General features: G+C 46.0%; 204 protein-coding genes, 6 pseudogenes and 2 riboswitches (1 of these 212 only partly in view). Of the genes and pseudogenes, 67 read left to right on the top strand and 143 right to left on the bottom strand.

Annotated elements, in window-relative coordinates:
- Window positions 1–151: 151 nt before the first annotated feature.
- Together murF and H7F27_RS18395 are read right to left on the bottom strand one after the other, a co-directional pair.
- A complete protein-coding gene (gene murF / locus H7F27_RS18390) occupies window positions 152–1525 on the bottom strand; it encodes a UDP-N-acetylmuramoyl-tripeptide--D-alanyl-D-alanine ligase (RefSeq protein ID WP_185848261.1) in 1374 nt (457 codons plus the stop codon).
- 74 nt (window positions 1526–1599) lie between these two features.
- Window positions 1600–2685, bottom strand: coding sequence for a D-alanine--D-alanine ligase (locus tag H7F27_RS18395; protein ID WP_024120289.1), 1086 nt, complete (start codon window positions 2683–2685; stop codon window positions 1600–1602).
- Between the two features lie 153 nt (window positions 2686–2838).
- On the opposite strand from H7F27_RS18395, the gene H7F27_RS18400 reads away from it, so the two are divergent.
- Window positions 2839–3159, top strand: coding sequence for a thioredoxin family protein (locus H7F27_RS18400; RefSeq protein ID WP_010333104.1), 321 nt, complete (start codon window positions 2839–2841; stop codon window positions 3157–3159).
- Between the two features lie 14 nt (window positions 3160–3173).
- Here H7F27_RS18400 and H7F27_RS18405 read toward each other — a convergent pair whose 3' ends face one another.
- On the bottom strand, window positions 3174–4046 hold the full coding sequence (locus tag H7F27_RS18405) for a cation diffusion facilitator family transporter (protein WP_024120288.1): 873 nt from the start codon (window positions 4044–4046) through the stop codon (window positions 3174–3176).
- Window positions 4047–4295: 249 nt separating this feature from the next.
- On the opposite strand from H7F27_RS18405, the pseudogene H7F27_RS18410 reads away from it, so the two are divergent.
- Window positions 4296–4461, top strand: a pseudogene (locus H7F27_RS18410) (Fur-regulated basic protein FbpA).
- Entirely contained in the window at window positions 4448–4594 is a 147-nt protein-coding gene (gene fbpB / locus H7F27_RS18415; RefSeq protein WP_010333101.1) for a Fur-regulated basic protein FbpB, read from the top strand. Before H7F27_RS18410 ends, fbpB begins: the two are co-directional and overlap by 14 nt.
- Before the next feature lie 24 nt (window positions 4595–4618).
- Here the strand turns inward: fbpB and H7F27_RS18420 are convergent, their stop codons facing one another.
- The 9 genes from H7F27_RS18420 to dctS form a co-directional block, all read right to left on the bottom strand.
- On the bottom strand, window positions 4619–5764 hold the full coding sequence (locus H7F27_RS18420; protein WP_185848262.1) for an acyl-CoA dehydrogenase family protein: 1146 nt from the start codon (window positions 5762–5764) through the stop codon (window positions 4619–4621).
- A gap of 128 nt (window positions 5765–5892) precedes the next feature.
- The gene (locus tag H7F27_RS18425) at window positions 5893–6228 is read right to left on the bottom strand and encodes a hypothetical protein (protein WP_003225151.1); all 336 of its coding nucleotides are present in this window, start codon (window positions 6226–6228) and stop codon (window positions 5893–5895) included.
- Window positions 6229–6323: 95 nt separating this feature from the next.
- The gene (locus H7F27_RS18430; RefSeq protein ID WP_024120284.1) at window positions 6324–7091 is read right to left on the bottom strand and encodes an ABC transporter permease; all 768 of its coding nucleotides are present in this window, start codon (window positions 7089–7091) and stop codon (window positions 6324–6326) included.
- Window positions 7084–8010, bottom strand: a complete 927-nt coding sequence (locus tag H7F27_RS18435) for an ABC transporter ATP-binding protein (RefSeq protein ID WP_095714118.1) — start codon at window positions 8008–8010, stop codon at window positions 7084–7086. Before H7F27_RS18435 ends, H7F27_RS18430 begins: the two co-directional genes overlap by 8 nt.
- A 90-nt stretch (window positions 8011–8100) precedes the next feature.
- Window positions 8101–9339 (bottom strand): dicarboxylate/amino acid:cation symporter, encoded by a 1239-nt coding sequence (locus H7F27_RS18440; RefSeq protein ID WP_024120282.1) that lies wholly within the window; start codon window positions 9337–9339, stop codon window positions 8101–8103.
- Between the two features lie 72 nt (window positions 9340–9411).
- Window positions 9412–9543: riboswitch (cyclic di-AMP (ydaO/yuaA leader) on the bottom strand.
- Window positions 9544–9592: 49 nt separating this feature from the next.
- The gene (locus H7F27_RS18445) at window positions 9593–10645 is read right to left on the bottom strand and encodes an AI-2E family transporter (protein WP_024120281.1); all 1053 of its coding nucleotides are present in this window, start codon (window positions 10643–10645) and stop codon (window positions 9593–9595) included.
- Between the two features lie 147 nt (window positions 10646–10792).
- Window positions 10793–12058, bottom strand: coding sequence for a C4-dicarboxylate transporter DctP (gene dctP, locus H7F27_RS18450; protein ID WP_059353128.1), 1266 nt, complete (start codon window positions 12056–12058; stop codon window positions 10793–10795).
- 118 nt (window positions 12059–12176) lie between these two features.
- Window positions 12177–12857 (bottom strand): two-component system response regulator DctR, encoded by a 681-nt coding sequence (locus H7F27_RS18455; RefSeq protein WP_101860311.1) that lies wholly within the window; start codon window positions 12855–12857, stop codon window positions 12177–12179.
- Window positions 12847–14454, bottom strand: coding sequence for a two-component system sensor histidine kinase DctS (gene dctS, locus H7F27_RS18460; protein ID WP_044161761.1), 1608 nt, complete (start codon window positions 14452–14454; stop codon window positions 12847–12849). The genes H7F27_RS18455 and dctS overlap by 11 nt, the downstream gene beginning before the upstream one ends.
- A 71-nt stretch (window positions 14455–14525) precedes the next feature.
- On the opposite strand from dctS, the gene H7F27_RS18465 reads away from it, so the two are divergent.
- Together H7F27_RS18465 and H7F27_RS18470 are read left to right on the top strand one after the other, a co-directional pair.
- Window positions 14526–15578, top strand: coding sequence for a TRAP transporter substrate-binding protein (locus H7F27_RS18465; protein ID WP_185848263.1), 1053 nt, complete (start codon window positions 14526–14528; stop codon window positions 15576–15578).
- Window positions 15579–15662: 84 nt separating this feature from the next.
- Window positions 15663–16484 (top strand): manganese catalase, encoded by an 822-nt coding sequence (locus H7F27_RS18470; RefSeq protein WP_024120276.1) that lies wholly within the window; start codon window positions 15663–15665, stop codon window positions 16482–16484.
- A 39-nt stretch (window positions 16485–16523) separates the two neighbouring features.
- On the opposite strand, the gene H7F27_RS18475 is transcribed toward H7F27_RS18470, so the two are convergent.
- The 5 genes from H7F27_RS18475 to H7F27_RS18495 form a co-directional block, all read right to left on the bottom strand.
- Complete coding sequence (locus H7F27_RS18475; RefSeq protein ID WP_185848264.1) at window positions 16524–16910, bottom strand: VOC family protein; 387 nt, start codon at window positions 16908–16910, stop codon at window positions 16524–16526.
- Window positions 16911–17048: 138 nt separating this feature from the next.
- Window positions 17049–17408 carry a YdbC family protein gene (locus tag H7F27_RS18480; protein WP_185848265.1) on the bottom strand — a complete coding sequence of 120 codons (360 nt, stop codon included), beginning with the start codon at window positions 17406–17408 and terminating at the stop codon, window positions 17049–17051.
- The gene (locus H7F27_RS18485; protein ID WP_103671951.1) at window positions 17402–17743 is read right to left on the bottom strand and encodes a cupin domain-containing protein; all 342 of its coding nucleotides are present in this window, start codon (window positions 17741–17743) and stop codon (window positions 17402–17404) included. The genes H7F27_RS18480 and H7F27_RS18485 overlap by 7 nt, the downstream gene beginning before the upstream one ends.
- 145 nt (window positions 17744–17888) lie before the next feature.
- Window positions 17889–18260, bottom strand: a complete 372-nt coding sequence (gene gsiB, locus H7F27_RS18490; RefSeq protein ID WP_010333086.1) for a glucose starvation-inducible protein GsiB — start codon at window positions 18258–18260, stop codon at window positions 17889–17891.
- A 128-nt stretch (window positions 18261–18388) separates the two neighbouring features.
- Window positions 18389–19207: an EcsC family protein gene (locus H7F27_RS18495; RefSeq protein WP_185848266.1), complete on the bottom strand. Its 819-nt coding sequence runs from the start codon at window positions 19205–19207 to the stop codon at window positions 18389–18391.
- 119 nt (window positions 19208–19326) lie between these two features.
- Between H7F27_RS18495 and H7F27_RS18500 the strand changes: the two genes are divergently transcribed.
- The 4 genes from H7F27_RS18500 (at window position 19327) to H7F27_RS18515 (ending at window position 22000) form a co-directional block, all read left to right on the top strand.
- Window positions 19327–19779, top strand: coding sequence for a DUF2188 domain-containing protein (locus H7F27_RS18500; RefSeq protein ID WP_024120271.1), 453 nt, complete (start codon window positions 19327–19329; stop codon window positions 19777–19779).
- Window positions 19780–19856: 77 nt separating this feature from the next.
- On the top strand, window positions 19857–20114 hold the full coding sequence (locus H7F27_RS18505) for a GlsB/YeaQ/YmgE family stress response membrane protein (RefSeq protein ID WP_010333083.1): 258 nt from the start codon (window positions 19857–19859) through the stop codon (window positions 20112–20114).
- A 231-nt stretch (window positions 20115–20345) separates the two neighbouring features.
- The gene (locus H7F27_RS18510; protein ID WP_049809886.1) at window positions 20346–21623 is read left to right on the top strand and encodes an Nramp family divalent metal transporter; all 1278 of its coding nucleotides are present in this window, start codon (window positions 20346–20348) and stop codon (window positions 21621–21623) included.
- A 107-nt stretch (window positions 21624–21730) separates the two neighbouring features.
- Window positions 21731–22000 (top strand): hypothetical protein, encoded by a 270-nt coding sequence (locus tag H7F27_RS18515; protein WP_010333081.1) that lies wholly within the window; start codon window positions 21731–21733, stop codon window positions 21998–22000.
- A 258-nt stretch (window positions 22001–22258) separates the two neighbouring features.
- On the opposite strand, the gene H7F27_RS18520 is transcribed toward H7F27_RS18515, so the two are convergent.
- From H7F27_RS18520 to lrpC, 10 genes are all read right to left on the bottom strand, one after another.
- Window positions 22259–23983 (bottom strand): pyruvate oxidase, encoded by a 1725-nt coding sequence (locus H7F27_RS18520; RefSeq protein ID WP_095714111.1) that lies wholly within the window; start codon window positions 23981–23983, stop codon window positions 22259–22261.
- 62 nt (window positions 23984–24045) lie between these two features.
- On the bottom strand, window positions 24046–24498 hold the full coding sequence (locus H7F27_RS18525; RefSeq protein ID WP_101860304.1) for an NUDIX hydrolase: 453 nt from the start codon (window positions 24496–24498) through the stop codon (window positions 24046–24048).
- A 56-nt stretch (window positions 24499–24554) separates the two neighbouring features.
- Window positions 24555–26378, bottom strand: coding sequence for a potassium transporter KimA (kimA, locus tag H7F27_RS18530; protein ID WP_024120267.1), 1824 nt, complete (start codon window positions 26376–26378; stop codon window positions 24555–24557).
- Window positions 26379–26567: 189 nt separating this feature from the next.
- A riboswitch (cyclic di-AMP (ydaO/yuaA leader) is annotated at window positions 26568–26712 on the bottom strand.
- Window positions 26713–26848: 136 nt separating this feature from the next.
- Complete coding sequence (locus H7F27_RS18535; RefSeq protein ID WP_185848267.1) at window positions 26849–28960, bottom strand: cellulose biosynthesis cyclic di-GMP-binding regulatory protein BcsB; 2112 nt, start codon at window positions 28958–28960, stop codon at window positions 26849–26851.
- A 5-nt stretch (window positions 28961–28965) separates the two neighbouring features.
- Window positions 28966–30228 (bottom strand): glycosyltransferase family 2 protein, encoded by a 1263-nt coding sequence (locus tag H7F27_RS18540; RefSeq protein ID WP_003240289.1) that lies wholly within the window; start codon window positions 30226–30228, stop codon window positions 28966–28968.
- On the bottom strand, window positions 30221–31951 hold the full coding sequence (locus H7F27_RS18545; protein WP_185848268.1) for a DUF2334 domain-containing protein: 1731 nt from the start codon (window positions 31949–31951) through the stop codon (window positions 30221–30223). The genes H7F27_RS18540 and H7F27_RS18545 overlap by 8 nt, the downstream gene beginning before the upstream one ends.
- Complete coding sequence (locus tag H7F27_RS18550) at window positions 31941–32792, bottom strand: diguanylate cyclase domain-containing protein (protein WP_185848269.1); 852 nt, start codon at window positions 32790–32792, stop codon at window positions 31941–31943. Before H7F27_RS18550 ends, H7F27_RS18545 begins: the two co-directional genes overlap by 11 nt.
- Window positions 32773–33867 carry a glycosyl hydrolase family 8 gene (locus H7F27_RS18555; protein ID WP_185848270.1) on the bottom strand — a complete coding sequence of 365 codons (1095 nt, stop codon included), beginning with the start codon at window positions 33865–33867 and terminating at the stop codon, window positions 32773–32775. Before H7F27_RS18555 ends, H7F27_RS18550 begins: the two co-directional genes overlap by 20 nt.
- 195 nt (window positions 33868–34062) lie before the next feature.
- The gene (locus tag H7F27_RS18560; protein WP_101860300.1) at window positions 34063–36246 is read right to left on the bottom strand and encodes a DNA topoisomerase III; all 2184 of its coding nucleotides are present in this window, start codon (window positions 36244–36246) and stop codon (window positions 34063–34065) included.
- Window positions 36247–36310: 64 nt separating this feature from the next.
- A complete protein-coding gene (gene lrpC, locus H7F27_RS18565) occupies window positions 36311–36745 on the bottom strand; it encodes a transcriptional regulator LrpC (protein WP_010333071.1) in 435 nt (144 codons plus the stop codon).
- 182 nt (window positions 36746–36927) lie between these two features.
- Here lrpC and H7F27_RS18570 point away from each other — a divergent pair, with 182 nt between their 5' ends.
- Both H7F27_RS18570 and H7F27_RS18575 read left to right on the top strand, forming a co-directional pair.
- Window positions 36928–37218, top strand: a complete 291-nt coding sequence (locus H7F27_RS18570) for a DUF3817 domain-containing protein (RefSeq protein WP_010333070.1) — start codon at window positions 36928–36930, stop codon at window positions 37216–37218.
- Between the two features lie 123 nt (window positions 37219–37341).
- Complete coding sequence (locus H7F27_RS18575; RefSeq protein ID WP_024120261.1) at window positions 37342–37779, top strand: carboxymuconolactone decarboxylase family protein; 438 nt, start codon at window positions 37342–37344, stop codon at window positions 37777–37779.
- 38 nt (window positions 37780–37817) lie between these two features.
- On the opposite strand, the gene amj is transcribed toward H7F27_RS18575, so the two are convergent.
- The 5 genes from amj to H7F27_RS18600 form a co-directional block, all read right to left on the bottom strand.
- Window positions 37818–38627, bottom strand: coding sequence for a lipid II flippase Amj (amj, locus tag H7F27_RS18580; protein ID WP_044161803.1), 810 nt, complete (start codon window positions 38625–38627; stop codon window positions 37818–37820).
- 511 nt (window positions 38628–39138) lie between these two features.
- The gene (locus H7F27_RS18585; RefSeq protein WP_024120258.1) at window positions 39139–39561 is read right to left on the bottom strand and encodes a pyridoxamine 5'-phosphate oxidase family protein; all 423 of its coding nucleotides are present in this window, start codon (window positions 39559–39561) and stop codon (window positions 39139–39141) included.
- Window positions 39562–39638: 77 nt separating this feature from the next.
- On the bottom strand, window positions 39639–40190 hold the full coding sequence (locus H7F27_RS18590) for a GNAT family N-acetyltransferase (RefSeq protein WP_185848271.1): 552 nt from the start codon (window positions 40188–40190) through the stop codon (window positions 39639–39641).
- A gap of 89 nt (window positions 40191–40279) precedes the next feature.
- Complete coding sequence (lyxE, locus tag H7F27_RS18595; RefSeq protein ID WP_024120256.1) at window positions 40280–40783, bottom strand: D-lyxose ketol-isomerase; 504 nt, start codon at window positions 40781–40783, stop codon at window positions 40280–40282.
- A gap of 14 nt (window positions 40784–40797) precedes the next feature.
- On the bottom strand, window positions 40798–41658 hold the full coding sequence (locus H7F27_RS18600; RefSeq protein ID WP_106022297.1) for an SDR family oxidoreductase: 861 nt from the start codon (window positions 41656–41658) through the stop codon (window positions 40798–40800).
- 152 nt (window positions 41659–41810) lie between these two features.
- On the opposite strand from H7F27_RS18600, the gene H7F27_RS18605 reads away from it, so the two are divergent.
- Entirely contained in the window at window positions 41811–42407 is a 597-nt protein-coding gene (locus tag H7F27_RS18605; protein ID WP_024120254.1) for a class I SAM-dependent methyltransferase, read from the top strand.
- Between the two features lie 17 nt (window positions 42408–42424).
- Here H7F27_RS18605 and H7F27_RS18610 read toward each other — a convergent pair whose 3' ends face one another.
- From H7F27_RS18610 to H7F27_RS18625, 4 genes are all read right to left on the bottom strand, one after another.
- Window positions 42425–43936, bottom strand: a complete 1512-nt coding sequence (locus H7F27_RS18610; protein WP_185848272.1) for a class I adenylate-forming enzyme family protein — start codon at window positions 43934–43936, stop codon at window positions 42425–42427.
- Window positions 43937–44146: 210 nt separating this feature from the next.
- The gene (locus H7F27_RS18615) at window positions 44147–46231 is read right to left on the bottom strand and encodes a BglG family transcription antiterminator (RefSeq protein ID WP_185848273.1); all 2085 of its coding nucleotides are present in this window, start codon (window positions 46229–46231) and stop codon (window positions 44147–44149) included.
- 190 nt (window positions 46232–46421) lie between these two features.
- Window positions 46422–47324 (bottom strand): aldo/keto reductase, encoded by a 903-nt coding sequence (locus H7F27_RS18620; protein WP_095714100.1) that lies wholly within the window; start codon window positions 47322–47324, stop codon window positions 46422–46424.
- Window positions 47325–47421: 97 nt separating this feature from the next.
- Window positions 47422–49428, bottom strand: a complete 2007-nt coding sequence (locus tag H7F27_RS18625) for a penicillin-binding transpeptidase domain-containing protein (protein WP_024120250.1) — start codon at window positions 49426–49428, stop codon at window positions 47422–47424.
- Between the two features lie 150 nt (window positions 49429–49578).
- On the opposite strand from H7F27_RS18625, the gene H7F27_RS18630 reads away from it, so the two are divergent.
- Window positions 49579–49869, top strand: coding sequence for an antibiotic biosynthesis monooxygenase family protein (locus H7F27_RS18630; RefSeq protein ID WP_024120249.1), 291 nt, complete (start codon window positions 49579–49581; stop codon window positions 49867–49869).
- 2 nt (window positions 49870–49871) lie between these two features.
- Here H7F27_RS18630 and H7F27_RS18635 read toward each other — a convergent pair whose 3' ends face one another.
- The 9 genes from H7F27_RS18635 to H7F27_RS18675 form a co-directional block, all read right to left on the bottom strand.
- Window positions 49872–50117: a YczI family protein gene (locus H7F27_RS18635; protein WP_010333057.1), complete on the bottom strand. Its 246-nt coding sequence runs from the start codon at window positions 50115–50117 to the stop codon at window positions 49872–49874.
- Between the two features lie 172 nt (window positions 50118–50289).
- Window positions 50290–50931, bottom strand: a complete 642-nt coding sequence (locus H7F27_RS18640) for a spore germination lipase LipC (protein ID WP_185848274.1) — start codon at window positions 50929–50931, stop codon at window positions 50290–50292.
- A 63-nt stretch (window positions 50932–50994) separates the two neighbouring features.
- Entirely contained in the window at window positions 50995–51747 is a 753-nt protein-coding gene (locus H7F27_RS18645; RefSeq protein ID WP_185848275.1) for an IclR family transcriptional regulator, read from the bottom strand.
- Between the two features lie 16 nt (window positions 51748–51763).
- Window positions 51764–52771 carry a 5-oxoprolinase subunit C family protein gene (locus tag H7F27_RS18650; RefSeq protein WP_185848954.1) on the bottom strand — a complete coding sequence of 336 codons (1008 nt, stop codon included), beginning with the start codon at window positions 52769–52771 and terminating at the stop codon, window positions 51764–51766.
- A gap of 2 nt (window positions 52772–52773) precedes the next feature.
- Complete coding sequence (gene pxpB / locus H7F27_RS18655) at window positions 52774–53496, bottom strand: 5-oxoprolinase subunit PxpB (RefSeq protein ID WP_101860993.1); 723 nt, start codon at window positions 53494–53496, stop codon at window positions 52774–52776.
- A gap of 44 nt (window positions 53497–53540) precedes the next feature.
- Window positions 53541–54332, bottom strand: a complete 792-nt coding sequence (locus tag H7F27_RS18660; RefSeq protein WP_260627289.1) for a putative hydro-lyase — start codon at window positions 54330–54332, stop codon at window positions 53541–53543.
- A gap of 5 nt (window positions 54333–54337) precedes the next feature.
- Complete coding sequence (locus H7F27_RS18665) at window positions 54338–55552, bottom strand: NRAMP family divalent metal transporter (RefSeq protein ID WP_103671939.1); 1215 nt, start codon at window positions 55550–55552, stop codon at window positions 54338–54340.
- Between the two features lie 18 nt (window positions 55553–55570).
- Window positions 55571–56338: a 5-oxoprolinase subunit PpxA gene (pxpA, locus tag H7F27_RS18670; protein WP_185848276.1), complete on the bottom strand. Its 768-nt coding sequence runs from the start codon at window positions 56336–56338 to the stop codon at window positions 55571–55573.
- A gap of 206 nt (window positions 56339–56544) precedes the next feature.
- Complete coding sequence (locus tag H7F27_RS18675; RefSeq protein WP_185848277.1) at window positions 56545–57294, bottom strand: Cof-type HAD-IIB family hydrolase; 750 nt, start codon at window positions 57292–57294, stop codon at window positions 56545–56547.
- Window positions 57295–57425: 131 nt separating this feature from the next.
- Here H7F27_RS18675 and H7F27_RS18680 point away from each other — a divergent pair, with 131 nt between their 5' ends.
- Complete coding sequence (locus H7F27_RS18680; protein WP_024120240.1) at window positions 57426–57590, top strand: hypothetical protein; 165 nt, start codon at window positions 57426–57428, stop codon at window positions 57588–57590.
- Between the two features lie 35 nt (window positions 57591–57625).
- Here the strand turns inward: H7F27_RS18680 and H7F27_RS18685 are convergent, their stop codons facing one another.
- The 7 genes and pseudogenes from H7F27_RS18685 to H7F27_RS18710 all read right to left on the bottom strand — a co-directional run bounded on the left by H7F27_RS18685 (window position 57626) and on the right by H7F27_RS18710 (window position 63445).
- Window positions 57626–58018, bottom strand: coding sequence for a 3-hydroxyacyl-ACP dehydratase FabZ family protein (locus H7F27_RS18685; RefSeq protein WP_024120239.1), 393 nt, complete (start codon window positions 58016–58018; stop codon window positions 57626–57628).
- 56 nt (window positions 58019–58074) lie between these two features.
- Window positions 58075–58634 (bottom strand): annotated as a pseudogene (sipU, locus tag H7F27_RS18690) (signal peptidase I sipU).
- A gap of 124 nt (window positions 58635–58758) precedes the next feature.
- Window positions 58759–59823 carry a tartrate dehydrogenase gene (locus H7F27_RS18695; RefSeq protein WP_185848278.1) on the bottom strand — a complete coding sequence of 355 codons (1065 nt, stop codon included), beginning with the start codon at window positions 59821–59823 and terminating at the stop codon, window positions 58759–58761.
- 88 nt (window positions 59824–59911) lie between these two features.
- On the bottom strand, window positions 59912–61033 hold the full coding sequence (locus tag H7F27_RS18700; RefSeq protein ID WP_101863995.1) for a mannitol-1-phosphate 5-dehydrogenase: 1122 nt from the start codon (window positions 61031–61033) through the stop codon (window positions 59912–59914).
- A 1-nt stretch (window position 61034) separates the two neighbouring features.
- The gene (locus tag H7F27_RS21000; RefSeq protein ID WP_059291950.1) at window positions 61035–61466 is read right to left on the bottom strand and encodes a PTS mannitol transporter subunit IIA; all 432 of its coding nucleotides are present in this window, start codon (window positions 61464–61466) and stop codon (window positions 61035–61037) included.
- Between the two features lie 24 nt (window positions 61467–61490).
- Window positions 61491–62924 carry a PTS mannitol transporter subunit IIBC gene (locus H7F27_RS18705; RefSeq protein WP_024120234.1) on the bottom strand — a complete coding sequence of 478 codons (1434 nt, stop codon included), beginning with the start codon at window positions 62922–62924 and terminating at the stop codon, window positions 61491–61493.
- 167 nt (window positions 62925–63091) lie between these two features.
- The gene (locus H7F27_RS18710) at window positions 63092–63445 is read right to left on the bottom strand and encodes a hypothetical protein (protein ID WP_024120233.1); all 354 of its coding nucleotides are present in this window, start codon (window positions 63443–63445) and stop codon (window positions 63092–63094) included.
- 162 nt (window positions 63446–63607) lie between these two features.
- On the opposite strand from H7F27_RS18710, the gene H7F27_RS18715 reads away from it, so the two are divergent.
- Genes H7F27_RS18715 through H7F27_RS18725 form a run of 3 tightly spaced genes read left to right on the top strand, consistent with a single transcriptional unit; the run spans window position 63608 to window position 66474 of the window.
- The gene (locus H7F27_RS18715; protein ID WP_024120232.1) at window positions 63608–64180 is read left to right on the top strand and encodes a copper uptake transcriptional regulator CutR; all 573 of its coding nucleotides are present in this window, start codon (window positions 63608–63610) and stop codon (window positions 64178–64180) included.
- Window positions 64181–64214: 34 nt separating this feature from the next.
- Window positions 64215–65840 (top strand): copper resistance CopC/CopD family protein, encoded by a 1626-nt coding sequence (locus H7F27_RS18720; RefSeq protein ID WP_185848279.1) that lies wholly within the window; start codon window positions 64215–64217, stop codon window positions 65838–65840.
- Between the two features lie 13 nt (window positions 65841–65853).
- Window positions 65854–66474 carry a YcnI family copper-binding membrane protein gene (locus H7F27_RS18725; RefSeq protein WP_103671934.1) on the top strand — a complete coding sequence of 207 codons (621 nt, stop codon included), beginning with the start codon at window positions 65854–65856 and terminating at the stop codon, window positions 66472–66474.
- 43 nt (window positions 66475–66517) lie between these two features.
- Here H7F27_RS18725 and gdh read toward each other — a convergent pair whose 3' ends face one another.
- From gdh to gabT, 4 genes are all read right to left on the bottom strand, one after another.
- Window positions 66518–67303, bottom strand: a complete 786-nt coding sequence (gene gdh, locus H7F27_RS18730; RefSeq protein ID WP_024120229.1) for a glucose 1-dehydrogenase — start codon at window positions 67301–67303, stop codon at window positions 66518–66520.
- Between the two features lie 18 nt (window positions 67304–67321).
- Window positions 67322–68185, bottom strand: a complete 864-nt coding sequence (locus tag H7F27_RS18735; RefSeq protein ID WP_103671933.1) for a RhaT/GlcU family sugar-proton symporter — start codon at window positions 68183–68185, stop codon at window positions 67322–67324.
- Between the two features lie 125 nt (window positions 68186–68310).
- Window positions 68311–69699: a succinate-semialdehyde dehydrogenase gene (gene gabD, locus H7F27_RS18740; protein WP_101860987.1), complete on the bottom strand. Its 1389-nt coding sequence runs from the start codon at window positions 69697–69699 to the stop codon at window positions 68311–68313.
- Between the two features lie 70 nt (window positions 69700–69769).
- Window positions 69770–71083: a 4-aminobutyrate--2-oxoglutarate transaminase gene (gene gabT, locus H7F27_RS18745; protein WP_185848280.1), complete on the bottom strand. Its 1314-nt coding sequence runs from the start codon at window positions 71081–71083 to the stop codon at window positions 69770–69772.
- A gap of 105 nt (window positions 71084–71188) precedes the next feature.
- On the opposite strand from gabT, the gene H7F27_RS18750 reads away from it, so the two are divergent.
- Window positions 71189–72628 (top strand): MocR-like transcriptional regulator GabR, encoded by a 1440-nt coding sequence (locus tag H7F27_RS18750; RefSeq protein ID WP_185848281.1) that lies wholly within the window; start codon window positions 71189–71191, stop codon window positions 72626–72628.
- A gap of 1 nt (window position 72629) precedes the next feature.
- On the opposite strand, the gene H7F27_RS18755 is transcribed toward H7F27_RS18750, so the two are convergent.
- Window positions 72630–72944: an ArsR/SmtB family transcription factor gene (locus tag H7F27_RS18755; protein WP_103671931.1), complete on the bottom strand. Its 315-nt coding sequence runs from the start codon at window positions 72942–72944 to the stop codon at window positions 72630–72632.
- A gap of 140 nt (window positions 72945–73084) precedes the next feature.
- Here H7F27_RS18755 and H7F27_RS18760 point away from each other — a divergent pair, with 140 nt between their 5' ends.
- From H7F27_RS18760 to H7F27_RS18775, 4 genes are all read left to right on the top strand, one after another.
- Window positions 73085–73372, top strand: a complete 288-nt coding sequence (locus H7F27_RS18760) for a putative quinol monooxygenase (RefSeq protein ID WP_003225015.1) — start codon at window positions 73085–73087, stop codon at window positions 73370–73372.
- Window positions 73373–73388: 16 nt separating this feature from the next.
- Window positions 73389–74138, top strand: a complete 750-nt coding sequence (locus tag H7F27_RS18765; protein ID WP_024120222.1) for an NADPH-dependent oxidoreductase — start codon at window positions 73389–73391, stop codon at window positions 74136–74138.
- Between the two features lie 162 nt (window positions 74139–74300).
- Entirely contained in the window at window positions 74301–75179 is an 879-nt protein-coding gene (locus tag H7F27_RS18770) for a TetR/AcrR family transcriptional regulator (RefSeq protein WP_103671929.1), read from the top strand.
- 18 nt (window positions 75180–75197) lie between these two features.
- Window positions 75198–76616 carry an MDR family MFS transporter gene (locus H7F27_RS18775; protein WP_185848282.1) on the top strand — a complete coding sequence of 473 codons (1419 nt, stop codon included), beginning with the start codon at window positions 75198–75200 and terminating at the stop codon, window positions 76614–76616.
- A gap of 47 nt (window positions 76617–76663) precedes the next feature.
- Here the strand turns inward: H7F27_RS18775 and H7F27_RS18780 are convergent, their stop codons facing one another.
- Genes H7F27_RS18780 through yclN form a run of 4 tightly spaced genes read right to left on the bottom strand, consistent with a single transcriptional unit; the run spans window position 76664 to window position 80281 of the window.
- Window positions 76664–77617: a siderophore ABC transporter substrate-binding protein gene (locus tag H7F27_RS18780; protein ID WP_024120219.1), complete on the bottom strand. Its 954-nt coding sequence runs from the start codon at window positions 77615–77617 to the stop codon at window positions 76664–76666.
- Between the two features lie 21 nt (window positions 77618–77638).
- A complete protein-coding gene (gene yclP / locus H7F27_RS18785) occupies window positions 77639–78397 on the bottom strand; it encodes a petrobactin ABC transporter ATP-binding protein YclP (protein ID WP_095714087.1) in 759 nt (252 codons plus the stop codon).
- Window positions 78391–79338 carry a petrobactin ABC transporter permease YclO gene (gene yclO / locus H7F27_RS18790; RefSeq protein ID WP_024120217.1) on the bottom strand — a complete coding sequence of 316 codons (948 nt, stop codon included), beginning with the start codon at window positions 79336–79338 and terminating at the stop codon, window positions 78391–78393. Before yclO ends, yclP begins: the two co-directional genes overlap by 7 nt.
- A complete protein-coding gene (yclN, locus tag H7F27_RS18795) occupies window positions 79331–80281 on the bottom strand; it encodes a petrobactin ABC transporter permease YclN (RefSeq protein WP_010333025.1) in 951 nt (316 codons plus the stop codon). Before yclN ends, yclO begins: the two co-directional genes overlap by 8 nt.
- Window positions 80282–80666: 385 nt before the next feature.
- On the opposite strand from yclN, the gene H7F27_RS18800 reads away from it, so the two are divergent.
- The 3 genes from H7F27_RS18800 (at window position 80667) to H7F27_RS18810 (ending at window position 82531) form a co-directional block, all read left to right on the top strand.
- Window positions 80667–82031, top strand: a complete 1365-nt coding sequence (locus H7F27_RS18800) for an aspartate kinase (protein WP_185848283.1) — start codon at window positions 80667–80669, stop codon at window positions 82029–82031.
- Between the two features lie 150 nt (window positions 82032–82181).
- Window positions 82182–82292, top strand: a complete 111-nt coding sequence (locus H7F27_RS18805; protein ID WP_024120215.1) for a YjcZ family sporulation protein — start codon at window positions 82182–82184, stop codon at window positions 82290–82292.
- A gap of 146 nt (window positions 82293–82438) precedes the next feature.
- Window positions 82439–82531 (top strand): YjcZ family sporulation protein, encoded by a 93-nt coding sequence (locus tag H7F27_RS18810; RefSeq protein ID WP_024120214.1) that lies wholly within the window; start codon window positions 82439–82441, stop codon window positions 82529–82531.
- 104 nt (window positions 82532–82635) lie between these two features.
- On the opposite strand, the gene H7F27_RS18815 is transcribed toward H7F27_RS18810, so the two are convergent.
- The 4 genes from H7F27_RS18815 to yclJ all read right to left on the bottom strand — a co-directional run bounded on the left by H7F27_RS18815 (window position 82636) and on the right by yclJ (window position 86156).
- Window positions 82636–82758: a phosphatase RapC inhibitor PhrC gene (locus H7F27_RS18815; RefSeq protein ID WP_024120213.1), complete on the bottom strand. Its 123-nt coding sequence runs from the start codon at window positions 82756–82758 to the stop codon at window positions 82636–82638.
- Window positions 82742–83890 (bottom strand): response regulator aspartate phosphatase RapC, encoded by a 1149-nt coding sequence (rapC, locus tag H7F27_RS18820; RefSeq protein WP_024120212.1) that lies wholly within the window; start codon window positions 83888–83890, stop codon window positions 82742–82744. Before rapC ends, H7F27_RS18815 begins: the two co-directional genes overlap by 17 nt.
- 171 nt (window positions 83891–84061) lie before the next feature.
- Window positions 84062–85486, bottom strand: coding sequence for a two-component system sensor histidine kinase YclK (locus tag H7F27_RS18825; RefSeq protein ID WP_185848284.1), 1425 nt, complete (start codon window positions 85484–85486; stop codon window positions 84062–84064).
- A complete protein-coding gene (gene yclJ, locus H7F27_RS18830) occupies window positions 85473–86156 on the bottom strand; it encodes a two-component system response regulator YclJ (protein ID WP_185848285.1) in 684 nt (227 codons plus the stop codon). The genes H7F27_RS18825 and yclJ overlap by 14 nt, the downstream gene beginning before the upstream one ends.
- 212 nt (window positions 86157–86368) lie before the next feature.
- Between yclJ and H7F27_RS18835 the strand changes: the two genes are divergently transcribed.
- Both H7F27_RS18835 and H7F27_RS18840 read left to right on the top strand, forming a co-directional pair.
- A complete protein-coding gene (locus H7F27_RS18835; protein ID WP_101860979.1) occupies window positions 86369–87823 on the top strand; it encodes an ABC transporter permease in 1455 nt (484 codons plus the stop codon).
- 15 nt (window positions 87824–87838) lie between these two features.
- Window positions 87839–88519: an ABC transporter ATP-binding protein gene (locus H7F27_RS18840; protein ID WP_185848286.1), complete on the top strand. Its 681-nt coding sequence runs from the start codon at window positions 87839–87841 to the stop codon at window positions 88517–88519.
- 102 nt (window positions 88520–88621) lie between these two features.
- Here the strand turns inward: H7F27_RS18840 and H7F27_RS18845 are convergent, their stop codons facing one another.
- From H7F27_RS18845 to gerKA, 3 genes are read right to left on the bottom strand one after another with little or no spacing between them, the layout of a single operon-like run.
- The gene (locus tag H7F27_RS18845) at window positions 88622–89746 is read right to left on the bottom strand and encodes an endospore germination permease GerKB (protein WP_101863982.1); all 1125 of its coding nucleotides are present in this window, start codon (window positions 89744–89746) and stop codon (window positions 88622–88624) included.
- 22 nt (window positions 89747–89768) lie between these two features.
- Window positions 89769–90992, bottom strand: coding sequence for a Ger(x)C family spore germination protein (locus H7F27_RS18850; protein WP_024120206.1), 1224 nt, complete (start codon window positions 90990–90992; stop codon window positions 89769–89771).
- The gene (gene gerKA / locus H7F27_RS18855; protein WP_024120205.1) at window positions 90982–92610 is read right to left on the bottom strand and encodes a spore germination protein GerKA; all 1629 of its coding nucleotides are present in this window, start codon (window positions 92608–92610) and stop codon (window positions 90982–90984) included. The genes H7F27_RS18850 and gerKA overlap by 11 nt, the downstream gene beginning before the upstream one ends.
- 126 nt (window positions 92611–92736) lie before the next feature.
- Here gerKA and H7F27_RS18860 point away from each other — a divergent pair, with 126 nt between their 5' ends.
- Window positions 92737–92958 (top strand): YczF family membrane protein, encoded by a 222-nt coding sequence (locus tag H7F27_RS18860; RefSeq protein ID WP_024120204.1) that lies wholly within the window; start codon window positions 92737–92739, stop codon window positions 92956–92958.
- A gap of 16 nt (window positions 92959–92974) precedes the next feature.
- Here H7F27_RS18860 and H7F27_RS18865 read toward each other — a convergent pair whose 3' ends face one another.
- Window positions 92975–94729 carry a right-handed parallel beta-helix repeat-containing protein gene (locus H7F27_RS18865; protein ID WP_024120203.1) on the bottom strand — a complete coding sequence of 585 codons (1755 nt, stop codon included), beginning with the start codon at window positions 94727–94729 and terminating at the stop codon, window positions 92975–92977.
- A 279-nt stretch (window positions 94730–95008) separates the two neighbouring features.
- Here H7F27_RS18865 and H7F27_RS18870 point away from each other — a divergent pair, with 279 nt between their 5' ends.
- Entirely contained in the window at window positions 95009–96487 is a 1479-nt protein-coding gene (locus H7F27_RS18870) for a peptide MFS transporter (RefSeq protein WP_044161897.1), read from the top strand.
- A gap of 35 nt (window positions 96488–96522) precedes the next feature.
- Here the strand turns inward: H7F27_RS18870 and H7F27_RS18875 are convergent, their stop codons facing one another.
- The 5 genes and pseudogenes from H7F27_RS18875 to H7F27_RS18895 all read right to left on the bottom strand — a co-directional run bounded on the left by H7F27_RS18875 (window position 96523) and on the right by H7F27_RS18895 (window position 100188).
- A complete protein-coding gene (locus H7F27_RS18875) occupies window positions 96523–97368 on the bottom strand; it encodes an alpha/beta fold hydrolase (RefSeq protein WP_185848287.1) in 846 nt (281 codons plus the stop codon).
- Between the two features lie 74 nt (window positions 97369–97442).
- A complete protein-coding gene (locus tag H7F27_RS18880) occupies window positions 97443–97907 on the bottom strand; it encodes a pyridoxamine 5'-phosphate oxidase family protein (protein ID WP_024120200.1) in 465 nt (154 codons plus the stop codon).
- A complete protein-coding gene (gene bsdD / locus H7F27_RS18885) occupies window positions 97904–98131 on the bottom strand; it encodes a phenolic acid decarboxylase subunit BsdD (RefSeq protein WP_185848288.1) in 228 nt (75 codons plus the stop codon). Before bsdD ends, H7F27_RS18880 begins: the two co-directional genes overlap by 4 nt.
- Before the next feature lie 17 nt (window positions 98132–98148).
- Window positions 98149–99570: a phenolic acid decarboxylase BsdC gene (gene bsdC / locus H7F27_RS18890; protein WP_024120198.1), complete on the bottom strand. Its 1422-nt coding sequence runs from the start codon at window positions 99568–99570 to the stop codon at window positions 98149–98151.
- 2 nt (window positions 99571–99572) lie between these two features.
- Window positions 99573–100188 (bottom strand): annotated as a pseudogene (locus H7F27_RS18895) (non-oxidative hydroxyarylic acid decarboxylases subunit B).
- 88 nt (window positions 100189–100276) lie between these two features.
- Between H7F27_RS18895 and bsdA the strand changes: the two are divergent.
- The 6 genes from bsdA (at window position 100277) to H7F27_RS18925 (ending at window position 105070) form a co-directional block, all read left to right on the top strand.
- Window positions 100277–101149: a transcriptional regulator BsdA gene (gene bsdA / locus H7F27_RS18900; protein WP_185848289.1), complete on the top strand. Its 873-nt coding sequence runs from the start codon at window positions 100277–100279 to the stop codon at window positions 101147–101149.
- 115 nt (window positions 101150–101264) lie between these two features.
- Complete coding sequence (gene tcyA, locus H7F27_RS18905) at window positions 101265–102071, top strand: cystine ABC transporter substrate-binding lipoprotein TcyA (RefSeq protein WP_095714076.1); 807 nt, start codon at window positions 101265–101267, stop codon at window positions 102069–102071.
- Window positions 102058–102762: a cystine ABC transporter permease TcyB gene (gene tcyB / locus H7F27_RS18910; RefSeq protein WP_024120194.1), complete on the top strand. Its 705-nt coding sequence runs from the start codon at window positions 102058–102060 to the stop codon at window positions 102760–102762. Before tcyA ends, tcyB begins: the two co-directional genes overlap by 14 nt.
- 13 nt (window positions 102763–102775) lie before the next feature.
- Window positions 102776–103519, top strand: a complete 744-nt coding sequence (gene tcyC / locus H7F27_RS18915; RefSeq protein ID WP_024120193.1) for a cystine ABC transporter ATP-binding protein TcyC — start codon at window positions 102776–102778, stop codon at window positions 103517–103519.
- A 124-nt stretch (window positions 103520–103643) separates the two neighbouring features.
- Complete coding sequence (locus tag H7F27_RS18920; protein WP_024120192.1) at window positions 103644–104291, top strand: YczE/YyaS/YitT family protein; 648 nt, start codon at window positions 103644–103646, stop codon at window positions 104289–104291.
- Window positions 104292–104395: 104 nt separating this feature from the next.
- A complete protein-coding gene (locus H7F27_RS18925) occupies window positions 104396–105070 on the top strand; it encodes a 4'-phosphopantetheinyl transferase family protein (RefSeq protein WP_095714074.1) in 675 nt (224 codons plus the stop codon).
- Here the strand turns inward: H7F27_RS18925 and H7F27_RS18930 are convergent.
- On the bottom strand, window positions 105065–106399 hold the full coding sequence (locus tag H7F27_RS18930) for an aminotransferase-like domain-containing protein (protein WP_185848290.1): 1335 nt from the start codon (window positions 106397–106399) through the stop codon (window positions 105065–105067). The two genes, H7F27_RS18925 and H7F27_RS18930, sit on opposite strands and share 6 nt — an antisense overlap.
- A gap of 123 nt (window positions 106400–106522) precedes the next feature.
- On the opposite strand from H7F27_RS18930, the gene H7F27_RS18935 reads away from it, so the two are divergent.
- Both H7F27_RS18935 and H7F27_RS18940 read left to right on the top strand, forming a co-directional pair.
- Window positions 106523–107464 carry a DMT family transporter gene (locus H7F27_RS18935; RefSeq protein WP_185848291.1) on the top strand — a complete coding sequence of 314 codons (942 nt, stop codon included), beginning with the start codon at window positions 106523–106525 and terminating at the stop codon, window positions 107462–107464.
- A 49-nt stretch (window positions 107465–107513) separates the two neighbouring features.
- Entirely contained in the window at window positions 107514–108044 is a 531-nt protein-coding gene (locus H7F27_RS18940; protein WP_106021043.1) for a YcxB family protein, read from the top strand.
- Window positions 108045–108132: 88 nt separating this feature from the next.
- Here the strand turns inward: H7F27_RS18940 and H7F27_RS18945 are convergent, their stop codons facing one another.
- From H7F27_RS18945 to hxlR, 9 genes and pseudogenes are all read right to left on the bottom strand, one after another.
- On the bottom strand, window positions 108133–109377 hold the full coding sequence (locus tag H7F27_RS18945; protein ID WP_095714069.1) for an MFS transporter: 1245 nt from the start codon (window positions 109375–109377) through the stop codon (window positions 108133–108135).
- A 104-nt stretch (window positions 109378–109481) separates the two neighbouring features.
- Complete coding sequence (gene srfAD, locus H7F27_RS18950) at window positions 109482–110210, bottom strand: surfactin biosynthesis thioesterase SrfAD (protein ID WP_095714068.1); 729 nt, start codon at window positions 110208–110210, stop codon at window positions 109482–109484.
- 27 nt (window positions 110211–110237) lie between these two features.
- Window positions 110238–114065 (bottom strand): surfactin non-ribosomal peptide synthetase SrfAC, encoded by a 3828-nt coding sequence (gene srfAC, locus H7F27_RS18955; protein ID WP_185848292.1) that lies wholly within the window; start codon window positions 114063–114065, stop codon window positions 110238–110240.
- 37 nt (window positions 114066–114102) lie between these two features.
- Window positions 114103–118959: a non-ribosomal peptide synthetase gene (locus H7F27_RS21005; protein WP_260627368.1), complete on the bottom strand. Its 4857-nt coding sequence runs from the start codon at window positions 118957–118959 to the stop codon at window positions 114103–114105.
- A pseudogene (gene srfAB / locus H7F27_RS21010) lies at window positions 118945–121635 on the bottom strand (surfactin non-ribosomal peptide synthetase SrfAB); the annotation flags it as partial. The pseudogene srfAB (H7F27_RS21010) and the gene H7F27_RS21005, both read right to left, overlap by 15 nt.
- Entirely contained in the window at window positions 121581–121721 is a 141-nt protein-coding gene (gene comS / locus H7F27_RS21015) for a competence protein ComS (protein ID WP_223203921.1), read from the bottom strand. The gene comS and the pseudogene srfAB (H7F27_RS21010), both read right to left, overlap by 55 nt.
- Window positions 121722–121812: 91 nt before the next feature.
- Window positions 121813–124857 (bottom strand): annotated as a pseudogene (gene srfAB, locus H7F27_RS21020) (surfactin non-ribosomal peptide synthetase SrfAB); the annotation flags it as partial.
- Between the two features lie 12 nt (window positions 124858–124869).
- The gene (srfAA, locus tag H7F27_RS18965) at window positions 124870–135627 is read right to left on the bottom strand and encodes a surfactin non-ribosomal peptide synthetase SrfAA (RefSeq protein ID WP_185848294.1); all 10758 of its coding nucleotides are present in this window, start codon (window positions 135625–135627) and stop codon (window positions 124870–124872) included.
- Between the two features lie 576 nt (window positions 135628–136203).
- A complete protein-coding gene (gene hxlR, locus H7F27_RS18970) occupies window positions 136204–136566 on the bottom strand; it encodes a transcriptional activator HxlR (RefSeq protein WP_003241118.1) in 363 nt (120 codons plus the stop codon).
- A 231-nt stretch (window positions 136567–136797) separates the two neighbouring features.
- Here hxlR and hxlA point away from each other — a divergent pair, with 231 nt between their 5' ends.
- The 5 genes from hxlA to H7F27_RS18995 all read left to right on the top strand — a co-directional run bounded on the left by hxlA (window position 136798) and on the right by H7F27_RS18995 (window position 140877).
- The gene (gene hxlA, locus H7F27_RS18975) at window positions 136798–137430 is read left to right on the top strand and encodes a 3-hexulose-6-phosphate synthase (protein WP_003224929.1); all 633 of its coding nucleotides are present in this window, start codon (window positions 136798–136800) and stop codon (window positions 137428–137430) included.
- A 5-nt stretch (window positions 137431–137435) separates the two neighbouring features.
- The gene (gene hxlB, locus H7F27_RS18980; RefSeq protein ID WP_185848295.1) at window positions 137436–137993 is read left to right on the top strand and encodes a 6-phospho-3-hexuloisomerase; all 558 of its coding nucleotides are present in this window, start codon (window positions 137436–137438) and stop codon (window positions 137991–137993) included.
- Window positions 137994–138105: 112 nt separating this feature from the next.
- A complete protein-coding gene (gene tlpC / locus H7F27_RS18985) occupies window positions 138106–139830 on the top strand; it encodes a methyl-accepting chemotaxis protein TlpC (protein ID WP_185848296.1) in 1725 nt (574 codons plus the stop codon).
- A gap of 184 nt (window positions 139831–140014) precedes the next feature.
- Window positions 140015–140452, top strand: coding sequence for a DNA-entry nuclease (gene nucA, locus H7F27_RS18990; protein WP_024120178.1), 438 nt, complete (start codon window positions 140015–140017; stop codon window positions 140450–140452).
- Between the two features lie 26 nt (window positions 140453–140478).
- Window positions 140479–140877: a competence protein ComJ gene (locus H7F27_RS18995; protein ID WP_024120177.1), complete on the top strand. Its 399-nt coding sequence runs from the start codon at window positions 140479–140481 to the stop codon at window positions 140875–140877.
- Between the two features lie 35 nt (window positions 140878–140912).
- Here the strand turns inward: H7F27_RS18995 and H7F27_RS19000 are convergent, their stop codons facing one another.
- The 5 genes from H7F27_RS19000 to H7F27_RS19020 all read right to left on the bottom strand — a co-directional run bounded on the left by H7F27_RS19000 (window position 140913) and on the right by H7F27_RS19020 (window position 145320).
- Complete coding sequence (locus H7F27_RS19000; protein ID WP_095714429.1) at window positions 140913–142346, bottom strand: glycoside hydrolase family 1 protein; 1434 nt, start codon at window positions 142344–142346, stop codon at window positions 140913–140915.
- 72 nt (window positions 142347–142418) lie between these two features.
- A complete protein-coding gene (locus tag H7F27_RS19005; RefSeq protein WP_024120175.1) occupies window positions 142419–143147 on the bottom strand; it encodes an AAA family ATPase in 729 nt (242 codons plus the stop codon).
- Between the two features lie 151 nt (window positions 143148–143298).
- Window positions 143299–143634 (bottom strand): YckD family protein, encoded by a 336-nt coding sequence (locus H7F27_RS19010; protein WP_185848297.1) that lies wholly within the window; start codon window positions 143632–143634, stop codon window positions 143299–143301.
- An 81-nt stretch (window positions 143635–143715) separates the two neighbouring features.
- Window positions 143716–144171: an RDD family protein gene (locus H7F27_RS19015; RefSeq protein ID WP_185848298.1), complete on the bottom strand. Its 456-nt coding sequence runs from the start codon at window positions 144169–144171 to the stop codon at window positions 143716–143718.
- Window positions 144172–144183: 12 nt separating this feature from the next.
- The gene (locus H7F27_RS19020; RefSeq protein ID WP_185848299.1) at window positions 144184–145320 is read right to left on the bottom strand and encodes a zinc-dependent alcohol dehydrogenase; all 1137 of its coding nucleotides are present in this window, start codon (window positions 145318–145320) and stop codon (window positions 144184–144186) included.
- Between the two features lie 167 nt (window positions 145321–145487).
- Here H7F27_RS19020 and H7F27_RS19025 point away from each other — a divergent pair, with 167 nt between their 5' ends.
- Window positions 145488–146351, top strand: coding sequence for a transporter substrate-binding domain-containing protein (locus H7F27_RS19025; RefSeq protein ID WP_185848300.1), 864 nt, complete (start codon window positions 145488–145490; stop codon window positions 146349–146351).
- Between the two features lie 9 nt (window positions 146352–146360).
- The gene (locus tag H7F27_RS19030; protein WP_026014657.1) at window positions 146361–147041 is read left to right on the top strand and encodes an amino acid ABC transporter permease; all 681 of its coding nucleotides are present in this window, start codon (window positions 146361–146363) and stop codon (window positions 147039–147041) included.
- A 47-nt stretch (window positions 147042–147088) separates the two neighbouring features.
- Here the strand turns inward: H7F27_RS19030 and zinU are convergent, their stop codons facing one another.
- The 6 genes from zinU to H7F27_RS19055 form a co-directional block, all read right to left on the bottom strand.
- Window positions 147089–148282 carry a zinc metallochaperone ZinU gene (gene zinU, locus H7F27_RS19035; RefSeq protein ID WP_024120169.1) on the bottom strand — a complete coding sequence of 398 codons (1194 nt, stop codon included), beginning with the start codon at window positions 148280–148282 and terminating at the stop codon, window positions 147089–147091.
- Between the two features lie 29 nt (window positions 148283–148311).
- The gene (locus H7F27_RS21025) at window positions 148312–148434 is read right to left on the bottom strand and encodes a hypothetical protein (RefSeq protein ID WP_260627291.1); all 123 of its coding nucleotides are present in this window, start codon (window positions 148432–148434) and stop codon (window positions 148312–148314) included.
- Window positions 148413–149480, bottom strand: a complete 1068-nt coding sequence (locus H7F27_RS19040) for a lysine N(6)-hydroxylase/L-ornithine N(5)-oxygenase family protein (protein ID WP_260627292.1) — start codon at window positions 149478–149480, stop codon at window positions 148413–148415. Before H7F27_RS19040 ends, H7F27_RS21025 begins: the two co-directional genes overlap by 22 nt.
- Before the next feature lie 84 nt (window positions 149481–149564).
- The gene (locus H7F27_RS19045; protein ID WP_024120168.1) at window positions 149565–150140 is read right to left on the bottom strand and encodes a L,D-transpeptidase; all 576 of its coding nucleotides are present in this window, start codon (window positions 150138–150140) and stop codon (window positions 149565–149567) included.
- A 2-nt stretch (window positions 150141–150142) separates the two neighbouring features.
- Window positions 150143–151051: a GTP cyclohydrolase FolE2 gene (gene folE2, locus H7F27_RS19050; protein WP_185848301.1), complete on the bottom strand. Its 909-nt coding sequence runs from the start codon at window positions 151049–151051 to the stop codon at window positions 150143–150145.
- A gap of 128 nt (window positions 151052–151179) precedes the next feature.
- Window positions 151180–152385: an MFS transporter gene (locus H7F27_RS19055; protein WP_185848302.1), complete on the bottom strand. Its 1206-nt coding sequence runs from the start codon at window positions 152383–152385 to the stop codon at window positions 151180–151182.
- Window positions 152386–152566: 181 nt separating this feature from the next.
- On the opposite strand from H7F27_RS19055, the gene nirB reads away from it, so the two are divergent.
- From nirB to cobA, 5 genes are all read left to right on the top strand, one after another.
- Window positions 152567–154885: a nitrite reductase large subunit NirB gene (gene nirB / locus H7F27_RS19060; protein ID WP_185848303.1), complete on the top strand. Its 2319-nt coding sequence runs from the start codon at window positions 152567–152569 to the stop codon at window positions 154883–154885.
- Window positions 154886–154891: 6 nt separating this feature from the next.
- Entirely contained in the window at window positions 154892–157024 is a 2133-nt protein-coding gene (locus H7F27_RS19065; protein WP_185848304.1) for an assimilatory nitrate reductase catalytic subunit NasC, read from the top strand.
- Window positions 157025–157144: 120 nt separating this feature from the next.
- Window positions 157145–159562, top strand: a complete 2418-nt coding sequence (nasD, locus tag H7F27_RS19070) for an NADPH-nitrite reductase (RefSeq protein WP_185848305.1) — start codon at window positions 157145–157147, stop codon at window positions 159560–159562.
- A gap of 31 nt (window positions 159563–159593) precedes the next feature.
- Window positions 159594–159914 carry a nitrite reductase small subunit NirD gene (gene nirD, locus H7F27_RS19075; RefSeq protein WP_185848306.1) on the top strand — a complete coding sequence of 107 codons (321 nt, stop codon included), beginning with the start codon at window positions 159594–159596 and terminating at the stop codon, window positions 159912–159914.
- 59 nt (window positions 159915–159973) lie between these two features.
- Complete coding sequence (gene cobA / locus H7F27_RS19080) at window positions 159974–161425, top strand: uroporphyrinogen-III C-methyltransferase (RefSeq protein ID WP_185848307.1); 1452 nt, start codon at window positions 159974–159976, stop codon at window positions 161423–161425.
- 29 nt (window positions 161426–161454) lie between these two features.
- Here cobA and H7F27_RS19085 read toward each other — a convergent pair whose 3' ends face one another.
- A complete protein-coding gene (locus H7F27_RS19085) occupies window positions 161455–162465 on the bottom strand; it encodes an NAD(P)/FAD-dependent oxidoreductase (RefSeq protein ID WP_185848308.1) in 1011 nt (336 codons plus the stop codon).
- A gap of 286 nt (window positions 162466–162751) precedes the next feature.
- On the opposite strand from H7F27_RS19085, the gene H7F27_RS19090 reads away from it, so the two are divergent.
- On the top strand, window positions 162752–163636 hold the full coding sequence (locus H7F27_RS19090; RefSeq protein ID WP_082687818.1) for a permease: 885 nt from the start codon (window positions 162752–162754) through the stop codon (window positions 163634–163636).
- 4 nt (window positions 163637–163640) lie between these two features.
- A complete protein-coding gene (locus tag H7F27_RS19095) occupies window positions 163641–164492 on the top strand; it encodes a TIGR03943 family putative permease subunit (protein WP_185848309.1) in 852 nt (283 codons plus the stop codon).
- 36 nt (window positions 164493–164528) lie between these two features.
- Here the strand turns inward: H7F27_RS19095 and putR are convergent, their stop codons facing one another.
- The 7 genes from putR to H7F27_RS19130 all read right to left on the bottom strand — a co-directional run bounded on the left by putR (window position 164529) and on the right by H7F27_RS19130 (window position 173055).
- The gene (putR, locus tag H7F27_RS19100; RefSeq protein WP_010332961.1) at window positions 164529–165764 is read right to left on the bottom strand and encodes a proline utilization transcriptional regulator PutR; all 1236 of its coding nucleotides are present in this window, start codon (window positions 165762–165764) and stop codon (window positions 164529–164531) included.
- Between the two features lie 153 nt (window positions 165765–165917).
- Window positions 165918–167339 carry a sodium/proline symporter PutP gene (gene putP, locus H7F27_RS19105; RefSeq protein WP_240312838.1) on the bottom strand — a complete coding sequence of 474 codons (1422 nt, stop codon included), beginning with the start codon at window positions 167337–167339 and terminating at the stop codon, window positions 165918–165920.
- Window positions 167340–167463: 124 nt separating this feature from the next.
- Window positions 167464–169011, bottom strand: a complete 1548-nt coding sequence (gene pruA, locus H7F27_RS19110; RefSeq protein ID WP_044161972.1) for an L-glutamate gamma-semialdehyde dehydrogenase — start codon at window positions 169009–169011, stop codon at window positions 167464–167466.
- Window positions 169012–169027: 16 nt separating this feature from the next.
- Window positions 169028–169939, bottom strand: a complete 912-nt coding sequence (gene putB, locus H7F27_RS19115; protein ID WP_081638229.1) for a proline dehydrogenase PutB — start codon at window positions 169937–169939, stop codon at window positions 169028–169030.
- Window positions 169940–170127: 188 nt separating this feature from the next.
- On the bottom strand, window positions 170128–170910 hold the full coding sequence (locus H7F27_RS19120) for a nucleotidyltransferase domain-containing protein (RefSeq protein ID WP_185848310.1): 783 nt from the start codon (window positions 170908–170910) through the stop codon (window positions 170128–170130).
- 81 nt (window positions 170911–170991) lie between these two features.
- Window positions 170992–171948, bottom strand: a complete 957-nt coding sequence (gene cah / locus H7F27_RS19125; protein WP_024120155.1) for a cephalosporin C deacetylase — start codon at window positions 171946–171948, stop codon at window positions 170992–170994.
- A 156-nt stretch (window positions 171949–172104) separates the two neighbouring features.
- Window positions 172105–173055 (bottom strand): LysR family transcriptional regulator, encoded by a 951-nt coding sequence (locus H7F27_RS19130; protein ID WP_185848311.1) that lies wholly within the window; start codon window positions 173053–173055, stop codon window positions 172105–172107.
- Between the two features lie 115 nt (window positions 173056–173170).
- Here H7F27_RS19130 and H7F27_RS19135 point away from each other — a divergent pair, with 115 nt between their 5' ends.
- Window positions 173171–173932 carry a class I SAM-dependent methyltransferase gene (locus tag H7F27_RS19135; RefSeq protein ID WP_185848312.1) on the top strand — a complete coding sequence of 254 codons (762 nt, stop codon included), beginning with the start codon at window positions 173171–173173 and terminating at the stop codon, window positions 173930–173932.
- 57 nt (window positions 173933–173989) lie between these two features.
- Here the strand turns inward: H7F27_RS19135 and H7F27_RS19140 are convergent.
- Both H7F27_RS19140 and H7F27_RS19145 read right to left on the bottom strand, forming a co-directional pair.
- A protein-coding gene (locus H7F27_RS19140) for an IS3 family transposase (RefSeq protein WP_127695692.1) occupies window positions 173990–175140 on the bottom strand; the annotation gives its coding sequence in 2 pieces (ribosomal slippage) (window positions 173990–174867 and window positions 174867–175140; 1152 coding nt in all).
- Between the two features lie 108 nt (window positions 175141–175248).
- Window positions 175249–175809 (bottom strand): shikimate kinase, encoded by a 561-nt coding sequence (locus H7F27_RS19145; protein ID WP_024120152.1) that lies wholly within the window; start codon window positions 175807–175809, stop codon window positions 175249–175251.
- A gap of 370 nt (window positions 175810–176179) precedes the next feature.
- On the opposite strand from H7F27_RS19145, the gene H7F27_RS19150 reads away from it, so the two are divergent.
- Both H7F27_RS19150 and tmrB read left to right on the top strand, forming a co-directional pair.
- Window positions 176180–176968, top strand: a complete 789-nt coding sequence (locus H7F27_RS19150; protein WP_185848313.1) for a sugar phosphate isomerase/epimerase family protein — start codon at window positions 176180–176182, stop codon at window positions 176966–176968.
- Between the two features lie 54 nt (window positions 176969–177022).
- Window positions 177023–177616, top strand: a complete 594-nt coding sequence (gene tmrB / locus H7F27_RS19155; protein ID WP_185848956.1) for a tunicamycin resistance ATP-binding TmrB — start codon at window positions 177023–177025, stop codon at window positions 177614–177616.
- A gap of 83 nt (window positions 177617–177699) precedes the next feature.
- On the opposite strand, the gene nadE is transcribed toward tmrB, so the two are convergent.
- Both nadE and H7F27_RS19165 read right to left on the bottom strand, forming a co-directional pair.
- Window positions 177700–178518 (bottom strand): ammonia-dependent NAD(+) synthetase, encoded by an 819-nt coding sequence (gene nadE / locus H7F27_RS19160; RefSeq protein WP_101860186.1) that lies wholly within the window; start codon window positions 178516–178518, stop codon window positions 177700–177702.
- Between the two features lie 133 nt (window positions 178519–178651).
- Complete coding sequence (locus H7F27_RS19165; RefSeq protein ID WP_044161986.1) at window positions 178652–179248, bottom strand: DUF1989 domain-containing protein; 597 nt, start codon at window positions 179246–179248, stop codon at window positions 178652–178654.
- Window positions 179249–179377: 129 nt separating this feature from the next.
- On the opposite strand from H7F27_RS19165, the gene H7F27_RS19170 reads away from it, so the two are divergent.
- On the top strand, window positions 179378–180718 hold the full coding sequence (locus H7F27_RS19170; protein ID WP_103672186.1) for an amino acid permease: 1341 nt from the start codon (window positions 179378–179380) through the stop codon (window positions 180716–180718).
- A gap of 1 nt (window position 180719) precedes the next feature.
- On the opposite strand, the gene H7F27_RS19175 is transcribed toward H7F27_RS19170, so the two are convergent.
- The 3 genes from H7F27_RS19175 to H7F27_RS19185 all read right to left on the bottom strand — a co-directional run bounded on the left by H7F27_RS19175 (window position 180720) and on the right by H7F27_RS19185 (window position 182719).
- Window positions 180720–181481, bottom strand: coding sequence for a YqcI/YcgG family protein (locus H7F27_RS19175; RefSeq protein WP_185848314.1), 762 nt, complete (start codon window positions 181479–181481; stop codon window positions 180720–180722).
- A 69-nt stretch (window positions 181482–181550) separates the two neighbouring features.
- Window positions 181551–182180 carry a LysE family translocator gene (locus tag H7F27_RS19180; protein WP_024120145.1) on the bottom strand — a complete coding sequence of 210 codons (630 nt, stop codon included), beginning with the start codon at window positions 182178–182180 and terminating at the stop codon, window positions 181551–181553.
- Between the two features lie 74 nt (window positions 182181–182254).
- A complete protein-coding gene (locus tag H7F27_RS19185) occupies window positions 182255–182719 on the bottom strand; it encodes a MarR family transcriptional regulator (protein WP_024120144.1) in 465 nt (154 codons plus the stop codon).
- 112 nt (window positions 182720–182831) lie between these two features.
- Between H7F27_RS19185 and bmr3 the strand changes: the two genes are divergently transcribed.
- Window positions 182832–184370, top strand: a complete 1539-nt coding sequence (gene bmr3, locus H7F27_RS19190; protein ID WP_185848315.1) for a multidrug efflux MFS transporter Bmr3 — start codon at window positions 182832–182834, stop codon at window positions 184368–184370.
- Window positions 184371–184410: 40 nt separating this feature from the next.
- Here the strand turns inward: bmr3 and H7F27_RS19195 are convergent, their stop codons facing one another.
- The 5 genes from H7F27_RS19195 to H7F27_RS19215 form a co-directional block, all read right to left on the bottom strand.
- Window positions 184411–186036: an L-lactate permease gene (locus H7F27_RS19195; protein WP_185848316.1), complete on the bottom strand. Its 1626-nt coding sequence runs from the start codon at window positions 186034–186036 to the stop codon at window positions 184411–184413.
- A gap of 32 nt (window positions 186037–186068) precedes the next feature.
- Window positions 186069–187034 carry an L-lactate dehydrogenase gene (locus H7F27_RS19200; protein WP_103672191.1) on the bottom strand — a complete coding sequence of 322 codons (966 nt, stop codon included), beginning with the start codon at window positions 187032–187034 and terminating at the stop codon, window positions 186069–186071.
- Window positions 187035–187401: 367 nt separating this feature from the next.
- Complete coding sequence (locus H7F27_RS19205; protein ID WP_185848317.1) at window positions 187402–189402, bottom strand: alpha-amylase; 2001 nt, start codon at window positions 189400–189402, stop codon at window positions 187402–187404.
- Window positions 189403–189642: 240 nt separating this feature from the next.
- Window positions 189643–190134, bottom strand: coding sequence for a DUF6773 family protein (locus H7F27_RS19210; RefSeq protein WP_024120139.1), 492 nt, complete (start codon window positions 190132–190134; stop codon window positions 189643–189645).
- Window positions 190135–190249: 115 nt separating this feature from the next.
- Window positions 190250–191683 carry a YfcC family protein gene (locus H7F27_RS19215; protein WP_024120138.1) on the bottom strand — a complete coding sequence of 478 codons (1434 nt, stop codon included), beginning with the start codon at window positions 191681–191683 and terminating at the stop codon, window positions 190250–190252.
- A 128-nt stretch (window positions 191684–191811) separates the two neighbouring features.
- Here H7F27_RS19215 and H7F27_RS19220 point away from each other — a divergent pair, with 128 nt between their 5' ends.
- Window positions 191812–192963, top strand: coding sequence for a M20 peptidase aminoacylase family protein (locus H7F27_RS19220; protein WP_024120137.1), 1152 nt, complete (start codon window positions 191812–191814; stop codon window positions 192961–192963).
- Between the two features lie 37 nt (window positions 192964–193000).
- Here the strand turns inward: H7F27_RS19220 and H7F27_RS19225 are convergent, their stop codons facing one another.
- From H7F27_RS19225 to opuAA, 3 genes are read right to left on the bottom strand one after another with little or no spacing between them, the layout of a single operon-like run.
- Window positions 193001–193882, bottom strand: a complete 882-nt coding sequence (locus tag H7F27_RS19225) for a glycine betaine ABC transporter substrate-binding protein (RefSeq protein ID WP_024120136.1) — start codon at window positions 193880–193882, stop codon at window positions 193001–193003.
- Window positions 193882–194730, bottom strand: coding sequence for a glycine/proline betaine ABC transporter permease subunit OpuAB (opuAB, locus tag H7F27_RS19230; RefSeq protein WP_095714454.1), 849 nt, complete (start codon window positions 194728–194730; stop codon window positions 193882–193884). Before opuAB ends, H7F27_RS19225 begins: the two co-directional genes overlap by 1 nt.
- A gap of 1 nt (window position 194731) precedes the next feature.
- Window positions 194732–195988 carry a glycine/proline betaine ABC transporter ATP-binding protein OpuAA gene (opuAA, locus tag H7F27_RS19235; RefSeq protein WP_024120134.1) on the bottom strand — a complete coding sequence of 419 codons (1257 nt, stop codon included), beginning with the start codon at window positions 195986–195988 and terminating at the stop codon, window positions 194732–194734.
- A gap of 290 nt (window positions 195989–196278) precedes the next feature.
- On the opposite strand from opuAA, the gene H7F27_RS19240 reads away from it, so the two are divergent.
- Together H7F27_RS19240 and H7F27_RS19245 are read left to right on the top strand one after the other, a co-directional pair.
- Complete coding sequence (locus tag H7F27_RS19240) at window positions 196279–196581, top strand: ArsR/SmtB family transcription factor (protein ID WP_081638228.1); 303 nt, start codon at window positions 196279–196281, stop codon at window positions 196579–196581.
- A 66-nt stretch (window positions 196582–196647) separates the two neighbouring features.
- Complete coding sequence (locus H7F27_RS19245; RefSeq protein WP_024120132.1) at window positions 196648–197829, top strand: MFS transporter; 1182 nt, start codon at window positions 196648–196650, stop codon at window positions 197827–197829.
- Window positions 197830–197842: 13 nt separating this feature from the next.
- Here H7F27_RS19245 and niaP read toward each other — a convergent pair whose 3' ends face one another.
- The 11 genes from niaP to H7F27_RS19300 all read right to left on the bottom strand — a co-directional run bounded on the left by niaP (window position 197843) and on the right by H7F27_RS19300 (window position 208997).
- Window positions 197843–199045: a niacin permease NiaP gene (gene niaP, locus H7F27_RS19250; protein ID WP_185848318.1), complete on the bottom strand. Its 1203-nt coding sequence runs from the start codon at window positions 199043–199045 to the stop codon at window positions 197843–197845.
- Window positions 199046–199166: 121 nt separating this feature from the next.
- Entirely contained in the window at window positions 199167–200258 is a 1092-nt protein-coding gene (locus H7F27_RS19255; RefSeq protein WP_010332934.1) for a toxic anion resistance protein, read from the bottom strand.
- A gap of 15 nt (window positions 200259–200273) precedes the next feature.
- Window positions 200274–201887 carry a YceG family protein gene (locus tag H7F27_RS19260; RefSeq protein ID WP_185848319.1) on the bottom strand — a complete coding sequence of 538 codons (1614 nt, stop codon included), beginning with the start codon at window positions 201885–201887 and terminating at the stop codon, window positions 200274–200276.
- Between the two features lie 31 nt (window positions 201888–201918).
- Entirely contained in the window at window positions 201919–202719 is an 801-nt protein-coding gene (locus H7F27_RS19265; protein WP_185848320.1) for an HAD family hydrolase, read from the bottom strand.
- Window positions 202716–203825, bottom strand: a complete 1110-nt coding sequence (locus H7F27_RS19270; RefSeq protein WP_185848321.1) for a cysteine protease StiP family protein — start codon at window positions 203823–203825, stop codon at window positions 202716–202718. The genes H7F27_RS19265 and H7F27_RS19270 overlap by 4 nt, the downstream gene beginning before the upstream one ends.
- 6 nt (window positions 203826–203831) lie before the next feature.
- Entirely contained in the window at window positions 203832–205142 is a 1311-nt protein-coding gene (locus H7F27_RS19275) for a phosphoribosyltransferase family protein (RefSeq protein ID WP_185848957.1), read from the bottom strand.
- Window positions 205132–206292, bottom strand: a complete 1161-nt coding sequence (locus H7F27_RS19280; protein WP_185848322.1) for an HpcH/HpaI aldolase/citrate lyase family protein — start codon at window positions 206290–206292, stop codon at window positions 205132–205134. The genes H7F27_RS19275 and H7F27_RS19280 overlap by 11 nt, the downstream gene beginning before the upstream one ends.
- Window positions 206293–206354: 62 nt before the next feature.
- Window positions 206355–207128 (bottom strand): TerC family protein, encoded by a 774-nt coding sequence (locus H7F27_RS19285; protein WP_024120125.1) that lies wholly within the window; start codon window positions 207126–207128, stop codon window positions 206355–206357.
- A 51-nt stretch (window positions 207129–207179) separates the two neighbouring features.
- The gene (locus H7F27_RS19290; RefSeq protein WP_010332927.1) at window positions 207180–207758 is read right to left on the bottom strand and encodes a TerD family protein; all 579 of its coding nucleotides are present in this window, start codon (window positions 207756–207758) and stop codon (window positions 207180–207182) included.
- A gap of 35 nt (window positions 207759–207793) precedes the next feature.
- On the bottom strand, window positions 207794–208375 hold the full coding sequence (locus H7F27_RS19295; protein ID WP_010332926.1) for a TerD family protein: 582 nt from the start codon (window positions 208373–208375) through the stop codon (window positions 207794–207796).
- 22 nt (window positions 208376–208397) lie between these two features.
- Window positions 208398–208997 carry a TerD family protein gene (locus H7F27_RS19300; RefSeq protein ID WP_010332925.1) on the bottom strand — a complete coding sequence of 200 codons (600 nt, stop codon included), beginning with the start codon at window positions 208995–208997 and terminating at the stop codon, window positions 208398–208400.
- A gap of 287 nt (window positions 208998–209284) precedes the next feature.
- Between H7F27_RS19300 and H7F27_RS19305 the strand changes: the two genes are divergently transcribed.
- Window positions 209285–210280 carry an LLM class flavin-dependent oxidoreductase gene (locus tag H7F27_RS19305; protein ID WP_101860199.1) on the top strand — a complete coding sequence of 332 codons (996 nt, stop codon included), beginning with the start codon at window positions 209285–209287 and terminating at the stop codon, window positions 210278–210280.
- Between the two features lie 40 nt (window positions 210281–210320).
- Here H7F27_RS19305 and znuB read toward each other — a convergent pair whose 3' ends face one another.
- From znuB to H7F27_RS19335, 6 genes are all read right to left on the bottom strand, one after another.
- Window positions 210321–211163: a zinc ABC transporter permease ZnuB gene (znuB, locus tag H7F27_RS19310; RefSeq protein WP_024120123.1), complete on the bottom strand. Its 843-nt coding sequence runs from the start codon at window positions 211161–211163 to the stop codon at window positions 210321–210323.
- Window positions 211121–211816, bottom strand: a complete 696-nt coding sequence (znuC, locus tag H7F27_RS19315) for a zinc ABC transporter ATP-binding protein ZnuC (protein ID WP_024120122.1) — start codon at window positions 211814–211816, stop codon at window positions 211121–211123. The genes znuB and znuC overlap by 43 nt, the downstream gene beginning before the upstream one ends.
- A 57-nt stretch (window positions 211817–211873) precedes the next feature.
- Entirely contained in the window at window positions 211874–212848 is a 975-nt protein-coding gene (locus H7F27_RS19320; protein WP_185848323.1) for a metal ABC transporter substrate-binding protein, read from the bottom strand.
- A 191-nt stretch (window positions 212849–213039) separates the two neighbouring features.
- Window positions 213040–214728: a glycoside hydrolase family 13 protein gene (locus H7F27_RS19325; protein WP_185848324.1), complete on the bottom strand. Its 1689-nt coding sequence runs from the start codon at window positions 214726–214728 to the stop codon at window positions 213040–213042.
- A 27-nt stretch (window positions 214729–214755) separates the two neighbouring features.
- On the bottom strand, window positions 214756–215532 hold the full coding sequence (locus H7F27_RS19330; RefSeq protein ID WP_024120119.1) for an SDR family oxidoreductase: 777 nt from the start codon (window positions 215530–215532) through the stop codon (window positions 214756–214758).
- A 110-nt stretch (window positions 215533–215642) separates the two neighbouring features.
- The gene (locus H7F27_RS19335) at window positions 215643–216764 is read right to left on the bottom strand and encodes a response regulator aspartate phosphatase (RefSeq protein ID WP_185848325.1); all 1122 of its coding nucleotides are present in this window, start codon (window positions 216762–216764) and stop codon (window positions 215643–215645) included.
- A gap of 120 nt (window positions 216765–216884) precedes the next feature.
- Between H7F27_RS19335 and H7F27_RS19340 the strand changes: the two genes are divergently transcribed.
- The gene (locus H7F27_RS19340; RefSeq protein WP_185848326.1) at window positions 216885–217388 is read left to right on the top strand and encodes a peptidoglycan L-alanyl-D-glutamate endopeptidase CwlK; all 504 of its coding nucleotides are present in this window, start codon (window positions 216885–216887) and stop codon (window positions 217386–217388) included.
- 5 nt (window positions 217389–217393) lie between these two features.
- On the opposite strand, the gene H7F27_RS19345 is transcribed toward H7F27_RS19340, so the two are convergent.
- Window positions 217394–218755 (bottom strand): YcdB/YcdC domain-containing protein, encoded by a 1362-nt coding sequence (locus H7F27_RS19345; protein WP_185848327.1) that lies wholly within the window; start codon window positions 218753–218755, stop codon window positions 217394–217396.
- 185 nt (window positions 218756–218940) lie between these two features.
- Window positions 218941–220362: a YcdB/YcdC domain-containing protein gene (locus H7F27_RS19350; RefSeq protein WP_185848958.1), complete on the bottom strand. Its 1422-nt coding sequence runs from the start codon at window positions 220360–220362 to the stop codon at window positions 218941–218943.
- A 160-nt stretch (window positions 220363–220522) separates the two neighbouring features.
- Here H7F27_RS19350 and H7F27_RS21030 point away from each other — a divergent pair.
- Together H7F27_RS21030 and H7F27_RS19355 are read left to right on the top strand one after the other, a co-directional pair.
- Window positions 220523–220657, top strand: a pseudogene (locus H7F27_RS21030) (hypothetical protein).
- Window positions 220658–220680: 23 nt separating this feature from the next.
- Window positions 220681–221745, top strand: coding sequence for a DUF4352 domain-containing protein (locus H7F27_RS19355; RefSeq protein WP_105955398.1), 1065 nt, complete (start codon window positions 220681–220683; stop codon window positions 221743–221745).
- A 37-nt stretch (window positions 221746–221782) separates the two neighbouring features.
- Here the strand turns inward: H7F27_RS19355 and H7F27_RS19360 are convergent, their stop codons facing one another.
- The 3 genes from H7F27_RS19360 to natA all read right to left on the bottom strand — a co-directional run bounded on the left by H7F27_RS19360 (window position 221783) and on the right by natA (window position 224752).
- Window positions 221783–222715, bottom strand: a complete 933-nt coding sequence (locus H7F27_RS19360; protein ID WP_105991792.1) for an aldo/keto reductase — start codon at window positions 222713–222715, stop codon at window positions 221783–221785.
- A gap of 135 nt (window positions 222716–222850) precedes the next feature.
- Complete coding sequence (locus H7F27_RS19365; RefSeq protein WP_059292021.1) at window positions 222851–224011, bottom strand: ABC transporter permease; 1161 nt, start codon at window positions 224009–224011, stop codon at window positions 222851–222853.
- Window positions 224012–224752, bottom strand: a complete 741-nt coding sequence (natA, locus tag H7F27_RS19370) for a sodium ABC transporter ATP-binding protein NatA (RefSeq protein WP_059292022.1) — start codon at window positions 224750–224752, stop codon at window positions 224012–224014. It abuts the gene before it with no gap.
- Between the two features lie 143 nt (window positions 224753–224895).
- On the opposite strand from natA, the gene natR reads away from it, so the two are divergent.
- Together natR and H7F27_RS19380 are read left to right on the top strand one after the other, a co-directional pair.
- Window positions 224896–225597 carry a two-component system response regulator NatR gene (gene natR / locus H7F27_RS19375; protein ID WP_059292023.1) on the top strand — a complete coding sequence of 234 codons (702 nt, stop codon included), beginning with the start codon at window positions 224896–224898 and terminating at the stop codon, window positions 225595–225597.
- 12 nt (window positions 225598–225609) lie between these two features.
- Window positions 225610–226566, top strand: coding sequence for a two-component system sensor histidine kinase NatK (locus H7F27_RS19380; protein ID WP_105991794.1), 957 nt, complete (start codon window positions 225610–225612; stop codon window positions 226564–226566).
- A 43-nt stretch (window positions 226567–226609) separates the two neighbouring features.
- On the opposite strand, the gene H7F27_RS19385 is transcribed toward H7F27_RS19380, so the two are convergent.
- Window positions 226610–227689, bottom strand: a complete 1080-nt coding sequence (locus H7F27_RS19385) for a helix-turn-helix domain-containing protein (RefSeq protein WP_185848328.1) — start codon at window positions 227687–227689, stop codon at window positions 226610–226612.
- Between the two features lie 236 nt (window positions 227690–227925).
- Here H7F27_RS19385 and H7F27_RS19390 point away from each other — a divergent pair, with 236 nt between their 5' ends.
- On the top strand, window positions 227926–228309 hold the full coding sequence (locus H7F27_RS19390) for an RDD family protein (RefSeq protein ID WP_185848959.1): 384 nt from the start codon (window positions 227926–227928) through the stop codon (window positions 228307–228309).
- Window positions 228310–228346: 37 nt separating this feature from the next.
- Here H7F27_RS19390 and H7F27_RS19395 read toward each other — a convergent pair whose 3' ends face one another.
- Together H7F27_RS19395 and H7F27_RS19400 are read right to left on the bottom strand one after the other, a co-directional pair.
- Entirely contained in the window at window positions 228347–228985 is a 639-nt protein-coding gene (locus H7F27_RS19395) for a lipase EstA (RefSeq protein WP_185848329.1), read from the bottom strand.
- A gap of 170 nt (window positions 228986–229155) precedes the next feature.
- Window positions 229156–230289 (bottom strand): type II asparaginase, encoded by a 1134-nt coding sequence (locus tag H7F27_RS19400; RefSeq protein ID WP_185848330.1) that lies wholly within the window; start codon window positions 230287–230289, stop codon window positions 229156–229158.
- A gap of 216 nt (window positions 230290–230505) precedes the next feature.
- Here H7F27_RS19400 and H7F27_RS19405 point away from each other — a divergent pair, with 216 nt between their 5' ends.
- Window positions 230506–230686, top strand: the 5' portion of a protein-coding gene (locus tag H7F27_RS19405; RefSeq protein WP_024120104.1) for a transcriptional regulator LmrA. It continues 386 nt past the right edge of the window; the window shows 181 of its 567 coding nt (coding positions 1–181); its start codon is at window positions 230506–230508; the stop codon falls past the right edge of the window.

Below are 230686 nucleotides of genomic sequence, written 5' to 3' on the forward strand. Positions count from 1 at the left end.
GTATACATATTTTCGTATCGCGAAATAAACCTGTCATTATTGTACCATAGCCTCAGCCGGTCATACATAAATTATTTGGGGCCGGCATACATTAGTGTCTGCACATCATTTTTATTTTATGATTGCAATCTGCTTTTTTCCGCAGGATTTTTTAAGAAAACGGGCTCTCCATTAAATCTTTAACGATTTCTTCAAGCTTCATACCTCTTGACGCCTTGAATAAAATCAAATCTCCCTTTGCCGCTTTATTCTTCAGGGCCTGAGTGAGATCTTTTTTGTCGCTGAAGTGGCTGATGCGTTCTTCGCTAAAATGTTCCATCGCACCTTCCGCGATAAATGCCCCCAGTTTTCCATACGTAAAGACGTGGTCAATTTTGTCCGGGCTGATCACAGCGCCGCATTCCTTATGGAACGTTTCTTCAAGATCGCCGAGTTCAAGCATGTCTCCGAGCACGACCATTTTCTTCCCGTATCCTTCAAGGCTTTCTGTCAGTTGGATTGCAGCCTTCATCGACGTCGGGCTCGCGTTATAAGCGTCATTAATAATAGAAATGCCGCTGTCTGTTTTCATCAATTCAAGTCTCATGCCGGTGACCTTCAGGCCGCTTAATCCTTTTGCTGCATCCTCAGGCGTGATGCCGAAATAAGCCGCTGCGGCGATTGCCGCCATGGCGTTCATCACATTATGTTTGCCCAGTATAGGGATAAAAAACGTTTTTTCTATGCCTTTGATCGTAAAATGGGTTCCCGCTTCACTCTGGCTGACATCCTGCAGCTGATAATCGTTTTGCGCTCCAGTACCATACGTTTTTGTTTGGCAGCTGTAGTCTTTTTGCAAGAGCGGTTCGTCTCCGATATAAATCAGCACACCGTCTTCTTTCAGGCCGTTGATAATTTCCAGTTTCGCTTCCGCAATGCCTTCTCTTGAACCAAGATCCTGCATGTGGGATTCGCCGATATTCGTTATCACTGCCGCATCCGGATTTGCCAGGCGGCTCAGGAGGTCAATTTCTCCTTTTGCGCTCATTCCCATTTCCAGTACAGCAATTTCTGTATCTTCTGGCATCGCTAACACTGTAAGCGGCAGCCCGATATGGTTGTTGAAGTTTCCTCCTGTTTTATGGACGCGGTACCGCGTTTGCAGGACAGTGTGAATCATGTCTTTGGTCGTCGTTTTGCCGTTGCTTCCTGTTACCCCGATGACACGTGTGCCCTGCTCCTGTAAATAAGCTTTTGCAAGCTGCTGGAGCGCAGACAATGTATCTTCCACCAGAATCACAGCTTGATTCTCGGGCGGATTTGGTTCCGAGCGGTTCCACAGAACGGCAGACACACCAGCTTCAAAAGCCTGCGGCACAAAAGTGTGGCCGTTAAAATGTTCCCCTTTCAGCGGGATGAAAAGCTGATTGCTTTCCAGCTTTCTTGTATCTGTAGCAACTCCATGAATGACTGTATTTTCATATTGCGGGTTTGTCAGTGTGCCTTTGACCATTTCGGCAATTTTTTTTACGGTTCGCTTAATCAAGTAAGGTCCCTCTCTTTCTTTTGGTGATATACGGGAAAAGACACTGCCCTTTTACCGGCAGTGTCCGTCTTCATTTAGAATGTATGTTTAATCAATTGCTTTTCAGCGTGGCGTTCTTTAGCCAGCTCTACAAGCTGTTCAATGAGGTCAGCGTATTCAACTCCGGCTTCTTTCCAGAGAAGCGGGAACATGCTGAACGGTGTAAAACCAGGCATCGTGTTTACTTCATTGATCAGCACTTCGCCGTCAGCTGTCAGGAAAAAGTCCGCTCTGACAAGTCCTGAACCGTCAATTGATTTAAACGCTCTGATCGCCATGTCACTGATTTTCGCGTATTCCTCATCTGTTACAGTCGCAGGAATAATCAGGTCAGTGTCTCCATCCTCGTATTTCGCTTTGTAATCGTAGAAATCTGTCTTAGGTGCGATTTCTCCAACTGCAGAGCATTTAGGATCATCATTTCCGAGAACGCCGATTTCAATTTCGCGGCCGTTGATGCCTTCTTCGACTACGACTTTCCGGTCATATTGGAACGCCAGCTCAAACGCTTTTTGCAGTTCTTCACGGTTTCGGCATTTGCTGATTCCGACGCTTGAGCCAAGGTTGGCCGGCTTCACGAAGCAAGGGTAGCCCAATTCTTGTTCTACTTGCTCGCAGCTTTCTTCTGGAGAACGAGTCCAGTCTTTTTTAAGGAAGGCTGTGTATTTCGCCTGTGCAAGGCCGGCTTGCGCAAACAAATGCTTCATGACAACTTTATCCATACCAGCTGAGGAAGCGAGCACACCGTTGCCGACATAAGGAATATTTAAAAGTTCAAGCATTCCCTGAATCGTTCCATCCTCTCCGTTCGGGCCGTGCAGGAGCGGGAAGACGACATCAATTGCTTCATTTTGTTGTGACACTTCCTGCGGAAACATCTCCTGGTTGAGAGCAGATGGAGAAAAAGCAGTTCCGCCCTGCTCAAGCTGAAGCATTTTTACGTTGGAAACAGGCTCTGTTAAACGTGCGCCTCTTATCCATTCGCCTTTTTCAGTTATATAAATTGGATGTATATCAAACTTCTCAGTATTTAGCGCTTTTGTTACAGCCAGAGCTGTCTGAAGCGAAACATTATGTTCGGCTGACTTACCGCCGTACACTAATCCTAGACTTGTTTTCAATGGATACTCCCCCCACTACAATTCATCTTTACTATCTTATCACTTTCACAAGAAAATGATCTAATTATTTTTGGGCATGCTGAAGCTGAATGCATTTGTATGTAATTCCTTTTTATTTTATATTAAAATGGCATTGAAAAGGAGATGTGACATATGAAAAAAATCACAACAAAAGAACAATTTAATGAATTGATTCAATCTGATAAAGAAATCATTGTAAAGTTTTATGCTGATTGGTGCCCTGACTGCACACGCATGAATATGTTCATCGGCGATATTTTGGAAACGTACAATCAAAACGATTGGTACGAGCTGAATAAGGACGAGCTTCCTGAACTGGCTGAAACATATCAGGTAATGGGTATTCCAAGCCTGCTCATTTTCAAAAATGGAGAAAAAACAGGCCATCTTCACAGCGCCAATGCCAAAACGCCTGAAGAAGTGACTGAATTCTTATCAGAACATATAAGCTAATTCGATAAGCAGCCCTATTTTATGTCGTCGGGCTCTACGTGAACATGAACATGAGTGACATCGTGTTCATGTTTTATTTTGTTTTCTACCTCATCTGCGACCCCATGGCCTTCCTCTACTGTCAGCTTCGGATCCACTGTAATGACCATCTCTATATGTACTGTGCTGCCCAAGTATCGCGCTTTCACGTCCTTAAGACGATGCACATTTTCTATCCGGCCGACAGTCTGTTTATAAGGTTCAAGATCTTTCAAATGGAACCCGTCCGTTAATGAATGCGAAGCGTCTTTGAAGATATCCCAGGCTGTCTTGCAAATGATGATTCCAATAATAAAAGCCGTAACCGGATCTATCCAGGCCAGCTGCAGCTGGGAAGAAAAAACACCGATAAACGCTCCGGCACTGACAAATGCGTCTGACCTGCTGTCCTTCGCCGCCGCCATAAGTGCAGAGCTTTTAATGGATGCTGCGAGTCTTTTGTTATATAAATAGATGCCGTACATAAACACTGCACTGCCTAAAGCCGTCCACGCCGCGATAAGGCTTGGCGTTTCTGATGTGCCGCCCGCAATCGCTTTTCCTCCGCCGATTAACACTTCAATTCCAACAGCCATCATAATAAAAGACGCAATAAGGGACGAAATTGTTTCAGCCCGATAATGGCCATATGGATGGTCACTGTCAGCCGGCCTTTGGGAAATACGCAGTCCGATCAGCACCGCTATTGACGCTACAATATCTGTCCCATTGTTTAACCCGTCTGCTCTCAGCGCTTCAGAATGATACAGTATTCCGATTGTCAGCTTTACTGCAGCAAGAATGATATATGCCAAAATATTGAGGAGTGCTCCTTTTTCTCCCTTTTTAAGATTATCTGTCCTCCCCATTGAATACCAGCCTCCATTCTATTACATAGTATGGTTAAAAACATGAAAAATAGCAGCAGCGATTCTCAACGGGGAGGGAAATTTCGACAGCAAATTATTGCCCGGGAAACTTTTTGTCGATATGTTGAAGGTTTGCTTACTTACGAAAGAATAGGACTGTTTTCACCTTTACAGGCTGTGGCGGACATTGTATACTGAGGTTAATTGATAATGATTATCAATATCGTTTGATTGGAGGTTGGTGACACAATGACACCTCAGTCTGCAGAAATCAGAAAAAAGCATCTCATTCATCTGTTAATACAGAATGGTATATACAAAAAGTCAAAGCGTCATTTGTATGAATTGTCGCTGATGGAGCTGGAAAGTGAATACAAAACATTGTCAGGAGGCGCCAGGGCATGCCAAAGCGTAAAATAAAAACCTACCAACAGCTGATCCAGGAAAACAAAGAGGCGATCATGGGCAATCCAAAGCTGATGAACGTCATTTACGACAGAATTGACCGCAAGCATCAGAAGAATCTCCAGGAACAAAACAATACATAAAAAAGAGCCGGCAAAGGCTCTTTTTTATGTATTGAAAGCTTCTGCGGCCAGCTTTTGAATGACCGCGTCGTCCATCGGCGGGTTATGGAGACCGGCGCGCACATCCCGGTAATAGCGCTGAAGCGGATTGGTGCGTTCGAGGCTTTTGGCCCCTGCAATTCTCATCGCTTTGTCTACAACAGAAAGCGCGGCGTTTGTGACGATATGTTTTGCCGCACCGAGCTCACTCTTCAAGTAAGGGCGGCGCTCCGGATCGTCATACAATTCAGCCGCATGAAAAAGAAAGTGTCTGGCATTCAGCAATTCAAGCTCCATTTCGCCTGTTCTTTGCTGAACGGCCGGAACATCCTTGATCGGTCCCTTCAAACTATTTGGAGAATACTCGGAGGCAAAGCGCACCGCATAGTCTCTAGCAGCTTGAGCCACGCCAAGATAAACCGCCGGAATATGGAGCAGCCAGCCATTTGGCTTTGCTCCCCGCGGCCCTTGAAGCAGCTCCACCAGTTTATCGTCCTCCAGCGTTACCTCGTTTAATACAAGATCATGGCTGCCGGTAGCCCGCATCGCCATCATATCCCATGTTTCTTCAATTGATACACCAGGATCATTTTTATGAACCAACACGACACCTGTTGTTTGTTTTTCTTCAATCCATGCCGTCACTAAAAAATAATCAAGCGCTTGCGACATTGTCGTAAACGTTTTTCTTCCATTCACCACCCATTTGCCGTCCTTTTTGACGGCGGCAGTCCCGGGGCGTCCTCCCCTGGTCGGGCTCCCGGTTTTCGCTTCTGTCGCTGCTCTATTGATCACGGCGCCGTTTTGGACTTCCTTTGCGATAAACGCAAACACATCTTCATCCCAGCTGTTTCCTTCTCCGAGCTCTCCCATCACGCTTAAATGCCAGCCGATGCTCAGAGCTGCAGGAGCATCTCCCCGTGCAAGCCGCTCTTGAAAAAGCAGCATGTCGTAAACAGACATTCCTGCTCCTCCATGGGATTTTGGCACGGTTATCGCCGTATATCCCGAATCAAGCAGTTTTTGTATTTTTTCGGCAGGAAATCGTCCCTGTTCATCATCCTTAGCGGCTGTTTGCTGAAATTCATCCGCTAGCTGTCCTATTTTCTCTATCCATTGCCGCTGTTTTTCGTTCCGTACAAATAATGACATCCGGCAGCCCCCCATTTTTTCAATTCCGATAAATTTAATATGTATTATAGATTTCCAGCCATGATTCCGCAACTGTTAACAATTTGTCCACGATAGAAAAACACGCCGTTCCCGAGGGAACAGCGTGTTTAAACCGGATTTGCATCCCGGTCTTGTTTCATACCGAGATAAATGAGCATATAAGTCAGGTAACCCATTGTCATGACCAATCCGCCGAAGAAAAAGCTTGAGAAAATCGGCTCTTCAAAGGCAGTAACTGCCGCAAGCACAATCCAGCTTGCATACAGATATATGATAAAATAACGGATACCCGTCTTCATTTTATATATCATGTACAGCCCCACGAGAGAAAACAACCCCAGCGCGAGCCTGAAATATACAAGATGTTCAAACTGAAACATGAATGACACAAATGAGAATCCAAGCAGCAATACAATCGGTAAAGCGGTAATAAAGTTCCTCAATTCGAGACACCTCCGTCAGTACCTTTATTATAAACCAAAACATCGAATGATATTGATTTACGTGAGCTTTTTCACAAAAATGTCATTCCTTGCCTTTAGATTCGAACATCCCGTTTGCAGAAACTCCACCAGGCAACGGCAATGAAGAAAACAGCATGAATCACAATAATCCCTACAGAGAACAATGGCGTCATGCCTGAAAACAGAGCCGTTTGTCCGCTTTTGTATTGAGTGAAGTCCGTGTTTGCAAAAAGCAAAAAGCTTCCCCATTTGTTTTCAAACAGCTTCATGATTTGCACAAGTGAACTTGCTCCATATAAAACAACAAAAGAAACAACAACTGAAATGGCACTGTTGCGGAACAGTGATGAACAAAGCAAACCGAATAATCCCATCAGCACCGCTTCAAGCCAGTTTGTGCCGATTAGCTCCAATGTGTTGATGAACAATGTTTTTGATTCAGATGTCACGGACGTGCCAAAAAAGACAAGACCGAATAATAAAGCCAGAATGTAGTATGCCAGATAAAGATAGAAGCTGACCATTACAACTGTCATTAGTTTCGACCAAAAGACCTTTTGCCGCTTGACCGGGCGAATAAGCAGAAATTTGATTGTCTTTTTATCAAATTCATTAGAAATAATCGTCGCTGCAATGACAATGGTTAACGCCTGCAGCAAGATATTCAGGCTCGGTGTATAGGAAAAGTAGCCGATGAAGTTTTCGTCAGTTCCGGCACTGATAACGATCCGTTTAATGATCAGCGCCATGAAAAATTGAAATACGGCCATCAATATAAGCGAAACAAATGTGACTTTCCGATTAAAGAGTTTCATATGTTCATTCCATATTAATTTAGACAAGCTCTTCTCCCTCCTCTTGATGAGCGGTTGTCGCTTTTATAAATTCGTCTTCCAGTGACTGCGTATAAGGCATAATTGAAAATACGTTCAGTCCTTGTCCGACTAGTGAGCGGTTCAGCTCTGGTATATTTTCTTTCGCTATATCCACCACGATGGAGCCGTCTTTACGTTCAGCTGTGTATCCATTGCCCGTCAGCCAATCGAGCGCTTTTTGCGCCGGCTGCACTTCAATAACGGCTTTTTCCGTTTTCTGACCGGCTCCATTCAGGCTCACTTCTGCTTTGATCTCGCCTTTTTGTATGATGATCACACGGTCACACAGGTCTTCAACTTCACGCAATAAATGAGTGGCGAATAAAACCGCTGTTCCTTCCTCTTCGGCGAGCTCCTTAATATGGTCGCGAAAATCCTTCATACCGGCAGGATCAAGACCGTTTGTCGGCTCATCTAAAATGAGAAGCTTCGGCCGGTGAAGAATTGCCTGAGCAATGCCGAGACGCTGGCGCATGCCGAGGGAGTAGGTTTTCACCTTATCATCAATTGCTGACGTCAGCCCGACTCGTTCCACCACTTCGTCCAGTCTTTCATCAGTTATCTTTTTGTGCATATTTGCAAAGTGTTTAAGGTTTTCCCAGCCTGACAGGTACGGGTAAAACTCAGGGTTTTCCACAATCGCGCCGACAGCTTCCATCGCTTGTTCGAACTCAGTATCATGCTTGAATCCGTTGATGGCCACACTTCCGCTGTTTTGTTTTAACAGCCCGACGATGATGCGGATGAGTGTCGTTTTTCCGGAACCGTTCGGACCGAGAAGACCGATAATCTCTCCCTGCCTGACGTCCATGCTGATCTGTTTTAAAATCTGTTTAGACCCTATTTTTTTATCAAGGCCTTCAATATGTAAAATCGGCTCAGCCATAAAGCCTTCCTCCTTTTTTCGACAAAAATAAACAGTGCCTAAAAATAGGCACTGTTTGTATTATAGCATTTGTTGCTTCCAAATGTTTGGTTAAACCGATAGAGTCGGTGCTTGCTCCGGCTGTTTGTTCTTTTCTGTTTCTGTAATGATGACGGCACAGGCCGCGTCTCCTGTTGTGTTGACCACTGTGCGAAGCATATCGAGCAAGCGGTCTATTCCGAGGATCAATCCGATACCCTCAACAGGCAAGCCGACTGATTGAAGCACCATAGCGAGCATAATCAAACCCACTCCCGGAACACCCGCAGTTCCCACACTTGCTAATACAGCCGTCAATATCACCATCAGCAATTGCGTAAATGTAAGATCATGTCCGAATACCTGTGCAATGAAGATGGTGGCCACCCCTTGCATAATGGCTGTCCCGTCCATGTTAATCGTCGCCCCGAGCGGCTGAACGAAGCTGCTGATCGGCTCAGGCACTTTTAGTTTTTTCTGGGCTACATCCATTGATACCGGAAGTGTTGCATTGCTGCTTGAGGTACTGAACGCAACGACCATAACTTCTGAGAAATCTTTAAAGAATGTAATCGGATTTCTTTTTGCTAAAAGAGCCACTGTTGAACCGTATGTGACGATTGCATGTATGACAAGAGACAGTGTAACAACAATCATGTACAGCCCCATCGCTTTTATTGCACTGAATCCCTGGCTGCCGATAGCTGTCGCAATGAGACCAAACGTGCCGTATGGCGCAAACTTCATGACCAGGTTGACCAGATACATCATCAGTTCATTGCCCTGCTCCACGACTTTCAAAAGCATATCCGCTTTTTTGCCTAGCATCGTAATCCCGAGTCCGACAAAAATGGAAAACACGATAATCTGGAGCATATTCCCTTCGGTCATCGCTTGAACGGGATTGGCCGGAATCATGTTCAGAAGTGTGTCAGCAACACTCGGCGCTTCTTCTGCCTCGAATTTAGCGGATGAGACATCATAAGTGCCGAACTCACCCGGCTTAATGACAAGCGCCAGTATAAGCCCGATCGTAATCGCCACCGCTGTCGTGATGAGAAAATAAGAAATGGCCTTCACACCGATTCTGCCAAGCTTTTTAGGATCGCCAAGCCCGGCAACTCCTAATGTAAGAGAGAAAAAAACAATCGGTACGACAAGCATTTTAATGAGATTTAAAAAGATGGTGCCAAGAGGACCGAATACAAACTTATTCAAATTTTCAAATAATTCAGGTGATGTTACATTAAGAATAATCCCCGTGACGGCACCCAGAACCAATGCAATGATGATCTTTCTTGCCAGTTTCATCCGCATTCCTCCTTTTTTGAAAAAAAGCCCGCGAGAGACTCCCGCGGGCTTTGGCTGTATCATAAAACCACAGGATTCTCTCTTCACGCTGATGAGGTTAGCTGCCGGGTTCGGACGAAGAGATGTCCGTTTTTCAGATGAAAAATGAACCCCAAACGATTGGGTCCCCCACTCCTTTTAAAAAGGATTAAGCGTGTGGCTTACTTTTGTATGATGTAGTTTTATTTATACAGAAAATATCCAATTTTGTAAACTATTTTTTGTTACTTTTCTCTCGAGGTCTTTTAGGCCTATTTTCCTTGTTGGTTACATCAAGAATATCCAGGAGAAATACAAAGATCGGAATCCCGATAATTAAGCCCCAAATGCCGAGAAAGTGTTCAGAAAAAATCAGGACTGTAAATGTGAAAAAGATCGGCAGCTCTGTTTTCGCTGACATCAGCTTCGGATTGAGGAAATATGTCTCAATCGCATGAATGGCGAAAATGACAAGCACAATGTAAAGCACATACATTCCGCCGCCTGTGCTGTATGCAATAATGCTAAGCGGGATCAGGGAGATGACAACGCCTGCTACTGGGATCAATCCGAGAAAGAAAACCATGATGGACAGCCCCAACAGCTGAGGGAAGTGCATAATCCAGAGCGCAATAAAAGTCAGTATGCAGTTCACGAGCGCAATGATAAATTGTGCCTCAAGCACCTTGCCGAACGTTCTCGCGAATTTACCTCCGAAAAAAGCAATCTCATTATAAAAAACAGCAAGCTTGCTCGTTTTAAACTGCTCCATAAATTCAGACAGCCGTTTTTTCTCAAATAAGAAGAACATGCTGAGAATGAGCGCCATCACGATCTGCAAGCCGAATGTGCTGATATCGGCCAGATACGTATAAAGTACATTGAAACCCTCTTTGACATACGAACTGATATTAATATCTCCGAAAACACTTGTGATCTCATCAAAGAAAGGAATGCTGCTTGGATGATACGCAATATGTTTAATCTGCTTGATCAGCTGCTGAATCTGTGCGGCAACGACCGGATAAAACACAAACCCTCCGACTGTAAGCAGCACGGCCAGCAAAATGTAGAGAAACGTAATGACAACCCGCTGGCTCACGCGGAAGAACCGGCTTAAAAACTGCCGGACGACAAGCTCCAAACGATCCATAAGAAATGTGAAAATGAAGGTCAGCAATATTAAGTTGATCATGCTCTTAAATAGATATAACACACCAGTTAACACGACAAAGATGGAAAAACGCCTTACTCCCGGGTGCTGAAAAAATTTTACTAAAGCGGCCATTTATACACTCCTGTTAGGACAAACGTCCTTCATTCAATATAGTATCCATTTGTAAATTATATAACAAAAAAATGCTGAGGTCTCTGTCCTCACCTTAATTATTCTTAAACAATTAAAAAAACGGCCCCATAATGGGCCGTTTTTTTTTCAGACTGCTGTTTTCATTTTTTTCATGCCTTCCACAGCCTCCACGCTTTTTGCTTCATCGAATTCTTTTTCGCTTTTTGCAACGATGATTGTGGCGATTCCGTTTCCGATCAGGTTCACAATCGCTCTTCCTTCACTCATGAAACGGTCGACACCAAGCAGAAGCGCAAGACCCTCAAGCGGAATGACCTGAAGTGCTGACAGCGTTGACGCAAGAACGATAAATCCGCTTCCTGTCACACCGGCTGCCCCCTTCGAAGTCAGCATCAGAACGAGGATAATCGTAATTTGCTGGCCGATGCTGAGATCCACTCCAAACACTTGAGCCAGAAAGACAGTCGCCATTGATAAATAAATGGATGTTCCGTCAAGGTTAAACGAATACCCGGTCGGAATAACGAGCCCGACGACTGATTTTGAACAGCCGTAGCGTTCCATTTTATCCATCATTCTCGGAAGAACCGATTCTGAAGAGCTTGTGCCGAGCACGATGAGAAGCTCATCTTTGATGAAGCGCAGGTAATTCCACAGGCTGAATCCGTATAGCTTGCAGATGATATTTAAAACAACAAACACGAACAGGAACATTGTGATATACACGGACAGCATTAAGCTGGCAAGCGGCTTGATGGAATCGAGTCCGAAGTGCCCGATCGTATACGCCATCGCTCCGAATGCACCGATTGGAGCGGCACGCATAACATAGCCGATAATTTTGAAAAAGACATGTGAAACTTTATCAAAGAAATCAATGACGCTTTTCCCTTTTTCACCTAATGCCGCTAGACCGACTCCGAAAAGAATGGAAAAGAATAAGACCTGCAAAATATCCCCTTTTGCGAAGGCATCAACCATGTTGGACGGTACGATGTGTGTGACAAATTCAACCCAGTCGATCCCCTGACCGCCATTTTGGGTGTATTGTGAGACATCTCCCTTTTCAAGCTTGCTGTAATCGAGGCCCGCACCCGGCTTCATAATATTGACGACAAATAAACCGATAATGAGTGCAAGGGTCGTAACAACCTCGAAATAGATAAATGCTTTTCCCCCTACTTTTCCAACCTTCTTCATATCGCCCATTTTTGCAATCCCGAGAACGATTGTGAAGAAAATGATTGGAGCGATCACCATTTTCACAGCGTTGATAAAGGTATCGCCAAGCGGTTTCATTTCTTTCCCGACATCCGGCCAAACCAATCCGACAATGACCCCGATGATGACCGCGGTTATGACTTGAACTGTTAAATTTTTAAACAGTTTCATATTCTCCCTCCCCTGTCCTAGTCGCCTTTGTGTCTTTCTTACTAGAATGATAGCGTTTTCATTAGAGACGGGGAAGTTTATGTTCATAACGGACATTTTGGTCTTTTTGGTCTCGGGTTTACACTTTAAATATGTAGCGGTTGACGGGGCGTCCGACTCCTCCGTACTGAACATCAAGCTGAATCGTTCCGTTCTTTTCGAGATAATCAAGATAGCGTCTCGCTGTCACTCTGGCGATGCCGAGAGCCTTGGCAACCTCTTCAGCAGAAAGAGGCGACGTTTGCTGCTTCAAAAAAGCAATGAGCTCATTCATCGTAAAATGATTCAACCCCTTCGGCAGATCCTGTACGGCCTGCTGCGGGATATTGAGGATGGCATCAAGCTGATCCTGGGACAGCGTGTCGTTTTCCTCTATTTTTTGTTTATACCGCTTATATTTTTCAAGCGCCTGTCTCATCCGTTCGAGCTTAAACGGTTTTAAGATATAGTCAACTGCTCCATTTTGCAGCATAAGAGCAATTGTTTCCTTGTCTTTTGCAGCGGATACGACGATGACATCTACCTCAAGCTTTTGCTTTCTGATCTCCTGCAAGGTTTTGATCCCGTCTTTTTTTGGCATGTATACATCCAGAACCACGAGTTCGGGCTGCTGTTCTTTGATCAGCTTGATGCCTTCGTCCCCGTTTCCCGCTTGCGCACAGACGGTAAAGCCTTTAACGGTTGTTATGAAATCCTTATTGACTTCCTGAACCATCGGATCGTCTTCAATGAGCAGAACCTTGATTTCCTTACGAGCCATGCTGCGCTTCCTCCCCCTTCATCGGAAAAACGATTGAAAAAGACGTTCCCTGTCCCGGGTGTGAATCGACCTCTATCGCACCCGATCCTTTGTCTGTTATTTGCTTGACTAAATAGAGGCCATAGCCTGTGCCGCCTGTTTTATTCACTGTAAATCCTTTTTCATAAAGGTACGGCATATGTGTGTGTTGAATCCCGCATCCGTTGTCTTCTATTAAAATCGCAAGGATATCCTCCGTTTGTTCAATGCTGATGTCAATTCGTTTGTCATCAGACTGAACGGTTTCAAACGAGCCGAAGGCATTTTCAATCAGGTTGCCGAGAAGCACGACGATATCATGCTGGTCAACATGCTCGGGAAATTGCTGCAGGCTGCTGTTTTCATCAATATGCACAGCAATGCCGAGCTCTTTTCCCCTTCTGATTTTACTTAACAAAAGCCCCGCCGCGGCGTCATTTTGAATGGAGCGATGCAGAAATTCTGTGACGTTTTCCTGCTCGGTTGAAGTCTGAAACGCCAGCTGCAGCGCTTTTTCAGATTTCCCGAGCTGGATCAGGCCTGCGATGGTATGGAGCTTGTTCATATGCTCATGATTTTGGACGCGGAGCGCTTCGACAAAGTTTTTGACACCCGTCAATTCCTCAGCCATCTTGGCCGCTTCCGTTCTGTCCTGAAAAATCGCGACGGCACCGATGACTTTTTTCTTCATGACGATCGGAATCCTGCTGCTCATGATGACCTTTCCGCTGACACGAATTTCTTCATTATAAACCGCCTTGTTCCGTTCCACGATTTCGGGCAAACGCGAATCCTTGAGTACATCCCAAATCACCTTTCCGACCAGATCGCCCTGCACCTCAAAAATCTGTTTGGCTTTTTCATTAAATATTGTGATGATATGCCGGTTGTCAATAGCGATCACGCCTTCGTTCATAGAGTGAAAGGTAGCGGTTCGCTCTTCATACATTCTGACAATTTCATGGGGCTCGAGCTGAAACATTTGTTTTTTGATATGACGGGCCAGCAGGAACGAACCCGCCAGGCCGAACCCGAGTGTCAGCACTACGATGAAGGCGATATCCCTTCTTAAATGAAACAATATATCAGCCATCCCCGGCAGTGTTTTTCCAACGAGTACTACGCCGACCTGGTTCAAATCCTGATCCTTTACCGGATAAAAGGCCCGGACAGCCGTCCCGATCTCGCCTGTTGCTTCTGAGAAATAAATGTGCTCCGCAAACGCTGCTTCTTCATCTGCACCCTTTGACTTTTTTCCGATGTTTGTGGTGACAGGATGAGTATAGCGAATGTGATCCATATCCATGACGACAATGTAGTCTGCTTCATTGATCATACGGATCTCTTCAACCGCATGACGGACGGCTTCTGTTTGTTCTTTTCGCGATAACGCCTCTTTCACTTCGGTCATCTCCGACACCGTCCGAGCCGTATTCATCAGCCTTTTTTTCAGCTCCCTTTCCTCAGTATGCTGAATATTGCCTATGAGCACAATGCCGCCGATCAAAAAGGAGAAAATGACGAGTATGTAGGAAAGGATCGTGATTTTCCAGCGGATTGAGAGCTTTTTTTTGTTCATCAGCTTCTCCTTTCAGGTCTTTACGAATCACATCTGCCCCATTATTCTTAACATAAGGGAGGGGGCTTTTCATGAAGAGTTTGCTTGCATGTCTCGGTCTGATGATCGCCGGAATTGCAACCGCTTTATTTATCGGATTCCATGACCGGTCCAGCGGCGAAGAGATTGTATATGATGACGACCAGGAAGGCTTACAGGATCAAATCGTATTCAAATTCAGCCACGTTGTTGCTGAAAACACGCCAAAAGGGCTGGCCGCCAACAAATTCGCCGAGCTCGTAAACGAGAAATCAGGCGGGAAAATGAAAATTGAAGTGTTCCCGAATGGAAGCCTGTATTCGGACATTGAAGAAATCGAAGCATTGCAAAATGGCGACGTGCAATTTATCGCCCCCTCCACATCGAAGCTCGGTATGCTCTCTCCTGAATGGGGAGTTCTTGATCTTCCGTATGCGTTTACAGACTATGATGCCGTTAAAAAAGGGCTGCACGGAAAAATTGGAACACAGCTGTTTGATTCCTTAAAGAAAAACCAATTAAAGGGCCTGGCGTACTGGACAAACGGCTTTAAGCAAATCACCACGAATCAAGGCCCGGTCAAAACACCCGATGATTTAAAAGGACAAGATCTGCGCATTATGCAAAGTAATGTGATAGAGGACCAGTTCAAGCTGCTTGGTGCAGCACCCCACCAGGAATCTTTCAATTCTACTTTTCAGCTGTTAGAAAACAATATAGTAGATGGCGAGGAAAATACAATCTCAAACATCTATTCTAAAAAATTTTATAATGTTCAAGACTATTTGACAATAAGCAGCCACGGTTATCTCGGCTATGCTGTCATGACTGATGAGCATTTCTGGAACGCGCAAACACCGGAAACAAGGCGTATTTTGACTGAAGCGATGAAGGAAACAACGGAGTGGAATGAAACGTATGCCGAAAAAATGAACAAGGAGCAGCTGGAAGAAATCAAAAAACATTCTTCTATTAAAATCTACGAGCTGTCAGATAAAGAGAAAAAAGATTGGATGAAGCGCCTTGATCCTGTTTACCGGCAGTACGAGCCCATCTTCGGCCGGAAGCTGATTCAGGAGCTTTTGGAGCTGCGAAAGGATTCGTAATCCCCATCTCGATACGCTGCTTCTCGTTTATCTTTCAAACGATCGGAAATATAAAAAGAGATAAACGAAAAAGGAGATGGGAGCATGTTTAAGCATACGAAAAAGCTGCAGCATCCTGCTAAGCCAGATCGTCCAGATCCATTATTCGCTAAAAAAATGCAAGAAATTTTAGGCGGGCAATTCGGAGAAATTTCAGTTGCCATGCAGTACTTATTTCAAGGCTGGAATACAAGAGGAAATGAAAAATACAAGGATTTGCTGATGGATACGGCAACTGAAGAAATCGGGCACGTTGAAATGATCGCTACCATGATCGCCAGACTTCTTGAGGATGCCCCGCTTGATGAACAGGAAAAAGCGGCTGATGATCCAGTCATTGGTTCCATCATGGGAGGCATGAACCCTCACCATGCCATTGTATCAGGACTAGGCGCCATGCCGGAAAGCAGTACAGGCGTACCATGGAGCGGAGGCTACATCGTAGCGAGCGGAAACCTGCTGGCAGACTTCCGCGCCAATCTGAATGCGGAATCACAAGGCCGTCTACAGGTTGCACGCCTGTTTGAAATGACGGATGACAAAGGCGTCAAGGACATGCTCAGCTTCCTGCTGGCGCGTGACACAATGCACCAAAACCAATGGCTGGCCGCTATTAAAGAATTAGAAGCACAGGAAGGTCCGGTTGTTCCGGGTACATTCCCGAAAGCGCTCGAGAAACAGGAATTCTCTCATCAGCTTATCAATTTCTCTGAAGGTGAAGAAAGCGCCGAGCAAAACTGGCTGAAGGAGAAAGCCCCGGACGGAGAAGCGTTTGAATATGTGAACGAAGCAAAAGCTTTTGGAGAAAAGCCGGAATTGAAGCCAGCTCCTCCTTTTGTTCATAATACGCTTCCTGGGCGTGAGTAAGAGGCTATCATAAAAAGGATAGATCACTCCAGCGGTGATCTATCTTTTTTTGTGCGTTTTCTGCCGCTCAAGCATCTCCAGACGATTGCCAAATGGATCTGAAATATAGAATCTGTCCGCTCCCGGAAGTTTATTGTCCTCAACTATTCCAATTCCATTGCATTTCAAATGTTCTTTTAAACCTTCTATATTCATAACCTCAAAGGCAGGGTGTGCTTTTTTAGCGGGGACAAAAGGTTCTTCTATCCCGATATGCAATTGTCTATTCCCAAAAGTGAACCAGACTCCGCCCCGAGCTTTTAAAACATCAGGTTTTTCAATTTCCCGAAAGCCTAATATGCCGCCGTAAAATTGTCTTGCAATAGTTTCACAGCCTTTAGGAGCCGCAAGCTGAATATGATCAATTTCATTAAAATGAAAAGTCATCTGAATCAATCCCCCTGATTTCACAATTGAATGCCATTTTCTTCATTCTAATTCAATCAAAATAACAGGAGAATATCTTTATTGTTATTATGAGTGATAAAATCAGCTAATCATCTTTTTTAGGACGACTTCTCTTCACTAAGCTTTTGCCACAGTCCATCCAGGCTCGTATTCAATGTCCCTGCTGTCAAATAAACAAGCGGCCTCCTCTGCATCCACCTGAGACAGCGTCACTTCGATAGAGAGAATCGTGCCCTTTTGCTCGATTTCTTTATAGATGATGTCGTGTTCGTTCTCCATAAAAGCATCATAAGCTTCTCTGTTCTCCCAAACGCTGGTGATTTCTGCGGTGAACAGCCCATCCGCTGTTATCCGCCATCCGCCGGTCTGTTTGATGAAGCCATTTACATGTGATAATGCTCCCCACTGTGACTGCGCGTTTGAAAATGCTTCAGCGTTTGCCGCGTCCACCCCAGATACAATCTTTTTGATCAGCATTTTGATTCCTCTGTTATGACCGTTTCCGCATGAATGTGCTCGACGCAGAGATTCACGGTCCTGACGTAAGAGCGCGTGCGGTGAACCGTTCCTTTTGGGATCAGCAGGCTGTCATTTGCTTTGAGTACCGCGGTTTCTTTGTTCTTAAAATCAATAAGCAGCTCACCTTCAAGAACAATGAATAATTCATCTGAGTCAGGGTGATGGTGCCAGTCGTATTCTCCTGTAAACACAGCGAGCCGTACACAATGGTCATTGACCTCTGAAATGGAGAAATTAGCGTGCTTTTCTTTGACTTCATTAGCGATGGCGAGCAGGTTTTGCATCTTAGGCATAAGTGAAAACTCCTTTTTCACCTATTTTACCGCAGAAACGTCATTGGGAAGGTATATTTTTTCCATTTCATCATAAAAAGCGATCCAGCTGCTGCGCCGGATCGCTTTTTATCTACAGGTTGTCTGCCTTTTATGCTTTACTTAGTTAGTCGTTGTCGCGGGCGTTTCCGCCTTTTGAGCCAATTTCTTGATAGAATTCCTTATCATGATTTTTGCTTGTCGCTTCTCCGCCTTTACGGCCGATTTCTTGATAGAATTCTTTATCATGATTTTCGCTAGTGGCTTCTCCGCCTTTTTCACCGATTTCTTGATAGAACTCTTTGTCATGGTTCTTGCTAGTGGCTTCTCCGCCTTTTTCGCCGATTTCCTGATAGAATTCTTTGTCATGGTTTTTGCTAGTGGCTTCTCCGCCTTTTTGACCAATCTCTTGATAGAATTCTTTATCATGGTTTTTGCTAGTCGTTTCTCCGCCTTTTCTACCTGCTTCTTCTCTGCTCATTTTGTTATCTTGTGCCATTTTGAATTCCTCCTTTAATTGGTGTTGGTTGTTGTATTCCCGCTGTCATTTCTTTTAAACAAACAAAACACATTGAGTGTGTTTTGACTGAAAAAGCAGACGGAATGCGGTGCCCGTCTGCTTTTCTTCTATTCATGATTCTGTTCTGTTTCTATGAGCCGCTCGAGGATGCGCCGCTTTTTATAGAGCATCATGCCTGTTTCGGTAATGTCATTTAAGGTCGAGCGATTAGCCGCCGCGCCAAAGACCATACCCGCGACCGGCACCATTTGAAAAAGCTTTTTCCAGCCAAAGGTGTCACGGTAGCCTAAAACCACTTCCCTCCAGCCTTGGATTTGGGAAGCGACATTCTTATATGTACGGTCCTGATCATAATCTTTTAATTCTCTCAGAATGGATTTTTTACCGACAACATCTGCTGAAGTAAGCTGCAAGCATTTTACGATAAAGACCCGCTCTTTTTTCTCCTTTGGATCATAGCCATAGGCCACTGCGATATCCTGCAGTGTTTTTAATGATAAACCGAGCACAGCCGGAATGTCTGCCGCCAGTGTAAATACGCCGCCCACACCCGTGGTCGCTCCCTGAACGGTTGCAGCGTTGATTCGGTTTTTGCCCATCGCTTCAGCAACATCATCCATAACAGTCAGAGGCGCTTTTTGTACGTCCTCCAGTGATTCAAAGGTTTGCTCGGGCAGTTTCTTTTGAAACGTTTTGATAATCTGTTTTTCCGATGTCAGGTACTGTCCTCCAGTTTGAACAAAGCTGCCCACCTCATCCAAAAGCTTGCCGATCTTTTTCTGGATGAATTCCGGCGTCAGCTTGTCCAGCAGCTGAAACGGGAGACGGCTGAGTTTTTCCCAAAACCAGACTTTTTGCTGCTCCTTTTCCCATTTCTCTATTTCTTTTAATTGCTGATGTAAGTCTTCTTTTCGTTCTGTTGTCACCCAACTCGCACTTCCCTTCCGTTTTTTTCTACTATATAGTATACCTTCATTTTTCTATAAAACGTTTTTATTTTTCACCTGCGGGTACCATTTTTATAAAAGCAGAAGGAGTGATGGATATGCCTTGGTCTATGAAGGATTACCCCGCTTCACTGAAAAATCTCGAGAAGCCTGTGAAGAAAAAGGCGATTGAAATTGCGAATGCCATGATTGATGAAGGCTATGAGGACGGACGCGCCATTCCGATTGCGACGAGCAAAGCAAAGGAATGGGCGGAAAACGCCTCAAAAAAGGAAATTGACGACTTCCTCAAACATGATGATGAAACAGAACGCGATGAGGAGGCAAACGATGACGCCAGACCTGAGCTAATGAATAAAGCGGAGCATGTCATCAAACATAAAAGTGGCTGGGCCGTCAAAGCTGAGGATGCCAAACGTGTATCTGAAATCAAGGATACGAAAAAGGAAGCGATTGAACGAGCGAAGGAAATTGCGGAACATAAAGGCACAGAAGTAATTGTTCATTTGGCTGACGGCAGTGTGCAGAGAAAGATAAAAACAGGATCATAACCAAATATGCTTTTGTACGTTTCGGATCTGTCTAGAACGGTAATTGATATATAAATCATTAAGGAGAGGTGAATATGATGCTTAGCTTTTTGGTTTCATTAGTTATTGCTATCTTAATTGGACTAATCGGAAGCGCCATCGTCGGCAATCGCATGCCTGGAGGAATCTTCGGTTCGATGATTGCAGGGCTGATCGGCGCATGGATCGGGCATGGCTTACTCGGAACTTGGGGACCAAGCCTTGCAGGATTTGCCATTATTCCGGCAATTATCGGGGCAGCGATCTTCGTATTCTTACTGAGCCTCGTATTCCGCGGACTGCGCAAGGAAGCCTAGATATTAGATGATTCAGGAGACATCGTTTCATACAGAAACGATGTCTTTTTATGTATGGACCTTATCAGATGCCCTACATATCATGTTACATAACAGGGAAAAATTTGAGTGTCATTTTTGAACATCATTGGTTGACAAGAAATCGTGATGGTCATATGATGTAGATAAAATAATTTGGTTTAAGGAAACTCTTTGTTGTATGGCAAAAACAATTAGAATTCAGGTGAGTACATGATGAATAAGGACATCACAGCACAATCTCCCCGTTCCAAAGCAGTCCAAGATGCGCTTGACGGGAAAAGCAGAGGATTCAGAGGACTGCTGCCTTTTTTAGGCCCGGCGTTTATTGCAGCCATTGCCTATATCGATCCCGGTAACTTCGCAACAAATATATCAGCAGGTTCTAAATATGGATATATGCTGCTATGGGTGATTTTATTTTCTAATATCATGGCGCTCTTGATCCAATCACTCTCCGCCAAACTCGGTATCGCGACAGGCAAAAACCTGCCTGAGGTCGCTCGTGAGGAATTTCCTAAGCCTGTCTCTATCGGCTTATGGATTCAAGGCGAGCTCGTCATTATCGCGACTGATCTGGCGGAATTTATCGGAGCGGCATTGGGACTGTATTTGCTGTTCGGCATCCCGATGCTCGAAGCGTCTATTATTGCGGCGATCGGCTCTTTCGCGATTTTGGAGCTTCAGCGCCGCGGTTATCGCTCACTTGAAGCCGGTATTGCCGGCATGCTGTTTGTAGTGGTCATCGCCTTTGCACTGCAGACCTTTTTTGCAAAGCCGGATGCCGTCTCAGTGATGAAAGGACTTTTCGTTCCGACATTTCATGGCACCGACAGCGTGCTTCTTGCAGCAGGTATTCTCGGCGCAACCGTTATGCCGCACGCCATTTATTTACACTCTGCCCTCACACAGCGGCGGGTGGTCGGCAAAACAGATGCTGAACGGAAGAAAATCTTCAGATTCGAATTTATTGATATTTTAATAGCGATGCTGATTGCAGGGGCTATTAATGCGAGTATGCTGATTGTGGCTGCCGCATTATTCTTCAAAAACGGGCTGTTTGTCGAGGACCTTGATGTCGCGTTTCAGCAGTTCGGTCATCTTGTCAGTCCTGTTTCAGCCGCGTTATTCGGAATCGGCCTGCTGGTTGCGGGCCTGTCCAGCTCGTCTGTCGGAACACTTTCAGGCGATGTGATTATGCAGGGATTTATCAACTACCGCATCCCGCTGTATGTACGGCGGTTCATCACAATCATTCCGCCGATCTTGATCATCGCATCAGGCGTCAATCCGACGTCGGCTCTTGTGCTGAGCCAGGTGGTTCTTTCCTTCGGCATTGCCTTTGCCTTAATCCCGCTTATTATGTTCACAAGCAATAAGCGGATTATGGGTTCGCTGATCAATGCCAAATGGGTAACAGTGGTTTCTTGGCTGATCGCTGTGCTGATTGTTGCTTTGAATGTGTTTTTGATCGTCGATACGTTCCGTTAGAAAAAAACCGGCTGAAAGAGCCGGTTTTTTATTTTGGCTTAAAAGCTCATTGATATCATTTTTTACAGAAATTTGTTATGATAGAAGAAAAAATCGGAGTTTTGATAATGTCAGTATTTATTCTGTTTTATTTATGGATTGTCCCTATTGTTATCGGAATTTTATGTTCTGTTATCGCTTATAAATCAACAGGTAAAAAAATGCGAATCGCGCCCGGCATCGCCATGGTGGTGCTCAGTATCATTTCCTTGATTACCGCTTTTACGGCCGGAGGCGCTAATTTTCACGTGTTTATCGGCGGAATGTTTTTATTCGGCACTTTATTAGTTGGTTCTGCTTTTCCTTTCTTTTTCGGACTTTCGAAAAAAGGGAAATAAGCTTATAAAGACATTCATTTTGTAAGATTTGATAAGAATAAACAGATGAAACAGACAAGGACAAATGCATCTGCTTTGAAAGAAGATGCATTTGTCCTTGTGTCTGTTTTGAGCACGGCGAAAATCATGACAGGCTGCATAGATCATTCCTGCTGATCCCAATAAATATACGAGTCATTTTAAAGGTTCAAACAACCGATTTTATGACTCACCCTCCGTAAAATCAAAAAACAGGAGCCTTCACGGGCCCCTGTTTTTTTAGAATAACCGTTTTAAGCTTTGTTTCAAAGACGGCATTTCAATTTTTTGGTTTTCGAAGAAGTTTTTCAGCATATATTTGCTGAAGCCTTTTGCCTGTCCGTAGGTGATTTTGCCGGGCAGCGGCGGTTCGTTTCCGATCATGACGTCGACAACGACCGGCTGATCGGAGTGAAGCGCCTCATGGAAAGCCGGTGCAAGTTCTTCCGCTCTCGTCACCTTGATGCCTTTTGCTCCGCAGCTTTCTGCAAATGCGGCATAGTCGACATTCTGAAGTTTTGTGACATAGTCGATGTTCCCTTTGACCTGCTGTTCATATTCAATCATGCCGAGATTTTCATTGTTTAAAATGACAACAGTAATCGGGAGCTTATATTTGACTGCGGTCGGGAGATCCTGCATGACCATGGAAAAGCCCCCGTCACCGCAGACTGCGATGGCTTGGCGCTCCGGTTCAGACAAGCTCGCCGCTATAGCTCCCGGCAGGCCGCATCCCATTGTCGCAAGCCAGCTGGAAACGATGAAATCCTGGTTGACGTTCATTTTGAAATGCCGTGCCATCCAGACGGTGACAGTGCCGACATCTACAGACAGCACCGCGTCTTCCGCTGCTGCCTCCTGAAGACGTGCGATGACCTGCTGAGGTTTAAGCGGTGTTGTCGCCTCAGTTTCATCTTTTTCGATTTCATTCCACCAATGCTGCATATGTTCAGTGCAGGCATTTAGGAATCTTCTGTCTTCCTTCCGTTCAATATACTCCGTCAATTCGCGCAGACCGAGAGCCGAGTCACAGACAAGCCCCGCTGTTACCGGATAGCGTTTGCCGATTTTCGCCGGGTCTGAATCAAGCTGGATGGCCGGTGTGTCTTCCGGCAAGTAATCACGATACGGGAACGAGGTGCCAAGCATAATTAACAAATCGCATTCTTCCATTGCCTCATAGGCCGGCTTTGTCCCAATCTGTCCAAGGTTGCCGAGAAAGTGCGGGTGCTTATCGGGAACAACGCCTTTTGCGGGGAGCGTGACGACGATCGGCGCCGCTGCTTTATCCGCAAATTCCAGCAGCTCCCGCTTCGCCTTCTTCATTCCCTGTCCCGCCAAAATGATCGGCTTTTTCGCATTGTTAATATATTGCGCGCATGTCACAAGCTGTTCTTTTTTCGGTTCAAGATTCCCTTCAATATACAACGGTGATGTATAAACGGGTTCCCGTTTGATTTTCTCCGCAAACAAATCATCTGACACACTTAATACCGCAACGCCTTTTTTGCTGTAGGCAGTGCGGATCGCCTGATTCAACAGATCCGGCAGTGACTCCGCGCTATGTACCTCCCTGTTAAACACTGCCACGTCTTCAAACATTTGCTCAAGCTTAATCTCCTGAAAGTAGTCCCGCCCGACTTCGCCTGAGGAAACCTGACCTGCAATCGCAAGCACAGGGGCGCCGTCCGCTTTTGCATCGTATAAACCGTTCAATAAGTGCACCGCACCCGGCCCTGCAATTGACAGGCAGACACCGATCTTGCCGGTGAGTTTTGCCTCAGCCGCGGCTGCCAGCGCTGCCACCTCTTCATGGCGGGTTTGGATGAATTCCAATTGATTTCTTTCGTGTCTCAGTTCCTCAATAAATTCGTTAATGCTGTCTCCGGGGATGCCGTAAACATGATCAACTCCCCAATGTTCAAGCAGTTCTGTCATTGTTTGTCCTGCTGTTTTGTGTGCCATGCCGTATCCTCCTTTTTCCTTTTTCAATACCACAGGGGGAGGCGTTTAAAACCCGGAGGCAACTATCGCTTGCTGTATTTCCTTCTGAACAGGTCTAGGGCCGCCAAAAAGCTGTTGTCCTTGACGGTAATCCGGATGCCCGCAGCGCCGTTTAGAAAATCTCTGATTTGCATTTTCCGGTTTGGCACCATCAAAAGCGGCAATCGCTCCGGCGAAAACCACTTCAGCCCGGCCGTTTCCATGCCGTTTTCTATCGCTTGTCCGCCTGTTATGTTCCCTGCAAACACATGCTGTTCGTCTTGAAACTTAGGTCTTTGATAGACACCCAATTTCCCGGAAGGCTCTATCAGATATCCCGTTTCTTCCATTACCTCCCGGACCGCCGCTGCCTCCGGGGTTTCTCCTGATTCAACCCGTCCGCCCGGCAAATCCCATAAAGGAACGTCTTTTCGTTTGACCAGCAGAATCTGCCGTTTTGTGTTTGTCACTATGACAAATGCCCCTTCCGTATACATCGCCATCTCCCCTTTATTTAAAAAAGACCAAGGAGATGTCCCTTGGTCTGAGCTGCTTACTTTTTAAAATGATACGGCAATGTGGCAACGATTATGTCCTTCTTCCAGAACAGCCGGACTCTGAGCAGGAAGGCTGACTGGTTGTGCAGAATGGTGTGCCAGCGTTTTTTTGTGATAAATTGCGGGAACAGCACCATGACAGAAAACTGTTTCTTCTTCGCTTTTGCTTCAACAGTTTCCAAAAACTTATCAAACGGATGGACCAGGCTTCTGTACGAAGAGTGAAGCGTGACGAGACGCACTCCATTATTCAGCTCTTCCCAGCGTTTTTCCACTTTCTTTTCCTGTTCTCTGTCAAACGACACGTGAACGGCAATGACCTGATCTGACAGTGATTTCGCATATTGAATGGATTTTTGCACGACGGTTGTGACGCCGGCTACAGGCACAATCACGACCGTACCTTTGATTTCTTCCGGCTGTTTGTTTACGATACGAAGCTGTTCACCGACAGCCGTATAGTGATTTTTAATCGCAAAAAACAAAAAAACGACGATCGGCATAAAGATTAAAACAGGCCATACGACATTAAACTTCGTGACAAACAGGATGGACAGAACCATAAACGATATCAATGCGCCGCAGGCGTTGATCAGCATTTTTCCAATCCAGCCTTTTGGTTTTTGTTTGATCCACTTGATGCACATCCCTGTTTGTGAAAGGGTAAATGGAATAAACACACCGACCGCGTATAGCGGGATTAAGTGCTCCGTCTGCCCTCCAAATAACAGAATCAGCACAATTGAGGCAACGCCTAAAAAGATAATCCCGTTTGAGAAGCCTAAGCGGTCGCCTCTTACTGTAAACATGCGCGGCATGTATTGGTCTCTCGCCAAGTTGAAGGCAAGCTGCGGGAAGGCTGAAAAGCCCGTATTCGCCGCAAGGACCAAAATTAACGATGTCACACCCTGAATGACATAGTAGAACACATTTCTGCCGAAGGTATCCGACGCGATTTGTGAAATGACCGTTTCATTCGGTTTCGGAGCCGTCCCGTAACCGTATGCAAGTACTGTGATACCGGCAAACAGAACCGCAAGCAAGATCCCCATCATAGCCAACGTTCTCGCCGCGTTTCGCGCAGGCGGGTTTTTGAAGGCTGGAATCGCGTTGGAGATCGCTTCAACTCCGGTGAGCGCGGAGCAGCCGGATGAAAAAGCCTTAAGCAGCAAAAACAGCGTAATGCCGGCTACCGGTGTGCCGATCGGTGTATGATGGACTGGCTGATCAATTTGTCCTGTCATAAGCTTAAAAAGACCGACGGCAATCAGGATGAAAAGCGCCGCCACAAACAGATACACCGGGTAAGCAAGAATCGATGCTGATTCTGACAGCCCCCGCAGATTTAAAATCATAATCACTAAAACAAGTAAAACAGCAATCGGTATATGGTAATCATGCAGTGCCGGGAACGCCGACGTGATGGCGTCCGTCCCTGCGGAAATACTTACTGCTACAGTTAATATATAATCGACAAGCAATGAACCGCCTGCAATCAGCCCGGGCTTTTCGCCGAGGTTTTCTTTTGATACAACATACGCCCCGCCGCCCTGCGGATAAGCGTAAATAATTTGCCTGTATGAGAGAATCAGCGCGAGCAGCAAAATGAGTACGCCGACCGCTATCGGAATGGAATACCAAAATGCAGCAGCGCTTACCGCCGCCAATATGATAAGAATTTGTTCCGTTCCGTAAGCGACAGATGATAAAGCATCTGAGGAGAGCATGGCAAGCGCCTTTAATTTCGTCAGTTTTTGTTCTCCTGCTGCTTGTGATTTTAACGGTTTCCCAATCAAAAAACGTTTGATTGAATGATACATCGATGTCTTCCCCTTTTAATTTCATTTTTCATTAAAACAATAAAACATCCGCATCTGCTCTCACATTTTGTAATAGTCCTTTCTGCTATGATGTCTCTGTATGCGATTTACATCCTGAAAATTGAACAGCAAAAAACACAGAGGCAAACGGATGCCCCTGTGCCTTAACATCGAACACAGGTTTCATTCATCTCCTCTCATGAACGCTTACGAGGTTAGCTGACGGATTCGGGCATATGAGAGTTTGCCCTACCTAAAAAGGATTCACCCCGAGCGGCAAAATGCCGCCAAAATGGGTCCCCCGCTCTGTTTACAGATTAAGCGATTTGTTTTCTAAAAGAGATCATACTCCCGTTTACGTATGTTGTAAAGAGGCTTATCGGCCGGGAGAAAAAAATAAAATGACAGGTTCCACAAATGGAAAATTTAAACCAAAAATAAAAAAACAGAGGCTGATATCAGCCTCTGCCTTATTCTCTGTCTGTCTTTCTCTTTCTTCGTCTAACGGTTACCCAAATGAAGGCTGCCGCAATTACCATCATGAGAGCCAGCACGCCGATATACAGCAGTTGTTGCCCATGATCTTGTGCTGTTTTTTCTGTTTCAGAACTGTTTGTTTCCGATTTGAGCTGCTGGTGGTTTGTAAACACCTGCTGGCTGTTTGTTTCATTGATGACGGTCGCCGTGTCATCATTGCTGTTCAAAAAGCTGATGATTTCTTTTGTGACGGCCGCGCCATTTCCTTTCAGCGGCGCAAAAACAGCCATCGTATAATTTGAATCCCATAAAGACGCTTGGGTAAATGCCACTTGTTTCGTCGTCTCGTTCAGCATTTCAAAGCCCGACACGTCAAACGAGCCGTTTTTCGCTTGAGGCACGAGCAGATCAGAAGATTTCTCTTTCAAAAGAGAGAACTGGCTGATGCCGCCGATGAAAATTAAGTTCCGGCCTTTCGCGTCCTCCGCTTTAACTTCAGATGCTTTCCTTACTGTGAAAGATTGCTGGGCTTCGCTTCCAAAAGAATCAGTAACGAGAGAAAGCTCCTTAAGCTTGGATTTGCTCACGCTGTCAGGAAGCACAATCAGTGTTGCCTGTTCCTGATTTCCGGCGTATGGAAGCGGCCATTCTTTAAAATCGGCTGACGGAGATGTGCCTTTGATTGTGTAAGACAATGTGCTGCTTTTATCAATAAAGACCCATTTCTCTTCGTCCGTTGTGTTGCAAGGGTTGTTTTCCTTTAAGCCCGTGGTGATAAACTGTATATCAATGTAGCGGTTTTTCTGCAGCAGCTCCGGGTCTACTTTCAGCGTGACATGATAGTATCCGTTTTTATCTTCTTTCCCTAATTCATCAAGGCGAACTGAATGCGGCTGACCGTTGATGAGGACCTTCAGCTCTGCTGCTTGAGAGGCTGAACCGCTTTCTGCCGCGGCTGCTTGAATCGTTTCCGATTTCTTTAGTTTAAGCGACAGCTTGGCTGATTGATTTTGGTCTATCATCGCAGAAGCCGGATAAAAATAATGTGCTGAAGATGTTTTGTCAGCTCCGATTGTCATATCTTCTGCCCCGAATTTCTCAAGGGTCAGCTTATTGCTTACCTGCTTTTCAGCCTTCTGAAGCTTGCCAATTGAAAGTGTTTCCCCGCTTAGCTGGCCGGTGTAAGTCTGATCGGCGATGACGCTGATTTTTTCTGAGAGCACATCATCAGATGCCGCTTGTGCAAACAGAACCGGCTGCTGCTTGCCCTGTGCTTTCAGCACGCGCTCCGCAAGCAGAAGTTTTTCTCCTTTTGCCTGTAAGCCGGCTTGTTTGATCAGCTTCTTCACCTTGCCGTTCCAATGCTTATCCACTCCGATGAAAATGGTCGGCTTGTCGATTTGCTTCACTTCAGATTCCTTCACAAACGAAATGCTGACACTGCTGTCCGCAGTTTTCAGGTAGCCTTCTGTTTTGACAGCCGCTTCAATTTCTGCCGAGCTCGGGTTATCCGGAATGACAATAGCAGTCTCTTCCGCTGTATTTCCCGATTGGGCAAATGGGTATGGGTAATGTTCAAGTGACGTTCCCTTCGCTTCGCTGCTGTCCGCTAGTGTCAGGCGGCTGTCCGGATAAATTTTGATCCAGTTGCCGGACGTATCCTGTCTGACGCAGACGCCCTCTTTCATGACGCCGTAAAATTTCAGTGATACGCTGTGATAGCCTGGGGCGGACTGGCTTTTGTTCAAGTTCAGCTTCAGTATTTTCCGTTTTGAATCGCCGTTTAGCTTTAACGTTTTTACCGGTTCATTGTCAATTACAGCCGTTAACGATGAAGGAGAAATTAAGAGATCTGATGCCTCATATTCAATCACCAATTGCTGGCTGCCGGAAGAGGCGCCTGCCGGAATCTGATACGTCAGTTCCGCGCTGTCTTTTGATCCGTACAATGTCATAAGATCGTTTGTCAGCACCTGCTGTTTGGCTTGTTCACGGCTGCTTTTGCCCAGAAGCGAGCCATCGACCTGCATCTCTTGAGCGAAGGCCGATTGTCCAGTCGCTGCCAGCAGCAGAAAGCTTGTAAGAAAAATAAGTAGTTGTTTCAAAAAGGTCACCCGCTTTTATGTTGATTGTATCGTTCTGTTTTGTACCATTTGACCTCTTGCTTGAATAAACGGTGCTTGATTTCTACGAATAAAGAATAGATCACGAGCACAATCCATGCCTGCGAGTACGTAAAGTACATAAGAAATACGATAAAGAAGTTTTGCCTGTTCATTTCTGTTTTTTCGATGCTTAACGTAATCATGACCTCCGTCATAAATAAGAAAAACGCCAAAATCCAAAGGATCATTGCCAAAAACCCGACCGACAAATGCAAATCATAAAACAGATTGACCACAAATATCGTGTTTGACATGATCACGCCAAAGAAAAACAGGAAATACGTAAAGAAAAAGTAAAACAAGTCAAAGATAATCCGTTTTCGTTTCAGTTTGAAAAACTGCGCCAAAAACTTCAGGACGACATATTGGTTGCCGCGCGCCCATCTCGTCCGCTGGCGCCACCACACCTTCCACGTTTCCGGCTCCTGCTCCCAAGTAATAGCTGCCGGGAAAAAGCGGATGTGATAGCCGAGGTTATACACCCGGATGGTCAGCTCGGTATCTTCAGCCAGCGCTTTATCATCCCAGCCCCCGAGCTTTTCAATAATACTTCTGCGGATCGCGAAGTTGGTTCCGGGAATGGTAGCGATTTTGAACCACTTCCATCTGCCTCCCTGCGCCATCCACTGAAAACAGATCGTTTCAATATTGATAAACTTCGTCAGCAGCGTTTTTGCCGCATTGATGACGCGGAATTTCCCCACCACTGCGCCTGCCTTCTCGTCATTCATCAGACCGAGAACAAGATAATACACGGCCATTTTTTCAGGCGTGTTGTCGGCGTCATATACACAAATGACATCGCCGTTCGATTCAGCAAAACCGGAGTTGAGCGCCGAGGATTTGCCTTTTCCGGCGTTAGGCGGTTTTGTGATCACCATTTTGATAAAATCGTATTTCTCGGAAAATTCATTGACGATATCACCCGTCCGGTCTGAAGAATTATCGTTTACCACAATAATCTCCAGCCGGTCCTTCGGATAATAAAGATTCACCATTGCCTTCAGCGTCTGCCGAATCACAACTTCTTCATTATGGGCCGGGATGAGCACACTGACCTTCGGCAGCTCCTTCATGTTTTCTCTCCACTTCGGAATGTTCCGCTCGAAGGTCATGTAGTGGCGGAATCCGCCTTGCATGAGAAACATGTGATAGAGAAGCATCACCCATATTAAACTTAGCGAGATAAAGAACAGCGTATTACCCAAGGCTTCTTCTCTCCTTAAACATTCGTTTTTTCAATGTGGCTCTCAAGTAAAACGTATAGCTGACAAACATCACGACAAACAAGAGCACAACGGCGGAGAGAATCCATAACGCCTTTTCCAGCGGGGTTTGCCGATGGTGGTCAAAAAACTCGCCAATGGCACTTACATTGTTTTTTACGTGAACCGTTCCGTCACCGCTTGTATGGATTTCCACTTTGTCCGTTTTGACAGTTTGCTGCGTTTTCTTCAAATCAAGCCATTCACTGTCCGGAATGCGTTCCATCTGGTCAACGAGCTCCGGCAAATATTTCATCCCGAGATACGGGTGATAAAACCCTCCGGCCACTCCGCCTTCAAAATCAATCATCTGGGAAATGTGTTCCGCCATATCGCCGAGCGGGTTTTGCTTTGATGTATCGACAAAACCGATTGTTTCCGGATACAGTGTCATCCCATGCAGCATAGCTGGTTTGGTCAAAAAAGGGGATGCACCGGAGGTTTTCCATGTTGTATCGCTGAGCTGCACCTGCCCGAAAATGCTTGAGAAATACTGTGAAGCCATTTGATAGCCGTACTCAGACATCGTATAGTGCGGGGCTTCAAATGCCAGCGGATAAAGTCCTGCCGAGGTTAAATCCTCAATGGCGTGCGTCAGCTTTTGCCTTGTATATGTTTCTTCCTTTTCCTGAAACGGCTTCAAATAGCTCTTATAGGCCTGTTCGTTCGGAAAAGCCTGTTCCTTTTCCAAAATGGACGGGGTGTCATCAGCATTTTCCGAAGTGATCGGCTGGTCCGCCTTGGCATCCCAAAATTCGAAGCCCTCTCCTGTTTCACTGTGGCGATAGGCGTGTGTGTAGCCATGAACAATGATACTGCCGCCCATGCTTTGCAGTTTTTTCAATACCTTGACCATCTTCGGTTTATCAGACAAATACACTTTATCGCCTGTTTCCGGATTCAGATACACAGGAATGACTGACAGGATAAAAGGCACATGTCTCTTGTACAGATATGTACCGGCTTGAAGCAGCAATGTTTCATCAGACATCGGGCTGATATCCTCCAGCCGCAAATATAAAAGCGCGGTTCCGGCCTTCTCTCCAAATGCTTCACGAAGCTCTTTCGCAACGATCAGATTGTCATTTAACAGATTGGTTAAGCCGATGTACACATTTGATTTATCCGTTTTCCATATAAACGGACTCGTTTTGCCGTCATCAGATGTAAAGGTATACAGCCCCTTTCCTTTCAGGCCTGATACGCTCAGCACGTGAAGCCCGCTCTCTAAGGAGACATCGTTTTTTTCCGTGCTGCTGTGAATCTGATAGACATGTTCTTTTCGGGTTAAGGAAAGACCGGAAAATTGGCTAATTTGTCCGGCGTTATAGCCGATGGCGACGACGGGTTTTTTTACGCCGCTGATAAGAGACACCAGTTTTTTGCTGAGCTTTCTTTTCGTTTGCCCGTAATAGATGACATGTTCTTTGCCTTTCACATCAGATGCTGTAACATCCGAATCTTTTCTGACCGTGACATGAGTTGCAAAATGGCCAGCCAATAAATCGAGCATTTTGACTTGAGGCGACTCTTTGCCGTCCAAGGTTGAATAGATGATGAGAATGCCGTCATCCTTCTCCTTCGCTTGGGCAGAAATAGGAAAAGAAGCAATAGCTGTCAGCATCAGAACGGACACGCAGAGTAGCGTTATTCTTTTAAAGTTCATTCATCATCATCTCGTTTTCCAGTTCTTCTAAAAATTGATCAGCTGTCCTTATATCTCTTCGATAAGGTAAATAACAGACATGGAACGTAAGCGACACATACTTTCCGTTTGTCAGCTGATACGTGTCCAGCTGTTTTTTCAGCTTTGTCAGGACGGCCGGCATATGTTCAGCCGGCGTGTGTGTCAGCACAATGCCGAAGCGCTCATCAGAGGGGCGGAATTTTTTATCCGTTTCCCGGACGCTTGACCTGATTTGCCGGCTGACGAATTGAAAGAGAAGGTCGGTCTCTTTCTCCCCGTACAAAGACTTAAATTCCTTGAAATAATGCATATGAAGCAGCAAAAAGACAAAGGAATTGCCGTAGCGCTCCGCCCGTTTGATTTCCTCTGACAGTTCCAGCTTCATTCTTTGCTTATTATCAAAGCCCGTCACTCTATCGACAGCCACGAAGCTTTTGATTTCAGATTGAAGACGTTTGACTGAATGGCGCAGCTCTGCTGCGATATCATGAATTCTTCCTGATATAAAGGAAAACAGCAAAAGCGCAATTCCCCACATGATAAGCATGCGCAGCCCGTCTTCAGCTGAAAACATCACAGCCTGTCCAGTCTGAAAAAACATCATGAGCGTGCCGAGAACAAAGAGAACGATTAAGGTGACCGCCAGCGCGTAAATCGGACCGAACCAAATGCCGGCCCCGATCACGACAAATGTAATGCAAATGATCAGAAAGCCCTCCGACTGCTCGGCGGACACATAAAAAATAAACAGAGACAGGGCTGCGATGAGCCCTGAAAGATAAGCATATAATTTTTGTGATTCATTGAATGATCGTTTCATTAAAAAGCTTCCTTTCGGCTAACAGCGGCAGCAGATTGTCGAACGAGTGCGTGTCGGAGCCGCTCATGTAACCCCCATAATACGGTTTCGCCGGATCAAGAATTTCAAAGTCATTCATTCTATCATAAATCGCTTTGATGACCGAGCTGTCTTCATGCTGTTTTGTTAAAAATAAAACAGCTAACGCGTATACGGACGGCGACTCATATTGGACGGCAGGCTCCTTCGTATCTGCCACATATCGTCCGTACAGCTTTCCGTTTGCCTGAAATTCCTTTTTGACCCACTCTGCTATCACATCGGCTTTTTCATCCCCTTCCGGCAAATGCCACGCGGCGTACAGCTGGTCAATGACGTTTACTTCACTGTCATATTTGTACTGCTTCGACTCTGCGCTGTACGTCTTTGGCAGGAAACCATTCTTTAAAGGGGCTAGATAGAGAACATCGGCATTTCGCTGTTCTGTTTCTTCGTCTATGATTCCATACTTTTTCAAAACAGCTAGTGCATCGGGCATGACATACGAAAGCGTCACGTCCTTTGAAGCGGCATGAGAGGCTGAATCGTAAAAGTCTGTAAACATCCCGTTGTACATGTTGTATATCTTTAAAGCCGTGCCAATATCACGGGCAGTTTTTTCATATTGGCTGCTCCCCCAAAGAGCAGCTGCCTGATCGAGAGACACCATGATTCTCATATCATCAATCAGCGCGTTTGTCCCGCTCGCTTGACCGTTTTGTATCTTCCATGTCACCAACTGATGATTCAGAAGAAAAGAATCCCTCAGATGCTGATATTGCTCCTGAAAATGCGAGGCATCTTGTCTGCTGACCAAAAACTCCATCCACAGGCCAATCGATTCTGATAAATAGGAGGGCTGATCTGAGAAATCCGTTTTGATAAGCCCTTGGTCATTCATAAGATTGTGATAGATGAAATACTCCGCCGGCTGAAGCGGGCGGGTATTCATATCTGCCTCAGACTGATATAGGGTTTTATTCCCAGCTTCAGCACACCCTGCGGAAAGTCCGATAGATAAGCAAAATAAGATAGCAGCGACCAACACATGCCGCACAGGCAAGTCCCCCTTTGTCGTCCGAAGCGAATCAGACGCACCAATATATGACGAAATTATTACTGCCATGTTACAAATTATATTAACTATAAAAGAAAAAAACGAAGATTACTAGCTTTTTTTCCCCTTTTTGAACTTTCAAAAAACAGGACCTAAGTCCAATAAAAAACCTGTGCGAATCGCACAGGTTTCTTTTTATTGATCCAAACCGAGTTTCTTCAGCTGTTCCGCCAGCGCATTGTTAATCGATTCGTCTTTATTTTGTTTTTTCATATAAGAAGAGACGTCCCGCTTTGTAGCGCGCCCTTTGTCTTTGTTTTTCCGTTTTTCAAATACAGAAAGCTTCTCACGGTGCCCGCAAACACACGCGAAGGTCTGGCCTTCTCCTTGGCCGCGAAGCTCCATTCTTTTATGGCAGTTCGGGCAGCGCGCGTTTGTTTTTCTGGCGATCGTTTTTCTGCTTCCGCATTCCCGGTCTTGGCACACGAGCATGGTGCCGCGCTTGCCGTTGACCTTCAGCATCATTTTGCCACACTCCGGACATGCCGTTCCCGTGATGTTATCATGTCTGAAGGTTTGGCTGCTGTTTTTGATTTCTGTTACCGTTTGCTTAGCATAAGCCTTCATGTCTTTAATAAAGACAGCGGATTTTAATTTTCCGGCCGCAATGGCGGACAGCTTTTGTTCCCACTCTGCCGTTAAGGCAGGTGATTTCAAATCCTCAGGAACGAGCTGCAGGAGCTGTTTTCCTTTTGAGGTGATAAAAATGTCTTTGTCTTTTTTCTCAATTAAAAAGCTGTTGAACAGTTTTTCGATAATATCGGCACGCGTTGCAACCGTGCCGAGACCGCCTGTTTCGCCAAGCGTTTTGACAAGGCCTTTTTCTTCTCCCTGCATAAAGGCGCTTGGGTTCTCCATAGCTGACAGCAGCGTCCCTTCATTAAAACGGGCCGGCGGTTTGGTTTGGCCGCTTGTTTCAGTTAATGTGCGAACAGTGAGCGAGGCGCCTTTTTGCAGAGCCGGCAGCGTCTGATCTCTGTCGTCCTCCTGCTCGTCATCCTCGTCAACCATATCATAAACAGCTTTCCAGCCTTGTAACTGTACGGTTTTTCCCTTCGCCGTAAAGGTTTCTCCGCCGATTTCTGCCATGACCTTTGTTTCTTCATATTCGAAAGCCGGCATCAGCACAGCCAAGAAACGTTTGGCAATCAGGTCATACAGCTTGCGTTCTTTATCGCTGAGACTGCTGAGAACAAGCGGCTCTTCAGTCGGGATAATCGCATGGTGGTCTGACACCTTAGCATCATTGACGTAGCCTTTGTGCGATTTGATGCCGCGCTTTTTAATTTGAGTGACATATTGGGCATACGGTTTCACTTCCATGCCCTCCAGCCGGTCTTTTAAGGTTGGGACAATGTCACTGGATAAAAACCGTGAGTCTGTCCGCGGATATGTGACAAGCTTGTGCTGCTCATACAGCTTCTGCAGAACTGAGAGCGTTTCTTTTGCGGAAAATCCGAAGCGTTTGTGGGCGTCCCGCTGGAGTTCCGTCAAGTCGTAAAGCGCAGGAGCAAAGCTTTTTTTCGCTGTTTTTTTCAGTTCAGCGACCACCGCCTGTTTTCCATCAAGTTCTTTTAGCAAACGGCTTGTCACGCCTTGATCGAATGTTCTCGTCTGCTTCGATTTTTTGTCCTGCCACGTCAGCGTCATTCCATCGACTGCTGCGCGAATGCCGTAATACGGTACAGGCTTAAAGGCTTGGATGTCCGCTTCGCGCTTGGCAATCATGGCTAGCGTCGGCGTCTGCACACGTCCGCATGAAAGCTGGGCATTGAATTTTGTGGTGAGCGCACGGGTCGCGTTAATGCCGACAATCCAATCCGCTTCTGCTCTGGCAACGGCTGAGTGGTACAGATTTTCATACTCTTTGCCGCTGCGCAGCTTTTGAAAACCTTCCTTGATCGCTTTGTCCGTTACAGATGAAATCCACAGCCGTTTGATCGGTTTGCGGACGTTCGCTTTTTCAATGATCCAGCGTGCGACGAGCTCACCTTCCCGGCCGGCATCAGTGGCGATGACGATCTGATTGACATCTTTGCGGGTAAGCTGCGCTTTCACCGCATTGAACTGCTTTCCGGTTTTTTTGATAACAACAAGCTTTAGCGGTTCGGGGATAATCGGCAGATCCTCAAGCCGCCATGATTGAAATTCTTTTCCGTAGCCTTCCGGATCAGCAAGTGTCACCAAATGGCCTAAAGCCCATGTGACAATATATTGATCTCCTTCGAGATAACCGTTCCCTTTTTTATGGCACTTCAGCACCCGGGCCAAATCGCGGCCGACTGAAGGTTTTTCAGCTAATACAACTGTTTTTGACATGCTTGATCACTTCTCTTTCTTTCACGCTCATCCTTTTATTATAACAGACTTGAACAAACACTCTCTAACCGCGCCCGTTTTTCGTGTCAATTTCTGAGAAAATGACGTGAGTGACGGTTTGGGCGTAAGGCGTTGTTTTGTTGATGAAAGCTTCTACTGCTTCAAGGCTCTCCGCGTTGATTTTCAGTATATAGCAGGCCGCTCCCGCAATCCGGTAGCAAAATTCAATATTCGGCAGCGTTTGAATGTAGCTTTTGAATCGATCGTAATCCCCGTTTTTGACGGTTGCCTCGACAATACAGGAAACTGGAAGGCCAAGTTTTTTCTGATCAACCTCCAGCGTATATTGCTTAATGATGCCAAACGATTCCAGCTGTCTCACCCGTTCGGTGACCGATGGCGGGGACAGCTTAATTTTCCTTCCTAACTCCCTCATGGACAAACGGCTGTCTTTTTTCAGTTCCGCAATGATATTCAAATCAATTTGGTCAAGTTTCATATCAAAATCCTTCTTTTATTTTTGTTCACATTATCTCGGGAATTTGTGTAAATGACAAGACTGAGGTCCAAGATAGATTTTTTAAATATGAATGTTTTCCGAACATTTTCTCAAACTTGTCATATATGCCCGCCGGATTGTTTATAGTATAGATGAAAACGTGTCCACAAGGAGGGCGATTTATGCTGCAAACGCCGATCGGAAGACTTCGCACGATGGGTTTTATTGAAGGAATGTCACTCTTAATCCTGCTTTTCGTCGCCATGCCGCTCAAATATTGGGCAGGCCTTTCGCTTGCGGTAACAATTGTCGGTTCTGTTCACGGCGGATTGTTTATTTTGTATTTGCTTGTGTTGGCCTATGTGACGTTCTCTGTGAAATGGTCGCTGAAATGGTCAGCCGCCGGTTTCGTCGCCGCATTCGTCCCATTCGGAAACTTTCTGTACGACCGCGGATTAAGAAACTTTAAATAAACGATAAAGCGGCATGTTGTGCGCTGCACTGTTAAGAAAAACAGCTTGGATCTGCTTCAGGCTGTTTTCTTTTTAACCCAATCATCATGTAATAATGATACAGCAGTGAAAGGAGAGGGAATGATGACGAAGAGGATTCCCTACGATCAAATAGCACCTGATGGGTTACATATCATGATGAATATGGAGGCATACACGAAAACATCCGGCATTAACCGGACAACAAGAGAGCTAATGAAAATAAGAGCATCACAATTGAACGGCTGCGCCTACTGCATTAACATTCATACGAAAGATGCCCGAAAAATGGGAGAAACCGAACAGCGTATTTACGGATTAAACGCTTGGGAAGAGTGCAGTTTTTATACACCTGAAGAAAAAGCAGCATTATTGCTGACGGAGCATGTCACTTTTATTTCTAACAAGCGTATGCCTGATGATGTTTATCAGGAGGTGCGTAAATTTTATAATGAAAAAGAATATGTTGATCTCATCCTCATCATTAATCAGATTAACAGCTGGAACCGAATCGCCATCTCTATGGGCAACATCGCCGAATAAATAAAAAGCTGACCTTTTACCGGGTCAGCTTTTCGCTATCAAAACCATTTTGTCAGCCACGCGATATAATATGCGCCAGGGATAAACATAAGCTGGGCAAGAAGTGTGCCCGCCACCCTTGACGTCACCATTGTCACAGAGGTCCATTTCAAATAAATATAGCTTCGTTTTCCTTTTGCCACATCATCGGCAAGAACAGACACTTTCGGGTCAACAAAAATGGCCAGCAGCATCGTCGCAATCCCGTTGATTAAGCCTGATGCCATAACCGCCGTCGTGCTTCGCTCGGGTGCTAGGAGCCCTGCGTACAATGCGGAGAGCACGCCAATTGTATAAATGGAGGTGATCAGCATGTTGATGACAAACAGCCGTTTTGGAATCAAGCGCATGTGAAATCCCTTCAAATACGAAGCAGACGGCAGACGCAAATAGGAGCAGGCATTTTTAAATCCATTCTTAGAAAATCCTTTCCGAAAAACTTGTAAAACGGAGCCGCCCCCGCCCGCCAAGTGGATAATCGCACGTGAAAACAGGGCGACAAACGACGGGAGCAGGATAATGCCCACAATAGTCCCAACCGTCGAGCCAAAGATCAGGAACCGGAATTGCTCGCCTACGAGCGCCAGCGCGTTTTTTCCGGCATCGTCAATTAAGCGCCCCGTGAAGGGCTGCTGCACCATGTTCGACATTCTTGACACGATTACCATGACATTAAACAAGGAAAGCGCGGATGCGATAAACCCTACCCGGGCCCCTGAAAGCCTTGTGGCATAGGCAAGGGTCTCTATTGAGTGAATCAATAACAAAAAACAGAAAATAAAAACGACTTGTGTTGTAATGACATGCACAGTATTCTTTCCTCCAGTTTCATCCTAGTGATAAGACTGAAGGAAACAACGAGAAGTTTCATGTGTGATTTGTTTTTTTCACAATAAAAAACCGCCGGCTTACGCCGAGCGGTTTGTCTTATTCTTTTCTATACGCAAATAAAGATTATATTATCCGCCGATTCGGGCGGGTTCGATTCATGTAGCATTGTTCCGAAGAATCATTCTGGAAAGTAAACACCATGGAAATTTCTTGAACACAAGACAACGAAAGCCCTACCTCTCAATCGTCACTGCGGCTCCGAAGCCGCGCCGGTGTGAATTGTAAAACAAAAAAGTCTTTTTTCCATCTCATCGTTAGGGGCGATTTGTTATGAAGGAAAAGAATAAGGGCAGCTGGTTTGCTGCTTGTGAAGCGGTAAAAGCTTCTCTCTCAAAACAGAAAAAAGAAGTTTACTTTCTTTTTTATTTGCTTATTTTTCTTGCTTAGCTATTCATGATAACATATCGCCCCTGCAAATACAAACTTTTATTATAATTCGAGTGAGACTGGTGTTTTCTCTCCCGCATTCATTAGCCTGATATCTTCCGGTTCGATTTCAAGAATCACCAGATTCGGGTCATCCTTGCCGTCGAACCAGCGCTCCAATTTAGAACTCCAGATTTTGTCTTTCAATTCTGATGAATTGTTTATTTTTGCTTTTCCTGTGACTTCGACATACGCATCGCCAAAGCCTTCACAATCATAACCTAATAAAATGTGCACATTAGGGTTATTCTCAATTTCTTCAGCTTTATGAGTTTCTTTGCTTGTCGGTGTATAAATCGTCAGCCCGTCATGGAAGAAAGTCATGTAGCGGGAATGAGGTTTGCCCTTTTGAACCGTTGCGAGCGAACCTACTTTATGGTGATCTAGAACATCAAGCACTTTTTGTTTAATATCTTGCTGATTCATCTCGAATCACTCCTTTTTAACGTCTCCGCTGTTACTTTTCCACATCCGGGAACGATTTAAACAAGAAAATGCGCTCTTTATTTTTCTGCTTCCCATTCACGCTTTAACAAACTGTAATAGACGAGGTCGTGGAACTTGCCTTTAATGAATATGCCTTCCCTTGCTGTTCTTTCCTCTTGAAAGCCGAGACGCTCCGGGATCGCTCTGCTTTTGTGATTTCCGACAGCCGCGCAGATGGCAACCCGATTCAATTTCAGATCCTGAAAAGCATATGTGATGAGTGCCCGGCAGGCGGCAGTAATAATGCCTTTTCCTTCGTATTCCCCGTCAATCCAATAGCCAATCTCCGCTTTTTTATTCACTTGGTCAAGGTTATGCAGGCCAATCATACCGCACAAGCTGCCGTCATACAGAATCCCCGCTTCGATTCCGTTCATGTCAGCATACTGACGCCGCCAATTGGGAATGAGGGTTTCCCTGTACGTTTCGGCATCACTTGGATTTTCAGCCCAGAATAGCCATTCACTGATTCGCTGTTGGTTCTCATGAATAATCGCTGCCAGCCGATCCGCATCCTTTGGCTCTAATAACCGGATGGTAATGTGCTCGTTTACACTGCAGGTGAACATCTCCCTCGCCCTCTTTCCTTTTTTACCCATTATAACGGTGTTTCCGTTTTTTTCAATATAAAAAAGGATGGGCTTTTTAAGCCTCATCCTTAAATTCTAGGGTCGGTAAAGATATCGTGTTTGTCTGTGCTAGTCGAAGACATTTCCGTTACGACTGCGCCTTCCTCCCCGGCCTGGAACCAATGCTTCGTGTTCGGCGGAATTGTATATTGCCCGCCGGGTTCAAGCTCGATCTCATGCCAGACTGTATAGTATTCTCTATCCTCTTGAGGAGGAAGAACCTTTGGAAGCTGCGTTTTTTCTCCTTCAACATAAAGATACACTTTTCCGTAGCGGCAGCGGAAGGTCTCCTGCTTGCCTTCCTGCCCGTCAACCGGCGGATGGCGATGCTCCGGGCAAGTCTGTCCCGGAAACAGCACCAGTTCCTTTGAACAATAACGGTCTGTATTCACATAGACAAAGAGCTGGAGCCCGGATTTTCGTTCTTTTCCCAAGCCGTAGTCCATGAGCTGAATTTGTTCTACTTCATCATCCGTTAAGACAATACCGGCTTTTTGATAGTAGCTGTTTACTTCTTCTTTCGTGATGCTCATTTCCTCACTCCCTCTTACGTCGTCACAAAGTCTCCGCCATTTACATGCAGCGTTTGTCCTGTCATATAGGATGATTCATCTGATGCCAGCAGCACATAGCAGCCGACATGCTCAACAGGCTGACCCGGACGGCCCATCGGCGTATTTTGCCCAAATTGAGCGACTGTATCTTCTGAGAATGTAGACGGAATTAACGGTGTCCAGATTGGTCCCGGCGCTACCGCATTTACACGGATGCCGTCTTTGACAAGTGCCTGCGCCATTGTTCTTGTAAAGGCATTGATCGCGCCTTTCGTTGCCGTATAATCAATCAGCGTCGGATTACCGCGATAAGGGTTAATGGAAGTCGTATTGATGATCGCGCTGCCTGGTTTCATATAATCAATTGCTTTTTTAGTCAAATAAAATTGTGAATAAAAGTTTGTTTTGAATGTGCGGTGAAGCTGTTCGCTTGAAATATCTTTGATGCTTTCCTTCGGATGCTGCTCACCGGCATTGTTCACAAGGATATCCAGACGGCCGAGTTCATTGACTGTTTTTTCAACCGCTTCATTACAGAACTCCTCTTCGCCCACATCTCCGGAGATTAAGAGACATTTCACGCCCTCTTGTTCCACGCGTTTTTTGGTATCTTCAGCATCTCCGTGCTCATCCTTATATACAATGGCGATGTCAGCGCCTTCCTTTGCGTAAGCGACAGATACCGCACGTCCGATTCCGCTGTCACCGCCTGTAATGAGTGCGACTTTTCCTTTTAGTTTATCCGCACCTTTATAATGCTCGTACTCATATACCGGACTTGGGTTCATTTCGCTTTCGATTCCCGGCTGGCGATTTTGGGTTTGTGCCGGCAGTTCTTTTGGATAGTTTGCCATGATGATTCTCCTCCTTTGTTTTTCATGTCTATTTGTTGTGTACCTCGTGCATTCTCTGGGTAAACATGGATGAGCACCTTCGGAATGCTTTATCAGAAAAATGTTTCACATGAAACGCAAGGAGGAAAATGATGTGAAAAGGAGGTTGCTGAATGATTAACATGCTTTCTAAAAAATTCAGCAGACCGAAGGGGATGTTCGGCATACTTGCCGGATACATCATGGCTGCTGAAAATAAAACACTGAATCAGTGGACAATAGATCAGCTTGGATTAACACGCGGAGACCGCATTCTAGAAGTCGGTTTTGGACCAGGATACTGCATGAAGCAGATGCTGAAACGCGAAAAGAGTGTGCATATCCATGGGATTGATGTATCAGAGGCTATGCTGAAGCTGGCTGCACACAGATTAAAAACAGACCGTGTTCGCCTGATACAGGGCAGCATTGAAACGTTCCCCCTCCCCGCCGCGTATTACGATAAAGTCATTTCCGTTAACAACTACACGATTTGGAAAGACCAGCAAGAAGGCATCAAACAGATTTTTCAAGCATTAAAACCTGGCGGCAAAGCAGCCATTACGATGCAGCCCCGGGAAGCAGATGCCGGTCCCGAGAAAACTGAATCGTTCGGTAAACAGATGCTCGCTGACCTGAAAGCGGCAGGCTTCAAAGACATTGATATCCAATATAAAGACATTAAACCTGAGCTTTCAGTCTGTGCAACCGCAAAAAAGCCCGTCACATAAATGACGGGCTTTTTCTGTTATGAATGTACGGCTTGCTTGCGCAAGACATCTTTTTTCACTTTGCCGAGATTATTTTTCGGAAGTTCCTTTACGAATTCGATTTCAGGAATTTTGTAAGCGGACAAGCGTTCTTTACAGAATGCAATGACATCCGCTTCTGTTATTTCCTGAGTGCCGTTAGTGACGATAAAGGCTTTTGGTTTTTCTCCGTACAGCGGGTCTGGTATCCCGACCACTGCTGTTTCAAGGATGCCCGGGATCTGCTGGATGACTTCTTCAACCTGATCAGGATAGACATTGTCGCCTCCGTAAATAATGACATCCTTGTAGCGTCCGGTGATGAAGATAAAGCCGTCCTCATCCACGTAGCCTGAATCTCCGGTTCTGAACCAGCCGTTTTGCAGCACTTTTGCTGTCGCTTCAGGGTTTTCCTCATAGCCTTTAAATAAGAATGGGCTGTGCACCACGATTTCTCCGATTTCACCTTGCGGCAGCTCTTCTCTCGTCTCAGGATCTTCTACCTTGACTTGAACATCAGCAACGGGTTTACCGGCAGAGGCCGCTTTATCCATTCCCATTTCAGGAACCCATGTGCTGATTCCCCAAGCTTCTGTGCTTCCGTAACCGTGAGCGAGCTGGATGCCGATATCAAGATACCGCTGAATCAGGCTGCTAGGCACTTTTGTTCCGCCTGTCATCAAAATGATGAGCGAGGACAGATCGGTTTGATGTTCTTCCCACGCCTCAAGCAAATATGTGTAAAACACAGGAAGGGCCATAATGGTTTGAATTTTTTCTTCTTCAATGACCTTCAGCATACAAACGGGATCTTGATCCTTTGTAAAAATAAACGTGGTTCCCGCAAACGTTCCAAGCATGATACAAATAAGCGCGCTTGTATGATAAATCGGGTGGCACGCAAGAAAACGCAGATTTTTCATTCGTGCGCTTGAGCTATTTGACTTTGATACGTAATTGTATATACCGCCATGGGTGATCATGCATCTTTTCGGATTTCCTGTTGTCCCTGACGTAAACATCAGAAGCGCTGTATCATCCGGAGAAACTGTTTCTGCTTCCGGCAAATGATCAGGTCCTGCAAAAAGCGCTTCAAACACTGGAGACGTCTCATACGCTGTTCCTGTTTCCATGATCAAACGCACAGAAGACAGCTCAGGCAGCACTTCATCCATTATCTCTTTAAATTCCGTTCCGTAAAACAATGCTTTCGGTTCACTTGCTTTTAAAATGCCTGTCATCTCGTATGGTTTCAGCTGCCAGCTGACGGGCACTACAACGGCCCCGATTTCAAGTGCGGCAAACATAATGGTTGATGCGGGGTGGCCATTTTTGCAAAGCAATGCCACACGGTCGCCTTTTTGAATTCCTTTTTGAAGCAGAGCATTCGCCAGCTGATTGATCCGTTTGTGATATGCTGCATATGTCAGTGTGTGGGCTCCGCTTTTTACAGCTTCTATTTCTTCGCTATTCGGCATGTCATGCAGAATCAGATGCTGTAATGTTTCCATATTGTCATCTCCTATATTCTCTTGAATCTTCAATAATTTGTTAGATTATCTTCCTTACCTCACCCATTTTAACCCAAAAAAGATAACTTGTAAAACTATTTCATTTTGGAATTATTCCATTACAGAATGATAAAATAGTCCCGCATTTTTTTATTTTGTGCTGCATCCATACAAAAACACACGCCTTTTTTTGGCGTGTGAAATAGATGATTACGGGATGTTTTTTTCTTTCATCCATGTGAAAAAGATGCGGTTTAAACGCTGATACAGTTCTCGTTCCCCTTCCTCCTGAAAGCCCGCCATGCTTTCTCCGCTTTCAATAATGGCAGAGCTGATCGCACTCAAAATCTCTGAGCCTTCAGCTGATAATGTGGCCGGCGCCATCATGACGAGAATTCTTGTCATATCGAGGGTATTTCCGTCCATGCCATTAACTTCAAAAGATGTGCTGAGGTCATACATTTTGAAAAAAGGCAGGACGATATGATCATTTTTGAGATGATAAAGCGCCATGTTTGTACCCGGTATGCCCAATCCCCCTTGTTTTTCGCGTTCTGCAAGGCAATCCGCCGCTTTTTTCGGATCTCGGATGAGGCCATCCTTTTTCAGCTGTTGAAAAAGCTCAAACAGCAGCATGCCGTGATCCGGCTTTGTTTTCATTTCAGTGAGTGAAAAATGGCGCAAGACGTCTTGAATCACCGCCATGTATCGTCCCACGCTTTCCGCCGCTGCCAGCATGTCAGGGATGTCGGCTTGCCGCGTCTCTTCCTTCGGGCTTCTTTTTTTCTCAAGAATGAGCGGGATTTTCCGCTTGATATACTGCTTTACCTGGTTTGCGTCTTCCTCATTTAAAAGCGGGCTGACCATAATATAGTCGATGTTTTGATAAGGGATCGGCACAGTGGACACAATCATATCATAGGCATGAGTGTCGCGGTCCTTCAGCTCGATCAGTGATGACATATCAAACGATTCAATTTCAGGCAGCTCTTTCTTCAATCTCGAAGCAAGCATTTTCGAAGAACCGATTCCGCTTGAGCAGACAACAAGCGCTTTCACTTTTGCTTCTTCTTTTTTGATTTCAAGTGCTGAACCGAAGTGAAGAACGATAAAGGCGATTTCATCATCAGAAAAGGACATGTCCGGGAAGAATTTTTCCACGCCCTCTTCTATCGCCATATACAGCAGAAAATAATCACGCTTGATCTGTTCCTTCATTGGATTATAGATGTCGATGTTTTCTTTCATGCGGCTGATGGCCGGCTCCAAATGGGCAATCAAACCTTCATATAAAGAGTAGTTTTTCGTCAGATCCATTCTGATTTTTTCTGAAATAAAAGCGATCAGCCGTTTTGTTTGCAAGGCTGTTTCAAGCTCTATTTCCTGCGCTCTGTATTCTGTTTTGTATTTGCGGTTGGCGCTTCGCAGATGGATCGTAATATAGCCGACCTCCGCTTCCGGGATCGTTACGCCGAAAGCACGTTCAAGCTCGCCCGCGATTTCCAGAGCGGAGCTGTATTCTTTAGCACTCTTGAGTTCATCAAGCTCGCTCTCTTCCATGCTGATCGTCTCGCCCAGTTTAATGCGTTCGATCGCAAACGTCAGATGAACGACAAGCGCTATATAGGAGCTGTCAGATAGAGAAAATGCGATTTTTTCTTTCAGCTGGAATAAAATCCGCTCCATTTTTAACAGCTCGCCTTTGCTGACAACCCCGAACATCTTCTCGGTGGAATCAGCTTTTCCTTTAATGTTTAATTCAACCGCTTCCAAAAACATTTGGATATCGAGGCGGTTCACAATCAGATTGCCGACAATTTTTCGTTTCGCGTTCTCCGGCCCCATCAGCTGGATGCCAAAGCCTCTTTTTCGGATCAGTGTTAACCCGAACGGAGAAATCCATTTCTCCAGCTCATCTAAATCGTAGCTGACCGTAGCATTGGTGACCTGCAGATCATGAGCGAGCGTGTACAGCTTCACCGGTTCTTGGGACTCCAATAGCGAACAGAGAATCAGCAGTTTTCGTTCGTCGGCGCTGTATTCATGCTGTTCATGTGACAGCTCGGTGAGCAGCTTTTGTTTATCTTCGGGACTTCCTACCGCCTTCAAGCCTTTGCCGGGCTGTTTATCGAGCTTGAGCCCCACAGTCTCCATCAGCGGCTTGATTGATTTCAGCTCCCTGTGAATGGTTCTGGTGCTCACTTCCATCAGCTCAGCCAGCTCCGTTACGGTTACATATCGGTTCAGTAGTAATAAATGCTTTAAAAGCTTTTGTTCTCTTGCAGTCATATACATAAAAAGGCCTCCAGACATTCGTGATGTGCGGATGAAGTCGCATGGAGATATAGGAAGAGGAAAAAAAGAGGGTTTCTATATTAATATAAAACGCTTTCAAACAGGATTCAATCACTTATAAATGGGAATTTGGCACTAAGCGGTGTGACAATATTGAAAAAGCATCAGCCGTTATGCTGATGCTTTTTCTTTATGGTATATCGTGGCCTTGTACGGCTGTATAAATACGGAACCACTGATCCTGATCAAGCTTATACGCCAAGGCGTTTACCGCGGCGGAAATACGCTCGCGTTTTCCGCTTCCGACAATCGGCATGATGCCGGCCGGATGCGTGAACAGCCATGCGTACATCACCTCGTCCAATGAGGCAGCACCGATTTCAGCCTGAACAGTTTCAAGCGCCGTACGAATGCGCCGATCTTTTTCCGTGTTTCCGGCGAATACTTTACCGCCTGCAAGCGGCGACCAGGCCATCGGAGAAATCCGTTTTTCCTGACACAGGTTCAATGTGCCGTCCTGAATATTTTCTAATTCATATGCGGAAAGCTCAATCTGATTGGTGACAAGCTTTTCAGGCAGATACGATTCCAGCATCCGATATTGATGGCCTTTAAAGTTCGACACACCGAAATATCTGACCTTCCCGGAGCTTTTCAGCGCATGAAACGCCTCAGCCACTCCTTCCGGGTCCATGAGCGGGTCCGGTCTGTGAATCAGCAGCACATCGATATAATCCGTTCTGAGATTCAAAAGCGACTGTTCAACAGACGCGAGAATGTGTGTTTTGCTTGTATTATAATGGTGCGATCTGTGAGCAGGGCGTTCAGGTGATTCAAGAACGATGCCGCATTTTGTGACCAGCTCTATGTTTTCCCTTAATCCGGGTGAAAGAGCAAGAGCATTTCCAAACCCTTTTTCGCACGTGTAGCCCCCGTAAATATCCGCATGATCAAAGGTAGTGATGCCTTGATCGACACACCACTCAATGAGACTGAGCAGCTCAGCGTCTGAATAGTTCCATTCATTCAGACGCCAAAGCCCGTGTATCACTCTTGAAAATTGAAGATCCTCCGCCAAATGAATACGCTGCATGCAAAATCCCTCTTTTCTTTATAAACCGGGTTTTTGCCCCTTACTAGATCATTCGGCCTCAGACGCCCTTTTTCCTTTCACTCCCGTTAAAAAGGTTTTATTTCGATTGAAATTGCTTTTTTGCTTTTTCGACTACGTAGTGGCTGCCGCCATGATCTTGAACATTTTGAATCATCATTGCGACAAGCAGGTCTTTGTTTTTATAGTCATAGCCGACGAACCAGCCATTTTCGGTGCCGTCTTTATCATCCTTTGATTTTTTCAGCTCGGCTGTTCCCGTTTTTCCAGCGACAGTGATTCCTTTTACGACAGGCTGATACGCTGACCCGCGCTCATCTTCGACTACGCCTTTCAAACCTTTTGTAATATCGGCGGCTCCTTCTTTTGTGAGCACTTGTTTGTGCCAGACATCAGCGGTTTGTGAGTCTTTCTTGATAAGCGTCGGTTTCACGAGGTCTCCATTATCGACAAATGGCGTGTAAGCTGCCGCTAGGTGAAGCGGAGACATCTGCATTTGTCCCTGTCCGTAGCCTGTATCCGCAAGCAAAATGTCTGAGTCAAGCTTGTCGTTTGCGATTGACGATTGCTGGACTGGGAATTCAAATGGAATATCCTCTGCAAACCCAAATGTTTTCATGCCTTTTGTAAAGGTGTCCGCTCCCATATCAAGCGCGTTTTGCGCAAAGTAAATATTGTCTGACGTGATCAGGGCATGTTCCAAATCCACTTGCTCTAAGCTGTCAGACACTCGTGTAACAGAATAGCCGCCCCAGCTTGAATCTTTCTGCCACTGTTTCCCTTTGATAGTTTTCTTCTCTGCGGCTTTAAGCGTGCCGTTTTTCAGGCCGATAGCAGCAGCGATCGGTTTAATCGTGGATCCTGGTGCATATGTTTTGTTGAATTTCGCTGAAAACGGATTGTTTTTGTCTTCGTTTAGTTTTTTCCATTCTTTATCGCTCCATCCGAAGATAAATCCGTTTGGATCGTAAGAAGGCGCGCTGACAAGAGCCAGTGTTTCACCTGTCTGCGGCTGCAGTGCGACTGCCGCCCCGCTGTCATCCTTCAGCTCGTCATAAAGCTTTGTTTGCGTTTTGATATCAATTGTGAGATGTAAATCCTCACCGTCTTTCGCTTTCGTTTCAGCGATGACTTCGCCGGTTTGCGGAACGTAGATTTTCCATCCTGTTGTGCCTCTGAGCTTATCTTCATACACATTTTCAAGACCTGCGATTCCGATGTTTGACGTATCGCTGTATGTTCCGTCTTTCTTTTTCTTCAGTTCTTCCGCCGTAATCGCGCGAACGTAGCCTGTCAGATGAGCTGTTTTTTCGCCATACGGATAATAGCGCGAGCTGACATTTGTTCTTGTGACGCCTTTTAATGACGTCACTTCAGACACTAACTTTTCTTCGTCCGGTTTTACTTTTTTGACCGGCACGAATGAATCATCTTTGACCCAGCTTTGTTTCAGCTTCTGGTTGATGTCATCTTCAGTTACATCCAGTTTTTTCGCGAGCTCTTTTATGACTTTCTCTTTTTTATCGCCAAGTTCTCCGGGAATAATTCCGATTTCCGGAACATCTGTGTTGACGGCTAAGCCTTTCCCGTTTTTATCGTAGATTTGGCCGCGTTTCGGTTCAATGCTGGCGATTTGAACGGTTTTGTCATCAGCCAGCTGCTTGAAAATAAACGATGGGTCCCAATCTATATTCCATGACTCCTCATCATCTGTTTTTTCTTTTTTCAGCACAGCGGTATTTTTAAAGCTGACTTTGCCCGCATTTGTGTCCATGCTGACTTTGTATGGGATGTGCTTCATCGTTTTATTGTCTTTATCATCCTCGTCCACTTTTCCCGCAGTGACTTTCAGATTTTTTACGCCTGCCTGCTCATAGATGGTTTTATATCTGCTGACGAAATCCTTTTTGGAGATTTCTTTTTTTACATCTTTGGTCAGGCTTTGATACATGTCATCGAATTGCTGATCGTTCCACTGTTTTACGAATGCTTCCATTCGGTCCTCTGGTGAATCTGTTTTGGAGCATCCGATTAATCCGATCAGCCCGATACATAGAAATAATAGTAGAATACACTTTTTACACATGACTTTCCCCTGCCTTCCACTTGTTATTTTCTCTTAAATGAATTAGTACGTGCAAGATTTTTTTGAAAATGAAGGAAAAGGTTCATCGTTTTTGCAGAAATCTCCTTTCGTTTCCTGTAAACTATTTGAAAAGAGGAAAGAAGGGATCACATGGTCAGAGAAGCAGCTATGCTTCATATTAAAGAGGGGCTTGAACAAGAATTTGAGGACGCGTTCCGGCTGGCGGCGCCGATCATTGCCGGAATGAAGGGCTATATCACACATTCTTTATCAAAATGTATGGAAGAAACACATAAGTACCTGCTGCTCGTAGAGTGGGAAACGCTTGAGGACCACACTGAAGGCTTTCGCGGGTCTTCCGAGTACAAAGAGTGGAAAGCCTTGCTGCATCGGTTCTATACGCCGTTCCCGACGGTTGAGCATTTTCTGGATGTATCATAGATTTATATCATATAAAGCGTAAAACCGATGAGAGAAACAGACCAAACGAAAACGGCAGTATAGATGTTAAATGCTCCTGAGCTGTCGTTTTCTTTTTTGCGTTCTTCAAGCCCCTGAATAAACATGACAGCGCCCAGGAAAACGAGCATGACAGATTGGATAACAGAGGTGTGTTCCGTATAGTTAAAAGCGATAAGCGCCAGTATGATAATGATAACCGCAAAAGACATTTTAAAAATGCGAAACAAAAGGACCATCCTTCCTTATATACGAAATATTGAGCGTTATGCCTATATTTGCCTTTGCCCTCCATTATTCTAGCGCACTTTTTTTGTATATAGAACATGAGACGGGGAAATTTAAGTTTCTTTTAATATTTGAATTCATATAAAAAAACGCGCCAGTGATCAGGCGCGTTTTCTATGAAACTGATAATTCTCGATAACCTATTCCTCGGAGCACTTCGGCCATTGCCTGATAGCCGCTGCTATTCGGATGGACACCGTCGAAAGACAGGTATTCCTGCTCTTTCCCTTTAAAGACACTGTAAACGTCAGCGATTTTAACATGAGGTGCTGTTGCCAGCGTTTTCAAATGCGAATTAAATGAAGTAATCCATTGATCAGCAATGCCAATGCTGGGAAACGGGTTGTATAAATTAAAAACACGGATGGCGTAAGGTGATGGATCTGACCCTTTGATATTGGCGATATGGGCAATCATCTTTTCAAAATTCTCATGACAATGCGCGGACGCACGGCTGAAAATCGTTTCATCCTGAGAAGATTGATAGGATAATACAGATTCAATGAGATCATTTCCGCACCCTGTGATCGTAATCATATCAGCGGCTTGAATTTGTTTTTGAACATAGGGATATGACAGGAGCCCGAGGATTTCCTCTGTATCAAGACCGGATTTGGCGAAAACCGATACGGCTGTTTTTGATTTCAGATCGGCTTCCATCATGTCTCTGAAGCGCTGGACAAATCCTGCAGAAAACAGCCCAGAGCCTCTCCCCGTCGTTAAAGAATCTCCGAGCGCTGTATACTGAAGCACCATGATCTTTCCTCCACTCATGAACGTCGATACGTTAATGTACGCAGCAGAGAAAAGATCGGCTACTTATGGATACCCTATTTTTCTGGAAATCTGCAAAGCGGCTTGTTTTACTCTTTCCGTTAAATACGGCAGCCTGTCTTCTGTAAATCTCGCTTCAAACCCTGCAATACTGATGCCGGCCGCCACCTGGTGATGATGGTTAAAAATCGGCGCGCCAATAGCGGCCGTATAGTTTTCGAGTTCTGAATAGCTGACGGTATAGCCGTTTTGCACTGAGGCCTCAATGGCCTCAAGAAGCTTTGACGGATCTGTCATGGTCCCTGAACCGATCGGAATGAGCTCTGTCTGTTTGATGTACGCTTCAATTTCTTCACGGGGCAGAAAGGACAAAATGCTCCGGGCACATGCCCCGGCGTACAGAGGAGAACGCCGGCCGATTGCAGTGTAGAGGCGAACGGTTTGTGTCCCTTCAATCTTCTCCACGTAGATCGCTTCATTTCCGTCCCTCATGATCAAATGAACGGCTTCATCTACTTCACGGCAAAGCTCTTCCATCACAGGCTTGGCTATTTTTCTGATATCGAGTCTGTCCGCGACAAGCTGTCCGAATTCCAAAAACACCAGTCCCAGCGTATAAACGCCGGATGGGTCTCGATTGATGAACCCCATTTCTTCCAGTGAGCTGACCATTCGGTGAACAGAGGTTTTCGGCATTCCTGACAGGGAAACGAGTTCGCTTAAAGTAAGGCTTGGTTCATGCAAAAACAAATTGAGCAACGCCATAGATTTCACTACGGTTTTGTTTTTATTCTGCATCATTCCATCCCCTTTGTTATGTCAGCCATTCCATTTTCATTCTTGTTTTCAGTTCTTTTAAATGCGCTTCCCGTTCAATGAAAAGCGCTTCCGCTTCCTGAAGGGATACAGGCTCAAATTGGACGTGCTCGCCCGGCATGATTTGCGAGGCAATCGGAAGATCAGCTGAAATGATGTGAGCGATCCTCGGATAACCTCCCGTCGTCTGCCGGTCTGCAAGCAGGATAATCGGATTGCCGTCAGGCGGCACCTGAACTGTTCCAAATGTAACCGCCTCTGACACCATCTCAAGCGGCGCCTTCAATTGAAGCGGTTCCCCTTTGAGCCTGTAGCCCATACGATCGGACTGCGGAGTGACACGAAACGTTTCTTCATAAAACCGCGTTTTCGATTCTTCTGTGAAAAAAGAGAATTGTTTTCCTTCCAGCACTCGGATCACCGGATTCTTTTTTAACGGCAGAAATCTGTATCGGCTGACTGACCAATTCGGCGCCGCAAATCCTCGCTGGCCAAGGTGTTGGCTCAAGCGGGAGACGATGGTTTTCGAAAGAGATGACATCTCTCCGATCGGCAGTTCATCTTCCTTCTGAAGCGCTCTTCCGTGAAATCCGCCGATGCCCGCTCTGACATACGTGCTTTTGCTTTCCATCACAGCAGGTACATTGAAGCCGCCGGCTGTCGCCAAATAAGCGCGGCTGCCGAGTTTGCAGGGGCCGAAGGTGACCGTGCTGTTTCCCTTAACGAGCACAGGTTTCCAAAGAGGCGCTTCCTCATCATTCACACGCAGGGTAAAGTCCGCTCCTGTTACGGCAATCAGCATTGGTTCTGACACATAAAGCGACGGGCCGGGACCCATCAGCGTAATTTCAAGGCCGGCTTCTTTTTCGCTGTTTCCGATCAGCAGATTTGCGATTCGAAGCGATACCGTGTCCATGGCGCCGCTTGCCAGCACGCCGTATTTTTGATACCCCGTTCTGCCTATATCCTGAACCGTTGTGAGCAGTCCGGGCTTTAACACTTTCATGCTCAATTGGACTCCTCCTTATAGGCGTGATAGTCATCCTCTGAGATGCGGACAAATGTAACAATATCTCCTGCTCTTAATAACGTTGGCGGGTTTTCCTGCGGCCGGAATAGAGCCAGCGGCGTTTTGCCAATCAGCTGCCAGCCGCCCGGTGTCGAAATCGGATAAACGCCTGTTTGCAGTCCCGCAATTCCGACTGAACCGGCGGGAATCGATGGTCTTGGCGATGATTTCCTTGGAGCTGCAATGCGTTTGGACATCCCGCCTAAGAAAGGAAACCCCGGTGCAAAGCCCAGCATATACACCACATATTCACCGCCTGTATGAATCTCAATGACCTCTTCGGGTGTGAGATGATTGATCTTCGCCACCTCTTCTAAATCAGGCCCGAATTCACCGCCATAGCAGACGGGAATTTCAACGATGCGACGGCTGCTTTCATAATCAGCCGTTAATTCTCCGAGCCGCTCATGAATATCGCGTTTCACCTTCTCAAAAGGCGAGCTGATGCCTTGAGGCAAATGCTTATACACTTCATACATATCATAAAATACGGTAAGACTCGTAAAAGCCGGGATACATTCAATGAATCCCGGAAACGGCTGTTCTTCTATATAAGCGGCAGCGGCATGGACAAGACCGTTTACTTGCTCGCTAATTTCTTCTCCAAATCGGATCATCATTGCAGAATCACCGAGCTGTTCGATTTGTAATCGTTCAGTCATCTTTCTCACCTCGTTTATTTCTCGTTCATCAGGAGGACGAGAGGTTACAGCACCGCAAGCGACTCGTCTCGAATATCTGTGATGAGCATATGTCCCGGCGCATGTGTGATGACCATTTCAGGTTTTACATTCATAGCCACAGCTTGCGGAGTTACCCCGCATGCCCAAAATAGAGGAACCTCGCCTTCACGAACAGAAACGGCATCCCCAAAATCTGGATTGCTCAAATCCTGTATGCCGATCGCTTTTGGATTGCCGATATGAATCGGTCCTCCGTGCACAGCCGGAAAACGCGAGGTTACCTGTGCGGCACGTACAGCGAGCCGTTCAGGAACCGGTCTCATACTGACAACCATCTGTCCATGAAACGGCCCCGCCGGAACACAATCTATATTCGTTTTGTACATTGGAACGTTCGTCCCCTCGTCGATATGTCTGACGGGTATTCCATGATTGATCAGCGCTTGTTCAAAAGAGAAACTGCATCCGATCAGAAAGCCGACAAAATCGTCCTCCCAGTATGGCGTAATATCAGATATCTCATCTGTCAAAACACCGTGCCTGTATACACGGTATTTTGGAAAATCCGTTCTGATATCCGCATCTGGCGCTGCAAGCGACGGCACAGGCGAACCGGATTCCGTCACATCCAGCACCGGACAGGGTTTTGGATTCCGCTGGCAAAACAGCAGAAAGTCAAATGCCAGATCTTTTTTCAAAATCACAAGGTTCGCTTGAGCATAGCCGCCGGACATTCCGGCAGTCGGCCCGTTTATTTTCCCCTCTCGTATAAACGCGCGCACATCTCTTGGCGCCATCTTGTTTAAATGATCCACTCTTATCAGCTCCACAATTGAGGAAGTTGTGTAAATAACGTGTAGACGCCCATAATCGCCATGACGATGACAACCAGGGCACCTGAGCCTGTCAGCCAAAGCGGATGCTTATAATCACCGACAATGTTTTTCTTATATGCAGCAATAAGCAGCGTTCCAAGCGCAATCGGCAGAATCAAACCGTTCAGAGATCCGACAAGCACGAGAATTTTTGCCGGTTGTCCGATGGTAACGAAGGCTAATGTAGAAACGACAATAAATCCGATAATAATGCCGCGTGAATTCTTTTCAATTTTTGGAGAAAAGGTTTTAAAAAACGAAACAGATGTATAAGCGGCTCCGATAACAGACGTAATGGCCGCTGACCACATGATCAATCCGAAAATTTTATAACCGACATTTCCCGCTGCCAGCTGGAACACAGAGGCCGCCGGGTTACTTTCGTCAATGTGCAGGCCTTTTGAAACAACGCCGAGCACAGCTAAGAAAAGGGCGATCCGCATGATGGATGTAATTAAAATGCCGATAACTGAGCTTTTTGTCACCTGGGGGATGGATTCCTTGCCTTTAATCCCTGCATCAAGCAAACGATGTCCGCCGGCAAATGTGATATATCCCCCGACGGTTCCGCCGACTAATGTGACAATTGCAAATATACTGATATGTTCAGGGACAAACGTGTTAGCCACAGCCTGTCCGACCGGCGGCGCTGTGGTGACCGCAACAAAGACAGTTAAAATAATCATGACAAAACCCGCGATTTGCGTAAAACGGTCCATCGCTTTTCCTGCTTCCTTGATGACAAAAATCAGAATGGCGATGACGGCGCTGATTAAGGCGCCTGTTTCTGGTGTAATGCCGAACAAGACTTGAAGTCCGAGCCCAGCCCCTCCGATATTCCCGATATTAAAGGCAAGTCCGCCAAGCACGACGAGAATTGCGATGACATATCCCAGTCCGGGAAGCACCATATTCGCAATCTCCTGGCCCCTTTTTCCTGAGACCGCAATGATGCGCCATACGTTGGTTTGAGCGAAGATATCCAAAATAATAGAAATTAAAATAACAAAACCGAAGCTTGCTGCGAGTGTGTTTGTGAATGTTGCGGTTTGTGTCAGGAATCCCGGGCCGATTGCTGATGTCGCCATTAAGAAGGCGGCCCCCATCAGCAATGACCAGCTGCCCGTTTTTTTCCCTGCTGTTTTTTTCTGCTGCTCCATCTATTTTCCTCCTTCTGATTACTTCTGCGCTGAAATAGCAGTCATTTCAATTCCGGCCGCTTTGAGCTCTTTTCTGATTTTTTGCGCAAATGTCAGCGCGTGGGCTCCATCTCCATGAATGCAAACTGTATCTGCTTTTAATGACACATCATGTCCTTGCTGAGATTTGACCGTCCCTTCTTTCACCATTTTGATCACCTGAGTGACGGCGGCATCATCGCTTTCAATGAGTGCGTCCGGCTGGGAGCGCGGCGTGAGCGTCCCGTCCGCTTGGTATGTTCTGTCGGCGAACACTTCACTTGCTGTTTGAAGCCCGATCCGTTCTCCCGCTTTTACAAGCTCGCTCTCAGCAAGGCCGAAAAGAATCAGTCCTGGATCGACCTTGTAGACAGCTTTTGCAATGGCGTCCGATAGCTTCTGATCGACTGCGGCCATATTGTACAAAGCGCCGTGCGGCTTGACGTGCTGCATGTGAAGTCCTTCCGCTTTTAAAAACCCTGACAAGGCGCCAATTTGATAAACCACAAGATCATATGCTTCCTCTGGAGAAATCGCTATATTTCGGCGGCCGAAGCCGAGCAAATCCGGGAGTCCCGGGTGAGCGCCGATTTTTACGCCTTTTTCAGCAGCAAGGGCAACTGTTTTCCGCATGACACTTGGATCCCCTGCATGAAATCCGCATGCGACATTCGCTGAAGTAACAAACGCTAAAATATCTTGATCAAGACCTATCGTATAGGCTCCGAAGCTTTCCCCTAAATCACAATTTAAATCAACTTGAAACACAGAATCCCTCCTGCCAAGCAAACGATTGCTCTATGTATTTTATTGTTCCGAAATTCGGAACGACTATTCCGAATTTTTGAACTTTATTTCATTATATTCAATCATATCAGTTTGTGAAATAACTTTGTTAGAAAACCTACCATGGTCCTAGAAGAAAATCTCCCTGATAAAAAAAAGAAAAGAGTCCTTATCTCAGGACTCTTTTCTTATAGTACCCAATGACGTATCGCTTTAGCGACGCCATCTTCTATATTTGTATCAGTGATCCAATCAGCCGTTTCCTTCACGACGTCTTGGGCATTGCCCATCGCTACGCCCAGCCCGGCTTCTTTGATCATCGCGATATCATTCAGGCTGTCGCCCATCGCCATGACATTTTCCATCGTAAAGCCGAGTTTTTCAGAAACCTTCGCAAGGGCTGCGGCTTTGTTGATGCCGAGCGCGTTGACCTCGATGTTTGTCGGGCTTGAGTTTGTGATTTCGAGCTCTTTATTTTTTCTGAGCTCCGCCAGCACTTCGTTTCGGATGTCGTCATCCTCTATGTCAAATCCGAATTTAAGCCATTCATGATCAGTGATGTTTTCCGGGAACTCGCCTCTCCACACTTTGTTAACAGTTGAAGCCCAGAAATTAGTGTTGTGCTTATTCCGCAAATCCCACATCATTTTGATGTGATCCGTGTGGAGCAGATTGCGTTCCACTAAATTAAAATTCGAGTCCCAGATTTCGCTGCCGTTAGCCGTGATTAAAAAAGACGACAGCTTCAGCGACTCAGCCAGCTCCCGGCACGTCATCAGCGTCCGGCCCGTACTGATGACCACGTAAACACCTTTATCCTCCGCCTCACGAATCGCGTTGCGGTTTTCGTCTGAAATCAGCTGCTCGTCATTCAGCAGTGTTCCGTCCATATCAATAGCAATCAGCTTGATATTCACATCTTCTCTTTGAACAGACATATATGTACCTCTCTTTATCTTTTAGTTGTTCTGGTTCTATTCTAATACATTATACCCAGCGGAACAAAACAGCCATTTCACATGTTTCAAGTGGAGACATTAGAGGAAAACAAATGGTGAGGTGATAAAACATGAAAGAGAGAAAACAGCAGAACCGCCCTAATGAAAACCCCGAACATAATGACTTGACCGATCCGATACCGAATGAAGAGCTGAAGGAAAACATGAATGATGAAAAACAGAAGCGGCAGCAACGAGATGACTCACAAAGCGAACGGGATTACGATACGAAATAATAGAACCCCTCACAAATCGTAGTGAAGGGTTTTTTTCATTTTTCAATATAGATGCCGATTTCAGCTTCAGCAACAGGCTGCCCGCCCACTGACGCCTTGGCATGTCCAAACACAAACCCGCGCCGGTTGCGCGTAACTTCAAACGTAAGATCAAGCCGGTCACCGGGTATGGCCGCGCCCAGCTTTTCCGCTTTCTTCACGGAAGACAATAAGCCCAAGCTGTTTTCATCTGTAATTCCTGTAAAAGCCGCGGTTTGCGCAAGTGCTTCAATCACAAGTGAAAACGGCATTTCTGTTTGCGTGTCAGTGATAAACCAGTCGTTCTCACTGACCAGCTTATAAGCAGCTGCATGCTTGCCGGGCTCGCTTTCTGTCACGCCGTCAATCAATAAAAATGGGTAGCGGTGAGGCAGCATATATGGTTTCATCGTTCTCCACCCTTTCTTTCATTTCATCAAGCATTATCTCTTTTTTGCGTATGTATTCATTTTGCTACTCTTATCTCACTGAACGGATAAAAGACTAGAGACTCCGTACCAATGATATCTTCATCAGAAGGCATCCCCATTCCATTTCTGCTGTCCACCGAATTGAGACGGTTATCTCCCATTACAAAATATTTGCCGGCAGGAACCTCAGCTTCAAAATCACTCGTGAGATTTTCCCCTGACGCTTGCATTTCTTGTTTATGTTCCTTTAGATACGGTTCGTCACTTTCTTACCGTTTATGTATAGCTGATCATCCTTCATGATAATTGAGTCGCCAGGCAAACCGATTAACCGTTTTATAAATGAACGGCCGCTCTTTTCGTCATGAATCACGATGATGTCGCCTCTATGAAATCCGCCTGTATATTTGGCTGCTTTGTCAACCAACATTCGTTCTGAGTCTTTTAGCGTCGGAGCCATTGATGAACCTTCAACGAGATAGGGCATATAAAACGCCATTCTGATCATGAAAATGAAAGCTAGAATACATGCAGTACTGAGTACAATCCATTTGGTTTTTGATTTTTTCTTTAATGTGATCGTTTTTGCGTTCAACTTCTTCCACCTGATACCTTCCTAAGAATTCCATGTCATTATACAGCATTTGGATCTTCTTGGTTAGTAATCTGTTGAAATTTTTGTAAACGGCCGGGGCAACCATTCGTCCCGGCCTGCATGTTTATAAGTTTCTTAAACGCACACAAATTTCGTCAGTGACCTCTTCCGTCGTGCTTTGTCCGCCAATGTCGCGTGTTTTAATGCCGTCAGCCGTGACTCGTTCCATCACATTGAGGATCTTTGCCCCCAGTTCTTCCTCTCCGAAATGGTCAAGCATCAGCTTCGCTGTCCAAATCTGGCCGATTGGGTTGGCAAGGCCTTTGCCGGCAATATCCGGAGCTGAACCATGAACCGGTTCGAACATGGATGGGTACTTGCCAGACGGGTTAATGTTCGCAGACGGCGCAATGCCAATGCTTCCCATCAGGCTCGAGCTGATGTCGGTTAAAATATCACCGAACAGGTTGCTCGCCACAATGACATCAAACGTTTCCGGACGCGTCACAAAAAAAGCGGCCAACGCATCAATATGCTGGGATGACGTTTCGATTCCGCTGTAATCAGCCGCAGTCTGCTGAAAGACTTCATCCCAAAACGGCATCGCGTGATAAATTCCATTAGATTTTGTCGCACTTGTCACATGACCGCGCCGTTTTTTCGCCAATTCGAAGGCAAAGCGCATGACACGTTCTGTCGCTTTTCTCGTAAACACGGCATTCTGGATGGCGATTTCATCGTCACCCCTGTGAATGCGTCCGCCGACTTCACTGTATTCACCTTCACTGTTCTCGCGAATCACCACTAGATCAAAATCGTTCGGATGCCGCAGCGGCGACGTGATGCCGGCCATTTGTTTGGCTGGTCTCATATTAATGGAAAGCTCAAGCTCTCTCCGGATCTTCAGCAGCAGCCCCCATAAGGAAATATGGTCTGGAACCAGTTTCGGATTTCCGACCGCTCCCAAGAAAACCGCTTCAAATTGAGTGAGCGTATGTATGCCGTTCTCAGGCATCATTTCGCCGTGCTCCATATAATAGTCACAGCTCCATGGAAATGACGTAAATGAGAATGACAAACCTCCGTGAACCTCAGCTGCTGTATGAAGCACTTTCTCAGCAGCCGCCACAACTTCTTTTCCTACTCCATCTCCCGGTATTGCCGCAATCTCGAATTGTTTCATCGTCATTCTCCTCCCCCTGTTATCGTAAGCGTTTTCTATTATACTAGATTGCGAGATGGTAAAAAAAGCCCGTGACGTATAGTCACGGGTCCGGTTATTGATTCAGTTTTTTTAAAACGGTGGCATGCAGCGGTTCATGAGACGGAATACCGCACACCTCGTGAAGCACTCCGCTGTATCCTTTTTCCGCGATCAGCGCTTGCAGCTCGACCGCTTCCGGATCACCGGCAAAGTCGAATCGCAGCGCCGCAGCAATGCCTTCAGCCAGTGCATTAGGCTCTTTGATTTTCTTCGCCGGACCTACAAGCCTGTCATTTTCCCCAAGCTTTCTGAGCGGCGATCTCGCCACACGGGTCACATCGTCGGTGATAAATTCATTTTCAAAGCGGCCGATGATTTTTTTAATATATTGCTCGTGTTCTGATTGCTTAAAATGATACGTTTTGATGAGATAATCACCGGTTTCAAGCAGCGCTGAGTGAACAACACGGCGGATTTCCGGATGATCGATCGCTTCTTTTATCGTTTTTAATCCGCGCTGATAGCCGACATAGGCCGTTACAGCATGGCCGGTATTAACGGTAAACAGCTTTCGTTCGATGTACGGCGTTAAATCATCAACAAACAGCGCGCCTTTTATTGCCGGTGTTTCCCCTATAAAGCCTGATTCGTCGATGACCCATTCAAAGAACGGCTCAACCGACACTTTGAGCGGATCTTCATGATGCTGAATCGGCACGATCCGGTCAACCGCGGAATTTGGGAATCCGACAGTGTTGCCGACAGCCTCCTGCTCCGCCTCTGTTAAGTGGCTGTATACTTCTTTTTTTAAGAAGCTGCTTCCGCCAATCATATTTTCACAGGCAATGATATTCAGTGTGTCGGCAGAGCTTCTTCGTCTTAAGCCTTCTGCGATAGACGGGGCAATCAGCTTCAATACATTCGGGCCGACAGCCGTCGTGATGAGCGCCGCCTCATTGATCAGCCGATACAGCTCCTCCGGCTGGCTGCCGCTGTTGATGGCGCTGACCGGGCCGATCACCTCTGATGAACGCCCTTCTTCTGCGAGTTCAACAGTGTATGCCCGTTTTTCATTAAGGAGGCCGACCATCGTGTCATTTACATCCGCAAACACCACTTCATAGCCGGAGTGGTGAAGCAGCGTACCGATAAAGCCCCTCCCGATATTACCCGCACCGAAATGTAAGGCAATCATGCTAGTTCACCTCGTTAAAAATCGCGATCAAATCTTCTTCGCTTTTCGCAGAAATCAGGCGTTCAATGTTTTCTTCTTCTGAGCAGATGATGGCGATGTTAGACAAAATGTCTAAATGCTCGTTATTTTTTCCGGCAATGCCGAATACGACTTTGGCTGTGTTTCCTTCTCCATACTCTACTCCGCCAGGAATTTGAATGATTGAAATCCCTGAGTGAAGCACTTCGCTTTTGGCATCTTCTGTGCCGTGGGGGATGGCAATAAAATTCCCCATAAAGGTAGAAGATGTTTCTTCCCGTTCAAACATTTTTTCAATATAATCGTCTGTCACGTAGCCGTTGTCAATCAGCGTTTGGCCCGCCAATCTGATCGCTTCTTCTTTTGTTGCAACCGTTTGATTGAGTTTGATGTTTTCTTTTGCGAGTACTTGCATGAGTATCACTCTCTTTCTATGAGATTACTTTTTTAGCTTTTCAATAAGCTCGTCATATTTCGGACTGTTTAAGAAGTTCTCCACTGATATGTGCGTCGCATTTGGCAGCTTTGCCTTTGCTCGATCTGTTAAGTCTTTGTGGGTAATGACAATATCCGCATCGCTCGGCAGATTGTTAATCGCCGTGTTGGTCACACTGATATCCAGGTCTGCTTTTTTGACTTTGTTTCTTAAAATCGAGGCCCCCATCGCGCTTGAGCCCATTCCGGCGTCACATGCGAAAATAATTTTATTGACGCTTTCAGGAGACAGCTCAGACGCTTCCTCAGCTTTTGCTTGTTCTGCCTCTAAAGCAGCGGCAGCTTGGCTTTTCTTCCCCTTCATGGACTGCATTTTTTCTGTTGCGGCAGCGAGATCTTCTTCGCTTGCTTTCGAAGACTTCAGGATCACAGCTGACACGATAAACGAAACGGCTGCAGCGACCAATACGCCTGCCAGCACGCCGAAGTATCCGCCTCTTGGCGTCATGGCCATCAATGCGATAATGCTGCCTGGTGACGATGCTGCAACTAGACCGGCGTTAAAGATAGAGAACGTTAGGAGTCCGCTTGCTCCGCCTGCAATCGCTGCCAGAATCAATGCCGGCTTCATTAAAATGTACGGGAAGTAAATTTCGTGAATCCCCCCGAAGAAATGAATGATTGCCGCTCCAGGAGCCGTTGATTTTGAAGATCCTTTTCCAAAGAACATATACGCGAGCAAAATGCCGAGCCCCGGTCCAGGGTTTGCTTCTACTAAAAACAGAATTGACTTTCCGGTATTGGCTGCCTGCTCGATTCCAATCGGGCTTAAGATACCGTGGTTGATCGCGTTATTTAGGAACAAGACCTTCGCCGGTTCCACGAAAACGCTTGCAACAGGCAGTAAGTTAGCGTGTACAATGACCTCTACACCGGCTGCCAGTAATTTATTTAACGTCAGAACGACTGGGCCGATCGCATAAAACGCGAGAATCGTTAAAGCCGCGCCGACAATTCCTGCCGTAAAGTTGTTAATCAGCATCTCAAAGCCTTGTTTTACTTTGTCCTTGAATAATTTATCAGTTTGCTTAATGAGATATCCGCCCAGCGGCCCCATTATCATCGCGCCTAGAAACATCGGAATATCCGACCCGACAATTACCCCGATTGCCGCCGTCGCACCGACGACTCCGCCGCGGTGGTCGTAAATCATTTTTCCGCCTGTATACGCTATCAAAAGCGGCAGTAAATACGTAATCATCGGGCTGACCAGCGTATTCAGCTGCTCATTCGGAAACCATCCCGCCGGAATAAACAAAGCAGTAATGATGCCCCACGCGATAAACGCGCCGATATTCGGCATGATCATTCCGCTCAAATAACTGCCAAAGCGCTGAACTTTCACTTTCATGCCGCCTTGCTGCTGTTCTTGCTGCATATATAAACCCTCCCTGTTTTGTTTGTCGCTAAAAGAATGATAATGTCAGAGAATGATGCTTCCCTTTGACTCTATATTAAAACGCTTACAGTATGTGCACAATTGAAAGTAAAGAGGACTTTGGCACATGGGTGTGACAATTTTTTAAAAATAAAAAGACTCCTGTTTTAGGAGCCTTTTCTCTTTCCTCTATAAATAATCTTGCCGTTTTGAATCACATGCTTCGCGATCATCCGTTCACTTACAATAAATACAGGATAGGCACACACAAGCGCCAAAACAGCCATCGGCACATGCTGAACGGCCGGAACCATTGAGCCTGCCGCATTGCGAAGGAGCATCAAAAGATAAATGAGCAGCACGATGAGTGCCAAAGATACAATCATAATCGGAGCTGATACTTTATATTCGTAAAGCCGTTCCCGGCAGTGACCGCAGCGAAATTGGCACGGGACATTTGACGATCTGACCATGTCGCCTGTCAAAGGTTTGCCGCAGTTCGGGCATACTGTTTCTTTCATATGGTATTTTCACTCTCCATTCATATGTCCATTATACCAGAGACCATTCTGTTTCGTTTTGTTACTGTTCAACACATTTTCACATTTTTTATCATCAGCATACTTGTCTCGGTCTTTGAAATCCTCTACGCTTAAGAAGATCTTAATGAAGGGGATGTATGAATGCTTCCGATTAATAGACAGCAGCACATACTTGAGTGGCTGAAAAAAGAAGGCGCGCTCAGAATTTCTGATATCAGTCAACGGTTCGGTGTGTCAGAAATGACAGTATACAGAGATGTGAATCAGCTTGTCCAATCAAACCAGGTGATAAAAACGGCCGGCGGCATCACGCTCCCAGTCCGTGCGCCTCAGGCTGATCACATGTGCAGCTATTGCCTAAAGCCGGCCAATCAGGCTTATTCGGTCCAGCTGATCACGGTGACACAAGACATTGAACAGCTGTGCTGCGCACATTGCGCGTTTTTGCGGTATGCAGATAAAACGGAAGAGGTTTCTCATTTGATTTGCAAAGACTTTCTGTTACAAACTACGGTCAGTGCCGCTTCGGCTTATTTTGTTGTAAACGCTGAATTAAATCTGCACTGCTGCCAGCCGCAGGCCATACCGTTTGCGACTCTTGACCATGCTGAACGTTTTCAAAAAGGCTTTGGCGGAGCCGTCCGCACCTTCGATCAAGCGCTGGAAGACATGCTGAGAGACAGAAAAAAGCGCTGCACCTGCACCAAGAAATAACACAATATAATTAGCGGAAGGTGGTGTCTGAGTAATGCAACGAAACAGATGGTGGATCATACTTCTGCTTTTTCTTGTTTTCCTGCCGAAAACAAGCTTTGCTCACGCCTATATTGTCAAATCTTCGCCCGGAGAAAACAGTGAATTAAAAAGCGCTCCCGCACAGGTGGAAATTGAATTTAATGAACCGGTTGAAGAGGGCTTTCACTACATTAAAGTCTATAATTCAGACGGCGACCGGGTGGATACGGACAAAACAGAAATCAAAAAAGACAACAATCACATCATGACCGTGAAGCTGAAAAAGAATCTGCCTCATGACGTGTACAGAGCGGAATGGAATGCCGTTTCGGCAGACGGGCACCCTGTTTCCGGCGTCATCCCGTTCAGCATCGGAAAAGCGGATGGAGGGTTCAGCAGCCAGAAAACATCAGGCTCAGCCCTGAATCCGGGAACAGCAGCAGACCGCGCCATTCTGTATACAGCCTTTTCTCTGTTTATCGGGACCGTTTTCTTCCATCTCTTCTGGTATAAAGGGGACGGAAAAAAACTCGCCAAACGGACGAAGCGTTTGCTTGTCATCTCAGTCACTGTGCTGGGGCTGGCGCTCCTGCTTCAGCTTCCGATACAGACAAAAGCGAATGCAGGCGGCGGCTGGGGCAATGCCTTTCAGCCGGAGTACATGAAGGAGACGCTGTTTGAAACCGCGGGAGGCACAATTTGGATGATTCAGGCCGTGCTGTATGTACTCCTTGTCCTGTCTGCCATCCCAGTGTTACGCAAAAAGCGTTTTGCGTCCTTCGCATATTGGACGGCGCCGCTCATTTTCTTTTTCGGTCTCCTGCTTGCCAAAGCGTTTACCGGACATGCCGCTGTTGTTGAAGAAAAGACAGTCGGTATCCTGATGGATTTCCTTCATTTATCGGCCGCCTCCATCTGGATCGGCGGAATAGCGGCCATCGTTTTACTGCTGTCACAGGAGTGGAGACAGCCGGACAAAACGCTTGCTTGGGAGACGGTGAAACGGTTCTCTCCATGGGCGCTCACAGCAGTCGGTGTCATTTTGTTCTCGGGCTTGCTCAATGGATTTTTCATCATTCGGTCAATGGATTCACTGTTCCATACGGCGTATGGCCAAGCCTTGTTAGTCAAAAGCGGACTGTTTGTTTTGATGCTGATTCTGGGCGGTATTCATTTTCTGCTCACCAGAAAACGGCAGGGGTCCAAAATCACCCGCACGCTAAAAGCGGAATGGGCAATCGGCATCGCTGTCCTGATCACAGCTGCCGTATTTACAAGTCTGCCAAGTCCGCCTGAGCCTGCACCCGAACCGTTTTATCAAACGAAAGCGATTGAAAACGGGCAAAATGTTTCTCTCAGCATCAGCCCGAACCAGCCCGGCAAAAACGTGTTTGAACTCAGGGTTACCGATCATAACAGAGACCCTGTAAAAAACATTCAGCAAATCACCTTGACCGTTTATAAAACGGGACTGTCAGGCAATAAAAACAAAAGCACGTTTCAATTGAAGGAAAAAACAGATGGCATCTTCCAGACTGAAAACCTGTCCATTAATGAAAAGGGAAACTGGAAGATCAAAGTCCACGGACTGACCGGCGACTTTAACGAAATCAATATCATGTTTACAAAGACAAATTAAAGGAGTGTTTGAGTTGTTGAAAAAAATCGCATTCACACTATGTCCAGCTGTTATCGGCTCTCTTTTATTCTTTACGGCGCCTGCCAGCGCGCACGTGTCTGTAAAACCGGCTGAATCCGCCGCAGGCTCATGGGAGACCTACACAATGAAAGTTCCTTCCGAAAAAAATCAGCCGACAACAAAGGTTGTTTTAAAAATGCCAAAGAATGTTGAGTTCCAGCAATACGAACCGGTTCCGGGCTGGAAGGTGTCTACTGCCAAACACGACGACAAATCAGTGTCCGTAACGTGGGAAGCCACTGACGGAGGCATTCAGGAAGGCCAGTTCCAGCAATTTACCTTTGTTGCCAAAAACCCTGATAAAGCGGAGGAAGCCGCTTGGGATGCCTATCAATATTACAAAGACGGCAGCATAGTTGAATGGACAGGCGATGAAGATGCGGATACGCCTCATGCCATCACAAAAATCACCGCAGCCAAAGAAGTAACAGATGAGCATGGCGCCACTCAAACGAAAGATGATTCTGCTTCTGCAGACTCAGGTTCATCGGCTCTTGATATCACAGCGATTGTGCTGTCTGCGGCAGCCATTATTTTATCTGTTGCAGCTCTAGTAAAGAAAAAGCGCGACTAAACAAAAAGCGATCCAGATGAGTTCTGGGTCGCTTTTTTTTGATTTATCCGCGTCCTGCCTGGAAGGAAGGGTATTGTGTCATACCGCCGTCCGCGAATAACGTAATGCCTGTGACGTAGCTGGCTTCCTTCGAAGCAAGCCATGCTGCCACTGCCGCAATTTCCTCCGGTTCACCGATATATCCCATCGGAATCATGCTTTCTACATCTGCTCTCTGCTTAGGATCAGCAAATTTTTCAGCATTGATTGGCGTGTTGATCGCGCCTGGCCCGATATTGTTGACACGAATGCCTTTCGGCGCATATTCCAGCGCCAATGTTTCCGTCATCAGCTTGATTCCGCCTTTACTTGCCGCATAGTGAACAAATAATGGCCACGGAATCACTTCATGTACGCTCGACATATTAATGACATTTCCTTTTATATCGTTTTCAACAAAATATTTAATCGCTTCACGGCATCCTAAAAAGGCGCCCGTTAAGTTCGTGCTGATGACTTTTTCCCAATCCTTGAGCGGCATTTCATGAGACGGCACGGGATTTTCAAGACCGGCATTATTAATCATAATATCGAGTGTGCCGAACTCTTTAATCGCTGTTTGAACGATGTTTTTTACATCTTCCTCTTTCGTTACGTCTCCTTGGACGACAATGGCTTCACCGCCCGCCTTGATGACCTCTTCTTTTACCTCGTTTGGATCCTGTTTATTACTGTAATAGTTGATGACCACTTTCGCCTGCTCCTTGCCGAAGCGAATGGCCATTGCCTTTCCTAATCCTGAAGCAGCTCCTGTAATAGCAACGACTTTTCCTTTTAAATCCGGATACATATTCATCCTCCTTAACTGTTATGAATTCGTTTTGGCGATCCCTAAAAATACGGCAGCCGCAATAATCAGTGCAATCCCGATCGCAATCGCAATCAGCTGGCGTTTTGATTTCTTTTCACGCAGGATGAAAATACCGCCAAGCGTCGAGATGACAATTCCCATTTGAGAGAGAGAAAAGCTTGTGGCAACGCCGACTTTCGGCTGAGAAATAAACAAAAACATATTTCCCCCTGCCCAGATTAAGCCCGGGAGAATATTTCGGATGGCATACTTATTGAAGGGCTTGTGCTTATAGGTTAAAATGACCCCTCCAATGACCATCCCGATCGCCTGCGGCAACAGGGCGGACCATCCAGATACATTAAATAATCTTGCGACAACGACATAAATCAAATAACCCAATGTCGAGACCAGAAGGATTAAAATGCCCTTTTTTAAGTTGCTCGGCTCTCCATCTTTTTTGTTTTTCTTATCTTCTAATGACGTGAGAACGATACCGACAATAATAAAGATAAGAGCGAGGACTCCAAGTGTAATCGAAATCGGTGTTGACCACTCTCGGAAAACAATGACGCCGAACAGTGAGGTGGAAACAAGCTGCATCCCTGTGGAAATCGGCATCGTTTTGGACACACCCATTAACTGAATGCTTTTGAGCTGGTTGCTCTGCCCAAGTGACCAAAATAAGCCGGATATAATTCCAACGATAAAAATGCGCATGGACAAGACGGGTTGGACAAACAAATAAATAACGATAGAAACAATTAACGCCCCGATCGTCGTTCCCAGTGTTTGGCTGTACGGCCCGCCGCCTAATTTAACATTGAAGAGAACAATGCTCCCCCAAAACAAAGCCGGGAGAAGAGCCAAAAATAAATCCATTGTTGGGGAACCTTCTTTCAAAATGTATTTGCTGTTATTTTGGCTGGAATTGATATGTTTATTCGCTGAAACAAAAAAAGAGCTGCCGGATCTTCCGGCAGCTCTTCAGGAGCATATCGTTTCGTTTATAAACCGATGGACATATATTTTGTTTCAAGGTATGGTTCGATACCTTCTGAACCGCCTTCACGGCCGATTCCGCTTTCTTTCATTCCGCCAAAAGGAGCTTGAACCGCGGACGGTCCTCCGTCATTCCAGCCGATAATTCCGTACTCAAGGTTCTCGGAAATATAAATGCCGCGGCGGTAATTTTCTGTGAAGAAATAAGCAGCCAAGCCGTACGGTGTATCGTTGGCAAGCTCAATTGCTTCATCAATATCTGTAAAAGTGACGATTGGCGCAACAGGGCCGAATGTTTCCTCGTGCATGATATTCATGGACGTATCGACGTCAGCGAGCACTGTCGGATTGACAAAGTAGCAGCCTTTATCATCGTTTCGTTCATAAGTGCCCCCAGCGACAACCTTCGCTCCTTTTTCAACCGCATCATCAATTTGGCTGACGATTTTTTCAAAGCCCCTTTTGTTGATAATCGGACCGACGTTTACGCCTTCCTCAAGTCCATTTCCTACCTTCAGCTTCGATACTTGCTCGCTCAGTTTCGCAGCAAATTCATCTTTGATGGATTCATGGACGATGAGCCGGTTGGCGCATACGCAAGTCTGACCCGCGTTTCGGTATTTAGACACCATTGCCTGTTCAACAGCAAGATCAATGTTTGCATCTTCATCCACAATCAGCGGGGCATGTCCGCCGAGCTCCATGGATACGTGTTTCACAGTATCGGCGCTGTTTTTCATCAGGATTTTCCCTACAGGTGTTGATCCTGTAAAGGTGATTTTGCGGATTTTCGGACTGCTTGTAAAAACGTTTCCGATCTCCTCGCCATCACCGATGACAACCTGAAGCACGTCTTTTGGAATACCTGCTTCGTATGCGAGGCGTGCAAGTTCATAGGCTGACAGCGGTGTATCAGGCGCCGGCTTGATAATAAACGTACAGCCGGCAGCAAGAGCAGGCGCCGCTTTACGTGTAATCATCGCATTTGGGAAATTCCAAGGCGTAATCGCGGCAACTGGGCCGACTGCCTGGCGCGTCACGACAATTCGTTTTCCGGTTGTCGGAGCCGGAACGGTTCTTCCGTATACACGCTTCGCTTCCTCTGCGAACCATTCGATATAACCGGCGCCGTACAGCACCTCTCCGACAGCTTCCTGGTACGGTTTTCCGTTTTCCTTCGTAATTAAATCTGCAAGTTCTTCTTTATGTTCCACGATTAGCTCATACCACTTTTTCAAAAGAGACGCTCTTTCGTTCGCTGATGTTTTAGACCATGATTTAAACGCTTGATGTGAACGTTCAATGGCTTCTTCTACTTCTTTGGCTGATTGCTGAGGAATCGTTTTGATCGCCTCGCCTGTAGCCGGGTTGTAGACCGTTAATTGATCTGGCATATTGAACATTCCTTTCTATTCTTGGATTTACTTAAAATGATAGCAGACCCGTGTGCGGTCTTTCCAATGATTAAGCTCGCAGACCTGCTTCCACAATGTGGAGCCCTTCATTCAGAAGGTCATCTGAAATAACCAGCGGCGTCAGGAAGCGGATGATATTGCCGTTGATTCCGGCTGTCAGCAGCAGCAATCCGTTTTGATTCGCGTACGCTGCGATGGCTGCCGCTTTCGCTTTATCAGGTTCACATGTTTCAGGGTCTTTCACGATCTCGATTGCTGCCATTGCCCCAAGTCTGCGGATGTCACCGATAAACGGGTATTCTGTTTGCCATTCAAGCGCTTTTTCTTCAATGATCCTGCCGATTTCCTCAGAACGTTCATTCAAGCCTTCTTCTTCAATAATGTCCAAAACAGCCAATGCCGCCGCGCACCCAAGCGGACTTCCCGCATACGTGCCGCCGAGCTCTCCGGGCGCCGCCGCATCAAGCATTTCCGCGCGTCCGATCACACCGCTTAACGGCAGCCCAGCCGCAAGAGATTTCGAAACCGTGATCAGGTCTGGCACGACATCAAAGTGCTCGATCGCGAAATAAGTGCCCGTTCTGGCAAATCCGGTTTGAATTTCATCGGCTACAAAGACGATGCCGTGTTCTTTACAGAAGGAAGCGACGTGCTGCACAAACCGTTTAGAAGGAATAATGAATCCGCCTTCTCCCTGCACCGGCTCCATCACAACACACGCTACCGTTTCAGGAGCAACTGCTGCGATAAAGAAGTCATTGAACGCTTGAATGACCATATCGTCATATGCATCATCACTCAGTCCGGCAGGCTTCTGATAATAATACGGAAACGGCGCCTGGTATACCTCTGATGCAAATGGGCCGAAACCGAATTTGTACGGCTTTACCTTGCTTGTCATGCTCATTGTCATATTCGTGCGTCCGTGGAACCCGCGTGTAAACGAGACAACGCCTTGGCGCTTGGTATACTTTCTGGCGATTTTCACAGCGTTTTCCACCGCTTCCGCTCCGGAATTGAGGAAAATCGCTTTTTTCTCATGAGTGCCCGGCGCAATGCCGCAAAGCTTTTCAGCTAATTCAATATAAGACGGATACATCATGACGTTAAAGCCCGGATGGATCAGCTCCTCCGCCTGCCGCTTCACAGCTTCTACCACCTTCGGATGCGAGTGTCCGACGTTTAAAGTTCCAATAGCGCCCGCAAAATCAATAAATCTCCGGCCGTCCAAATCATACAGCTCTGCTCCCTCTCCTTTTACCGCCAGGCTGCGGTTTCCGTTGCTCACACCTTTTGAGACAAATTGGTCCCGTTTTTGCTGCCACTCTGCTGTAGTGAAAGTTGATGCCGTTGTTTGACTCATGTGAATTCCCCCACTGTCATTATTTTCTTACCATTCTGACTTCTTTTTGGTATGATGAAAAGTACCAATTATAACTTTTTGATGGTACCAGAAGGAGACACCGCAATGGACATCACAATCACTCTCGATCGCTCAGAAAAAGCGGATTATATCTATCAGCAGATTTATCAAAAGCTGAAAAACGAAATCCTCAGCCATAATCTGCTGCCCCACTCGAAGGTTCCCTCCAAACGAGAGCTGGCTGAAAAGCTGAAGGTCAGCGTAAACTCTGTGAATTCAGCCTATCAGCAGCTGCTCGCCGAAGGGTATTTGTACGCTGAAGAAAGAAAGGGTTTTTTCGTCGAACAGCTGGACACATTTCCCTCTGAGGAACAGCCCTCATCTTCACTGCCGGATGATCTGAAAGAGGTTCATATCGATCAAAGCGATTGGATATCTTTTTCACATATGAGTGCCGATACAGATCATTTTCCAATGAAAAGCTGGTTTCGCTGTGAGCAAAAAGCGGCTGCCCGCTCACACCGCACGCTCGGCGACATGTCTCATCCGCAAGGCATATATGAGGTAAGAGCCGCCATTACAAGGCTGATCTCTCTGACGCGGGGTGTGAAATGCCGGCCGGAACAAATCGTCATCGGGGCGGGCACCCAGGTGCTGATGCAGCTGCTGACTGAGCTTTTGCCTCAGGACGCGGTGTATGCGATGGAAGAGCCTGGCTACAGGCGAATGTACCAGCTTTTGCAACATGCCGGAAAACAGGTGAAGACGATTATGCTTGATGAAAAAGGGATCTCCATTTCTGAAATCATCAGACAGAAGCCTGATGTATTAATCACTACCCCTTCACATCAATTCCCGGCCGGAACAATTATGCCTGTATCCCGGAGAATTCAGCTGCTGAACTGGGCAGCGGAGCAGCCGAGCCGCTATATTATTGAGGATGATTATGACAGCGAATTTAAATATGATGTAGACAGTATCCCGGCGCTCCAAAGCCTCGACCGATTTCAAAACGTCATCTATATGGGCACCTTTTCAAAATCACTTCTCCCCGGATTGCGGATCAGCTACATGGTGCTGCCGCCGAAGCTGTTACGGGTATACAAAAAGCGGGGCTATGACCTGCAGACCTGCTCGTCGCTCACACAGCTCGCCCTGCAGGAATTTATCGAGTCCGGAGAATATCAGAAGCATATTAAAAAAATGAAGCAGCATTATAAAGAAAAGAGAGAACGCCTCATCCGCGCATTAGAATCAGAGTTTGGAGGGGAGATTACGGTAAAAGGGGCAAATGCGGGACTGCATTTCGTCACCGAATTTTATACCTGCCGCACGGAACAAGAGATACTCGCGCATGCCGCCGCCCAGCAGCTTGAAATCTTTGGGATGAGCCGGTTTCGCTTAAAAGAAAGCCGTCCGCAGCCGGACAAGCCCGCGCTTATTATCGGCTTTGCACGGCTGAGGGAAGAGGACATTCAGGAAGGTGTGCAAAGACTTCGCCTCGCTGTTGATGGACATAAAAAAATCCCCGGTTCAGGGGATTGATTTACCAGCGCTCCTGGTCCACGTTCAGCACTGCTTCAAGCAGGCCCGGAAATGCCCTTTCAAGATCTTCTGTGCGAAGCGAATAATAACGGCGCTTTCCTTCTATGCGTACTTGAGCGATGCCCGATTCTCTTAATACTTTAAAATGGTGGGACAAGGTCGACTTTGCAACCTGTACATCAGCACAGGTGCCGCACGTTTTCTCTTTTGCTTCGGCCAATTGCTTCACCAGCTCTAAACGAAGCGGATCACTCAGTGCATGAAGAACCTTTGTCAGCTGCAATGTTTCTGTTTCTGGATGGTTTGGAATGTTCATGACACAAATGTATCACACAACAATTAGAATGACAATTTTACTATTTGAGGGTTTTTTCTTTACCTGATTTTGATTACATGGTACATTTAGTTCGATCAAATTCGAACAATAAATTTTAAAGACAAATGGAGGAGATTTACATGATCGTATTACAAGCTTATATCAAAGTAAAACCCGAAAAACGCGAAGAATTCTTGAGCGAGGCACAATCACTGGTTCAACATTCAAGAGCCGAGGAAGGCAACGCCCAATACGACCTTTTTGAAAAAGTAGGCGAAGAAAATACATTTGTGATGCTTGAACAATGGAAAGATGAAGCGGCGATGAAATCTCACAATGAAACTGCGCATTTCCAAGGATTTGTAGCAAAAGGCAAAGAACTGCTGAGCGCTCCTCTTGATGTTGTCCGCACAGAGCTCAGTGAGTAAAGAAAGGATGTCTCACATGAACGAAGTAATCAAATCATTAACAGACCACCGCTCCATCCGCAGCTATACGGATGAGCCAGTGTCAGAAGAGCAGCTAGACCATATTATACAAGCGGTGCAATCAGCCCCTACTTCTATCAATGGGCAGCAAGTGACCGTCATCGCAATTCAGGATAAAGAGCGGAAAAAGAAAATCTCCGAACTGGCGGGCGGACAGCCTTGGATTGACCAAGCTCCGGTTTTCTTGCTTTTCTGCGCAGACTTCAACCGGGCAAAAATTGCGCTTGAAGATCTGCATGACTTCAACATGGAAATCACAAACGGTTTAGAATCCGTTCTTGTCGGCGCTGTAGATGCCGGCATCGCACTTGGCACGGCGACAGCGGCAGCTGAATCACTCGGGCTTGGCACTGTTCCGATCGGCGCGGTTCGGGGAAACCCAAATGAACTGATCGAGCTGCTTCAGCTTCCGAAATACGTGTTCCCTGTATCGGGTCTAGTCGTCGGCCATCCTGCTGATCGTTCAGCGAAAAAACCTCGTCTTCCAAAGGCAGCGGTTTATCATAAAGAAACGTATTTGCAGCAGGACGAGCTGACATCACACATTCAGTCATATGATGAACAAATGGCCGAATACATGAAAAACCGGACCAACGGAAAAGAAACACGAAACTGGTCACAAGGCATCGCCTCATACTATGAGCGCCTGTACTATCCGCATATTCGTGAAATGCTCGAAAAACAAGGGTTTAAAGTTGAAAAATAAGCCTCACCCGGCCTGTCGGAATTCCGGCAGGCCTTTTTATTTGTCCGGATAAAATCCATTGACTTTCATTTTGTTTATTTGGTAAAATTTTATCAATGTTACTCATTGGTTTTCTGTGAACCAATGGGTTTTCTATTGTTCAAGAAAGAAGGAAGCCATGAGATGCTTGATAAAAAAACAGAAATCTTGTTAGCCGCGCGGAAGCTTTTTTCTGAAAAGGATTTTACGTCGGTTTCCATGCAGGCAATCGCAGAAGAATGTAAGATATCAAAAGCTTCGATATATAAGCTGTTTCAATCGAAGGAAGATTTGCTTTTGGAGCTGCTGACGTTTAACCAGAAGCAAATGGTGGCCGCGGCATCAAGACTGCAGGAAAATACCGCGCTGACACCGGAGGAGCGTTTGATTCAAAAGGTCAAAATGGAGCTGGAAGGATTCAGGCGGAATCAGCAGTTTTTTAATATGCTGACCTACGGAAACCCCAAGCTGCACAATGACCGTGTAAAACAGCATATCCATCAGACCAGATCAACGATTATCTGCTGGCACCGCGATTCGCTGATCCAGGCGTATGGAGAAACCATTCTCCCGTTTGTATGGGATTTGGTGATCATTCTTCACGGCATGATGCGTGAGTTTTTAATGCTGATCAAAATAGAGGAAAAACCGCTTGAGCTTGACCCGATCGCAGCGTTTATCATCAGCACCCTCAATCAGATTGTCAAAAACAGAGAAACACGGCAGTCCCTGCTTCCGCCTGAGACCATCGAGCTTTATATCCAATCGGCGTCCTCCTACCAGCCAAAGGATAAATCACTCCTGTTATCAGAAAGCCTGAAAGAATTACATAAAGGCATCTCTTCCCTGCCCGCCGCGGATTATGATATCGATGAGCTGACATCCGCTGCAGCCATGCTGGAAGAGGAAGCAAAAAAGGAAGAGCCCCGCGCCTTTTTACTGAAATCACTGATTGGCTATCTGGAACAAACCGGTGTTTTAACACAGCAAATTTCTATGTTAAAAACACTGTTAATTACTTAAAGAAAAGAAGGGATCTTATTGGACACAAGTATTGAAAAAAAACCGTTTAACCGTTCTGTCATTGTCGGCATTTTGTTAGCCGGGGCGTTTGTCGCCATTTTGAACCAGACACTGTTAATTACCGCTCTCCCCCATATCATGAGGGATTTTCATATAGATGCAAACCAAGCCCAATGGCTGACGACTTCATTTATGTTAACGAACGGTATTTTAATTCCGATTACTGCGTTTTTAATTGAAAAATTCACGAGCCGTACGCTTCTCATTACGGCGATGAGTATTTTCACTGCCGGAACAATCGTCGGCACGTTTGCCCCGAACTTTCCGGTTCTGCTGGCGGCCCGTATCATTCAGGCAGCCGGAGCCGGCATTATGATGCCGCTCATGCAGACAGTATTTTTAACGATCTTTCCGATTGAAAAGCGCGGCCAGGCTATGGGTATGGTCGGATTGGTCATCTCCTTCGCGCCTGCGATCGGACCGACTCTTTCAGGATGGGCAGTAGAAGCTTTCTCATGGAGATCATTGTTTTATATCATTCTTCCGTTTGCCGTGATCGATTTGCTTCTCGCTATCATTCTTATGAAAAACGTGACGACATTAAGAAAAACACAGATTGATATTTTTTCAGTTATCCTGTCGACATTTGGATTTGGCGGGCTGCTCTATGGCTTCTCAAGCGTCGGCTCTTACGGATGGACCAGCTCAACGGTTCTGATTTCACTGCTAGTGGGCGTGATCGCGCTGCTCTTATTTATTACAAGACAGATGAAGCTTGAAAAACCGATGCTGGAATTCCGCGTATTTACGTTTGGTATCTTCAGCTTAACAACCCTGCTGGGAACCCTTGTCTTTGCATTATTAATTGGTACAGAAACAATTCTGCCGCTGTATACACAAAACGTCAGAGACGTTACAGCCTTTGATACAGGGCTTATGCTTCTTCCGGGAGCCATTGTAATGGGCTTCATGTCACCGATTATCGGAAGAATTTTTGACCGTGTCGGCGGAAGAGGCCTGGCGATTGCAGGTTTCTGTATCATCTTCCTGACATCACTTCCGTTTATGCAGCTGACTGACCATACGTCACTGGCTTGGATTGTCGTTTTATATACCGTTCGTCTCTTAGGGACAGCGATGATTATGATGCCTGTGACAACAGCCGGAATCAATGCGCTGCCGCGCCACCTGATTCCGCACGGAACAGCGATGAACAATACGGTTCGCCAAGTCGGCGGCTCCATCGGAACTGCTCTCCTGGTATCCGTGATGAGCAACCAGGCGGCACATGCAGGAACCACAAATGTAAAACACGCCGCTCTGCACGGCATGAACGCCGCTTTTATCGTGGCAGCCTGCATCGCGCTTGCCGGCTTACTTCTATCCTTTACATTAAAGAAACCTCAGCGCCCTGCCGAACAGCAGCCGGCACGCTGATCCTATAAAAAAGAGCCCCGCTTTGAGAGCGGAGGCTCTTTTTGGTTTTACTTCTCTAAACCGTCTTTCACTTCTTTAATCATTTGCGTCATTGACTCAAGTCCGCCTCCTGATAAGTACCAAGTAGCTGAATCAAGGTAAACGACATGATTATTTTTCACGGCGTTTACGTTTTTCACATAGTCATTTTCAACGACTTGTTTTGTAGATGATGTTTCTCCGATTGCTGTACCGCGGTCAATAACAAACAGGTAATCAGGGTTTGTTTTTGAAATGTACTCATATGAAACGCTTTGTCCGTGAGTAGATGCTTTGATATTTTTATCAGCCGGTGTCACGCCGAATACGTCGTGGATCAGCCCGTATCTTGATTTAGAACCAAAGGCGCTGATTTTGCCGTCGTTCGCCATAATCACAAGGCCGTTTTTGTTTTTCTTTTCAGCTGTTTTCTTAAGATCCGCAATTGAGTTATCAATTGTTGCGAGCTCGTCTTTTACTTCATCTTCTTTATCAAAGATTTTACCGATTGTTTGTGCATCTGATTTAAATGATTCCATGTAGTTCGCTGTATCTACGCCAAGGTAAATGGTCGGTGCAATATTAGAGAATTCTTTGTAGGACTCAGATTGTCTGCCAGAGATAATGATCAGGTCAGGCTCTAAATCCGCTACTTTTTCAAAGTCTGGCTCTTTTAAGCTTCCGACATCAGCATATTTATCATCTTTGAATTTGGACAGATATTTAGGAAGGGCTTGTTTCGGCAGGCCCGCTACTTTATCATCAAGACCTAATTTATCTAATGTATCTAAGCTTCCTAAATCAAATACAACGACTTTTTTAGGGTTCTTTGTCACTTTTGTGCCGTTTTTGTCCAGCTGGTGTTTCACCGTCATTTGTTCTTTCTTCGTGTCAGAACCTTTGCTGCTTGAGCTTTGGTTTCCGCAAGCGGAAATGACAACAGCCGTCACCAATGCGATGAATAGAATTGCAAACTTTTTCATGCTCTTCACCTCTTCTGTATATTAAGAAAAATAAACACCTATTCTTTGGTTATCAATCGTCTGAATCGGGATGGTCATATCGTAGATTTCTTCAAGCACAGAGGTTTCAATCATCTCCTCCGGCGGCCCCTCTTTTACGATTCGGCCGTTTTTCAAAGCAACGATATGATCGGAGTAGACGGAAGCAAAGTTGATATCGTGAATTACGATCACGATTGTTTTTCCAAGCTCCTCTACCAGCCTCTTCAGAAGCTTCATAATTTCAACTGAATGTTTCATATCCAGATTGTTCAGCGGCTCATCCAGAAAAATGTAATCCGTGTCCTGGGCAATGACCATTGCGATAAAAGCCCTTTGGCACTGTCCGCCGCTCAGCTGATCCAAGTACTTATCCTGAATCTCCTCCAGCTTCATATAACTGAGCGCCTGGTTGATATGAACCCAGTCTTCCTCTGTCAGCCGGCCCTGTGAATAAGGGAATCTGCCGAAACTGACAAGGTCTTTGATGGTCAGTCTGATATTGATTTGGTTCGCCTGCTTTAAAATACTCATTTTTTTGGCAAGCTCTTTGCTGTCGCAGGTTCCGATCTCTTCTCCGTCTATGAAAATCTCACCGGAATCCTTTTTGATCAGGCGGCTCATAATAGACAGCAGCGTACTTTTGCCGGCGCCGTTAGGACCGATAAACGAGGTGATTTTGCCTTTTTGAATCGTGACTGACGTCTCTTCAAGGACAACTTTCCCTCCATATTGTTTGCTTACATTTTTGACCTCTACCATGATTTATTCTCCTTTAACAGCAAGTAGATAAAATAAATCCCGCCGGCAAAATTAATAATAACGCTCAGCGTCGTTGAGAAGGTGAATACTTTCTCAACCACAAACTGTCCCCCGACTAACGCAATAATGCTGATTAAAACAGAACCTGCGATTAAGTACGAATGCTTATATGTTTTCAGAAATTCTCTCGCCAGGTTGACAACGAGAAGCCCCAAGAACATAATCGGGCCGACAAGCGCTGTAGAAACAGAAACAAGGATCGCGATCACGATCAGCATCTGTTTGACAACTTTGTCGTAGTTAATGCCCAAATTGACGGCGTGTTCACGGCCGAGTGACAGCACGTCAAAAAATTTCGTGAAACGCCAGACATAGATACCGGTCAGCAGGAAGATGATGAAGGCGAGCCATAACAAATCAGTGTTGATGTTGTTAAAGCTGGCAAACATTTTGTCCTGCACAACCTGAAACTCATTCGGATCAATCAGCATCTGCATAAAGGAAGACAGACTGCTGAACAGCGTGCCGAACACGATTCCGATGAGCAGAAGAAAGAAGATATTTTTCCCCTCACCTTTGAACATGATCTGATAGAGAACAAAAGAAAACAGCACCATCAGCAAAACAGAGATGATGAAGTTGATGTTTTTATTCATGATTACGATATTCATAGAACCGAACAAAAAGATGATGACGGTCTGAATCAGCATATAGAGAGAATCAAGGCCTAAAATGCTGGGCGTCAGGATGCGGTTATTCGAGATGGTTTGGAAGATCATCGTCGAAAACGCAATCGCTCCGCCTGTCAGCATAATGGCAGCGACTTTTTTGATTCTTCTCGGCAGTGTGTAATCCCAATTGCCTAAGTCATAAAACAGAAACAAACCGATACATACAACGGCTATACCAACGAGCAACGCAATTTTCATCTGGTTACGCATACGCTTTTCTCCTTAACAGCATAAACAGGAAAATGCCGCTGCCGATGATTCCGACCATCAGACCAATCGAGATTTCATATGGGAAGATAATGACTCTGCCCAATATATCGCAAAACAGAACAAAAACCGCTCCCAGCAGCGCAGTGTGCGGCAGGCTGTTTTTCAGGTTGTCTCCTCTGTAGATCGATACAATGTTCGGGATGATTAAACCGAGAAACGGAAGCATACCGACAGTCAAAATGACAAGTGACGTAATCAGGGATACGATAATGAGCCCGATGTTCACAACCCGTTTATACTTGAGGCCGAGGTTGACAGAAAAGCTTTCTCCCATACCCGCCACTGTAAATTTATCCGCATAAACATAGGCAATGATGACAAGCGGAATACTCAGATAAAGAAGCTCGTATCTCCCTTTCACAACTAAGGAGAAATCCCCCTGAAGCCATGATGACACGTTCTGGATCAGGTCATATTTATACGCGATAAACGTCGCGATTGAGCTGACGATATTCCCGAGCATTAAACCGACTAGCGGAATAAAGATGGTGTCGTTAAACTTGATTCTTTCAAGAATTTTCATAAACAGAAAATTGCCGACTAAAGCAAAGACAAAAGCAATCAGCATTTTCATTAAAGGACTTGCCGATGTAAACAGAAGCAAGGATATTAAGATTCCCAGCCTCGCCCAGTCCATCGTGCCGGCCGTTGTCGGTGACACGAATTTGTTTCTGGTGATCTGCTGCATAATCAGCCCGCAGATGCTCATGCTCATGCCCGCGATTAGAATGCTGATCAGCCGCGGCAAACGGCTGGCAAAGAGCGTTGACGCCTCTTCTTTGCTTAAATCAAAGAGATCAAGCGGTGACAGATCTTCTACGCCGATAAATACAGAAGTGACTGCTAATATGATAAGTAGAAAAAATAAGTAACGTAGCTTCATGCTGCCTCCTTACATCCTCACAGCAAAAAGAACGTATCTCCTACTCCGCAAGGACTCAAAACAATATGGCCATATAGTAATTGATTATCATTATCATTTACATATTACCATTTTTCTAGTGTTAGTCAATATTCTTTAAAAATATTAACTTCGTTATCTATTCAATTTTACTAATCATTCAAACCATTTCCCATCACAAATCGTTAGTCTGTTTACCATATTTATCTTCACTATGCTTCAGGTTCGTCATCAGACCTGACACAATTCCTCTCTATAAATACAAATGTTCATTCCACAAAGAAATTTCTCCTTGATTTACAGAACTGAAAGAGGGATAATAAATACTAAATTTGTGTGAAAATTTTAAACATTAGGAGATGTAAACATGAAGGTCGTTAAATTCGGAGGCAGCTCACTCGCTTCAGGCGCACAGCTTGAAAAGGTGTTTCAAATCGTAACCTCAGATCCCGCGCGCAAAGCTGTAGTGGTTTCGGCTCCGGGCAAACGCTATTCCGAGGATACGAAAGTGACTGATCTCTTAATCGCATGTGCTGAACAGTATTTATCATCCGGCAGCGCCCCTGAACTGGCGGAAGCGGTCATTGAACGGTATGCTCTGATCGCAAATGAGCTTCAGCTTGAGCCGTGTATTATAGAAAAAATCCGTGATGATTTGTTTACGCTTTTAGAAGGAGATAAAAGCAATCCCGTACAATATTTGGACGCAGTCAAAGCAAGCGGTGAGGATAACAACGCTAAGCTGATTGCCGCCTATTTCCGCCACAAAGGCGTGAAAGCGGAATATGTGAACCCGAAGGATGCCGGCCTTTTTGTAACAAACGAACCCGGCAACGCGCAGGTGCTGCCTGAATCGTATCAAAATCTCTTTCAGCTGAGAGAGCGTGAAGGCCTCATCATATTCCCCGGCTTTTTCGGGTTCAGCAAGGATGGCGATGTGATGACATTCTCACGGAGCGGTTCTGATATTACAGGCTCCATTTTGGCCAACGGTCTTCAGGCCGATCTGTACGAAAACTTTACTGATGTAGATGCCGTGTACTCTGTTAATCCTTCCATTGTTGAGAACCCGAAGGAAATCCACGAGCTGACATACAGAGAGATGCGCGAGCTGTCGTACGCAGGCTTTTCAGTGTTTCATGATGAAGCGCTCATTCCGGCATTCAGAGCGGGCATTCCCGTACAGATCAAAAATACGAACAACCCGTCGGCGAACGGAACACGCGTCGTCAGCAAACGTGATAACACTAACGGTCCTGTCGTCGGCATTGCCAGCGATACCGGCTTTTGCAGCATTTATATCAGCAAGTATTTAATGAACAGAGAAATCGGGTTTGGCCGCAGAGCCCTTCAAATCCTAGAAGAACACGGTTTGACGTATGAGCATGTTCCATCGGGAATTGATGACATGACGATCATCTTAAGACAGGGCCAAATGGATGCTTCGGCCGAACGAAGCGTAATGAAGCAGATTAAAGAGAACCTTCATGCCGATGAAGTCATTGTCGAGCACAATCTGGCGCTGATTATGGTTGTAGGAGAAGCAATGCGCCATAATGTCGGCACAACGGCAAGAGCGGCCAAAGCCTTATCACAGGCGAAAGTAAATATCGAAATGATTAACCAAGGATCTTCTGAAGTGAGCATGATGTTCGGCGTAAAGGAAGCCGAAGCAAGAAAAGCCGTCCAAGCATTATACCGGGAGTTTTTCGCGGGTGTGCTGGTCTCTTAATCTATACATAAAAGCGGGCGGCAGGGCCCGCTTTTTATATTGCCCGCCGCGATAGCCTCATTGTTCATTTTTTGCCTTGTCACTATTATCCCTATCAATCCGGCCATGTCCGCATATTTTGTAGTATCCATCATAGGGAGGTGAAGCCTTATGTCAGGATACGCTAACGGCGGCGGTTACGGCATCGGTTCTTTCGCTTTGATCGTTGTATTGTTTATTCTATTGATTATCGTAGGTACTGCATTTACAAGAGGCTTCTAAGTCTGCAGTACAGCGCCGTAAGACAATATCATTGTCATGCGGCGTTTTTTAGTTGTTTTCTTTATTTTTCAATCTATATCTTGAAAGCCCTGTCCGCCGCGTTTATGCAGCATATCATAAAGTAATCTCACAAGGAGGTGGCACAGATGTCTGGTTACGGAAACTCTTTTGCTTTGATTGTTGTGTTATTTATCCTCTTAATTATCGTGGGAACTGCGTTTTTTAACGGAGGCTACTAAGAAAAAGGAATCTCCATGAATCAGGCGGCGCCGTAAGGTCCATATCCTGCGTTGCTGTTTCTTTAAAAGAAAACCCCTTCTCGTATTGAGAAGGGGCCTGGTTCTTACGTCATTCCTCTTTCTGTGACATGAAAGTCGGATGCTTCAGCATGTTCAGAGACGCCAACCGCTGTAAAAACAGCTGCTGCAGCCAAACAAATAACAAATAACTTAGATTTCAATTTCATACAAACCTTCACTCCTTTGTATTTGTTTTCTTGCCTCTTCAACTCTAAGAAAGTAGGAAGCAGACAGTTCAAACCATTTTTGTTCATAGTAATATTTTGCTACTTCTAGGCCTAAATCCTCTATATCAGCATACATATTTTTATTTTTTAAATATCGGAAACATCGTTCGATTCCTTCTGTATTGGGCTGTGCCTGATATAGGGATTGTAAAAACTCAAATTTTACCGCGTAGTCTGCATCGTCTGTTTCTTTAGCATATTCATAGCCCCTCTTGTGATATTCCGAGGCCTTCTCATGTTTTCCGCGTTTATAATAAATAAGTGTTATTAAAAAATATGCTTGAGGCAGAGAATTGGTGATTCTGCTGTTTTCAAAAGTGGAAACCGCTTTCTCAAAATGTTCAATGGCAGGGTCGAGAAGGTCTTGATTGTAATAACACAGCCCTAAATTATAAAATGCTCTTCCGACCAATTGGGCTTTTTGTTCCGCTTCCGCCATCTCCAGCGCCAATTTGAAATGCCGTGCGGCTTGTTCAAAATTTCTCTCATCCATGAGGTTAACCCCGAACACAAAATGGCATTGGATAATCCGAACATTATAGGTTTCCTGCTCTACATAAATTTCATATGCATTTTTGATATGAATCAATGAAAAGTACGTTTGCTTCATATAATAATAAGCTTCCGCGATTTTAAAATAAAATTCAGCCCGTTCAATATGATCGGAAACAAAAGAAAGTTTTTTCTCCGCCTGTTTGTAATATGTAATGGCAGAAATAAATTCCCGCTTATCAAACTCATACATTCCGCGGAAAAAATTCACATAATAATCGAGAAGCCCTTTCAGATCAGCTTGGTTGCTGTCTATATTTCGTGATAATTCAGACAGGCTTGGCTGGTCTTCGATATTTAATTTCTCCAGCGGCTCGAGATAATCAAGCATAAGCTGGTGGCGAAATTCCATTAGTGAGTAATATAACAGCAAGTTGGAATCATGCTGCATGTGTTTCAGTTCCTGCTGGATTTCAGCTTTTAGCACCTCGGCATCCGGCACGCTGAAGGTCCGGATATATTTGTACCACTCGTTAATTTTTTGACCGACCGCTGAAGAAGGAATTACCCCGCTCTTCATTCCTTCACCCTCTCCCATCAAAAACTGTTTATGTCATATTTTATCATGTTTACAGACTGTCCTAACCCGAAAAACACGCAATCTTTATTTCGGGAGCACGCAATAAAAAAAGGAATACCGAAGCGCTGTTAGAAAGAAGAAGGCGGCAGCATCTGACGATATGCCGCCGCCTTACATGATTGATTGCTGTTTTGCAGGTAAAGGAAGGCGGATAATGAATGTTGTGCCTTTCCCTTGTTCACTTTTAATGTCTATTGTGCCTTGATGCATTTCTACAAGCTGCTTGACGATGGAGAGGCCGAGGCCGTATTCTCCGTACGCCGTGTTCGTTCTTGAAATATCAGCTTTGTAGAACCGCTCCCAAATATGCTCGATATCCTCTTTTGAAATGCCGATTCCCGTATCTTCAATTTCGATAATGGTCTCTTTATATCCTTCTGTTCCCCGCAGCCAAATGTCACCGTGCTGCGTAAATTGGATGCTGTTTTTCGTAATGTTCACAAGGATTTGAATTAACCGGTCATAGTCGGCATGAACGATCACGCTGTCCTCCACCTGAATCATCAGCTTATTTTGCTTTTCTTCCGCCTGCTGTTCAAGGTGCTCTTTTATGATTTCGAATACCTCAATCAGCGGAACGTCAAGCTTGTTCAGGGTGATTTGCTGTGATCTGATTTTTTCGTAATCGAGATTTTCTTTTACGAGACGCAGCATTCGCTTCGTTCCCTCACTGATGAGCGAGAAGCATTTTTCTTTATTCTCGTCTGGAATCGTTTTGCTGTTCAGCCCTTCAACCAAACCGTTAATGGTTGTCAGCGGCGTTCTTAATTCATGGGATACATCGGCAATAAACTGCCTTCTCCGCTTCTCAAGCCGGTCGATTTCATCCTTTGACTGCTTTAATTTTTTCGCCATGATATTAAAGTCAGACGCCAGCACCCCGATTTCATCCCGGTAGCCGTTTTCCAAGTGGATGTCATAGTCGCCGGAAGCTACTTTATCCGTTGCTTCTCTCAGCTTTTGAATGCGTTTCACATGGAATTTGGAAAGCAGCCAGCTGACGAGAATGGTAATGACAAGCGTGCTGGTTATCGCGTAAAACATATAGAGGTTGACCTGGTTAATCATTTGCTCTACGCCGCTGATTGGAGAAATCAGCAGTACCGCGCCTTTAAATTCATTGTTAACAAAAATCGGCTGTGCAACAAGGGAAACCTCATCGTTAAAACGGCCATCCGCTCTGTTCATGACCACCTGCCCTTTTTTCAGCTTCTCCCACTCCGCTTTCTTCAGCTTTTCCCGTGGGTGAAAGTCTTCAGGGTGAAAATAAGGCTGCTGTGCTTCATTAAAGATGATAAACTGTGTCTTTCTTGTGCGTAATATATCCTGATATGGGTACAGCCGGCGCATATCAACCTGGCCGGTTTGAAATTCGCTTGCAATCTGCACCGAATATGACGTCAGTTCCTCTACTTTATTTTGGTAGGCAAACTCTTTCACAAAGTGAGAAAAAAGAGAAATAATGATAACAAATGCTAAAATTAATATGCTGACATGGCTCAGCAGCAGCTGATATAAATATTTAATCCTCATCAAATTTATACCCTACTCCCCATACAGTATATAGGAAAGGCCTGTCCTCACTTGCAAGCTTTTTCCGCAGCCGTTTAATATGAACATCGACAGTCCGTTCGTCTCCGTAGAACTGATAGCCCCATACCTGCTCAAGCAGCTGCTCTCTGGAAAACACCTGCCGCGGGTTCTGCACAAGGTAATAAAGCAGGTCAAATTCCTTAGGCGTGAGGTTTACAACAGGCTCCCCATTTAATAATACTTCTCTCGTCTTTTTATTAATTTTAAAGCATTCCGATTCAATCGTATCTTCTTCCGCTGCCGCCTTGCCCGTCGCCTGATATCTTCTGTTCACGGCTTTGATGCGGGCAACCAATGTCAGCGGGCTGAATGGCTTCGTCACATAATCGTCCGCACCCATCTCAAAGCCGATCACCTGATCTGATTCGGTGTCTCTGGCAGTCAGCATGATAATCGGAACCGTGCTTGTCTCTCTTATTTTTCTGCAGATGGTTACGCCGTCCATAGACGGAAGCATAATATCCAGAATCACCAAATCCCAATTCTCTTCAGCAAAGCGCTGATACCCCTCTAAACCGTCATGAACAAATTCAGCTTCAAAACCTTCTTTAAAAAAGAACATCTCTGTCATCGTACAAACACTTACGTTATCTTCTATCATTAAAATTTTCATTGGATCCTCCGATTGTTTTGATGCTTTTCTATATAATAGCACCATTTTATACAGAGAATTTTGGGTTTCACAATTGTTAGTTTTTATTTCATCAACTAGAAATAGATTGTTCATATTTTTTTCATACCTTTGGACTACTATAAATTTATCAACAAGCGGGCCTGCCTCACAGGCGGTCTTATCTATAAAAATACCTATACGGAGGAACATAAATGAATTTTATCAAACGGGCTTTTTGGAACATGAAGGCCAAAAAAGGAAAAACGTTTTTGCAGTTATTTGTGTTTACAGTGATTTGTATATTTGTTCTGTCTGGCCTCACGATCCAGTCAGCAGCTCAAAAATCCAGCGACCTTGCCAGACAGGAGCTGGGCGGAAGCGTTACGCTTCAAGTTGACCGCCAAAAACAAATGGAGAAGCAGCAGGACAGCGGTGAAAAACGCAGCTTCGAATCTACACCGATAAAAGTGTCTGATGCCAATAAGCTGACAGCGCTTGATCATGTGAAGAGCTACAACTTCATTACATCAGCTTCAGCCAACGCCGGAAACTTCGATGCGATTGAAAGCTCAAGCTCTAGTGATTCGAGCACAGACTCAAGCTCAAGCGATACAAAAGGCGCTCCAATGCAAGGCGGAAAACAAATGGTTCAAGCCGATCTTTCGATTGAAGGCGTCATCAGCACGTCGCTGTTAGAGGAATTCTCTGACGGAGATTCAAAAATCACAGACGGGCGCGCGATTACAAAATCTGATGTCGGCAAAAACGTCACAGTGATCAATGAAACATTAGCAGAAGAAAATGATGTAAGCGTTGGGGATTCCATCACAATAGAATCAGCAACAGACGAAGATACAACAGTCAAACTGAAGATTGTCGGTATTTATAAAACAACGTCTTCAGGCGATGACCAAGCCCAGAATTTCTCATTCTTAAATCCTTACAATAAGCTTTACACACCTTACACAGCAACAGCGGCTCTGAAAGGTGACGATTATAAAAACACGATTGATTCAGCTGTTTATGATATGGACGATGCTGAACATATTGATGCATTCGTTAAAGCAGCGAAGAAAACGTCAATCGACTTTGATACGTTTACTTTAAATACAAACGATCAGCTTTACCAGCAAATGGTCGGCCCGATCGAAAATGTAGCTTCTTTTTCTAAAAACGTTGTGTACCTTGTATCAGTGGCAGGCGCTGTCATTCTTGGCCTCATTGTCATGATGTCAATCAGAGAACGCAAATATGAGATGGGTGTGTTAATGGCTATCGGTGAAAAACGGTGGAAGCTGATTGGCCAGTTCTTAACTGAGATTCTGATCGTGGCTGTTGTGGCCATCGGCATTGCATCAGTGACTGGAAATTTGGTCGCCAACCAGCTCGGCAATCAGCTCTTATCCCAGCAGATCAGTTCATCAACTGATTCAACACAAACCGCAAGCGGCCAAATGCCCGGCGGCGGGGGCGGCATGGGCCACGGAATGTTCGGCCAAAGCTCTTCAAACGCGGACGTCATTGATTCACTGAATGTGGCAGTTTCGATGAACGATATGCTTGTTCTCGGCGGAATCGGAATGTTAATCGCTGTCATTGCAACGCTGCTGCCGTCTATTTCAGTACTGCGGCTCCACCCGAAAACGATATTGACAAAACAGGAATAGAAAGAGGCGAAACGAATGAGCTTATTAGAATTTCAACAAGTCGGCTACTGGTATAAGGACAAAAACCAGCCCTTGTTTCAGGATATTAATATCAGCTTTGAAAAAGGTAAATTTTATACAATCATCGGCACCTCAGGGACAGGAAAAACGACCTTCCTGTCTCTGGCAGGCGGACTTGACGCACCTAAAGAAGGACATATCCTTTATGGCGGAAAAGCTGTTTCTAAAATCGGATTGACGAATTTCAGAAATAAATACGTATCAATTGTCTTTCAGGCGTACAACCTGCTTCCATATATGACAGCTCTGCAAAATGTGACAACCGCCATGGAAATCACAGGTTCAAAGGAAAAGAATAAAGAAGCATATGCGTTGGAGATGCTGGAGAAGGTCGGCATCAATGAAAAACAAGCCCGGCAAAAGGTGCTGACATTAAGCGGCGGACAGCAGCAGCGTGTTTCCATTACAAGAGCGTTTTGCTGTGACACGGACTTGATCGTTGCCGATGAACCGACCGGAAACCTTGATGAGGATACGTCAAAAGAAATTGTGCGGCTCTTTCAGGATTTGGCGCACAAAGAAAATAAATGCATCATCATGGTGACGCATGATGAACAAATTGCAAGGGTATCTGACATTACCATCAGACTTTCACGAGGAAGCTTTACTGTGACGGAAAACGCCGCAGTCGTATAACAAAAACGCGCCTCTGCCAGTGCAGACAGGGGCGCAACCTAAATCCCCCTTTTATATAGAAGTGAACGTAAAAAGAGCGGCGGCTGCATCCCCCCGCTCTTTTTATTGTTTCTGTTTTTCAGCCTGCTTTGATTTCTCTCTTCTCTTCTTTTTCCAAACAGCGAGGATAAACAGAAATAATGGAAACAGCACTTGAAAGGGCAAATGAATGTACAGCGGCACTACTTTCAGCCCTTCATTTAAATGCTCTGAAAAGTTGGTGGCAATTGCGATAGAGAGGATGAGTATGCCCAGTCCCATTGGATATGCCAACTGTGAAGGATTTTTTTCCTTAAAAAGAGTGGACGCACCCACCACCACCGCATACAGATAGAGGCTGACTTTGAAGAAGCCGCCGATAATCAGTGCCAGCATAAAAAAGATATCAAGCCGATCCAGAAATTCTTCCACTTTGATTGTCTGAATCGTACTTAAAAGCGGAAACTGCGATCGCAATGTCAGATCAACATCAAGCACACTGATATTAATCGCTACGGTAAGCGCCACAACCAATCCGCTGATGACCATAGCGAGCATCCCCACTTTTTTGACATTCTTGCGATCATTGAGATTAGGGAAAATCATTACAAATAAAACAATTTCACCGAACGGAACGTACATGGTTTGTGTGAAAACAGAATGAATAACAGGGAAAATCCCGTCTGCTAAAACCGGTTTTAAATTTTTCAGATCTATGGAACCCGATACAATGATCAGCACGAGACCGAGCGCACCCAATAGATACATTGCCCCGAAGAGAAGCTCACCCGCCCGCGCCAGCACTTCAATTCCTTTTCTGACGGCATATATGCTGACCACCATTAGTAAAGCATTCACGATGATAATCGGAGTATCATGGTAAGCAAACGTCAGCAGCATTTCTCCGAAATCACGCAGCACCCGGGCGGCAATATATGCAAAATACAAGATATAAAGAAACGAAAAGAACCAGCTCAGCTTTTTGCCGAGCATATCATCCATGTATTCTTTCGGGGAGAACTCCGGATAGCATTGATAGATCCCCTGATACAAGTAAAAAAGAAATAAACCAACTGCACAGCCTAATAGCACTGCTATCCAGGCATCCCGGCCCGCCATCGTTCCCGGTGTAATCAATAAGGAGCTGCCCAGCTCAAAAATGATCATCATGACAAACAGCTGCCTAATGCTGATTTTGGCTTTTTCCATCTGTCACTACTCCTTTCTTGACCTATTTATGATTAAGCTGGTTTCTGAGCGGATTATTTCGCAGCCCCGTTCTTCTGATATACGTCTCCGCCTTTACATCAACAGGCAGATCAGGCAAATATTCTTTGTCCCATGTATCCCTCATTTTTTTCCACTGCTTCGGATACTTCCTGTATATCGTGTCTCCGAATCCGATAAAGTCGATTTTATGTTCCTTTATCTTTTCAACTGCATGGCTGATTTCCTTTTCAAGCTGTTTGTTGAGTGCTTTTTCGATATCGGCTAACACCTTTGGGTCAGATAAATGAAATGGATATTTTACTGCGTCTATTATGCCTTCAACCGTTACGTGAACATGAATGCGGGGACGGCCGTTTCGTATTTCCGGGTTAAGCTTTGTTGTCTGATGCGTGACCTGTAAGCTTACCGCATCTTTTGTCTTCTTCCAATCGGCATTAATAAACGTATGCTGGATTTGATTCTTAAGCCAGACAACCCCAACTTTGTCCTTATCTTCAATCCAATATTTTAAATGGCCTCTTTTATCGAATACCGCCAAACCGTCCGCCTGAAGAATGGCTTGCGGGTCAGTCGCCTGTGTGTTTTCCAGGCTGACTCCTTTTTTATCGTCCCCGATCATCCTGTATCCGGGGATCACCGGCGCTTCTGTGGTGAGGGCAAGTGTTTTCAAGACATCCTGGATATTGGTTTTAATCACCCGCCCATATTGGGCTTGCGTGAAGTCGAGTGTTTTATTGACTTTATTGGACGGTATTTTATCAATCGGCGTAAGCGTTTTGACGATATTTTCGGCTTTCGTTTTATGGGCGATGACAATCGTTGCCGTGGTCCTGAATTCCGTATCGCGGTCAAGGTTATCTAACACAAAATTCAAACCTTCCTCTCTCGCCAGCTTTTCACTGATCACGACCAGATTGGTATGGGCAAAATAAAGCCGCCGGGATACTTTCATAGAGGCTTTTCTGAGCGCTTCCGTCATGTTGTCGCCTACTATGGAATAGACGGATACAGGCGGCCTGTCTCCCGCACCGCCGCCCTGAAGCCCTCCGGCGACGTTTCCGGGATTAATGATCTGAAAGTGCAGTACGTAATTCCCTTCATTTGTCCGATCAATGCCGATTGCCGAAATAATCGCAAGATCTGTCAGCTCACGCTTATCCCAGCAGCCGGGCAGCACAATGATGCTCAAAAGCATGATAACGGCTAGTACACGTTTACGTATCATTCTGATCTCCTTCTCTCAACTCTTTGTTCACCATCCCGCGTGAACCATCCGGCTGAGGACGCTGGTCTTTCCCCTGACGGACCTTATCTTTTTTGCTGATGGATTCAGGCCTTTTCTGGTCGGCCCACCAAGGAACACGGAACAGCGTGTCCTTCACGCCTTGTGAAGAAAAGGGCGCAAGCGGCGACATATAAGGAACACCAAAGGAACGCAGACTGCATAAATGAACAAACATCATAATAATCCCTAAAACCAGCCCGTAAAAACCCATTACGGCAGAAGCAATGATAAACATAAACCGAATGAGGCGGGCAGATATCGCCATGGCAAACGCCGGCGTTGCGAAGCTGGCAATGGCCGTTATGGCAACGATGATGACCATAGCCGGAGACACGATACCAGCCTGAACAGCAGCTTGGCCGATAACAAGCGCGCCTACAATGGAAACAGCCGATCCCACAACCCTCGGCAGTCGGACCCCAGCTTCCCTGAGAATCTCAAAAGCAACCTCCATTGTGATGGCTTCAACAACGGCCGGAAACGGAACGATTTCCCGCTGGGCAGCAATGACGATTAACAGCTGTGTCGGAATCATTTCCTGATGAAACGTCGTGGCTGCCACATAAACAGCCGGTGCGACAAGTGAAATAAAAAAGATAAATATCCGCAGAATCCGTATACTTGTCGCAATGTCAAAGCGTGAATAATAATCTTCAACCGACTGAAAAAATTGAATAAATAAGGCTGGGGCAATCAGAACAAACGGTGTTCCGTCCACAACGATTGCAAATCTTCCTTCTAATAGATTTCCTGCGACGACGTCAGGGCGTTCCGTGTGATACATGGTCGGAAACGTCGTAAACGTTTCGTCTTCGATCAGCTGCTCGATGTATCCGGATTCTAAAATACTGTCAATGTCTATTTTTTTCAGGCGCTGCCTCACTTCCTTCAGCACCTTTTCATCACAAATACCGTGAATGTACATCAGCGCGATATCCGTATTTGTTACAGAACCGATTTTCATTTTTTCGACCCATACATTGGGATTTTTAATGTATCGCCGAATCATGGAAATATTGGTTTGCAAAGACTCTGTAAACCCTTGGCGCGGGCCCCGGAATGACACCTGGGTGCTCGGCTCTTGTATGGAACGGTGCTCTCCCCCCTGGGTGCTGCAGATAAGCGCCTCATCAGAACCGTCCGCAAAAACCAGCGCATTTCCAAGCATCAATTCAGTGAACAGCTTGTCCCAGCTCTTTTCAGCTTTTACTCCGCCCAGCGGAAGCGTTTTTTCAAGGATCTGCTTTATCGCATGGGCATTTTGGATGGTTTGATCCTGAATCAAAGGCTCGATTAACGATTCATGTATCGTGTTATTATCGACCAAACCCGCGATATAAATAATGGCCAGGTGAACTTCATCCTGTTCCCCTGCTTTCACTTCCCGAATAATGACATCAGAGCTGCTTCCGACTTTCTTCTTCATGTCCGCCACATTTTTCGCCAAACTTGAAGAAGCCAGAATCGGCCCTTCTTCTTTCTTCTGCTGATTCTTATCTTCTTGTTTCTGGCTGTCTTTCGTTTCGGTATTTTTCTTTTGCTTAAAAAATGACGGCATACACAAAATACCTTTCCTTATCGTTTTCTCATATTCTTCCTGTTACCCTTAAGATTATGCATGTGACTGGCGAACGGGTATAACTCTCTCATAAAGATAGACACTAAAAGAGGAGGGTGATGAAGGATGAAAATATTAGGCATAACGGCTGTTTTATTAATTTGTTTGTTGGTGATTTCAGTTTTCATGGACATGCTTCAAGGATTCAGTTTAGGAAAAGCCATCTATAATAATATGTCCAGCTTCAAGATGACATCGTTTGCGGAATGGATGATGCTGTTATTTTTTGTTTTGTTATTGGTGAGAGAGATATTCGTGATCTATAAATCGAACAAAAAAAGCCCCTAGAGCGAGGCGCTTTTGTTCAGACGATCATATTGCCGTTTACCTTATCTCCGCTGTTGTTGGTGATGGTTCCTTTGATGATTCGATTTCCGATGATGGTGGAATTGGTTGAGGTGTCCGTTTGAATGGCCACCGCCGTGCTTGCGGAGAGGTTATTGATGGTGTTTCCTGAAATGATAGAGCCTGAGGAGCCGTTGAGGTAAATCACAATCGGTCTGCCGGCTGTTCTATTGACTGAAAGGGTGTTATCAAAAATGTCATGAACACCGGTGCTGATATAGATGGTCACTAAAAGAGGAGATCTTTCAAAGTGGTTTCCGATAATAGAGGTTTTTGCACTTGTCGTACAGTAAATCGGGTAATTTTTAAAGTTTTTAAATGTATTGTTTTTAATAATTGCGCCAGCATTGTTTGTGACAGAAACGGCATACGATTCAAGGGCCGCTTCAAACGCGTCGGGGTTAAGCGTATTTCCTTCGATCAACGCGCTTCCTTGAGCGATCCAAATGCCGCGGCTGAATTTTCTCAGCACATTGTCTTTAATGATCATATCGCCTCCTGAAATGTTCACCCCGTCGATGACTTGAATAAGACAGTTATTCAGAAATGCGGTATCATCAGACAGCACCGCTCGAAGGCCGGTACTGCGCCTTGTTTCAGACAGTCCGTTTTGAATCTGGTTGCCGTCTACCTTTACGTCGGAAGACTGATAAACCAATATCCCTGTGTTTTCAAAATTGCTGATTTTGTTGTTCGTGACAAGAACGCTCTTTCCTCTGACATCAATTCCGGTTGAAAATCCGGTAATGAGGTTGCCGGCGATCACTGCATCACTGCTTTCTTTTCCTTGTGAAACACCCAATCCGGTAATCCCGACTCTAGGCGCCGCAGCCGCGTCTTCCGCCCTTCTGAGAATATTCCCCTTAATGACCGTTTGAGTGCCATACCCATAGCTGATCGTATTGTCTGAGTGGTTTCCTTCTATTGAAATGCCGTACCCATTAAAATTGGTCACAGAACTTGAAACGTTTCCATTAAAATAGTTATTTCGAATTGAGACATTGAGCGGTTCCTCATAATCAATATTTCCTTCACCATAGCCTTCAATGTCAATTCCGAATTTCGGCGCTGTTCCATTTCCCGTTCCGGCATCTTCAATCACGCAGCCCTCCACCGTAACTGTGTCACATCCGGTAATCGAAATGTTATTTCTCCTCGATCGCCGAACCTTACAGCGGCGGATGGTAATGTGCTCTGATGTTCGATAATCGTTATTTGTCTTTAAGCCCCGCGGACTGATAATGATCCCATCTCCAGTAAAATCAGAAATGTTGACATCATCAATAACAACATTCGAACACCCTTCAATACAAATGCCGAAGCCCCATTCATGGGTTGACCTTATCCCCGCGGACGCATACGTATGCTCGTCGCGCTCGCCGATAATTTGTCCACCCGAAATGGTTATATTCTCTTGCTTGCCTACATAAAATGCAGAATACCCCCAGGAGCTGTTCGGAATGACTTTGATGATACACTCAGGGTCCATGACGATATTAAGATTGCCGGGAACAATAATCCCAGCGTTGCGAAACACCTGGTTCGCATCACCTCCAAGCGTCCCGTCAATTAAATATGTTCCTTTCGGGAACCAGACTGTATGGTACCCCTTTGAGGCAGCCGCGCTTAGGCACTGATTAATCAGTTCTGTCGAATCCGTTTTTCCGTCCCCTGAAATACCAAAATCTGCTGCATTCAAGATGAATTCAGCCAATGATCCAACCTCCTCCCGCATGATTGTTACCATGATATTCGCGGCAGCCCGATCTGCTTGTACATTTCTCTAAAATTTTATTAAAAAAGTATAAAGAAATACTATCGTTAGAAAATGTAACAAAACGAGACATAAGAAACAGGAAAAACTCACTATTTTCCACCTTTATAGTTTTTCCATTCTGGAACTTCTTGAAATGAGTATAATTTATATTGACACAAGTATTATATAAGAATATGATTTTTATAATACACTTTTTTAAGAAAGGGTTTGGCTGACATGGCTTCGATTGATAACGAAAGTATCATTAAAAGCGTCCCGCAAAAAGGGTTCTTTGGTCACCCGCGAGGACTATTTACACTATTTTTCACCGAATTTTGGGAGCGTTTCTCTTACTATGGAATGAGAGCAATCTTGCTTTACTATTTGTATACAGAGACGGTAAACGGAGGGCTTGGCTTTGACAAAGGCACTGCGGTTGCCATTATGTCGATTTACGGATCACTCGTATACATGTCCACTATTATTGGCGGATGGCTCGCTGATCGGGTATTCGGTACCGCAAACACCGTGTTTTACGGCGGCATATTTATTATGTTCGGCCATATTGCACTCGCCTATCCGGGCAGCGCGATAGCATTCTATATCAGCATGGTGCTTATCATTATCGGAACAGGCTTATTAAAACCAAACGTTTCGAGCGTCGTTGGAGATCTTTACACGAAAGAAGACCCGCGCCGCGACTCAGGTTTCAGTATTTTCTACATGGGGATTAACCTCGGTGGTTTACTCGCGCCGTTAATTGTCGGAACACTCGGACAGAAGTACAACTATCATCTCGGCTTCGGAGCTGCCGCGGTCGGAATGCTTCTTGGACTTATCGTATTTGCTTTGACAAGAAAGAAAAACCTCGGACCTGCAGGTTCAAATGTCCCGAATCCGCTGTCTAAAAAATCTGCAATTGGCACCGGAATCGGTGTTATCATTGTGGCGATCGCAGTGATGATCTCTGTACAAACAGGCGTGCTGACGATCAACCGTTTCATCGACCTTGTAAGTATTCTCGGTATTTTGATTCCTGTTATTTATTTCATCATCATGTTTACAAGCAAAAAAGCGGACAAAACAGAAAAATCTCGTCTTGCCGCTTACGTTCCTTTGTTTATCGGTGCTGTCATGTTCTGGGCCATTCAGGAACAAGGAGCGACCATTCTTGCGGTATACGCTGATGAACGCATAAGACTTTCATTGGGCGGAATAGAACTTCAGTCATCTTGGTTCCAATCATTAAACCCCTTGTTTATCGTCATTTTCGCACCAATTTTCGCATGGCTTTGGATGAAGCTTGGCAAACGCCAGCCGTCTACACCAGTTAAATTTTCAATCGGAATTATTTTAGCCGGATTGTCATTTATCATTATGGTATTCCCGGCTATGCAAGGGAAAGAAGCACTCGTAAGCCCGCTGTGGCTCGTTCTCAGCTTCCTGCTTGTCGTACTGGGAGAGCTGTGCCTGTCTCCAGTCGGTTTATCCGTGACAACAAAACTGGCGCCAGCTGCATTCTCCGCACAGACAATGAGTATGTGGTTTCTGACTAACGCAGCAGCCCAGGCAATCAATGCCCAAGTAGCCGGGTTGTTTGATAAAATACCTGAAACAACTTACTTCGGCACCATCGGCTTGATTTCTATCATACTCGGCGGCATTCTGCTGCTGATCTCACCGATCATCAAACGTGCGATGAAAGGTATTTTATAATAAAGAAAATCCCGCAGATTCGCTCTGCGGGATTTTTATTTGTCTATCCATTCCATTAAGCTTTGCCCGAAGGTCTGCGGTTCCTCCAGCATCGGCTGGTGCCCGCTCTTTTCAAAGATGACCTTCTTCACATACGGATATATACCGTCAACGGCATCCCACAACGATACTGGAGCAACCAAATAGTCATATCTGCCTAAACCGATATAGACAGGAACATGAACGTCTGCTAACCGCTGTATGAGGTTCATCTGCGCGAATGTATGTCCCCATAATTCATCTATAATCGGCATATTGGTGTCAACACCTTCCCATAAAGCTGCTGCATTCGGCCTCTCTTTATAAAAGCTTTTCGCTTCAGCGCGAATGCACATGTGCACGAAACGCCTTTCAGGATCTTTTTCTATGTCACCTGCTAAACTTGCAATATCTTTTTCGAAACGTTTCTTTCTCTCAGGGCTGGCTGTTTCCCTAAAAAACGCTTCACTGTCCCGCTGTCTCTTTTGACTGTTATCAGGCGCTGAATTGAGGAGCACGGCCTTTCGCACATGCTCAGGGTACTTTCTGGCGTATTCTAATGCCATAAACGCGTGCCCCGAATGTCCCATTATGATAAAATCCTTAAGCTGAAGATGGCGTCTTATCGCTTCAATATCGTCCAAAACTGCATACAGTCTTTCATCTTCCGGCCGCAGCGCCCGCGCCGGCTTGGCAAAACCCCTGTGATCGGCAAATACCCATTGATATTTCTGTTTGATATCCTGATGAAATAGACGCGGGTAGTAAACCGCACTGCCGATCACGAGAATCGGCGCGCCCTCTCCTTCAATACAATAAGATAAATCAAAACCGTCTGAATGACAGATCCCCTTTGTGACCATTCCTCACGCCCCCTTTGTCTTTATATGGTTCATTATACTAATAAAAGCCTGACGCATGGCGTCAGGCTTTTTATTTATCGTTTTAATTCCTCCAGCGTTGCTTCCCATCTGTTCAGCACCTCTTCAGCATTGTGAAGCTGTATCCTGACACCGGAAGTTATATCAGCGTACTTTGCAACATCCTCCTTAGCTGAAGCGATACGGCAGGCAAAGCGTTCCCTGTCATAAACCGCATCGTTCAGCGGCGGGAGCGGCTCACATTGCAGTTTTACGTAATGAGCGGCTCCTTTCCACCATGCAGTAAGCTGGGCTTGTCCCGTTCGAAGGATATTTCCCGCGGTCTCTGTGTTTTTCCACAGGGCGATCCGGATATCCGTCCGATTCAGGGCGATGATTTCTCCGGCGCTGATCATAGCGGCATGCGGCCAGCCGTCCTCCGATACCGTTTGCAGAACGAAGGCTTCATGCTGCTTTTCTTTCAGACGTTCCCCGTCAAGCAGCTCAAAGAGACGGTCTGATAGTCGGTTCACGCCGATCAGGCCTTTCGTTCCGGAACAGCGGGAACTTCAACCGCTGTTTCTGTTTCATTTGGATCGATTTTAAAGGCCGGATTATATTTTTCCGGATTTGTAATACTTTCCGGTTCACATGATCTCCATGTAAAAAAACATGTTTGGCATTGATAGACTTCCCATGCTCCTTCTACAGGCGATTTGCTCATGACTTCTCCTTTTTTTGAATCGCATCGAGGACATGTATGCATGTCGAATCATCCTTTCCTTATTTATTCATCAAGTCCATTAGTTTTTGTTCCCATTCTTTTGTTGTTAATGGAGAATCAAGCGGCTGTGAATAATGGCCTCTTGTTTCCGGCGCAACAGGTGTTGTGGCATCAAGAATCATTTTGTGCGTGATTCCTGATGGATTTGATCCCGGGTCAAGCGGCAGGACAGATAAATCCGGTATAATGACCGCATCGTGTTTCGGGTGCATTTTTGTAGAGAGCGCCCACATGACCTGCGGCAGGTTGAATGGATCGACATCCTCGTCGACAACGATAACCATTTTGCAGTAGCCTAGTCCGTGCGGGGTTGTGAGCGCGCGCATGCCGACCGCTTTCGCAAATCCGCCGTAGCGGTTTTTTGTTGATACAATCGCGATTAAACCGTGTGTGTACATGGCGTTCACAGCCACAATTTCATTCGGATACGCTTCTTTTAGCTGCTGATACAGCGGCACACAAGTATTAATGCCGATCATGTAATCACATTCTGTCCACGGCATGCCTAAGTATAAATGTTCAAAAATCGGGTTGTTTCTGTGATACACGCGGTTAATTTTGATAATCGGCATGCTGCGTCCGCCGGAATAGTGCCCTGTAAATTCACCGAATGGCCCTTCATATTCACGTTCTCCGGCAATGATTTCTCCCTCGAGCACAACTTCTGCTCCCCATGGAATATCAAGGTCAGACAGCTTTGATTTTACGATGCGGTACGGTTCTCCTTGGATTGCTCCCGCCATTTCGTATTCGGATTGATCATAGAGAAGCGGAGTGGATGCCGCGGTTGTAATGACCGGTTCACATCCGAGCGCAATGGTGACCGGAAGATTGATGCCGCGTTCTTCGGCTTGGCGCAGATGGATCGCAATATCGTGCTGCGGCACAGGCTGAATGCCGAGGCGGTCTTTTCCCTTTACCTGCATTCTGTATATGCCGACATTTTGTTTGCCGAAGTTGTCAGGGTCCTCAAGGTCGCGGGAGATGACGCATGCTTTGTCTAAATAGTAACCGCCGTCTCCTTGGTTAATTCTGAAAAGAGGCAGGATATCGAACAAATTGATGTCCTCTGTGATTTCATTTTCATGAAATGGCGCTGTTTCTTCGCGTTTGACCGGCATCGGAAACTGTTCATATCGCTTCGCAAATTCAAAAAACTGCTCTTTCACCGGTGTATCTTTCGGCAGTCCCAGCATCATCGCGTGGTTCGGCCAAGAGCCGATGACATTCATCGCGATTTGCGCATTGTTGTAGCCGTAAATATTGTTAAATAGCAGTGCAGGGCTTTTATCGCCAAGGTTGCTGGCTGCCCGTGCAGCTGCTCCCAGATCAGGTTCAGGCTTTACCTCTTCATTCACCGTTAACAATTGTCCCTCTTTTTCAAGGGCAGCGAGAAATTCTCTGAAATCTTGATAAGCCATCATCAAGCTCCTCCTTTTTGTTTTTCAATTCCATTCCAGCGCTTTGCCTCAGAAAGGCGCAGGCCGAATTGGTCCAACGTTCTGAATACAATATGGTCGACCATTTCTTCTAAGCTGCTCGGCTGATTATAAAACGCCGGCATCGGCGGAAGAATAATCGTCCCCATTTTTGTGAGTGCAAGCATATTTTCGAGATGAATCTGGTTCAAAGGTGTCTCTCTTGTTAAGAGAACGAGCTTTTTCCGCTCTTTCAGCATGACATCAGCCGCGCGAGTCAGCAGATTATCCGCCATCCCGGTGCGGATGCTCGCAAGCGATTTCATACTGCACGGCGCCACAATCATGCCATCGGTATCAAACGAGCCGCTGGAGATGGCCGCCGCCTGATCCTTATGCGAGTATGTGTATGTGGCCATCTTTTCAACTTCTTTTAACGTGTAGCCTGTTTCATGTTTGATGGTAACGTTAGCCCAAGGAGACACAACGAGATGGGTTTCCACTTCCGCTGCCTTCAGCCATTCTAATAGCCTGACACCGAAGATAGCCCCAGTTGCCCCTGTCATTCCGACAACGAGTTTCAAATTTTGCCCCTCCTTCACGCTTGAATTCTGTCTTCATTTCAATCATACTCCTGATATATCCATATGAAAAATATTCGTTAAATCTATAATCAATACCTAGAAGGTATATAAAAGGAGGCCCTTCTTTGGACATTCGTCAGCTGCGATATTTCATTACCATTGCCCAAGAACAAAAGATCACCTCTGCCGCCAAAAAACTCCATATGGCGCAGCCGCCGCTAAGCAGGCAGCTCAAACAGCTGGAGGATGAGCTGGGTGTTGTATTGTTTGACCGCAATAAGAAAAAACAAATGACTCTTACATATGAAGGAAGCATTTTTCTCAAAAGAGCCAAAGAGATTCTGCACAGGTTTGAAGATGCGGTCATTGAGGTACAAGAGCTGAGGGAGGAGGTTGCCGGCACGCTGGCTGTGGGTTCGACGATTTATTGCGCCGCTCTTATGCTTGAGAAAGTGACGCAAATGAAAGAAAGATATCCGCACCTCACCTTTAATATTTGGGAGAACGAGCCGGCAACGCTGTTAGAGCTGCTGGAAAGCCGGCAAATCGACGCCGCTGTCACGACAACCATGATAAAAAGCGATACCGTCCAATTTAAAAAGCTTGACGACATTCCATGTGTGCTCGTTCTTTCTGATGATGCCGGGTATACATGCGGAGACACCATTCAAATGGAGGATATCCCTTCTTTCCCGCTGATTCTGCTGCGGCCTGTGAACGGAAAAGGCGTTTATAACCAGGTCATGAATGAATTTCACCGTCTTCAGCTGGAGCCGCGTATTGTTTGTGAATGCCACGATTCAGCAACACTGCTCAGTCTCGTCTCATCAGGATTTGGCGCGTCCATTCTGCCCGTCACCATGATTCCTGTTCATATGAGAAACCACATTCACACAGTTAAAATCGAAAACAACCCCTTCGTTATGACACCGGCTGTCATGTGGAGAACTGACAGTTATTTGCCAAAACCGGTACAGCAATTTTTGAATTTATTTTAAGTGTTTTTGTCTCATGAAAACCAAATACTTGACTCATACTAAAAAAAAGTTATCCTTTAGATTTGTAAGCTATTTTTTCATTTCAACAAAATTAATCAGAAAAGTGGGGAATAGAATGAAAAAAGCACTTTTAGCTTTATTCATGGTCGTAAGCATTGCAGTTCTCGCAGCTTGCGGAGCAGGAAATGACAATCAGTCAAAAGATAACGGAAAAAACGGCGATCTTTGGGCTTCAATTAAGAAAAAAGGCGTACTGACAGTCGGTACAGAAGGAACGTACGAACCGTTCACTTATCATGACAAAGACACTGACAAGCTGACTGGCTATGACGTGGAAGTCATCACAGAAGTCGCAAAACGCCTTGGACTGAAAGCCGAATTCAAGGAAACACAGTGGGACAGTATGTTTGCCGGCCTGAATTCCAAACGGTTTGACGTCGTTGCCAACCAAGTCGGAAAAACAGATCGTGAAAACCAATATGACTTCTCAGACAAATACACAACATCAAGAGCCGTTGTCGTGACGAAAAAAGACAACAACGATATTAAGTCTGAAAAAGACGTAAAAGGAAAAACGTCAGCTCAATCACTGACAAGCAACTATAACAAACTAGCTGCAAATGCCGGCGCGAAAGTAGAAGGCGTTGAAGGCATGGCGCAGGCCCTTCAAATGATCCAGCAAGGCCGCGTCGACATGACGTACAACGATAAGCTTGCCGTATTAAACTATTTAAAAACATCAGGCAACAAAAACGTAAAAATCGCGTTTGAAACAGGCGACCCTCAGGAAACGTATTTCACGTTCCGTAAAGGAAGCGGCGAGGTTGTCGACCAAGTCAACAAAGCATTAAAAGAAATGAAAGAGGACGGGACTCTTTCTAAAATCTCTAAAAAATGGTTCGGCGAAGATGTTTCTAAATAATATACCGGCATTGACGCTTGGCACGGCGATCCCGTGGGATCTGGTGCAGCAGTCATTCTGGCCGATACTTTCAGGGGGAATCTACTATACGATTCCCCTTACGATTCTTTCCTTTATATTCGGAATGATACTGGCGCTGATTACGGCGCTTGCCAGAATGTCGAAAGTGAGACCTTTGAGATGGGTGTTCAGCGTATACGTATCCGCCGTACGCGGCACTCCACTTCTCGTTCAATTGTTCATCATTTTCTATCTGTTCCCGGCCTTTAACATTACACTAGATCCATTTCCAAGCGCAGTCATTGCCTTTTCCTTAAACGTTGGCGCCTATGCATCTGAAATCATCAGGGCATCTATTTTATCCGTGCCGAAGGGGCAATGGGAAGCTGGCTATACCATCGGCATGACACACCAGAAGACGCTGTTCCGCGTCATTTTGCCGCAGGCGTTTCGTGTGTCGATCCCGCCATTATCCAATACCTTTATCAGCCTGATCAAAGATACATCTCTTGCATCTCAGATTCTCGTCGCTGAGCTGTTCAGAAAAGCTCAGGAAATCGGCGCGCGCAATCTCGATCAGATTTTAGTCATTTATATTGAAGCGGCCTTTATTTATTGGATGATCTGCTTCTTGCTTTCGCTCGTCCAGCATGTCATCGAACGGCGTCTTGACCGCTACGTGGCCAAATAAGGAGGTTCCGAGTATGCTTTCCGTTAAAGGATTAAACAAATCATTCGGTCAAAATGAAATTTTAAAAAAGATAGATATGAAGATAGAAAAAGGAAAAGTCATCGCTATACTTGGGCCTTCCGGTTCAGGGAAAACGACGCTGCTTCGCTGTCTGAACGCGCTGGAGATCCCGAATCGCGGGGAGCTTGCATTTGATGATTTCTCCATCGATTTTTCAAAGAAAGTGAAGCAGTCGGATATCCTTCAGCTCCGCCGGAAATCGGGAATGGTGTTTCAGGCGTATCACCTCTTCCCTCACCGCACAGCCCTTGAAAACGTGATGGAAGGCCCTGTTCAGGTGCAAAAACGAAACAAAGAGGAAGTCAGAAAAGAAGCGATTCAGCTTCTTGATAAAGTCGGATTGAAGGACAAAATGGATTTATATCCGTTCCAGCTTTCCGGAGGCCAGCAGCAGCGCGTCGGCATCGCCCGTGCACTGGCAATTCAGCCTGAGCTGATGCTGTTTGACGAACCGACCTCAGCGCTTGACCCTGAGCTTGTGGGTGATGTGCTGAAGGTTATCAAGGATTTAGCCAATGAAGGCTGGACCATGGTCGTTGTTACCCACGAAATCAAATTCGCCCAAGAAGTGGCGGACGAAGTCGTCTTCATTGACGGCGGCGTCATCGTGGAGCAGGGGCCGCCTGAGGAAATTTTCTCTGCTCCAAAAGAAGAACGGACCCAGCGGTTTTTGAATCGGATTTTGAACCCGTTGTAAAACCCAAAACAGGGCGCCTGCCGGCGGCCCTGTTTTTTTGTTGAGCCCCTTTCGCCTATTCCGCCCTTTTGTCAGATATGCTACAATGACAATCGATTGATTTTTACGAAAGAAGGGACTTCACGTGAAGCGAGAACTTGTTCTGCGCTGGACATTTTATTTTGCCGGTCTGCTTATTTTGTCTTTTGGTGTATCCCTTACGATAGAAGGAAAAACGCTGGGGATCAGTCCGTGGGATGCATTTCATTACAGCCTGTTTCAGCACTTCGGGCTTACCGTCGGCCAGTGGTCCATCATTATTGGAGCGCTCATCGTCGGATTCACGTCATTGTTTACGAGGGCTTGGCCAAAAATTGGGGCGATCCTGAACATGGTGCTCATTGGTGTTTTTATAGATTTTTTCAATTTTCTTCTGCCTGCCCCCTCCACCTACACAGGCTCCGTCATCGTCTTCTCTCTCGGCGTGCTGCTGATCGGCTACGGCGTCGGTGTTTATGTATCAGCGGGCCTTGGCGCGGGGCCGCGTGATTCACTGATGATGCTGATTACAGAAAAAACCGGCTGGAATGTGCAATGGGTGCGGAACGGCATGGAAATAACAATTTTGTTTGCAGCATGGGGCATGGGCGGTCCGATCGGTTTAGGTACAATTTTGACCGCCATCCTCACCGGTATCATTTTGCGCTTTTCGTTGCCGCAGTCAATCCAGCTGCTGAATTATGCTGTGGCAAGGCGGACAGCCGCTGTGAAAGCAACTCCGCCTATACACTAAAACAAAGCCGCTTCGGCTTTGTTTTTTTATTTTCTCCTCTATATGAGTCTTGTTGAAGTATGATAGGATGGTTTTGACAATCTTTTGCAGACGGAGGATCTAGAATGAAAATTTACGGAATTTATATGGACCGCCCGCTTTCACAGGCAGAATCGGATCGGCTGATGTCTTTCGTTTCTGCTGAAAAACGGGAGAAATGCCGGAGATTTTATCATAAAGAAGATGCTCACCGCACCCTGCTGGGAGATGTGCTTGTTCGCTCTGTCATCAGCGAGCAGTACCAGCTGAATAAAGCCGATATCCGATTCAGCGCGCAGGAATACGGGAAGCCTTGCATCCCTGACCTCCCCAATGCCCACTTTAACATTTCCCACTCCGGCCATTGGGTCATCGGCGCGTTTGATTCAGATCCGATCGGCGTCGATATTGAAAAAATGAAGCCAATCAGCCTCGGGATTGCCGAACGTTTCTTTTCGAAGAAAGAGTACAGCGATCTTTTATCCAAACATAAAGACGAGCAAAACGATTATTTTTATCATCTATGGTCTATGAAAGAGAGCTTTATCAAGCAGGAAGGCAAAGGCCTGTCGCTGCCGCTTGATTCCTTCTCCGTGCGCCTGCATGAGGATGGCCGAGTATCCGTCGAGCTTCCGGAGCACCATACGCCTTGCTTTATCAAAACGTATGAGGTAGATCCCGGCTATAAAATGGCTGTGTGCGCCGCCCGACCTGATTTCCCGGAGGACATCACGATGATCTCGTACGAAGCGCTTTTATAAATGGCTCATCAGCAGCTTAATGCCGCGCTCAATATCTTCAGTCTTCACATTGGAAAGATTGATTTTTAATAGATTTTCTTTCGGATAGTCTGATAAATAATGGCGGTCAATCGCTTCAAGGAGAACCTCTTGTTTTTTCATCTTTTGAATCACTCTTGATGCCGGCAGATCCTCAGGAAGCACCAGATGGGTATGCATGCACGGGGCCTGGCCGCTGGAAAATAGAAAGCGGCCGCGGCTCAATTGTCCGTGTGTTTGAATGGCTTCATGTAGCCTAAGGGACCGTTCCTTATAGGAATTTCTGATTTTCTCCTTGTGCCTGCCGAACATTCCGCTTTTGATGTAAATTTCTAACGCGGCTTGAGAAATTATCGAGCAGTCAATGTCGTTCAGCTTTTTGTACGTATGAAATGTGTCAGTCAGCGCATTTGGCAAAACGGCGGCCCCCACGCGAAGGCCGGGAAATATCATTTTTGAAAAGCTTTTTAAATAAATCACATGTGAGGACAGATCGTATGCGTACAGCGGGTCTGCCTTTTTATTTTCCTCGAGATCACCGAGATAGTCATCCTCAACAAGATAGACGTCATAGGCTGCCGCCAATCTTACCAGCTCACGTTTGTCCCGTTCGGCCAGTGAGCTCCCAAGCGGGTTATGGAAGCGTGGCATCGTATAAAAAAATTTGATCGATTCTGTTTGAAACAGCCGCTCGACTTCCGCTAAATCAAGCCCCTGCTCCGTTCTTTTTATCCCGATTGCGGGGATGCCCAGTGTCTCCAGTTGTTCAATCATCAAATGATAGCCTGGCTGTTCAATGGCGATCTTCTCTTTCCCATTGGGAAACGGCATTGCACATAGCAGGGATAGTGCCTGCTGGACGCCGGATGTGATAAACATATGCCGCTCGTCCGCAAATACCTGCTGATCAGCAAACAGCTTTCGCAATACACGGATGAGCGACGGGAGGCCCTTCGGCGTTCCGTAGAGAAACAAATCATGCTTGTATGTATCAATCGCTTTGTTGATGCAATGCTGAAAATCCACATACGGAAAAATATCAGGGTCCGGCGCAGACGTTGCAAAGTCGATTGGGCTTGACTTGCCGTGATGCGGCTTCCTCGTCTTTTTCACAAGATAATAGCCGCTTTTCGGAACAGAATAGATGAGATGGCGTTTTTCCAGCTCTTGCAGCGCGCGGATCACCGTGCTTTTGCTGACTTGATAGCGGGCGGACAGCTGCCTGATGGAAGGAAGCCTGTCTCCTTCTTGATAGACACTGCTTTGCATCATTTCCTCTATCTGTATGAAGAGACTGATATACTTCTCCATTCTTTCTCCCCCTGTTTTGTACCGGTACAGTTCATTGTTTTTCTTATTGTACCGTTCCTATCCACCCCATACAATAAAAGGGAGCGGCCGGCTCTATTATTTATTTAAAGGAGCACTTCCTGTATGTATAAAAACCAGCAAACCTCAGCTTATCTTGCAGCTATGTTATACGCTTTGATTATCGGTTTATCCTTTCTTTTTGTGAAAATCGCGCTGCAATCGGCAGAACCATTTGATATTCTTGCACACCGGTTCACCCTTGCGTTTGCAGCGGCTACTATACCTGTCTTATTCGGATGGGTGAAGCTGTCCATCCGTTTAAAAGATGTAATGGCTATTTTGCCGCTCGCCCTGCTGTATCCGGCGCTGTTTTTCAGCTTTCAGGCATTCGGCCTGGTGTACTCGTCATCCTCTGAAGCCGGGATCATTCAGGCATCAATTCCGATTTTTACAATGGTCTTTGCCGCTTATTTTTTAAAAGAGCGATCGACGTGGGCTCAAAAAGGGTTCACTGTGTTATCAGTTGCGGGCGTCATGTTTATTTTTGTGATGAAGGGCGTGAACGTTGAATCGGCCAGCCTAAAAGGATCTGTACTTATTCTCTTGTCCGCTCTGTCTTCAGCTATGTACAATACCGCCGCAAGAAAAATGACACAGCGTTTCCGGCTGATGGAGCTCACCTACATCATGTCAGCGATCGGATTTGTCGTCTTCAATGCCATCGCCTTGGTGCGGCACGGCGCTTCCGGAACGATCGGCACTTACTTCCATCCATTCCGGGAGCCCGGCTTTATTCTCGCGATAGTGTATTTGGGCGTGTTATCTTCGCTCGTGACTTCGTTTATGTCCAACTATGCGCTGTCCCGGATTGAGGCGTTTAAAATGAGCGCCTTTAATCATTTGTCCACCATCGTGACGATGATTGCCGGAGTTGTGGTTTTGCACGAAAGCCTAGCCTGGTATCACCTTGCCGGTGCGGTTTGTATTATCATCGGCGTGCTGGGAAGCAATGCCGGTCTCCGAAAAAGAAAGCAAACCAAAAAATCCATTTCTATGAACAAATGAGATGTTATGTTAGAGTTGAAGAAAAAATGGTTTGAGGTGCAGTGTAAGAATGATTCAACACAGTGTCTTCCTAGAGGGAGCCATTTCATTACAAGATATGAGATGTTACTTTTTATCCCGGCAAAGAATATCAGCATTGTTTTATTTTATTTATATTTTTCTTCTATCTTTATTGGTGTATTCGCTTTATGGATTTCCGATTACCGTTTATGACAGCGAAACACTTGAAGTGATATATAATGGTATTTTCATAGCGATTCTATCCTTGATCTGTACATTGCTTTTGATTGCTTTTCATTATATAAGGCTGCGTACCAGCTATAAGAACAATACACGGCTAAAACGCAAAAGGACATATACCATTAACCGGCAAGGCATTCAAATTCAATCCAAAAACGATAATGCATTGTTTGAATGGGATGAAATAAGGGCAGTTGCAGAATATAAACACTTTTTCTCAATCAAAACTTCTAGTCACCAGGTCATCTTAGTTCCTAAACGTTTTTTTGTATTCGAAAATGAGCTCCACTCATTCAGACAGCTTGTAAAAGAACATGTACGTGCCAAAAAAGTAAAATGACAAATTTAAAAAGAGGGTTTTCCCTCTTTTTTTATGTTAATGAGATATGCCGCTCCATTGAGTAACATTCTCTTCAGCTAATGGAGATTTACCCCTCAACACTCTCTTCGTTATGAACATGATTGTTTTTTTTGATTGGCGCCAGCTCCAATAATGCTGATAAACTTACAAGCACCAAACACACAACAGTAACCAGCAAATAATTATGATTCATGTCAAAAAACAATCCGCCCACATACACACTGAGAGCGCCGGCGATTTGATGGATAAAGAAATTGATGCCTAGGAGCGAACCGATAAGCCCGGTTTGAAAGCTTTCAGAAATGGACGCAGCAGTCAGCGGGATCACGCCTGTGTAGCTGAGCCCGAATAACAGCGTAAAGCACAAGTACCAGAGCTCACTGTTATGAATGCCGAGTGCGGGAACGAGCAGGCAGATCAAGCTGATGAGACGAATGAAAAACAAAATGGAGAGCATCACGCTTCTGCTGCCAAGCAAATCTGACAGCCAGCCTGCCAATAATCCCCCGATGATAATAAACGCCCCGAATGCAGCCATCATTCCGTTGATATGAGAGACATGCGCATCCTCCAGCATTGGAACGAGATGAGCATCAATGATTCCCATCGTAAATCCGCACGTAAATACGCCGAAGTACAGGATATGAATGAGGCGGGACTGCTTTAACACCTTCCAAAATCCCTGCCAGTCATAAGATTTTTTCACGGACTGCCCTTGGACATTGGGCGGGTGCTTCATTCCGAAGGCCAAAAGAGGCAGCAGGACAGCCGCTAAGAAAATGCCCAATATTGTATACGCAGTTTGCCAGCCTGCATAGTAAGGAGCCGCAGCCCAAATCGGTGACAGCAGCAGCAAACCGGCTGAATTTGCATTGGTCAAAATGGCGAGCGCCAAGCCTTTATGCGTGTCAAACCAGCGGCTGATAAAATACTGTGTCGTCACGCCAACAGCGCAGGAATAGCCGATTCCGCCGAGCACTCCGTAGATCACGGAAAATATATGGACATTCGGCGAATGCGGGAGCGCCAAAAAGCTTGCGCTGATACAAATGGCGCCGATCCCCATAATCTTTCTGACGCTGAACCGGTCAATAAAAAAGCCGACAAAAAACTGAACGACTCCCGTTGTGATCATAAAAATGCTGACGGAAGCCGAAATCAGCGACCGATCGGCGTGAAAGGTCTCTGCCATCGGGAGCATAAAAAATTGAAAGGAATTTCTGAATGAGTTCATTCCGATGGCGAAGACAAACGTGAACAGCAATACTAACCATTTCATCTTAGGAGACGCGCAAAGGATGTGCCGAGACATTTTTTCCTGACCTGCCTTTATTTGAGTATTGCGACTATTATATCATGAAAAAATTTACATTCTATATAAAAAAAGCGAACAGCACAGCGCTGTCCGCTTTTTCATTAAGAACTGGAAATCGGATGCTGATTCAAAATCGCAAAAATCCGTTCCGCCACTTCCTCTGTATTTGACAGCAGAAACATATGCCCGCCGTCAAATTCATGGAACATGATGTGTTTCGCCCACTTCTTCCAGCCTTCCGCATCCCGGATGCATTTTTCGTCATTCAGTCCGTTAAAGACGTGGACCGGCGATTGGATCGGTGTCATGTCGTTAAGCTCGAATTGTTCAAGAGCCCGGTAATCCGATCTGAACGAAGGAAGAAAAAATGACATAACTTCTTTATTTTCAACGAGCTCTGCGGGCATTCCGCCTAATTTGATAATATGATCGAGAAATTGATCATCAGGCAAATGCGATACTTTTTTCCGCTGAATATGCGGCGGCTGAATCGCAGAAATAATCACGGCTTGCGGAAAAATGCCTTCACGCTCCAGTTTTTGCGCCAGCCTGAAGGTAATCATGCCGCCCATGCTGTGCCCGAACAGCACAAACGGCCGATCTGGATGCAAATGTAATTCTTGCTTGTACAAATCAGTCAGCTGCTCGAGATCCTCAATTGCTGACGTCTGATTTGTGCCGTGCCCGGGCGGTTCAGCTGCAAGCATTTCACACTCCCCCTGCAAAAAAGCATGGAGAGGGCGAAATGACGCCGAGTAGCCGCCGGCAAACGGAAAACAGATGAGCTGCGTTTTTTCCGATGCATCAAATGATCTGAAGAGTTGGCTCATTGGCCGGCTCCCCCTTTCATCGCTTCCTTAAGAAAGCGTTATGGTTTGTTTATTAAGAAATTCGCGCAAAATCCCGGCATTCCTATCAAGACATTCGCCCTGCAGCATTTCGGCGTGTGTACCGAAGCCTTTTTTCACACGATAAGCGCCCGTTGTCGCCTCTTCCCACGACGAAAGCCATTCAGGCATTTCAAAGTCAATATCAGAGGTCAGCAAATCAATGTCCGCTTTCACTTGGCCCGAGCTGATCAGGTTGACATAGTATGAGTAGAAGGCATGTGTTTTTTTCTTGAGCCCCTGCTTGACGGCTTCGCTATTGAGGGCTTCATTGTCCCGATTTACATTCATCAGCGCCTCGACATCGTTTTCGACCGTGCGTCCGTCCAGATCACTGACGCCTTGTTTTTTATAGGAATCCACCATAATGATCCGCTGTACGGTGCGTCCCTGCTCTTCAAGTTTTTTAGCGGCTTCAAACGCCAGGCTGCATCCTGCTGAATAACCAAACAGTGTCACAGGACCTTCCGGCTGAAGCTCCTTGATCAGAGCGGCATAACGGTCAAGACGGTTTTCCTCTTCAATAAAGTCAAAGGCGCACAGCTTGTATGACGGCAATTGCTTGGCCAGATTCTGATACATTAAGCCATATCCCAATACCGGCGGGAATGCGAAAATGATGTCATCCTGATCCGGATTCATGATTGTAACGTCCTGAAGTCCTTCTGAGCCTCCGTTTTTCAGATATGCTGAAATGCCGGCAATCGTCGGCGCTTCAAACAATAGCTTCACCGGAAGGTCCATTCCGAGCTCTTTTTTGATGCGAGAAGCGGCTGTCATCGCCCTTAAGGAATGGCCGCCAAGCTCGAAGAAATCGTCATGGATGCTGACTTGCTTTCTGCCGAGAATCTCGGACCAGATTTGCGCGATTGTTTCTTCCGTTTCATTTCGAGGCCCAATCCATTCTTGCGATATCTGATCTTGCTCCGGTTTTGGCAGCAGACGTTTATTGACTTTTCCGTTTGTTGTTAAAGGAAGCTCGTCCAAGAACGTAAATGTCTGCGGCACCATATAAGCAGGAAGCTGTTTTTTCAGGTGTGCCTTAACGTCTCCTGCTGAAAGCTGTGTCCGGTTCACAAGGTAGGCGTTAATTGATGCGTCCCCAGACTCGCGGCGGTCCACCACGACGACCGCGTCTTTTACTCCGGGATATTCCTGCAGCTGCTTTTCGATTTCTTCCAGCTCGATCCGGTGTCCCCGTATTTTCACTTGATCATCAATGCGGCCGGCGTATTCAATCGTACCGTCAGGCAGCCAGCGAGCGAGATCCCCGGTGCGGTAAAGTGTTTCTCCCGGTTTGAACGGGTTGGCGGTAAATTTCTGCTTCGTCAGCTCATCACGGTTTACATAGCCTTTTGATACACCCATTCCGCTGATGCATAGTTCACCGACCGCTCCGAATGGCTGGAGCTGATTTGATTCATTGAGAATATAAATACTTGCATTGCTGATTGGCTTTCCGATCGGCAGTGAGGAGATAGACTCCGGAATCTCGTGCACGACGTGAGCCGTAGCAAACACCGTGCCCTCAGTCGGACCGTAGCAGTTAATCAGCTTGCCCGGCCCCATGATCCGCATCGCTTTCCTGACGTGAGGCACAGACGCGCGTTCCCCGCCGAATAACACACAGCGAAGCCCCTTCAGCCAATCCTCTCCCGCATCTGTGAGAAGATTAAATAAAGCTGTGGTCGCAAACATGACGCTGACATTCTCTTGACGGATGAGGCTCGTGAGACGGTCTGTATCAAGCAGTGTATTTTCATCTGCGATAATCAGCCTTGCTCCATTCAAAATGGAAGCGTAGAAATCAAAGGTAAATGCGTCAAAAGCGTAATTCGATACAGATAAGAACGTGTCTTTTTCAGAAAACGTCATGTAGTCAACGTGCTTCACTAATCCTTGAATATTGGCATGCGTCGTGATATTTCCCTTTGGCTTTCCGGTTGTGCCTGATGTATACATGATATACGCCGCATCATCTGGTGCAATCGCGGTTTCAGGATCGCTTGCCTCTTCTTCAAAACGGATGGGATCATCAATGATGAGCGTTTGGCCTGTAAACGGCAGCTGACTCGCTTGCTCTTTCATCTCTTGATGTGTAAGCAGACATGCCGCCCCGCTGTCGGTCAGCATATATGAAATTCGGTCATCCGGCAGCTTAGGATCAACCGGCACATAAGCAGCTCCCGCTTTTAACACACCGAGAATCCCAATCACCAGTTCCAGCGAGCGCTTCGTGTACAATGCAACAACTGAGCCTTTGCCTGCCCCTTGCTTTTGCAAACGGCGTGCGAGGCGGTTCGTTTCCTCGTCTAATTCGTGATAGGACAGCGTTCGGCCTGCAAATGTGAGCGCCGGTGCACTTGGATTGACGTCCACCGCCTCCTTGAACCAATCCGTCAGAGGTTTTGGCTCACACGTTTGAGGTGCCGGATTTAAGCCGTTAAGCAAGTACTCTTTTTCTTTTTCGTCAATGAAATCAATGGTGCTGACAGGCTGATCCGGATGCTGAATAAGCTGCTGAATCGCTGTGAGAAGCTTGGATTTTAAGCGCAGCATAAACGCTTCATCAAACACATTCTCATTATAGGCAAGCTTGATCAGCATTTCGTCACCCGGGGAGGCCATCAAATTGAGATCGTAATTTGACTTCTCAAATACATGGACATCCTCCATATCGAATCCGTTTTGTCCGCTTTCTTCATTGCTTGCATCCTGAAGCGGATAATTTTCAAACACGATGATGTGGTCAATCAATTTCGGCTGGTTGGCTTGGCTTTGGATGTCATAAAGCGGCACATATTGATGCGGTTCTGACTCAAGTGACTGCTCCTGAAGCTGCTTGAGCAAACCGTTGAACGTCATGTTTTCAGCCAATTTTACTCTTCTTGGAACAACGTTGATAAACAGGCCGACCATATGTTCAACGCCTTTGATTTCCGCGGGACGCCCGGAAACGACTGTACCGAAAGCTAAATCGTCAGACCGCTGATAACGGCTGATCAGTACGCTCCAGACTGCCTGCAAAGCGGTACTCAAAGTGGTGTGCTGAGATTTCGCAAGCTCTGTAAAAGCTTTTGTTTCCGCTTCCGGCAGTGAGAAGAGAAGTTCTTTCGGTTCGTACCCTTCCTTTTGTTTCTTTCTTTGTTCCGCAAACGTCGCCTGTCCTTCAAAGTCTTCCAAGTACTCGCGCCAGTAGCGGAGCGATGCTTGTTTATCCTGCTTTTCAAGCCACTTGATGTATTCCTTATACGGTTTGACAGGCGGCAGACTGTACGGCTTTTGTTCGCGCAGGGCGTTGTATACCTTAAACAGATCCTGCACGACGATGCCGAAGCACCATCCGTCCAAAATAATGTGGTGGTAGCTCCACACCCATTCAAAGCTGTTGTCAGCTTTTTTGAAGATGGCTGCCCTCATCGGAATATCCCGCGTTAAATCAAAGCCTTTGATCTTATCCTGTGCTTTGTATTCATTGATTTTGTCCGTTTGCTCACTTTCGGATAAACGTGTCAGATCCATTTCTTCTATATGAAATTGACGTTTTTTTAATACGACTTGAACGGGCCTTTTTACTTTTTCGTGAATGAACACGGTACGAAATACATCGTACCGGTCCATGATGACATTCATGCTTTCTTCAAGGCATTTGATATTGAAGTCGCCCTTTACTTTCATCGTAATTTGTTCAAGGTAAAAGCTCTGGCCGGGATTAAGGATGGTATGAAACAGCATCCCCTCCTGCATCGGCGATAGGTAATACATATCTTGAACCTGATCTTTGCTAAATTGACTCATATGTTTCGCTCCCGCCTTCTGTAATTCCCTTGCGTTTTTATTTCAAATTCTCCTCAAGCATGTCAAAGATATCGCCCATCTCATCCATTTCAAGGTCTCCCGCACTGAAGTCGCTCGGTGTGAATTCCTTGTCCTCTTTTTCCGTACAATGGCGGATGATCAGGAGGAGATTTTCTTTAAACCGCTCCATTTGTGCTTCGACCGTTGCTCTTTCATATTCCTTCTCATTGTAGGAGCAAGAAAGGACAAAACGTCCGTTTCGGATCATGCCGCTGAAGCTTAAAGCGTACAGGGCTTCTGATTCTTCGCTCACTTGGCGTCCCATATCGAAAGCGGACGGTTCAAAGAAATCCGTTTTCACTTCACTGTCGAATTGGCCTAAATAGTTAAAGCTGATTTCCGGTGTGAAGCCTTGCGCTTCCGCTTGTTCTGTAAAGTAGCGGAGAATGCCGTATCCGACACCTTTGTCCGGAACGCGGCGCAGGTTTTCTTTGACTGCTTTGATGACCGCTGAGACATCTGTTTCAGACATGTCGAGCACAACAGGATATTGTGCCGTAAACCAGCCAACCGTTCTGGAGATGTTCACATTCGGGATGATGTCTTCCCGTCCGTGCCCCTCAAGATTGATGCCGATTTTGACACCGCCTGTCCATTCTTTCATCGTTAATCCGAGCGCACTGAGGAGAATATCATTGATCTCGGTTCCATATGGCTGATGAACATCTGTTAAGAGATGTTTAGTGTCTTCTTCATTTAATTCGCAGATGACGGATGATGTATGTTTGACAACCCGCTCCTCTGTTTCATCATCCTTCGGTACAGCAGAAACCTCTTCAGCGTCAATTTGCGCCCAGTATTCAGCCTGCTGCAAAAGGTGTGCTGATTGGCTGAATGCCGCCAATTCTTCCGCCCAATCCTTGAAGGAGTTCGTTTTTTGCGGGAAGACGATTTTCTCTTCGTTCTCAGCCTGCACGTAGCCTGATGCAAAGTCCTCAAGTAAAATCCGCCATGATACGCCGTCGACCACGAGATGGTGTACAGCGATGAGCAGATGATCCCCTGCTTCCGTGCGGTACAGCTCCCCTTTCAGAAGCGGACCGTTTTGCAGGTCGAGACTGCTTTGCAGACTGTCAGCGAGAACCTTAATCTGGCTTTTCAGCATATCTTCATCTGAGCCGTACAGATCAACGATTTCGAAGCTGACCTCGCATTCGTCTATCCGTTTATACGCTTGAATGATGTCGCCGTTTTCTTCACGGTAGACCATGCGAAGCGCGTCATGATGCTCAATCAGTGCCTGTAATGTCTTTTCAACCCGTTCAGGATCGAAGCCCTTCGCAGAATGAAGCATGACCGACTGATTCCAGTGGTGTTTGTTCGTGAAATTCTTTTCAAAGAACCAGCGCTGAATCGGCGTCAGGATAACTTCGCCCTCCACAGGGCCTTGGTCTGCCTGTTTGCCTTCGGCACGCTCCACGTATTGTGTCAGTTCTTCAATCGTCGGGTGCTGGAAGAGATCCTTCATTTCCAGCTTCCAGCCGTGCTGGTTCAAGCGGCTCGCCATCTGGATTCCTTTAATAGAATCTCCGCCGAGCGAGAAGAAATTGTCGCTGACACCGACTTCAGAAATACCGAGCACGTCCTGCCAAATGCCGGCAAGCAGCTCTTCCATGTCAGTGGACGGCGCTTTGTATTCTCCGCCCCCTGCTTCGATGTCCGGCTCCGGCAGCGCTTTGCGGTCTACTTTGCCGTTTGCGGTAACCGGAAGCTCGTTTAATGTCACCCAGAACGCCGGGATCATGTAGTCCGGCAGGGTATCCTTGAGCGCTGACTTCAGCGCTTCTGTGTCGACGGTTTCCGGTGTGACATACGCCGCGATCGCTGTATTGCCGCCTTTATCTTTTACAGCTGTCACTGCCGCATCCTGCACCTCAGAAAGCTGGGCCAGCTGCACTTCAATTTCTGACAGCTCGATTCGGTAGCCACGGACTTTGACCTGCTGGTCGATCCGGCCGATGTATTCGATGCCGCCGCCCGTCCATTTCACCAAATCGCCTGTTTTGTACATGCGTTCACCCGGCACGAACGGATCGGCGACAAACCGCTTCGCGGTTTCGTCTTCCCTGTTCAGATAGCCGCGCGCCAGTCCGCGTCCCGCCACACAAAGCTCTCCGGCCACGCCCTCCGGCTGAACCTGATGGCTTTCGCTGAGAATGTACACTCTCGTATTGGCGATCGCGCGCCCGATGGAAAGCGAGCCTTCCTCCGGATTGATTTCTGTGCTCGTCGCAACGACCGTGTTTTCGGTCGGCCCGTAGTTGTTGATGAGCTTGTACGGCTTTTTCACTGCGCGCTTCAGCTTGTCTCCTCCGGTCAAGAGCACGCGGAGTGACGTGTTTTCTAGCTCCATGAACTGTTCCGTCAACTGCGTCGGCAGGAAGGTGATCGTCACGCCGTTTGTTTCGAAATAGTCATTCAGGCGGGTGATATCAAGGCGAATCGCTTCATCAATGACGTGAAGCTCGGCGCCGATCGTCCAGGTCGGGAACATCTCCCAAATGGAAGCGTCGAACCCGAAGCCCGCGTACTTCGCACTGCGGTCCTCCGCCGTCATGCCGAACGCGTCATGATGCCAGAAGCACAGGTTCACAAGCGCATGGTGCTCGATCATAACACCCTTCGGCTGTCCGGTCGTTCCTGACGTGTAAATCATATAAGCAAGGTGATCCGCGGTTGTGTCGGTCTGCGGATTTTCCTCATCGTTTTCATCAAGTGGCAGACTCAGGATTGTGCGGTTGCCGTCAAGAAGAATGACCTCGCCCGTGTAGCTGTCCGGCACTGAGATGCCTTCCTGTTTCAAGAGAAGCGTCGCGCCGCTGTCCTGTAGGATATATTCAATCCGCTGATCCGGATAGTCAGGGTCAATCGGCACAAATGCCGCTCCCGCCTTTAAGACGCCGAGCACCGCAGCTGACATTTCAAGCGACGGCTTTGTGAGAATGCCGACGCGCTCATCCGCGCTAATGCCGCAGTCAATCAAAATCCGCGCCAGACGGTTCGCCTTCGCATTCAGCTCACCGTACGTCCATGATTGCCCGTTATACGTAACAGCCGGTTGGTCTTTATGGCGCTTAGCCGTCTCTTCAAACAGCTGATGAACCGTTTTGTCTGTCGGCACAGGCAGTGTTTTCCCTTTCCATGCCTCCAAGAGCGTTTGTTTTTCTGTTTCGTTGACGAGTGACAGACTGGAAAGCGGCTGGTTTGGATTTTCCGCCACAGCCCGCAATAATCGCAGGACGTATTCACTCCATTGCTCAGCAGTTTCTCTTGAGAATAGGTCAGTCGCATATTCCAGCTGCAGACCGATGCCGTTTTCGTCAGCGAAACCGCCTAATGTGAGGTCAAACTTGGATGTTCCTTGATGTGCCTCATAAGGTGAAATCGTGAGATCTTGCAGCTTAAGCTGTTCTTTATCAGGGTTTTCTGTCGTAACCATCACATTAAACAAAGGATTCCGGCTCATATCCCGAGGGAGGTCTAACTGGTTGACCAAGTCTTCAAACGGATACTCCTGATGCTCAAGTGCTGACAGATTTGTCTCCTTCGCTTGCTCCAGAAGCTCTGCAAATGTCTGCTTTTCTCCTGCTTCCATTCTCAGTGCAAGCGTATTGACGAACATCCCCGGCATGTTTTGCACGTCGGCATTCGTGCGGCCTGCTGTAACCGAGCCGATCACGATATCCCGCTGTCCGGAGATTTTGCTTAAAAAGACATGGAAGACGGTGTGAAGCACCATATGCAAAGTCGTTCCCGTTTCTGCGAGCAGTTTTTCAATCGCCTTTGCCGTCCCGCTTCCCGCGCGGAAACGGACAGTATCCCCTTCAAAGCTTTGAACAGGCGGTCGGGTGTAATCAAGCGGAAGGTCAAGCTCCGGCAGTTCGCCTGAGAGAACTGATAGCCAGTATTGCTCATGCTCCTTCATCCGTTCTTTCTGTCCGGCTTCATTTTGCCAAACAGCGAAATCCTTGTAATGAAGCTTCGGCTCCGGAAGCTGTTCGCCTTTATAAAGCAGTGCCAATTCTTTAACGAAAATACCTCTTGATACACCATCCGCGATAATATGATGCATATCCAATAGAAGCAGATGTTTTTGGTCTGCGATTCGGAGTAATGCCGCGCGAATGAGCGGAGCGCCGCTTAAGTCGAATGGCCGGATAAATTCTTTAATCTTCTGTTCCGCCTCGCCCTCTTCTGCATCAAACACGTGAAGATCAATTGAAGCCTCCTCAACAATGCGCTGGACAGGCTCTCCGTCTGCTTCCGTAAATGACGTGCGCAATGATTCATGACGGTTTACGAGCTGGTTGAGTGATTCCCGCAGGCGCGAAATATGAAGCTCGCCTTCCATAAGAAGAACCGATGGCATATTATAGCTGATCGTCTGCCGGTCAAGCTGATTGAGCACGTACATCCGTTTCTGCGCGGATGACAATGGATACACATCCTGTTTGTCAGCCGGCTTCAGCATGTGATAGCCGCCTGATGCTGCCGATTCCTCCATATAAGCCGCCAGCTGGCGTACAGTCGGCTGCTCGAACAGCGCTTTAAGCGGCACGGTTTTCTCCAATTCTGCCTGTATATTGGCGATGAGCATCATTCCTTTTAGTGAATGGCCGCCTAAATCGAAGAAGTTGTCATCGATTCCGATCGCTTCAATGCCAAGTGTTTTCTGCCAGATGCGGCAAAGGCTTTCTTCAAGCGCTGTTTCCGGAGCAGCTGACGCTTCATATCCGGATTGCGCTGCATTCGGCTTCGGCAATGCGTTTCTGTCGGTTTTCCCATTTGCCGTGAGCGGGATAGCGTCCACCTGCACAAAGAAGGCAGGGATCATATGAGACGGCAGTATTTGTGAAAGCTGTTTCCGGAGCTCTGCTTTTTCAATGGCTTGATCCGCCGTATAATACGCGCAAAGCTCCTGAAGCCCGCCCTCAGAAACCGCAAGCACAACCGCTTCCTGAACTTCGCTGAGGCTGAGCATGACCGTTTCAATTTCTTTCGGCTCTATGCGGTAGCCGCGGATTTTCACCTGATCATCAGCCCGGCCGATAAATTCAATCGTGCCGTCAGCCAGTCTCCGGACGACATCTCCGGTCTTGTACATCAGGCTGCACGGCGCATACGGGTTTTCCACAAATTTCTCGGATGTGAGCTGAGGACGGCTGAGATATCCTCTGGCAAGCCCCTGTCCCGTGATATATAGCTGGCCGCTCGCTCCCGGAGGCACAAGCTTCAATGACTCATTTAAGACAAGTGCGCCGGTATTGGCAATCGGCCGTCCGATTGTCGGCCGTTTCGCGAATGTGTCAGGTTCAGTCAGGTCAACCCGTCCGGCAATGGCGCCGATCGTTGCTTCGGTCGGACCGTAGTGATTGATAAATTCGGTATGCTGATATACCTTGCTGAAAGCTAAAACATCAGCCGGAATGATCTTTTCTCCTCCCAACACAATCAAGCGCAGGGATTCAAAGTGCGGCTCCTTTGTAAAGCTGGCCGTGTTCACCATCGTATGGAACAGGGACGGTGTCAGCTTGATATACGTGATGCCGTGCTCCTTGATATAACGGCCAATCTGATCGGGCGCCGTATATGTCTCTTTCGGCACAATGTGAAGCTCACCGCCTGCTTGGAGCACAGGGAAAATGCTTGTATAACCCAAGTCGAATGCGTAAGACGAAAGCAAGACAGACTTATCCGTTTTTGTCAGGCCCGCCTCTTTGCTAAACCAAGAAACATAGTTTGTCAGATTGCGATGCTCAATCTGCACACCCTTCGGCTTCCCGGTCGTGCCGGATGTGTAAATGATATATGCAAGATTCTGAGGCCCAGACATCAATTCCGGGCGCTCCTTGTTTTCATTCCGCCAATCCGCTTGATCGATATTGATCGTGGTTCCTTGATATTGCCCTATGGCAGTCATATTTCTTTCATTCACGACTGTAAATCTCGCACCGCTGTCTTCTAATGAATAGCGGATTCGTTCCTCAGGCGTATCCGGATCAATCGGAAGAAAAGCGGCTCCCGCCTTCATGATCCCAAGAACAGCTGTCATTAGGTCAGCTGAACGATCCATGACAACGGCTACGATGTCTTCACTTCCTGCCCCGTGCGCGCGTAAATGATGCGCCAGCTGGTTCGCCTGTTCATCAAGCTCACGATAGGTCAGCTGGTTTCCGCCAGAAATGACAGCTGGATCATCAGGTGTTTGCTGCACCTGTTTTTCGAAAAGTGATACAAACGTGTCTTCGCCAGAATGAGTGGTTTGTTTTTTCTCTTCAAGCAAAGCTGCCGTTTCAGCCGGTGAAAGAATCTCCAAATCAGACAGCCGTACGTTCGGGTTAACCGCAGCTGCTTTGATCAAATTGACAAAGTGGCTGCTCCAGCGGCGGATTGTCTCGTCCTTAAATAAGGCAGTTGCGTAGTCAAAGCTTAAACCGATTTCTTCTTCACGTTCGACAGCTTCCAAGGACAGATCAAATTTCGCCACGTGATGTAGCATAGAATAGGAAGAAATCTTCAAATCTCCTAATTTCAAAGAAGGAATCTCCATGTTCTGCATGTTGAACATAACGCTGAACAGCGGGCTACGGCTTGTGTCCCTTGTGAGCGGCAGCTTTTCAATCAATTCCTCAAGCGGATAGCTTTGGTGCTCGAATGCTTGAAGACTGACCGTTTTGACTTCGTCTAGGAATTGTGCAAAGGTTTTATCCCCCGCAGGCGCTGTCCGTAATGCCACCGTGTTGACAAACATACCCGGCACACCTTGCAGATCAGGATGCGTTCTGCCCGCAGTCGGTGAGCCGACGATGATGTCATCCTGTGACGCGTACTTAGAAAGCAGTACATGAAATGCGGCTAAAAGGAACATGTACATTGTTGTGTCTGTTTCTGACAGCAGCGATTTGATTTGAGCTGTGATTTGTTTATCCAGCCCGAACATGACGCGCTCCCCGGAAAAGCTCCGTTCTGCAGGCCGCGGGAAATCCGCCGGAAGATCAAGAACCGGCAGCTCGCCTTTAAACGTATCCAGCCAGTATGCTTCATCCTTTTGATGATCCGCATGTTCTTTTTGCCAGACAGCGTAATCTTTATAGTGAATCTGCGGGAGCTCCAGATCTGCGCCTTGATAGATTTTGGCGAGATCGCCGATGAGAATGCCTGTCGAGCTGCCGTCTGTAATGATATGGTGCATATCAATGAGCAGCAGATGGCGTTCTTCTTCAAGCTGGACAAGCTTCGAACGGACGAGCGGCGCGCGGTTTAACTCAAACGGCTGAATAAACGATTTGATCAGCTCTTCCGCGTCTTCTTCCCGTCCCTTGGCAGCCTCCAGCTGGAACGATATGTTTTTATGAACGGTCTGTACGACTTCTCCGTCTATCATGTCAAACGACGTACGGAGAATTTCGTGCCGGCTGATTAATTGCTGAATCGCATGTTCAAGCTGGTCTTTGTTTACTTCTCCCTCCAGCAAAAGTACAGCAGGGACGTTGTAGCTTGTGCTTGCTTGTCCAAGCTGATTGAGGATGTACATTCTCCGCTGGGCCGGGGAAACAGGATAATGCTGCTGATAAGGTGCTTGCCTGATCGGTTCAAACGTCTGCTCCTCCTTGCTTTCGCTCTCTTCCAAATACAGTGCCAGTTCTTGAATGGTCGGCTTTTCAAAAAGCACTTTAATCGGTACTTCCTTGTGGAAATGCTCTTGAATTTTCGCAGTCATCATCATGGCCTTCAGAGAATGTCCGCCGATCATAAAGAAGTTATCTGTAACGCCTGCTTTAACGCCGAGTATCCCTTCCCAAATCTCGGCTAATTTCTTTTCACTCTCTGTTTTGGGTGCTGCATATTCAGACTGCACAGCGTCTGATTGAGGCGCAGGCAGTTCTTTTTTATTGATTTTTCCGTTTGGTGTAAGCGGCAGGCTGTCCATCTGGATCAAATGGGCAGGAACCATATAGTCAGGCAATGATTGAGACAGCGTTTTTCTCAGCCCGCTCACAGACACTTCGCGATCCGCTGTAAAGTACGCGCAGATTTCATTTTCATCCGCTTTGTTTTTGCGAATGATCACGGCAGCCTCTGTCACATGTTCGGCCATGTTCAATTTGTTTTCGATCTCCCCAAGCTCAATCCGGAACCCGCGCACCTTCACCTGGTTATCAATTCTTCCTAAAAACTCGATATTCCCGTCCGGAAGCCATCTCGCCAAGTCGCCAGTTCGATACATTTTTTCACCCGGTCTGAATGGATCTTCGAGAAATTGCTTCTTCGTCAGCTCTGGGAGGTTGACGTAGCCCCGTGCCACGCCGCTTCCCCCGACACACAGTTCACCGGGCGCTCCGATCGGCTGCAGGCGCTGCTGCTCATCCATGATGTATGCAGTGGAATTTCCGATTGGCTTCCCGATTGGAATTGAACCGCTGTACTCGCGATCAATCAAAAAGCTTGTAGAGAATGTCGTATTTTCTGTCGGGCCGTACCCGTTCCACAGAGAAAGCGACGGCGATGCCTGTTTCACTTTACTTACAATATGCGGCACGAGCGCGTCTCCGCCGATGATTAAATGGCGCAGTGTGCCGAACATGCCGGCATCCTTTGCAGCAAGCTGGTTGAATAATGGCGAGGTCAGCCACATCGTCGTAATTCTCTGTTCACGGAGGAACGCTGAAAACCGTGTCGCGTCAAGCAGTGTCTCTTTTTTCACCGGATAAAGCGCAGCGCCGTTCAGCAGCGCGCCAAAGACCTCAAATGTACCGGCATCAAAGCTGACAGCTCCCGTTTGCGCCATGCGGTCTTCTTCATGAACAGGAACGTATCCTGCATTTTTAACGAGACGCAGAATGCTTTTATGTTCGATCATGACGCCTTTCGGTTTTCCGGTCGAACCTGACGTGTACATGATGTAAGCCAGGTCAGACGGATCGGCGGGCAGATTCAGATTGTCTGCCGTTTCATTCCCTTCAAAGACACCTTCCAGCGGGAGAACCGGTACTTGCAGCTGATTTGCCTGTTTTGTATATGCCTCTCCAGCTAAAGCGATCCGAATCGAGCTGTCCTCCGCCATGAAACGGAGCCGATCCTCCGGAAGTGCGGGATCAAGCGGCACATATGCGGCGCCTGCTTTTAAAACAGCCAGCATGGCGGCAACAGTGTCTGCCGAACGGTCATTCATAATGGCTGCTGTTTCACCCTTTTGCAGACCTTGCCCAATGAGCTTTCTCGCCAGGCGGTTCGCCGCTTCGTTCAGCTCGCGGTATGTCAGCTCGGCTCCTTCACATACGAGGGCAGTACTTGCCGGTGTCCGCTTTGCTTGTTCTTCAAATACTTGATGAACAGCCATTCCTTCAGGGAGTTCTGATGAAGTGCTGTTAAAGGTCTCCACAATTTGCCGCTGCTCTTCTTCTCCCACAAGCCCGTGCTCACGCACAAAGGCGTCCGGCCGCTCGACAGCGGCTGTCATCATGCGGGTGAGATGTCCTGCTGCCCGTTCAATAAAAGCAGAATCAAATGCAGCGCCGTTATATTTGATTTTGACGGTCCAGGTTTTACCCGGGTAAACAATGAGGTTGAAATCAAAGCTTGTTTGTTCAAATGCGCTCTCAACCTTGATAGAGAACCCGAGCCTGTCTTCCATGCTGCCGTTTTCAAGCTCTTGATCAAGCGGATAATTTTCAAAAGCGACGAGATGGTTCAAAAGACTGCTGTCCAAGGCTGAACGTTTTTGAATCTCGTAAAGCGGCACGTAATCGTAGCGCTCCGCCTCCACCGCATGCTGCTGAACGTCTGTAAAAATATCAGCGAATGTAGACTGCTGATCAACCTTTACACGCACCGGAATGGTATTGATAAAGAGCCCCGCCATTGTTTCAATTCCGTTGATTTCAGACGGCCGTCCCGATACGACCGTGCCGAAGACAACATCATTCGTAAAGTTATATTTGCTGAGGACGATTCCCCAGATCGCCTGAAACAGGTTAGGCCCCGTCACTTGATGGCGGTTCGCCGTTTGCTGAATGCGTGCAACCAGTTCCTCATCCCATGTAAATGAGTATTCTCTGTTCACATACTCGTCTTTTTTCTCCGGCAAGCGGCCCGGGAGCACGCTTGGCTGTTCAAAATCCGCCAAGCGTTCGCTCCAGTAGCCTTCCGCTTCTTCATTATCCTGTTTTCCAAGCCACTTAATGTAGTCGGAATATGGCTTGCCCTGCCCGTTTGCAGGTGTGCGGCCTGCTCTGAGCGCTTCGTAGTTTTGGAACAGGCTTTTCATCAGCACGCCCATGCTCCAGCCGTCCATCATAATATGGTGATTGCTCCAGACAAGATACAGCTGATCTGCATCAAGGCGGAAAACTGCCACCTTAAACAAAATGTCTTTGGCCAGGTTAAAGCCTTGGCGCTGAACGTCTAGTTTGTAACGCTCGATGTGGTCTTTCTGGCGATCTTCGTCTGCATGACTGATATCTTCATAGTGCACCTTTGTCTTGCGTTCCGCTAACACAACCTGACGCGGCTTTTGCAGCTGCTGGTGCACAAATACCGTACGGAGAATATCGTATGACCGGATCAGTTCATTGACGCTTTTCTCAAAGATTTCCAGATCAAAAACACCTTGAATGCCAAGCTCTAATTGTGTGAAGTAAGAGGAAGAATGCGGATCAAGCATCGCATGATACAGCATTCCTTCCTGCATCGGTGTAAGTGCATACACCTTTTGAATCGATTTTTTGCTCATATGCCACCTCTATTAAAAAATTTCCATTAATTTATCAAGCTCATCCAGCGTCAAATCGTCGTCGCCAAGGTCACTCGGCGTCAGTTCCGTGCCATCTTGAGATAGGCAATGTTCAATGATTCTATGAAGATGGGCCTTAAAGCTGTCACTGAATGTCTGTATCGTTTTTTCATGAAATTCGAGAGAGTGATAGGCCAGTGACATCGTCAGTTTTCCGTTTTCAATATATCCGACAACATCAAGCGCGTTCGGTTTTTCCGTTTCCGGGCTTAATGACTGTCCTGACGGCAGCTCTGATCTCGTGAATAAACCTGCATCCGACATTTCATCGAACTGACCTAAATAGTTAAAGCTGACATCCGGCTGAATGGAGAACGCCACATCTTCTTTATGCTCCGGCGCCGTCAAATAGCGCAAAATGCCGTAGCCCACTCCCTTATTCGGGATATGTCTGATGTCTTCTTTCATTTGCTTCAGCTGATAAGCCAGATCATCCGCGTGCTTCATATCCAGCACCATCGGGAACATACTCGTAAACCAGCCGACTGTCCGGGAAATGGTCAGGTCTTCTACTATATCTTCACGTCCATGCCCCTCTAAATGAACACTCACTTGCTCCTGACCTGTCCACTCCTTCATCGCCAATCCGAATGCCGTCAGCAAAATATCATTCATTTCTGTGTGATAAGCCTCATGCACCTTGGTGGTAAGCTGTTCTGTCTCTTCAGCAGTCATCGAAAATTCGATTGTCTTTGTATGTTTCATTCGCTGATCACTAGATTCGCGGTCCTTCGGAAGCTTCACCGGGACAGTCTGTTCTTCAAGCTGTTTCCAATACTCTTTTTCTTTCAAAAAGGCCTTGGAATTTGCGAAGTCTTGTAATCTCTCTGCATACTCCGCAAACGAATGGGTTTTCTGCGGAAGAACCGGCTCGTTCCCTTGCTCCAGCTGTGTATAAACCGCAGCGAAATCCTCCAGTAAAATCCGCCACGATATACCGTCAACCACTAAGTGGTGAATCACAAGCAGCAAGTGGTCTCCGTCTTCTGCTTGGAACAAGCCTGCTTTTAACAAGCCGCCTTCCTTCAAATTGATGCTGCTTTGCAGACGCTCCGCCTCTCTCTCTATGCGGTCTTCATGATCTATAGCCTGCCCCTCAAGTTTGGTGATCTCTAAGTGAACAGAGACAGCATCAAGCCCTTTGTTAAATTGAACGATCTCCCCTTGTTCCTCGCGGTAGACCATGCGAAGCGCGTCATGATGCTCAATCAGTGCCTGCAATGTCTTTTCAACCCGTTCAGGATCGAAGCCCTTCGCAGAATGAAGCATGACCGACTGATTCCAGTGGTGTTTGTTCGTGAAATTCTTTTCAAAGAACCAGCGCTGAATCGGCGTCAGGATAACTTCGCCCTCCACAGGGCCTTGGTCTGCCTGTTTGCCTTCGGCACGCTCCACGTATTGTGTCAGTTCTTCAATCGTCGGGTGCTGGAAGAGATCCTTCATTTCCAGCTTCCAGCCGTGCTGGTTCAAGCGGCTCGCCATCTGGATTCCTTTAATAGAATCTCCGCCGAGCGAGAAGAAATTGTCGCTGACACCGACTTCAGAAATACCGAGCACGTCCTGCCAAATGCCGGCAAGCAGCTCTTCCATGTCAGTGGACGGCGCTTTGTATTCTCCGCCCCCTGCTTCGATGTCCGGCTCCGGCAGCGCTTTGCGGTCTACTTTGCCGTTTGCGGTAACCGGAAGCTCGTTTAATGTCACCCAGAACGCCGGGATCATGTAGTCCGGCAGGGTATCCTTGAGCGCTGACTTCAGCGCTTCTGTGTCGACGGTTTCCGGTGTGACATACGCCGCGATCGCTGTATTGCCGCCTTTATCTTTTACAGCTGTCACTGCCGCATCCTGCACCTCAGACAGCTGGGCCAGCTGCACTTCGATTTCTGACAGCTCGATTCGGTAGCCGCGGACTTTGACCTGCTGGTCGATCCGGCCGATGTATTCGATGCCGCCGTTCGTCCATTTCACCAAATCGCCTGTTTTGTACATGCGTTCATCCGGCACGAACGGATCGGGGACAAACCGCTTCGCGGTTTCGTCTTCCCTGTTCAGATAGCCGCGCGCCAGTCCGCGTCCCGCCACACAAAGCTCTCCGGCCACGCCCTCCGGCTGAACCTGATGGCTTTCGCTGAGAATGTACACTCTCGTATTGGCGATCGCGCGCCCGATGGAAAGCGAGCCTTCCTCCGGATTGATTTCTGTGCTCGTCGCAACGACAGTGTTTTCGGTCGGCCCGTAGTTGTTGATGAGCTTGTACGGCTTTTTCACTGCGCGCTTCAGCTTGTCTCCTCCGGTCAAGAGGACGCGAAGTGATGTGTTCTCAAGCTCCATGAACTGTTCCGCCAGCTGCGTCGGCAGGAACGTGATTGTGACGTTATGCGTTTCGAAATAATCATTCAGGCGGGTGATATCAAGGCGAATCGCTTCATCAATGACGTGAAGCTCAGCGCCGATCGTCCAGGTCGGGAACATCTCCCAAATAGAAGCGTCGAACCCGAAGCCCGCGTACTTCGCACTGCGGTCCTCCGCCGTCATGCCGAACGCGTCATGATGCCAGAAGCACAGGTTCACAAGCGCATGGTGCTCGATCATAACACCCTTCGGCTGTCCGGTCGTTCCTGACGTATAAATCATATAAGCAAGGTGATCCGCGGTTGTGTCGGTCTGCGGATTTTCCTCATCGTTTTCATCAAGCGGCAGGATCGTGCGGTTGCCGTCAAGAAGAATGACCTCGCCCGTGTAGCTGTCCGGCACTGTGATGCCTTCCTGTTTCAAGAGAAGCGTCGCGCCGCTGTCCTGTAGGATATATTCAATCCGCTGATCCGGATAGTCAGGATCAATCGGCACAAATGCCGCTCCTGCCTTTAAGACGCCGAGCACCGCAGCGGACATTTCAAGCGACGGCTTTGTGAGAATGCCGACGCGCTCATCCGCGCCGATGCCGCAGTCGATCAGAATCCGCGCCAGACGGTTCGCCTTCGCATTCAGCTCGCCGTACGTCCATGACTGCCCGTTATACGTAACAGCCGGTTGGTCTTTGTGGCGCTGAGCCGTTTCTTCAAACAGCTGATGAACCGTTTTGTCTGTCGGCACAGGCAGTGTTTTCCCTCTCCATGCCTCCAGAAGCGTTTGTTTTTCTGTTTCGTTGACGAGTGACAGGCTGGAAAGCGGCTGGTTTGGATTTTCTGTTACTGCTCCTAAAAGCTGAATCCAGTATTGCTTCCATCGTTCAATCGTTTCCGGTGTAAACAGCGCCGTATTGTATTCAAGAACAAATGTGAGCCCCTCGCCGGTTTCGTCAGCTGTCAGCGTGATATCAAACTTGGCCGTTTTCCGCTCAAACGGATGCGGTTCAAGCTCGCCCCCTTTCATCGTTAAATCTTTAATGTTCGCATTTTGCATAGAAAATACTGCGTCAAATAAAGGGTTTCTGCTTGTGTCACGGTGAACCTGAACTTTTCCGATCAGGTCTTCAAGCGGGTAATCCTGCGCTTCAAATGCGCTAAGTGCTGTTTCTTTCACTTCGCCAAGATAATCCGCAAACGTCTTATCGCCCTTCGGATACGTGCGCAGCGCCAGCGTATTGACAAACATGCCGATGACGCGGCTGATGTCTGCTTGAGAGCGTCCGGCTACCGGCGAGCCAACAATGATATCGTTTTGCCCGCTCAATTTTGATAAAAACGCACTGTAAGATGCCAGAAGAACCATATACAATGTGGAATCCGTTTCCTTCGCAAGCTTGCGAAGAGCATCTGCTTTTCTTGCATCTAATGAAAATGCAATCCTGTCTCCCTCAAACGTTTGAACCGCAGGACGGCTGTAATCAGTTGGAAGAGTCAGCACCGGCAGCTCTCCTTCAAGCTCCTTCAGCCAATGCTCCTCTTGCTTCCGGTACAGCTCGGACTGAATAAACTGCTGCTGCCACACGGCATAATCCTTATATTGAATATGAAGCGGCTCAAGGCTTTCTCCGTCGTACAGCTTCGAGAGTTCATCAATCAGCACGCCGACAGACGCTCCGTCAGAAATAATATGGTGCATATCAAACAGCAGCAGATGCTCAGTTTCTGAAAGCTTGATCAGCCCCATTCTGAACAGCGGCAGCCGGTCGAGTGTGAACGGACGGATAAACTCAGAAACGATCCGCTCGGTCTCTTCTTCTGGAGCTTCGAAATATGCCATATCAAACGCTGCTTCATCCCAGATTCGCTGCACCGTTTCTCCGTCTTTTATTTCAAAGGTTGTTCTGAAGGCTTCATGGCGCTCCATTAACTGATTCATTACGCATTTGAGCCTTTCAACGTCCAAATGACCCTTCAGACGCAGAACCGATGGCATGTTGTAGCTTGTGTCCGCTCCTTCAAGCTGCTGAAGCACGTACATCCGTTTTTGCGGAGAAGAAACAGGATAAGTCTCTTGTTTCTTTGCCGGTCTGATACTGATCGCTGTTCCTTTTTCAGCGGCGGCAATAGCCTGCGCTAAGCTTTCAACAGTCGGTGATTGGAAAAGATCCTTCAGAGAAAGCTCGGCGCCCAGTTCCTGATGAATCACGGCAAGCATCTTCATGCCCGCTAACGAGTGTCCGCCGATATCAAAGAATTGGTCATAGATGCCGATCTGTTCAACCTGAAGCACCTGTGCCCAAATGTCTGCGACTTTTTGTTCTATTTCATTGCGCGGCGCAACATATGAAACACCATTTGAGATGTTGGCGTCAGGAAGCGGAAGCGCCCGACGGTCGATTTTTCCGTTTCCGGTCAGAGGCAGCTCGTCCATTTGGATAAATACCGCAGGAATCATGTAAGCCGGCAGATCCTTTGCCGTATGCTCTCTCAGCTCTTGCGCTGTAATCTCACCCTGTCCGACAAAATACGCGCAAAGCAGTTTGTCTCCCGCACCTTGATCGACAGCAAGCACAACGCTCTCCTGCACACGATCGTGGCTTTGCAGCTGGTGCTCAATTTCTCCGAGCTCAATGCGCTGTCCGCGGATTTTCACCTGGTGGTCGATCCTTCCGATAAATTCGATATCGCCATTCGGCAGCCATCTTGCCAAGTCACCTGTTTTATACATGCGTTCGCCTTTTTTAAACGGATGCGGCACAAATTTCTCCTCAGTCAGTTCAGGTCGGTTGTAATAGCCTTTCACGAGGCCTTCCCCGCTGACACACAGTTCTCCGGCGATGCCGGCAGGCTGAACATGTCCCGCGCGGTCAAGAATGTATACTTCCGTATTGCTGACCGGTTTTCCAATCGGAACGGACATCGTGTGCTCATCCAATTCATCAACTGGATGATACGTCGCGAAAACCGTGCTTTCAGATGGGCCGTACATGTGAAGCAGCTTGCCTTTTCCAACGGTCTGCAGCGCTTTTTTCACATGATCTACAGAAGCCCGTTCTCCTCCGAACATAATCTTGCGCAAAGTCGACAAGCATGTCGGATTCAAGTCCACAAGAAGGTGGAACAGAGCTGTCGTGATCATGAGAATGCTGATGTTCTCCCGCTCAATGACACGAGAAAGACGAGCCATGTCCAGAACTGTTTCTTTCGGAACGATGACAAGCTTCGCGCCGTTTAAAAGAGAACCGAACACATCAAACATAAATGCGTCAAATACATAGTTTGAGAGGCCGAGTATCGTATCCTGTTCCGTAATGCTGAGATAATTCGTCTGCTTAACCGTGCGCATAATATTGGCATGTGTCACGATATTCCCCTTTGGCGTTCCTGTCGTACCGGATGTATATGTCAGGTTGGCCATAGCCGCCGAATCAAACGGCAGAGCGAGGTTTTGCGCATCGCCGTGATAGCTATCATCCTCATCAGCGAGCACGATGACGCCTTCGAATTCCGCTTTTTCCGCTAACGCCTTTAATTTCTTCTGGGTGAGAAGCACTTTCGCTCCGCTGTCTTGGAAGAAATGCTGCATCCGCTGAATCGGGTGTTCCGGATCAATCGGTACATAAGCCGAACCGGATTTTAATACCGCCAGGATTGACACAATCATATCCATTGACCGTTCACATAGGACGGCCGCTGTCCTGCTTTCGCCTGCTCCCATTGAAAGAATGCCGCGCGCTAAACGGTTGGCCCGTTCATTCAGCTCACGATATGTGAGCGATTGTCCTTCATATTGAAGTGCCGGACGATCCGGCGTTTTGGCAGCCTGCTCCTCAAACAGCTGAACAATCGTTTTGTCTTTCGGATAAGGCGTTCTTTCCGGGTTAAACTGCTGAACTTGTGAAGCGGCTTCCTGTTCAGAAAGAAGATTGTATTCAGAAATTGGTTTCTCAGGCTCAGCCGCTACATCTTCAAGCAACCGCGCAAAATGCGTGAGCAGCCTGTCTGCCGTGCTTCGTTTAAACAGTTTGGTGCTGTAGTCTAAATCAAGATCAATGCCTTGGTCCGTTTCTCTTGCCTGAACCGTTACATCAAATTTGGCAATGTTGAAATTGGTCTCATGAATCGACAATGTCAAATCGCCGACAGCCGGAATGCCCGCCGTTGCGTTTTGGAGACTGAACATCGTGTCAAACAATGGATGCCTGCTGATATCACGCGGTATATTCAGGTCTTCAACAAGCCATTCAAATGGATAATCCTGATGAGAAAAAGCATTCAGGACCTGCTGGCGCACACGTGTGAGCAGGCTGTTAAAGGTCTCATCCTGCTTCACCTCGCTGCGAATCGCGAGCGTATTGACGAACATGCCGACAATGCCCTCTGTATCAGAATGATGTCTGCCCGCTGAAGGAGTGCCGACAATGATGTCATCCTGCCCGGTATATTTAGACAGGAGCGTATAGTAGGCTGACAGCATGACCATATAAAGTGTGGCTCCATTTTTTTCAGCTAAACGATACAGGCGATTCTTTAACTCCGCATCCAGCTTGATGGAAACCCGGTCTCCTTCAAAGCTTTGGACAGGCGGTCTCGGATAATCGGATAGAAGCTGAAGCACTGGAAGCTCACCCGCAAAGGCTTCCTTCCAATACGCCTGATCCTCCTGGTATCCCTCAGCAGCCCGCGCGCTTTGCCAGACGGCGTAATCTTTATACTGAAGACGGAGCTCAGGAAGCTGTTCACCGCGGTAAATCTGTGCCAGTTCCTCCAAAATAATGCCGATGGAAACACCGTCAGAAATCAAATGGTGCATATCAAACAGAAGCATATGACGGTTTTCTTCAAGCTCCATCAATCCGATTCTCAACAGCGGCGCTTTCGATAAGTCAAACCGGCGGACAAAAGAAGTCATAACCTCCTCATTTGAGCGGCCGCTTCTTTCAATCATCTCGATGTTGAACTGAACACTGTCATGAATTTGCTGTCTCGGCGTACTGCCTTCAAGCACAAATGACGTCCTCAGCGACTCGTGGCGGCTGATTAATCCGTCAAATGCGCGTTCCAGTTTTAGAATGTCTAAAGGCCCCTCTAAAATAGCTGCCGCCGGCATGTTATATCCGACTCCCGCATCTTCGAATTGGCTGACAATATACGTCCGCTGCTGCGCCAAAGAAAGCGGGTAATGTTCCTGTTTTTCAGCTGGCTCAATTGCCGCAAACGTCCTGCCTTCTTTACGCTCGGCCGCCTCAGCAAGAGCGGCGATGGTCGGATGCTCAAACACATATTGCAGCGGGATGTCAGCGCCCGTCTCCTTATGAATCTTTGTTAAAAGCGTCATGGCCTTCAATGAATGACCGCCCGTTTCAAAGAAATTGTCAAAGACCCCGGCTTTCTCAACGTTCAGCACATCCTGCCAAATCTCAGCGATTGCTTTTTCCATTTCGTTTCGAGGTGCGGTATAAGCTGTTCCGCTTACCGCTTTTACCTCAAGCGCAAACAGCTTGCGGCGGTCAACTTTACCGCTTGGTGTGAGCGGGATTTCTGTGATTTCTGTGATGTAAGCCGGCACCATATAGTCAGGAAGCTGTTTTGCCGCGTGTTCCCGCAAACGTGCTGGAGCAAATTCGCTTCCCCCCTTTTGCACAACATACGCACAAACCTCAAGATTCCCTTGGTCGTCAGGCCTCGCCAAGACGACAGCTTTGGCAACATCAGGCGCCTGCTGAAGCACGGCTTCAATTTCTCCAAGCTCAATGCGGTATCCGCGAACTTTGACCTGATCATCTTCTCTTCCTAAATATTCGATCGTTCCATCTGGAAGCCAGCGCACCACATCTCCGGTACGATACATGCTGTCACCGGGCACAAACGGGTCTTGTGAAAATTTCTCAGCTGTCAATTCCGGAAGGTTTAAGTAGCCTCGTCCTACACCGTCACCCGCGATATAAAGCTCGCCCGCCACGCCTTCCGGCTGCAGACGGCCTTTTTGATCCAAAATATACAAGCGGTTATTCCCAAGTGCTTTACCGATTGGCACATACGCTGATTGAACTGAACTGTCCGGGTGGACCGGATGAACGGAAGCATCCACACACGTTTCAGTCGGCCCGTACACATTGGTCAAACGAGGAACGGCACCCGCTTCTTTGAACAATGTCAGAAGCTTGTCCGCCACAACAGAAGAAAGACCTTCCCCGCCAATCAGTAAGTGTTTGAGCTTAAGACCAGTCAAATCTCCCGCAGCAATCAGCATTTGCAGATGGGCCGGTGTTCCGTCCGTCGCCTCAATCCCGTATCTGCGGTAATACTCAGCAAGAGCAGCGCCATTCGTCACCGTGTTCTTCGGTACAATATAAAGGGTCTGTCCCAAAAGGAGCGACGCGAAAATCTGTTTCACTGACGCATCAAAGTGGAACGGCGCAAGCAATGCCATCCGCAGGGTCTGACTCTCACTCTGATAAATGGTCTGCTGCAGAGATTCAACCAAATGATGAACCTGGCGATGCTCGATCATCACTCCTTTTGGACGTCCGGTTGTTCCCGACGTATAAATAATGTAGGCAAGATCACCAGCGTTCAGATTGACATCCGAAATAGCATCTGTACCGCCTGCAATCGCCTGATCAAAGTCAATAAGCTCAGCAGATGCACTTGGAGACGCAACCTTCGATTCAGTCAAGACGAAATCCGCACCGCAGTCCTCCAAAATAAATTGGATGCGCTCTGCCGGAAACTCGGGGTCAATCGGCACATAGGCTCCGCCGGCTTTTAAAATCCCCATAATGGCCGTGATCATTCGTTCAGAGCGTTCGAGCAAAACGGCAACCGGGCTGTCTGCACGGACACCCTTCTCTTTCAGCACACTGGCAATACGTGATGATTGTTCATGTAACGTTCGATAGGACAATGCTCGATTTTCAAACACAACCGCGGGCTGATCAGCAAGCGATTCAGCCTTTTCTTGAAACAGCGCCGGAATCGTCATGTTCTTGCGGTAATTGACCGGTTCACCGCCAGCCCGCAATAGCAGCCGCTCTTTCTCCGCCTCAGAAATCAGCGTCAATTCATCAATCGTATGATTCGGGTGCGTAAGTGCGTTCTCAAGCAATGTCATCATGCGTTCACAAACAATTTTGATTTCTTCGCGCGTCATTAAATCAGTACGGTAGTCAAAGTCAATTGTAAGTTTCCCAGTATCCCATCGATCCTTCACATGAATCGAAACATCATTTAATCCGCTTCCGCTGAAAATGGGCTCAGTTAAAAAGGCAAGATTTTCTTCTTTCTGCCACTGCATCACCTGATACTCAAGAGAAACCGTAAACAGCTTTGTCACAGAGCTTTTTGTTTCACGAAGATCATTGATGAGAAGATTATACGGGTACTTTTGATGGCGAAGAGTTTTCATTAAATCCTTCATCCGGTCTTTAACAAAATCAAAAAACGCCTGTCCGCCGTCAATGTTTGCCCGAAGCGGAACCGTAGAAACAAACATGCCGAGCATCTGCTTCTCTTTCGCATTTGTCCGGTTGCCCATAAATGTTCCTGTAACCACATCATTCTGGCCGCTGACTCTGTACAAATAGGCTGCAAGCACCGATTGAAATACCGATAAAACGCTGACCTTGTGCTCCTCACAAAAGGATAAAATTTGCTGATGCAGCGCCTCAGGCACATCTTGAGAGAATCTCTCAGCATCTAAACTTCCGCCTGCAGGAGCATTCCGTTTCAGGGAAACGAGTTCAGGCACCTTTTCGAATTGCTTGTTCCAGAACGCTTTATCTTTTTCAAACCGCTTCGATTGAGCATAGTCCTGTTCAGACAAAACATGATCGATAAATGAATGCGAGATTCCTTTTTTTGTTTCTGATCCGCCTGCTAATTCCAAGTAAATGTGCATAATGGCGTTTCCGAGGATGTTCATGGAGATCCCGTCAGAAATCACATGATGAACATTTGCGTAAAACCATACTTCATTTTCTTTGATGGTAAACAGGGAAAAACGGAATAAATCACAATCGTACAGAGGCAGAGGTTTTTTCGTTTCCTCCCGGCCCCATTGTGAAATAGATTCTATCGCATTCGGATCTCCGGTGGTGTCAGTATGTTTTATATCAACAGGCCGATACTCGCTTATATATTGAACGGGCTCTCCATTTTCATCGAGACGCAAACGAAGGCGCATTGCGTCATTTCTGCGGACAAACTCTTGAATCGCTTGCTCCACAAGCTTCCAGTCAATTTTTTCAGTTGAAACCAGCTTACCAATCCCCGCAAGATTTGAAATACTCGTATGAGGATAAAATTTTTCTGTATACCAAATTCGTTTTTGAGCATCCGTTAAAGGATAAAAAGTTATTTCCATATTATCTTACCTCCCCTAATCTTCAATAATCTGTAACATGTGCAGGATTATTTCTATTTCGTATCCTTTGACAGCTTTTGAATCTAATGAACTAACTGCTCAAAAAGCCAAAAGTACTACTTCTCAAAAGCGTTGCATCTAAACAAAAAACACAAAGCGACCTAAAAATAGCCAGCCGTAAGCATTGATTGCGGTGTCAGGCACAGGCAGATAAAGACCGCAAGCCCTCTTGCCCTAAAGTGAAACATTTTTGCCTATTTCTTCATTGTTTTCAATATTTTTAACCTTTCTAACGTTCACTTTAAATGAAAAAAATGTTTTTATCACCGAAAAATGGGTGAAAAGTTTCATGCGGGATACCGAAAAGATTCCAGTTTATTCACTGGGATATTTTTGCGGGATACCGCAATAATTTCCACTAAACATTATTTACAGAAAAATAAAAATTTTTAAAATGCACTCTCACGCTATTTCCCATTTATTGTTGAAAGCCATTTACAATCTTTACATCCCATATGTTTACCGCGCAAAAACCGAAAAACAGGCAAAAAAAAGACACCCTTAGCCAAGAGCGCCTTACAACGATTCCTTAATGACATTTTTGTCGATATCAATCAATTCCATATAGCCTTTCCCCCACTCATACATGGCATCAAGAATAGGCATCAGGCTTTCTCCTTGCGGGGTCAAGGAATATTCAACCTTCGGCGGGACAACCGGATACACTTCCCTGTGAACAATCATATCCTGCTCAAGCTCTCTCAGCTGATTCACGAGGATCTTCTGCGTAATATCAGGAATCAAAGCTTTCAATTCATTAAAACGTTTTGTGCCTTCTTTTCCTAAATGCCACAAAATGAGCATTTTCCATTTGCCACCGATCACCGCAAGCGTTAATTCCTTCTCACAATTAAACCTTTTGTCGTCCATCCGGCTCAAAAGAAATCCCCCCTTAGTATCCTTTTTGTATGTTAGATACGTATCATCACTTACTTACTTTTTGGCAGACTCTTTTTCATTATACTCACTCATAAAACCAAGCGAAAGAAATCTGATTGCCCCTTCTCACAGTATCCTCAAAGTAACTAGTTGACTTCAAAGTGCCTACTTCTCAGCTAAAGAGGGAACCTATAGAATGAAAAATAATTCGAATAAGGGAGTGGATCAACAATGGAATTACAGCTGGCATTAGACCTAGTAAATATCCCGGAAGCCATCGAGCTTGTCAAAGAAGTAGAACAATACATCGACGTGGTTGAGATCGGAACACCGGTTGTCATTAATGAAGGCCTTAGAGCCGTTAAAGAAATAAAAGAAACATTTCCGCAATTGAAGGTCCTGGCAGACCTGAAAATCATGGATGCCGGCGGATACGAAATTATGAAAGCGTCGGAAGCTGGAGCTGACATCATCACCGTTTTAGGGGCTACAGACGATGCAACAATTAAAGGCGCAGTAGAAGAAGCCAAAAAACAGAAGAAGAAAATCTTAGTGGACATGATTAACGTGAAAGATATTGAATCCCGTGCGAAAGAAATTGACGCACTCGGTGTTGACTACATCTGCGTCCACACTGGTTATGATCTTCAAGCAGAGGGCAAAAACTCTTTCGAAGAATTAACGACCATCAAAAATACCGTAAAAAACGCAAAAACCGCAATTGCGGGCGGCATCAAACTTGATACACTGCCAGAAGTGATCAAACAAAACCCTGACCTTGTCATTGTTGGGGGCGGAATTACAAGCGCAGCCGATAAAGCAGAAACAGCTTCAAAAATGAAACAGCTTATTGCCCAAGGATAAATAAAATGAAAACGACTGAATACGTAACGGAAATTCTCAATGAATTACACCGTTCAGCGGCTTATATTTCTAATGAAGAAGCTGATCAGCTTGCCGATCACATTTTTTCGTCCAATCAAATTTTCACTGCGGGCGCGGGGCGGTCTGGCCTGATGGCAAAATCCTTCGCGATGAGATTGATGCACATGGGCTTTAACGCTCATATTGCCGGTGAGGTTCTCACTCCGCCGCTCCGCAAAGGAGACCTCGTCATTATCGGCTCAGGATCAGGCGAGACAAAGAGCCTGATCCATACAGCAGCTAAAGCAAAAAGCTTACACGGAATTGTTGCCGCTTTAACCATCAATCCGGATTCGAGCATTGGAAAACAATCGGATCTCATCGTCAAAATGCCTGGCTCTCCTAAAGACCAGTCAAACGGAAGCTATAAAACGATGCAACCAATGGGTTCATTATTTGAGCAAACATTGCTGCTGTTCTATGATGCAATAATTTTAAAACTCATGGAGAAAAAAGGACTCGATTCTGAAACCATGTTCACTTACCACGCAAACCTTGAATAGCGTCACACAGCCGGCCTGGAGATCAGGCCGGTTTTAATATCCCCTAAAATAAAACTTTACACCGAAAAACCCGATAAGTAATATGACCTACAAACAAACAGAGGGAGGAATTATGTTGAAAAAACAAATAAAGCTGAAGCTTGGAACTAAAATTCTCAGCTTGGTCTTCGCAGTTATTCTATTGTTTTCTCTATCAGTCGGCGCCGTAATGCTAAAAGACATTACAAGCAGCATGAAAAAAATGGCCACTGAAAAAGCAAAAGGCGATCTTGCTTTAAGCAGCACGTATATTGACGACGTGATTTTAGGGAACTGGGAGGTAAAAAACGATAAGCTGTATAAAGGCGAGACACAAATAAACGGAAATGAAGAAATTGTTGATCTGCTTGGCAAAAAAACAGGTGACACCGTAACGATTTTCCAAGGAGATACTCGGGTCGCAACCAACGTAATGAAAGACGGCGAAAGAGCTGTCGGCACTCAAGCTTCTGCTGAGGTCACTGACGCTGTTTTAAAAAACGGGAAGCAATTCTACGGACAAGCAGATGTGGCAGGCTCCTCTTATCAAACAGCATATATGCCCTTAAAAGATAAGGAAGGCAACATTATCGGTATGCTGTATACAGGAGCCAATCAAAGCATTTTAGCATCGCTTACCCAATCGCTGTTCACTCAATTCGCTATCGTTCTTGCTGTAGTTATTATTATATCTGTCATCCTTGTTTTGCTTTTCACCAGAAGAATCAACCGTCGGCTGAACGTATTAAAATACGCCTTTGAAAGCGCCGGAAACGGAGATATGACAATAGAAGTTTCAGACAAGTCCGCTGATGAGTTAGCAGAACTAAGTGTCTACTATAATAAGATGAGAATGAAGCTGAATCAGACAATCCAAACGGTACAGCAATCCGCCCTTCAGCTTGCATCAGCCTCTCAGCAGCTTTCAGCCGGAGCAGAAGAAACCAATCAAGCCTCCGAAAAGATCACAGAAGCTGTTCAGCAAATTGCAAACGGTGCCAAACATCAAATCACACGAATCGAAAACAGTGAAAAATCACTGGAGCAAACAACAGCTGACATACGGCATATTTCTTCAAATACTGCTGCCATTGCTGAGAAAGGACAGCTTGCGCAATCAAAAGCAGACATTGGCCAAAATGAAATTTCAAATGTTCAGGCACAAATGGATACCATTCACCATTCGATTGAAAAAAGCGGAGAGATCATTCAGCAGCTGGACGGTCGTTCTAAACAAATTGAACAAATTTTATCCGTTATCACCCAAATTGCCGATCAGACAAACCTGCTTGCTCTTAATGCAGCAATTGAAGCTGCCCGAGCAGGAGAACACGGTAAAGGCTTTGCCGTTGTTGCTGATGAAGTTCGCAAATTAGCAGAGGAATCTCAACGGTCTGTCGGACAGATTTCCAAATTAATCGCTGAGATAAAAAATGATATGACTGAATCTGCGCAGTCTGTTGAACATGTGAAAACAGAAGCTGCTGAAGGTGTAAACATGATTCACCGCACCAGAGACGCATTTAAAGAAATTGCAGCCGCAACAGATGAAATCACTGCGGAAATCAGCGATTTATCAGCATCTGTTACCAACATTTCAGCAAGTACGCAAAAAATCAATGAATCCTTTGCCGCCAATACAACAGACATTAAAGAATCAACAGAGAGTACCCGGCAGGCGGCAGCTTTAACAGAAGAGCAATTTGCCGCAATGGAAGAGATTACTGCAGCCTCAGAAACGTTATCTCAATTGGCTGAAGAGCTTACGAGTATCATAAGTCAATTTAAAATGATTGATCAACCTGAAAACAGCCTATAATCTAGTATCAATATTTCAATTTGATAACGTTATTTTTTTAAAATGAATATTTCGATCTGCTAAAATTACGATTTCTGCAATAAACCTAAGGCAAAACAAAAAATTTTAATCTTTACACCCAGCCCTTTCTGCATTACTCTTGGAGCAGTTTTAAAGTTGCTGACGCGGGAGGTGATCATCACGAATGGACATTATAAAAACTTTACTTCTCGTAATAGTCGTCATAGCAGCTGCAGCTGTTGGCCTGATTAAGGGAGACTTTTTCTCAGACGATCAAAAAACGTCTCAAACAGAAGAATATGACGAAACACTGGCCTTCCCTTCTGAGCGTTATCCTGAGACAGCAAATCATATCAAGGACGCAATAAGTGAGGGGCATTCAGATGTGTGCACCATAGACAGAGACGGAGCTGAGGAACGCCGCGAACAATCATTAAAAGACGTACCTTCCAAAACAGGGTATGACCGAGATGAATGGCCAATGGCCATGTGCAAAGAAGGCGGTGAAGGGGCTTCTGTAGAATATATTTCTCCCGCTGACAATCGCGGCGCAGGCTCCTGGGTCGGGCATCAGCTGACCGATTACCCTGATGGCACAAAGGTTTTATTTACGATTCAGTAAACAGTTAAAAGAGGAGGAACAGCACATTGATCAAATCATGGAAGCCGCAAGAACTGACGATTTCATATCATCAATTTACTGTATTTCAAAAGGGTTCCGCACCGCCTGTCATCGATTGGACAGATGAAGCGATTGAAAAAGGATATGCGGAAGCGGACGAAGCCATTTCGTTTGAGGCACAGCGAAATTCAAAGGTATATATTCTTTTACGCCTTAACAGTTCAGAAACAGTTGCATCCTATGAAAAAAAAGTGACTGTTCCTTTTCACGTCACAACAGACGGAATTGAAATTGAAAGCATCATGTCCAAGAGGCTGTCCTTTGACCTTCCTAAAGGAGACTATCAATTCACATGCTACACTGTGCCGGCTGAGCTGTCAGATCTGCACGCTGACACTTATATCATTGATGCTGTTTCCGTCTAATGAAAAGCCCTGAGAGGAATACTCTCAGGGACTCTTTATACATTTTCTCCATTTGTCTTAATGACATCCTGATACCAATAAAAGCTTTTTTTCTTCAATCGTTTTAAGTCATGTTCATTCTCTTCGTCACGATTCACATAAACAAAGCCGTATCTTTTTTGATAACCGTTCAGCCAGCTTAACAGATCAGTAAATGACCAGCTGCAATATCCAATCAAATCGACTCCATCACTAATGGCCTGTCTGCATTGCTCAAGATGCGATTGCAAATAATCAATTCTATAATCATCATGTATAGTGCCTTCTTCAACTTTATCGAATTCTCCTAAACCGTTTTCTGTAATAAACACAGGAAGCTGATAACGTGTCGTAATACGGCGAAGCCCGATACGCAATCCTACCGGATCAATCGTCCAATCCCAGTTGCTCGTTGTTAGGTTAGGATTTTTCTTAGTTTTAAATAGTCCCGGCATCCCTGTTTCCTGATTGGTCCCTTTTTGTCCCGTCGTATTCATTTTCCCTTCTGAGACACCGTCGAGCGGATTTCGTTCGTAAGTAATCGTTTGATAATAGTTGACACCTACAAAATCCGGCTTCCCTTTGGCAAGCAGCTCCATATCACCCGGTTCGACTGTCGGCGCCCATCCCTGTTTTTCTAAATAGCGGAAAGGAATTTGCGGGTAGGTTCCCCAGCAGTACATATCCAGCCACCAATTATTCATAAATTCTTCAGCATTTTCAAATGCCGTAATGTCCTCTGGATGACTGGTTAAAGGGTATGCGGGAGAATAAGCAAAGCTTGGTCCTATTTTGCCTTCGGGCACATATTTTCTGAAGGACTCAATGGCTTTCGCATTTGCCAGAAACGCAATATGATTTGCTTCGTAAAATCGTTTTCTGTCCTTCACGCCAGGCGGATGCATAGCTGTTAGAAAGCCGTGATTAAAATTGTAGTTTTGTTCATTTAACGTTACCCAATATTTCACTTTCTGCCCAAAGCGTTTATAAAGAGTAATGCAGTAATGATTAAAATCCTCTATGATGTTTCTCGACTCAAATCCGCCATATTCGTCCATAAGCGCCTGAGGCAAATCCCAGTGATATAAAGTCAAAACCGGTTCTATGTTATGAGAAAGCAATTCATCAATCAGGTTATCGTAAAATGCCAGACCGGCTTCATTGATTTCTCCTTTTCCTTTTGGAAAAATACGCGGCCAGCTGACAGAGAATCGATATGCCTTCAGCCCCATCTCAGCCATCAGAGCGACATCTTCCTTATAACGGTGATAATGGTCAACTGCAACATCACCATTGGTGCCCTTAAACGTTTTGCCGGGGATTTTCGTAAACACGTCCCATACAGAAGGGCCTTTGCCATCTTCGTTCCAAGCTCCTTCAACCTGGTAAGCTGCTGAAGCCGAGCCCCATAAAAAATGTTTCGGAAAAGATTCTGGATGTTGATGGATCATTGTGTTAATCACTCCTGAAATATTTGATAAGCCTATCATAGGCTATGAAACGCGTTTCATAGCAACACGATGTTAATCCCGGAACAGCTCAGCTAATATTTTCTCTCTTTGTTCAAGAAAATATCTTGTTAACTGGACGTGTTCAGTGCTTTCGTATTCTGTATGATGAATACTGCCCCCGTCAAAGCTGAAAATGTCAGCATTCGGATAACCCAGCAAAATTGGGGAGTGAGTGGCAATGATGAACTGTACATTTCCGCCCTTCACTAAATCGTGTATGACTCTCAAAAAAGCTAACTGACGCGCGGGAGAAAGAGCAGCTTCAGGCTCATCTAAAAGATAAATAGCTTTTCCTTTAAAACGATGTTGGAACAGCGACATAAAAGACTCACCATGCGATTGCTTGTGCAGCGGCCTTCCACCATAGGAGAGATATGGCTGCGGAGCATCCCGTTCCACTTCATCAAGATGAAGAGAAAGCTGATAAAACGATTCTGCTCTTAAGAAAAAACCATTTGTGATCTTAGGAAGCCATGATAAACGTATGTAATCTCCCAAATGAGAGTCTGACTCCTGCAATTCATAGATATTATTACGGCTGCCGCCCGCTGTATTAAATTCACACTTATCAGCAATTGCTTCAAGCAACGTCGATTTCCCCGAGCCATTTTCCCCGACAAAAAAAGTCACTTCTCTGGTAAATGAAATGTCGTGTAATTGACTTACAGCAGGGATAGTGAATGGGTATCTGTTAAAGGACGGGATCTTATCTCTAAGGAGTGTTACTCTTTTTAAAAACATAGCTTCTCCTCTCGCGTTAAATGAATATATTAAGTAAAATCTTTTGAGCCATAAGAATGCGTTCTCATATTCCAAATTATATATTATATTGTCAGTATATTCTTTTTAACGGTAATGAAAAAGCACCCAACCTTAATTGGATGCTTACAGCCTAATGTCTCTTTTCAAATTTATGCGGATGAGGATGAGGCTTCGGAACAAAGCCGTTTTGTTTCATCATTTCAAAGTGTTTGACCATGTGATTTTTGATGTGATCTCCTCTTTCTTTAGGCAGAACTCCGTATTCTACATACTTTGAGATGACATCCTTGCGTTTTTTTAATATGTCTGCTTCCAGCTGTTCAATTTCTTTCTTTTGCTGTTCAGTCAGTGTAACGTTTGCAGGCGGCTGCTGATTCTGTTTTCCCGCTGCTTCAGCTGTGCCAGTTAAAGAAATAACAGCCGCGGCAATGAGCATTCCGATGATATTGACTTTCACTTTTTTCATCCAGTTTATTCCTCCTAGCTTTTTTCATATATTTTGCTTCTTTTTGGTTTTTTATGTATACAAAATAAAAAGAGCGAACCACTATTCGCTCTTTCTGATCTGTTCGTCCGTATATAGTTCTTCTTCTCCCGGTGATGCGTAAGTCACGTATGTTCCTGCGATAAAATCATGCAGCGTCCGTTTGTCTTCTCTCAGCCCAATCATAAAAAGGCTGACAATTAAGCCAAGCCCGAAGGTTATGCCGTAAACCAGTCCGGCAATGATGACTCGCATAATCATGGTAACCAGGCCGACCTGTGACCCATCTTTTTTTACGATTCTGATTCCGCAAATCCTTTTTCCGATGAGATAACCTTGCCAAAATACCGGCAGCAAAATAGAGTACAGCAAAACGACCAGGCTGATAATCATGCTGTCGTTCGGGTCTTTTCCTGTGATCAGCCAATAGATCAGCAAAAGGGGCACCGAGACAATAATGTAATCCAGTAATGAAGCTCCTAGTCTGATCCAAAATCCGGCCGGTTTATAGTTCTTCATGTAACTCCCCCATTATGGTTTCAATATGACTTTGATGTTGCCGTCTTCTTTCTTATCGAATATATCATATGCTCTAGGGGCATCAGCAAGACTTAATTTGTGCGTAATGATATCAGTAGGATCAATTTCTTGCTGCTCAACCATTTGATACAGCATCGGCATCAGATGAATGACGGGTGCCTGTCCCATCTTGACAGAGACATTGCGGGTGAAGAAATCGCCGAGCGGAAAACCGTCCGCTTGAGAAATATATGCCCCTGTCAGCTGAACTGTGCCGAACTTTCTGACTGCTTCAGACGCGGTGAGAATCGGGCTGATGGTTCCGAATTGGTTCGGCTTTTCAGATGTTTTTTCTTTCGACAGCGGGGTCCCGTCCATTCCGACACAATCAATAACGACATCCGCTCCGCCGTCCGTTTCATTATAAAGAAGCTTCCCGATCTCATCATGTTCTGTAAAGTTGAACGTTTCCACGCTGTTTGTCCGTTTTGCATGCTCCAGGCGATGAGGAACTTGATCAACGGAGATGACGCGTTTCGCTCCCTTCATCCAAGCGAATTTTTGCGCCATTAATCCAATCGGCCCCGCTCCCAGAATCAAGACGGTATCGCCTTTTTTCACTCCACTGTGCTCCACGCTCCAATATGCTGTCGGCATCACGTCGGATAGAAACAAGACCTGTTCATCCTTAAGCTCACTGTCGGCAGGAACTTTGAAGGATGAAAAATCAGCAAACGGCACCCGCAAGTATTCAGCCTGCCCTCCGGGAAAATTGCCGTTATCTTCAGAGAAACCAAATAAACCGCCGGCATCGGTATGCGGGTTTGGATTTGATTCGTCGCACTGGCTCTCCATTTGATGCTTGCAATAAAAGCATTCGCCGCACCCAATGTTAAACGGAATCACGACACGATCGCCTTTTTTTAGTGATTGAACCTCGCTTCCGGTCTCTTCAACTACTCCCATCGGTTCATGTCCGATAATATAATCCGGCGCAGCCGGAATCCCGTTTTTATACAAATGAAGATCAGAGCCGCAAATACCCGTTGCCGTAATGCGGATAATAGCATCTCTTGCATCCTGAATCCGTGGAGCTTCAACCTCTTTCACTTCCACATGCTCTTTCCCTTGGTATGTCAGTGCTTTCATCCTTGGCCAACTCCTTTTTTATGACTCCTTCCCTTCCCGGCTGGTTTTAAACTCGCAGCTTCATTTGTATACACAATTCGAACTTTTTGAAAACGCCATCAACATATTGCAACCCCTTATGTTCAATGCTATCTTTTTAGTTGATTAACAGATTGGGGGAAACATAGGTGAAATCATGTAAGCAATCAAAAGCCGTTATCTTTAGCTTTACAATGGCTTTCTTTCTTATACTGGCAGCCTGTTCCGGCAAAGATGAAGCCGGTTCCAAGCATACAGGCTGGGAGCAGATCAAAGAAAAAGGAAAAATCGTCGTTGCTACGTCCGGCACACTTTATCCTACGTCCTATCATGATACCGATTCAGGTAAGGATCAACTGACAGGCTATGAGGTTGAAGTTGTTCGAGAAGCGGTTAAGCGTCTCGGGCTCAAAGTCGAGTTCAAGGAAATGGGCATCGACGGGATGCTGACAGCGGTGAACAGCGGCCAGGTTGACGCTGCCGCCAATGATATAGATGTGACAAAGGACCGCGAGAAGAAGTTCGCGTTTTCTTCTCCTTATAAATATTCATATGGCACAGCCATTGTCCGAAAAGATGATTTATCAGGGATTAAAACACTGAAAGATTTAAAAGGGAAAAAAGCGGCTGGCGCAGCGACAACTGTCTATATGGACGTTGCCAGAAAATACGGCGCACAAGAAGTCATTTATGATAACGCGACCAACGAGCAGTATTTAAAAGATGTTGCCAACGGCCGCACTGATGTCATCTTAAACGACTATTACCTGCAGACACTGGCACTTGCGGCATTTCCGGATCTTAACATCACGATCCATCCTGACATCAAGTACATGCCGAACAAACAGGCCCTTGTCATGAAAAAAAGCAATACTGAGCTTCAGAAACAAATGAACGAGACGCTGAAAAAGATGAGCAAGGACGGCACTTTGACAAAGCTGTCGAAACAATTCTTTAATAAAGCGGATGTATCAAAGAAACTGGATATCGACGTTCAAGACGTTGACCTGTAATCAGACGCCATGATGTACAGCATTCAGTGGGAATATATTTTCAACACACAGCTGGCGATTGAATCGTTTCCTTATGTCATAAAAGGTATAGGGTACACGTTGCTTATTTCTTTTGTCAGCATGTTTGCGGGAACGGTAATCGGGCTGTTTATATCACTCGCCAGAATGTCTAAGATTGCCCTGCTGAGATGGCCGGCGCGTCTTTACATTTCTTTTATGCGCGGCGTTCCGATTTTGGTGATCCTGTTTATCCTTTATTTTGGATTCCCTTATATCGGCATTGAATTTTCTGCCGTTACGGCCGCTTTGATCGGCTTTAGCCTCAACAGCGCCGCTTATATTGCGGAAATTAACCGTTCAGCCATTTCATCCGTTGAAAAAGGGCAGTGGGAAGCCGCATCCTCGCTCGGTCTTTCCTATTGGCAGACGATGAGGGGCATCATTTTGCCGCAATCGATCCGTATTGCGCTGCCTCCGCTCGCCAATGTATTGCTCGATTTGATCAAGGCATCCTCGCTCGCCGCGATGATTACGGTGCCGGAATTGCTCCAGCATGCGAAAATTATTGGGGGCCGAGAGTTTGATTACATGACCATGTATATTCTGACCGCGCTCATTTATTGGGCCATTTGCTCCGTAGCGGCGGCTTTTCAGAATATCCTTGAGAAGAAATACGCGCATTATCTTTAAACAAACGTTTCATTAAAAAAAGCCGCTCCGCAGGAGACGGCTTTTTCCTATTGATTCAGCTTCCATTTAAATGGATCTTCAAACAGCGACCAATCGGAATCAAACTCATATTCAGTCAGCAAACATTGATCCAGCTCCTTCGTAATGGCGTCTTCATCCAAGTCTGTTCCGATAAACACCAGCTGCGTCAGACGATCGCCGAATTCCGGGTCCCAATCCTCTAATATTTCCGGCTCCTGCTGTTTGATTTGCTCCTGCTCAAGCTTCGGCATTGCCGCCACCCAATAAGATACCGGCTCAATCGTTACGGACGGGCCGGCTTGGGACATCAGAAGAGCGAGGCTGTTATGCGATGCGCACCAGACAATACCTTTGGCGCGGACAACATTTTTAGGCATTTGATCCATCCAGTGATAAAAGCGCGTTGAATGAAATGGCAGCCGTCTTTTATAAACAAATGAAGAAATGCCGTATTCCTCGGTTTCCGGGGTATGGGCTGCATGGCCTGCCGTCAGCTCTTTTATCCAGCCGGCAGATCCGTTCGCTTCCTCGAAGTTAAATAGCCCCGTATGTAAAATCTCCTGCGGCTTGACGTTCCCTTTGACAGCACGAATGAATGTAGCCCTTGGCTGCAGGGTGCGAAGGACTTTCTCAAGCTGTTCAAGCTCTTGCTCGCTGACTAAATCACATTTATTTAAGATCAGAACATCGCAAAACTCAATTTGATCGATTAACAGGTCGGCAATTTCTCTTTCGTCTTCTTCCCCAAGTGCTTCTTTGCGGTCCAGAAGGCTGTCACCCGACTGATAGTCATGCCAAAAACGGTTCGCATCGACCACTGTCACCATCGTATCTAACTCACAAAACTTGGTGAGATCGATTCCCAGCTCTTCGTCAATATAAGAAAATGTCTGGGCCACCGGGATCGGTTCGCTGATTCCCGTCGATTCGATTACGATATAATCAAACCGTCCGTCTTTTGCCAGCTTCTCCACTTCGACTAACAAATCCTCGCGAAGTGTGCAGCAAATGCAGCCGTTTGACATTTCCACTAGCTTTTCATCTGTTCTGGAAAGCCCGCCTTCCTGCTTGACCAGCCCCGCGTCAATGTTTACCTCGCTCATGTCATTTACAATAACGGCTATTTTTAAGCCTTCGCGATTTTGCAAAATGCTGTTGAGCAGTGTTGTTTTTCCCGCGCCAAGATAGCCGCTTAGTACTGTAACCGGAATTTTTTTCATTGTGATCATACCCTCTCAAAATAGAATCATTACGATTTAAATGCCGTATGTGTAATGGTGAATGCCGCTTTTCGCGCCCCGGAAATATTTCTCGCTGTCGGCCCGATTTCAAGTTCCGCAAAGGCACCCATCACGTATAACCCGTTCCCCATTGCAAATCCTTGCCGACAATCGGAAAGCCGCAGCCGGCAAAAAGCAATTGCTCTGCTTGCGCTGCTTTTTGAACCCACTCGAATCGGCTGATGTCAGAGGCAAAGCCTGTTGCCAGCGCGATATGTTCGAATGTGTATGACGATTCATTTTTCTTCAGCTGTATCTGCAGCCGGCCGTCAGCTGTTTTTTGACATGATATCACTTCATCCTGAATGACCTTTATCCTGCCCTCTTCTCTATAGACAGCAAGCTTTCTTGAGATGTCCTTCGGGAAGGAGCCGCGATGTCTGGCATTTGTGATCCATTGTCTTCTCTTTTGATAGTCTGACGTTTTGCTGAATCTTTTCATATACTTCGGGCCAAGCCAGCCCGGATCACTGTCAAAATCATAGGTGCGGAACGGATCCCTCACGAACATCGTCACGTCGCGCCCGTCATCTGAGAGCTTTATGGCGTAATGAGCCGCCGTGATCCCTCCGCCCACAACTGCCGCTTTTACGCCTTCCTGTTTTAACCCTTGCACATCCCTGTCAAACACATGATAAATGCCGTCATTCTGAAATGGCTGTGCCCACTCCGGCCAGCAAGGCTGTTGTGAAAAACTCATGGCTAGTACAACTCTTTCGCCCCTGATTGTTTCGGAGGCATCTGTCCTCACTTCCCACAATCCGTTTTTTCTTCTCAAGTCTGTCACCATGCCTGTCTTCCACGCCTGATCAATATGTATCTCATCCAATACAGTTTCACAATGCTGATTAAAAAGCGATAAAGAGGGGCGCTTATACCTCCCGAAGAATACCTCCGGCCACTGGCTTTTATCCGCATACGTTTGCAGGCTGAACGGCTCGGTATCCATGTGATGGACCGATGGAGAGCGTAAATCATTCATCCGAATGCGGGCCGTATTTCGCTTCCAGCACTCAAGGGGCTGTTCATGAGGATCAATGACCGCAAGATCATGGATAGACACCTTTCCGCTCTTCACCAGATACACAGCCAAGGTCGACCCTTGAATTCCGCCGCCGATGATAAGCCATTTATACATAGGAGTAACTCCTTTCCGAACAAAACGTAATTATTACGATTTAAATCGTATGTTCTTTTTTCCTTTTTGTCAACTGCTTTCTATTCAGCTGATCACAACTTTTGTGTGTTCAGGTATGTTTTCGTATATCCATTTCGCATCTGGAATGGATAGTCTGATACAGCCATGGGATGCTTTTGCCCCTAATTTTTTTGCTTCCTTTTCAATGACTTTTTTGTCCTTTGTCATGGGTACGCTGTGAAAAAGAAATTCTCCATGGTTTTTCCATGAGACCCAGTATTCCGCCCCTTCCTGATATCCTTCAGAGAAAAACCATTCTCCCCGTTCAGGCTCGATATGAAATGTGCCTTTCGGTGTGGAATCATCATGGGTTTGATCGAGTCCTGATGAAACGATCATGGTATAGATGGTTTTGCTTCCGGCATTGATATAAGCCTTCTGCTGTTTCACGTCCACATCAATCCAGACATTTTTCAGCTGCTTGATATCGGGGTATTCTCCGCCGGAAGGCTTTGTCCAATCAATGCTTGTTTTCTCTGCCGCTATGTGTTTGTCTGTTTTCTTCATTTGAGCTCCCGCTTTCTCGTCCGCATGATAAGAACAGGCTGACAGCAGAATTGCCGGCGCAAAAACAGCAATTAATAAGAATGAAAGTTTCATAGTCATTCCTCCTGTTTCGAAAACCTAAGCTTCGCATAGGCATCGTGCAGATGAATTGATTCTTCATTTCTGCATTCAATATCAAAGGCCGACACCCATTCAAGCTCATATAAGTCTGCTGCAATGAGACGGGCCAGATCCTCAACAAATCTGGGATTTTCATATGCGGTTTCCGTTACGGCCTTTTCATCCGGCCGCTTTAGCACCGGGTGCAGTCTCGCGCTGGCATTTGATTCTGCAACGTGAAGCAAATCGGCTTTGACATCGACTGGGAGCAGTGCCGCCGGATGAATATCGGCCAAAATGCTGACCGTTCCTCTCTGATTGTGGGCACTGTATTCACTGATTTCCTTAGAGCAAGGGCAAAGAGTCGTTACTTTCGCCGAGATACCGGCCCGCTGTTTAAACGGCTGATCTTCGTGATAGGTGACAGACATCAACATCTCAGCATGCATCAGCCCCGCTTTCTCAAGCATTGGACTCTTTCTTTCGAAATACCATGGAAACCGCACTTCGACGCAAGCCGAGATTTGATCCATGTTTTCTGCAAGCTCTTTCGTAAATTGCTGAAGAGAAGAAAATGTGAGAATCCAGCCGTTTTGATGATAGCGTTGGAGCTGCTCTGTTAATCGGCTCATATTGATGCCTTTCTGATTCCGCTGCAGGCTGGCGGTCATGGTAAAATTCGCTGCTGTCGTTTGCTGACAAGGCTTCATCGCTGAGGCAACAGTGACCGGGTGAGACACATTGGTGACACCTACTTGCTGAATATCAAAAAAATAGTCTTTTCTGATATTCTGAAGATCCTTCATGTTCTCCTTTTCCACAGGCTTTTGCCCTTTCACGGGACTGACCGACCCAAAATATCGAAGACGCTCCGTTTTTTCCGGGAGCAGAATGTGTTGTTCCAATCAGAAAACTCCTTCCGTTTTAAATCGTAATAATTACTATTTATTATGATTGTTTCACGAGTTAAAATCAAGAGAAAGTTGAAAACAGCAAAAAAAGACACGCGCAATCGCGTGTCTCCCATCCAACATCAAACATCCGCCGGGCTGCTTTCCGCGCTCCAGCTTTTTCTCCAGTAATATCCTGCGGCAATCACAAGCACAAACGCCAGCAATGCGATACAGGAAAACGTGATAAATCCGATGGCATATGTGCCTGTCATCTGTTTTAATGACCCTAAAATGTTTGGCAGAAAGAACCCTCCGATGCCTCCTGCTGCGCCGACGATCCCCGTCACCATTCCGATTTCTTTCCGGAAGCGCTGCGGGACGAGCTGAAACACTGCTCCGTTGCCCATTCCGAGTCCCATCATTCCGACAAATAAAAGGATGATAACCATTGAAAGAGACGGCAGACTGCTGACTCCGGCCATGCAAAGAGCCACGATGACAAACAGAACAGAAAGAGCCTTCGTGCCCCCGACTCGATCTGAAATCCAGCCCCCTACAGGCCGGAAAAAACTGCCCGCTGCTACACATAATGTGACGAAATCTCCCGCGTGAATTTTTGACAGCTGGTATTGATCGACGAAGAATATCGCCAAAAAGCTGGACAGCCCGACAAATCCTCCAAAAGTAACGCTGTACAGCAGACAGAAAAACCACGTTTCCTTTTGTCCGAACACCTGCAAGTAGTTTTTGAGCGGCTGCGGCGCCGGTTGTTCAGGAGAATTCTTCGCCATGAAAACAAATAGAATAAAGACGATGATCAGAGGAAGAAGCGCAATTCCCATCACACTGTGCCAGCCGAACTGCTCTGCAAGCCGGGGGCCAAACAGTGTCGCAAACAAGGTGCCGCTGTTACCCGCACCGGCTATCCCCATCGCCAGTCCCTGCAAATGAGGCGGATACCACCGGCTTGCCATAGGAAGCGCAACAGCAAAGCTCGCGCCTGCCACGCCAAGCAGAATGCCGATCGCGTAAAGCTCAGTCAGCGTACGGCCGCCAAAAGTTCCCCAAAGCAGCGGGATCATTGTCACCAGCATTCCGGTCACAGCTGTTTTTTTCGGCCCGATTCTGTCCGTTAATACGCCTAATATGATCCGAAACACAGATCCCGATAAAATCGGCACAGCCACGATAAGCCCTTTTTCAAAGGGAGACAGGCCAAAATCCTGAGAAATATAAACACCAAGCGCCCCAAGCATAACCCATATCATAAAACTTACATCAAAGTATAAAAACGAGCAGAGCAAAGTGGACGGGTGACCGCTTGTTTTCAGTTCCGACAGCTTCATAACATTCCCCTTTCTTGACCCTACAAAAATTTCAATTTTCTGAATTAAGAATATATGACCTTATTTTTTCGGAAAAGACATGTGTAAGCTAATGTGACACGTTTAATGCGTTAACTGAGCATTGTGCCATAATTTTTGATAGGAGAAAAACTTACAAGCTGAGGCAAAGGAGGTCTGGCAAATGAAGAAACAAAGATTAATTGTAGCAGGGAACGGAATGGCCGGAATTCGCTGTATTGAAGAAATATTAAAGCTTCATCGTGACATGTTTGAGATTGTCATTTTCGGCAGCGAACCGCATCCCAACTATAATCGCATTCTCTTATCCTCCGTTTTACAGGGGGAGGCATCGCTCAATGACATTGTGCTGAACAGCAGTGAATGGTACGCCAAGCAAGGCATTACACTTTACACAGGAGAAACAGTCGTTCAAATCAACACAGACTTGCAGCAAGTCATCACAGATCAAAAACGCAGCCTGTCCTACGACAAATTGATTCTGGCAACAGGCTCCTCCCCTCATATTCTCCCCATACCCGGGACAGACAAAGAAGGTGTTTACGGCTTTCGGACAATAGAAGACTGCCAAGCTTTTATCAGCATGGCGGAACGTTATCAAAAAGCAGCGGTCATCGGCGCCGGCTTATTAGGCCTTGAGGCGGCTGTCGGCCTGCGGCATCTGGGCATGGATGTCAGCGTCATTCACCACTCTCCCAGCATTATGCAAAAACAGCTCGATCAAACAGCGTCTCGTCTGCTGCAGTCTGAGCTGGAACGAAAAGGCTTAACCTTTCTTTTAGAGAAAGACACAGCATCCATTACAGGAGGCTCCCGGGCAGATGGTATCCGGTTCAGAGACGGAACTTCGATAAAAGCAGACTTGATTGTGATGACGGCTGGTGTAAGACCCAATATCCAATTGGCTGCATCAGCAGGAATCGCCGCAAACCGCGGCTTCATCGTCAATCAATTCATGCAGACGAGCAAACCGAATGTGTATGCCGTCGGGGAATGCGCCGAGCACAACGGAATGGTATACGGATTGGTCGCGCCTCTTTATGAACAAGGAAAAGTCCTCGCTCAACACATCTGCGGCGCTCCATGTGAAGGATATCGTGGCTCTGCCCAATCTGCAGCCCTAAAAATAGCGGGAATTGATGTGTGGTCGGCAGGAAAGGTGCACGAAGACGCAGGCACGACGAGCATTAAGCTTCATGATGAACATGCCGGCTGCTACAAAAAAGTCCTCTTTGAGAACGACAAACTGGCTGGTGTAATTTTATTCGGAGACACACGTGATAAACAGCGGCTTCTCGACAGCCTGCTTAAACAAAGAGACATTTCCATTGTCAAAAAGCAGCTGATCGAACCGGATCAAAGCGGCATTTCATTTGCATCCATGCCTCCCACTGAACCCATTTGCCAATGCAACTCGGTGACAAAAGGTTTGATTGAAGAAGCGGTGCACACGAAAGGCTTAACAACGGTCGAAGAAGTTAAGCAGTGCACAAAAGCATCCGGCTCTTGCGGAGGCTGCAAGCCGCTCGTTGAAGACCTTCTGAAATACATGGAAAGCAGCGAATATACAGAACCAGCCGGCCAGCCTTCGTTTTGCGGCTGCACTGATTTGACGGAAGATGAAGTCATCGCCGAACTGCACCGATGTCATTTCCCCGATCCTGCTGAGGCAATGAATCAGCTTGGCTGGAAAACGAAAAACGGCTGCCGCGTTTGTGTTCCGGCGCTTCACTATTACATGGAATTGCTGCAGCCTGGGTATATCCAGTCTCCTGAAACATCGCCCAAGGATACATGCACCCTCATTCCGCAAATGTACGGCGGGCTGACAAATGCAAAGGAACTCAGAAACATCGCAAACATCATCGAGACATACGGCATCCCCAATGTTTCAATAACTCACGGCCAGAGGCTGAAGCTTTCCGGAATCCGGCCGAATGACCTTGCAAACATCAGAAAAGAACTGCACATGCCAGTTTTCACTCATCAGCACCGCCGCTCGCTGCAAAGTGTCATAGCATGTACGTGCGGGGAAGATCGCTCTATTCAAAAGCTGGCAAGCCATATCGAAAGACATACTGACATGCTTTCCATGCCCGATCACATATCCATCAGCTTGTCGTGTGAAAAAGACTGCACCGCCGCTGCTATACAGGATATCGGCGCCATTCGAACACAAGAGGGCTGGGACATTTACACTGGCGGCATCCGGGGAGGGCATGCCCGTGCCGGAATGCTGTTTTGTGTGACGGATAGCGAAGAAAATACTGCCATTATGATGAAAGGCCTTCTTCAGTATTATCGCGAAACGGCTCACTACGCAGAAGCGGTTCATCAGTGGATTGACCGCCTCGGCATCATTCATATCAGAGAGGTATTATTTGAACAGGATTTGCGGACGCAGCTGCTGGAAAACCTTCAAACTGACCTGTCATTGATACAAGATCAGCCTATACAGGCTGGCGCACTTAAGAAAGGATGAGGCATTTTGACTGAACGACTGCTTAGATATTTCCGCGAAAAACAGCAAGACGTCCAATCAGAAAAAACATACGACACCCAATGTCCGTTTTGCAGCATGCAATGCAAAATGCAGCTTGTGGAACAAACCGTCGTCACACGGAAAAAGTATACAGCCATCGGCATCGACAATCCCACGACACAAGGCCGTTTATGCTTGAAAGGGATGAACGCCCACCAGCATGCCCTGCACTCCTCCCGCATCACCCGGCCGCTGCTCAAAAAAAACGGTGAGTTTGTGCCTGTTTCCTGGGCTGAAGCGCTGAACTATATAAAAGAGCAAGTCACCCTGATCCAAGACAAACACGGTCATGATGCGATGGCTGTCTACGGAAGCGCCTCGATTACGAATGAAGAGGCTTATCTGTTAGGAAAGTTCGCACGAGTCGGCTTACAGACAAAATACATCGATTACAACGGCCGGCTCTGTATGTCCGCCGCAGCAACCGGAGCCAACCAAACATTCGGAGCAGACAGAGGCTTGACGAATCCCTTAGCGGAAATCCCCCACACCCGAGTGATCATTTTGGCCGGCACCAATATCGCGGAATGCCAGCCGACCATCATGCCGTATTTTGAACAAGCGAAAGAAAACGGGGCTTATCTCATTGCTATTGACCCCCGGGAAACAGCGACGACAAAAATAGCTGACCTTCATCTGAAAATCAAACCCGGAACAGACGCAGCCCTTGCCAACGGTTTAGTCAAAATCATCATAGACGAACAGCTGATAAACGAAGACTTCATTCGCACGCGCACAAACGGATTTGATGAGCTCAAACAGCATACCGGCGCTTTAAATCTGAAAGACATCGCCGAACAGACAAGTGTTCCTTTAGAGCAAATACGAAAGGCCGCTATGAAGTTTGCCAAGGAAACGTCCGGCATGCTGTTTACAGCCCGCGGCATTGAACAGCAAACCGACGGAACCGCAGCTGTGAAAGGCTTCTTAAATGTGGTGCTGATCACAGGAAAAATCGGCAAGCCTTACTCGGGCTACGGAGCGATCACCGGCCAGGGCAATGGGCAAGGCGCCCGAGAGCATGGCCAAAAAGCAGATCAGCTTCCCGGCTACCGTTCCATTGAAAACGAAGAACATCGGGCTTATATTGCAAAAGTGTGGGGAGTCAATCCGGATGAGCTCCCGCGAAAAGGCGTCTCAGCCTATGAAATGATGGAAAAAATCAACGATGGAGACATTAAAGGGCTGTTTCTAATGTGTTCCAATCCAGCAGTCTCCAGCCCAAATGCCAACCTTGTCAAACAGGCGCTGTCGAAACTGACATTCTTTGTTGCGATCGACTTGTTTCTATCTGAAACTGCGAAATTCGCTGATGTCATTTTGCCCGCATCCTCTTACTTAGAAGACGAAGGCACGATGACAAATGTCGAAGGCCGCGTGACATTGAGGGAAGCGAGCCGCCCCTGCCCGGGAGAAGCAAAGCATGATTGGCAGATCATTTGCAAAATCGCGTCCGTTCTCGGAAAAGGCCGTTATTTTTCCTACACGTCTGCGGAGGATATCTTTAACGAATTGAGAGAAGCGAGCCGCGGCGGAATCGCCGATTATTCCGGCATCACATATGACAGGCTCAGACAAGAAGGCGGGATTCACTGGCCGTGTCCGGAGCCTGATCATCCCGGAACCGGGCGCTTATTTGAGGACTCATTTGCACATCCGGATCAAAAAGCGGCATTAAGTGTGATCCCAAACGAACCCGTTGTTCCAAAAGATAAGCCGACCGCCGAATATCCGTTGTTTTTAACGACCGGAAGGGTTATGTCTCATTATTTAACAGGTGTCCAAACGAGAAAAAGCGCCTCTTTGGCCGCAAGACATTTTGAATCATTTATGGAAATCCATCCGAAAACAGCAGCAGCCTACAATATCGAAGACCGCGTTCTCGTGAACATCGAATCTACTCGCGGAAGCATCACCGTCCGCAGCAAATGGTCAGAACACATCAGAAAAGACACAGTATTTGTTCCCATCCACTGGGCGGATGCCCAAAACGTAAATGATTTGATTGGCGACAGCCTAGATCCAGCGTGTAAAATGCCCGGTTTTAAGGTATGCGCCGTCCGAGTCAGACCTATTTAAAATTTTCATAAAATTTTTAGAAATTTTCGTATTTTTTGTTACATTTTATAACATGCATCTTAAATATTTCTTTTCGCTGTGCTACGCTGGAAAAAACATTGATAAGGAGCGGATCATCTGATGGGAAAAAAACAGCTAGTTCTTGTTGGTAATGGAATGGCCGGGGTAAGGGCCATTGAAGAGATACTGAATGTTTCAAAAGACGCATTTCAAATCACAATTTTTGGCTCCGAACCGCATCCCAACTACAACCGAATCCTTTTGTCAAAAGTGCTGCAAGGCGATACAGATATCAAAGATATTACGTTAAACGATTGGAACTGGTACGAAGAAAACAATATACAATTGTATACCAATGAAACAGTTATTAAAGTGGACACCGAAAACAAAACCGTCATCACCGATGCAGACAGAATACAGCCTTATGATGAACTGATCCTGGCTACGGGTTCTGTCCCTTTTATCCTGCCGATTCCGGGTGCAGACAAAAAAGGCGTCACAGCTTTCCGGGACATAAAAGACACAGACACGATGCTCGCCGCGTCAAAACAATATAAAAAAGCAGCCGTCATTGGCGGAGGCTTGCTTGGCTTAGAAGCTGCGCGCGGTTTGCTGAATCTCGGTATGGAAGTCTCCGTTATCCATCTCGCTCCCTTCCTGATGGAACGCCAGCTTGACGCAACGGCCGGACGCCTGCTGCAAAACGAATTAGAAAAACAAGGAATGACCTTTCTGCTTGAAAAGCAAACAGAAGAAATTCTCGGAGATGACCGGGTCGAGGGCGTCAGATTCAAAGACGGCACAAGTGTTGAAGCCGATTTGGTCGTCATGGCCGTCGGCATCCGTCCGAATACAGCGCTTGGGGCCGAAAGCGGAATTCCAGTCAACCGCGGCATCATTGTCAACGATTATATGCAAACCGAAATCCCGCACGTTTATGCGGTCGGTGAATGCGCCGAGCACCGAGGAATCGCATACGGACTCGTGGCGCCGCTCTATGAACAGACGAAAGTGCTCGCTAAACATATCTGCGGTGTTGAAACGAAACCTTATGAAGGCTCCGTTCTCTCCACTCAACTGAAAGTATCAGGAGTCGAGGTCTTTTCTGCCGGTGACTTTAACGAATCAGACGAGAAAAAAGCGATTAAGGTCTTTGATGAACAGGATGGCATTTATAAGAAAGTCGTGCTGCGAGGCAATCAGATTGTCGGAGCCGTTTTATTCGGCGACAGCAGTGAGGGCAACCGCCTGTTTTCGATGATTCAAAAAGAAGCAGATATCTCTGAAACCTCTAAAATCTCAATTTTACAGCCTCTCAACCAAGAAGCCGGCACAAGTCTAACCGCTGCCATGAGCAATGATGAAATCATCTGCGGCTGTAACGGTGTGTCAAAAGGAACAATTATTCAAGCCATCCAGGAACAGGGCTGTTCATCAACAGATGAAATCAAAGCTTGCACCGGCGCGTCCCGCTCATGCGGAGGCTGTAAGCCGCTCGTAGAAGACATCCTTCAGTATACGCTGGGATCAGACTTTGACGCATCAGCCCAAAAAGAAGCGATTTGCGGCTGCACCTCATTGTCGAGAGACGAGGTAGTCGAAGAAATCAAAGCCAAAGGGCTGTCACATACAAGAGAAGTCATGAACGTGCTCGGCTGGAAAACGGCAGAAGGCTGTTCCAAATGCCGTCCGGCTCTGAACTACTACTTAGGCATGATCAATCCGTCCAAATATGAGGATGACAGAACATCCCGCTTTGTTAATGAACGGATGCACGCCAATATTCAAAAAGACGGAACCTACTCTGTCGTACCGCGGATGTACGGCGGTGTAACCAACTCTCAAGATCTTCGCAAAATCGCTGATGTCGTCGACAAATACGAGATCCCGCTCGTCAAAATGACAGGCGGCCAGCGTATTGACTTGATCGGCGTGAAAAAAGAAGACCTGCCAAAGGTATGGGCCGATCTTGATATGCCGTCAGGCTACGCGTACGGAAAAACACTCCGCACGGTAAAAACATGTGTAGGCGAACAATTCTGCCGCTTCGGCACACAAGACTCCATGGCCTTAGGCATCGACCTTGAGAAAAAATTTGAAGGACTCAACACGCCTCATAAAGTGAAAATGGCCGTATCTGCCTGCCCGCGAAACTGTGCAGAGTCCGGCATTAAAGATCTTGGCGTTGTCGGCATCGACGGAGGCTGGGAGCTGTACGTCGGCGGAAACGGCGGAACCCATTTGCGTGCCGGCGACTTGCTGATGAAGGTGAAAACAAATGAAGAAGTCTTGGAATACGCAGGCGCTTATCTTCAATACTACCGGGAAACGGCAAACTACTTAGAACGCACGTCCGCATGGCTGGAGCGCGTCGGTTTATCCCATGTCCAAGATATTTTAAACGATCCGGAAAAACGGCAGGAGCTGAACGGCCGAATGAATGAAACGCTCTCTGTCCACAAAGATCCGTGGAAGGACTTCCTGGAAGATAAACAAACCTCTAAAGAATTATTTGAAAATGTCGTGACCACATCATAATGACAGAAACAAACATTGAGGAGGAATGGACATGGTGAACAAAGACGTCACAAAAGTATGTATCGGAAAAATCGAAGAATTGCCTGAACAATTAGGAAAAACAGTGTATATTGAAGATAAGGCGCTTGCGGTCTTTAAGCTTTCAAACGGCAGCATCCGCGCCATTGAAAACCGCTGTCCCCATAAGGGCGGCGTCCTTGCAGAAGGTATCGTCAGCGGCGAATATGTCTTCTGTCCGATGCACGACTGGAAAATCTCCTTGGAAGACGGAATCGTTCAAGAGCCGGATCACGGCTGTGTCAAAACATACGAAACGCTGATCGAAGGAGAATACGTTTATCTCGTATATTGATCAAAGACCGGATCACTTTCAAAGTGATCCTTCATTTTTTACAGTGACGGAAGGATGACATGATCATGAAAAACGGAATCGTATATTTTGTGGGCGCCGGACCTGGAGATCCAGGGCTCATCACCATAAAAGGAAAACAGGCGCTGGAGGAAGCGGATGTCATTTTGTATGACCGGCTCGCAAACCCAAAGCTGCTCGAATACGCATCACCAGACTGCCAGTTCATTTATTGCGGAAAACTGCCGGACCGCCATTTTATGAAACAAGCAGAGATCAATGCCCTGCTGATTGAAAAAGCGTCGGAGGGATTAACCGTTGTCCGTTTAAAGGGCGGAGATCCCAGCGTGTTTGGCAGAGTCGGCGAGGAAGCAGACGCTCTCCACCAGCATGGCATCCGCTATGAAATGGTGCCGGGCATCACGTCGGGAATCGCAGCGCCGCTGTATACGGGAATCCCCGTCACGCATCGGGATTTCGCTTCGTCTTTCGCCATGATTACCGCACATGATAAATCCTTAAAAGGAACGCCGAACCTTGACTGGGAAGGGCTTGCCCGAAGCGTTCAAACGCTTGTGTTTTACATGGGTGTCAAAAACCTTCCATTTATTTGCCAGCAGCTCATCGCGTACGGAAAATCTCCTTCTGTCCCTGTCATCGTGATTCAATGGGGGACGTGGGGCCGCCAGCGGAGCGTAAAAGGAACGCTGCAGGATATCCATCAAAAAATACAGGAACAGCAAATCACAAATCCCGCCATTATCGTCATCGGTGATATTGTAAACGTTCAAACACACAGCTGGTTTGAAAGCAAACCATTCATCGGGCAGCATATGATGATAGTCACTCATGGCGAAGATGAGCATACGCTGGCAGACAAGCTGCGCGATTATGGTGCCGATGTCATCGAATGGCCGAAATGGCGGACTGAAAAAATGCCTGCCAACGAGGATATTCTAGGACAGATCAGCACCTTTGAGGATATTTTCTTCACATCACGCCGTGCGGTTTGCGAATTTTTTGAAGCACTCGCGTCCAAACGAATCGACATTCGCCAGCTGACCGCACGCCTGAGTGCAGCGTCAGAAGCAGGAAAGGCAGAGCTTATAAAACGCGGCTTCATCATATCCGAGCACCATCACAATTCACCTAAAAAGCTGATTGTCGGCAGCCGTCATTCAGTAGAAGAAATGCAGAAATCAGAGTCCTGTTTGAGCTATATCACCCATGAAAACGTCATAGATGAGCGATTCACCAGAATGACCGAACGGACGATCAGTGAGTCTCCTCTACACATGATCATTTGCCCCGGCAAGCAGTCCGCTCAGCAATTGATCAGCGCAGGAGAAGAAATCGGCATTTCACCTGAACCGTCAGCAAACCGCCCCCCTGTCATCTGTATAGGCGATGGCGCGCCCGCCGCTGCATACGGGTTTACTGCCGTACAAGACCAAGAGCAATTATTTGCGTTTATACAAAATGAGCAAGTGGAGAAAAAGCTCCTCCACAGCTGATGATAAAGCCCTTTTCCAAAGGGCTTTTTTTATTTATGAACCAATTTTTTGTGGTGGGTGGAATACATCGCCATATTTTCCGCCTGAGGGTCCAGATAAGATTTCACACTGTTGACGGCAGTCGGGCCTTCCGTAAAACCGCCGGCAATCAATCTGAGCTTGCTTTCATAATACGCCGCGTCCCCCGCAACAAACACGCCCGGAAGATTCGTCCGCATATGTCTGTCAGCTTTAATCCGGCCTTCTTCAATCTCGAGACCCCAATCCTTCATCGGGCCGAGATCAATTTTAAACCCATGATTAATAATGAGCTCATCAAGCTCGATTTCCTCGGTATGTCCAGACTCAGCATGACAAACGGTGACGCTTTCGATGCGTTCTTCAGTGCCGCTGAGATGTTCCAGCCGATAAGGAGTAAGCACCCGCACAGATGACTGCTTCATTTTTGTCACACTGCTTTCCAGTCCGCCGAATTCCTCCCTGCGGTGCACGACAGTAACAGACGCCGCAATCGGTTCCAGCTCATTAGCCCAATCGACCGCAGTATCTCCCCCGCCAGAAATCACGACCCGTTTGCCTCTAAACGCATCAAGCTTCTCCACTTTATAATGAAGATTTTTTCCTGCATATCGACTCGCATCCTGGCTGTCAAACTCATTGACCTCCAGCGTGCCCATGCCGACAGCCAAAATAACGGTTCTTGTATAGTGCTTCTCCCCCTCAGAGCTAGTCAGCACCATGGTTCCGTCATCCAGACGCTCAAATCCGGTCACTCGCTGATTCAGCACAATATCAGGGTCAAACGTCGCCGCCTGCTCCTTCAGCTGTTCGATCAGCTGCTCCCCGGCAATCCCCGGTATCCCGCCAATATCGCGAATGATCTTCTCAGGGAAAAATAAAGACACCTTGCCCCCGAGCCGCGGCAAAAACTCGATCACTTTCGTTTTCAGCTCCCGCATGCCGCAGTAAAAAGCCGTAAACAGCCCGATCGGCCCCCCGCCTATAATCGTGACGTCATACACCTCTTGATTTTCAGCCATCCGTCCTGCCTCCCGTTCCAATCTATCATTAACGTTATATCATTTAATTGAGAATGAATATCAATACAAAGTATATCATATTTCCCGAGCCTGTGTTCAACCATTTCATCGGCCCTGAATAATAATTCCCGCGCATGATGTTTGCCGCAAAGGTGCCGCAGTTCACCAATGGATTTCTTAGAATCCTACACAAGGTGAAACGATCCTTCCTCCTCCTCCGTCAAACAATCAGTGCCTTTTTTCGTGATATAATCAGAGGCAGCTTACCATGAGCGGAGGTTTTATTGTGACAGCACAATCGTCTTTTCTTCAGCTGAATTCTATTTTTATCAGTATTTTAATAGAAGCCATTCCGTTTATTCTGATTGGCGTCATTTTGTCCGGAATCATCCAAATGTTTGTTTCTGAAGAAATGATTGCAAGGATCATGCCGAAAAACCGGTTTCTCGCAGTCTTATTTGGTGCGCTTGCCGGCATCTTATTTCCCGCCTGCGAATGCGGCATTATCCCGATTACGAGGCGGCTTCTGCTAAAAGGAGTTCCTCTGCATGCAGGCGTTGCTTTTATGCTGACTGCTCCTATCATCAATCCCATTGTTTTGTTTTCTACGTATATTGCATTCGGGAATAGATGGAGCGTTGTCTTTTACCGGGGCGGGCTGGCGCTGGCCGTTTCGGTGATCATCGGCATCATCTTATCCTATCAATTTAAGGATAACCAGCTTTTAAAGCCTGATGAACCCGGGCATCGCCATCATCATCACCACACCCTGCTGCAAAAGCTGGGAGGGACCTTGCGTCACGCCATTGATGAATTTTTCTCCGTGGGGAAATATTTAATCATCGGCGCCTTTATCGCAGCTGCGATGCAGACGTACGTCAAAACATCCACTCTGCTTGCGATCGGACAGAATGATGTATCATCTTCCCTCGTGATGATGGGCCTGGCGTTTGTCTTGTCGCTTTGTTCAGAAGTGGATGCATTTATTGCATCTTCCTTCAGCAGCACATTTTCTTTAGGCTCGCTCATCGCCTTTCTCGTCTTCGGTGCGATGGTTGATATTAAGAATCTCTTGATGATGCTCGCGGCCTTCAAAAAACGATTTGTTTTCCTGCTGATTACGTATATTGTCGTGATCGTCTTAGCGGGATCACTACTGGTAAAGGGGTGATTGGATGTTTCGTCTATTGGTGCTGATGGGATTTACGTTTTTCTTTTATCATCTGCATACCTCAGGAAATCTAACAAAATATATCAATATGAAATATGCCTATCTTTCCTTTATTGCGATCTTCCTGCTGGCCATTTTGACAGCTGTTCAAGCGTATTTATTTATCAAATCGCCTGAAAAAGGCGGGCATCATCATGACGATGATTGCGGCTGCGGCCATGATCATGACCATGAACAAAACAAACCATTTTATCAGCGGTATTTTATTTATCTTGTTTTTATTTTCCCTTTGGTGTCAGGCATCTTTTTTCCGATTGCGACGCTTGACTCATCCATCGTCAAAACGAAAGGATTCTCGTTTAAGGCCATGGAAAGCGGAGATCACTACTCCCAAACCCAGTATCTGCGGCCTGATGCCAGCCTTTATTATGCGCAAGACAGCTATGACAAGCAGATGAAACAGCTGTATAAAAAATATTCTGGTAAAAAAGAGATTTCTCTGACCGATGATGATTTCTTAAAGGGTATGGAAACCATTTATAACTATCCGGGTGAATTTCTCGGCCGTACGATTGAATTTCATGGATTTGCGTATAAAGGAAACGCGATTAACAAAAACCAGCTTTTCGTATTGCGGTTTGGCATTATTCACTGTATCGCTGATTCCGGCGTTTACGGGATGCTTGTGGAATTTCCGAAGGACATGGATATTAAGGATGATGAATGGATTCATATCAAAGGCACTTTGTCCTCAGAATACTATCAGCCATTCAAATCCACCCTCCCTGTCGTGAAAGTGACGGACTGGAACACCATTAAAAAACCTGATGATCCGTACGTTTACAGAGGATTTTAATTGAAGACGAAACCAGTACAAGTACTGGTTTCTTTTTTATTTCTTTTTCATCAGCATCAAATCAAGATAGAGCTGGCATCGCGTTCTGAAATCGCTTAAATCGATGGATGTCATTTCAAGAATCTGTTTGATGCGGTAATTTAATGTGTTTTGGTGAATAAACAGCTGTTCTGCGGCTGGTTTTGTTTTGCAGTTGTTGAGGAGATAGATTTCCAGCGTCTTCAGCAGCTCGGTGCTGCTTTCTTGGTCTTTCGCTTTTAGTAAAGCCAAATCCTTATTCTCGTATTCCAAAAAGTCATTTTTCTGTTCAATGCTTTCTAAATAACGATAGATACCGAGCTTCTCATATTCATATGGAATGTTTTCCTGGTTACCGGTTATTTCTGCGGCTTTAATGACTTCCAATGCTTCTGTATAGCTTTTGCCAAGCTTTAAGATGTGGTCATATTCGTTTCCGATACCGATATAGATAGGGGTAGGAATTTTTTGAAAGTGAAAATGTGTTAACAGCTTGTTAATGAATTCAGCAGCTGCTGAGGAGGCGGAGCTTTTTTGGGAAAAACTCGCTACGACGATGACAATATTTGATTCTATCGTTAAGACATGACTGACTTTATCCCGCAAATTCAGGTAAGACCTGATATTTTCCTTTAAATCTTCCACCGCTTCCCCATCCCCATTCGCGGCGTGCAGGATGACAACTGAAAACACAGAAGGCAGCACGGTGTTGATTCTCTCAGCTTCGCGCCTGAGCTCCTTTTCAGAAATAAATTGCTGATAGATAGCCCGTTTGATGAGGTCCTCAGCTCTTTCTTCCTTTTCCTGTTTCAGCTTGTTCGCTTTATAAATAATTTTTCCGACATGGAAGGAGGTCTCGTACAAAAAATCGAGCTCTTCGTCTGTCAGATCACGATCCAGTTCCTGAATCCAGATGTAGCCCATGACTTCCCCTTTATGCTTCGCACTCACGACTACTCTCTGATTTAACCCAATGCTCTCAATTTTATTGACGCGAAAAGGCTCAGGTTCTGTTTTCAGCTTTTCAATGATCCCGTCCTTCAAAAACCTCTCAAAAATCTGAACCGGACACTTTTTTGAAAAAATAGTCTGCTGGTTCGCAGAATCAAAATGGTTAATATAGTAAGAATTGTAGGCTAACAAAAAGAAATCCGCGCTTTCCAGTATCACTGGTTTTTGCAGTTCATAGCTGATAAAGTCAATCAGCTTATCAACATCTGAAAATGAAAAAACTCTCTCTAAAAGCTCTTCCATACCTTTTTTCTCCTATACTTTTTTTACTTTAATCATATCCATACGGGGTCTTTTTGTATAGAAAAAAATACGTTTGTTTCCAAAAGAAAAAACAGCGGTCTTAAAAGGAGAAAAGAGGAAAAAGGGATATCCCCTTCCTCCTCCTTTCGATCTTTATTGTGACATCGTATCTTGGTAGTCTTTAAACTGGTCTGTCACATCTTGTGACGGAGCCTGCGTCAATACGCTGACGATATAGACAGATAATAGACTCGCAGCAAAACCAGGTATGATTTCATACAGAAAGCCCGAAAGACCGGCATTCGCCCAAATGATTACAGTCGCTGCCCCTACAATCATGCCGGCGAGTGCCCCCCATTTGGTCATTCGTTTCCAAAATAAACTGAGCAGTACAACTGGTCCAAAAGATGCACCGAAGCCCGCCCACGCGTAGCTGACCAATCCAAGGATGGTATTGTTTTTCTCCCATGCCAGAACTAACGCGACAATTGAAACAGCCAGCACAGCCAGACGCCCTAAAAACACCAGTTCTTTATCAGAAGCTGAGCGCCGGAACATCGACTTATACAAATCCTCTACCAAAGAGCTTGATGTGACAAGCAGCTGGGAGGAAATCGTACTCATGATGGCCGCTAAAATCGCAGAAATCAGAAAACCTGTGATAATTGGGTGGAACAAAATGTTTCCTAATTGAATAAAAATCGTCTCCGGGTCCTTCAATGTCATGCCCCGCTGATGGTAATAAGCGATTCCGCCCAAACCTGTCAGCACTGCGCCGGCTGCCGAAAGAATCATCCATCCCATTCCGATTCTGCGCGCTCTTTTTATCTCTTTGACAGACGTAATCGCCATAAAGCGCACAATGATATGCGGCTGGCCGAAGTAGCCCAAGCCCCAGGCAAACAATGAAATGATGCCAAGAACACTGGTTCCTTTAAAAATATTAAACATATCAGGGTCCACAGAGCGGATCTCAGCAGTTGTTTCACCTATTCCCCCGGTGTGGAAAAACGTAACGATAGGAACGAGAATAAGTGCTGCAAACATAATGATCCCCTGAACAAAATCTGTCCAGCTGACAGCCAGAAAGCCCCCAAACAGGGTGTACGCGACAACAACACCAGTCACAATCCACAAGCCGGTGTGATAATTCATCCCCAAGATGCTGTTGAATAAGACGCCGCCGGACACCATTCCGGACGATACATAAAATGTGAAAAAGACTAAAATGACAATTCCTGAAAACAGTCTGAGGAGCTTTGTTTGATCTCCGAAACGATTTTCAAGAAATCCGGGAATCGTAATCGAATTCCCCGCTTTTTCTGTATATGTTCTCAGCCGCGGCGCGACGTAGAGCCAGTTTGCCCATGCTCCAAGGCAAAGCCCGAACACAATCCAAACGCCGCTTAGTCCAGTTGAAAACATGGCGCCCGGAAGCCCCATCAGCAGCCAGCCGCTCATATCGGCAGCTCCCGCACTGAGAGCGGTTACAGCCGGACCTAAGGAACGTCCTCCCAGCATGTAATCCGTCAGGTTTGACGTACGTTTGTAGGCAAAGTAGCCGATCAGCAGCATCCCCGCCATATAAATACAAATTGAAATAATCAGCTGTGTGTTTTCTATGGCACTTCCTCCTCTTTTTTATAGTATATGGATGAAATGGACACCCCCGCAGGGAGGATGCCCATTTAGTCCCGCTTTAGAACATTTCACTGATTGTTTTTGCCTGCATGTGCAGTGCCAGGTAATCAGGACCGCCGGCTTTTGAATCTGTGCCGGACATTTTGAAGCCGCCGAACGGATGGTAGCCGACGATGGCTCCTGTACAGTTGCGGTTAAAGTACAGATTTCCAACATGGAATTCTTGTTTTGCACGCTCAATGTGCTTGCGGTTGTTTGTGATCACCGCTCCCGTTAAACCGTACTCAGTATTGTTGGCCACTTCTAATGCTTCATCAAAGCTTGATACTTTAGAGAAAGCGACAACAGGCCCGAAAATTTCTTCCTGCATGAGTCTTGCTTTCGGTTCAAGGTCAGCGAAGATCGTCGGTTTGATGAAGAATCCTTTTGAATCATCACCAGTGCCGCCGCTTACTAATCGGCCTTCCTCTTTTCCGATCTCAATATAACTCATAATTTTATCATAAGAACCCTGGTCAATGACAGGTCCCATGTAAACATCTGCGCTGTCAGGGCTAGCCGTTACTTTAGATTCTGTAATTTCAATAACGCGCTCTAATACTTGATCATACACTTTTTCATGGACAACAGCACGTGAACCCGCAGAACATTTTTGGCCCGCAAAGCCGAATGCAGATGTAAAGATGGATTGAGCCGCCAATTCAATGTCAGCATCCTCATCCACTACAACTGTATCCTTACCGCCCATTTCAGCGATAACACGTTTTAAGTGCTGCTGGCCTGGCTGAACTTTTGCCGCACGTTCGAAGATTCTCGTACCGACTTCTCTTGATCCTGTAAACGTGATAAGGCTTGTTTTTGGATGATCAACAAGGTAGTCACCGACTTCCGCTCCGCTTCCAGGAACAAAGTTGACAACGCCTTTTGGCAGACCGGATTCTTCAAGAACCTCAACGAATTTCGCAGCAATGACAGGCGTTGCGCTCGCAGGTTTAAGAACAACTGTGTTACCGGTAACGATCGGTGCTACTGTTGTTCCCGCCATAATCGCGAACAAGAAGTTCCAAGGCGGAATAACGACTGTTACGCCAGTCGGCGTGTATACATATTGGTTTTTCTCGCCTTCACGGCTGTTGACCGGTTTTCCTTTTGCCAGTTCAATCATTTGGCGTGCATAATATTCCATGAAGTCAATCGCTTCAGCAGTATCAGCATCAGCCTCGTTCCAAGGCTTCCCTGCTTCTTTCACGAGCAAAGCGGAGAATTCATGCTTTCTGTTGCGGACTTTGGCAGCCGCGCGGAACAGGACAGCCGCTCTTTCTTCCGGAGACGTGTATCTCCACTCTTCAAAGGCTTTAGCCGCAGCTTCAATTGCTTGCTCAGCGTGCTCTTGAGAAGCTTTTGAGACTCTGCCGACTACCTCTTCTTTATTAGCCGGGTTAATGGAAACGATCTTCGCTTCTGTTTCCACTCTTTCACCGTTGATGACAAGCGGATAGTCTTTTCCTAAATATTCGTTTACTGTCGCAAGCGCTTTTTTAAACGCTTCTACGTTGTTTTGGTCTTGGAAATTTGTGAATGGTTCATGTTTGTAAGGTGTTGTCATTGTAATCTCTCCTTTTTTACTTCTTCGTCATTCCTTTGAAAGCAAATGCAATGTTTGACGGACGTTCTGCCAGGCGTCTCATAAAGTAGCCGTACCAATCCTCTCCGTAAGGCAGGTAGACTCTCATGTTATAACCTTCTTTTACGAGGCTGAGCTGGGTTTGCGACCGCATGCCGTACAGCATCTGGAATTCAAACATGTCATTGGAAATGCCGTTTTCCCTGGCAAGCTGCTTTGTATAATCGATCATTTTATCGTCATGTGTCGCAATCGCTGTGTAGTGACCATTTAAGAGCTGCTTTCGGATGATTTTTTTGTAGTTCTCATCGACATCGCTTTTTTCCGGAAAAGCCACTTTCTCTGATTCCTTATATGCTCCTTTTACAAGACGAAGGAACGGTTTCAAAGAATCCAAATCGTCAATATCGTTTTCCGTCCGGTACAGATAGGCCTGTAACACCGTGCTTACATACTCGTATTTCCTTCTGAAATCCTTGAAAATATCAAGCGTTTTCTGGCATCTGACCTCGTCTTCCATGTCTATGGTGACCATGACTTTATGCTTCTCGGCCGTCTGGACGATTTTCGTCATATTTTCATACACCAGATCCATATCTATATCGAGACCTAAAGACGTCATCTTTAAAGAAACGTGTGAGTTCAGCTGCTGATCCGCAATGGTCTCAATGGTTTGGATGCATTCTTCCGTGCGTTCCCTTGCGACCTCGGCGCTGTTCACAAACTCGCCTAAATGATCGACAGTAACTGACAAGCCTTGGCTGTTAAGCTGTCGAATGGTCGGGATTGAACTGTTAAAATCATTCCCGCCGATAATTTTACCCGCTGCCACCCGGCTTCCCCAGTTTCTCGCCATCTTATTGAGAAAGCCGCTTTTGGATAAAAACAAGAAAAAATCTCTTGTGATCACTTCCAACCTCAACACCCCGCAATCTAAGAAGTATTTGTATGAGTTTATTGTAAATGGACAAAACCTTCGTTCGCAATATTCTCAAAATACAAAGATTCTGATTATTTTTGTGGGTTTCTCACAATCAGATAGTTAGAAAGTCGGGGGACTTCCTGTCGAAATATGGAGAGAGGAAGCGACATGAAACATCAGCTTCCTCCATCATTCCACACTTCTTCAACAGTATTCAAAAGCAGACGATTCAACTCAGGAGTGATATCTTTTTTGATGATTTTCAGCGTTTTCGCCGCTTCCATAATCCTTTCAATCTCCGTTTCAATGAATTGGTGAATCACATGAATTCTTGCTTCTAGATCCAGTTCTTCACCTTTTCTTTTGCGCTCAAGCAAGGTTTCCATCTCTGCTCTCAGTTCGGGTTCCGTAATCAATTCATTCATCAAAACAGTAAAATCCATCGACGGAATGGTTCCGTGCTTTTCAATCCACTTACACGCCAGTATCGGCCGCAGCACGTAAAAATACTTTTTGATTTTCACCTCTTGCCCTTGCAGGTAATCCTTGACGTTTCTTTTTGCCATATTGATATAGTGATACACACTGGCTTCAGGCTTAAACGCTGTGCTTCGCAGCTTTCTCAGCTGCTCTGCGGTCGTAAAAGCTTCGTAATACAAAATGTCTGAGGACAGCCACTCAAGCAGCGGAGGGTTTGATTTTTTGAAAAGACGCAGCGTTTTTCTCAGTTCCCAGCCGCTGATATCCAGCAAATCGTGGATCGGCTCTTCAATGACATCCCGCTCCTGCTCAATTGAAAAATACCACTCCTTTTTCGGCACATAAATAAAGCGGACATCATAATCGCTGTCTTGCGACGGGAATCCCCAAGCACGGCTCCCTGATTCAACGGCATACACGATTTTAACGCTGTATTCCTGCTCAATTCGTTTTAGTTCATCAATGATTCTTTGTTTCATATATATTCGTCTCCCGTCTTTTCTCATTCCGGCTGTTTGCAGAAAAAAACCGCCCGATGATGCGGCGGCTCTTCACGTCTGTCAGCCTTTAAGATGCTGCTTAAAGAACGCAAGCTTTTCCGTTTGAAAGGCAGGGATATACTCATGCCCAAAGTAGCGGTACACCTTCAGCTCTTTTTCTGTCTCCAGATGGTTATAGGCCGCAAACACAGTAGAAGGCGGCGTAACCTTGTCAATCAGCCCGATCGACATCAGTACAGGCACCTTCACCCTGTCAGCCAGATTCATAATATCGAAATACGTTAGTGTATTCATGGCCCGCTCTTCTGTTTCCGGGCTGCCATTTCTTCTGAAGAAGGAATTGATTTCGAGATACGGCTGTTCAAGCGCCACATCGATGGCCCGATCGAAATCGCTTAAATAAGGATAATCAGCAACAGCGGCTTTCGGAATATCTGACAGAGCCGCGGCCGCAATGGTTAAGCCTCCGCCCTGGCTTCCGCCCGTCACGCCGATTCTCGTTTCGTCGACTTCATCAAAGCTGCTGATGACTTCAAGCGCGCGGACGGCGTCCAAATAAACTCCCCGGTAGTAGTATGTATCTTTATCAAGAATTCCTTTCGTCATCCAGCCCAATGCGTGTCCGTGCGGAGAAATACTGGTATCCTCGCTGCCCTGCTGGCCGCGGACAAGCATGCCGAACGCAGCGTATCCGTGCAGCGCCCAATTGACCATTTCATGAATGTCTCCGTCATAGCTTGCATTGTAGCCGTGATATTTCACGATCGCCGGATGCGGGCCTTCTTTGTCAGGCACCGCATACCATCCGGCAATGCTGGCATTTCCAAAACTTTTATATGTGAGGCGGTATACCTTTACCCCGTCAGCAGGATAATCAACCGGCTGTAAGTCAGGAACTGCTGAAACTTTGGCAAGCTCATTCAAAGAGGATTTCCAAAACTCAGAAAAATCTTTTTGGGCAGTTTTGTCAGGCTTATACGTTTGCAATTGGTCGAGCGGCATATCGAATAGTTGCATTTCCGATTATTCTCCTTTGTTTAATAAGATTTAGTTTATTCTATACTATCACGTTTTGAATCTATTTTCTAAATTTTTTAACATCTGTTTTCTGATTCAATCCCTCGACGTGCATTTGATCTTGTGATGTATATCCTTCTATCCTTGAACACCAATTCACTCTTCTTGATCAAACGTTTGTTTAACCGATTCCCGGCTCAGTTCTATAAAGGCCTGAGCGGTCAGACTGACATAGCGGTTCTTTAAAAATACAAAAACCAGAGTGCGTGAAGGCGCGGATTCAAGAGATAAATAGATGACACCCGGGTCTTTGTCTCTTTTGACCATATTTGGCGCCAGTGTTACCCCCAAACCGTTTGCCACAAGGGATTGCGCGGTTTCGATGTGGCTCGTTTTAAACGCCGCGTGTGGCTTAAAGCCGCTTTCCGCACATAGGTCAAGTACCGTCCGGCGAAAACCGTAGCCCTCCTTCAGCAAAATAAAAGGAACGTGCTTTGCCATCTCAAGCTGCACGCACGGCGGCCGGCTCCCCTCTCTTTCCAGCGCTTTATCAATCAGTGCAGTCATTTCGGGCGGCATCCACCTTTGTTTTTCCTTTGGTACGGCAAGAACGATCGGCTCCGTCAGCAAGGGTTCGATGGAGAGCCTCTCATCCTCGATCGGCAAGGATAAAACAGAAAGATCAACCTCACCCTTTGCCGTCATCTCCTCTAAGGCAGCTGGGTCTTTTTCGATAAGCTGAACCTCCACACGGGGATAACGCGCCAAAAACTGCTTCAGCAGCGGAGGAAAAATATATCTCCCTGTTACAGCCGGAATTCCGATCGAAAGCTTGTGTCCCAGTCCTTGAGAACGCTCCTGCATCTCCCGCAGCAAGTCATCCCTTGATCGAATGATGTCCTCAGCCTTTTCAATAAAACGGCGGCCGTGCGGTGTCAGCGTAACAGAGCCGTGTGACCTGTGAAAAAGAGTAAGCCCAAGTTCCATCTCCAGCTTTTTGATTTGCTGGCTGAGAGAAGGCTGGGCGATATGAAGGTGCTTCGCCGCTTTTGTAAAGCTCTGTCGGCGGGCAATTTCCGCAGCATATTCCATCACTTTAATATCCATTTCAGCCTCCATAGGTTGAAACTATCGAATTCATCATTTTTATACCTTGGACGAATCATAACAGACATTGCTAACATAATCCATATCACCACCAAAAATGAAGGAGATGGTTCACTTGCCAAATGAAACTCCGTTTTCGAAAAATGCTGAGATGTACCGTGATGAGAAGGTATTTGCTGAGGGTGAAGATTTAGCGATGCTGATCAAAACTGCGGAATGCCGTGCAGAGCAGCGAGTGCTTGATGTCGGAGCGGGAGCGGGCCATACAGCGCTGGCTTTTGCCCCTTACGTCCAAGAATGCATCGGCATTGATGCGACGCAAGAAATGGTTGACGTTGCTTCATCTTTTGCGAAAGAAAAAGGCGCTGGCAATGTACACTTTCAGAAAGGAACGGCAGAGGAGCTTCCTTTCCCTGACGATTCATTTGATGTCATCACCTGCCGATATGCGGCTCACCACTTTTCCAATGTTCATCAAGCCGTCAGTGAAGTTGCACGCGTGCTGAAAAAGAACGGGCGGTTTTTCCTGGTCGATCACTATGCGCCTGAAGCTCCTGATCTTGATGAGTTTGTCAATGATTTGAACCGGCTCAGAGATCCTTCTCACGTACGCGAAAGTTCATTATCGGAATGGCAGTCAATGTTTACGGCCAACCAGCTTGGCTATGAAGAAATCCAAAAGTGGAATTTGCCGATTGAATACAACAGCTGGATCAAACGAGGCGGAACCCCCGCCGATCGGGAACAGCGTATCATCAGCCATTTGAACAACGCGTCTGACGAAGCCCGTGACACCTTTTGCCTCGAATTGAATCAAAACGGAAAGCCTGAATCCTTTTGCTTAAAAGCGATATTGATCCAAGGCGTGAAGCGATAAAAAAAGCCGTGCATACGGGACTGACCCCCGTTTTTGAGACAGGGATCAAAACACCTTTTAAACAGCCAATTGCCGATAGCTTATCGGTGATTGGCTGTTTAGTTTCGTTTGAATACGAATGTTGTTATAATAATAAATGTATTCTTTGACAGTGCGTTCTACGATGGCGGTCGTGGTTCGATTAATGCTGTTAAGATAGAACGTTTCAGACTTTAGTGAGGAATGAAACGATTCGATGGAGGCATTATCAGCGGGCGTCCCTTTGCGGGACATGCTCATGGTAATGCCTTTTGTTTTAACAGCTTTCTGATACTCATAAGATGTATACACAGATCCTTGGTCACTATGTAACACGCAGTTCTGAGGCAGTGTTGGCAGTTGATCAAGTGTGTTTAAGACAAAGTCTGTGTCCTGCTTATCTCCAATCGTGAAAGCAATTACTTCTCCATTGTATACATCCAATATACTGGAAAGGTACAATTGTTTCTGTCCATAAGGCAAATACGTGATATCCGTTACTAGTTTTTCAAGAGGATGATCGGACTGAAAGTTTCGATCTAATATATTATCAACCACGGCATATGGCTGCCCATTCTTCTTGCGCTTTTTCACCTTAACCCGGCACTGCCACTGATTTTTCTGCATGATACGCTGAACCGTTTTATGGTTAATACGCATTTCCTTTTTTAATATAGCTGTAATTTTTCGATATCCATATCGATACTTGTGCTCTCGGCACAACGTGCCGATTTGTTTTTCCAAATGGCGCTTGGGATGATCTTTCATCAGGTTCTTCTTCCAACGATAATAAGACGCTCGTGAGATACCTAAATGAACACAGATATTCTGTACGGTCATTGTGCCGTGCAATACTTCTACAAGTTCGACTGACGTTTGGCTATCAACTTCCTTTCCAATTCGTTGTACTTTTTTAAAACTTCATTTTGTTGTCTCAGATAACGGTTCTCTGCCTGCAGTTTCTCTAATTCGGAAGAATACTCCGGACCTTTTCCGTAAGTGTATTGCTTACCAACAGGCTGTTCAAATCGATGTGTATCCCCAGCTTTATGCCATCTAACCCATGTCTGAACCTGCGTCTTATTCCTGATATTCAATTCCTGCATGATCTCTTTCATAGGCACGCCTGCCAATCTCATTTCTACAGCCTTCTGTTTGACTTCAATCGGATAACTCATTCTTGTTCCCATACAAAAAACACCTCCAAGTCTTATTTCGGATAACAACTATCCGTTTTCAAACTTGAAGGTGTTTTTTATTTGTCTCATCTTATGGGGTCAGTCCCTACCGCACGGCTTTTACATTGGCTGATAAAGATCCCAACCGATTTTTAGCGTCTCCACAATGTAATCTGCAATCTCTTCAGGAGCAAGGTTGTCTGTTTCCACTTTTGAATTGTGCTTGTCATAGATGACTTTTCTCTCGTTAAACAGCTGCTCCATTTCATCCATTGACCGGTTATGCAGCACCGGACGGCTTTCGATCAGCAAATCCGCGCGCTGCTTCCAGTTCTCCCAAGACAGATCGAGGTGAAGCACCAGACAATGTTCGAGACAGCACTTTCTGATTTCCTCTTGTTTAAAAGAGCCTCCGCCAAGTGAGACAATTTTAAATCTTGTATGGTGGCATAGATTCAGGATATATTCTTTTTCTGTTTTACGGAAAAAGTCCTCACCTTTTTTTTCAAACATCTCAGGGATCGACATGTTGAAATCCTTTTCGATTTCTTGGTCAATATCGATAAAATCTCTATATAATTTCTTAGCGACCAATTGGCCGATTGTCGTTTTTCCTACACCCATGAATCCAATCAGGACGATATTTCTTTCTCTTACTGGGATGGCTCGTTTAGCGTTCATCTTCGGCGAAATCCTCCTAAGGAATGAAAGTTTATCTTCATTATATGCTGATTTTGCGAATATTTATATAGATACCGGCTCAGGCGTCCTCTATTTCATTAAGCTTTCCTACAATAAAACATAAGAAAACGCAATGACCTCCGTGATGCAGAATAAAAGATGTAACATGACGAAACGTCGTTTTTGAGCAGTCGGCTCCGTTTCTTTTTTGCGTTCAATAACCTTCTTTTCCGGATGACATTCATTGTACAACATTTTCAGAAATAATTTAATACTTCGACGCAAAAAAGCATTAAATGATTAAACGTCCTTCCTCCCTCTGCGTTTATCCGTTTTTCAACAGGGAAAAAGATGACGGGAGGGATGTGAGATGAAAATAAGCTTTTGTACAACCGGATGTAAAAAGCAAAATGTAATGGACGTCATTTCCTTTGCGAAGGAGCAGTCCTTTGACGGGATTGATTTGTGGTACGGCCACATCGAACAGTATGAACAGGACTTCGGGCCGCTGGACGGCCTTTATACCCTGCTGCTGCAGCATAAACTGAAGGTGCCCGCGGTCAGCTTATACACCGATTTTGTGACACAAGGAGAAGAAGAGACAAAAGAAGCAGTGAGAAAAGGGCTTCGGGCGGCGAGACAGCTTCACAGCCCGCTTATTCGCGTATTTGCCGGCAATCAGGCGTCAAACAGAACGTCACCGGAAAAATGGCTGCGTGCGGTTGAACAATTCCAGCAGGCTGCGCAAATGGCAGACGGCTATGAGGTGAATATCGGTCTGGAAATTCACTATGATACGTATGCCGATACACCTGAAGCTGCTTTAACATTTTTGAAGGATGTCGGCCATCCAAGACTCCGAACGATTTTTGACGGGTCAAATCTGCACGTGAACCGAATTGACCAGCTGCCCGCTTTAGAAAAAACCTTTCATACGAACAGCCATATCCATTTGAAAAACTACCGCTGGAACTTTGATAACTGGTATCTGAGCGAGCCAACTCCGATTTTTCAAGGAGATCTCGATCAAAAAGCATTTTTAAAAGAGCTGATGAACAGACAATATGATGGTTTTGTTTCTCTTGAGTATTTTGGAGAACATGCCTTTACGCATATAAAGGAATCGCTCCGCGAATATACGTCTGTTTTTTCCCGCTGACTCTTCGATCGAAGGGTCTTTTTTTGTATCATAAACAAAAAGGGGGATATCATGATGATCATTTGGATAAATGGGGCTTTCGGTTCCGGAAAAACACAAACAGCGTTTGAACTGCACAGAAGGCTGAAATCGTCTTACGTATATGATCCTGAAAAGATGGGATTTGCGATGCGTTCGATGATACCGCCGGATATCGCTGAAGATGACTTTCAAAGCTACCATCTGTGGCGGGAATTCAATTACAGCATGCTTTCCTATTTGTCAGATACATATCAGGGCATCATCATTGTGCCCATGACCATTACGAATGATCAATACTTCGATGACATTATCGGCAGGCTGAGACAGGATGGCCGGACCATTCACCACTTTACCCTGCTGGCTTCAAAGGAAACATTGCTGAAACGCCTGCGCACCAGAGCGGAAGGAAAAAACTCCTGGGCCGCAAAACAAATCGACCGCTGCATCAACAGCCTGTCTGATAGCCTCTTCACAGAACATCTCCATACAGACCAAATGTCTATTCAGCAGGTCGCAGAAACGATCGCTGCCCAAGCAAATCTGCCGCTTGATCCTGATTCGAGAGGCAGCCTGCGAAGATTCACTGACAGATTGATGGTGAAGCTGAATCATATCCGCATCAAATAAAAGACGTTTTGAAATCATGTCCCTGATACATGCAAATGGATCAATAAATAAAAAGCCCACTCCAAGAGTGGGCTTTTATCATATTATTTCCACCAGTCATCAAACATAGAAGCTGGGACCTGGCGCTTATGCTCCGTCACGCTGTAGCGTTTCTCCAGCGCTTCTGACGCCTTTGCCGATACTTCTTTTCCTTCGAGATAATCATCAATCTCATCGTAGGAAATGCCAAGCTCAGTTTCATCAGACTGCTGCGGCTTTTCATCCAGCAGATCGGCAGTCGGTTCTTTTAAGTATAAGCGTTCCGGTGCATCCAGCTCTTTCAGCAGGCTTCTTCCCTGACGCTTTGTTAAGCCTGTCAGCGGCAGGAGATCTGCGCCTCCGTCACCGTATTTCGTAAAGAAACCAGTCACGGCTTCGGCCGCATGGTCTGTTCCAATCACAAGAAGGCCTTCTTGGCCGCCGATCGCGTATTGAGCAATCATTCTGGTTCTCGCTTTTACGTTTCCTTTATTAAAGTCTGTCAGCTTATCGCCTGTCTCTTGCTGATATTGATCCGCAAAAGCGCTGACTGTTGATTGAATGTCAAATTTCCATGATTTATCCGGCTTGATGAATTTCAGAGCGAGCTGGGCGTCATCTTCATCCTGCTGTGTGCCGTGCGGAAGACGGACCGCAATAAATTGAGCGTCTCCGCCCTCCTCGCGAATGCTTTCCACCGCAAGCTGAGCAAGTCTTCCCGCAAGTGTTGAATCCTGTCCGCCGCTGATGCCAAGCACAAGTCCTTTAGCGCCGGTTTTCTTTACGTATTGTTTTAAAAAATTGACTCTGTCCTCAATTTCTTGCTTTGGATCAATTGAGGGCTTCACATGTAATTCACGCATAATCTTTTCCTGCATGCTCATCCCAATCATTCCTCCTGTACATTTTCGCTTGTTTCTTACTGTTCATTTCCCCGAATCAATGAAAATGAATCATGACTGTTATGTATCCATATTAACTATAGCACAGGTCTTATTTCATAGTGAATAAGAGAGATCAGCTGACTTCAACCCGTATGGACGTCACACTGTCGCCATTGCACTTTCCTTTTTCAATCGGGCAGGAAGAAAACGCGACAACCAAATCCATCTCCGCTCTGAGTCTGACGTAATCCCCGGCATTTGACAGCGGCGTTTCCACAGACAGATTCCCCTTCTCATCCAGAACGGTATTCATAAAAATCGCAAACGGATAATGCATATGCGGCTTCGGCACGCCGAACTGCTCAAGCGCCCGGTTCATATTGTCATAACACGTATCCTGGAACTCGTCCTTTTGTTTTCCGTATAACAGCCTGTTCATGTCAGGACGGCAGGCCGGCAGAAGCAAGTCATGCTTGCCGACTGTATCCTCAATGAGCGTTAGCATCGGTTTATACAAATTAGAGTAAATATGATCGTTGACCTTCACATGAATGGAATGATTGGCATCAATGGTCGCTCCCTGATCAAGATGCTCATAAAAATCCTTTGCGTGGTACGCCACAAAATCAGCAACCTGCTGCCCCTCTACATCAACCACCTTCAAAATCTGGCCCTTTTTCAGCTTCAGGCCGAGCCCTTTCTTCGGCTGAACGATATATTGCTGTGTCATCCGCTTCGCTCCTTTTTCTATTAGTATGAGCGTTTACCATCGCCTCCATGTAAAAAGAGGCAAAAATCCGATGCATATAAGCCTTGCGCGGGTTGCAATCTAACCTTAGATAAAAGGGGTTGAATGTAAATGAGTCAAACAAAAAAAGACCAAGAAAAAGGAAATCTGGCTTGGTGGCAGCTTTCATTAATCGGGATAGGATGCACAATCGGAACAGGATTTTTTCTCGGTTCCAGCATCGCAATTGTGAAAAGCGGATTTTCCGTTCTGCTTTCATTTCTAATTGGAGCGATCGGCACTTATTTTGTATTCGAACAGCTTGCCAAACTTTCGGCAAAACACCCTGAAAAGGGCTCGTTCTGTTCATATGCGAGAAAAGCGTTCGGCAGGTGGGCCGGCTTCAGCAATGGCTGGGTGTACTGGTCATCTGAAATGCTGATTACCGGAAGCCAGCTGACAGCCATTTCGTTATTTACGAAGCATTGGTTTCCTCAAGTGCCACTGTGGGTATTTGCTTCCATCTATGCTGTACTTGGGCTTCTCATTATTTTTACCGGACTTTCTGTTTTTGAAAAAACAGAAAACGTGCTGGCAGTTATCAAAACAGCCGCTATCTTCATGTTTATCGTGATTGCCATTCTGGCTTTGTGCGGCATATTATCAGGCGGAAAGCCGGAGGTGCAGATTCCGAATGAGACGAAAGAATTTTTCCCATTCGGAGCTATGGGACTGTGGACAGGCCTGATTTATGCATTTTACGCGTTTGGCGGCATTGAAGTCATGGGGCTCATGACGGTTCATTTAAAGAAGCCGGAGGAAGCCTCAAAATCAGGAAAGCTGATGCTGGCAACGCTGGCGATTATTTATATCATTTCAATCGGGCTCGCTTTGCTACTAGTTCCTTTACACAAGTTTACAGAACAGGACAGCCCGTTTATTACGTCTTTAAAAGGATTTCATCTCGAAGTGATCCTTGATATTTTTAACGGCATTTTTATTATCGCGGGCTTCTCGACCCTTGTCGCTTCACTCTTTGCCGTGACAACATTGCTTTGTACGATGGCCGATGACGGCGACGCGCCGAAATGCTTTACTCTAAAAGAAGGCAAAAAAATATGCTGGCCCGCGCTCGGATTAACATTTGCGGGGCTTATCGTGTCTATCGTACTGTCTTTAGTGCTGCCTAAAAATATATATGAGCACATGACAACAGCGGCCGGGCTTATGCTTTTATACACTTGGCTGTTTATCCTGTTCTCCAGCAAAAAGCTGACCGATCCGGCAGCCATGGCGAAAACGCAAATTTATCTGGCGACAATTCTGATCGCGGCGGCTGTGTCCGGCACGCTGTTTGAAAAATCAAGCCGACCCGGATTTTTTGTCAGCTTGGGATTTTTAGCTGTCATTGCCGTTGTCACCTTGATCTATCAAAAAAAGCAGGGACACAAAGACCGCCCTGCCAGCTCGTGAACTATTTCATTTTGTTAAACATGTTCTTTAAATATGAAAACGGGCATTTTGATACCTGTTTTTCATCATCCCGGAGAAAATACTGTTTCCATTCCCGGTTATCCTTTCCTCCGTACCAGCCTAAATGCGGATGAATCGGAGCTTGATCATAAGCCTGTAAACGGGATCGGATCAGCCTGCTCATGTTTCGGCCAGATGTGGTTGAACCATTTAGATCTTCAAACACCCATCTTGGCTGGAACGTGATCATAAAATAAGGAAAGCTTCGGCTTCTCCTCGCATCATGAGCCGGCGTTGCACACAGAATAAAATACGGCTCGCCGTCAAAACAAAACTCCCATTTATAATGCTCTGGATCGGCCGGAATATCTGCCGGCCACTCTTTTTCATCTTGTTCGCTCAGTCTATTTAAAAAGCGCCAAAACAGCTCTTCATATGCTTCAATGGAATAATGCTCAGCCAAATCCTCCGGTGTATCAAATAACACAACCAATGACGTATACTTCCCGGTGTCTCGCGAGATATTCCCATACTCCGCAAGCAGCGGCGCCAGTTCCTCCACCGTACCGTTTTCCCTGGGATCTCCTGCAAAGGCAATGCGAAGCTGATCAGTCAGAAATGCCTGACGGCCGGGAATACACGGGAACGTATCCGCGTCATCCGCCAAAGTTTCTGCTAATAGCTCAAAAGCGATTCTTTGCCATTCCGGGAACTCAGCTTGATTCCGTTCCAGAAAACTTTTGGTGTAAATCCCTTTCACCATTGATCCACCTCCAGTATCATCTGGATACTATATTAAAACGGAAGGCGGCAGGTGACTGTCCTTTTTGAATCAGCCCAATAACTCTTTAATGCCTTGATAACCGAAGTAAAAACCGAATACAAGCAAGGATATGCCAGCAATCGCGGTGAATCCCCGCAACAGCTTTTCGTGAAGCAGGTTCCTGAATGTACTGGCTGCGATCGCCATGCAAAAATCCCAGATTAAAATGCCAATCATAATGCCGGAACTATAGATGAGAAGCTGACTCATATTGTAAGCCTCCGCCGTTTTTGCAAGAATACTCCCGTAAATCCCAAGCCAAAAGAGGATACTCAATGGATTTGACAATGAGATGAGAAAACCCGAGGCAAATGTTTTTCTGTAGGACGGCTTCCCCTTCGAGCTGCGTACGTCTATCGCTTCCCTGATATTCTTCAGCGTTTCAATACCGGTATAGGTCAGTACAAAAAAGCCAAAGAGCCACAAAAACGTTTTCACAAACGGAGCGGTCAAAAACTGTGACAGACCGAAATAGATGAAAAGCATGTACAGCCCGTCAGCTGTCATGGCGCCTAAACCAAAAATCCACGCATGCCAAAACCCGTTTTTAATGCCTTTATCGATTTGCGCCGCATTGACAGGTCCCACAGGCGCAGACAAGGACAGCCCCAGCACAATATAACTCAAAAAAATGTTCACCGGCCCGTACTCCCCTCTCTTACTCAACTTGTACAATTTATTCGGGAACGGGCCAAGCTATGCACAAAAATCACCTATTGTTTCAAGCGGTCAAGCTCTTCCTCTATAATATCGGAGGCTTTGCCGATAAAACCGAAAATCAGTTCCAATTCCTCCTCCGTATACTCGCGGCACAGATCCATCGTCGACTCTGACAGTGAACGGAACAAATCCTTCACATGCTGTTTAGAAGCGGTTAAAGGCACGATAATCACTCTTCTGCGGTCGTTCGGATCCTTTTCGCGCGTCACATACCCCGCTTTTTCGAGGCGGTCAACAAGCGCCGTAACGGAACCCGTGCTGAGTCCCGTCTTTTTCCCCAGTTCACCGGCCGTCATTGGCCCCGCTTCATTTAAGATGTCAGCTGATTTCAAATCGGTGGGAAACAGACCGAGAGCCTGAGCGGCTGCCTGATGAAACAGAACCGTTCTTGTGCCCAATTTCCGAAAAAGCTTAACGGAAGTCTTTTCCAACTCACTTCTGGAATCTCTTGTTGACAACTGACAGTCCTCCCTATAAAATCAAATTTATCTTGATAATCGAGATAATTAATAATCAAACTATTATCATGATATCAAACCTTACTTAGAAAAGGTAGAGGAGGTAGAATAAATGGATACAACAGCCGCAAAAAATCCTTCCACTAAATTTGTGGTTCTCGGTCTTTTGCTGGGCATTTTAATGTCGGCAATGGACAATACAATTGTTGCCACAGCGATGGGCAGCATCGTGGCTGATCTTGGAAGCTTTGATAAATTTGCATGGGTAACTGCATCCTACATGGTAGCGGTGATGGCTGGAATGCCGATTTACGGCAAGCTTTCCGACATGTACGGCCGAAAACGTTTTTTCCTGTTTGGACTTATCTTTTTCTTAATCGGGTCGGCATTATGCGGAATCGCACAAACAATGAACCAGCTGATCATCTACCGGGCCATTCAGGGGATTGGGGGCGGAGCGCTCCTGCCGATTGCCTTCACGATTATCTTTGATTTGTTTCCGCCGGAAAAACGCGGAAAAATGTCAGGCATGTTCGGCGCTGTATTTGGATTATCAAGTGTTCTCGGCCCGCTGTTAGGCGCTATTATCACAGACTCTATCAGCTGGCACTGGGTGTTTTACATCAACGTCCCTATCGGTGCACTGTCATTGTTTTTCATCATTCGCTATTACAAAGAATCGCTGGAGCATAAAAAGCAGAAAATTGATTGGGGCGGCGCGATTACTTTAGTCGTATCCATTGTGTGCCTGATGTTCGCGCTTGAGCTCGGCGGCAAAACATACGACTGGAATTCGATTCAAATCATTGGCCTGTTTATCATTTTCGCTGTTTTCTTTATTGCCTTTTTTATTGTGGAGAGAAAAGCGGAAGAACCGATTATCTCCTTCTGGATGTTTAAGAACCGCTTGTTTGCCACAGCGCAGATTCTCGCTTTTCTTTATGGCGGAACATTCATTATTTTAGCAGTGTTTATTCCGATTTTCGTACAGGCGGTATACGGCAGCTCAGCGACAAGCGCAGGCTTCATTCTGACACCGATGATGATCGGATCAGTGATCGGAAGTATGATCGGCGGAATCTTCCAAACGAAGGCAAGCTTCCGCAATCTGATGCTGATTTCTGTCATATCTTTCTTTATCGGCATGCTGCTGCTTTCCAATATGACGCCGGACACAGCGCGCGTATGGCTGACTGTCTTTATGATGATTTCAGGCTTCGGCGTAGGCTTTAACTTCTCGCTTCTCCCGGCAGCATCCATGAATGATCTTGAACCTCGTTTTCGGGGAACGGCCAACTCCACGAATTCATTTTTACGATCATTCGGCATGACGCTCGGCGTCACGATTTTCGGCACGGTTCAGACGAACGTATTCACAAACCAGCTCAGCGATGCCTTCAGCGGGATAAAAGGCTCCGCCGGCTCAGGCGCTCCGCAGAATATCGGTGATCCACAGGCGATTTTCCAAGCCGGCACACGATCACAGATCCCTGCTGCGATTCTGAACCGGATCATCGACGCCATGTCATCAAGCATCACATATGTCTTTTTACTTGCTTTGATTCCAATTGTCCTCGCGGCGATTACCGTTTTGTTTATGGGAAAAACAAGAGTCAAAACAACTGAGGAAATGACGAAGAAAGCAAATTAATACAAAAAGCAGTACACCTCGAGTGTACTGCTTTTTTCTATTAAACACCTAATCTTGCAAGAATAAACGTCCATATGCAGATGATCAATAGCAGAATCAGACTGTACATCACTGTCCGTTTAAACAGCTTTGATTCCTTCCCTGTCTGGCCGACCGCGGCAGCGGCAATGGCGATAGATTGCGGAGAAACGAGCTTCGCCATCACCCCGCCCGCCGTATTTGCGGCTAACAGCAAATCAGAACCGGCACCGATCTGTGCTCCGGTGACAACCTGCAAATGCCCGAACAGAGCGTTATTGCTGACAACTGAGCCAGTAATGAACACGCCGATCCAGCCGAGCACAGGACTGACAAATGGGAACAAATCACCTGTTTTCGCCAGTGCCAGCCCGATGGAAGAGCTGAGCCCCGCGAAGTTGGCCAGATTGGCAAACGCCATCACAAAGCAGATCGTGACAATCGGCATCCACAGTTCTTTCCCTGTCTCCTTCAAGCAACTGAAGCCATCCCGATAAGAGAAATTTTTGCTGAACAGTCCTGTAACGATGACTGCGGCTAAAATCGCTGTACCTGTCGCCGATAACAAATCGACTTTAAAAATCGCATCAAGCGGCATGGCAGATGGGGCAATTGGCGGCATTTTCATAATTTGCTGATGCAGAAAAGGCATCTTGAGCAAAAGCGTTGTCTGATAGAAGAGCCCGCCTTCTTGGAAAAGCGCTTTGAATGCAGGGAGACTCCAGATGGTGATCGCCGCAGTTAAAATGTAGAAAGGAGACCACGCTTTGGCAATGTCTGCCGCGCTGTATCTCTTTTTCTCACCGGTTTCTTCAGCTCCCTGCTCACGGTAAATCTGTTTCGGCTGCCACTTGCGCAGGAAGAGCGCAAGCCCGCCCATACTGAACAGCGCCGCCAAAATGTTAGCTAATTCCGGTCCGAGCACAGCCATTGTCAGCGTCTGAACCGCTGTATATATACCGCTGACAACCAACAAGGCAGGCCAGGTTTGTTTGATTCCCTTCATCCGGTCTAATAAGAACACGAGTAAAAACGGAATCAGAAAAGTAATCATCGGCAGTGTCCAGATCAATGCCCGAGACAGCTCAAGAGAAGACAAGTCTCCAATTTGCGCGCCTGTAATCACCGGTATCCCGATCGCGCCAAAGGCTCCAGAGGCAGCATTCGCAATCAAACAGAGCGCCGCCGCCTTTAACGGTTTAAAGCCAAGTTCGACGAGCAGCGCCGCACTAATTGCAATCGGAACACCAAAGCCGGCCGCACCTTCCAAAAATGCGTTAAAACAAAAACCGATTAATAATAGCTGTAATCTTTGGTCAGGCGAAATGCCGGCAATGCTGGAACGAATAATGGTAAACTTCCCGGTTTTCACAGCGATTTTATAGAGCCACACTGCCATCAGGACAATGTAGCCGATCGGCCACAAACCGCTTCCAATGCCTAATAAAACAGAAGAAACGGCTTTTTCAACTGGCATATGAAATGCCCATACGGCAACCAAAAAGCTGGCGGCTAGGGTCAGAAATGCCGCAAGAATGCCTTTCATCTTAAAAACGGTTAAAGCTAAGAGAAAAAAGAGAATCGGTGTGAGCGCAACCAGTGCGCTCACATACTCGTTTCCAAACGGATCATACAACTGCTCCCACATTGACAATCAGCCCTTTACTCTATAGTTGCGTTCTAGTTGACGTTTTGTTCTGCAAAATGCGGTTTCAAAATGTTTTTGAGCACGTTGGCGCTGTGGTTAAACTGCTCTTTTTCTTTCTCATTTAAGTTCAGCTCAGTGATGCCAGCGACTCCGCCGCGGTTGACGACAGCCGGCACTCCGATGTACACGTCATCTGCTCCGTATTGTCCGTCCAAATATGTGCTGACTGTTAAAATGCTGTTTTCATTATGAAGAATCGCTTTAGTGATTCGCGCAAGGCTCATGGCTACCCCGTAATATGTCGCGCCTTTTTTCTCAATGATATGATAAGCGGCGTTTTTCACGTCATCCACGATCTGGTCAAGCTCTTCTTGTTTGTATGCTTCGTTTTTCTCAACCAGTTCACTGACCGGCACTCCGCCGATATTCGCGTGGCTCCAGACAGGAAGCTCAGTATCGCCGTGTTCGCCGATAATATGAGCGTGCACGTTGTGTGCCGCTGCACCGAAGTATTCGCTCAGCATGTAACGGAATCTCGCAGAATCAAGTGTTGTGCCGCTTCCGATCACTCGCTCTTTTGGCAGACCGCTGAATTTCCATGTTGCATACGTCAGAATATCAACCGGATTTGTCGCGATTAAGAAAATGCCGTCAAATCCGCTCGCCATGACTTCACTGACGATTCCTTTGAAGATCTTTAAGTTCTTTTCTACTAATTCAAGGCGTGTCTCACCAGGCTTTTGGTTTGCGCCGGCGCAGATGCAGACAATATCAGCATCCTTGCAGTCTTCATATGTTCCGAAAGATGTTTTGACCGGATGCGGCGCAAACGCCTTTCCGTGATTTAAATCCATTACATCGCCCATTGCTTTTTCTTTATTTAAATCAATGACCACAAGTTCATCTGTGATCCCTTGGTTAATTAACGCAAATGCATAACTGCTTCCAACAAAACCCGCTCCGATTAAAGCTACTTTATTTACACGTTCATTCATCATTTATCCTCATCCTCCAGTGTTTGTTTATCTTTGGTGTTTGTTTGTGAAGTATTTCACATTTATATTGTGCAACATTTCACAAACTTTTGCAAGAGAAAAGATTTGTCTGATTTATGAACAAAAAAAGAAACTATCTATGATAGTTTCTTACCGTTTTCTTGAGTGATTTTCAGCATGAGAATCGCAAGACAAAGAAGGAATGTTTGTTAGTTTCTTTCGCTGCTTTCCTCAAAAAGCATTGTATCGGGCAATGTGAATGCTCATTATTTATCATGATTGTGACGCATCGATCTGACATTGCCGGAGTCTATACATGGTGATCTCCAAACAGATAAAGTAAGCGATTGTTCACTTTAGGGTATTGTTGTTAACGAAATGTCCGGACTAAATGGGGCAAAGAACCATTTAAGCCAGAGTCATTATATAAACCATTTTGCACGTAATCAAAACCAGGTTGGTTCTGGCCAGGTACTTGGGCGCTGCCGTTGTTAAAAATCACTTTGGCGTTTTTTGTATCAGTATCCGCCGATAACGTCAGAGTGTAAATGCCGTCTGCATTCTTACTCATTGCTTTTCCCGGCCAAGATCCGGTCAATTCTATTGCCTGCCCCCCATTCTCCTTGTATACATATGCATTAACTTGACTCCAATTATTTAGGTTTTGATAGCCTATTCTTTTCTCAGAAGATGGGTCTGTTTTTACAAAAGTATATTCTTTTGTCCCAGATGCTCCATCACTGTTCGTTCCTGTTAAAGTGACCTTGTATGTTGTATTAAACGGGTCCCCTTTTCCGATCATTAATTGATCCCCGTCCTTAAACTGTGTCTCATCACCATGATTTATTTGATAAGCAGCTTTTGCGGTATGAGCGTCGGCACGCAGAGTTACCGTTAGCTGATCATCATAGAAAGAATGGGTTACACCTGTTTGATAATTCTCGAGGAAGACATTAGGTACATTTGCGGTATCTTCCGCATAAAGCACAACCACACCTCTGCCGCTGATTGTACCTGTCAGTTTGCCATCTGTTACTTTAAACGAACCATCCCCGGCTTTATTATCATAGCTGCCATCAGGTAAATCCGTTGAAGTATGAATGGAAACTGGTGATGAAGATGCATTTGCCAAAACAGCACCTTCAGGGCCGCGCTGATTCATGAATATCTGATTGTTTCCATCCGGGTTAGAGAGTTTCTCAGGCTGTCCGGCCATGGCATTATGAAATGTATTGACTGCAGCGATGGCTTGATCTTTAAATAAAGCACTCCCGCGATCACCTAATTGACTTTTCCCAGGGAATCTTACACCATTTCCGCCGCCCTCAGGTCTGGAGAAAAACAAGGGTGTACTTCCTGAACGAGAAGCAATAATCGCCCAGCCTAAACGAATATCATCATCGCTCATCCATGTAGATTCTTCATCATCATTGGCATACGTATCATGCGATTCCACCCATGTGACCAAATCGTCCGCAGATACATGAGATGCATAATTGGAGATGTTCGATGTGCTAAAATTGCGATTCTTTAAAGCAGACCTTATGGAATGCCCATAGTTTGATGCTGTAACATTCATATAATTCGCATATGCAGCATCTCGGGAAGCACTGTCTTGTAATATTTCTCCATATTGGAATTCTGCAGATGTATCTGTGATATTCGGCCAAAAATGACTGCCAAAATCACCGTCATCCGGAAGCTCTATATGTTTGGCCGCATCATACCTAAATCCGTCAGCACCGTCATCCAATGCTCTTTCCAGAAAATGTTTCAGATATGACTGTACTTGTGTATTCTGCGTATTCCAATCATAAAGCCCCAGCAATGAATTCTGCGTGACATCCCTTCGATCGGACCAATTTTTAATTTGTGTGTTTCCATGCGTCCAATTTGAAATACTTTTAATTTCATTTGAAATCGCAGCATAGTCACTGGTTGTGTGATTGATGACGGCATCGACAATAACCTTCACGCCATATTCTTCAGCCGTCGCACACATTTCTTTAAACTCTTCCTCGGAACCCAAATACCTGTTGCCAATCTGGTAAGAGGTCGGCTGGTAAAGCCAGTACCAGTTCCCCATGCTTTTATCTCCATTATTTCCTTCCTTTACTTGATTAATAGGAGACGTCTGAATGGCAGTATATCCTGCATCATGGATATCCTTCATATTATTTTTCAAGGTGTTGAACGACCAATTCCAAGCATGAAGAATGGTCCCGCTCTTTATTGATGGCGCTGTATATTCATTTGATTGGTTCGCGGTCTCTGCATTTACAGCCACCGGCCCTGCCAGAACCAAATGAAACAGCAATAATAATCCAGCGAATAACGGCAGTAAAGAGGTATTTAATCGTTTTTTAGACATTCTGGACACTCCTTATTTCATTTTTCATTTCTGAAGACTTACTGCGGAGTCAGAAATCCCTCTTACTCAATCCTTCCACTTCCTCCTTTCAGACGAATGTGAAGACTGGAGAATTTTGTTAACGCTTACATTTTAAGCTATCATACTCTCTCTATCAAAACAACTTGATAGAGCCATTTTACATTCTTAAACAGCAAGTGGAGATATTGTCTGATTTATGAACAAAAAAAGAAACCATCTCTATGATGATTTCTTCTTAAACTCCTTTTTTACCGTTCTTCTGTAAGACAGCTTCACGATTCCGAATCGAAGCAGAAACAGAACGCCGCCGCAGACGATAAATAGGAGAAACATTTTCAGCCAAGCGAAGAATGTATGGGGAACTCCCCTGTCATACATCGTAAGCACCACTACCGCAAAGGCGACAGCTATTGATTCTATGAACTGCTGCTTCACCCGTTTATGCAGTTCTTCCTCGGTGTCTATTCTCGGCATCAGCATTCCAGAAGCTGATGCCCTGATGCAGTAATATAAGATGATAATGAACAAAAACACAAGGCTCGAGACCCATTCTTTAAACGGAAATTCAAACATAATGCCGCGGATGATCACATCCAGGAGCGCAAACGCCCCGGCTAACTTGCCGATATCCGACCAGATCTTTTGTTCTTTTTCTTTTACTCTCTTATTTTTCCCATTCACGCCTGAAAGTCTGTTATGCAGATTATTCATGACCTTCCTCCCGCACTTTTACGAATGGCTTATGGCTTACATGTTACAATAACAGCCTGCGCTTCTGCAACGAATAAATGAAAAGCCCGCCGTACAAGCCGGCGGGCAGCAATGTTTAAAACGGCCCCCAATTGATCAGGACACCGATACAAATAAACACAAGCCCGATTAAGAACCAAATCAGAGCGAGCGGCAGCATAAACCGAAGCCACTTGACGTACGGAATTCCGCTGGCGGCAAGCACTGCCATCAAAACGCCGGACGTCGGGTTCACACAGTTGACGACCCCTTCTCCAAGCATAACCGCTTCCACCGCGACCTGTCTCGTGATGCCCATCAAATCAGCGAGCGGCGCCAGAATCGGAATGAACACAACCGCTTCGCCCGATCCTGAAGAGATGAGAAAATGAAGCAGGGCGCTGGCGATATACATGCCGATTGCGCCGGCCATCGGACTGAACCCGTCCAAAACCGAAGCCAAAGCATTGACGACTGTATCCAGCAGCTTCCCATTTTCAAGAATGACAGAAATGCTCCGCGCCATCCCGACAATCAGCGCACCGTATACAAGGCTCTGACAGCCGGTAATAAAAGTTTTGGCAATATCGTTTGCCGCAAGCCCTCCAATGAATCCGGCAAGGACAGAAATAAAAATAAACGTCGCAGCCATTTGGGAATCTGACCAGCCGAGCTTCAATGCGCCGTACAAAAATCCGATCAGCGACAAACCCGCCACTCCCAAAATCAGCTTATGGCGAACGGTAAACGGCACAGACTTATCTTCTTCTTGATTCGCATCGCTCAATCCTGCCGCCGGGAACCAGTTTGTGCCTAACACACTGGCATCCTTTGATTTCTTTAATTTTCTTGTATACCAATAGATATAAATGATAGAAGACACCAAAAAGCATAAGTATATGACCACACGAAGGCCGATCCCCGAAAACAGAGGCAGCTCCGCAATCGATTGCGATAAGCCAAGCGGGGACGGTGATAAAATGGTAGAGTTAAACCCGGCATAGCAGCCAATATAAATAACAGCCGCGCCCGCGACCGCATCCCATTTTAAGGAGCGTGCGACAATAAGGCCGATGGGGATGAATCCGATCACTGAATTCACGACAATTCCAGTCGTTCCAAGAATAGAAAACAACGCACCGACAATACAAATAAATAATAATTGCTTTGTGCGGAACTTGCTGATGACATTGTAAATCAGTCCGTTAATGGCACCTGTTTTTTCTAAAATAGCGATCGTGCCGCCTGTGAATAAAATCAGAAAAATAATAGGCGCTGATCCCACCATTCCATCCTGAAGAGAAGTGAAAAAGCTGATCAGGCTGACCGGAGACTGTTCAATTGAATGGTAGCTTCCCGGCACCGCAGTGGTAACCTCCCCTTTCGTCACACGGTCAAATTCTCCCGCCGGCACAATATACGAAGCAACGGCGCAAATGAAAGCGATGATAAATAAGAGGACATAGGCGTCAGGCATGTTAAAGGCGGTGCGTTTCTTCTTTGGCTGTGTTTCGGCTGCTGGCATACTCATATTTCGATCCATCCCCTCTTTTTAGAAAATATCTATTATTCTGAAAAATATAAATATGTGCTATATTATAAACAGCCTATCTACCTGTTTCAATATAAAAAAAAGGAATGAAGGAGGTTTTTCTTCCCATGCAAAAACTCTCAGAAGAAATGAAACAAACCGTAATGCACATCTTTGAACATCTTCACGCCAACCCTGAAGTCAGCTGGAAAGAATATGAGACAACTGAATTTCTTAAACAAAAACTCGAAGATGCAGGGTGCCGCACGCGCACGTTTTCAGATTGTACCGGAGTTGTCGGCGAAATAGGTTCGGGTTCGCCTGTTGTAGCTGTCCGCGCTGACATTGATGCATTATGGCAGGAGGTCAACGGCACATTTCGCGCCAATCATTCCTGCGGGCATGATTCGCATATGACAATGGCTTTAGGTACGTTAATGCTGCTGAAAAAACAGCCGCAGCTTCCGAGCGGAACGATCCGTTTTATCTTTCAGCCAGCAGAAGAAAAAGGCGGAGGCGCTCTGAAAATGATAGAGGAAGGCGTGCTTGATGACGTCGACTATTTGTATGGCGTCCACGTCCGTCCAATTCAGGAAACCCAAAACGGACGCTGCGCCCCATCCATTCTGCATGGGTCAAGCCAGCACATCGAAGGCACAATCATCGGAGAGGAAGCTCATGGCGCACGGCCGCATCTTGGCAAAAACAGCATCGAAATCGCGGCATTTCTCGTCCATAAGCTGGGGCTGATTCACATCGATCCGAAAATCCCGCACACTGTCAAAATGACAAAGCTTCAAGCCGGCGGCGACAGCTCTAACATCATTCCCGGAAAAGCGACCTTCAGCCTTGACCTGCGGGCGCAAACAAATGAAGCCATGGAGACGCTGATCGCTGAAACAGAAAGAGCCTGCGAAGCGGCTGCCGCGGCATTCGATGCGAAAATTGAACTTCACAAGGAACACAGCCTTCCAGCGGCAACACAAAATAAAGAAGCTGAAGGCATTATGGCTGAAGCAATCACAGACGTTATCGGAGCTGATCAGCTCGATGAACCGCTTGTGACAACCGGCGGCGAAGACTTTCATTTTTATTCTGTGAAAGTGCCGAACCTTAAAACGACCATGCTTGGCCTCGGCTGCGGACTTCAGCCAGGACTCCATCACCCGCATATGACCTTTGACAGAAACGCGATGTTTACCGGGATTCACATTTTAGCAAACGCCGTGTTAAAAACGTTCCAAAAAGCCGATACACTCGCATCAGCCAACGCTTCTTAAATCAAAAAAGCAGCCTGCGAACAGGCTGCTTTCTTCATTATTTCTTTAGATCTTCAATTGAGTTGACGTTTTTCATATATTGAGGCACAACAAGACCCATCTTCACGCCAGTTATACTGACGCCTACATCATCATATTTGCCTTTATATTTGACAGCGTATGGTTTATGGGTATTCGGCAGCCATGCGGAAAGGGATGCGTCCGCGCTTCCCGTCGCAATCGCCGTCCACATCGGACCAGCTTCTACCTGAGTGAGTTTCACGTCATAGCCCAAGTCTTCTAAGACTTTGCCCATAACGTTTGTACTTGCAATCTCACTGTCCCACGCCACATAGGCAAGGTTGATTTTGTCTCCCTTGACCTTTTGCACGCCTTTGGTCCACTCCGCGATTTGATCCTTGTGCTTCTTCACATACTCAGCAGCGGCTTTGGAAGGTTTCTCGCCTTCTTCCACCTTGATCATCACTTCACCCATGTCGTCTTGCGTCCATTTAAACTGGCTCAGAAGCTTAACGGCATTCGGCTGTTCTTTGCTGAAGCCTTTTCTGGTGATCGTATGAATCTCCTCAGCACTGCCGTAAGTTTTTTTCGGATCATCGAGATATTTTAATTTATATCTGGAGAACATCCAATGCGGTGTCCATCCTGTGATAATAATTGGTTTCTTACGGTCGTATGACTTTTTGAGCGTAGCAGTCATTGCAGCGCTTGACGATGAAATCAGTGTCCAGTCGTCCAGGTTATAATCCTTCAACGCTTGATCAGTCAGGCTCATAATACCTGAACCGGGGTCAATCCCGATGATCGTCTTATTCACCTGTTCAGCCGCGGACGCATTTTCGTCGTTTTCTTGTCCGCAAGCCGCAAGTGAGAGTGCCAGCATGGCGGAAACACCGATACCGATGATTTTTTTAAACATCAGGCATTCCCCCTGCTTTTCTTCTTCACTTTAATATTTTGTGTAATACGGTCGAGCGTAATCGCAACGATAACGATAGCGATACCTGCTTCTACACCGACCCCTGTTTTCAGCTGTGTAACGGCGCTGTATACTTCTGAACCTAGTCCAGGCGCACCGACCATTGCTGCGATAACAACCATTGATAATGCAAGCATGATACTTTGGTTGATCCCGGCAAGAATGGTTTTTGTTGCAAGCGGAAGCTGAACCTTAAACAAACGCTGAGCTGTTGTAGAACCAAACGCTTCAGTTGCTTCAATCAGATCCGCAGGCACTTGTTTAATACCGAGAACCGTCATACGGATTGTCGGCGGCATTGCGAAGATAACAGACGCAACAACACCCGGCACAACACCGATATTAAAGAAGAAAATTGCCGGCAAAAGATATACAAAAGCAGGCATTGTCTGCATTAAATCAAGGATAGGCGTTACGATACGGCGAACCGTTTCTTTCTGAGATGCCCAAATTCCGATCGGCACACCGACTACAATCGAAATAATGACGGACGTGACAACCAGCGCTAACGTTTGCAGCATTGGGTCCCAATATCCTAAATAGTCAATAACGAGAAAGCCAATTAAAGTAAACAGCGCAATTCCTCTCGTACTGATCCACCATGCAAGAGCTGCGAAAATAATCGTTAACAAAATAGAAGGTATAAATCCAAGCCCGCTTACAATCCCGTTTACAAAAATGGCCAAGCCATTTGCGATTCCATCGAGGAATCCGCCAAACGTTATCGTAATCCAGTCAACAAAACGGTCAATGATGTCTGCTAAAGGTATTCTAGGCAGTCTATCCAATTTACTTCACCTCCCGTACAGAAGGATCTTGTGTTTGCTCAGCAGTGCCTTCAACATTGATATAATCGTTATTGCCCGCAAGTGCGCCAATCAGCGCGCCTCTTACGACAATCCCTTTCATTCTTTGCTTTTCATCTACAACCGCAATTGGAATATTCGCGTCAGACACAACGTCAAAAATCTCAGTCAGATACGTATTCTCTGGTACAGTCGTAAATTCCGTATTCAAGATATCCTGAAGGGATAAATCAGACTCGGCTGCTTTTTTCGCATCTGCTGCGTAAATGACACCTAACAATTGTTTCTGTTTATCGACTGCATAAATAGATGAAATCCCTAGGTTTTTCATCAGTGTTAACGCAACGCGAGGCCCTTTATCAATCCGCACCGTTTCAGCGCGTTTCATAATGTGGCCGGCAGTTAATACTTTAGACAAATCAACGTCCTCAACGAATTTCTCAACATATTCGTTGGACGGATTCATGAGGATTTCTTCCGGCGTGCCGATCTGAACGATATTTCCGTCCTTCATCAGAGCGATTCTGTCGCCGATGCGAAGCGCTTCGTCCAGGTCGTGCGTAATAAAAATAATCGTTTTTCCGACATTATCATGCAGATCCAGAAGCTCATCCTGCATATCTTTACGGATTAATGGATCAAGCGCACTGAATGCTTCGTCCATCAGAAGGATGTCCGGATTATTCGTCAAAGCGCGGGCGAGGCCGACACGCTGCTGCATTCCGCCCGAAAGCTGATCAGGGTATTGGTGTTCAAATCCTTCAAGTCCGACAAGTTTAAGCGACTCAAGCGCTTTTTGCTGCCGCTCCTGTTTGTCTACACCTTGAAGCTCCAGTCCGTATTCTGTGTTTTCAAGTATCGTTCTGTGCGGGAACAGAGCGAACTTTTGGAAGACCATACTGATTTTTTTCCGGCGGACTTCCCGGAGCTGGTCTTTAGACATATTTGTTATCATGTCACCATCAATGTAAATTTTTCCGGCAGTCGGTTCAATAAGCCGGTTTAACAGCCGTACTAAAGTTGATTTACCGCTCCCTGATAGACCCATGATGACAAATATCTCACCATCATATACATCAAAATCTGCTTGGTTAACCCCAACGGTTGATCCGGTTGCTTTCAGGATCTCTTTTTTATTTTTTCCGTCGGCAAGCATTTGAACTGCTTTCTTGGTTTGTTTCCCAAAAATCTTAGAGACTTTCTCGACTTTTATCTTAATCGGTTTCTCATCTACACTCATATTTTCCCTCCATATTAAGCAATCTTTATTACCGTACCATTTATGTAACAACACACACAAACCGCATATTCTCTTTTATTCTGTACCATTTCATGATAAACATCCCTGTGACCCCAAGACCTTATTTATGCTTCTAAATACTCGGTAATCCTCCTTTATTATTGTATTTTACAGGTAAAATTAAGCCTTTTTTAAATTGAAAACGCTTTTATTGAACCGAAAATCCTTCTTCCTCTTATGACTTCAAGCTCCTTTACTGGAAAAATAAGTTGCTTTTTCATCTCTATGTAATGTATTATAGTTTCATGACTATGAAACAATCAGAAGACCATATCAGAGCTCACATATTCAAAGCATTGTCTGACGAATCCAGGCTTGCAATTATTCGTACGCTTTATTACAGCGGAAAAGAACTCAGCTGCGGTGAAGTAGGTGAAAAATGCAATATCGTCAAAACCACAGCATCTTATCATTTCAAAACGCTGCGTGAAGCGGGATTGACTGCAACGCGAAAAGATTCACGGACAAAATATGTCAGGCTGCGTGAAGACACCTTTCAAACATACCTGCCTGGCTTTCTGGAGACCCTCTAAAAAGGGTTTTCTATATACATATCTGTCTCATAGTTTTAAAATCATAAAACTATAGGAGTGTTAAAATTGAAACTTATTTGGCTTTTTTTCAGTGTAATGTTTGTCATCGGCACAGATACCTTTTTGCTCTCACCGCTTCTCCCGCTTTTGCAGGACCAATTCCATGTCTCCACTGATTTGTCAGGCTGGATGGTCAGTGCTTATGCGCTCGGTTATGCGCTGTTTGCTTTGGCAGCCGGTCCGATCTCTGACCGCTTTAATCGGAAAACAGTGATGCTGTCGGGGCTTGCGGGCTTTATCCTTTCCACGTTTTTATGCGGCATCGCTCCCTCCTTTGCCGCCATGTGTGCATTCCGTTTTGCCGCCGGTGTCAGCGCCGCGTTTGTGACGCCTCAAATTTGGGCATCCATCCCTGTCATCGTCCATGCCTCAAAAGTGTTAAAAAGCATGGGGATTGCAACAGCAGGATTAGCGGCTTCACAAATGCTCGGGCTTCCGATCGGCGGATTTTTGGCTTCCTTCACTTGGCACACGCCCTTTTTCGTTCTGTCAGCAGGCTCGCTGGTTCTCCTGTTCATTTTGGCGGCGGCCATGCCAGATATTCGTCCTGCAGAAGCGGCAGCACACCGTTCATCTATAGTCAGCCCTTATCGTGAGCTGTTTTCACTGCCAAAAACATCGATGATCCTGCTTGCTTATTTTCTCTTTCAAACAGGAAATTTCGCCACGTTCAGCTTTCTCGGCACCTGGCTTTCTGCAGATTATCATCTAACCGTATCCCAAATCGGCGCCGCGATGCTTGTACTGGGGCTGGGAAATATGCTTGGAAGCCTTATAGGAAGCAAAATTGCATCAAAGCTCGGAACGTTTAAGACATTAATCAGCGGCATGCTGCTGATGGGCGCGCTCTATTTTTCTCTTCCTTTCTTCCCTACCTTATTTATTGTAGAAACCAGCTTTTTTCTGACTTTCTTTATAGCGGGGATCATTTTTCCGTTAATGATGGGGATATTCCAATCCATATCACCGAACGCGCGCGGAACGATTGCATCTCTTTCCAATGCGGCTATGTATGCAGGAACCACTGTCGGCACATGCCTTGCCGGACTCTTATATCAAAACACGCATCATTTTGGGGCTGTCACGGCGTTTACGGCGATTTTATTTGTCCTGTCTATGGCCCTTTATCAAACAAGCAGAAAAAACAAACCGCAAGCTGCCGGTTTCCATGTAAAAAGCACCTCATGATGAGGTGCTTTTGTTATTCAAGCTCAGTTTGTTTCGTTTCTTTTCCCATAATCAAAATACACGCGACCGCCAGTAAAATGGCAATGCAAAAGATTGAAAAAATCACTGAAAATGAAATATGGCGGGCGGCGAGTGTTCCGACGAGCAGCGGGCCGAAAATGCCGCCGATTCTTCCAAACGCCGCTGTGGTTCCTGAACCTGTCGCGCGAATCGATGTTGGGTATTGCTCCGGTGTATAGGCATACAGCACGCCCCACGCGCCAAGATTAAAGAAGGACAACAGCATTCCAGCCGTCAGCAGCAGACCTAAGGAATCTGCCGTTCCGAAGAAATACGCGCTTCCCGCTGTTCCGATCAAATAAATAACCAGTATCCATTTCCGGCCCGCCTTTTCGATCAGCCACGCAGCCGAAAAATAGCCCGGAAGCTGAGCAAGCGTCATCAGCAGAACATATTCAAAGCTTTGAATCATGCTGAACCCTTTTAACAGCATCACACTCGGCAGCCACAAAAACATCCCATAATAAGAAAAGACAACGCAGAACCAGACGATCGACAGCATTACCGTCGGCCGTACATACTGTTTCGCCCAAACGCTTTTCACGTTCTCCCACACCGATTTCTTTTTCATAGAAAGCGATTCGTACTTTGGCGAATCAGGCAATCCTGTCCGCAAGTACAGCGCATAAAATGCCGACAGTGCGGTTAAAAGCAAAGCCGCCTGCCAGCCGAAGCTTGGAATGACAAAATAAGAAATAAGCGCCGCTGCCAGCCAGCCCACAGCCCAAAAGCTTTCGAGAAGCACAATGACCCGGCCCCGCTTTTCAGGCACAACCGCTTCCGAAACAAGCGTTGAAGCGACAGGCAGTTCGCCGCCAAGTCCCATCCCAATTACAAAACGCAGAATGAGAAATGCCGATAAGCTTGTGACGAAAGCTGATATACCGCTTCCGATTGAAAAGCATAAAAGAGTAATGATAAATACTTTTTTGCGGCCGATTCGATCAGCCAGCAATCCAAACAAAAACGCACCCACAGCCATGCCGATGGAATTTACGCTTCCGATCCATTTCATTTCTTCAGGCGAAAGATTCCACTCCACGTGGAGCGCGGTGATAATAAACGATAATATTCCGACATCCATTGCATCAAACAGCCACCCTAAACCGGCGACACCCAGCAGCTTACGCTGGGATATAGGCTGTTGTTTTCCCATAGCCAACACCTCTGATATGCAAAATGATTACCGTTTAAGTTTACACCTGTCTTTACACATTGTCATTACCTAATTGATGTCAATCAAAAACCCCGCTTATGATTCACAAGCGGGGGTCTTTTTATTGCTGTAATGCTGCTTTTTTAATATTATCCTGCAGCTGGGCAATTCGTCTTGCGCCCTCTTCCCGAAGGCGTTTGTTTTCTTCTTCGATTTGTTTTGTTTCCTGCATGCCGCTGACAATCGTGTTCCAGGAGGATTCGATCGTTTCTATATCAATGCTTGGTCTGCCGGCCATTCTGGCAATTTCAACACTCTGGTTCGAGATGTTCTCCGCATTGCGTTTCAGCATCTCATTTGTCCGGCGGTCAAGCTCGCTCATAGAGTCAGCCACAAGCTTTTGGCGTTTCACCGTAACAGCCTGAATAATGCCGTTTTTGAAAATCGGAATGGTGATGATAAAAGCGGAGTTAATTTTCCCAATCAGCTTAGCATTACCGCGCTGGAGCAGTCGGATCTGCGGTGCGGTTTGAAGCGCCACCATTCGCGCCATATCAAGATCATACACGCGTTCCTCAAGCGCCTGAATGCCGTTGCGCAGCGTATCGAGCTGCATTTGCGCAAGCTGGTTTCCGCTTGCCGCTTTTTCTTCATATGAAGGTAGGATTGACTGCATCTCTTCCAGCTTCATTTGACCGGCAACAACGTATTTTTCAAGCTCCATGTAGTAGTTGATATTGTTTTCATACATTTCATCGAGCGTGTAGTTTGTTTTTGTCATCTCATCTTTATATTTGGAAATCTCAACGTTGATTTTTTCAATTTCTCCGCCGAGCGTCTGGTACTTTTTAAAGATTTTCTCAATCATGCTGCCGCCGCGTTTGAAGATTTTGGCCATCAGTCCCTTGGGCTCGTCAAAATCATTTTTGTCAAAGCGGTCCATGATTTTTCCAAGCTGAGTCAGCATTGTGCCTGAGTCTGTCACGCTTGTTGTTTTCATCATTCCCAAGATGCGGTCAGAGAACTTGGAAATTTCAACAGCCGGCTCCTTTCCATACTCCAGCAGCTCCATTTGGTTTTTCACGTCAATTTGCTGGGCGAGGCGCTGCACCTCTGGTTCCTGGCGGAGCTGCAGGCGGATATCGTCTGCCTTTTGCTGAGAAATTTCTTCGTTTTTATCGAGAACAAGCGGATTTTGATTTTCTGTTGTCATGCTTTTCTTCTCTCCTTACTTTTGGGTAATCGTTCTGAACAGCCTTTTCACGAGCGAAGGCTCTTTATAGTCCTGCTGAAACACCATGTCGTCCAGCCAGTGGATATCATACTGATCCTCTTCAATATAATGCTCAATGTCTTGATGTCCGGGAGGATTATAAATGACGATATCAATGCCGATTTCATTTAAAAACAGCAGGGCTGCGGCGTCTGATCGTGTGAGCTCACCGTTCATTTCCGTATGATACAGCACCAGTTTCGGAACAGTCTGCGCATAGTCGAACATTTGAATCAATTTCAGCAGGTTAGCAGGAAGGTTTGTTGTTTGTTTAAACAAGTAGATCTGAACATCCTTGACCTGTTCCTGCTGCAATGCCTTCAGCCGCGGGTGTCTGCACATTCTCGAGATCGTTTTGGCGATCGCGGTCTGAATGCCTGCCGGAAGCTGTTTGTACTGCCACACATTGCTTGCGATCAGCTTGTCCGGATCGATGTTTCCTTCATGATCAAGCGCGTGGCTGTAATGAAATTGATAGTTTGATTTGATTTCTTCTGTTAACGGAAAGCTTCGAACCATCTCCGTTTCTGGATAGTCCGCCATTGTATGAAGTCTGTTCCAATATTCTTTATTGTCCTTCGACACACCCATAATTTTGGCAAACACATTCGGAATATCGATCGAATGTTTATCGGCTTTGAAATTCGGGCGAATAAACGCACGTTCTTTCGCAATTAAAAACAGTTCATCATAGGTCGTTTTCAGCGTCACGGAAACCGGTGTGTGGTCTCTGAACTGCCAAGGCTTGTACAGCATGGATTCCTCGTGATTCAGCACATGCTCAATTTCCTTTGTCGATCGATACGCCACCGTTGATTTACGGTCAGGTTTTTCTTTCGGGAATGGCTGAAGATCTGAAACATCCGGAAGCTTTTCCGTGAAGCTTAGCTCCTGCTTAGGGTCAACGAGCGTCAGCTGATCGGTTCCCGCCGGATGGAACAATAGAACATCACAGCCGACAAGCATCAAATAATATAAGAAATACAGCTGGCTTTTCGTCGCGTCTCCATACCAGACCACCTTCGGCATCTCCCGCTCTATATCGGCTTTTTCCAGCCAAGGATTCAGGTGGTTCAAGGAAAACTTTGAAACATCAAGAAGCACTCTGCGAAAATCAGGATGATTCAGCCCCTGCTCATGATTTTCGGCAAAGGTATGTAAAAGCGTCATCAGTGCTTTTCTTAAATGGCGGTGCAACAATGAATTGGAATGCTTCGCAATCAGCTGTTCCCCGTCCAGAAAGGCGACAAAGCGGCTGACCGAAAGGCCTTTTTCCTTCTGGTTGATGGAATGAATATGCTGAAGCGCCTGAAAGGTTTCGGGTGCAATTGTTTTATCAAGTGTTTCGCTCAGGACATAAATATGATCGTTTACAGAAAGTTCATACAGCTCGTTAAAGTAGTCGGTCTCATCAATGGGCGTGCCCAGTATTTGCACGGCAAGCCTCGAAAAAGCAAGACCTTGTTCATTCTCATAGTGATCCCGCTCCGGCAATGGCTGAAACAGCATGCTTTTCCAATCACCATCGGCCGGAACAGCTTTATGAATGATTAGCTCTTCTTGTCTCATCATATCCTCCTTTCTGGTTTGTTTGTGTATATTACACGTGTTTTAATTTGGATATTTGCAATAAAACTGACGCTGTGATTTCTTCACCCGCCAGCATGCCGCTTGCAATTGTTTTGCGTAGTTCCGGATCGTGACTCAATACCTCTCCGTGCGCGGGTGCGATGCCAAAATCGGCTTCCCGGATCAGTTCAAGATCAAGCAGCGAGTCTCCAGCCGTATAGATTTCATCAAGAGAGAGCCTGGATTTCAGGTATTCAACTGCTTTCCACTTATTAAGCGGATTGGGAATAAAGTAAAGCTTCCGCCCCTGCAGAGATACTTGCCAGCCCTTATCGGCGCCCCACTCTTTCACAGCGGATATATCGATATACGGTATTTTTTCCTCATGTAAAATGAGATACACGAAATAGTGATGGGCGATTCGGGTTCTTTTTACCGCCTCTGATAAAGAGAGACCTGCGATTTCCCTCAGTATGGCCTCGATCGGCAGACACGACGCCAGCTCCTCTTTCATCAGCTCGTCCCACTCTTTCAGAGGCTCGCCGTCTTTTAAGATGCACCCGCCATTTGTTGTCACCGCATATTCCGGCACAATGTCCTGCTGGAAACATCCGATTCTCTTATACTGTTCGTTTGTACGCGTGGTGACGGGGATAAAATAGTGATCCTTCTGAATCTGATTTAAGTGCTCTTTTACGGCTGAGGAAATATAGGAAAGCTCCCGCCCATTTAATGTTTCAATCAGCTCAATCCCGGCTTCCTTATCGGGCGTGCCGATCATGTGCCTTGAATAAATTAATGTTCTGTCTAAATCGCTGGCAAACGCGTTCATAGGCTTTTCTCCGCCGGACGAATCAGCCCGCAGCAGCTGTAAGACATGTTCTCGTATTCTTCTACAGGCACTCCCCGATCCTTTGCCAGTAAAAGAATATGTTTCAGCGTTTCTTCAGCGCCAGGCTGAATCAGTATTTTCCAAGGCACTCTGCGAAGAAGCACACGGGTCGTTTCTCCGACACCAGGTTTAATCAGGTTCGTATTGCTGATGCCAAATTGCTTTCGGATCGTCTCAATGGAAGCCAAGCCGTCCCAAGCCGGTTTCATACGTACGCGCTGCAAGCCAATCGCCAGACGTTCTGCTTCTTTAAAAATAGACGGAAATTGCTCGGCTATCGTTTCAATATAGAATACAGAAACATCCTCTTCGCTCAGCTCACGGTAATATTTCGCCCCGTGAAAATCATCCGGCCCGATCCATTTTTCATTTAAGACCGTGCGGCTGACAAGACCCGAGACCGTAGAGTTCAAGCAGGCACTCGGAATCAGAAAATCCTCCTTCGTTCCGTAGATGTCCGCGCAATCACCCGGATCGGCAAGCACCGCAATTTCTGAGGAAAGTCTCGTATTCCAGCGCTGGTTAAACTGTTCGATGGATCGATTCAGTTCTTTAGTAATAGCGCCTTTGCCTGTCCAGCCGTCGATAAAGGCGATTTTTCCGTCTGGATGATGCTTCAGCATATACTGCAAGGCGTTTTCATCAATTCCCCTGTCCCGAATAATCGATATGCTGTAGTGCGGAACTGAGACGTGATACTTCATCTTGATGTACCGTTTGATCAATACACCGATCGGCGTGCCCGCCCTTGCCAGACTGCACAAAACCATATGCTCACCGTGTTTGGCGAAAAGCTGCTCCGCTACAGCTCCGGCCGCTAACGCAACCTTCTGTTTACTATCTTCAAGCGAGGCATAAAACAGTTTCATATATTCATCTGTCGGCTTATATTCGATCGGCAGCATCTCTGAGTAATGGGTGCCGCTTTGGATCGAGCGTTCCCGTTCTTCCGTGCTTTTTTCAATCGAAACAGCGGACAAATCTTTTAATAGAAAGGTGACATCCTCCTTCGGATAGCTCCCAATCTGGTCAATTATCTCAGTCAATTCAGATCACACCTTTCGTGAAAGGGTTACAATGTGGATATGCGGCACTTCTTTTTCTTTGAATATATGAAAAATTGGCTGTAACGCCTCATCCGAAACGGTCTTTTCAAGACAGAAAAAGACCTCGTCATACGCTCCGGCGGGGAGGTTATAGATAAAATGGCGAACCGCCTCATCTTCGGGATTCATAAATGAATAACCGTTTTGCACAGCATAGCCCGCTTTGACAACAGGGTGAATCGGGCTGCGGGTAGTAGAGTGATAGGAAATGGAGCCCTGAAGATGCGCTGCGATTTTCATAGGAATGTACATCAGCTCTCCCGTTCCAAGCACAAGCGTTCTTCTCCCCTTCCGATACTGTTCCACATGCTGCGCAGCTAGGCGGCAGGCCTCGTGAACCGCCTGCCTGTCACTCGCCTTTAAGCCAAACCGCCCTGTTTCCTTCACATAAAAATGCTCGTCTGCGAATATGGCCGGCTGATAAGGTAAGGATGCAAAGAAGCCGGACAAGTCGATGTCTGTTCTGTTTATTGCTGATTCCTGCGGCTTCGGTCTGTAATCATAGGAGGACTCTGACAAAAGCTCTCCTTTAAAGGAAATGCGCCCAGACAGTAAAGCTGTTGTTGATATGGTAACCCCTAATTCCCGTTCCGCTTCAGCATAAGCTTGTTTGTGCTCCTCAGTGCGCCAATCCAATAAAGACAAAACAGCGTATTCTTTGCGGGGGAACTTCGATTGTATATCCCGAATGATATGCAGTGCGGTTTTTCCTGTCGTGATTTCATCATCCACGAGAATCACCGGGCAATCGTTGTTGATCATATGAGGTTCCGCATAGCATAGCTGGTCGGTCGCATGGGAGTGCTCCTCGACAAAGGTAATGGAAGGCTCGTTGTTCCGTATCAGTTCACGTGTTGTATGGACATACGACGCATTCTCAATGCAGTCATAAACCGCGTGTCCAAGGGCTGTCGCCGTTTCCGCAAACCCGATCACAAGCGGCGCCTCCTCTAGTGCAATACGCTGCTTTTGCAACGTTCGATAAGCAGCCCGAAGCCCGCTGTCCGTTCCTGAAAGAAAACCGTTCAGAATGTCGGCCTTCTCCTTCAGCTCACGGCCCGTTTTTCGTTCAGCGTACTCCAAAGCAAGCAGCCCTGACGCCAAAAGCGGCTTCAGCGGATGAACTGGAATATGCTTTCCCAGCACTTTGCTGACAAATAAAAAACCCCTTTTTTTGTTTACACGCGCCGCCATTTCAAATAAGACTTGCTCCGGAATAGAAAGCGGATTGTCAGTGACCGACAGGTCAACCGCCATATTGTCCAATATTTGAAGTGTTTTGCTGTTCGTTGAGCAAATCGGAGAAAGATCGGTTTTCATGATACACCCCATAGATTTCTGATTTTATTATGATGTTCTCAGCCCATTTCATATGGGGCTTCATCTCATTCATTTTGTTGGAAAAATGGCTTTTCATCACACCGATTGAACCGTTTCCGTGATGAATAATGCTTAACGCATCCATATAGTCTTCCTTTGATACAACATACAGGCTGTTTACCGCTTTAAGCTGAGACGGGTGAATGACCGTTTTCCCGTGAATCCCGTTAGCGATATCAAGCTCTGTTTCCTTCACCAAACCTTTGACATGCTCATTCAGCTCAGAAGGCTGGTGCGCTGACAGAAGGTGAGGCTTTTGCGCTGTCTGGAAATATTCCCAGACCGATCCAGAAACGACAAACGTCCTGCCGAAATAATTGATGACATCCGCCATAAAATCGGAAATCAGGCGAATATCATAGATGGTTTGCCCCGGCTTTCTCCGGATGCCGTATAACCCGCACAAATCAGTCGCACCGATTCGCACATTTAAAATCAAGTCCTGATATTGATGCAGAACCGCACTCAGCTCTCCGAAAGCCTCCGGCCGCGTCTCTTTAGAAAGCAAATCGGGCGTTTCTAAAATCGGCATTCCATAAATCGGCGCTCTCCTATCGCGAGAGATGTTTTCCAGCGTTTCCGCATAGTCACGGGCGTTCACTCCCGAACATTTCGGAAACACAAAACCGGTTAACAAATGAAGAAAGCGCTTCAAGCGGCCCGCCAGCTCCTGCAGCTGCTTCGGAGAACGCACCCTTACAAACATGAGCGGAAGATTATCCGGTTCTATTTTGTTTTGCTGAATCGCCTGTTCTATGCGCTCAAGCTGAATATTGAGATTATGTTCAGCCTGCTCGACTTCATGATCCCCAATCGCATCCTCTAAGCAGAAAACAACGGACGTTAGATCCTCGTACTTTTGTTCAGTAATCATAGCGGCTATGTCGTGGCGGGTTGCAGGCATATATAATAGGGCTCCCAGCGCTTGTTCAAGCCATTTTTTAGGCGCCTCTTTCGTGACCTGTTTCGGCACTTGATAAAATACATGCTCTTCTTGACGCGCTGATAAATAGTGGAAATACCGCAAACCAGTCACCCTCTTTTCTGTAACAAAAAAGGAAGGACATGAAACTCCCTCCTTGTTTTGTTTTATTCTTCTTTTGACGCAGCTGTTTGTTCGCGCACCTGCTTTTGTTTGTTGATATAGTGAATGATAAATGTTACCGCAAATGCAGCGATAATGATAATGAAGAATACAGAATGCGGCATTTCATAATGGAAAGCGCTCCCTGCCATTTTCAGCGCGATAATTCCGATTAACACGAATGCTGTGTTTTCAAGCTCAGGGATTTTATCGATCAGCACAAGGAATACTTTTGCGACTGTACGCATCATTAAAATACCCAGCATACCGCCGATCAAAAGAACCCATACTTTTTCAGACACCGCAAACGCGGCCAAGATGCTGTCCACAGAAAAGGCAAGGTCCATCAGCTCAACTGAAATAACAGTTGCCCAGAAGATACCGAATGTACGGACCATCCAAGAGTTTTTCTTAATACCGTCTGCTTCCTCTTCTTTTTCGCCGATCCAGAAGTGCTTAATGACGAGCCAAGCCAGGTAAAGCGCGCCAAGCACTTTGATCCACCAGAATTTAATGAGAAGCATACCGAGTCCGATGAATATAAATCGGAAAATGTACGCTCCGAATAAACCATACGTTAACGCTTTTTTACGCTGTTTTTCCGGAAGATGTTTCACCATAACTGCAAGAACTAACGCATTATCGGCCGATAAAAGGCCTTCCAGCACAACAAGGGAACCGATCAGACCCCAAGAAACCGGATCAGTCAGAACTTCCCCCCACATTTTCCAATCGAAAAATGAAGCATACGTAGACATGATGTGATGTAAAAATTCCAAGTTTTTTCCTCCTATTAATTGAAAACGGTGACTGCTTTATTTGTCACTCGCTTACACCTGCAAACCGTAGTTCCGGCATAATGAAGCAAGGCCGCCGGAAAAACCGCTGCCGATCGCATTGAACTTCCACTCGTTTCCGTGTCTGTACAGCTCACATACGACAACGGCTGTTTCAATGGAGAAATCTTCTCCCAAATCGAAGCGAAGAAGCTCATTTTGAGTCTCTTCATCTGCAACGCGTACAAACGCGTTTGACACTTGTCCAAAGTTTTGGCTGCGTGCTTCCGCGTCATGAATTGTAACTGTGATGCCGATTTTCTCAATGTGAGCAGGGATTTTTGAAAAATCAACGATGATCTGCTCATCATCTCCGTCGCCTTCACCGGTGCGGTTGTCACCCGTATGGATGACACCGCCGCTCGGGTGCTCAAGGTTATTATAGAAGACGAAATCGAGATCATTCACACAGTTATCATGCGCATCCACTAAAAAGGCTGAAGCATCCAGGTCAAAATCGTGTCCGCCTGAGTACTTATTTGTATCCCATCCTAAACCGATCACCGCTTTTGTGAGTCCCGGGTTTGTTTTCGTTAAGTCAACACGCTGTCCTTTTGCTAATTGAATGGCCATACTGCCTCTCTCCTTTCTGCTCTTCGTAATATGTCTTAACCGACTTGCAAGCCGTAGTCTGTTGCGATGCGGGCAAGACCGCCTTGGTAGCCTGAGCCGATAGCAGAGAATTTCCATTCGCCGTTGTGTCTGTAAAGCTCTCCAGCGATAATTGCCGTTTCAATAGAGAAATCTTCCGCAAGATCGTAACGAATAAGCTCTTCATTTGTTTCTTCATTGACAATGCGTACAAACGCGTTTGACACTTGTCCAAAGTTTTGGCTGCGCGCTTCCGCTTCGTGAATCGTGATAACAAATGAGATTTTGTCGATATTCGCAGGTACGGCGCTGAGATTGACTTTTACATTCTCGTCATCACCCTCGCCAAGACCTGTCAGGTTATCGCCTGAATGAACAACTGAACCGTTTCCGCCTTCAAGCTGGTTATAGAAAATAAAATCATTTTGACTTGCGCATTTTCCAGACGCATCTAAAAGAAATACACTTGAGTCAAGGTCAAAGTCATGACCGCCGTCATACTTATTCGTATCCCAGCCTAAACCGACAACAACCTTTGAAAGACCCGGATTTGTTTTTGTTAAATCTACTTTTTGTCCTTTTGCCAATGAAATTGCCATGTTTCATCCACTCCTTTTTCTTTTATACGTACCGGTTGACAATATCTTCTAATCTCGTATCGTTTGTGCCTTCGCCGACCGCCGCGAATTTCCATTCGCCGTCCTGGCGGTAGATTTCAGCGGTAATCAGGCTTGTCCTGCCTGCATAATTGTCTTTCAAATTGTATTTGAGCATTTCTTCATGATTCGATTGATCAACAACACGGATAAAAGCATTTTGAATCATGCCGAAATCCTGTTTTCTTCTCACGCAATCATAAATATTCACAACAAATACAAGCTTATTAATGTTGGCAGGCACTTTCGCCAAATCAATTAAAATCTGCTCATCATCGCCCGCTCCGTCGCCTGTCAGGTTGTCACCTGTGTGCTTGACACTGCCGCAGCGGCTTTTCAGGTTTCCAAAATAAATGACATTTTTCTTATCAGTGAATTTGCCGTTTTCCAGCATCAGCACTGATGCGTCACAGTCAATATTTGGTCCGCCTCCGCCGAGCAGCTTTCCAAAAAAGCCGCCGCCTGATGAAACCGGGTCCCAGCCGAGACCGACCATCAATTTTGACAGACCCGCTTTTCCTTTTGTTAAATCAATTCGCTGACCTTTTTCTAAAGAAATTGCCACACGATTCACTCCTAATCATCGAAATGTGAATATAGTCACATTTATTTTTACGTACAAACGTAACTTGAGTATGCCGTAAATTATTAATATATACGTTTTTTATTATATCAAAGTTTCGTAAAAGTTAAGAATAATTGACGAAAATCCTCGAAAAAAATCTCCCATATTTGATATATGTTTTGCAAATCATATGAATGGCGGATCTCAAACAAACCATTTGACGTGAGCGAGTCATTTTGCCTATTCTTGTATCACATTCTAAAAAGCAACGGAAAGGAAGCGGCCTTTTGATTCATTTAAGCATACTTGATCAGGCACCTGTTTCTAAAGGAGAAAGCCCCGTGACAACCCTTCAGCATTCGGTCGAGCTGGCCGGACGAAGTGAAGAATGGGGCTATAAGCGTTATTGGTTTGCCGAACACCACAGCACGAAAGGACTGGCAAGCACGGCACCGGAAATTATGATCGCCCGTATCGCGGCTCACACAAACAAGATTCGTGTCGGGTCTGGCGGTGTGCTTCTGCCTCAGTACAGCCCGTTTAAGGTGGCCGAGACCTTTCGCCAGCTTGAGGCCTTGTATCCGAACCGGATTGACCTTGGTCTCGGGCGTTCGCCGGGCGGAACGACGAAAACCCGGCTCGCACTAACCGACGGCATCAAAAAAAGCTTAACCGATTTTAACAGACAGCTTCAGGATGTCTCTTATTTTCTGACCGATTCGCTTCCCGCCGGGCATCCGTATGCCGGGATCAAAGCGGCTCCTCTTATTGACACAGCACCGGAGCTTTGGGTGCTTGGATTAGGGGAGAACAGCGCAAGGCGAGCGGCCCATCAGGGAATCGGATATGTGTTTGGGCATTTTATCAGCCCTGAACGAGGGGAAAGCGCGTTTCGTATCTATCGTGAAAACTTTCAGCCATCAGCCCATTTCACATCTCCGGCCGCACTGTTTACGATCTTTGTCATTTGCGCAAAAACAGATGAAGAGGCAGAGGAGCTCGCGTTAAGCCAGGATTTGTGGCTTCTTCGCGTCGGGAAAGGCTTGGACAGCAGGGTGCCAAGCATTGAGGAAGCGAAAGCATACCACTATACTGAATCAGATAAAAACCAAATACGAGAAAACAGAAAGCGCATGGTCATCGGTTCTCCAAGCACTGTAAAACAGCAGCTTCTAGAGCTGGCGGACCGCTATGAAACAAATGAAATTATGGTTCTTTGCAATGTGTTTGATTTTGAGGCGAAAAAAGAATCATATGAACGTCTTGCCGGGTTATTTCTATAAAAAAAGCAGTTTTTCCCAAAGGAAAAACTGCTTTTTATTTTTATCTGTGCCCTTTTTTACGCTGGGTTTCTTTTTTGATAAACGTCCATATCCCCTGAACTGCAAATCCGATCAGGAGCAGAACAATTAACAGCAGGGTAATGGAAGGCCCTGGCGGTGTGCCGAGCTGATAAGATGACGTCAGTCCCATAAATACACTGAATAAGGAAATGAGTATGGCTGACATAAATACCATGTTAAAGCCTTTTGCGATTCTAATGGCGAAAGCTGCCGGCAATACGAGCAGTGCCGATACGAGCAGTACGCCGATAATCGGAATAATAACTGAGATCGCAAGACCAGTGACAATGCTGAATGACATCGACAGAATGTTTGTATTGATTCCGGACGTTTTGGCTGTTGCTTCATCAAATGTCAGCAGATAGAGCGGCCTTTTCAGCACGATAAAATAGAGCAGGATCAACAATGTAATGATGCCGATAATATAGACCTGCTGCTGGTTAACCGTCACGAGCGACCCGAATAAGTACTGATCAATGCTCATATTGGCGGCGCCTTTCGAAAGGCTGATTAAAAACATCGCGAAGGACAAACCCGCCGCCATTAAGATGGCAATGGACACTTCCGAGTATGTCCGGTATGCCCGCCGCATGTATTCAATTCCGACCGCGCCGACGGTCACAACGACTATGCTCGCCGCGGTAATATTGGTGCTGAGGAAAAAGCCGATGGCAACACCCGACAGTGAAATATGCGAGAGTGTGTCAGCCATTAAGGCCTGCCTTCTAAGCACAAGATATACCCCTAAAATCGGGGCCATGATGGCGATCATGCCGCCTGCTAGAAAAGCTCGTCGCATGAATTCCAAGTCAAACATTTCCATCCGCCTTTTTCTCCTCTCTCTAATCGAATCACTTTATCTAAAAATTGCTGTACTTCATTTTGTTCATGAGTGACCATCACAACTGTGCGATTGTGATTTTTCACCAAGTGGTGCATGAATTCGTAAAACCCTTTTCTGCTGTCATAATCAACCGCTGTCGTCGGTTCGTCCAGCATTAAGAGATCGGGATTGCTGGCAAGCATTCTGGCAATACAGATTTTCTGTTTCTGGCCGCCCGACAAGTCACCGATTTTCCGGTGGCGAAGCTCCCACATTTCCACCATTTTCAGGGCTTTTTCTACTTCGATATGATCTTCTTCATTCAAACGTTTAAACCATTTCCCTTTTGTGTACCGGCCGGATTGGACAAGCTCAAGCACGGTGCTCGGAAAACCTGCATTAAATGAAGAAATTTGCTGCGGGACATACCCTATAGTCAGACGTTTTCCTTCTGCATTCTTTTTACTGATTGTTACCTTGCCTTCCCACGGTTTCAGCATGCCGAGCATCACTTTTATCAGCGTTGATTTAGAAGCGCCGTTTGGACCTGTGATGCCGACAAACTCGCCGCTTTCAATATCAAGAGATACTTTATCCAACACAGGCGTGTGGGAATAGCCAAAAACGATATCTTTCAATGAGACGAGATTCATGTCAATCTTCCTTTCTCACAAAGAAATAGTGTGCACCCTCCGGCGCACACTATCTTTTTATTTATCCAATAGTGAATCTTTCAGGGCATCGAGGTTTTGCTTCATGATGTCGATGTACCCTATACCTTTATCCTGTTCTTCTTTGCTTAAGCCTTCCAGCGTATTCAGCACTTCTGTTTTCGCGCCGATTTCACTGGCCAGTGTATCTGCAACCTTGGAGGATGCAATTTCTTCAAAATATATAATGTTCACGTCATGCTCTTTCGCATACGTTTTCAGTTTTGCTAAGTCAGCTGCACTCGGCTCTTGTTCAGGAGAAAGCCCCGCAATCGGAACCTGAGTCAGGCCGTATTCTTTTGCCAAATAGCCAAAAGCTGTGTGCTGTGTGATAAATTCTTTCTTCGCCGCTTTTTTTACGGTTGTACGATATAGTTTATCAAGATCCTGCAGTTTTGCAATATATTCTTTACTATTTTTCTCATAGTATTCTTTGTTATCCGGGTCTTGCTTCACGATTTGCGCAGTAATATTTTCAACTTCCTTTTGCGCTAAAACAGGGCTGAGCCATACATGAGGGTCCATTTCATGGCTGTGTTCATGCTCTTCGTGATCTCCGTGTTCATGTTCATGTTCATGTTCGTGTTCTTCTTCAGAGCCCTCCATTAAATCGATGCCCTTGCTCGCATTTACGAAAACCGCATGATCTTGGCCCATGCTTTTTTCAGTTGAAGGAACCCAAGTTTCCATGTATTCGCTATTATAAACGAACAAATCTGCGTCCTGAATACTTGCAATATCCTTCGGCGTCGGCTCCCAGTCGTGCGGTTCGACAGAAGACGGAATTAAAAGATCCACATCGCCCTTATCTTTCACAATTTGTTTCGTAAATTCATACATCGGGTAGAACGTCGTGACAATGTGCAGTTTATCACTCTTTGAATCCGCTGACCCTTTCGTTGATGAGTTGCCGCATGCCGCGACCAATAAGAAGCACGCTGCAATCACAAACAAACCGCTCCATTTTTTAAACATAACGATATCCCCTCTTTTTCACAATGACTTTAAATCAAAATGATAACGATTTTGTAATCCTTAATAATAATAAACCGAAGTCATTACGTTTTGCAAGATTAATTTTATGTTGACGCTATGTTTTTATTTTTCCCGCGTGCAGCGCGGATATATGTACTGAAAAACCCGGCAAACTGCGCCGGGCTGACTTCTTATTCTCTTGTGTTCAAAAGATATACTCTGCTCTCGTAAGGCTGAAACACCATTTCATCAGCAATATCACCGTTGTTTTTATAATTGCTGAGTAAAAGGGACGCCTGATCCTTGCTGCAGCACTCCGGCCATTGGAATACAGCCTGCTCTTTTGAAAAATTATTCACCGCCAAAAGCTTTTGCCGGCCGTTCTCTCTGACGTATACAAACAGCTGCGGATCATCTGGGAGCAAGAGATCGTAGCTTCCTTTTATGAGATCTGCATACTGCTTTCTCAGGCTAGTCACCTTTTTGTAATAGGCTAAAATGGAATCTGGGTCTGCTTCCGCTTCCTCGGCATTGATGGATGCATAGTTCGGATTGACCTTCAGCCATGGCGTTCCGTCCGTGAATCCGGCATTCTTCCCGCTGCTCCATTGCATCGGCGTCCGGGCGTGATCCCGGCTTTTGGCCAAGATAGAAGTCATCACTTCTTCAGGATCATAGCCGTTCTCAAACACCCGTTTATGATACATATTAATCGTTTGGATATCTTTGTAGTCCTCAATTCTCGTAAACGGCGCGTTTGTCATGCCGATTTCTTCTCCTTGATAAATATACGGCGTGCCTTTCATAAAATAAAGGACAGTGGCAAGCATTTTCGCAGACTCTTTGCGATATCTCCCTTCATCTCCGAAACGGGAAACGATCCGCGGCTGGTCGTGGTTGCACCAAAACAGAGTATTCCAGCCTTTATGTTCAAGCGTCTTCTGCCACTTTGTTAATACAGATTTTAAATCAGAAAGCTTTAGGGGCTTCAGATCCCAATGTTCTTTTCCCGGCTGCTGGTCAAGCTCCATATGCTGAAAGTGAAAAATCATATTCAGTTCATGCTTATCCGTTCCCGTATATGTCAAGCCTTCCTCCGGTGTGACAGAGCCAACCTCACCGACCGACATGACATCGTATTGTGAAAATACTTCGTCTGTCATCTCTTTTAAATAGTCATGGATGCGTTCGCCGTTCGGCTGGAAGGGTTTCGGTTCTGCACACTGATTGACGTAGTCCTCATGTGAAGGAAGGAACTCTTTCTTTGAGATCAGATGAAGCTGGTCTATACGCAAGCCGTCGACCCCTTTATCGAGCCAAAACTTCATCATGTCATATACCGCTTGGCGAACGTCAGGGTTTTCCCAGTTTAAATCAGCTTGTTTGACGGCATTCATGTGCAGATAATATTCGCCAGTGTGCTCCTCATATTGCCAAACAGGACGTCCGTAGTCTGACACCCAGTCTGTCGGCGGGCCATCTTCGGTTCCGGGGCGCCAAAAGTAATAACTGCGGTACTTGCTGTTTTTGTCCAGCTCCGCTTCTTTAAACCACGGATGCTCGACTGAGGTGTGATTTAGGACAAAATCCATGACAAGCTTTAAGCCGCGCTGATGCACCTCGTCAAGCAGATCATGAAAATCCTCCATCGTGCCGTAAGACTCCATAATCGTCTTATGGTCAGTCACATCATAACCGTAATCAACATTTGGAGAAGGGTAGATGGGACATATCCAAATCACATCTGCCCCAAGCTCCTTTATGTAGTCCAGCCGGGAAATCATTCCCCGCAAATCCCCGATCCCATCTCCATTACTGTCCTGAAAACTTCTTGGATATATTTGATAAACGACTGCATCCTTCCACCAGTCTTTTTTCATCCCGCACTCCCCCCTGTTTTTTTCTTTCTACTCGAGCTGAGACGGATAAAGTGTCATTCCCCCGTCTACAAACAGTGTTGTGCCGGTGACATAACTCGCTTCTCCCGATACGAGCCAAGCCGCTGCAGCCGCCACTTCTTCCGGTTTTCCGAAGGCTTTCATCGGAATTTTTTTCAATTGCTTTTGTCTGTTTTCTTCTTTTTTCGTGTCGACGTTGGACTCTGTGGCGATAGTGCCCGGTGCTATCGCGTTAACGCGAATTCCCTTGTCTGCATAGTTAAGCGCCAGCGTTTCCGTCATCATCTTGATGCCGCCTTTAGAAGTTGAGTATTGAACATTGACTGGGCGCGGAATCTGCTGATGAACACTTGAGATATTGAGCACATTGCCTTTGATATTGTTCTTCATCATGTGATTGAGCGCGGCTTTTGCCCCCATAAAGGTTCCCGTTACGTTTACATCAATGACCCTTTGCCAATCTTCAAGGCTCATCTCATGCGGCATGGCTTCTGTACCGTTGAAGCCTGAATTGTTCACCATTACATCAAGCGTGCCAAAGTGTTCTAAAGCGGCATCCATCAGCGCCTGAATCCCTTCTTCCTTTGACACGTCCGCTTCGACTGCGACGGCTTTCCCTCCATTTTGCTTAATGATGTCCACTGTTTCATCGGCTCCTGACGGATCATTATGATAATTCACCACCACATTCATTTTCTCGCGGCCAAAGCGTTCCGCAATGGCTTTCCCGATTCCTTTTGAAGAGCCTGTTACGATGGCTGTTTTCCCGATTAAGTCTTTATACATAAATGATGTCCTCCTCTGATTTTCCATTGTGTATCTGGAAAATACCCCATTTTTCCGGGTTGAAAACAGCATAAAAAAAGCAGAGAACCTTTTCGGTTCTCTGCCATCTCTTATTGGAAGCGCTGCTCGGCAAGTGTCTTTTTTATGTCCATCAGCCTGCGGTAAAAGAAAGCGGCGGACTCGTAATTTTGCTGCTGATTGAAGCGTTCTGCCGCGTCCAGCAGCAGCTCCTCTGCATCAGCGAGAAGCTGGCGGGATTCGAGAAGGTCAAAGCATTCTTCGAGTACCTTCCTGTCGCCGCTGCCAAGATAAAGCTCGTGAATAAGGCGGAATTTTGTTAAGTACATGTCATCCGCCCATTCTGCCGCGCATTTTACCCCGTGTTGATACGTCTCTATTGCTTTCTCATATTTTTCTTCTTTACAGTAGATATGTGTCAGTGAAAATACAGCTTGAACGGTCTGCTGAAATTTGTGCTCTTCAAAAATGGCGGCGGCCTTCTTGAAATAGCCCTCCGCTTCGCTAAGATCTCCCAAGCTGTACTTACAGTGGCCTACGTTATAATGAGCGGCGGCAATCATATATGCTTCCTCAAGCTGCCTTGCATGATCCAAAGCGCTGTACAAGTGCTTGAGCGCCTTTTCATGATGATAGACATCCGTCAAATTTCCGGCAATGATAAATTCACACTGCACACGGCGGCGGCCGTACAGTTCGTATTTCGTATAGATATCAAGCGCCTGGCTTGCATAATTCATCGAAAAATACGTTTGTTTGATGTGATAATACACTTCTGCGACCTTAAAAAGAAATTCAGCTTTTTCAATCTCATCTTCCACATACTCCAGCTTTTCCTCTGCGTGCTTATAATGATCGATGGCTAAAATGAAATTTTTCTGCTTAAATTCGTACATCCCTCTGAAATAGTAAAAATAATATTCTAATAAGCCCGTCAGTTTTTGCTGATTGCTTTCAATTTCGTTCAGCATGTCAGAGAACGGAGGCTCGGTGTCGCTGTCTTTCACCGGCATCAGCTTGTCCAGCATGATCCGATGCCGAAATTCCATCAAAGAAAAATATAATAGCAAATCCTGATTTTCTTCCATGTCTTCTAATTCGTACTCGATCTCCTGCTTTAACGCTTCTGCTTTATCTGCTTCAAACGCACGAATGTGTTTGTACCATTCGTTTAGTTTTACCGCCACTTCTTCAGATGGAATCTTTGCTCTCATTGTTCTGCCTCCTTCCTCCTGCTACTATTTATGTTATATTTTATCATAGCTATTCTCTTTTAGAGAGAGTCAATGGCTTAAAACATAACATTCAGCACCTCATGAGAAAGTGAGACCGGTATGAAATTAATAGCAAAAACATCCTTCATCTTATGCCTCCTGTTTGTGGCGGACCTTTGTTTTTCATATGTGCGGCACGCATGGCACTCGCAAACCGCCCTGCAGGACAGGCCTGTTCCGTCTGCTCTTAATCCGATTGTGAAGCAGAATGCCGACACCCTCAAGGCTGCCGCTGCGCATAAAGGCATCTCAATCGTGATTACCGAAGGATTCAGATCCTTCAAGGAACAAGACGAATTATATAAGCAAGGACGTACAAAAAAAGGGAATATTGTCACCTATGCAAAAGGAGGGGAATCATATCATAACTATGGTTTGGCGATTGATTTTGCTCTTCAGAAAAAGGATGGAAGCATCTTATGGGATATGGATTACGACGGCAATCAAAACGGGAAATCAGATTGGCTGGAGGTCGTCACCATCGCTAAAAAACTCGGATTTGAGTGGGGCGGGGATTGGGAACGGTTCAAGGATTACCCTCACTTGCAGATGATTCCTGACTAGACACCTCACAGCCTCTTCTTTTTTCTTTTATGCGCGTCAATATATGAAGGATAAATCGGCTTATACACAAGCTTATAATGCTGATGGCTGCCTGCTGAAAAATCAGGCTGCCACTCCAGCTTCACATCAAACGCTGATAAAAATGCTTCTCTCGCTTCGTCAGCTGAAACATCCGGTTTGTGGTTGATTGTTTCTAATTGCTCTGGGTCTATATCCGGAGCCATAAAAGCGTCAATTTTTCCGGTTTCCGGGTTGACGATGATGCGGGCAGCGCCGAACCGCAGCGGTATTCCTTTATACCAGACAGAAAAATGATTGCGGACCCTGCCTCTTTCGTCGATTCGGATTGGATTAACTCTGAAAAACTCATCAGCTCTCGGATAGAGTGCGTACAAAAACTGAAGCGCTGTCTCTTGGCATTCTTCCATTGAGTAATGTGCAGAACCCTGCTGTTCCATAAAAGAAATAGCTGCTTTTAATTTTCCTGTTTTTTTATCAGTCTTCATTTTGATTGTATTTTTATTTCTCGTTGCAAAATAGCTTCCTATGCTTAAATCCTTTCGCTCCGGCGCACTGCCTTTGCGCCAAGTGCTTCCAAGTTCCTCTCCGAAGTCCTTTTCACCGACTTTTTTCATATCAGGGGTAAATCCAAGCATTCCATATATATCGGTTTCTTCTTTTTTTTCAAGCGGCGGGAGAGGCGCCCCGTTTTCCGTTCTTTCATCCGATATATGCTGGTCAGGCACGATTTCATCTACATCCGCTGGATAGCTGTAACCGGGCAAAATCGGTTCATAGACGAGTCTGGGCGACTGTTCATCATCAATGACGTCATACATGAGCCGTAAAGACATGGTATTGACGTAATGGGAAATGACCTTCTCTTTCTCTACGAATTCCTTTGGGATGTCGGCTTTGTTCCCTTCTCCGTAATATAAAAAATGGACAATCTGTCCGCTGCGGGTGATATCTATTAAAAATCCTGAATTAGGAAGCGAGAGGCCCAGCTGTTTTTTTGTATAAACAAACCGGATGTGATGCCCTCGTTCTTCCTTGGCTTGAAAATGAAATTTCATAAATGTGGCCGGATGGTGGGCTGCGGCAAACTGAAGAGCTGTCAGCTTCAGCTCGGCATCTGGGAGCTTTTTGTCCTGCTCGAGGCCGGCGGCTGTTGAAAATGTGAGCAGAGCGCCGTCGTTCGAGAGTTCCACGATAATTTGCTTTTCCGGATCTTCGGGGTTCTTCCAAATGAAGTATGCATGCCCCTTCTTCTTTTGTTTTTGAGCATAATCTTCGATCTCAAGCTCATAATGCGGCGGTACATTTCCGATCTCTTGCGCCTTCTTTTTCAGCTGTTTGTTTACCAATGAAGTCATCCTTTCAAAGAGTCTACGACAAAGAGAACCTTGTTTATTATATAAAAAGACCCTTCTTCTTTGAAAGTGAAGAAAGGTCCTTTTCTATTAAGGAAACTGGATTTCCACATTCTTTCTATTACTTTTTTCATACATCAGCCAGTACACATGCCGAAAATGTGTGACTTTTGACTGTTTTACAATGCACTTATGACAGCCTCACCAGTATGGGCATCAATCAATCTCGGATATACCGGCTTGTAGACGAGACGATAGCTGTTTTCTTCATCTTCTTCGTATTCTCTCTCCCAGCCAAGCTCGACTTTAAAATGGCGCCAAAAGATAGACTTGGCTTGTTCCGGTGAAATGGATGGAACAGGGTCAATCGCTTGGAGCACTTCAGGGTCAATGTCCGGTCCCATGTAAACGGTAATAAGTCCTGTCTGGCGGCTGACGCAGATTTTGACCTGCCCAAACCGAAGCGGAACTCCGTTACAGTGCACGTCAAACGTAAAGACGGCTGACGAGCTTTCTTCATCCTGTTCATCGTATTTGATCTTAAAATATTGATCAGCATTCGGAAACAACGCAAACAGAAAACGAATGGCGATTTTTTCGCACTCTTCCTCGCTTACGGTATACGGCCCTTTTTCGTCTATAAAAGACATAACACCTTCAAGTTTTCCGGTTTCTTTGTTATGGATGGTTTTCAGCACTTGGTGAATCCGTCCTCTTAACCAGCTGTCCATGCTTTTATCCGCCGGTTGATACACAGGATTATCCGGATTCCGCCAGACGACCCCGATTCTCCCATCCCCTAGATCCGTTTCCCGCTCTTTGACTAAGCCTTTTTCGACCCCGATCATGCTGCCAGGATCGGCCTTTTCGTGAATGCCCTCGAATAAAGGGAGAGGAAAGCTTTCCCGCTCCCTGTAATCGTCATTATCAAATTCTTTTTCTTCTCGAACCAAATCAGCAGGCACAGCAATGCCCGCGTTTTCAAACTCATACACCAAATGCGGCTGATCGTCTCCGTTTTTGTAGACAGAGCGATGAAGGATCTCAAACAGGAGAGTGACATCTACATCTTTCTTGAAATAAGCCAGTGCTTCTTTTTCATCTGCGACCTGTTCCGGCTTGATTATATTGCACGCTTTCCCGTAATACCGAAAATACACCACCTCCCCTGATAAGGAGACATCAGCCATAAATCCGCTCATAGGAAGCGGCAGCCCGTCTTCCATTTGAACATATGAAAACCTTACTTTATCATCATACGCCTCATCATTTTCTTCACGGACAAATGCAGACGGAGCTTCAGGATAATGAGAGTTCACGAACTGAATCAAGATATCCTCTATTTGGTCTTCGGACAGCTTCTCATCGCTTTCAAGCTCAATATCACGAGAAAGCCCTTCCAGCTGTCCGTCCGGTCCAAGCTCTACGATGATCCCTTTGTGTTCATCCTGCGGATCTATCCAGCAAAAATACGACCTTTTCCGTTCATCACCATAATCTTCAATTTCCAGCTTTAAGTGTGTCGGCACACGGCCGATTTCCAGTGCTTTTTGTTTCAATTCCTCTTTTTTCACCAAGGCGGCCCCCTTCTTCGTTCGAATGTCACCCTTCGACTGATCACAAAGTAATAGTCTAATATACACAAATTTCTGTGTTTTCCAGTTTTACCAGAACATTTTTCACCAAAAATAGTATGATGAACCTATTCAATATAAAAGCTAATAATCTTAAAATTAATTCCGTTGCAACTTTTTATAGGTCATCAATCGCAAAGAAGGACGGAGTTTCCATAAATCTGGGTAAAACCGTGAGAAAAGAACCGATTTTTTTGGCTGGATGATGTCAATCCATTCAAAAAGATCCAATTCTCAAAGACAAAAGGCTCCCCTTTCCTAAAACCATTTGAGGAGGAAAAATGAATGTTTCAGAAAAAAACGTACGCTGTTTTCCTTGTTCTCCTGCTGATGCTGTTTACAGCTGCTTGTTCCGGAAGTAAAACAAGCGCGGAGAAGAAAAATTCAGAAACAGAAAAAAGCGCAGATATAGCTCAAGTTAAGATCAAAGATGTCTCTTATACACTTCCGTCTCAGTATGATAAGTCAACTTCAGATGATCAGCTCGTGTTAAAGGTAAATGTCGCTGTGAAAAACACAGGGAAAGAACCGCTTAATGTAGACAATATGGATTTCACTTTGTATCAGGGTGATACCAAAATGTCTGACACAGATCCTGAAGACTATAACGAAAAGCTGCAGGGCAGCACGATTAACACTGACAAATCCGTTGAAGGAAATCTTTTCTTCGTTGTAGATAAAGGCGAAAAATACGAGCTGAATTATACGCCGGAATCTTACGGTGATAAGAAGCCAAAATCAGTTACATTCAACATTGATGGAAAAGACAAAAAAATCCTTGCGACAGCAGATCAGCTCCAAGACTCTGCGAAAGCTTTATCGGCATATATAGATGTCCTTCTTTTCGGTAAAGATAACAAAGATTTCGAAAAAATCACCGGCGCTAACAAAAATGAGATTGTGAACGACTTTAACGAGTCAGCAAAAGACGGCTACCTCTCAGCATCAGGCCTTTCAAGCACATATGCGGACAGCAAAGCGCTTGATAATATCGTGAACGGCATTAAAGCGGGATTAAGCAAAAACTCATCGATTCAAGCGAAAACAACTTCAATCTCAAAGGATGAAGCCATTGTAGAAGCTACAATTAAACCAGTCGACGCTTCTTCTCTCTCCGACCGCATCGAGGACAGAATGAAAGACTACTACAGCAAGAATTCAGGTGCGAGCTATGAAGATGCTGTAAAATATGCACTTCAAGTCTATCCAGAAGAGTTCAAAAAGCTTGGCCCGGCTTCAAGTGAAAAAACGGTTGAAGTGAAAATGAAGAAAAATGACATCGATCAGTGGCAGCTTGATATGGACGATTACAGAGCAGCAGAATTAGTTGAAGCATTCATTAAAGAATAAACATCAAAAGGAAATAGCCCTGTGGCTATTTCCTTTTTTATTTAAAAATCCTGCTGATGAAATCTGCTTCATCATCCGTCAGTTCAACATCTAAGGTTTTCAGGTTAGCCTTCAGCTGTTCCGGGCGCTTAGCACCTGGAATGATTGCGTCTACAGCCGGTCTCGTTAACAGCCAAGCCAAGGCGACATGAGCCGTTTCCGCATTCTTTTCCTCAGCTGCCGCTTTAAGCTTGTCCACTTTTTTCAGGTTTTGAATAAAGGTGTCTCCCTGGAATTGCGGCTTGTCCTTTCGAGTGTCGTCAAAGGCATCATCTTTTGTAAACTTTCCGGTCAGCAGCCCGGATGCGAGCGGGAAGTACGGAATAAAGGAAATCCCGTGTTTTTCACAGTATGGGAGCAGCTCCTTCTCAGCATCACGCTGAATTAAAGAGTATTCTGACTGAAAGACCTCCAAGTAGCCGTCCGCATTAAATTCCTGCAATTGCTGATAATTGAGGTTCGAGGCTCCAATCGCTTTGATTTTCCCTTCATCCTTCAGTTCCTTCAGCGTGCCCGCGACTTCCGCAAGAGGTGTCTTGCCATCCGGAAAATGAACATAATATAGATCGATGTAATCTGTCTTCAGCCGCTTTAGGCTCTTTTCCACCTCGCCGCGAAGAAAGTCCCGGCTGTTGTCTAATTCAATGCGGCCGTTTCCTTCTTTATGGGCTCCTTTAGAGGCGATCATGAGCTGATCCCGGACACCGCGTTCCTGAACGACCTCACCGATTAATTCTTCGGATCGCCCCAATCCATATATAAAGGCGGTATCGATAAAGTTCACGCCGCCGTCCAATGCCGTGCGAACCAAGTCCTTGCCAGTTTCATCATTCAGATTCGGAAACAGATTATGCCCGCCGACCGCATTTGCGCCGAATCCGATCCGTTTCACCTGTAAATTCGTTTGCCCAAGTGCACGTGTTTGATCCATTGTCCCTTCTCCTTCCGAAATGATTTGATGAAAAATAGCGCAGGTTCCACTTTCTGTATTAGATATCCTTTTTCTATTTTCCTTCTTTTTTCAGCATACACAAAAAGGAGAAAGTGTATTTCTCCTTTTGCAAGTTTATTTTGGCAGAACCCATTTGTCTTTTAAGAAGCAGGCTCTGGCCAGTAAAAAGAAAATGGCGATGAGCACGACGATGGTTCCGCACGTGTATAGAATGGCAGCCGGATTTATCATCCCGAATAACAGCTGTTTAAATAAGGCGTGCAGGTTTAAGAATGGGATGAAAAAGTAGGATAGATCGATTTGATTCGGCGCCTTATTGAAAATGAAAAACATCGGGAATATAGGCAGAAAGACGACAAGAGACATATAGCTCTGCGCTTCTTTTACCGTGCCGGAAATGATGCTGATCATAAGCTCCATTGCGGCGATCAGCATTGCAGAAAGCACGATGATCAAAGCTGAAGCTCCGATAATGACCCATAAGTGATCTCCCAGCTGAAAGGCTGTTCTTAACTTTTCCGTAAATAAGACGGTGCACAGAATCAGAAAGATCAGTGACAATACGCCAGAGGCTATCCCGAAGGTAGAAACCGCAAGCCACTTGCCGACTAACACTTTGTTTCTGCTGACCGGGGTTAACAGCAGCGCTTCTATGGATTTCCGGTCCTTTTCTCCGGCAATAATATCTAGAGCAATCGGCATGGCACCGGAAACGATTGATGTTAAAAGCAGCATCGGAAGAATGGCGGAAAGCATGATCGCGGAAACGCCTTGCTCTTCATCTGCTTCTTTTTGCTGAACCGAAAACGGCTGGATCACCGAGTGGTCAATATGTTTACTCGTTAAACGTTCTTGCACAATTTCATTTTTGTACTGCTCTAAGGCAGATTGCACAAGCTGCATAGCATTTGATGAACCTTGATCGACCGAGCTGCCGTAAACGTCAACCTCAAAAGATGTCATACTGGTGATATAAGAATCAAACTCTTTCGGGACATTCAGATACACATCCGCTTTGCCGTCATCGACCGCCTGTTCAGGTTTTGCGAATGTCTTTACACTGATTTCGTCAATCGCATTCAGCTTATGTTCCAGCTCAGACGGCAGGGACTGGCCGACAGCGATCGTATACTGCTCCCCTTTGTCCGACAGCATGCTTTCGTAGAAAAACACAAGGCCCAGCATCGTAATCATCGGAACCAAGATCGTCAGTAAAATTGTTTTTCTGTCCCGTAATGCGTCGATCATCTCTTTTTTATAAATCTGTCCTACCATTTATGAAATCCCCCTGACCAGCTTAGACATAAAGATGTAGTTCAAATCGTCGCTGCGTTCGCTCTCGTATAGTGTTTCAAGTGCTCCTCTGTAAATGACCTCTCCGCTGTGCATCATAATGACACTGTCACAGAGCGCCTGTACCTCCTCCATAATGTGGCTGGAGAACAGGATGGTTTTGTGTTCTCTTTTCAGCTGCTGAATAAATTCACGGAAGATATTGCTTGACGTAATATCTAGTCCTGTCGTCGGCTCATCAAATAAAATGATATCCGGATCGTGAATCAGCGCCCTGGCAATGGCGACTTTCTGCCTCATTCCTTTTGAAAACCCGCCCACTCTCCGGTCCATATAATCACGCATGCCGAACCGTTTTGATAAATCTTCTATTCTCGCTTTGATTTCGTGGCGGTTCAGCCCGTACAGCCGGCCAAAGTACTGTAAATTTTCTTTTGCAGTCATCCGGTCATAGAGTCCTGTTTCTCCTCCGAATAAGACGCCGATTCGTTTCTTGACCTCCGCCGGCTGCTTGGCCGTGTCAAAGCCGTCTACTGCGATCGTACCCTGTGTCGGTTCAAGCAGGGTCGCGATCATTCTCAGCATCGTTGTTTTGCCGGCTCCGTTTTCTCCGAGAATGCCGACGACTTCTCCTTTTTGAATCGTTAAGCTTACATCACGCACAGCTTTGACTACTTTTTTCTTATCTGTAAACCTGCGGCTGCAATCCGTCAGTGTAATCATGTCACAATCTCCCTTTTCATTATTTCTAGTAATGACTATATACGAAAAGCTGGATTTGTTGGATAAAGTTGTCGCGAAGAGTTCTTTTTATGTCGCGAAATGGGATAAAATAAAGATGATTCTATTTAACTAGGGGAATGATAATGGTAAAAGTCGGACTAGTCGATGATTATCGAGTAGATTTAGAGAAGCTGGAAGCAATCGTGTCCAGAATGCAGGATGTCGAAATTGTCTTTGCCACCGATTCGGCGGAGGAAGCTTACAGCCGGGTGAAGAACGGGGACATTGATCTTCTGCTTGCCGATATTGAGATGCCTCACATGTCAGGCTACGAGCTGGCGGATTTAATCAGATCTCATTCGCTGGATGTGGATGTGATGTTCGTCACCGGCAACAGCGGCTATGCGGTTCACGCATTTGACCTGAACGTCCACGACTATATTATGAAGCCGTACCACGCCGATCGTCTCAGCTCTTCCTTCGAACGTTATTTCAAAAAGAAAACGGAAACGAGCTTGAACGGGCGGATTTTGATTAAACAAAAATCTAAAATGCATGTGCTGCAAAAGAAGGATATCATTTTCGCCGAACGCACAGGACGGTCGACGACGATTGTGACAACAGCTGAAGAAGTGCAAACGTATCAAACATTAAACGATATTAAAGGCGATCTTCCGGAGAAGGATTTTCTTCGTTCGCACCGCTCCTTTATTATCAACATTCATTACATTAAGCATTTTTCCGCTTATACGAAGCATTCGTTTACGGTTTCGTTCGAGGGAACATCTAAAAAAGCGATGATTACCAAGCAGCAGCTTGATTATTTTCAAAACTATTATTTTTGAGGAGCGCAGGTTGTGATAACTCTGTTTCAATGTCTTTATTTGTTTTTATTCAGTTTCCTATTTTATCAGTCGGCTGCCATTCTATCGCACAGCACAGCCGTTTCTTGGCTCGCCGCTGCTTTAGGCGCGGCGGCAGCGGTTTTATACATATGGAAAACGAAGCCTATGCGGGATCGCTGTCCGCATCAGCTCTATTCATGTATCGCCGTGATTCACATTCTGTCGGCGGCGTTTTTGCTGATCGCCCCCTCTGGATTGGCGCTGCTGATTGTGATTGTGATATTCGCAACGTGTGAATGGCTCCGCATCGGGCTGTACCGCTCGCTGACAAAGCTTTTTGAACAAATCGATCGGCTGACTCAGGCTGAACAGCACGCCAATCGAATGCTGATGGATGTCAGGAGCCGGAATCACGATACAATGAAGCATATCACAGCGCTCAGCTCGGCGCAGTCAGAGCCGGACACACAAACATACATAAAACATTGGGCGGGCCAGTACAGCCAATATGACCGGTTTTTGAAAGGAGAGAGTGCGTACATTGCAGGGGTGCTGTATGACTTTCTGGAAAAAGCAAACGCTTCGAATGTGAACGTTTCACTGCATTTGCATACACCGCTTTCTTCCCTCCCTTTCTCTCCCGCTGATCAGGTCAGCCTGGCCGGCAACATATTAGAAAATGCGCTCGACAGCGCTGCAGAGGCCCCTGAGAAAGCGGAGATCAAGCTGGAGACATCACTGCGAAGCGGGCTTTATGTGCTGATTTGTGAAAATACGACACCCGGCATGGAACCGAAAGTGCTCGATACACTGTATCAGTCATTCGGCCATACGACGAAAAGCGGCACTCATGAAGGAATCGGCACTTATGTGATCCAAAGGCTGGTGAACCAAGCTTTTGGCAAGCTTGATTTCACATATCGCCATCCTGTCTTCCGATTAGAAATTAAAATTCCGTTCCAAAAATAAAAAACCTTGAAAAGCTTGGCTTTTCAAGGTTTTTTGTTCGTCATTACGATGTTAATGATTGTGCAAAGCGATCCGCTTCATCTTGCAGCGTGCTTTCAATTTCTTTGTAGCGGCTTGAAATCGTTGATGCGCTTACGCCGTATTTTTTCGCCAGTTTGGCTTGGGAAACGGTTGCGCCGTTAAGTGAGATTGCATTCACATAATATTCAACTGCCGCCGCAAAAGCTTCCGGCTTTCTGATGACAGGTGTTTTTTTCTCGCAGAACGATTTCCAAATGTCAATGACTGCCGGAATCAGCTCATTCGGATATTCATCTCCGCTCATGCCTTTTTCGATCGCCGCGGCTGTTTCTTTCTCCATGTCATTTGCCCACTCAACGCTGCTTTCTTGAACAGGCTCCGCTTGCTGCGGCTGTTCATCTTTTTCAGCTAACAGCGCGAAAAGTACGTTGTTGAACTCCTGCTTCATGAAGTCCTCCGGCGTTTTGCCGTTTTTCACTGCAGCATCCGCATATGTCTTCACCTTGCTGATCAGCTCTTCCGTTCTCTTCACTGGGAAGATTGTGAACTGCATGAAGAATTCCGCTTTTTCCGCTTCGTGAATCGGATAGCCGAGAATCAAGCTTCCCACTGGAGGGAGGTCTTGACTTGTGACGTCCATTTCCACGTCGAATTGTTTTTTCGTAATGACATCTTCAAAATGAATAACTGCTTCTTTCATATCCTTCAGCAGCAATAAAGCAGGCGTCATGCTCTTCCAAGATTCAACGATCTCACGTGTTTTCGGGCGGGTGATCGTATCGCCTTTTTTCTGAAGGTACTCTTCAAAGATCGTTTTGTCACCAGCGAGCGGGTGGAAGAAGATTCCCCAGATTCCTAAATTAAATACACTGATGTCCTTCGTCTGCCTGTCCATAGAAGAAAGAAAATCATGCTGGTTGATAAAACCTGAAATGCTTTCTCTATGTACTGTGAAGGCATACTCCACTAAGTCTTCCTGAATTTGTTTTGCTTCTTTTGCCGCTAATTCTGTCGGGAAGTCGACAACTTTATTTCCGCAGCATTTTTTATATTTCTTACCGCTGCCGCATGGGCAAGGGGCATTTCTTTTCACTTTTCCCACAATAAACCCTCCGAATTCTGTTGTAACTTTTCTATTTTAACAAAAATAACTTCTGAGGGCTTGGTTTCGGGCTAAAAAAGAATTTGGTAATGTGACAGCCTGGTTCATTATGTAAATTTACCTATGACTTTTTCATCAACTTTTGTGATGTAAGACTTGTAACCTATTCCCACTTTAGGCCGTTCTTTTTTACAATCGTTAGGTGTTTATCTAAAATTTTTAAGGAAGTGTTTATGTTGGAACTAGCTGGTTTTATGCTGCGCGCCTGCGCTCTTGTGCTTGACGTGATCATTGCGGCCGCAGTGATTTTAGCATCCGGATTTATGTTTGGCGACGGGTCCGCTGGCGTCATTGCTGTCGCCATATTGATGCTGCTTGTGTATCCTTTGCTGATGCCGCTGACAAATTGGAAGGGTACGCTGGACAAAAAAATCATCGGGCTGCAAATCGTGAGAGATGAAACACACGAGAAAATCTCCCTCCCACAGGCCATTGTCCGCTACATGATAGCGTGGGTGCATGTGTTTTCCCGCCTTATTTATTTGACAGCCGCATTTACAAAGAAAAAACAAGCCGTTCATGATATGGCTGCGAAAACAATTGTGCTGAAAGCAGAATAACCTTGAAGAATAGGATTCTTCAAGGTTATGTTTCTCATTAGTTCGTATTTTGTCCGCCGCCGTTCAGCCCTTCTTTAATCAGGCTGTTGACTTGGCTGCTGTACAGAAGGCCGATATGTCCAACACCGTTGATACGAACATTTTTTGCCCCTTCTAAGTTAGACAGATAGTTCATAACAATCATGTCGGCCGAGCTGTAAATGGACGTATATAAAATCTTTTGATTTGGGTCCGTTCCCGGAAGCGCTTTGTTTGAAACGAGACGGTTCGCGCCGCCAAGCGTTACGACGTTTTCAATTTTATTACCGCCGTCCAGTTTTTTTATGTAATAAAGCGTGTTGGCGCCCCCCATGCTGTGAGCGACAATGTCCACTTTTTTCGCACCGGTTTCATCTAATACCTTTTGCACAAAACGTGATAATACTGGGCCGTTGTTTAAGTTATTGCCTGTCTTGTCCCAAAAATCTACAGCATACAGCTTGTCCCGTGACCAGCCTTGTGATGCCAAATAAGTTTTAATACCGGCAAAGTTAAAAGAAGCTCCGCCAATTCCGTGAACCATCACCACCGGATTATGTTCAGCGGCTTTCGCTGACGGCTGCATCGCAAACATGGATGTAACTGACAGCGCAACAATTGTTACAAGTGCAATGAACTTACTTCTTAAAAGTTTCATAATTTCCTCCTTTTTTTGTAACAAATTCTTAAATTATATTACTTTGCCAATTTAATTAAGTAAAGGGTAAATTTGACTTATTTTTGAAGAAATTTTAAGGTTGAGAGAACATTTCAGCTGTTTATGATCCCGAAAATGCAAAAAAAGAAGGCTTTTTCGCCTTCTTCTCTTTAATATTCATTAAAATAGTCTTGGATTTTTTTGGGATCATCTGTTTTGGTGAGCGCGAGCATTAACAATATCCGGGCTTTTTGCGGATTTAAGGAGTTTGATGCCAAAAGGCCGTTTTTCACATAGTCGCCGTTCGGTGTGACGACACCATTTCCCGTACGGGTTGAGCGAACCACTGTGACGCCTTTTTTGACCGCCCTGACTGCTCCTTTTTCGGCTGCGTCAGATAAAGATCCGTTGCCTGATCCTGCGAAGACTATGCCTTTTGCTCCGGCTTTCACAGCCGCATCAAACAGATAGCTTCCGTCATTTTGGTAGCCGTACAGAATGTCTACTTGCGGCAGTTTATCAAGGCTGGAAACCGAGAAATCCGTATCCTTTGTATGCTTGCATGTCATTTCATTATGAAAATAAATGTCATCGGCAATCGTTCCGATGTATCCCATTTCTTCTGATTTAAAGGTGTCTGTTGCGGTTGTGTTGGTTTTTGTAACGTACCGTGCTGAAGCAATGCGGTCATTGAGAACGACGAGCGTCCCTTTCCCTTTTGCATCAGGTGCGCCTGCCACTTTAACTGCGTTATACAAGTTGGACGGGCCGTCAGCACTGATGGCTGTGGACGGCCTCATCGAACCGGCAACAACAACCGGTTTATCGCTTTTTACAATGAGGTTCAGAAAATAAGCCGTTTCTTCTAATGTATCTGTTCCGTGGGTCACGACAATACCGTCAACATCATCTGAAGAAAGCAGTTTGTTGACTCGGTTTCCGAGCTTCAGCAATGTTTTGTTATCAATGTTTGTGCTTCCGACGTTAACCACTTGCTCGCCGCTGACATTCGCAATGTCCTTCATCTCTGGCACCGCTTTGATCAGAGACTCAACGCCGACGACACCTGCTTTGTATTCAGTTGTAGAGGTTTTTGATTTATCGGCTCCGGCAATCGTACCTCCTGTCGCCAGTATTTTGATATTTGGAAGGTCATTTTTTTTGGAAGCAGCAGCTGAAGAAACTTTTTGTGTCTGCGGTTTTTCTTTTGGGGATTCTTTTGCTTCAGGAGATTGTAAGCATCCGGTAAAAGCAAGCAATAGTGCGGTAAAAAGGGTCAGTAAGAGGAATCGTTGTATTTTCATGTTTTCTCTCCTTTTGTTTGGTAACGTCTTTACACCTTTTAATAATTGAATATTTCATTTATTCAGTCAAAATGTGCGTCAGGTTATCTCTCAGCTTTTTTATATGCTCATTTTATTTTCTTATTCGAGTTCCTTTATCTTGACATTCGATGGGTGAATCATGATAATAGACCAGTCACTATATTTTATGATCGCAATCAGTAAGGTGGGAATGTTATGAGCTATGGAGATTCTCGTGAGAAAATCCTTTCTGCAGCTACCCGGCTTTTTCAGCTGCAAGGGTATTACGGCACGGGACTGAATCAGATTATTAAAGAAAGCGGTGCACCTAAAGGCTCTCTTTACTACCACTTTCCCGGGGGTAAAGAACAGCTGGCAATTGAAGCCGTGAATGAAA

This window comes from Bacillus sp. PAMC26543 (assembly GCF_014250375.1).
GTDB classification, from domain to species: domain Bacteria; phylum Bacillota; class Bacilli; order Bacillales; family Bacillaceae; genus Bacillus; species Bacillus halotolerans.

Bases quoted from the DNA above. Each gene is read 5' to 3' on its own strand.
- H7F27_RS18400 (WP_010333104.1), top strand. From the start codon at position 2,839: ATGAAAAAAATCACAACAAAAGAACAATTTAATGAATTGATTCAATCT.
- H7F27_RS18405 (WP_024120288.1), bottom strand. From the start codon at position 4,046: ATGGGGAGGACAGATAATCTTAAAAAGGGAGAAAAAGGAGCACTCCTC.
- fbpB (WP_010333101.1), top strand. From the start codon at position 4,448: ATGCCAAAGCGTAAAATAAAAACCTACCAACAGCTGATCCAGGAAAAC.
- H7F27_RS18420 (WP_185848262.1), bottom strand. From the start codon at position 5,764: ATGTCATTATTTGTACGGAACGAAAAACAGCGGCAATGGATAGAGAAA.
- H7F27_RS18435 (WP_095714118.1), bottom strand. From the start codon at position 8,010: ATGGCTGAGCCGATTTTACATATTGAAGGCCTTGATAAAAAAATAGGG.
- H7F27_RS18440 (WP_024120282.1), bottom strand. From the start codon at position 9,339: ATGAAACTGGCAAGAAAGATCATCATTGCATTGGTTCTGGGTGCCGTC.
- H7F27_RS18445 (WP_024120281.1), bottom strand. From the start codon at position 10,645: ATGGCCGCTTTAGTAAAATTTTTTCAGCACCCGGGAGTAAGGCGTTTT.
- dctP (WP_059353128.1), bottom strand. From the start codon at position 12,058: ATGAAACTGTTTAAAAATTTAACAGTTCAAGTCATAACCGCGGTCATC.
- H7F27_RS18455 (WP_101860311.1), bottom strand. From the start codon at position 12,857: ATGGCTCGTAAGGAAATCAAGGTTCTGCTCATTGAAGACGATCCGATG.
- dctS (WP_044161761.1), bottom strand. From the start codon at position 14,454: ATGAACAAAAAAAAGCTCTCAATCCGCTGGAAAATCACGATCCTTTCC.
- H7F27_RS18465 (WP_185848263.1), top strand. From the start codon at position 14,526: ATGAAGAGTTTGCTTGCATGTCTCGGTCTGATGATCGCCGGAATTGCA.
- H7F27_RS18470 (WP_024120276.1), top strand. From the start codon at position 15,663: ATGTTTAAGCATACGAAAAAGCTGCAGCATCCTGCTAAGCCAGATCGT.
- H7F27_RS18475 (WP_185848264.1), bottom strand. From the start codon at position 16,910: ATGACTTTTCATTTTAATGAAATTGATCATATTCAGCTTGCGGCTCCT.
- H7F27_RS18480 (WP_185848265.1), bottom strand. From the start codon at position 17,408: ATGCTGATCAAAAAGATTGTATCTGGGGTGGACGCGGCAAACGCTGAA.
- H7F27_RS18485 (WP_103671951.1), bottom strand. From the start codon at position 17,743: ATGCCTAAGATGCAAAACCTGCTCGCCATCGCTAATGAAGTCAAAGAA.
- gsiB (WP_010333086.1), bottom strand. From the start codon at position 18,260: ATGGCACAAGATAACAAAATGAGCAGAGAAGAAGCAGGTAGAAAAGGC.
- H7F27_RS18500 (WP_024120271.1), top strand. From the start codon at position 19,327: ATGCCTTGGTCTATGAAGGATTACCCCGCTTCACTGAAAAATCTCGAG.
- H7F27_RS18505 (WP_010333083.1), top strand. From the start codon at position 19,857: ATGCTTAGCTTTTTGGTTTCATTAGTTATTGCTATCTTAATTGGACTA.
- H7F27_RS18510 (WP_049809886.1), top strand. From the start codon at position 20,346: ATGATGAATAAGGACATCACAGCACAATCTCCCCGTTCCAAAGCAGTC.
- H7F27_RS18515 (WP_010333081.1), top strand. From the start codon at position 21,731: ATGTCAGTATTTATTCTGTTTTATTTATGGATTGTCCCTATTGTTATC.
- H7F27_RS18520 (WP_095714111.1), bottom strand. From the start codon at position 23,983: ATGGCACACAAAACAGCAGGACAAACAATGACAGAACTGCTTGAACAT.
- H7F27_RS18525 (WP_101860304.1), bottom strand. From the start codon at position 24,498: ATGTATACGGAAGGGGCATTTGTCATAGTGACAAACACAAAACGGCAG.
- kimA (WP_024120267.1), bottom strand. From the start codon at position 26,378: ATGTATCATTCAATCAAACGTTTTTTGATTGGGAAACCGTTAAAATCA.
- H7F27_RS18545 (WP_185848268.1), bottom strand. From the start codon at position 31,951: ATGAACTTTAAAAGAATAACGCTACTCTGCGTGTCCGTTCTGATGCTG.
- H7F27_RS18550 (WP_185848269.1), bottom strand. From the start codon at position 32,792: ATGAAACGATCATTCAATGAATCACAAAAATTATATGCTTATCTTTCA.
- H7F27_RS18560 (WP_101860300.1), bottom strand. From the start codon at position 36,246: ATGTCAAAAACAGTTGTATTAGCTGAAAAACCTTCAGTCGGCCGCGAT.
- lrpC (WP_010333071.1), bottom strand. From the start codon at position 36,745: ATGAAACTTGACCAAATTGATTTGAATATCATTGCGGAACTGAAAAAA.
- H7F27_RS18570 (WP_010333070.1), top strand. From the start codon at position 36,928: ATGCTGCAAACGCCGATCGGAAGACTTCGCACGATGGGTTTTATTGAA.
- H7F27_RS18575 (WP_024120261.1), top strand. From the start codon at position 37,342: ATGACGAAGAGGATTCCCTACGATCAAATAGCACCTGATGGGTTACAT.
- H7F27_RS18585 (WP_024120258.1), bottom strand. From the start codon at position 39,561: ATGAATCAGCAAGATATTAAACAAAAAGTGCTTGATGTTCTAGATCAC.
- H7F27_RS18590 (WP_185848271.1), bottom strand. From the start codon at position 40,190: ATGTTCACCTGCAGTGTAAACGAGCACATTACCATCCGGTTATTAGAG.
- lyxE (WP_024120256.1), bottom strand. From the start codon at position 40,783: ATGAGCATCACGAAAGAAGAAGTAAACAGCTACTATCAAAAAGCCGGT.
- H7F27_RS18600 (WP_106022297.1), bottom strand. From the start codon at position 41,658: ATGGCAAACTATCCAAAAGAACTGCCGGCACAAACCCAAAATCGCCAG.
- H7F27_RS18605 (WP_024120254.1), top strand. From the start codon at position 41,811: ATGATTAACATGCTTTCTAAAAAATTCAGCAGACCGAAGGGGATGTTC.
- H7F27_RS18610 (WP_185848272.1), bottom strand. From the start codon at position 43,936: ATGGAAACATTACAGCATCTGATTCTGCATGACATGCCGAATAGCGAA.
- H7F27_RS18615 (WP_185848273.1), bottom strand. From the start codon at position 46,231: ATGTATATGACTGCAAGAGAACAAAAGCTTTTAAAGCATTTATTACTA.
- H7F27_RS18620 (WP_095714100.1), bottom strand. From the start codon at position 47,324: ATGCAGCGTATTCATTTGGCGGAGGATCTTCAATTTTCAAGAGTGATA.
- H7F27_RS18625 (WP_024120250.1), bottom strand. From the start codon at position 49,428: ATGTGTAAAAAGTGTATTCTACTATTATTTCTATGTATCGGGCTGATC.
- H7F27_RS18630 (WP_024120249.1), top strand. From the start codon at position 49,579: ATGGTCAGAGAAGCAGCTATGCTTCATATTAAAGAGGGGCTTGAACAA.
- H7F27_RS18640 (WP_185848274.1), bottom strand. From the start codon at position 50,931: ATGGTGCTTCAGTATACAGCGCTCGGAGATTCTTTAACGACGGGGAGA.
- H7F27_RS18645 (WP_185848275.1), bottom strand. From the start codon at position 51,747: ATGCAGAATAAAAACAAAACCGTAGTGAAATCTATGGCGTTGCTCAAT.
- H7F27_RS18650 (WP_185848954.1), bottom strand. From the start codon at position 52,771: ATGAAAGTGTTAAAGCCCGGACTGCTCACAACGGTTCAGGATATAGGC.
- pxpB (WP_101860993.1), bottom strand. From the start codon at position 53,496: ATGACTGAACGATTACAAATCGAACAGCTCGGTGATTCTGCAATGATG.
- H7F27_RS18665 (WP_103671939.1), bottom strand. From the start codon at position 55,552: ATGGAGCAGCAGAAAAAAACAGCAGGGAAAAAAACGGGCAGCTGGTCA.
- H7F27_RS18675 (WP_185848277.1), bottom strand. From the start codon at position 57,294: ATGTCTGTTCAAAGAGAAGATGTGAATATCAAGCTGATTGCTATTGAT.
- H7F27_RS18680 (WP_024120240.1), top strand. From the start codon at position 57,426: ATGAAAGAGAGAAAACAGCAGAACCGCCCTAATGAAAACCCCGAACAT.
- H7F27_RS18685 (WP_024120239.1), bottom strand. From the start codon at position 58,018: ATGAAACCATATATGCTGCCTCACCGCTACCCATTTTTATTGATTGAC.
- H7F27_RS18695 (WP_185848278.1), bottom strand. From the start codon at position 59,823: ATGACGATGAAACAATTCGAGATTGCGGCAATACCGGGAGATGGAGTA.
- H7F27_RS18700 (WP_101863995.1), bottom strand. From the start codon at position 61,033: ATGATTGCCTTACATTTCGGTGCGGGTAATATCGGGAGGGGCTTTATC.
- H7F27_RS21000 (WP_059291950.1), bottom strand. From the start codon at position 61,466: ATGCAAGTACTCGCAAAAGAAAACATCAAACTCAATCAAACGGTTGCA.
- H7F27_RS18705 (WP_024120234.1), bottom strand. From the start codon at position 62,924: ATGCAGCAAGAACAGCAGCAAGGCGGCATGAAAGTGAAAGTTCAGCGC.
- H7F27_RS18710 (WP_024120233.1), bottom strand. From the start codon at position 63,445: ATGAAAGAAACAGTATGCCCGAACTGCGGCAAACCTTTGACAGGCGAC.
- H7F27_RS18715 (WP_024120232.1), top strand. From the start codon at position 63,608: ATGCTTCCGATTAATAGACAGCAGCACATACTTGAGTGGCTGAAAAAA.
- H7F27_RS18720 (WP_185848279.1), top strand. From the start codon at position 64,215: ATGCAACGAAACAGATGGTGGATCATACTTCTGCTTTTTCTTGTTTTC.
- gdh (WP_024120229.1), bottom strand. From the start codon at position 67,303: ATGTATCCGGATTTAAAAGGAAAAGTCGTTGCTATTACAGGAGCTGCT.
- H7F27_RS18735 (WP_103671933.1), bottom strand. From the start codon at position 68,185: ATGGATTTATTTTTGGCTCTTCTCCCGGCTTTGTTTTGGGGGAGCATT.
- gabD (WP_101860987.1), bottom strand. From the start codon at position 69,699: ATGCCAGATCAATTAACGGTCTACAACCCGGCTACAGGCGAGGCGATC.
- gabT (WP_185848280.1), bottom strand. From the start codon at position 71,083: ATGAGTCAAACAACGGCATCAACTTTCACTACAGCAGAGTGGCAGCAA.
- H7F27_RS18750 (WP_185848281.1), top strand. From the start codon at position 71,189: ATGGACATCACAATCACTCTCGATCGCTCAGAAAAAGCGGATTATATC.
- H7F27_RS18755 (WP_103671931.1), bottom strand. From the start codon at position 72,944: ATGAACATTCCAAACCATCCAGAAACAGAAACATTGCAGCTGACAAAG.
- H7F27_RS18760 (WP_003225015.1), top strand. From the start codon at position 73,085: ATGATCGTATTACAAGCTTATATCAAAGTAAAACCCGAAAAACGCGAA.
- H7F27_RS18765 (WP_024120222.1), top strand. From the start codon at position 73,389: ATGAACGAAGTAATCAAATCATTAACAGACCACCGCTCCATCCGCAGC.
- H7F27_RS18770 (WP_103671929.1), top strand. From the start codon at position 74,301: ATGCTTGATAAAAAAACAGAAATCTTGTTAGCCGCGCGGAAGCTTTTT.
- H7F27_RS18780 (WP_024120219.1), bottom strand. From the start codon at position 77,617: ATGAAAAAGTTTGCAATTCTATTCATCGCATTGGTGACGGCTGTTGTC.
- yclP (WP_095714087.1), bottom strand. From the start codon at position 78,397: ATGGTAGAGGTCAAAAATGTAAGCAAACAATATGGAGGGAAAGTTGTC.
- yclO (WP_024120217.1), bottom strand. From the start codon at position 79,338: ATGCGTAACCAGATGAAAATTGCGTTGCTCGTTGGTATAGCCGTTGTA.
- yclN (WP_010333025.1), bottom strand. From the start codon at position 80,281: ATGAAGCTACGTTACTTATTTTTTCTACTTATCATATTAGCAGTCACT.
- H7F27_RS18800 (WP_185848283.1), top strand. From the start codon at position 80,667: ATGAAGGTCGTTAAATTCGGAGGCAGCTCACTCGCTTCAGGCGCACAG.
- H7F27_RS18805 (WP_024120215.1), top strand. From the start codon at position 82,182: ATGTCAGGATACGCTAACGGCGGCGGTTACGGCATCGGTTCTTTCGCT.
- H7F27_RS18810 (WP_024120214.1), top strand. From the start codon at position 82,439: ATGTCTGGTTACGGAAACTCTTTTGCTTTGATTGTTGTGTTATTTATC.
- H7F27_RS18815 (WP_024120213.1), bottom strand. From the start codon at position 82,758: ATGAAATTGAAATCTAAGTTATTTGTTATTTGTTTGGCTGCAGCAGCT.
- rapC (WP_024120212.1), bottom strand. From the start codon at position 83,890: ATGAAGAGCGGGGTAATTCCTTCTTCAGCGGTCGGTCAAAAAATTAAC.
- yclJ (WP_185848285.1), bottom strand. From the start codon at position 86,156: ATGAAAATTTTAATGATAGAAGATAACGTAAGTGTTTGTACGATGACA.
- H7F27_RS18835 (WP_101860979.1), top strand. From the start codon at position 86,369: ATGAATTTTATCAAACGGGCTTTTTGGAACATGAAGGCCAAAAAAGGA.
- H7F27_RS18840 (WP_185848286.1), top strand. From the start codon at position 87,839: ATGAGCTTATTAGAATTTCAACAAGTCGGCTACTGGTATAAGGACAAA.
- H7F27_RS18845 (WP_101863982.1), bottom strand. From the start codon at position 89,746: ATGGAAAAAGCCAAAATCAGCATTAGGCAGCTGTTTGTCATGATGATC.
- H7F27_RS18850 (WP_024120206.1), bottom strand. From the start codon at position 90,992: ATGATACGTAAACGTGTACTAGCCGTTATCATGCTTTTGAGCATCATT.
- gerKA (WP_024120205.1), bottom strand. From the start codon at position 92,610: ATGCCGTCATTTTTTAAGCAAAAGAAAAATACCGAAACGAAAGACAGC.
- H7F27_RS18860 (WP_024120204.1), top strand. From the start codon at position 92,737: ATGAAAATATTAGGCATAACGGCTGTTTTATTAATTTGTTTGTTGGTG.
- H7F27_RS18870 (WP_044161897.1), top strand. From the start codon at position 95,009: ATGGCTTCGATTGATAACGAAAGTATCATTAAAAGCGTCCCGCAAAAA.
- H7F27_RS18875 (WP_185848287.1), bottom strand. From the start codon at position 97,368: ATGGTCACAAAGGGGATCTGTCATTCAGACGGTTTTGATTTATCTTAT.
- bsdD (WP_185848288.1), bottom strand. From the start codon at position 98,131: ATGCATACATGTCCTCGATGCGATTCAAAAAAAGGAGAAGTCATGAGC.
- bsdC (WP_024120198.1), bottom strand. From the start codon at position 99,570: ATGGCTTATCAAGATTTCAGAGAATTTCTCGCTGCCCTTGAAAAAGAG.
- tcyA (WP_095714076.1), top strand. From the start codon at position 101,265: ATGAAAAAAGCACTTTTAGCTTTATTCATGGTCGTAAGCATTGCAGTT.
- tcyB (WP_024120194.1), top strand. From the start codon at position 102,058: ATGTTTCTAAATAATATACCGGCATTGACGCTTGGCACGGCGATCCCG.
- tcyC (WP_024120193.1), top strand. From the start codon at position 102,776: ATGCTTTCCGTTAAAGGATTAAACAAATCATTCGGTCAAAATGAAATT.
- H7F27_RS18925 (WP_095714074.1), top strand. From the start codon at position 104,396: ATGAAAATTTACGGAATTTATATGGACCGCCCGCTTTCACAGGCAGAA.
- H7F27_RS18930 (WP_185848290.1), bottom strand. From the start codon at position 106,399: ATGGAGAAGTATATCAGTCTCTTCATACAGATAGAGGAAATGATGCAA.
- H7F27_RS18935 (WP_185848291.1), top strand. From the start codon at position 106,523: ATGTATAAAAACCAGCAAACCTCAGCTTATCTTGCAGCTATGTTATAC.
- H7F27_RS18940 (WP_106021043.1), top strand. From the start codon at position 107,514: ATGATTCAACACAGTGTCTTCCTAGAGGGAGCCATTTCATTACAAGAT.
- H7F27_RS18945 (WP_095714069.1), bottom strand. From the start codon at position 109,377: ATGTCTCGGCACATCCTTTGCGCGTCTCCTAAGATGAAATGGTTAGTA.
- srfAD (WP_095714068.1), bottom strand. From the start codon at position 110,210: ATGAGCCAACTCTTCAGATCATTTGATGCATCGGAAAAAACGCAGCTC.
- srfAC (WP_185848292.1), bottom strand. From the start codon at position 114,065: ATGAGTCAATTTAGCAAAGATCAGGTTCAAGATATGTATTACCTATCG.
- H7F27_RS21005 (WP_260627368.1), bottom strand. From the start codon at position 118,959: ATGATCCCTGCCTTCTTTGTGCAGGTGGACGCTATCCCGCTCACGGCA.
- srfAA (WP_185848294.1), bottom strand. From the start codon at position 135,627: ATGGAAATAACTTTTTATCCTTTAACGGATGCTCAAAAACGAATTTGG.
- hxlA (WP_003224929.1), top strand. From the start codon at position 136,798: ATGGAATTACAGCTGGCATTAGACCTAGTAAATATCCCGGAAGCCATC.
- hxlB (WP_185848295.1), top strand. From the start codon at position 137,436: ATGAAAACGACTGAATACGTAACGGAAATTCTCAATGAATTACACCGT.
- tlpC (WP_185848296.1), top strand. From the start codon at position 138,106: ATGTTGAAAAAACAAATAAAGCTGAAGCTTGGAACTAAAATTCTCAGC.
- nucA (WP_024120178.1), top strand. From the start codon at position 140,015: ATGGACATTATAAAAACTTTACTTCTCGTAATAGTCGTCATAGCAGCT.
- H7F27_RS19000 (WP_095714429.1), bottom strand. From the start codon at position 142,346: ATGATCCATCAACATCCAGAATCTTTTCCGAAACATTTTTTATGGGGC.
- H7F27_RS19005 (WP_024120175.1), bottom strand. From the start codon at position 143,147: ATGTTTTTAAAAAGAGTAACACTCCTTAGAGATAAGATCCCGTCCTTT.
- H7F27_RS19010 (WP_185848297.1), bottom strand. From the start codon at position 143,634: ATGAAAAAAGTGAAAGTCAATATCATCGGAATGCTCATTGCCGCGGCT.
- H7F27_RS19015 (WP_185848298.1), bottom strand. From the start codon at position 144,171: ATGAAGAACTATAAACCGGCCGGATTTTGGATCAGACTAGGAGCTTCA.
- H7F27_RS19020 (WP_185848299.1), bottom strand. From the start codon at position 145,320: ATGAAAGCACTGACATACCAAGGGAAAGAGCATGTGGAAGTGAAAGAG.
- H7F27_RS19030 (WP_026014657.1), top strand. From the start codon at position 146,361: ATGATGTACAGCATTCAGTGGGAATATATTTTCAACACACAGCTGGCG.
- zinU (WP_024120169.1), bottom strand. From the start codon at position 148,282: ATGAAAAAAATTCCGGTTACAGTACTAAGCGGCTATCTTGGCGCGGGA.
- H7F27_RS21025 (WP_260627291.1), bottom strand. From the start codon at position 148,434: ATGGGGAACGGGTTATACGTGATGGGTGCCTTTGCGGAACTTGAAATC.
- H7F27_RS19040 (WP_260627292.1), bottom strand. From the start codon at position 149,480: ATGTATAAATGGCTTATCATCGGCGGCGGAATTCAAGGGTCGACCTTG.
- H7F27_RS19045 (WP_024120168.1), bottom strand. From the start codon at position 150,140: ATGAAACTTTCATTCTTATTAATTGCTGTTTTTGCGCCGGCAATTCTG.
- H7F27_RS19055 (WP_185848302.1), bottom strand. From the start codon at position 152,385: ATGAAGCTGTCGGAACTGAAAACAAGCGGTCACCCGTCCACTTTGCTC.
- nirB (WP_185848303.1), top strand. From the start codon at position 152,567: ATGAAGAAACAAAGATTAATTGTAGCAGGGAACGGAATGGCCGGAATT.
- nasD (WP_185848305.1), top strand. From the start codon at position 157,145: ATGGGAAAAAAACAGCTAGTTCTTGTTGGTAATGGAATGGCCGGGGTA.
- nirD (WP_185848306.1), top strand. From the start codon at position 159,594: ATGGTGAACAAAGACGTCACAAAAGTATGTATCGGAAAAATCGAAGAA.
- cobA (WP_185848307.1), top strand. From the start codon at position 159,974: ATGATCATGAAAAACGGAATCGTATATTTTGTGGGCGCCGGACCTGGA.
- H7F27_RS19085 (WP_185848308.1), bottom strand. From the start codon at position 162,465: ATGGCTGAAAATCAAGAGGTGTATGACGTCACGATTATAGGCGGGGGG.
- H7F27_RS19095 (WP_185848309.1), top strand. From the start codon at position 163,641: ATGTTTCGTCTATTGGTGCTGATGGGATTTACGTTTTTCTTTTATCAT.
- putR (WP_010332961.1), bottom strand. From the start codon at position 165,764: ATGGAAGAGCTTTTAGAGAGAGTTTTTTCATTTTCAGATGTTGATAAG.
- putP (WP_240312838.1), bottom strand. From the start codon at position 167,339: ATGCTGCTGATCGGCTACTTTGCCTACAAACGTACGTCAAACCTGACG.
- pruA (WP_044161972.1), bottom strand. From the start codon at position 169,011: ATGACAACACCTTACAAACATGAACCATTCACAAATTTCCAAGACCAA.
- H7F27_RS19120 (WP_185848310.1), bottom strand. From the start codon at position 170,910: ATGAAACAAAGAATCATTGATGAACTAAAACGAATTGAGCAGGAATAC.
- cah (WP_024120155.1), bottom strand. From the start codon at position 171,948: ATGCAACTATTCGATATGCCGCTCGACCAATTGCAAACGTATAAGCCT.
- H7F27_RS19130 (WP_185848311.1), bottom strand. From the start codon at position 173,055: ATGGATATTAAAGTGATGGAATATGCTGCGGAAATTGCCCGCCGACAG.
- H7F27_RS19145 (WP_024120152.1), bottom strand. From the start codon at position 175,809: ATGAACGCTAAACGAGCCATCCCAGTAAGAGAAAGAAATATCGTCCTG.
- H7F27_RS19150 (WP_185848313.1), top strand. From the start codon at position 176,180: ATGAAAATAAGCTTTTGTACAACCGGATGTAAAAAGCAAAATGTAATG.
- tmrB (WP_185848956.1), top strand. From the start codon at position 177,023: ATGATCATTTGGATAAATGGGGCTTTCGGTTCCGGAAAAACACAAACA.
- nadE (WP_101860186.1), bottom strand. From the start codon at position 178,518: ATGAGCATGCAGGAAAAGATTATGCGTGAATTACATGTGAAGCCCTCA.
- H7F27_RS19165 (WP_044161986.1), bottom strand. From the start codon at position 179,248: ATGACACAGCAATATATCGTTCAGCCGAAGAAAGGGCTCGGCCTGAAG.
- H7F27_RS19170 (WP_103672186.1), top strand. From the start codon at position 179,378: ATGAGTCAAACAAAAAAAGACCAAGAAAAAGGAAATCTGGCTTGGTGG.
- H7F27_RS19175 (WP_185848314.1), bottom strand. From the start codon at position 181,481: ATGGTGAAAGGGATTTACACCAAAAGTTTTCTGGAACGGAATCAAGCT.
- bmr3 (WP_185848315.1), top strand. From the start codon at position 182,832: ATGGATACAACAGCCGCAAAAAATCCTTCCACTAAATTTGTGGTTCTC.
- H7F27_RS19195 (WP_185848316.1), bottom strand. From the start codon at position 186,036: ATGTGGGAGCAGTTGTATGATCCGTTTGGAAACGAGTATGTGAGCGCA.
- H7F27_RS19200 (WP_103672191.1), bottom strand. From the start codon at position 187,034: ATGATGAATGAACGTGTAAATAAAGTAGCTTTAATCGGAGCGGGTTTT.
- H7F27_RS19205 (WP_185848317.1), bottom strand. From the start codon at position 189,402: ATGTCTAAAAAACGATTAAATACCTCTTTACTGCCGTTATTCGCTGGA.
- H7F27_RS19210 (WP_024120139.1), bottom strand. From the start codon at position 190,134: ATGAATAATCTGCATAACAGACTTTCAGGCGTGAATGGGAAAAATAAG.
- H7F27_RS19215 (WP_024120138.1), bottom strand. From the start codon at position 191,683: ATGAGTATGCCAGCAGCCGAAACACAGCCAAAGAAGAAACGCACCGCC.
- H7F27_RS19220 (WP_024120137.1), top strand. From the start codon at position 191,812: ATGCAAAAACTCTCAGAAGAAATGAAACAAACCGTAATGCACATCTTT.
- H7F27_RS19225 (WP_024120136.1), bottom strand. From the start codon at position 193,882: ATGTTTAAAAAAATCATCGGTATCGGTGTTTCCGCCATGCTGGCACTC.
- opuAA (WP_024120134.1), bottom strand. From the start codon at position 195,988: ATGAGTGTAGATGAGAAACCGATTAAGATAAAAGTCGAGAAAGTCTCT.
- H7F27_RS19240 (WP_081638228.1), top strand. From the start codon at position 196,279: ATGTATTATAGTTTCATGACTATGAAACAATCAGAAGACCATATCAGA.
- niaP (WP_185848318.1), bottom strand. From the start codon at position 199,045: ATGGGAAAACAACAGCCTATATCCCAGCGTAAGCTGCTGGGTGTCGCC.
- H7F27_RS19255 (WP_010332934.1), bottom strand. From the start codon at position 200,258: ATGACAACAGAAAATCAAAATCCGCTTGTTCTCGATAAAAACGAAGAA.
- H7F27_RS19260 (WP_185848319.1), bottom strand. From the start codon at position 201,887: ATGAGACAAGAAGAGCTAATCATTCATAAAGCTGTTCCGGCCGATGGT.
- H7F27_RS19265 (WP_185848320.1), bottom strand. From the start codon at position 202,719: ATGAACGCGTTTGCCAGCGATTTAGACAGAACATTAATTTATTCAAGG.
- H7F27_RS19275 (WP_185848957.1), bottom strand. From the start codon at position 205,142: ATGGCGGTTGACCTGTCGGTCACTGACAATCCGCTTTCTATTCCGGAG.
- H7F27_RS19290 (WP_010332927.1), bottom strand. From the start codon at position 207,758: ATGGCCATTCAATTAGCAAAAGGACAGCGTGTTGACTTAACGAAAACA.
- H7F27_RS19295 (WP_010332926.1), bottom strand. From the start codon at position 208,375: ATGGCAATTTCATTGGCAAAAGGACAAAAAGTAGATTTAACAAAAACA.
- znuB (WP_024120123.1), bottom strand. From the start codon at position 211,163: ATGGAAATGTTTGACTTGGAATTCATGCGACGAGCTTTTCTAGCAGGC.
- znuC (WP_024120122.1), bottom strand. From the start codon at position 211,816: ATGAATCTCGTCTCATTGAAAGATATCGTTTTTGGCTATTCCCACACG.
- H7F27_RS19320 (WP_185848323.1), bottom strand. From the start codon at position 212,848: ATGTTTAAAAAATGGAGCGGTTTGTTTGTGATTGCAGCGTGCTTCTTA.
- H7F27_RS19325 (WP_185848324.1), bottom strand. From the start codon at position 214,728: ATGAAAAAAGACTGGTGGAAGGATGCAGTCGTTTATCAAATATATCCA.
- H7F27_RS19330 (WP_024120119.1), bottom strand. From the start codon at position 215,532: ATGTATAAAGACTTAATCGGGAAAACAGCCATCGTAACAGGCTCTTCA.
- H7F27_RS19335 (WP_185848325.1), bottom strand. From the start codon at position 216,764: ATGAGAGCAAAGATTCCATCTGAAGAAGTGGCGGTAAAACTAAACGAA.
- H7F27_RS19340 (WP_185848326.1), top strand. From the start codon at position 216,885: ATGAAATTAATAGCAAAAACATCCTTCATCTTATGCCTCCTGTTTGTG.
- H7F27_RS19355 (WP_105955398.1), top strand. From the start codon at position 220,681: ATGTTTCAGAAAAAAACGTACGCTGTTTTCCTTGTTCTCCTGCTGATG.
- H7F27_RS19360 (WP_105991792.1), bottom strand. From the start codon at position 222,715: ATGGATCAAACACGTGCACTTGGGCAAACGAATTTACAGGTGAAACGG.
- H7F27_RS19365 (WP_059292021.1), bottom strand. From the start codon at position 224,011: ATGGTAGGACAGATTTATAAAAAAGAGATGATCGACGCATTACGGGAC.
- natA (WP_059292022.1), bottom strand. From the start codon at position 224,752: ATGATTACACTGACGGATTGCAGCCGCAGGTTTACAGATAAGAAAAAA.
- natR (WP_059292023.1), top strand. From the start codon at position 224,896: ATGGTAAAAGTCGGACTAGTCGATGATTATCGAGTAGATTTAGAGAAG.
- H7F27_RS19395 (WP_185848329.1), bottom strand. From the start codon at position 228,985: ATGAAACTTTTAAGAAGTAAGTTCATTGCACTTGTAACAATTGTTGCG.
- H7F27_RS19400 (WP_185848330.1), bottom strand. From the start codon at position 230,289: ATGAAAATACAACGATTCCTCTTACTGACCCTTTTTACCGCACTATTG.